Annotated in this window: 222 protein-coding genes, 3 tRNA genes and 2 other RNA genes (2 of these 227 only partly in view); 80 read left to right on the top strand and 147 right to left on the bottom strand. The window is 51.0% G+C overall.

Annotated elements, in window-relative coordinates:
- The 12 genes from rbfA to rlmE all read right to left on the bottom strand — a co-directional run.
- Positions 1–175, bottom strand: partial view of a 30S ribosome-binding factor RbfA gene (gene rbfA, locus ABGI61_RS10180; protein WP_347600680.1) — the 5' portion only. 275 nt of this gene lie to the left of the window's left edge; 175 of the gene's 450 nt are visible here — the first part of the coding sequence; the start codon lies at positions 173–175; its stop codon lies off the left edge, out of view.
- 71 nt (positions 176–246) lie between these two features.
- Positions 247–2,931, bottom strand: a complete 2,685-nt coding sequence (infB, locus tag ABGI61_RS10175; protein ID WP_347600678.1) for a translation initiation factor IF-2 — start codon at positions 2,929–2,931, stop codon at positions 247–249.
- Positions 2,932–2,952: 21 nt separating this feature from the next.
- Positions 2,953–4,452, bottom strand: coding sequence for a transcription termination factor NusA (nusA, locus tag ABGI61_RS10170; RefSeq protein WP_347600676.1), 1,500 nt, complete (start codon positions 4,450–4,452; stop codon positions 2,953–2,955).
- Between the two features lie 29 nt (positions 4,453–4,481).
- Entirely contained in the window at positions 4,482–4,937 is a 456-nt protein-coding gene (gene rimP / locus ABGI61_RS10165) for a ribosome maturation factor RimP (RefSeq protein ID WP_008223867.1), read from the bottom strand.
- A gap of 177 nt (positions 4,938–5,114) precedes the next feature.
- Positions 5,115–5,191, bottom strand: a tRNA-Met gene (locus ABGI61_RS10160).
- Between the two features lie 74 nt (positions 5,192–5,265).
- Positions 5,266–5,350 (bottom strand) — tRNA-Leu (locus tag ABGI61_RS10155).
- Positions 5,351–5,365: 15 nt separating this feature from the next.
- Entirely contained in the window at positions 5,366–5,695 is a 330-nt protein-coding gene (gene secG, locus ABGI61_RS10150; RefSeq protein ID WP_008223864.1) for a preprotein translocase subunit SecG, read from the bottom strand.
- 2 nt (positions 5,696–5,697) lie between these two features.
- Positions 5,698–6,450: a triose-phosphate isomerase gene (tpiA, locus tag ABGI61_RS10145; protein WP_347600674.1), complete on the bottom strand. Its 753-nt coding sequence runs from the start codon at positions 6,448–6,450 to the stop codon at positions 5,698–5,700.
- A gap of 82 nt (positions 6,451–6,532) precedes the next feature.
- Complete coding sequence (gene glmM, locus ABGI61_RS10140) at positions 6,533–7,867, bottom strand: phosphoglucosamine mutase (RefSeq protein ID WP_347600672.1); 1,335 nt, start codon at positions 7,865–7,867, stop codon at positions 6,533–6,535.
- A 2-nt stretch (positions 7,868–7,869) separates the two neighbouring features.
- The gene (gene folP, locus ABGI61_RS10135) at positions 7,870–8,703 is read right to left on the bottom strand and encodes a dihydropteroate synthase (protein WP_347600670.1); all 834 of its coding nucleotides are present in this window, start codon (positions 8,701–8,703) and stop codon (positions 7,870–7,872) included.
- Between the two features lie 80 nt (positions 8,704–8,783).
- Positions 8,784–10,700, bottom strand: coding sequence for an ATP-dependent zinc metalloprotease FtsH (gene ftsH, locus ABGI61_RS10130; RefSeq protein WP_347600668.1), 1,917 nt, complete (start codon positions 10,698–10,700; stop codon positions 8,784–8,786).
- 58 nt (positions 10,701–10,758) lie between these two features.
- Positions 10,759–11,388, bottom strand: coding sequence for a 23S rRNA (uridine(2552)-2'-O)-methyltransferase RlmE (rlmE, locus tag ABGI61_RS10125; RefSeq protein WP_347600666.1), 630 nt, complete (start codon positions 11,386–11,388; stop codon positions 10,759–10,761).
- An 83-nt stretch (positions 11,389–11,471) separates the two neighbouring features.
- On the opposite strand from rlmE, the gene yhbY reads away from it, so the two are divergent.
- The gene (gene yhbY, locus ABGI61_RS10120; RefSeq protein WP_347600664.1) at positions 11,472–11,768 is read left to right on the top strand and encodes a ribosome assembly RNA-binding protein YhbY; all 297 of its coding nucleotides are present in this window, start codon (positions 11,472–11,474) and stop codon (positions 11,766–11,768) included.
- Between the two features lie 68 nt (positions 11,769–11,836).
- Here the strand turns inward: yhbY and greA are convergent, their stop codons facing one another.
- The 5 genes from greA to ABGI61_RS10095 all read right to left on the bottom strand — a co-directional run bounded on the left by greA (position 11,837) and on the right by ABGI61_RS10095 (position 19,690).
- Positions 11,837–12,313, bottom strand: a complete 477-nt coding sequence (gene greA, locus ABGI61_RS10115; RefSeq protein WP_008223855.1) for a transcription elongation factor GreA — start codon at positions 12,311–12,313, stop codon at positions 11,837–11,839.
- Positions 12,310–15,531, bottom strand: a complete 3,222-nt coding sequence (gene carB, locus ABGI61_RS10110) for a carbamoyl-phosphate synthase large subunit (protein ID WP_347600662.1) — start codon at positions 15,529–15,531, stop codon at positions 12,310–12,312. The genes greA and carB overlap by 4 nt, the downstream gene beginning before the upstream one ends.
- Positions 15,532–15,559: 28 nt before the next feature.
- A complete protein-coding gene (gene carA, locus ABGI61_RS10105; protein ID WP_347600660.1) occupies positions 15,560–16,690 on the bottom strand; it encodes a glutamine-hydrolyzing carbamoyl-phosphate synthase small subunit in 1,131 nt (376 codons plus the stop codon).
- Positions 16,691–16,887: 197 nt separating this feature from the next.
- Complete coding sequence (gene dapB / locus ABGI61_RS10100; RefSeq protein ID WP_347600658.1) at positions 16,888–17,697, bottom strand: 4-hydroxy-tetrahydrodipicolinate reductase; 810 nt, start codon at positions 17,695–17,697, stop codon at positions 16,888–16,890.
- A gap of 121 nt (positions 17,698–17,818) precedes the next feature.
- Complete coding sequence (locus ABGI61_RS10095) at positions 17,819–19,690, bottom strand: MFS transporter (RefSeq protein WP_347600656.1); 1,872 nt, start codon at positions 19,688–19,690, stop codon at positions 17,819–17,821.
- 180 nt (positions 19,691–19,870) lie between these two features.
- Here ABGI61_RS10095 and ABGI61_RS10090 point away from each other — a divergent pair, with 180 nt between their 5' ends.
- Positions 19,871–21,208, top strand: a complete 1,338-nt coding sequence (locus tag ABGI61_RS10090; protein WP_347600654.1) for a Na+/H+ antiporter NhaC family protein — start codon at positions 19,871–19,873, stop codon at positions 21,206–21,208.
- Here ABGI61_RS10090 and ABGI61_RS10085 read toward each other — a convergent pair.
- The 7 genes from ABGI61_RS10085 to dnaK form a co-directional block, all read right to left on the bottom strand.
- Positions 21,195–22,262: a nucleotidyltransferase domain-containing protein gene (locus ABGI61_RS10085; protein ID WP_347600652.1), complete on the bottom strand. Its 1,068-nt coding sequence runs from the start codon at positions 22,260–22,262 to the stop codon at positions 21,195–21,197. The genes ABGI61_RS10090 and ABGI61_RS10085 overlap by 14 nt on opposite strands.
- On the bottom strand, positions 22,256–23,107 hold the full coding sequence (locus tag ABGI61_RS10080) for an HprK-related kinase A (RefSeq protein ID WP_347600650.1): 852 nt from the start codon (positions 23,105–23,107) through the stop codon (positions 22,256–22,258). The genes ABGI61_RS10085 and ABGI61_RS10080 overlap by 7 nt, the downstream gene beginning before the upstream one ends.
- Positions 23,104–23,298 (bottom strand): hypothetical protein, encoded by a 195-nt coding sequence (locus ABGI61_RS10075; RefSeq protein ID WP_347600648.1) that lies wholly within the window; start codon positions 23,296–23,298, stop codon positions 23,104–23,106. The genes ABGI61_RS10080 and ABGI61_RS10075 overlap by 4 nt, the downstream gene beginning before the upstream one ends.
- Positions 23,282–23,896: a hypothetical protein gene (locus tag ABGI61_RS10070; RefSeq protein WP_347600646.1), complete on the bottom strand. Its 615-nt coding sequence runs from the start codon at positions 23,894–23,896 to the stop codon at positions 23,282–23,284. Before ABGI61_RS10070 ends, ABGI61_RS10075 begins: the two co-directional genes overlap by 17 nt.
- A 156-nt stretch (positions 23,897–24,052) precedes the next feature.
- Positions 24,053–24,850, bottom strand: coding sequence for a M48 family metallopeptidase (locus ABGI61_RS10065; RefSeq protein ID WP_347600644.1), 798 nt, complete (start codon positions 24,848–24,850; stop codon positions 24,053–24,055).
- A gap of 97 nt (positions 24,851–24,947) precedes the next feature.
- The gene (gene dnaJ, locus ABGI61_RS10060; RefSeq protein WP_347600642.1) at positions 24,948–26,090 is read right to left on the bottom strand and encodes a molecular chaperone DnaJ; all 1,143 of its coding nucleotides are present in this window, start codon (positions 26,088–26,090) and stop codon (positions 24,948–24,950) included.
- Between the two features lie 69 nt (positions 26,091–26,159).
- The gene (dnaK, locus tag ABGI61_RS10055; protein ID WP_347600640.1) at positions 26,160–28,070 is read right to left on the bottom strand and encodes a molecular chaperone DnaK; all 1,911 of its coding nucleotides are present in this window, start codon (positions 28,068–28,070) and stop codon (positions 26,160–26,162) included.
- A 224-nt stretch (positions 28,071–28,294) separates the two neighbouring features.
- Here dnaK and luxS point away from each other — a divergent pair, with 224 nt between their 5' ends.
- On the top strand, positions 28,295–28,804 hold the full coding sequence (gene luxS, locus ABGI61_RS10050) for an S-ribosylhomocysteine lyase (RefSeq protein ID WP_347600638.1): 510 nt from the start codon (positions 28,295–28,297) through the stop codon (positions 28,802–28,804).
- A 35-nt stretch (positions 28,805–28,839) separates the two neighbouring features.
- Here luxS and ABGI61_RS10045 read toward each other — a convergent pair whose 3' ends face one another.
- From ABGI61_RS10045 to hrcA, 5 genes are all read right to left on the bottom strand, one after another.
- Positions 28,840–30,498 (bottom strand): diguanylate cyclase, encoded by a 1,659-nt coding sequence (locus ABGI61_RS10045; protein ID WP_347600636.1) that lies wholly within the window; start codon positions 30,496–30,498, stop codon positions 28,840–28,842.
- Positions 30,499–30,518: 20 nt separating this feature from the next.
- Positions 30,519–33,275: a PAS domain-containing protein gene (locus ABGI61_RS10040; protein ID WP_347600634.1), complete on the bottom strand. Its 2,757-nt coding sequence runs from the start codon at positions 33,273–33,275 to the stop codon at positions 30,519–30,521.
- 59 nt (positions 33,276–33,334) lie between these two features.
- On the bottom strand, positions 33,335–36,097 hold the full coding sequence (locus ABGI61_RS10035; protein ID WP_347600632.1) for an FAD-binding and (Fe-S)-binding domain-containing protein: 2,763 nt from the start codon (positions 36,095–36,097) through the stop codon (positions 33,335–33,337).
- A 180-nt stretch (positions 36,098–36,277) separates the two neighbouring features.
- Entirely contained in the window at positions 36,278–36,850 is a 573-nt protein-coding gene (gene grpE, locus ABGI61_RS10030; protein WP_347600630.1) for a nucleotide exchange factor GrpE, read from the bottom strand.
- Positions 36,851–36,880: 30 nt separating this feature from the next.
- Positions 36,881–37,912 carry a heat-inducible transcriptional repressor HrcA gene (gene hrcA / locus ABGI61_RS10025; protein ID WP_347600628.1) on the bottom strand — a complete coding sequence of 344 codons (1,032 nt, stop codon included), beginning with the start codon at positions 37,910–37,912 and terminating at the stop codon, positions 36,881–36,883.
- 128 nt (positions 37,913–38,040) lie between these two features.
- On the opposite strand from hrcA, the gene nadK reads away from it, so the two are divergent.
- The 3 genes from nadK (at position 38,041) to ABGI61_RS10010 (ending at position 41,109) form a co-directional block, all read left to right on the top strand.
- Positions 38,041–38,922 (top strand): NAD(+) kinase, encoded by an 882-nt coding sequence (nadK, locus tag ABGI61_RS10020; protein ID WP_347600626.1) that lies wholly within the window; start codon positions 38,041–38,043, stop codon positions 38,920–38,922.
- 95 nt (positions 38,923–39,017) lie between these two features.
- Entirely contained in the window at positions 39,018–40,691 is a 1,674-nt protein-coding gene (gene recN / locus ABGI61_RS10015) for a DNA repair protein RecN (RefSeq protein WP_347600625.1), read from the top strand.
- Positions 40,692–40,758: 67 nt separating this feature from the next.
- Complete coding sequence (locus tag ABGI61_RS10010; protein ID WP_347600623.1) at positions 40,759–41,109, top strand: outer membrane protein assembly factor BamE; 351 nt, start codon at positions 40,759–40,761, stop codon at positions 41,107–41,109.
- Between the two features lie 84 nt (positions 41,110–41,193).
- On the opposite strand, the gene ABGI61_RS10005 is transcribed toward ABGI61_RS10010, so the two are convergent.
- Positions 41,194–41,544, bottom strand: coding sequence for an RnfH family protein (locus tag ABGI61_RS10005; protein ID WP_347600621.1), 351 nt, complete (start codon positions 41,542–41,544; stop codon positions 41,194–41,196).
- Entirely contained in the window at positions 41,537–41,980 is a 444-nt protein-coding gene (locus tag ABGI61_RS10000; RefSeq protein WP_347600619.1) for a type II toxin-antitoxin system RatA family toxin, read from the bottom strand. The genes ABGI61_RS10005 and ABGI61_RS10000 overlap by 8 nt, the downstream gene beginning before the upstream one ends.
- Positions 41,981–42,086: 106 nt before the next feature.
- On the opposite strand from ABGI61_RS10000, the gene smpB reads away from it, so the two are divergent.
- The 10 genes from smpB to ABGI61_RS09950 all read left to right on the top strand — a co-directional run bounded on the left by smpB (position 42,087) and on the right by ABGI61_RS09950 (position 49,498).
- On the top strand, positions 42,087–42,569 hold the full coding sequence (gene smpB / locus ABGI61_RS09995; RefSeq protein WP_008223810.1) for an SsrA-binding protein SmpB: 483 nt from the start codon (positions 42,087–42,089) through the stop codon (positions 42,567–42,569).
- Positions 42,570–42,712: 143 nt separating this feature from the next.
- Positions 42,713–43,073, top strand: a transfer-messenger RNA (tmRNA) gene (ssrA, locus tag ABGI61_RS09990).
- Between the two features lie 293 nt (positions 43,074–43,366).
- Positions 43,367–44,788: a replication endonuclease gene (locus ABGI61_RS09985; protein WP_347600617.1), complete on the top strand. Its 1,422-nt coding sequence runs from the start codon at positions 43,367–43,369 to the stop codon at positions 44,786–44,788.
- An 18-nt stretch (positions 44,789–44,806) separates the two neighbouring features.
- On the top strand, positions 44,807–45,046 hold the full coding sequence (locus ABGI61_RS09980) for a hypothetical protein (protein ID WP_347600615.1): 240 nt from the start codon (positions 44,807–44,809) through the stop codon (positions 45,044–45,046).
- 395 nt (positions 45,047–45,441) lie between these two features.
- On the top strand, positions 45,442–45,654 hold the full coding sequence (locus tag ABGI61_RS09975; protein ID WP_347600613.1) for a hypothetical protein: 213 nt from the start codon (positions 45,442–45,444) through the stop codon (positions 45,652–45,654).
- 2 nt (positions 45,655–45,656) lie between these two features.
- The gene (locus ABGI61_RS09970; protein ID WP_347600611.1) at positions 45,657–46,748 is read left to right on the top strand and encodes an Arm DNA-binding domain-containing protein; all 1,092 of its coding nucleotides are present in this window, start codon (positions 45,657–45,659) and stop codon (positions 46,746–46,748) included.
- Positions 46,749–46,760: 12 nt separating this feature from the next.
- On the top strand, positions 46,761–47,060 hold the full coding sequence (locus ABGI61_RS09965; protein ID WP_347600609.1) for a hypothetical protein: 300 nt from the start codon (positions 46,761–46,763) through the stop codon (positions 47,058–47,060).
- Positions 47,061–47,273: 213 nt separating this feature from the next.
- The gene (locus ABGI61_RS09960) at positions 47,274–48,056 is read left to right on the top strand and encodes a TIGR04255 family protein (protein ID WP_347600607.1); all 783 of its coding nucleotides are present in this window, start codon (positions 47,274–47,276) and stop codon (positions 48,054–48,056) included.
- The gene (locus ABGI61_RS09955) at positions 48,053–48,706 is read left to right on the top strand and encodes a hypothetical protein (RefSeq protein WP_347600605.1); all 654 of its coding nucleotides are present in this window, start codon (positions 48,053–48,055) and stop codon (positions 48,704–48,706) included. The genes ABGI61_RS09960 and ABGI61_RS09955 overlap by 4 nt, the downstream gene beginning before the upstream one ends.
- A gap of 3 nt (positions 48,707–48,709) precedes the next feature.
- The gene (locus tag ABGI61_RS09950; protein WP_347600603.1) at positions 48,710–49,498 is read left to right on the top strand and encodes a hypothetical protein; all 789 of its coding nucleotides are present in this window, start codon (positions 48,710–48,712) and stop codon (positions 49,496–49,498) included.
- Positions 49,499–49,629: 131 nt separating this feature from the next.
- Here the strand turns inward: ABGI61_RS09950 and ABGI61_RS09945 are convergent, their stop codons facing one another.
- Positions 49,630–50,046, bottom strand: coding sequence for an organic hydroperoxide resistance protein (locus tag ABGI61_RS09945; protein WP_347600601.1), 417 nt, complete (start codon positions 50,044–50,046; stop codon positions 49,630–49,632).
- 148 nt (positions 50,047–50,194) lie between these two features.
- On the opposite strand from ABGI61_RS09945, the gene ABGI61_RS09940 reads away from it, so the two are divergent.
- The 3 genes from ABGI61_RS09940 to ABGI61_RS09930 all read left to right on the top strand — a co-directional run bounded on the left by ABGI61_RS09940 (position 50,195) and on the right by ABGI61_RS09930 (position 52,894).
- On the top strand, positions 50,195–50,680 hold the full coding sequence (locus tag ABGI61_RS09940) for a MarR family winged helix-turn-helix transcriptional regulator (RefSeq protein ID WP_347600599.1): 486 nt from the start codon (positions 50,195–50,197) through the stop codon (positions 50,678–50,680).
- A 306-nt stretch (positions 50,681–50,986) separates the two neighbouring features.
- Positions 50,987–51,859 carry a PEP-CTERM/exosortase system-associated acyltransferase gene (locus ABGI61_RS09935; RefSeq protein WP_347600597.1) on the top strand — a complete coding sequence of 291 codons (873 nt, stop codon included), beginning with the start codon at positions 50,987–50,989 and terminating at the stop codon, positions 51,857–51,859.
- Positions 51,860–51,874: 15 nt separating this feature from the next.
- Positions 51,875–52,894, top strand: a complete 1,020-nt coding sequence (locus ABGI61_RS09930) for a metal-dependent hydrolase (RefSeq protein ID WP_347600595.1) — start codon at positions 51,875–51,877, stop codon at positions 52,892–52,894.
- Here ABGI61_RS09930 and ABGI61_RS09925 read toward each other — a convergent pair.
- On the bottom strand, positions 52,884–53,387 hold the full coding sequence (locus ABGI61_RS09925; RefSeq protein ID WP_347600593.1) for a DUF1543 domain-containing protein: 504 nt from the start codon (positions 53,385–53,387) through the stop codon (positions 52,884–52,886). The genes ABGI61_RS09930 and ABGI61_RS09925 overlap by 11 nt on opposite strands.
- A gap of 259 nt (positions 53,388–53,646) precedes the next feature.
- On the opposite strand from ABGI61_RS09925, the gene ABGI61_RS09920 reads away from it, so the two are divergent.
- Positions 53,647–55,014, top strand: coding sequence for a sensor histidine kinase (locus ABGI61_RS09920; RefSeq protein WP_347600591.1), 1,368 nt, complete (start codon positions 53,647–53,649; stop codon positions 55,012–55,014).
- Between the two features lie 45 nt (positions 55,015–55,059).
- Here the strand turns inward: ABGI61_RS09920 and ABGI61_RS09915 are convergent, their stop codons facing one another.
- Positions 55,060–56,316 (bottom strand): ABC transporter permease, encoded by a 1,257-nt coding sequence (locus ABGI61_RS09915; RefSeq protein ID WP_347600589.1) that lies wholly within the window; start codon positions 56,314–56,316, stop codon positions 55,060–55,062.
- Positions 56,310–57,020, bottom strand: coding sequence for an ABC transporter ATP-binding protein (locus tag ABGI61_RS09910; RefSeq protein ID WP_347600587.1), 711 nt, complete (start codon positions 57,018–57,020; stop codon positions 56,310–56,312). Before ABGI61_RS09910 ends, ABGI61_RS09915 begins: the two co-directional genes overlap by 7 nt.
- A 51-nt stretch (positions 57,021–57,071) precedes the next feature.
- On the opposite strand from ABGI61_RS09910, the gene ABGI61_RS09905 reads away from it, so the two are divergent.
- Positions 57,072–57,611, top strand: coding sequence for a DUF3299 domain-containing protein (locus tag ABGI61_RS09905; protein WP_347600585.1), 540 nt, complete (start codon positions 57,072–57,074; stop codon positions 57,609–57,611).
- Between the two features lie 73 nt (positions 57,612–57,684).
- On the opposite strand, the gene ABGI61_RS09900 is transcribed toward ABGI61_RS09905, so the two are convergent.
- Complete coding sequence (locus tag ABGI61_RS09900; protein ID WP_347600583.1) at positions 57,685–58,287, bottom strand: ZrgA family zinc uptake protein; 603 nt, start codon at positions 58,285–58,287, stop codon at positions 57,685–57,687.
- A 126-nt stretch (positions 58,288–58,413) separates the two neighbouring features.
- On the opposite strand from ABGI61_RS09900, the gene ABGI61_RS09895 reads away from it, so the two are divergent.
- Genes ABGI61_RS09895 through ABGI61_RS09885 form a run of 3 tightly spaced genes read left to right on the top strand, consistent with a single transcriptional unit; the run spans position 58,414 to position 62,740 of the window.
- The gene (locus ABGI61_RS09895; RefSeq protein ID WP_347600580.1) at positions 58,414–59,943 is read left to right on the top strand and encodes a cryptochrome/photolyase family protein; all 1,530 of its coding nucleotides are present in this window, start codon (positions 58,414–58,416) and stop codon (positions 59,941–59,943) included.
- On the top strand, positions 59,940–61,229 hold the full coding sequence (locus ABGI61_RS09890; RefSeq protein ID WP_347600577.1) for a DASH family cryptochrome: 1,290 nt from the start codon (positions 59,940–59,942) through the stop codon (positions 61,227–61,229). Before ABGI61_RS09895 ends, ABGI61_RS09890 begins: the two co-directional genes overlap by 4 nt.
- Positions 61,226–62,740, top strand: coding sequence for an FAD-binding domain-containing protein (locus tag ABGI61_RS09885; RefSeq protein ID WP_347600574.1), 1,515 nt, complete (start codon positions 61,226–61,228; stop codon positions 62,738–62,740). The genes ABGI61_RS09890 and ABGI61_RS09885 overlap by 4 nt, the downstream gene beginning before the upstream one ends.
- 1 nt (position 62,741) lies before the next feature.
- Here ABGI61_RS09885 and ABGI61_RS09880 read toward each other — a convergent pair whose 3' ends face one another.
- The 3 genes from ABGI61_RS09880 to glnB form a co-directional block, all read right to left on the bottom strand.
- A complete protein-coding gene (locus ABGI61_RS09880) occupies positions 62,742–63,641 on the bottom strand; it encodes a M28 family peptidase (RefSeq protein WP_347600571.1) in 900 nt (299 codons plus the stop codon).
- 1 nt (position 63,642) lies between these two features.
- On the bottom strand, positions 63,643–64,692 hold the full coding sequence (locus ABGI61_RS09875; protein WP_347600568.1) for a tetratricopeptide repeat protein: 1,050 nt from the start codon (positions 64,690–64,692) through the stop codon (positions 63,643–63,645).
- A 149-nt stretch (positions 64,693–64,841) separates the two neighbouring features.
- Positions 64,842–65,180: a nitrogen regulatory protein P-II gene (gene glnB / locus ABGI61_RS09870; RefSeq protein WP_008219040.1), complete on the bottom strand. Its 339-nt coding sequence runs from the start codon at positions 65,178–65,180 to the stop codon at positions 64,842–64,844.
- A gap of 148 nt (positions 65,181–65,328) precedes the next feature.
- Between glnB and nadE the strand changes: the two genes are divergently transcribed.
- Both nadE and ABGI61_RS09860 read left to right on the top strand, forming a co-directional pair.
- A complete protein-coding gene (gene nadE, locus ABGI61_RS09865; RefSeq protein ID WP_347600563.1) occupies positions 65,329–66,156 on the top strand; it encodes an NAD(+) synthase in 828 nt (275 codons plus the stop codon).
- A gap of 70 nt (positions 66,157–66,226) precedes the next feature.
- Complete coding sequence (locus ABGI61_RS09860; RefSeq protein ID WP_347600560.1) at positions 66,227–66,733, top strand: GspH/FimT family pseudopilin; 507 nt, start codon at positions 66,227–66,229, stop codon at positions 66,731–66,733.
- Here ABGI61_RS09860 and ABGI61_RS09855 read toward each other — a convergent pair.
- From ABGI61_RS09855 to ABGI61_RS09835, 5 genes are read right to left on the bottom strand one after another with little or no spacing between them, the layout of a single operon-like run.
- The gene (locus ABGI61_RS09855) at positions 66,730–67,137 is read right to left on the bottom strand and encodes a type IV pilin protein (protein WP_347600557.1); all 408 of its coding nucleotides are present in this window, start codon (positions 67,135–67,137) and stop codon (positions 66,730–66,732) included. The two genes, ABGI61_RS09860 and ABGI61_RS09855, sit on opposite strands and share 4 nt — an antisense overlap.
- Positions 67,134–68,210, bottom strand: coding sequence for a pilus assembly protein (locus ABGI61_RS09850; RefSeq protein ID WP_347600554.1), 1,077 nt, complete (start codon positions 68,208–68,210; stop codon positions 67,134–67,136). The genes ABGI61_RS09855 and ABGI61_RS09850 overlap by 4 nt, the downstream gene beginning before the upstream one ends.
- Positions 68,197–68,580, bottom strand: coding sequence for a hypothetical protein (locus ABGI61_RS09845; protein ID WP_347600551.1), 384 nt, complete (start codon positions 68,578–68,580; stop codon positions 68,197–68,199). The genes ABGI61_RS09850 and ABGI61_RS09845 overlap by 14 nt, the downstream gene beginning before the upstream one ends.
- Positions 68,577–69,527, bottom strand: a complete 951-nt coding sequence (locus ABGI61_RS09840) for a PilW family protein (protein WP_347600548.1) — start codon at positions 69,525–69,527, stop codon at positions 68,577–68,579. The genes ABGI61_RS09845 and ABGI61_RS09840 overlap by 4 nt, the downstream gene beginning before the upstream one ends.
- 3 nt (positions 69,528–69,530) lie before the next feature.
- A complete protein-coding gene (locus ABGI61_RS09835) occupies positions 69,531–70,022 on the bottom strand; it encodes a type IV pilus modification PilV family protein (RefSeq protein ID WP_347600545.1) in 492 nt (163 codons plus the stop codon).
- A 191-nt stretch (positions 70,023–70,213) separates the two neighbouring features.
- Between ABGI61_RS09835 and ABGI61_RS09830 the strand changes: the two genes are divergently transcribed.
- Positions 70,214–70,714, top strand: a complete 501-nt coding sequence (locus tag ABGI61_RS09830; RefSeq protein WP_347600542.1) for a GspH/FimT family protein — start codon at positions 70,214–70,216, stop codon at positions 70,712–70,714.
- A gap of 57 nt (positions 70,715–70,771) precedes the next feature.
- Here ABGI61_RS09830 and ABGI61_RS09825 read toward each other — a convergent pair whose 3' ends face one another.
- From ABGI61_RS09825 to murJ, 14 genes are all read right to left on the bottom strand, one after another.
- The gene (locus ABGI61_RS09825) at positions 70,772–71,089 is read right to left on the bottom strand and encodes a TapY2 family type IVa secretion system protein (RefSeq protein ID WP_347600539.1); all 318 of its coding nucleotides are present in this window, start codon (positions 71,087–71,089) and stop codon (positions 70,772–70,774) included.
- A gap of 1 nt (position 71,090) precedes the next feature.
- Complete coding sequence (locus ABGI61_RS09820) at positions 71,091–71,483, bottom strand: type IV pilin protein (protein ID WP_347600536.1); 393 nt, start codon at positions 71,481–71,483, stop codon at positions 71,091–71,093.
- A gap of 12 nt (positions 71,484–71,495) precedes the next feature.
- Entirely contained in the window at positions 71,496–74,975 is a 3,480-nt protein-coding gene (locus ABGI61_RS09815) for a pilus assembly protein (protein WP_347600533.1), read from the bottom strand.
- Positions 74,976–74,986: 11 nt separating this feature from the next.
- On the bottom strand, positions 74,987–75,451 hold the full coding sequence (locus ABGI61_RS09810; RefSeq protein WP_347600530.1) for a pilus assembly PilX family protein: 465 nt from the start codon (positions 75,449–75,451) through the stop codon (positions 74,987–74,989).
- A 20-nt stretch (positions 75,452–75,471) separates the two neighbouring features.
- Positions 75,472–76,413 (bottom strand): PilW family protein, encoded by a 942-nt coding sequence (locus ABGI61_RS09805; protein ID WP_347600527.1) that lies wholly within the window; start codon positions 76,411–76,413, stop codon positions 75,472–75,474.
- 2 nt (positions 76,414–76,415) lie between these two features.
- Complete coding sequence (gene pilV, locus ABGI61_RS09800) at positions 76,416–76,973, bottom strand: type IV pilus modification protein PilV (protein WP_347600524.1); 558 nt, start codon at positions 76,971–76,973, stop codon at positions 76,416–76,418.
- A 137-nt stretch (positions 76,974–77,110) separates the two neighbouring features.
- Complete coding sequence (locus ABGI61_RS09795; RefSeq protein ID WP_347600521.1) at positions 77,111–77,827, bottom strand: LytR/AlgR family response regulator transcription factor; 717 nt, start codon at positions 77,825–77,827, stop codon at positions 77,111–77,113.
- A complete protein-coding gene (locus ABGI61_RS09790) occupies positions 77,824–78,861 on the bottom strand; it encodes a sensor histidine kinase (RefSeq protein WP_347600518.1) in 1,038 nt (345 codons plus the stop codon). Before ABGI61_RS09790 ends, ABGI61_RS09795 begins: the two co-directional genes overlap by 4 nt.
- A gap of 84 nt (positions 78,862–78,945) precedes the next feature.
- Positions 78,946–79,875: a 4-hydroxy-3-methylbut-2-enyl diphosphate reductase gene (gene ispH, locus ABGI61_RS09785; protein ID WP_347600515.1), complete on the bottom strand. Its 930-nt coding sequence runs from the start codon at positions 79,873–79,875 to the stop codon at positions 78,946–78,948.
- Between the two features lie 3 nt (positions 79,876–79,878).
- Positions 79,879–80,313 (bottom strand): FKBP-type peptidyl-prolyl cis-trans isomerase, encoded by a 435-nt coding sequence (gene fkpB, locus ABGI61_RS09780; protein ID WP_347600512.1) that lies wholly within the window; start codon positions 80,311–80,313, stop codon positions 79,879–79,881.
- Complete coding sequence (gene lspA, locus ABGI61_RS09775) at positions 80,310–80,798, bottom strand: signal peptidase II (RefSeq protein ID WP_347600509.1); 489 nt, start codon at positions 80,796–80,798, stop codon at positions 80,310–80,312. The genes fkpB and lspA overlap by 4 nt, the downstream gene beginning before the upstream one ends.
- A complete protein-coding gene (gene ileS / locus ABGI61_RS09770) occupies positions 80,798–83,626 on the bottom strand; it encodes an isoleucine--tRNA ligase (RefSeq protein WP_347600506.1) in 2,829 nt (942 codons plus the stop codon). The genes lspA and ileS overlap by 1 nt, the downstream gene beginning before the upstream one ends.
- On the bottom strand, positions 83,623–84,591 hold the full coding sequence (ribF, locus tag ABGI61_RS09765; protein ID WP_347600503.1) for a bifunctional riboflavin kinase/FAD synthetase: 969 nt from the start codon (positions 84,589–84,591) through the stop codon (positions 83,623–83,625). The genes ileS and ribF overlap by 4 nt, the downstream gene beginning before the upstream one ends.
- Before the next feature lie 50 nt (positions 84,592–84,641).
- Positions 84,642–86,216, bottom strand: a complete 1,575-nt coding sequence (murJ, locus tag ABGI61_RS09760) for a murein biosynthesis integral membrane protein MurJ (protein WP_347600500.1) — start codon at positions 86,214–86,216, stop codon at positions 84,642–84,644.
- A 175-nt stretch (positions 86,217–86,391) separates the two neighbouring features.
- Here murJ and rpsT point away from each other — a divergent pair, with 175 nt between their 5' ends.
- Positions 86,392–86,661, top strand: coding sequence for a 30S ribosomal protein S20 (gene rpsT / locus ABGI61_RS09755; RefSeq protein ID WP_040551604.1), 270 nt, complete (start codon positions 86,392–86,394; stop codon positions 86,659–86,661).
- A 61-nt stretch (positions 86,662–86,722) separates the two neighbouring features.
- On the opposite strand, the gene ABGI61_RS09750 is transcribed toward rpsT, so the two are convergent.
- Together ABGI61_RS09750 and ABGI61_RS09745 are read right to left on the bottom strand one after the other, a co-directional pair.
- Positions 86,723–87,016 (bottom strand): ArsR/SmtB family transcription factor, encoded by a 294-nt coding sequence (locus tag ABGI61_RS09750; protein ID WP_347600496.1) that lies wholly within the window; start codon positions 87,014–87,016, stop codon positions 86,723–86,725.
- 120 nt (positions 87,017–87,136) lie between these two features.
- Entirely contained in the window at positions 87,137–87,508 is a 372-nt protein-coding gene (locus ABGI61_RS09745) for a response regulator transcription factor (protein ID WP_347600493.1), read from the bottom strand.
- A gap of 130 nt (positions 87,509–87,638) precedes the next feature.
- Between ABGI61_RS09745 and ABGI61_RS09740 the strand changes: the two genes are divergently transcribed.
- Entirely contained in the window at positions 87,639–88,970 is a 1,332-nt protein-coding gene (locus ABGI61_RS09740; RefSeq protein ID WP_347600490.1) for a M20/M25/M40 family metallo-hydrolase, read from the top strand.
- Position 88,971: 1 nt separating this feature from the next.
- Here the strand turns inward: ABGI61_RS09740 and ABGI61_RS09735 are convergent, their stop codons facing one another.
- Complete coding sequence (locus ABGI61_RS09735) at positions 88,972–89,376, bottom strand: hypothetical protein (protein WP_347600487.1); 405 nt, start codon at positions 89,374–89,376, stop codon at positions 88,972–88,974.
- Positions 89,377–89,576: 200 nt separating this feature from the next.
- Here ABGI61_RS09735 and ABGI61_RS09730 point away from each other — a divergent pair, with 200 nt between their 5' ends.
- Together ABGI61_RS09730 and smrA are read left to right on the top strand one after the other, a co-directional pair.
- Positions 89,577–89,858, top strand: a complete 282-nt coding sequence (locus ABGI61_RS09730) for a hypothetical protein (RefSeq protein ID WP_347600484.1) — start codon at positions 89,577–89,579, stop codon at positions 89,856–89,858.
- 69 nt (positions 89,859–89,927) lie between these two features.
- Complete coding sequence (gene smrA / locus ABGI61_RS09725; protein WP_347600481.1) at positions 89,928–90,506, top strand: DNA endonuclease SmrA; 579 nt, start codon at positions 89,928–89,930, stop codon at positions 90,504–90,506.
- A gap of 310 nt (positions 90,507–90,816) precedes the next feature.
- On the opposite strand, the gene ABGI61_RS09720 is transcribed toward smrA, so the two are convergent.
- Complete coding sequence (locus ABGI61_RS09720; RefSeq protein WP_347600478.1) at positions 90,817–91,410, bottom strand: GNAT family N-acetyltransferase; 594 nt, start codon at positions 91,408–91,410, stop codon at positions 90,817–90,819.
- A gap of 1 nt (position 91,411) precedes the next feature.
- Positions 91,412–92,332, bottom strand: a complete 921-nt coding sequence (locus ABGI61_RS09715) for a 2-hydroxyacid dehydrogenase (protein WP_347600475.1) — start codon at positions 92,330–92,332, stop codon at positions 91,412–91,414.
- Between the two features lie 88 nt (positions 92,333–92,420).
- Between ABGI61_RS09715 and ABGI61_RS09710 the strand changes: the two genes are divergently transcribed.
- The 7 genes from ABGI61_RS09710 to ABGI61_RS09680 all read left to right on the top strand — a co-directional run bounded on the left by ABGI61_RS09710 (position 92,421) and on the right by ABGI61_RS09680 (position 101,484).
- Positions 92,421–93,218 (top strand): UDP-2,3-diacylglucosamine diphosphatase, encoded by a 798-nt coding sequence (locus ABGI61_RS09710; protein ID WP_347600472.1) that lies wholly within the window; start codon positions 92,421–92,423, stop codon positions 93,216–93,218.
- A gap of 92 nt (positions 93,219–93,310) precedes the next feature.
- Positions 93,311–95,023 (top strand): bifunctional ornithine lipid synthase OlsF, encoded by a 1,713-nt coding sequence (gene olsF, locus ABGI61_RS09705; RefSeq protein ID WP_347600469.1) that lies wholly within the window; start codon positions 93,311–93,313, stop codon positions 95,021–95,023.
- A gap of 178 nt (positions 95,024–95,201) precedes the next feature.
- Positions 95,202–96,641, top strand: a complete 1,440-nt coding sequence (locus ABGI61_RS09700; protein WP_347600466.1) for a DUF3300 domain-containing protein — start codon at positions 95,202–95,204, stop codon at positions 96,639–96,641.
- A gap of 134 nt (positions 96,642–96,775) precedes the next feature.
- On the top strand, positions 96,776–97,474 hold the full coding sequence (locus ABGI61_RS09695) for an OmpW/AlkL family protein (RefSeq protein WP_347600463.1): 699 nt from the start codon (positions 96,776–96,778) through the stop codon (positions 97,472–97,474).
- Between the two features lie 105 nt (positions 97,475–97,579).
- Entirely contained in the window at positions 97,580–99,424 is a 1,845-nt protein-coding gene (locus ABGI61_RS09690; protein ID WP_347600460.1) for a GNAT family N-acetyltransferase, read from the top strand.
- Positions 99,424–100,341, top strand: coding sequence for a histone deacetylase family protein (locus ABGI61_RS09685; RefSeq protein ID WP_347600457.1), 918 nt, complete (start codon positions 99,424–99,426; stop codon positions 100,339–100,341). The genes ABGI61_RS09690 and ABGI61_RS09685 overlap by 1 nt, the downstream gene beginning before the upstream one ends.
- Positions 100,342–100,392: 51 nt before the next feature.
- Positions 100,393–101,484: a GGDEF domain-containing protein gene (locus ABGI61_RS09680; protein WP_347600455.1), complete on the top strand. Its 1,092-nt coding sequence runs from the start codon at positions 100,393–100,395 to the stop codon at positions 101,482–101,484.
- Positions 101,485–101,514: 30 nt separating this feature from the next.
- Here ABGI61_RS09680 and ABGI61_RS09675 read toward each other — a convergent pair whose 3' ends face one another.
- The gene (locus ABGI61_RS09675; RefSeq protein WP_347600452.1) at positions 101,515–102,315 is read right to left on the bottom strand and encodes a M15 family metallopeptidase domain-containing protein; all 801 of its coding nucleotides are present in this window, start codon (positions 102,313–102,315) and stop codon (positions 101,515–101,517) included.
- A gap of 131 nt (positions 102,316–102,446) precedes the next feature.
- Positions 102,447–106,340 carry a phosphoribosylformylglycinamidine synthase gene (gene purL, locus ABGI61_RS09670; RefSeq protein WP_347600449.1) on the bottom strand — a complete coding sequence of 1,298 codons (3,894 nt, stop codon included), beginning with the start codon at positions 106,338–106,340 and terminating at the stop codon, positions 102,447–102,449.
- A gap of 152 nt (positions 106,341–106,492) precedes the next feature.
- On the opposite strand from purL, the gene mltF reads away from it, so the two are divergent.
- Both mltF and ABGI61_RS09660 read left to right on the top strand, forming a co-directional pair.
- Entirely contained in the window at positions 106,493–107,944 is a 1,452-nt protein-coding gene (mltF, locus tag ABGI61_RS09665; protein ID WP_347600446.1) for a membrane-bound lytic murein transglycosylase MltF, read from the top strand.
- Between the two features lie 54 nt (positions 107,945–107,998).
- The gene (locus tag ABGI61_RS09660) at positions 107,999–108,160 is read left to right on the top strand and encodes a hypothetical protein (RefSeq protein ID WP_347600443.1); all 162 of its coding nucleotides are present in this window, start codon (positions 107,999–108,001) and stop codon (positions 108,158–108,160) included.
- Here the strand turns inward: ABGI61_RS09660 and tadA are convergent.
- Positions 108,135–108,620, bottom strand: coding sequence for a tRNA adenosine(34) deaminase TadA (gene tadA / locus ABGI61_RS09655; RefSeq protein ID WP_347600440.1), 486 nt, complete (start codon positions 108,618–108,620; stop codon positions 108,135–108,137). The two genes, ABGI61_RS09660 and tadA, sit on opposite strands and share 26 nt — an antisense overlap.
- A gap of 195 nt (positions 108,621–108,815) precedes the next feature.
- Here tadA and ABGI61_RS09650 point away from each other — a divergent pair, with 195 nt between their 5' ends.
- The 3 genes from ABGI61_RS09650 (at position 108,816) to ABGI61_RS09640 (ending at position 110,117) form a co-directional block, all read left to right on the top strand.
- Positions 108,816–109,028: a hypothetical protein gene (locus ABGI61_RS09650; RefSeq protein ID WP_347600437.1), complete on the top strand. Its 213-nt coding sequence runs from the start codon at positions 108,816–108,818 to the stop codon at positions 109,026–109,028.
- Between the two features lie 84 nt (positions 109,029–109,112).
- Positions 109,113–109,550, top strand: a complete 438-nt coding sequence (locus ABGI61_RS09645) for a transcriptional repressor (RefSeq protein WP_347600434.1) — start codon at positions 109,113–109,115, stop codon at positions 109,548–109,550.
- A 102-nt stretch (positions 109,551–109,652) separates the two neighbouring features.
- Positions 109,653–110,117, top strand: a complete 465-nt coding sequence (locus ABGI61_RS09640; RefSeq protein WP_347600431.1) for a chemotaxis protein CheX — start codon at positions 109,653–109,655, stop codon at positions 110,115–110,117.
- Between the two features lie 39 nt (positions 110,118–110,156).
- Here the strand turns inward: ABGI61_RS09640 and alr are convergent, their stop codons facing one another.
- The 20 genes from alr to tsaE all read right to left on the bottom strand — a co-directional run bounded on the left by alr (position 110,157) and on the right by tsaE (position 130,509).
- On the bottom strand, positions 110,157–111,245 hold the full coding sequence (alr, locus tag ABGI61_RS09635) for an alanine racemase (protein WP_347600428.1): 1,089 nt from the start codon (positions 111,243–111,245) through the stop codon (positions 110,157–110,159).
- Positions 111,245–112,627, bottom strand: a complete 1,383-nt coding sequence (dnaB, locus tag ABGI61_RS09630; RefSeq protein WP_347600425.1) for a replicative DNA helicase — start codon at positions 112,625–112,627, stop codon at positions 111,245–111,247. The genes alr and dnaB overlap by 1 nt, the downstream gene beginning before the upstream one ends.
- 153 nt (positions 112,628–112,780) lie before the next feature.
- On the bottom strand, positions 112,781–113,233 hold the full coding sequence (gene rplI, locus ABGI61_RS09625) for a 50S ribosomal protein L9 (RefSeq protein WP_331924746.1): 453 nt from the start codon (positions 113,231–113,233) through the stop codon (positions 112,781–112,783).
- Between the two features lie 19 nt (positions 113,234–113,252).
- A complete protein-coding gene (rpsR, locus tag ABGI61_RS09620; protein WP_008218940.1) occupies positions 113,253–113,480 on the bottom strand; it encodes a 30S ribosomal protein S18 in 228 nt (75 codons plus the stop codon).
- 11 nt (positions 113,481–113,491) lie between these two features.
- A complete protein-coding gene (priB, locus tag ABGI61_RS09615) occupies positions 113,492–113,785 on the bottom strand; it encodes a primosomal replication protein N (protein ID WP_347600418.1) in 294 nt (97 codons plus the stop codon).
- 22 nt (positions 113,786–113,807) lie between these two features.
- Entirely contained in the window at positions 113,808–114,185 is a 378-nt protein-coding gene (gene rpsF, locus ABGI61_RS09610) for a 30S ribosomal protein S6 (protein WP_008218928.1), read from the bottom strand.
- A gap of 131 nt (positions 114,186–114,316) precedes the next feature.
- Entirely contained in the window at positions 114,317–115,048 is a 732-nt protein-coding gene (gene rlmB / locus ABGI61_RS09605; protein ID WP_347600413.1) for a 23S rRNA (guanosine(2251)-2'-O)-methyltransferase RlmB, read from the bottom strand.
- Between the two features lie 50 nt (positions 115,049–115,098).
- Positions 115,099–117,441, bottom strand: coding sequence for a ribonuclease R (rnr, locus tag ABGI61_RS09600; RefSeq protein WP_347600410.1), 2,343 nt, complete (start codon positions 117,439–117,441; stop codon positions 115,099–115,101).
- A 66-nt stretch (positions 117,442–117,507) separates the two neighbouring features.
- A complete protein-coding gene (locus ABGI61_RS09595) occupies positions 117,508–118,182 on the bottom strand; it encodes a tetratricopeptide repeat protein (RefSeq protein WP_347600407.1) in 675 nt (224 codons plus the stop codon).
- 46 nt (positions 118,183–118,228) lie between these two features.
- A complete protein-coding gene (locus ABGI61_RS09590) occupies positions 118,229–119,548 on the bottom strand; it encodes a S41 family peptidase (protein WP_347600404.1) in 1,320 nt (439 codons plus the stop codon).
- Between the two features lie 95 nt (positions 119,549–119,643).
- A complete protein-coding gene (locus tag ABGI61_RS09585) occupies positions 119,644–120,942 on the bottom strand; it encodes an adenylosuccinate synthase (protein WP_347600401.1) in 1,299 nt (432 codons plus the stop codon).
- Positions 120,943–121,075: 133 nt separating this feature from the next.
- Entirely contained in the window at positions 121,076–122,236 is a 1,161-nt protein-coding gene (locus ABGI61_RS09580) for an aminotransferase class V-fold PLP-dependent enzyme (RefSeq protein ID WP_347600398.1), read from the bottom strand.
- An 85-nt stretch (positions 122,237–122,321) separates the two neighbouring features.
- Positions 122,322–123,203: a protease modulator HflC gene (gene hflC, locus ABGI61_RS09575; RefSeq protein WP_347600395.1), complete on the bottom strand. Its 882-nt coding sequence runs from the start codon at positions 123,201–123,203 to the stop codon at positions 122,322–122,324.
- Positions 123,204–123,206: 3 nt separating this feature from the next.
- Entirely contained in the window at positions 123,207–124,355 is a 1,149-nt protein-coding gene (gene hflK, locus ABGI61_RS09570) for an FtsH protease activity modulator HflK (RefSeq protein ID WP_347600392.1), read from the bottom strand.
- 40 nt (positions 124,356–124,395) lie between these two features.
- Positions 124,396–125,691 carry a ribosome rescue GTPase HflX gene (gene hflX, locus ABGI61_RS09565; protein ID WP_347600388.1) on the bottom strand — a complete coding sequence of 432 codons (1,296 nt, stop codon included), beginning with the start codon at positions 125,689–125,691 and terminating at the stop codon, positions 124,396–124,398.
- 17 nt (positions 125,692–125,708) lie between these two features.
- Positions 125,709–125,966 (bottom strand): RNA chaperone Hfq, encoded by a 258-nt coding sequence (gene hfq, locus ABGI61_RS09560; protein WP_347600385.1) that lies wholly within the window; start codon positions 125,964–125,966, stop codon positions 125,709–125,711.
- 90 nt (positions 125,967–126,056) lie between these two features.
- A complete protein-coding gene (gene miaA, locus ABGI61_RS09555; RefSeq protein ID WP_347600724.1) occupies positions 126,057–126,953 on the bottom strand; it encodes a tRNA (adenosine(37)-N6)-dimethylallyltransferase MiaA in 897 nt (298 codons plus the stop codon).
- A 16-nt stretch (positions 126,954–126,969) separates the two neighbouring features.
- Positions 126,970–128,745, bottom strand: a complete 1,776-nt coding sequence (mutL, locus tag ABGI61_RS09550; protein WP_347600381.1) for a DNA mismatch repair endonuclease MutL — start codon at positions 128,743–128,745, stop codon at positions 126,970–126,972.
- A 2-nt stretch (positions 128,746–128,747) separates the two neighbouring features.
- A complete protein-coding gene (locus tag ABGI61_RS09545; RefSeq protein ID WP_347600378.1) occupies positions 128,748–130,052 on the bottom strand; it encodes an N-acetylmuramoyl-L-alanine amidase in 1,305 nt (434 codons plus the stop codon).
- A complete protein-coding gene (gene tsaE, locus ABGI61_RS09540) occupies positions 130,039–130,509 on the bottom strand; it encodes a tRNA (adenosine(37)-N6)-threonylcarbamoyltransferase complex ATPase subunit type 1 TsaE (RefSeq protein ID WP_347600375.1) in 471 nt (156 codons plus the stop codon). Before tsaE ends, ABGI61_RS09545 begins: the two co-directional genes overlap by 14 nt.
- Before the next feature lie 188 nt (positions 130,510–130,697).
- Here tsaE and queG point away from each other — a divergent pair, with 188 nt between their 5' ends.
- On the top strand, positions 130,698–131,825 hold the full coding sequence (queG, locus tag ABGI61_RS09535; protein WP_347600372.1) for a tRNA epoxyqueuosine(34) reductase QueG: 1,128 nt from the start codon (positions 130,698–130,700) through the stop codon (positions 131,823–131,825).
- On the opposite strand, the gene ABGI61_RS09530 is transcribed toward queG, so the two are convergent.
- The 3 genes from ABGI61_RS09530 to orn all read right to left on the bottom strand — a co-directional run bounded on the left by ABGI61_RS09530 (position 131,794) and on the right by orn (position 132,791).
- Positions 131,794–132,000, bottom strand: a complete 207-nt coding sequence (locus ABGI61_RS09530; RefSeq protein WP_347600369.1) for a DUF1289 domain-containing protein — start codon at positions 131,998–132,000, stop codon at positions 131,794–131,796. The two genes, queG and ABGI61_RS09530, sit on opposite strands and share 32 nt — an antisense overlap.
- 89 nt (positions 132,001–132,089) lie before the next feature.
- Positions 132,090–132,165 (bottom strand) — tRNA-Gly (locus ABGI61_RS09525).
- A gap of 77 nt (positions 132,166–132,242) precedes the next feature.
- Positions 132,243–132,791, bottom strand: a complete 549-nt coding sequence (gene orn, locus ABGI61_RS09520) for an oligoribonuclease (RefSeq protein ID WP_347600366.1) — start codon at positions 132,789–132,791, stop codon at positions 132,243–132,245.
- 110 nt (positions 132,792–132,901) lie between these two features.
- Between orn and rsgA the strand changes: the two genes are divergently transcribed.
- The 3 genes from rsgA to ABGI61_RS09505 all read left to right on the top strand — a co-directional run bounded on the left by rsgA (position 132,902) and on the right by ABGI61_RS09505 (position 135,708).
- Complete coding sequence (rsgA, locus tag ABGI61_RS09515; RefSeq protein WP_347600363.1) at positions 132,902–133,936, top strand: small ribosomal subunit biogenesis GTPase RsgA; 1,035 nt, start codon at positions 132,902–132,904, stop codon at positions 133,934–133,936.
- Between the two features lie 7 nt (positions 133,937–133,943).
- Positions 133,944–134,831, top strand: coding sequence for an archaetidylserine decarboxylase (gene asd / locus ABGI61_RS09510; RefSeq protein WP_440590655.1), 888 nt, complete (start codon positions 133,944–133,946; stop codon positions 134,829–134,831).
- 178 nt (positions 134,832–135,009) lie between these two features.
- Positions 135,010–135,708, top strand: a complete 699-nt coding sequence (locus tag ABGI61_RS09505) for a glycerophosphodiester phosphodiesterase (RefSeq protein WP_347600357.1) — start codon at positions 135,010–135,012, stop codon at positions 135,706–135,708.
- A 61-nt stretch (positions 135,709–135,769) separates the two neighbouring features.
- On the opposite strand, the gene ABGI61_RS09500 is transcribed toward ABGI61_RS09505, so the two are convergent.
- The gene (locus ABGI61_RS09500) at positions 135,770–136,141 is read right to left on the bottom strand and encodes a MerC domain-containing protein (RefSeq protein WP_347600353.1); all 372 of its coding nucleotides are present in this window, start codon (positions 136,139–136,141) and stop codon (positions 135,770–135,772) included.
- 201 nt (positions 136,142–136,342) lie between these two features.
- Between ABGI61_RS09500 and priC the strand changes: the two genes are divergently transcribed.
- Both priC and ABGI61_RS09490 read left to right on the top strand, forming a co-directional pair.
- Positions 136,343–136,651, top strand: coding sequence for a primosomal replication protein PriC (gene priC / locus ABGI61_RS09495; RefSeq protein WP_347600350.1), 309 nt, complete (start codon positions 136,343–136,345; stop codon positions 136,649–136,651).
- Positions 136,652–136,730: 79 nt separating this feature from the next.
- Positions 136,731–136,988: a hypothetical protein gene (locus ABGI61_RS09490; RefSeq protein WP_347600347.1), complete on the top strand. Its 258-nt coding sequence runs from the start codon at positions 136,731–136,733 to the stop codon at positions 136,986–136,988.
- A 45-nt stretch (positions 136,989–137,033) separates the two neighbouring features.
- Here ABGI61_RS09490 and ABGI61_RS09485 read toward each other — a convergent pair whose 3' ends face one another.
- The 3 genes from ABGI61_RS09485 to ABGI61_RS09475 all read right to left on the bottom strand — a co-directional run bounded on the left by ABGI61_RS09485 (position 137,034) and on the right by ABGI61_RS09475 (position 139,761).
- Complete coding sequence (locus ABGI61_RS09485) at positions 137,034–137,564, bottom strand: DUF3016 domain-containing protein (protein ID WP_347600344.1); 531 nt, start codon at positions 137,562–137,564, stop codon at positions 137,034–137,036.
- 219 nt (positions 137,565–137,783) lie between these two features.
- Positions 137,784–139,421, bottom strand: a complete 1,638-nt coding sequence (groL, locus tag ABGI61_RS09480) for a chaperonin GroEL (RefSeq protein ID WP_347600341.1) — start codon at positions 139,419–139,421, stop codon at positions 137,784–137,786.
- 49 nt (positions 139,422–139,470) lie between these two features.
- Positions 139,471–139,761, bottom strand: a complete 291-nt coding sequence (locus tag ABGI61_RS09475) for a co-chaperone GroES (RefSeq protein WP_008218862.1) — start codon at positions 139,759–139,761, stop codon at positions 139,471–139,473.
- Positions 139,762–140,060: 299 nt separating this feature from the next.
- On the opposite strand from ABGI61_RS09475, the gene ABGI61_RS09470 reads away from it, so the two are divergent.
- The 8 genes from ABGI61_RS09470 (at position 140,061) to prmA (ending at position 148,891) form a co-directional block, all read left to right on the top strand.
- Positions 140,061–141,830, top strand: coding sequence for a protein-disulfide reductase DsbD (locus tag ABGI61_RS09470; RefSeq protein WP_347600336.1), 1,770 nt, complete (start codon positions 140,061–140,063; stop codon positions 141,828–141,830).
- Between the two features lie 221 nt (positions 141,831–142,051).
- On the top strand, positions 142,052–142,504 hold the full coding sequence (gene aroQ / locus ABGI61_RS09465) for a type II 3-dehydroquinate dehydratase (protein ID WP_347600333.1): 453 nt from the start codon (positions 142,052–142,054) through the stop codon (positions 142,502–142,504).
- Positions 142,505–142,530: 26 nt separating this feature from the next.
- Positions 142,531–142,992, top strand: coding sequence for an acetyl-CoA carboxylase biotin carboxyl carrier protein (gene accB, locus ABGI61_RS09460; protein WP_347600330.1), 462 nt, complete (start codon positions 142,531–142,533; stop codon positions 142,990–142,992).
- Positions 142,993–143,008: 16 nt separating this feature from the next.
- Entirely contained in the window at positions 143,009–144,352 is a 1,344-nt protein-coding gene (gene accC, locus ABGI61_RS09455) for an acetyl-CoA carboxylase biotin carboxylase subunit (protein ID WP_347600327.1), read from the top strand.
- Between the two features lie 172 nt (positions 144,353–144,524).
- On the top strand, positions 144,525–146,096 hold the full coding sequence (locus ABGI61_RS09450) for a hypothetical protein (RefSeq protein ID WP_347600324.1): 1,572 nt from the start codon (positions 144,525–144,527) through the stop codon (positions 146,094–146,096).
- On the top strand, positions 146,096–147,361 hold the full coding sequence (locus tag ABGI61_RS09445) for an OmpA family protein (protein ID WP_347600321.1): 1,266 nt from the start codon (positions 146,096–146,098) through the stop codon (positions 147,359–147,361). Before ABGI61_RS09450 ends, ABGI61_RS09445 begins: the two co-directional genes overlap by 1 nt.
- A gap of 12 nt (positions 147,362–147,373) precedes the next feature.
- Positions 147,374–147,931, top strand: a complete 558-nt coding sequence (locus ABGI61_RS09440; protein ID WP_347600318.1) for a hypothetical protein — start codon at positions 147,374–147,376, stop codon at positions 147,929–147,931.
- A 75-nt stretch (positions 147,932–148,006) separates the two neighbouring features.
- The gene (prmA, locus tag ABGI61_RS09435) at positions 148,007–148,891 is read left to right on the top strand and encodes a 50S ribosomal protein L11 methyltransferase (RefSeq protein WP_347600315.1); all 885 of its coding nucleotides are present in this window, start codon (positions 148,007–148,009) and stop codon (positions 148,889–148,891) included.
- Position 148,892: 1 nt separating this feature from the next.
- Here prmA and ABGI61_RS09430 read toward each other — a convergent pair whose 3' ends face one another.
- The 4 genes from ABGI61_RS09430 to guaB all read right to left on the bottom strand — a co-directional run bounded on the left by ABGI61_RS09430 (position 148,893) and on the right by guaB (position 154,250).
- Complete coding sequence (locus ABGI61_RS09430) at positions 148,893–149,894, bottom strand: sensor domain-containing diguanylate cyclase (RefSeq protein WP_347600312.1); 1,002 nt, start codon at positions 149,892–149,894, stop codon at positions 148,893–148,895.
- 92 nt (positions 149,895–149,986) lie between these two features.
- Positions 149,987–151,024: a linear amide C-N hydrolase gene (locus ABGI61_RS09425; RefSeq protein ID WP_347600309.1), complete on the bottom strand. Its 1,038-nt coding sequence runs from the start codon at positions 151,022–151,024 to the stop codon at positions 149,987–149,989.
- Between the two features lie 121 nt (positions 151,025–151,145).
- Complete coding sequence (guaA, locus tag ABGI61_RS09420; RefSeq protein WP_347600306.1) at positions 151,146–152,723, bottom strand: glutamine-hydrolyzing GMP synthase; 1,578 nt, start codon at positions 152,721–152,723, stop codon at positions 151,146–151,148.
- 57 nt (positions 152,724–152,780) lie between these two features.
- Positions 152,781–154,250, bottom strand: coding sequence for an IMP dehydrogenase (gene guaB, locus ABGI61_RS09415; protein WP_347600303.1), 1,470 nt, complete (start codon positions 154,248–154,250; stop codon positions 152,781–152,783).
- Between the two features lie 136 nt (positions 154,251–154,386).
- Between guaB and xseA the strand changes: the two genes are divergently transcribed.
- Positions 154,387–155,724: an exodeoxyribonuclease VII large subunit gene (xseA, locus tag ABGI61_RS09410; RefSeq protein WP_347600300.1), complete on the top strand. Its 1,338-nt coding sequence runs from the start codon at positions 154,387–154,389 to the stop codon at positions 155,722–155,724.
- Positions 155,725–155,746: 22 nt separating this feature from the next.
- Here xseA and ABGI61_RS09405 read toward each other — a convergent pair whose 3' ends face one another.
- Complete coding sequence (locus ABGI61_RS09405) at positions 155,747–157,849, bottom strand: cation:proton antiporter (RefSeq protein ID WP_347600722.1); 2,103 nt, start codon at positions 157,847–157,849, stop codon at positions 155,747–155,749.
- A 553-nt stretch (positions 157,850–158,402) separates the two neighbouring features.
- Between ABGI61_RS09405 and ABGI61_RS09400 the strand changes: the two genes are divergently transcribed.
- The 3 genes from ABGI61_RS09400 (at position 158,403) to ABGI61_RS09390 (ending at position 160,316) form a co-directional block, all read left to right on the top strand.
- Positions 158,403–158,729 (top strand): hypothetical protein, encoded by a 327-nt coding sequence (locus ABGI61_RS09400; RefSeq protein ID WP_347600297.1) that lies wholly within the window; start codon positions 158,403–158,405, stop codon positions 158,727–158,729.
- 117 nt (positions 158,730–158,846) lie between these two features.
- Entirely contained in the window at positions 158,847–159,641 is a 795-nt protein-coding gene (locus ABGI61_RS09395; protein WP_347600294.1) for a substrate-binding periplasmic protein, read from the top strand.
- A 93-nt stretch (positions 159,642–159,734) separates the two neighbouring features.
- Positions 159,735–160,316, top strand: coding sequence for a gamma-glutamylcyclotransferase (locus ABGI61_RS09390; RefSeq protein ID WP_347600291.1), 582 nt, complete (start codon positions 159,735–159,737; stop codon positions 160,314–160,316).
- A gap of 139 nt (positions 160,317–160,455) precedes the next feature.
- Here ABGI61_RS09390 and ABGI61_RS09385 read toward each other — a convergent pair whose 3' ends face one another.
- From ABGI61_RS09385 to trmJ, 21 genes are all read right to left on the bottom strand, one after another.
- Positions 160,456–162,711 carry an Orn/Lys/Arg family decarboxylase gene (locus ABGI61_RS09385; RefSeq protein WP_347600288.1) on the bottom strand — a complete coding sequence of 752 codons (2,256 nt, stop codon included), beginning with the start codon at positions 162,709–162,711 and terminating at the stop codon, positions 160,456–160,458.
- Positions 162,712–162,721: 10 nt separating this feature from the next.
- Positions 162,722–164,200, bottom strand: a complete 1,479-nt coding sequence (der, locus tag ABGI61_RS09380) for a ribosome biogenesis GTPase Der (RefSeq protein WP_347600285.1) — start codon at positions 164,198–164,200, stop codon at positions 162,722–162,724.
- Between the two features lie 72 nt (positions 164,201–164,272).
- Entirely contained in the window at positions 164,273–165,454 is a 1,182-nt protein-coding gene (gene bamB, locus ABGI61_RS09375) for an outer membrane protein assembly factor BamB (RefSeq protein WP_347600282.1), read from the bottom strand.
- A 10-nt stretch (positions 165,455–165,464) separates the two neighbouring features.
- Complete coding sequence (locus tag ABGI61_RS09370; RefSeq protein WP_347600279.1) at positions 165,465–166,097, bottom strand: YfgM family protein; 633 nt, start codon at positions 166,095–166,097, stop codon at positions 165,465–165,467.
- A gap of 37 nt (positions 166,098–166,134) precedes the next feature.
- The gene (gene hisS / locus ABGI61_RS09365) at positions 166,135–167,400 is read right to left on the bottom strand and encodes a histidine--tRNA ligase (RefSeq protein WP_347600276.1); all 1,266 of its coding nucleotides are present in this window, start codon (positions 167,398–167,400) and stop codon (positions 166,135–166,137) included.
- An 81-nt stretch (positions 167,401–167,481) separates the two neighbouring features.
- Positions 167,482–168,585, bottom strand: a complete 1,104-nt coding sequence (gene ispG, locus ABGI61_RS09360) for a flavodoxin-dependent (E)-4-hydroxy-3-methylbut-2-enyl-diphosphate synthase (RefSeq protein ID WP_347600273.1) — start codon at positions 168,583–168,585, stop codon at positions 167,482–167,484.
- 8 nt (positions 168,586–168,593) lie between these two features.
- Positions 168,594–169,526 (bottom strand): RodZ domain-containing protein, encoded by a 933-nt coding sequence (locus tag ABGI61_RS09355; RefSeq protein ID WP_347600270.1) that lies wholly within the window; start codon positions 169,524–169,526, stop codon positions 168,594–168,596.
- Positions 169,523–171,433, bottom strand: a complete 1,911-nt coding sequence (gene pilW / locus ABGI61_RS09350; RefSeq protein WP_347600267.1) for a type IV pilus biogenesis/stability protein PilW — start codon at positions 171,431–171,433, stop codon at positions 169,523–169,525. Before pilW ends, ABGI61_RS09355 begins: the two co-directional genes overlap by 4 nt.
- Positions 171,434–171,449: 16 nt before the next feature.
- Entirely contained in the window at positions 171,450–172,577 is a 1,128-nt protein-coding gene (rlmN, locus tag ABGI61_RS09345) for a dual-specificity RNA methyltransferase RlmN (protein ID WP_347600264.1), read from the bottom strand.
- A 106-nt stretch (positions 172,578–172,683) separates the two neighbouring features.
- The gene (ndk, locus tag ABGI61_RS09340) at positions 172,684–173,115 is read right to left on the bottom strand and encodes a nucleoside-diphosphate kinase (protein WP_008218806.1); all 432 of its coding nucleotides are present in this window, start codon (positions 173,113–173,115) and stop codon (positions 172,684–172,686) included.
- 144 nt (positions 173,116–173,259) lie between these two features.
- Complete coding sequence (locus ABGI61_RS09335; protein WP_347600261.1) at positions 173,260–173,673, bottom strand: phosphate ABC transporter substrate-binding protein; 414 nt, start codon at positions 173,671–173,673, stop codon at positions 173,260–173,262.
- Between the two features lie 11 nt (positions 173,674–173,684).
- The gene (locus ABGI61_RS09330) at positions 173,685–174,815 is read right to left on the bottom strand and encodes a porin (protein ID WP_347600258.1); all 1,131 of its coding nucleotides are present in this window, start codon (positions 174,813–174,815) and stop codon (positions 173,685–173,687) included.
- Positions 174,816–174,959: 144 nt separating this feature from the next.
- Complete coding sequence (gene fdx, locus ABGI61_RS09325; protein ID WP_008218799.1) at positions 174,960–175,298, bottom strand: ISC system 2Fe-2S type ferredoxin; 339 nt, start codon at positions 175,296–175,298, stop codon at positions 174,960–174,962.
- Positions 175,299–175,301: 3 nt separating this feature from the next.
- Complete coding sequence (hscA, locus tag ABGI61_RS09320) at positions 175,302–177,158, bottom strand: Fe-S protein assembly chaperone HscA (RefSeq protein WP_347600253.1); 1,857 nt, start codon at positions 177,156–177,158, stop codon at positions 175,302–175,304.
- A gap of 8 nt (positions 177,159–177,166) precedes the next feature.
- Positions 177,167–177,691, bottom strand: coding sequence for a co-chaperone HscB (gene hscB / locus ABGI61_RS09315; protein WP_347600250.1), 525 nt, complete (start codon positions 177,689–177,691; stop codon positions 177,167–177,169).
- 37 nt (positions 177,692–177,728) lie between these two features.
- Positions 177,729–178,052 carry an iron-sulfur cluster assembly protein IscA gene (iscA, locus tag ABGI61_RS09310; protein ID WP_008218792.1) on the bottom strand — a complete coding sequence of 108 codons (324 nt, stop codon included), beginning with the start codon at positions 178,050–178,052 and terminating at the stop codon, positions 177,729–177,731.
- A gap of 5 nt (positions 178,053–178,057) precedes the next feature.
- Positions 178,058–178,441: a Fe-S cluster assembly scaffold IscU gene (gene iscU, locus ABGI61_RS09305; protein ID WP_347600246.1), complete on the bottom strand. Its 384-nt coding sequence runs from the start codon at positions 178,439–178,441 to the stop codon at positions 178,058–178,060.
- Between the two features lie 30 nt (positions 178,442–178,471).
- Positions 178,472–179,686 (bottom strand): IscS subfamily cysteine desulfurase, encoded by a 1,215-nt coding sequence (locus tag ABGI61_RS09300; RefSeq protein ID WP_347600243.1) that lies wholly within the window; start codon positions 179,684–179,686, stop codon positions 178,472–178,474.
- Between the two features lie 17 nt (positions 179,687–179,703).
- A complete protein-coding gene (gene iscR / locus ABGI61_RS09295; protein ID WP_347600240.1) occupies positions 179,704–180,186 on the bottom strand; it encodes a Fe-S cluster assembly transcriptional regulator IscR in 483 nt (160 codons plus the stop codon).
- 111 nt (positions 180,187–180,297) lie between these two features.
- Positions 180,298–181,107, bottom strand: a complete 810-nt coding sequence (gene cysE / locus ABGI61_RS09290) for a serine O-acetyltransferase (RefSeq protein ID WP_347600237.1) — start codon at positions 181,105–181,107, stop codon at positions 180,298–180,300.
- A 3-nt stretch (positions 181,108–181,110) separates the two neighbouring features.
- On the bottom strand, positions 181,111–181,851 hold the full coding sequence (trmJ, locus tag ABGI61_RS09285) for a tRNA (cytosine(32)/uridine(32)-2'-O)-methyltransferase TrmJ (RefSeq protein ID WP_347600234.1): 741 nt from the start codon (positions 181,849–181,851) through the stop codon (positions 181,111–181,113).
- A 170-nt stretch (positions 181,852–182,021) separates the two neighbouring features.
- Here trmJ and ABGI61_RS09280 point away from each other — a divergent pair, with 170 nt between their 5' ends.
- From ABGI61_RS09280 to purH, 7 genes are all read left to right on the top strand, one after another.
- A complete protein-coding gene (locus ABGI61_RS09280; protein WP_347600232.1) occupies positions 182,022–182,861 on the top strand; it encodes a class I SAM-dependent methyltransferase in 840 nt (279 codons plus the stop codon).
- Between the two features lie 27 nt (positions 182,862–182,888).
- Entirely contained in the window at positions 182,889–184,172 is a 1,284-nt protein-coding gene (gene purD / locus ABGI61_RS09275) for a phosphoribosylamine--glycine ligase (protein WP_347600229.1), read from the top strand.
- A 6-nt stretch (positions 184,173–184,178) separates the two neighbouring features.
- Complete coding sequence (locus tag ABGI61_RS09270; RefSeq protein WP_347600226.1) at positions 184,179–185,972, top strand: ExeM/NucH family extracellular endonuclease; 1,794 nt, start codon at positions 184,179–184,181, stop codon at positions 185,970–185,972.
- Positions 185,973–186,110: 138 nt separating this feature from the next.
- Positions 186,111–187,007 (top strand): phosphoribulokinase, encoded by an 897-nt coding sequence (locus ABGI61_RS09265; RefSeq protein ID WP_347600223.1) that lies wholly within the window; start codon positions 186,111–186,113, stop codon positions 187,005–187,007.
- A gap of 243 nt (positions 187,008–187,250) precedes the next feature.
- Positions 187,251–188,225 carry a tRNA dihydrouridine synthase DusB gene (gene dusB / locus ABGI61_RS09260; RefSeq protein WP_439645777.1) on the top strand — a complete coding sequence of 325 codons (975 nt, stop codon included), beginning with the start codon at positions 187,251–187,253 and terminating at the stop codon, positions 188,223–188,225.
- A gap of 17 nt (positions 188,226–188,242) precedes the next feature.
- Positions 188,243–188,533, top strand: coding sequence for a DNA-binding transcriptional regulator Fis (fis, locus tag ABGI61_RS09255; protein WP_008218772.1), 291 nt, complete (start codon positions 188,243–188,245; stop codon positions 188,531–188,533).
- Between the two features lie 306 nt (positions 188,534–188,839).
- On the top strand, positions 188,840–190,426 hold the full coding sequence (gene purH / locus ABGI61_RS09250; protein ID WP_347600219.1) for a bifunctional phosphoribosylaminoimidazolecarboxamide formyltransferase/IMP cyclohydrolase: 1,587 nt from the start codon (positions 188,840–188,842) through the stop codon (positions 190,424–190,426).
- Between the two features lie 48 nt (positions 190,427–190,474).
- Here purH and ABGI61_RS09245 read toward each other — a convergent pair whose 3' ends face one another.
- Positions 190,475–190,876 carry a gamma-glutamylcyclotransferase family protein gene (locus ABGI61_RS09245; protein ID WP_347600216.1) on the bottom strand — a complete coding sequence of 134 codons (402 nt, stop codon included), beginning with the start codon at positions 190,874–190,876 and terminating at the stop codon, positions 190,475–190,477.
- Between the two features lie 78 nt (positions 190,877–190,954).
- Positions 190,955–191,437, bottom strand: coding sequence for a SixA phosphatase family protein (locus tag ABGI61_RS09240; RefSeq protein WP_347600213.1), 483 nt, complete (start codon positions 191,435–191,437; stop codon positions 190,955–190,957).
- A gap of 152 nt (positions 191,438–191,589) precedes the next feature.
- Between ABGI61_RS09240 and ABGI61_RS09235 the strand changes: the two genes are divergently transcribed.
- The 4 genes from ABGI61_RS09235 to ABGI61_RS09220 all read left to right on the top strand — a co-directional run bounded on the left by ABGI61_RS09235 (position 191,590) and on the right by ABGI61_RS09220 (position 193,343).
- Positions 191,590–192,012 carry an Hsp20/alpha crystallin family protein gene (locus tag ABGI61_RS09235; RefSeq protein ID WP_347600210.1) on the top strand — a complete coding sequence of 141 codons (423 nt, stop codon included), beginning with the start codon at positions 191,590–191,592 and terminating at the stop codon, positions 192,010–192,012.
- 142 nt (positions 192,013–192,154) lie between these two features.
- A complete protein-coding gene (gene yacG, locus ABGI61_RS09230; RefSeq protein WP_347600207.1) occupies positions 192,155–192,385 on the top strand; it encodes a DNA gyrase inhibitor YacG in 231 nt (76 codons plus the stop codon).
- A gap of 57 nt (positions 192,386–192,442) precedes the next feature.
- Complete coding sequence (locus ABGI61_RS09225) at positions 192,443–192,850, top strand: hypothetical protein (RefSeq protein WP_347600204.1); 408 nt, start codon at positions 192,443–192,445, stop codon at positions 192,848–192,850.
- Entirely contained in the window at positions 192,843–193,343 is a 501-nt protein-coding gene (locus tag ABGI61_RS09220; protein ID WP_347600201.1) for a hypothetical protein, read from the top strand. The genes ABGI61_RS09225 and ABGI61_RS09220 overlap by 8 nt, the downstream gene beginning before the upstream one ends.
- On the opposite strand, the gene ABGI61_RS09215 is transcribed toward ABGI61_RS09220, so the two are convergent.
- The 3 genes from ABGI61_RS09215 to secA are packed head-to-tail and all read right to left on the bottom strand — an operon-like array spanning position 193,332 to position 196,937.
- The gene (locus ABGI61_RS09215) at positions 193,332–193,739 is read right to left on the bottom strand and encodes a hypothetical protein (RefSeq protein ID WP_347600198.1); all 408 of its coding nucleotides are present in this window, start codon (positions 193,737–193,739) and stop codon (positions 193,332–193,334) included. The two genes, ABGI61_RS09220 and ABGI61_RS09215, sit on opposite strands and share 12 nt — an antisense overlap.
- A 5-nt stretch (positions 193,740–193,744) precedes the next feature.
- Complete coding sequence (mutT, locus tag ABGI61_RS09210) at positions 193,745–194,161, bottom strand: 8-oxo-dGTP diphosphatase MutT (protein WP_347600195.1); 417 nt, start codon at positions 194,159–194,161, stop codon at positions 193,745–193,747.
- Between the two features lie 58 nt (positions 194,162–194,219).
- A complete protein-coding gene (secA, locus tag ABGI61_RS09205) occupies positions 194,220–196,937 on the bottom strand; it encodes a preprotein translocase subunit SecA (RefSeq protein WP_347600192.1) in 2,718 nt (905 codons plus the stop codon).
- A 197-nt stretch (positions 196,938–197,134) separates the two neighbouring features.
- Here secA and ABGI61_RS09200 point away from each other — a divergent pair, with 197 nt between their 5' ends.
- The gene (locus ABGI61_RS09200) at positions 197,135–197,608 is read left to right on the top strand and encodes a DciA family protein (protein WP_347600189.1); all 474 of its coding nucleotides are present in this window, start codon (positions 197,135–197,137) and stop codon (positions 197,606–197,608) included.
- Between the two features lie 35 nt (positions 197,609–197,643).
- Here the strand turns inward: ABGI61_RS09200 and lpxC are convergent, their stop codons facing one another.
- From lpxC to mraZ, 16 genes are all read right to left on the bottom strand, one after another.
- Positions 197,644–198,555 (bottom strand): UDP-3-O-acyl-N-acetylglucosamine deacetylase, encoded by a 912-nt coding sequence (lpxC, locus tag ABGI61_RS09195; protein WP_347600186.1) that lies wholly within the window; start codon positions 198,553–198,555, stop codon positions 197,644–197,646.
- A gap of 133 nt (positions 198,556–198,688) precedes the next feature.
- A complete protein-coding gene (gene ftsZ / locus ABGI61_RS09190; RefSeq protein WP_347600183.1) occupies positions 198,689–199,858 on the bottom strand; it encodes a cell division protein FtsZ in 1,170 nt (389 codons plus the stop codon).
- A gap of 26 nt (positions 199,859–199,884) precedes the next feature.
- Positions 199,885–201,120, bottom strand: a complete 1,236-nt coding sequence (gene ftsA / locus ABGI61_RS09185; RefSeq protein ID WP_008218745.1) for a cell division protein FtsA — start codon at positions 201,118–201,120, stop codon at positions 199,885–199,887.
- Positions 201,117–201,869: a cell division protein FtsQ/DivIB gene (locus ABGI61_RS09180; protein ID WP_347600179.1), complete on the bottom strand. Its 753-nt coding sequence runs from the start codon at positions 201,867–201,869 to the stop codon at positions 201,117–201,119. Before ABGI61_RS09180 ends, ftsA begins: the two co-directional genes overlap by 4 nt.
- Positions 201,869–202,798 carry a D-alanine--D-alanine ligase gene (locus ABGI61_RS09175; RefSeq protein WP_347600176.1) on the bottom strand — a complete coding sequence of 310 codons (930 nt, stop codon included), beginning with the start codon at positions 202,796–202,798 and terminating at the stop codon, positions 201,869–201,871. Before ABGI61_RS09175 ends, ABGI61_RS09180 begins: the two co-directional genes overlap by 1 nt.
- Complete coding sequence (gene murC / locus ABGI61_RS09170) at positions 202,795–204,249, bottom strand: UDP-N-acetylmuramate--L-alanine ligase (RefSeq protein WP_347600173.1); 1,455 nt, start codon at positions 204,247–204,249, stop codon at positions 202,795–202,797. The genes ABGI61_RS09175 and murC overlap by 4 nt, the downstream gene beginning before the upstream one ends.
- Positions 204,246–205,346 carry an undecaprenyldiphospho-muramoylpentapeptide beta-N-acetylglucosaminyltransferase gene (murG, locus tag ABGI61_RS09165; RefSeq protein ID WP_347600170.1) on the bottom strand — a complete coding sequence of 367 codons (1,101 nt, stop codon included), beginning with the start codon at positions 205,344–205,346 and terminating at the stop codon, positions 204,246–204,248. Before murG ends, murC begins: the two co-directional genes overlap by 4 nt.
- Positions 205,339–206,550, bottom strand: a complete 1,212-nt coding sequence (gene ftsW, locus ABGI61_RS09160) for a putative lipid II flippase FtsW (protein WP_347600167.1) — start codon at positions 206,548–206,550, stop codon at positions 205,339–205,341. Before ftsW ends, murG begins: the two co-directional genes overlap by 8 nt.
- Positions 206,547–207,887, bottom strand: coding sequence for a UDP-N-acetylmuramoyl-L-alanine--D-glutamate ligase (murD, locus tag ABGI61_RS09155; RefSeq protein ID WP_347600164.1), 1,341 nt, complete (start codon positions 207,885–207,887; stop codon positions 206,547–206,549). Before murD ends, ftsW begins: the two co-directional genes overlap by 4 nt.
- A 2-nt stretch (positions 207,888–207,889) precedes the next feature.
- The gene (gene mraY, locus ABGI61_RS09150; protein ID WP_347600161.1) at positions 207,890–208,972 is read right to left on the bottom strand and encodes a phospho-N-acetylmuramoyl-pentapeptide-transferase; all 1,083 of its coding nucleotides are present in this window, start codon (positions 208,970–208,972) and stop codon (positions 207,890–207,892) included.
- Complete coding sequence (locus ABGI61_RS09145) at positions 208,966–210,342, bottom strand: UDP-N-acetylmuramoyl-tripeptide--D-alanyl-D-alanine ligase (RefSeq protein WP_347600158.1); 1,377 nt, start codon at positions 210,340–210,342, stop codon at positions 208,966–208,968. Before ABGI61_RS09145 ends, mraY begins: the two co-directional genes overlap by 7 nt.
- Positions 210,339–211,796, bottom strand: coding sequence for a UDP-N-acetylmuramoyl-L-alanyl-D-glutamate--2,6-diaminopimelate ligase (locus ABGI61_RS09140; RefSeq protein WP_347600155.1), 1,458 nt, complete (start codon positions 211,794–211,796; stop codon positions 210,339–210,341). The genes ABGI61_RS09145 and ABGI61_RS09140 overlap by 4 nt, the downstream gene beginning before the upstream one ends.
- The gene (locus ABGI61_RS09135; protein ID WP_347600151.1) at positions 211,786–213,537 is read right to left on the bottom strand and encodes a penicillin-binding transpeptidase domain-containing protein; all 1,752 of its coding nucleotides are present in this window, start codon (positions 213,535–213,537) and stop codon (positions 211,786–211,788) included. The genes ABGI61_RS09140 and ABGI61_RS09135 overlap by 11 nt, the downstream gene beginning before the upstream one ends.
- On the bottom strand, positions 213,534–213,842 hold the full coding sequence (ftsL, locus tag ABGI61_RS09130; protein ID WP_347600148.1) for a cell division protein FtsL: 309 nt from the start codon (positions 213,840–213,842) through the stop codon (positions 213,534–213,536). The genes ABGI61_RS09135 and ftsL overlap by 4 nt, the downstream gene beginning before the upstream one ends.
- On the bottom strand, positions 213,835–214,779 hold the full coding sequence (gene rsmH / locus ABGI61_RS09125) for a 16S rRNA (cytosine(1402)-N(4))-methyltransferase RsmH (protein WP_347600145.1): 945 nt from the start codon (positions 214,777–214,779) through the stop codon (positions 213,835–213,837). The genes ftsL and rsmH overlap by 8 nt, the downstream gene beginning before the upstream one ends.
- On the bottom strand, positions 214,780–215,244 hold the full coding sequence (mraZ, locus tag ABGI61_RS09120) for a division/cell wall cluster transcriptional repressor MraZ (RefSeq protein WP_008218721.1): 465 nt from the start codon (positions 215,242–215,244) through the stop codon (positions 214,780–214,782).
- 372 nt (positions 215,245–215,616) lie between these two features.
- Here mraZ and ABGI61_RS09115 point away from each other — a divergent pair, with 372 nt between their 5' ends.
- The gene (locus tag ABGI61_RS09115; RefSeq protein ID WP_347600141.1) at positions 215,617–216,459 is read left to right on the top strand and encodes a MurR/RpiR family transcriptional regulator; all 843 of its coding nucleotides are present in this window, start codon (positions 215,617–215,619) and stop codon (positions 216,457–216,459) included.
- 4 nt (positions 216,460–216,463) lie between these two features.
- Here the strand turns inward: ABGI61_RS09115 and ABGI61_RS09110 are convergent, their stop codons facing one another.
- Together ABGI61_RS09110 and ABGI61_RS09105 are read right to left on the bottom strand one after the other, a co-directional pair.
- Entirely contained in the window at positions 216,464–217,558 is a 1,095-nt protein-coding gene (locus ABGI61_RS09110) for a dipeptide epimerase (RefSeq protein ID WP_347600138.1), read from the bottom strand.
- 11 nt (positions 217,559–217,569) lie between these two features.
- On the bottom strand, positions 217,570–218,988 hold the full coding sequence (locus ABGI61_RS09105) for an SH3 domain-containing protein (protein ID WP_347600136.1): 1,419 nt from the start codon (positions 218,986–218,988) through the stop codon (positions 217,570–217,572).
- A gap of 234 nt (positions 218,989–219,222) precedes the next feature.
- Between ABGI61_RS09105 and ABGI61_RS09100 the strand changes: the two genes are divergently transcribed.
- Positions 219,223–222,066: a TonB-dependent receptor gene (locus ABGI61_RS09100; RefSeq protein WP_347600133.1), complete on the top strand. Its 2,844-nt coding sequence runs from the start codon at positions 219,223–219,225 to the stop codon at positions 222,064–222,066.
- A gap of 137 nt (positions 222,067–222,203) precedes the next feature.
- On the opposite strand, the gene rnpB is transcribed toward ABGI61_RS09100, so the two are convergent.
- Together rnpB and rsmI are read right to left on the bottom strand one after the other, a co-directional pair.
- Positions 222,204–222,572, bottom strand: an RNA gene (gene rnpB, locus ABGI61_RS09095) — RNase P RNA component class A.
- Between the two features lie 20 nt (positions 222,573–222,592).
- Positions 222,593–223,444: a 16S rRNA (cytidine(1402)-2'-O)-methyltransferase gene (rsmI, locus tag ABGI61_RS09090; RefSeq protein ID WP_347600130.1), complete on the bottom strand. Its 852-nt coding sequence runs from the start codon at positions 223,442–223,444 to the stop codon at positions 222,593–222,595.
- Positions 223,445–223,532: 88 nt separating this feature from the next.
- On the opposite strand from rsmI, the gene ABGI61_RS09085 reads away from it, so the two are divergent.
- The 4 genes from ABGI61_RS09085 to dolP are packed head-to-tail and all read left to right on the top strand — an operon-like array spanning position 223,533 to position 226,920.
- Positions 223,533–225,368: a penicillin-binding protein activator gene (locus tag ABGI61_RS09085; RefSeq protein WP_347600127.1), complete on the top strand. Its 1,836-nt coding sequence runs from the start codon at positions 223,533–223,535 to the stop codon at positions 225,366–225,368.
- Positions 225,369–225,388: 20 nt separating this feature from the next.
- Positions 225,389–225,736, top strand: coding sequence for a YraN family protein (locus ABGI61_RS09080; RefSeq protein WP_347600124.1), 348 nt, complete (start codon positions 225,389–225,391; stop codon positions 225,734–225,736).
- Between the two features lie 36 nt (positions 225,737–225,772).
- The gene (locus ABGI61_RS09075; RefSeq protein WP_008218702.1) at positions 225,773–226,354 is read left to right on the top strand and encodes an SIS domain-containing protein; all 582 of its coding nucleotides are present in this window, start codon (positions 225,773–225,775) and stop codon (positions 226,352–226,354) included.
- Entirely contained in the window at positions 226,351–226,920 is a 570-nt protein-coding gene (dolP, locus tag ABGI61_RS09070; protein ID WP_347600120.1) for a division/outer membrane stress-associated lipid-binding lipoprotein, read from the top strand. The genes ABGI61_RS09075 and dolP overlap by 4 nt, the downstream gene beginning before the upstream one ends.
- Before the next feature lie 76 nt (positions 226,921–226,996).
- On the opposite strand, the gene ABGI61_RS09065 is transcribed toward dolP, so the two are convergent.
- The 3 genes from ABGI61_RS09065 to rarD all read right to left on the bottom strand — a co-directional run bounded on the left by ABGI61_RS09065 (position 226,997) and on the right by rarD (position 229,646).
- Entirely contained in the window at positions 226,997–227,884 is an 888-nt protein-coding gene (locus ABGI61_RS09065; protein WP_347600117.1) for a hypothetical protein, read from the bottom strand.
- A 137-nt stretch (positions 227,885–228,021) separates the two neighbouring features.
- Positions 228,022–228,699, bottom strand: coding sequence for a DUF599 domain-containing protein (locus tag ABGI61_RS09060; RefSeq protein WP_347600114.1), 678 nt, complete (start codon positions 228,697–228,699; stop codon positions 228,022–228,024).
- A 32-nt stretch (positions 228,700–228,731) separates the two neighbouring features.
- Positions 228,732–229,646, bottom strand: coding sequence for an EamA family transporter RarD (gene rarD, locus ABGI61_RS09055; RefSeq protein WP_347600112.1), 915 nt, complete (start codon positions 229,644–229,646; stop codon positions 228,732–228,734).
- A gap of 179 nt (positions 229,647–229,825) precedes the next feature.
- Between rarD and recQ the strand changes: the two genes are divergently transcribed.
- Positions 229,826–229,963, top strand: partial view of a DNA helicase RecQ gene (gene recQ / locus ABGI61_RS09050; protein WP_347600110.1) — the 5' portion only. Its footprint extends 1,677 nt past the window's final position; only the first 138 of its 1,815 coding nucleotides appear in the window; its start codon is at positions 229,826–229,828; its stop codon lies off the right edge, out of view.

Genomic DNA, 229,963 nt, shown 5'->3' with positions numbered 1-229,963 from the left:
CCAGACCTAAAAAGGTGACAAACACCTTGGCATGGGATAAATCACGCGATACTTCCACGTCTGATACGGTAATCATGCTGTGCAGGCGCGGATCTTTAATTTCGCGCTGTAAGATCACCGCCATTTCTTTTTTCATTTGTTGCGACAGTCTGTCGACCCGCGAGAATTCTTTCATAACTGTATTTCCACTGTCTGTTTAAGACAAAACAGGGGCCTTTGGCCCCTGTTATATTGTTACACGATGATTTACAGGGTGCGTTCTACCTGAACCACTTCAAATACTTCGATCTGGTCGCCTTCGCGCACATCGTTGTAGTTCTTCACACCGATACCACATTCGAAGCCATTACGTACTTCGCTAACGTCATCTTTAAAGCGACGCAGTGATTCCAGCTCGCCTTCGAAGATCACCACGTTGTCACGCAGTACGCGGATAGGCGCATTACGCTTGATCACACCCTCAGTGACCATACAGCCGGCCACCGCACCGAACTTCGGTGAGCGGAACACGTCACGAACCTGGGCCAGACCGATGATCTGTTGCTTGAATTCAGGGGCTAACATACCGGTCATTGCCGCACGCACTTCGTCTAACAGCTCATAAATGATGCCGTAGTAACGTAAGTCTAGGCCTTCGTCTTCTACCATCTTACGGGCTGAACCATCAGCACGTACGTTAAAGCCGATTATGATAGCTGAAGATGCTGCAGCTAAGGTCACGTCGGTCTCGGTAATACCACCTACGCCTGAACCGACGATCTTCACTTTTACTTCATCGGTTGACAGTTTCATCAGTGATTCAGTAATGGCTTCAACCGAGCCTTGTACGTCGGCTTTCAGTACGATGTTCAGTTCAGACACATCGCCTTCAGTCATGTTAGCAAACATGTTTTCCAGCTTAGACTTCTGCTGACGCGCCAGTTTCACATCACGGAATTTACCCTGACGGTACAGTGCCACTTCACGCGCTTTACGCTCGTCTTTCACCACAGTAACTTCGTCACCGGCTTGCGGTACACCAGATAAACCCAAGATCTCCACCGGAATAGACGGGCCTGCGGTTTTAATTTCTTTACCGTTTTCATCGCGCATTGCACGCACACGGCCATATTCAAAGCCACATAGCACGATTTCACCCTGTTTCAGCGTACCTTCCTGTACCAGGATAGACGCTACCGGGCCACGGCCTTTGTCTAAGCGAGATTCAATCACCACACCACGTGCCAGACCGTCTTTCACTGCTTTTAATTCCAGCAGTTCAGCCTGGTTCAGAATGGCTTCGAGTAAATCATCAATACCCATACCCGATTTCGCCGATACCGGTACAAACTGAGTATCGCCGCCCCACTCTTCCGAGATAACGTTGTACTGAGATAGCTCGTTACGCACGCGCTCTGGATCCGCTTCTGGCTTATCCATCTTGTTCACGGCAACCACCAGCGGCACACCAGCCGCTTTCGCATGCTGAATCGCTTCTTTGGTTTGTGGCATCACACCATCGTCAGCGGCTACTACCAGGATAACGATGTCAGTGGCTTTGGCACCACGGGCACGCATCGAGGTAAACGCAGCGTGGCCTGGTGTATCAAGGAAAGTCACCATACCGCGCTCGGTTTCTACATGGTAAGCACCAATATGCTGAGTAATACCACCGGCTTCGCCCGCGGCCACTTTGGCTTTACGGATATAATCCAGCAGTGAGGTTTTACCGTGGTCTACGTGACCCATAACGGTGACAACCGGTGCACGAGGCTCCAGCTCGCCCTGGCCTTCGCGGTCTGACATTACCGCTTCTTCCAGCTCGTTTTCTTTGGTCAGGGTAAACTTGTGGCCCATTTCTTCACAGACAATCGCGGCCGTTTCCTGATCAATCACCTGGTTGATGGTCGCCATAGCGCCCATCTTCATCATCACTTTGATCACTTCTGAGGCTTTAACGGCCATTTTGGCAGCAAGCTCGGCGACAGTGATGGTTTCACCAATTTTGACTTCGCGCTCAACCGGTTGCGCTGGCTTATTAAAGCCATGCTGCATGCTGCTTGGCGTCTTCTTTTTCTTTACATGACGGTTAGCACGGTTAAACGCTTCTTTGTCATTAGCATCGTCTTTCTTCTTGCCTTTGACTACAGGTGTTTTCTTACCCGCGCCACGACGACCGGCACGCTCTTCTTTGGCGTCCACTTCATCTTCTGCCTGCTTGGCAAACTCGTTGCTGGTCAGGTGATAATCGTCGTTATCCGTTGGCTTGGCTTTTTCTTCCTGCGCCCAGCGCTCGCTGTTTTCTTCTGCCAGCTTACGCGCGGCAGCAGCTTGTTTAGCGGCTTCCTCTTCCAGCTTACGCAGCGCTTCTGCTTCCTGCTGCTGACGAATACGCTCAGCTTCTTTGCGGGCTTCTTCTTTGGCAGCACGACGGGCGGCTTCTTCCGGGTCGTCTTTTAACAGCTGGGCTTGCTTCGCCTCTTCACGACGCTTGGCTTCAGCCGCTTTGCGCTCGGCTTCTTCTTTCGCTTTCGCCGCCGCGATTTCTTTCGCTTTACGCTCCGCTTCAGCGCGGGCGGCATCTGCTTCAGCACGGGCTTTTTCTTCAGCCAGACGGGCTTCTTCCTGCGCTTTTAACGCGGCTTCATCCAGCATCGGCTTTTTCACGTAGGTTTTTTGCTTACGCACTTCAACCTGAATTTCGCGGTTACGGCCGGCACCACCTGACACACTCAGAGTGGTTTTTTCTTTACGCTTTAAGGTTAAGCGTGAAGGCTCGGCACTTTTACCACCATGCTGCGCACTTAAGTGATCCAGCAGGGCTTTTTTCTCATCTTCGCTGACTACCTGACCGGCGGCTTTACTGATACCGGCATCAGCGAATTGCTGCACTAACCGTTCAACAGTAGTACCGACATCACTGGCTAGCTTTTCTATAGTGACTTCTGCCATTTGTGTTGTTACCTCCGTTGACTACTTATTTTCTTCGCTAAACCAAACGATGTTACGGGCAGCCATGATCAGGTCGGCGGCTTGTTGTTCCGACATGGTGGCAATATCCAGTAAATCATCGACACCCAGCTCAGCCAGGTCGTCTAACGTGGTTACCCCTTTACTGGCCAGAACATAGGCCGTATGGGTATCTAATCCTTCCAGCGCTAACAGCGCTTCGCTTGGCTGCGCATCTTCCAGCGATTCTTCACTGGCCAGGGCGCGGGTGGTTAACACCGCTTTGGCACGGCCACGCAGCTCTTCAACAATCTCTTCGTCCAGACCATCGATGCTTAACAGCTCGCTGATCGGTACATAGGCGATTTCTTCCAGCGTAGAGAAGCCTTCGTCTACCAGCACGTCGGCGAACTCTTCGTCAATCTCAAGCGCGTCAACAAACACCTGGCGTACTTTGGCGGTTTCTTCCTGGTGTTTTTGTTTCATGGCAGATACTGACATCACGTTCAGCTCCCAGCCGGTCAACTGGCTGGCTAAGCGCACGTTCTGACCGTTACGGCCAATCGCCATCGCCAGGTTGGAGTCTTCTACCGCGATGTCCATTGAATGGGCGTCTTCATCCACGATGATAGAAGCCACTTCAGCCGGCGCCATCGCATTAATAACAAACTGGGCATCGTTATCGTCGTATAACACGATATCGACACGCTCACCGGCTAACTCGTTTGACACAGCCTGCACGCGTGAACCACGCATACCCACACAAGCACCAACCGGATCGATACGACGGTCGTTACTCTTCACCGCAATCTTGGCACGGGCACCCGGGTCACGCGCGGCGCCACGCAGTTCAATCATCTCTTCGCCAATTTCCGGCACTTCAATGCGGAACAGTTCCAACAGCATTTCTGGCCGTGAACGACTTAAAAACAGCTGGGCACCACGGGCTTCTGGTTTTACTTCAAACAGCAACGCGCGTATACGGTCACCCGGGCGATAGGTTTCGCGCGGTAACATTTCATCTTTACCCAGCATGGCTTCAGCATTGTTACCCAAATCGACAATGATGCTGTCGCGGTTTACTTTTTTCACCACGCCGGTGACTAACTCACCAACTTGATCGATATAAGCTTCTACCACTTGTGAGCGCTCAGCCTCACGTACTTTTTGTACGATAACCTGTTTGGCCATCTGGGTAGTAATACGATCAAATTCGATCGAGTCAATTTGCTCTTCGTAGTAATCGCCTACCTGTACTGAAGGATCATCATATTGCGCTGCCGACAGTGTCATTTCGCGGTACGGATGCTCTTGTACCTGGTCGTCCGGGATCACCAACCAGCGACGGAAGGTTTCATAGGCGCCGGTTTTGCGGTCGATGCTTACGCGAACTTCGATATCGCCTTCGTTTTTCTTTTTAGTGGCTGCAGCCAATGCAAACTCAAGCGCCTGGAAAATTTTCTCCCGCGGTACTGATTTTTCGTTTGAAACTGCATCAACAACTAATAATATTTCTTTTGCCATTGTGTGTTGCCTCGCTTTGCCCCGATACCTTAAAACACCGGTACCACGTTTGCTTTATCTACGTTATCCATCAGCAAACGATAGGGTTTGCCATCTACTTCCACTATCAACATATCGTCTTCAATAGCTGTTAGTACGCCTTTAAACTTACGCCGGCCATCCTGTGGAATAGCCAGTTTTACTTCAATCTTCTGCCCGACCACAGCAGCAAAATGCGCTGGGGTAAACAACGGTCGGTCCAAGCCAGGTGAAGACACTTCCAGCAAATATTCATTCGCTATAGGATCTTCCACATCTAAAATGGCACTGACTTCACGGCTGACCACAGCGCAGTCATCTACCGTTACGCCGTCAGCATGGTCAATGTACAACCGCAACGTTGAATGCCGGCCTGCCTGCACCAGCTCCAGCCCCAGTAATTCGAAGCCACTTGCTTCGACAGTGGGCTGCAACAGCTCAGTCAGTTTCTGTTCTTGTTTCGTCAACGTGACCTCCGGAACACTGTTGTTTACCCCACTTAGAGCAACAACAGCCAATAAAAAAAGGGCCTGTAGCCCATTACTGCGTAAAACTAGGTCTGCAGATACGAAAACGCCCCGAACTAGCGGGGCGAATGGGCATCTGATCAACTAACATATCGCCAATGTTAATTGAAACTAAGTTGGTTGCGGGAGCCGGATTTGAACCGACGACCTTCGGGTTATGAGCCCGACGAGCTACCAGGCTGCTCCATCCCGCGTCCGTAATTGGCGCTTATTATATAGCGCTGACTGGCTTATCGCAAGCTTTGCCGTGGCAAAGTATTGATTAATTTGGTGCCGAGAGCGGGACTTGAACCCGCACGTCCGAAGACACTACCCCCTCAAGATAGCGTGTCTACCAATTTCACCATCTCGGCTAAAAATATTGTGACTTAATTACCTACGGGGATGTCGCTGGTGTCGTCTTTCTTCTGCTCAACTTGTTCAGTTACTGGCACTGATAAGTCCTGCCATTCGTCAACTTTTTTGCTCTGGCCGGCACTGTAGTTACCCAACACTATGCTCAGCACGAAGAAAATGGTCGCTAACACAGTGGTGGTTTTAGTTAAAAAGTTACCGGTACCGGAAGAACCAAACACCGTGGCTGATGCCCCTGCACCAAATGCTGCGCCCATATCAGCCCCTTTGCCGTGCTGAATTAACACCAGGCCGATTAACGCCATTGCGACTAACAAATACACTACCATTAAAATTTCGTACATGTTTAATCCTTTGCGCCTTGCGTGGCTGCAAGACAAATTTGGGCAAACTCTACCGGTTTCAGGCTGGCGCCACCAACCAAGGCACCGTCAATATCTGCCTGGTCAAACAATGCAGCGCAATTCTCTGCGTTAACACTGCCACCGTACAATATTCTTACCGCTTTTGCGGCTGCTGCATCGTACTGCGCCAGATGAGCTCGAATAAAAGCATGCGTCTGTTGCGCTTGCTCTGGCGAAGCAGATTCGCCGGTACCGATAGCCCAAATGGGTTCATACGCAATTACTGATTTCGCCAGTAATTCGGGCTGCGAAGCATACACCGCATCAAGTTGACGCGCAATAACCTGCTGCGTTTTTTCTTGCTGGCGCTCAGCTAAACTCTCGCCGACACATAATACCGGCGTAAGGCCTGCAGCCACTGCGGTAGCAAGTTTTGCCGCTACCAGACTATCAGTTTCAAAATTCAGGCTGCGCCGCTCAGAGTGGCCAACAATAACAAAGCTGGCACCCGCTTCTAACAGCAGTTGCGCGCTCAGCTCGCCGGTGAAAGCACCACTGGTTTCATGACTGAGGGTTTGCGCACCCAGCGCAAACTGGCCAGATGCGGCAAAGCGGGTTAGCAGCGTCGCCGGTGGACAAAGCAACACGTCTACATCGCTAAGCGTCAGCGATTGCAGCGTCGTTGTCATCTCCTTGACCAGAGCGGCAGAACCGTTCATTTTCCAGTTCGCGGCGATCAGGGCTTTGCGTGACATGAAGTAATATCCTGTTGTAAGTCCGGCGCGATAGTAACCAACCACGCCGGAGCAAACAAGTAAAAATGGCGCATTTGAACAATCAACTGGCGATTTTTACCGCAGCGGCAATACGCTCGGCATATTGGCGAACCAGTTCTTCCTGCTCTCCTTCAACCATTACGCGAATTAACGGTTCAGTGCCACTTTTACGGATCAATACCCGGCCACTGCCGTTAAGCTCAGCTTCCACTTCAGCAATCACTTGCTTGACATGTTGCTTTTCCAGCGGTGCCGTGCCTTTTTCAAATTTCACGTTAACCAGCACCTGCGGCAGCTTATGCATACCCTGGCTAAACTCTGCCAGCGTCATTTTGGCTTCTATCATTGCGGTTAATACCTGTAAGGAAGCAATAATGCCATCGCCGGTACAGGTGTGGTCTAAATTCAGTACATGACCGGAGTTCTCACCGCCGATTCGCCAGTTTTTCTCCCGCAGCAGCTCCATCACGTAGCGATCGCCGACCTTACTGCGCTCAAACGGAATGTCAAGCTGCTTTAGCGCCAGCTCTAACCCCAGGTTGCTCATTAATGTACCGACGACACCGCCTTGCAATTTGTTTTGTGCTTTGGCGGCGCGGGCGATGATATAGACTATCTCGTCACCGTCGATAATACGGCCGGTATGATCGGCCATCATCACGCGATCGCCATCGCCATCATAGGCAATACCTAAATGAGCTTTATGCTCTACCACGGTTTTTTGCAGCAGCTCAGTATGGGTTGCACCGCAGTGATCATTAATATTTAAGCCATTGGGGCTGGCACCAATCACCACCACTTCCGCACCCAGCTCTTTAAATACCGCAGGCGCGATATGATAGGTGGCACCATGTGCGCAATCGATCACCACTTTCATGCCATTCAGTGATAAGTGATTTGGCAGATGGCTTTTACAAAATTCAATGTAACGGCCGGCGGCATCATCAATGCGCTGAGCTTTACCCAGTTTTTCCGAGCTCTCGCACACCATAGGCTGCTCCAGCTCGTGCTCTATCGCCAGCTCAACGTCGTCCGGCAACTTGGTGCCATCAGCGGAGAAAAACTTAATGCCGTTGTCATAGTAAGGATTATGCGAGGCACTGATCACTATGCCAGCCTCGGCACGGAAGGTCCGGGTTAAATAGGCCACGGCCGGCGTTGGCATAGGGCCTAATAGCCGCACATCAATACCGGCGGCGATTAAACCGGCTTCCAGCGCGGTTTCCAGCAAATAACCCGAAATCCGTGTGTCTTTGCCGATTAATACTTTGCGGGTACCACGTTGTGACAATACACGACCTGCAGCCCAGCCCAACTTCATAGCAAATTCTGGCGTAATCGGAAAATCACCCACCCGGCCACGCACGCCATCGGTGCCAAAATACTTTCTACTCATCCTTACACTCCATATTGCATAGCAGTAACAATCCTGACTGCCTGCACGGTTTCTTTAACATCATGCACACGAATAATCTGGGCACCTTTAAGTGCCGCTATAGTAGCGCAGGCCAGACTGCCTGCCAAACGCTGCGCAACGGGTTCGTTTAATAACTGGCCAATCATCGACTTACGCGACATACCGGCAAGCACAGCATAGCCCTGGCTGCAAAACCGTTCTAACTGTTGTAACAAGGCATAATTGTGGCTGAGGTTTTTACCAAAGCCAAAGCCTGGGTCAAGAATAATTTGTGCTTTATCAATACCGGCTTGCTCACACTGCTGCGCGCGGCTAAGCAGATACTGCAGCACCTCGTTCACCACGTCCTGATAGTCTGGTGCCTGCTGCATGCTGCGCGGCGCCCCCTGCATATGCATCAGACAGACCGGCACAGCCGCCTGTACCGCTACCGCCAGGGCTCCCGGTTCCTGCAATGCCCTGACATCATTGATAATATCCGCACCTGCCTGAACAGCCGCTGACATCACGGCGGCTTTGCTGGTGTCAATTGAAATCACACAATCAAAACGCTGGCGTATCGCGCTTATCACTGGCACTACGCGCTCAAGCTCCTGCGCTTCGGTTACATCCTGTGCGCCCGGGCGGGTTGACTCGCCGCCAATATCCAAAATAGCCGCGCCATCAGTTAGCATTTGCTCCGCCTGATATAAGGCTGCATCCAGCTGGTTGTAACGGCCGCCGTCGGAGAATGAATCGGGTGTTACATTTAAAATGCCCATCACTACCGGACGGCTAAGATCCAGTTGGCGCTGGCGGGGTAAGGTTAAGTGCATAACAACTCCTGCTATAGAAGGCTAGCAGTAAAAACAAGCCCCGGAAAACCGGGGCTGGGATACTCATTTCTCAGGTAAGCCTAGTGCAAGTTACCTTCAGAGGGTTTAGCAGCTACCACAGTGTCATCTTTGGTTGCTTTGCTATCAGGCTTGTCGTCAGAGCCTTTGTCACGCGGCTCCCAATTTTCAGGCTGGCGCACTTCACGCCGTGCCATTAAATCGTCGATTTGCTTGGCATCTATGGTTTCATACTTCATCAGCGCATCTTTCATCGCATGCAGTATGTCCATATTCTCTTCGATAATTTTCTTCGCTCTGTCGTAGTTGCGGTCAATAAAGTCACGGATCTCAGCATCAATGGCTTTAACCGTATCTTCCGACATATGCTTATTTTTACTGACAGAGCGGCCTAAAAACACTTCGCCTTCTTCGTCGGCATACAGTAGTGGCCCCAGTTTTTCTGAGAAGCCCCACTGCGTGACCATTTTACGCGCCAGATCGGTAGCACGTTCAATGTCGTTCGATGCGCCTGTAGTGACCTGTTCAAAACCGTAAATCACTTCTTCGGCGATACGGCCACCAAACAGCGAGCTAATCATGCTTTCTAAATGGCGTTTACTGTGCGATACGCGGTCACGCTCGGGTAAATACATAGTGACACCCAGCGCACGACCGCGCGGGATAATACTCACTTTATATACCGGATCGTGCTCAGGCACTAAGCGGCCAACAATGGCATGGCCAGCTTCGTGATAAGCCGTCATTTCCTTTTCTTTCTCGGTCATCACCATAGAGCGGCGCTCTGCGCCCATCATGATTTTGTCTTTGGCTTTTTCAAACTCATCCATCGACACGACGCGACGGTTACCACGGGCAGCAAACAGTGCCGCTTCGTTGACCAGATTCGCTAAATCCGCACCAGAGAAGCCTGGCGTACCACGGGCAATCACTGAAGGCTCAACACCTTCGGCCAGCGGCACTTTACGCATATGCACTTTTAAAATTTGTTCGCGGCCTTTCACGTCCGGTAAACCCACTACCACCTGACGGTCGAAACGGCCCGGGCGCAATAATGCCGGATCCAGTACATCTGGCCGGTTAGTGGCAGCAATCACAATAATGCCTTCGTTACCGTCAAAGCCGTCCATCTCTACCAGCATCTGGTTTAAGGTTTGCTCTCGCTCGTCATGACCACCGCCTAAACCGGCGCCGCGCTGGCGGCCCACGGCGTCAATTTCGTCAATAAAGATGATACAAGGCGCCGCTTTTTTCGCCTGATCGAACATGTCCCGCACACGGGAGGCACCGACACCGACAAACATTTCAACGAAATCAGAACCTGAAATGGTGAAAAACGGCACTTTGGCTTCGCCAGCGATGGCTTTTGCCAGCAAGGTTTTACCTGTTCCTGGTGGGCCTACCATCAAAATGCCTTTAGGAATTTTACCGCCCAGCTTCTGGAAGCGTGACGGGTCGCGCAGGTAATCCACCAGTTCAGACACTTCTTCTTTGGCTTCGTCACAGCCGGCCACGTCAGCGAACGTGGTTTTAATCTGATCTTCACCCATTAAGCGGGCTTTGCTCTTGCCAAAAGACATCGCGCCTTTGCCACCGCCGCCTTGCATCTGACGCATAAAGAAAATCCACACGCCGATAAGCAATAGCATTGGGAACCAGGAGATGAAAATGGTCGCCAGCCAGCTGCTCTCTTCCGGCTTGCTGCCAAAAGAGTTCACGTTGTTTTTGATCAGATCATCCAGCAGTTTCTCGTCATAACCTGTTGGGATCACGGTTTCGAAGCGCTCACCGCTGCGTTTCACGCCGGTAATGACACCGGTGCGGTCAACCTTTACTTCGCGGATCTGCCCCTGATTTACTTCATTGATAAACTGAGTGTAACTGGTTTGCCGATCGACATTGTCGCCGGGGCCAAAGCTATTGAACACCGACATTAATACGACGGCGATCACTAACCAGACAATCAGATTCTTTGCCATGTCACTCAAGGTTATAACCTCTTTATACCGATAATAAGATAACTACCCATCTACTTTACTAGACTTTAAAGCCCGTCGCCACGATATATGTCTCACTGGAACGGGCACGGGACGACTCGGGCTTGCGAATTTTTACCACGGTAAAGGCCTCGCGTACCGCCTTTACATAGTGTTCAAAGCCTTCGCCCTGGAACACTTTGACCACAAAACTGCCATTTTGCTTCAACACTTTGTGACACATATCTAAGGCCAGTTCGACCAGATACATAGAGCGGGCCTGATCGGTGGTGTCATTACCGCTCATATTGGGCGCCATATCTGACAGTACCACATCTACGTTCTGACCGCCGATCCGGCTCAGTAGTGCCTCTAACACCGCCTCTTCACGAAAATCGCCCTGTAAAAAACTGACACCGTTAATCGGGTCCATCGGCAAAATATCGCAGGCAATTACAGTGCCGCCACTACCTACCTGACCCACGCAAAACTGTGACCAGCTGCCGGGCGCAGAACCTAAATCCACCACTGTCATGCCGCTTCTGATCAGTTTGTCTTTCTGGTTAATTTCTTCCAGTTTAAAGGCGGCACGCGAACGTAAACCGAGCTTCTGTGCTTTTTGCACAAAGTGATCGTCAAAATGCTCTTTCAGCCAGCGGGTTGAACTGGCCGAGCGCTTTTTCTTGGTCATGCTGACACTCTTAATTAGTGTTATCGGTTAGATGGCGCTACAATAACGCAAATTCAAGCGTTCGCAGCGGAAATAAGCATTTTATGAGTTTAACCAACAAACAGAAACAATTTTTAAAAGCCAAAGCCCATGATTTAAAGCCGGTGATACTGCTCGGTAGCAATGGCCTGACCGAAGGCGTAGTGGCCGAAATTGACAATGCCCTTAACTTTCATGAATTAATTAAAGTAAAGGTGCCAACGGAAGACAGAGAGCAAAAAGTGCTTATCATGGACGCCATAGTACGCGAGACACAGGCCGAGCAAGTACAGGTGATTGGTAAAGTGCTGGTGCTGTTCCGCCCCAGTAAAGACAAAAAAATCAGTCTGCCGCGCGGCTAAGCCGGCTTAACGTTAAAAAAGCGCCCGTGGGCGCTTTTTTCGTTTTATTGGTAGCTTGTCAACGCCAATTACAAATACTGAACCTTGGTAATTTCAAACTCCACTACACCTTTGGGTGTGGTGATGTTTGCTACATCATCAGCAGACTTACCAATTAAACCGCGGGCAATGGGCGAATTGACTGATATCAGATTGTTTTTGATATCCGCCTCATCATCGCCCACTATGCGGTAGGTCACTTCTTCGTCAGTATCCAGATTCAGGATAGTCACAGTACAGCCAAAGATCACTTTGCCGCTGTTAGGCAGCTTAGTCACATCAATGATCTGTGCATTGGACAGCTTAGCTTCAATGTCCTGAATACGGCCTTCAATAAAGCCTTGCTGCTCACGCGCAGCGTGATACTCGGCGTTTTCTTTTAAATCACCATGCTCACGCGCTTCAGCTATCGCCTGGATTACCGCGGGGCGTTTTACTGATTTTAATTCATTCAGCTCAGCGCGCAGTTGTTCTGCGCCCTGCACTGTCATCGGAATTTGGCTCATCCGTTTACTCTCTTATGTAATTCCTGCACCGAGGCCACATCGTCAAACGCACTGGCGGCATTAGACATTACCGTGGCAAAGGCGGCATTTAATGTCGTGGTGTAGTTGGCTTTGTACTGCAGCGCGCCACGGCGGATAACTTTAGAGTCTTCAATTGCCTGACGACCGTCCGTAGTGTTAACAATATAGCTGTACTCGCCATTCTTAATGCGGTCCAGTATATGCGGCCGGCCTTCTGATACTTTATTTACCCGACGGCACTCAATACCCGCTGCTTGTAACGCCATCGCAGTACCTCCGGTGGCGTCCAGGTCAAAGCCTTTGGCCACCATACGCTTAGCCAGTTCAATGACGCGCACTTTATCGCTGTCGCGCACCGAAAGCAAGGCACGGCCCCCGGTTGGGATCAGCGTACTGGCACCTAACTGGCCTTTGGCAAAAGCTTGTTCAAAGGTATCACCCACGCCCATCACTTCACCGGTAGAGCGCATCTCAGGACCAAGAATAGGGTCAACGCCTGGAAACTTGTTAAACGGGATCACCACTTCTTTTACCGAGAAAAACGGCGGGATAATTTCTTTGGTAACACCCTGATCTGCCAATGAGCGACCAGCCATACAGCGTGCACCCACTTTAGCGACTGCCACGCCGGTGGCTTTAGATACGAACGGTACAGTACGGGCAGCACGTGGGTTCACTTCAATTAAGTACACTTCGCCGTCTTTAACCGCAAACTGGGTGTTCATCAGGCCAACTACGCCCAGCTCCAACGCCAGCTTGCGTACCTGCTCACGCATCACATCCTGAATCTCTTTGCTCAGGCTGTGTGGTGGTAAAGTACAGGCCGAGTCACCTGAGTGCACACCGGCTTGCTCAATGTGCTCCATAATGCCGCCAATCACCACCTCTTTGCCGTCACAAATGGCGTCGATATCTACTTCAATCGCATCATCCAGGAAGTTATCCAGTAGCACGGGTGAGTCATTCGATACGCTAACCGCTTCATTCATATAACGGCGTAGGTCTTGCTCGTCATAAACAATTTCCATTGCCCGGCCGCCCAGCACGTAAGATGGACGCACTACCATCGGAAAACCGATATCGGCTGACTTGGTAATGGCTTCTTCCAGGCTGGTGACGGTAGCATTCTTCGGCTGCTTTAAGCCTAAACGCTCTACCGCCTGCTGGAAACGCTCGCGATCTTCAGCGCGGTCAATCGCGTCCGGAGAAGTGCCGATAATTGGCACCCCGTTCGCTTCCAGTGCACGGGCCAGTTTCAATGGTGTCTGGCCGCCGTATTGCACAATTACGCCTTTGGGCTGCTCTTTGCGTACAATTTCCAGCACGTCTTCCAGCGTAATTGGCTCGAAGTACAAGCGATCTGAGGTGTCATAATCGGTAGAAACGGTTTCCGGGTTACAATTCACCATGATGGTCTCATAACCGTCTTCCCTCAGCGCCAGCGCCGCGTGTACACAGCAGTAGTCAAACTCGATACCCTGACCGATACGGTTTGGCCCGCCGCCGATAATCATAATTTTATCGCGGTTAGTCGGTGCCGCTTCACACTCTTCGTCATAACTTGAGTACATATAAGCCGTGTTAGAGGCAAACTCGGCAGCACAGGTATCCACCCGCTTGTACACCGGGTGAATATTAAAGCTGTAACGCTTTTTGCGTACTTCGTTTTCACTGACGCCCAGTACATCGGCAATACGCTTATCAGCAAAGCCTTTACGTTTTAACCGCGCAATGCGCGCTGCATCAAGCGCTGCAAAACCGTCTTTGCTAAGCGCCTGCTCTTCTTTAACTAAGTCTTCAATTTGTACCAGGAACCAACGGTCGATATTGGTCAGGCTGAAGATCTCATCCATGCTCATGCCCAGACGCATTGCATCAGCGATGTACCAAATACGGTGTGAGCCCGGCTCTTTTAATTCACGGATAATTTTATCTTTGGCTTCCGGCAGCGTGATATCGATGATAGGGTCTAAGCCACAGACACCAATCTCCAGGCCACGCAACGCTTTTTGCAGCGATTCCTGCTGGTTACGACCAATGGCCATCACTTCACCCACCGATTTCATCTGGGTAGTTAAACGGTCGTTAGCGCCGGCAAACTTTTCAAAGTTAAAGCGTGGTACTTTAGTCACCACATAATCGATGCTCGGCTCAAACGAGGCTGGCGTTTTACCACCGGTAATGTCGTTGGCCAGCTCATCTAAGGTGTAACCAATGGCCAGCTTGGCGGCTACCTTGGCAATAGGGAAACCGGTGGCTTTAGAAGCCAGTGCCGATGAGCGCGATACCCGTGGGTTCATCTCAATGATCACCATACGACCATCTACCGGGTTAATACCAAACTGTACGTTTGAACCGCCGGTTTCGACACCAATTTCACGCAGTACCGCCAGCGAGGCGTTACGCATAATCTGATATTCTTTATCGGTTAGCGTTTGCGCAGGCGCGACGGTAATGGAGTCGCCGGTATGAACGCCCATAGGGTCGAAGTTTTCGATGGCACAGACAATAATGCAGTTATCGTTTTTATCGCGTACCACTTCCATTTCGTACTCTTTCCAGCCAATTAGCGACTCGTCAATCAGCAGCTCTTTAGTCGGCGATAAATCCAGCCCGCGGGTACAAATTTCTTCAAACTCTTCGCGGTTATACGCAATACCACCGCCAGAGCCACCCATGGTAAACGACGGGCGGATAATACACGGGAAACCAATGTCTTCCAGCACCTGATAGGCTTCTTCCATCGAGTGCGCCAAACCGGCGCGTGGACACGCCAAGCCAATAGAGCGCATGGCTTTATCAAAGCGGCTTCTATCTTCGGCTTTATCGATAGCATCAGCAGTGGCGCCAATCATTTCGACATTGTATTTTGCCAGTACACCATGGCGCTCTAAATCCAGTGCACAGTTCAGTGCAGTCTGGCCACCCATGGTAGGCAACACGGCACAGGGGCGCTCTTTGGCAATAATTTTTTCAACCACTTGCCAGTGAATAGGCTCGATGTAAGTGGCATCAGCCATTTCCGGGTCTGTCATAATGGTGGCCGGGTTAGAGTTCACCAGAATAACGCGGTAGCCCTCTTCTTTTAATGCTTTACAGGCCTGGGCGCCTGAGTAGTCGAATTCGCAGGCCTGACCAATTACGATAGGGCCAGCACCTAAAATCAGAATACTTTTAAGGTCGGTACGTTTTGGCATTGCAGTAAATCTCCGTAATTCTGTTGGCTTAGGCTTTGGCTTGTTGCATCAGCGCGATAAAGTGGTCAAACAGCTCTGACGCTTCATGCGGGCCTGGGCTGGCTTCCGGGTGGCCCTGGAAACTGAAAGCCGGTTTATCAGTACGGTGGATCCCCTGCAGGGTGCCGTCGAACAACGATTTGTGCGTCGCACGCAAATTGGCCGGTAAGCTGGCTTCATCTACCGCGAAACCATGGTTTTGCGCAGTAATTAATACGCGCTTGGTATCCAGATTTTGCACCGGGTGGTTACCGCCGTGGTGGCCTACGGTCATTTTTACCGTTTGCGCACCGCTGGCCAGCGCCAGCAACTGGTGACCTAAACAAATACCGAAGATAGGAATATCAGTATCTAAAAAGGTTTTGATGGCGTCAATGGCATAAGTACAAGGTGCCGGGTCGCCTGGGCCATTTGATAAGAAGATACCATCCGGGTTCATTGCCAGCACGTCACTGGCAGGTGTTTGAGCCGGCACGACGGTTAATTTACAGCCACGGTCAACCAACATGCGCAGAATATTGCGTTTTACGCCGTAATCGTAGGCGACCACATGAAACTTAGCGTTATCTGGTGTACGGTGACCTTCACCCAGCTGCCAGCTACCCTCGGTCCACTGGTATGGTGCTTTAACGGTAACCTCTTTGGCTAAATCCATGCCTGATAACCCCGGAAAGCCTTTGGCCAGTTCAAGTGCTTTGGCTTCATCCAGGTTGTCGCCGGCCATTAAGCAGCCGTTTTGCGCACCTTTTTCACGTAAAATCCGGGTTAATTTGCGGGTATCGATGTCGGCGATGCCGAGAATATTGTGTTGCGTTAAGTACTGACTAAGTGAGAGTTGGTTACGGAAATTGCTGGCTAACAACGGCAGGTCACGGATAATCAGGCCGCGGGCCCAAATTTGTCCGGACTCCTCGTCTTCGAGGTTAGTACCGGTATTACCGATATGTGGATAAGTAAGCGTAACGATTTGTTCTGCATAAGAGGGATCAGTCAATATTTCCTGATACCCGGTCATTGAAGTGTTAAACACCACTTCACCTACAGAAACTCCTTCAGCGCCAATGGCTGTACCGCGAAATACGGTGCCGTCTTCCAGTACGAGCAGGGCGGACTTAGTCAAGATAACCTCCAAACAGCAAAAAACGGGCGAAAACCAAAGCTGTTTTACTACCCGTTTTGACCCAAAATGTGATACCCGGATTTGCCCTAGGCAAACCTGACTATTTTAGGCGATATGAGGTTATTTAGCTATGCCTTTTTTGAATTTTATTATAAATGCTGTGTTTGCATGTTTTTTTGCTTAAATGATGCAAAAAGTTAGCTTAACTCGGTCAAACCTAACACTTGTTGCATAGAATAAAGTCCGGGCTGTTTATTTTGCAGCCACAAAGCAGCACGCAACGCACCTTGAGCAAAGGTATTACGGCTGGACGCTTTATGCGTAATTTCCAGCCTTTCGCCTAAATCAGCAAATAAGGCAGTATGATCGCCAATAATGTCTCCGCCACGCACAGTGGCAAAACCTATGGTTTGCTGCGCCCTTTCACCGGTGATGCCCTCGCGGCCATATACGGCAACGTCAGCCAAATTGCGATCAAGCGCTTTGGCTATGCTGGCACCAATTGCCATCGCAGTTCCTGAAGGCGCATCTTTTTTAAACCTGTGATGCGCTTCAATAATTTCAATATCGGCGCTTTGCCCCATCACTTTTGCGGCGGTTTGCACTAAATGCAGCAGCAGGTTTACCCCGACACTCATATTCGGCGCCCAGACAATAGGAATATGCAAAGCGGCCTGTTGCACCTTAGCGTACTGCGCATCGGTCAGGCCGGTCACGCCGATCACCATGGCTTTATTGGCAGAGACGGCCAGCTCAAGGTGCGCCAGCATTGCCTCTGGCATGGTAAAGTCAACCCAGACCTCAGCCTGTGTAATGCTATCAGGCCCCGTTGCGGTTAGCGGTAACGCTAATTTACCCACACCCGCCAGTTCGCCGGCATCAACGCCGATAAGTTCAGAATTTGCCCGCACTGTTACACCAGTCAGATTAAGTTGTTGTTCTTTGGCGACAGTAATTAGCGCTCTGCCCATACGGCCATTAGCACCAAAAATTCCGATAGATGGCATATAAAAGCTCTGAGTAAAAATAACAATGGCGGCTATTAGAGCAAAAGCCGCCAGCAGGGGGAAGTAAAATAGCCATCTTTATTGCTATAACATATACACAGCGAGTGCCGCACCGTGGGCGTCAGGGGCAGTCGCCACGTAACAGGCGCACACGCTGCTCAAGCACTATTGCACTGGCTTGCTCTGCAGGTACAGCTTCTTCGGCCACTAAGGTCACTTTAGACCAAAAACGTCCTTTAAATTTAAACGCGCCTTTACCATGGTGGCTAAAAAATGATCCCCATAAACCACGCAGCGCCATGGGCACCACAGGTACCGGCTTTTCAGCTAGGATGCGCTCAATGCCGGGTCTGAAGCTATCCATGTCACCGGTTTTGGTTAAACGCCCCTCGGGGAAAATACACACCAGATTGCCCTGCTCCAACTCACGCTTAATGCTGGCAAACGCCGCCTCGAACACGGCTTCGTCTTTTTGTTTGCTGCAAATGGGAATAGTACGCGCTGCTTTAAACAACCAGTTGGCTACCGGCAAATCATAAATGGCTTTCTCCATCACAAAACGCACCGGCCGCCGCACGGCGCCACCAATAAGCAAGGCATCAACATAACTAACGTGGTTCGCCACCAAAACAGCCGCACCTTCTGCCGGAATATGCTCAAGGCCACGGCTTTGTACCCGATACATCGTATGACTAAGGATATAGATAACAAAGCGCAGTAGAAATTCAGGTAATTGGCTGTAGACATACAGCGCCACCACGGCATTCATAATCGCCAGAATAAGAAAGTATTCTGGTATCGCTAAATCGAGCAGCGTTAAAAACGCTATACCGGCAATGGCGCTAACTACCATAAACAGTGCATTAAAAATATTATTGGCCGCAATAACCCGGGCACGCTGTGCCGGCTCTGCCCGTTGCTGCAGCAACGCATATAGCGGCACAATAAAAAGCCCGCCAAACACTCCGATTAACGTCAGATCGGTTAAGATCCACCAGCCAAAGGCACTGGCTAAAAACTGCGGTAAGTTAAGCAAGGTCTCTGGCTGCTGTACCGGGCTACTAAAATACAAGCTGATGCCAAACACAGTTAAACCAATAGAGCCAATCGGCACTATACCAAGCTCAACCCTATCGCCGGATAGGCGCTCGCACAGCATAGAGCCGATACCCACCCCCACCGAAAACGCTACCAACAGCGCCGTAACCACGGTATTATCGCCACCGAGTACCGTTTTGGTGAAATTAGGAAACTGGGTTAAATAGCTGGCACCCAAAAACCAGAACCAGCTGATCGCCATAATCGACAAATACAGTGTTCTGTTGGCATAGCTGATACTGATGGTGGCTTTAGTTTGTTGCCAGGGCGCAAAACGAAAGCGGCCAGCGCCGGCTACTTCGCCAACCTCCGGGATCTGACGACTGACCCCATACCCCAATAGCGCAAACAACACCACTACGCCACCGATCCACACGGGTGCATCAGCCACGCCCACCAGTAAACCACCGACGATGGTACCCAGTAAAATGGCAACAAAGGTGCCCATCTCTACCCAGGCATTACCCGCCAGCAGCTCTTTGTCACTGAGCAGTTGCGGCAAAATGGCGTACTTCACCGGGCCAAAAAAGGCTGACTGGCTGCCCATTAAAAACAACAGCCCCAGTAATAGCAGATACTGCTGAAAATAAAACGCCAGCGCGGCTACCACCATTAATACAATTTCCAGCAATTTCAGCGCACGAATCAGCCGGGTTTTACACACCGAATCCGCCAACGTGCCGGCAGTGGCCGAGAATAATAAAAAGGGCAGGATAAATAAGCCTGCTGCCAGGTTCATGGTTAAGTCGGTATCCCACGGCAAGGCGTTAGCCGCGGTAAATGCCAGTAACAGCATTAAGGCATTTTTAAACACATTGTCATTAAAGGCACCACTGGCCTGAGTTAAAAAAAACGGTAAAAAGCGACGCGATACAATGAGTTTGAATGATGACATCGGCACTCCGTGCACTAAAGGGTCAGCAAAAAAGTGATTGCCAGCATAATAAACTCAGGTAGCTTATACCAGTACGAAAATTGCGCTACTGCAAATTGACAGGACGTCCAGCCATCTATATAGTGCGCGTCCATTTGCCAATGTTGGCGTTAGCACGCCCGCGGCCTGACAGGAATAGCCATGACACCACAGACTGAATTCGCCCCCGGCGCTAAACGCTCGCTGTTACCTTTAGTGTTTTTTGTCTTGCTGTTTTTAGGCACAGGCCTTTACTTACACCAGCAGGACGTTGCCTACGCCTTCTATCAGTTACCAGGCCATGTCGCCATTATTCCGGCGCTTATTCTGGCGATCTGGTTGCATAAAGCGCCGCTGCAGCAATCTATTGAGATGATGGTTAAAGGCGCCGGTAACAGCAATATTATTACCATGTGTATCATTTACCTGCTGGCCGGCGCATTTGCCAGCGTTGCTACCGCCACTGGCGGCGTTGATGCGGCGGTAAATGCCGGTTTAAGCCTGGTGCCGGCGCCCTGGTTGTTGCCGGGTTTATTTGTTATTGCGGCGCTGGTTTCCACGGCTATGGGCACCTCTATGGGTACCATAGGTGCATTAGCACCCATCGCCGTAGGTTTAGCGCAGCAAGCAGGACTGGAACCGGCACTGGTTGCCGGTGTACTGTTAAGTGGCGCTATGTTTGGTGACAACTTATCCATCATCTCTGACACGACAATCGCCGCAACCCGTACCCAGGGCGCGCAAATGGCAGATAAATTTCGCGAAAACATTAAAATTGCCTTGCCCGCTGCGCTGTTAACCCTGGTGTTATATGTGACTCTGGCCAGTGAGGGCGCACCGGTGCAAGTCGATAATGTTAACTGGACCGGCGTGGTGCCCTACGCCGCAATTTTGTTACTTGCGGTGCTGGGACTTAACGTATTTGTTGTATTGCTGTTGGGTATAGTACTGGCCGCGCTGCAGGGCGCGGTGTTTGCTGACTATGCTATCGCTAATTTAGGTAAAGATATCGCCAGTGGCTTTGCCAGTGTGCAGGAAATTTTTCTGCTGGCGATGTTAGTTAGTGCATTAAGTGAATTTATCAAACAACAAGGCGGCCTGAGCTGGATAGCCGCTCACATTCAGCGCATCGCTAACAGCCTTAAGCTGGCCGGTAATAAAGCCCAACAACTGGCGATCGGTGCTCTGGCCTTTATCAGTAACCTGTGTATTGCCAATAATACGGTGGCGATAGTACTCACCGGCGAGGTGAGTAAAACGCTGGCGCAGCAGCATCATATTACGCCTAGACGAAGCGCCAGTTTGCTGGACATTTTTGCCTGTATCAGTCAGGGGCTGGTGCCTTATGGTGCACAGGCGTTGTTACTGGGTGCCAGTTTTGGTATCTCGCCCTGGCAGGTGGTCACGCAAAGCTATTATTGTCTGATTTTACTGCTGGTGGTGCTGGCGGTTATCCTGCTGCGCCCGGCGCAACCTATGCCGGCGGTTAACGCGGCTTAAGCTTGCTACGCCATAACTGGCGCAGGCCATTAGCAGGCTTAGCAACGGCATGGTACAGCAGGATGTGCCAGCGCATTTTTAAACTATGGCCACGTAAAAACCATAACTGACGCGCCGCCCAGGCGGTCATACCGGTGCTGGTTAACATGGCCAGCACTAAACGGGCGCCCAAACGTTGCCGTCGCACCACACTGTGTTGCGTTAACAACTGGCGGGCCGCCTGATTATCAAACAGCGTCAGCAATACCTGACAGGCATCGATAAGTGCTGATTGCACCTGCATCTGTTGTGCCTGCTGCCAGATAAATTCCAGTTGCTGCTGTTGCTGTACTTCGTTGAGTAAGTCCTGTAAATCGATAATGTCTTTTAGCAGCCGGTGCGTTTCTTCCTGATAAAACAAGTGCACAGCAGCGTGCAGAAACAAATGCGCCAGCGTCGGCACTAAAAATGCCGAACCTGGCAGCGGTGTGGCATGCTCAAGCAGTACCTGAATATCAATGTGTTTCGCCGATGCCGGCGGGTAAATATGGTGATGCAGATCAATCACAGTGCCACGCTGGTAATGTTGCAGTGGTGGATTCTGATGCGACCAGGTCAGATAATACGCCCGGTCATAGTCACTAAGTGGCACCTCTGCAAAACCGGCAAAAAATAATTTATCCCGGGCGCTGCGTAGCTGCGCTTTGGGCACCAATAGATCAATGTCGGCAAATAAGCGGCCATAACTCATCGGCAGCGCCAGCGCTCGGTAAGCGGCACCTTTTAATAGCACACAAGGAAAATCGGCCCGGCCAACCACCGCCTCCAGCTGCTGTAATTCATAAAATAGCGAATACCGCTGCTTTTTACTGTAACGGGCAGCCGATAAGCCGTGCTGCCTTATCTGCTCTGGCACCTGTGACATTAAACCTTGAGATTGCAGCATATAGTAGCAGCGGGCGGTTAAGCCATGCTGGCGTGCCAGCTGCAAAAACGCTGTCCAGCGCGCACCGTCGGCCTGCTCGACAAAACGGCCGGGGTTTGCCAGAAAGTCCAGTAACGTCCCGGCTAACATAGGGCGCTCAGCTCACGGATAACCTGATTAATATCAGCATACTCCAGCCGGTAGGTCGCACATTGCTGCACCAGAGCGCTCAGAGCAGAAAAGCCCTCATCGGCCAATACATTGTAATTAAAAGAGTTATAAGCAAGGTGCATAAAGGCATCAGCTTTTGGCAGCGGCGTTAACATCAGCTCAGTTTGCTCTGGCTGATATTGCGGAAATACTACCCAGGCAGGGTGTGCCGGCTGTTGGTACGCCTGCCAACTCAGATCCGACGGCAGCAAATAACCGACAGTCCCTTTGGTGGTGCCGCGGGTGATCTGTCGCACTCTGGCATCGGGGTACCATTGCTGAATCAGCGCAATAGACTGATTTTTCAGACTTACCGGCCGCACATAAGGCCAGATAAGGCCACTAACGAGATCAATCAGGCACATTTCATCGCTAAGTAGTCGCCAGCCTTCCTGCATCAGCACCGCACACAGCGTGCTTTTACCTGAGCCAGGCGGCGCCGGTAAGATCAGCGCCTTACCATCTCGCTCCAGCACAGCAGCATGTATAGCTAAATACTGGTGCTGATAAGACGCCACACACCAGTTAAGTCCCCACTCAAAAACCGGCACTAATTGCGCTTTATCGGTCATACGAAAGTGTTGCTGGCCGGACGAGACGTGAAAAGGCCGGCCCCAACCGGCCCAGCGCCTTCGCACATCGAGGGTAAAATCATAGATAGTGCCGTCATCAACCTCTGATAACAGCGATGGCGGATACAGCTCTGTCAGCGCCGCACGTAACGCCGGGCTACGACTGCTGACCAAAACAGAGAAGGGCGCGGTATTTAAGGCAAAATCAGTCAAGTCGGCTTAGCTTCTGTCTGTACCGATTCCACTTCAGCAGACCCGGCAATGCTGGTTTCATGGGTTAATAACGAAAATACCACAACACTGCCATCATTAAAGCAGGTTTGCAGTAGTGCGGTGTCAGTTTGCTGTTGCAGCCATTGCGGGTAGCTTTGGCTAACGCTTAGCACGTCAGACAGCGTAACCATCAATATAATAAGACAGTAACGCCGCAAGTTGGGCTTTTTGCGCTGGTGTCACTGCACCGATATAGGCATTCACAATTTCATCCGGCGAAGGCATATTGGTGCTTATTTGCTCTCGTTGGTAATACAATGCATGTAAAAAAGCAGAGGCAATATTGCGTGTTAACGCATGATCACCACCCTGGTTCACTGCCTGCTTTAAAGTGCCGTTGTAGCCACTGCCAAACACGGCGTTAAACGGCGTGTCCTGGTAAATATCAATACCATGCCACTCTTTTAGCCACTTATTTAGCGAGACGTACTTTTTCTTGTAAAAGTAAGCGCCTTTGCCATCGGCAGCACCTAGCTTATTCGCTTCAAAATAGAGCTTGGCGCTGCCATGCGAGTCAAAACTGAATTTACACTGCTCAAACTTGTCTGGCTGCACAGATTGCATCTGCGAAGCCGTCTCACTTAATGAGCAATTCAGTGTACTGGTGCCCCAAGCTGCTTTGCTTTTTAGCGTCAGCAATACAGGCAGAGAACCCAAACCGGCACGCAGTAAAAACTTGCGCCGCCCGTTTGACGTTGTCGAGGTTTCCTTGTCATTAACTGCTGTCATAACCCTATTCCATTAAGCTCACTGCATGAAAGTGTACTGGCACTGCTATGCAAGATCAAATCCAACAAGCTAAGCGCTTGTTATAACTTAGCTTTTAAATACTGCCGTGAATCAAGTTGCCGGCTACTGTAAAGTAAACTGACACTGCGTCTATTACTAGCTACACCTTGGCAAAGGTGCACTGGCTTTGCGCTCGTTAAAAAGCTTCATCGCCTCTGGCATTTTCTCGCGCAAATCTTTAATGCGGGTTTCCGGTAGCGGGTGGGTCGACATGAACTCCGGTGTACCACCACCGCCTGCTGCGGCCATATTCTGCCACAGGTTAACCGCCTGGCGTGGTTCAAAGCCAGCTTTAGCCATCAGATCCAGACCGATAATATCAGACTCACTCTCATGCGCGCGGCTAAACGGCAGCGCCACGCCTAACTGTGCGCCTAAACCAAAGGCGGTCATTAACTCTTGCTGATAACGCACACCATAGGCTTTCATACCGGCATCACCCAATGCCAGTATAGTCTGAATGCCCTGATTGGTGGATAGCCGTTCATTACTGTGGCCGGCAATAACGTGCGCGATTTCATGGCCCACTACTGCTGCCAGCTGATCCTGATTTTGCGCCACTTTTAATAGGCCAGTGTAAACACCAATTTTGCCGCCGGGTAAGGCAAAGGCATTCACCTGATCTGAGTCAAATACGACGATTTCCCAGCTTTGCGCCCGGGTGCTTTCGGGTGTTACTGCCAGCAGGCTGTTAGCCACACACTTTACATAATTATTGGTTTTCGCATCCTTGGCTATTGGGGTTTCAGCCTTCATCGACTCAAAGGTTTGCGCGCCCATTTTGCCAAGCTCGGCATCGTTAAACAGCATGATTTGCCGCCGGCCGGTCGGCGATTGGGCACAGGCCGCTATCAGCAGGGCACAGGTGGTGGTAACCAATAATTTCTTCAACATCGTTATATCCTTATCCGCAGTAACTGGCGTAAAACAGCCTCTTTATTGTATCTGCTGGCTAACAAAAAACCACCCGCAGGTGGTTTTTCATTGGCTTTTAGCTGGTTAAATCATCGAAAAACTTTTTCACGCCATCGAAAAAGCCTTTAGATTTTGGCCGGTGTTTGGCTTCGCCATCACCTGCCATACTATCGTCTAACTGACGCAGCAACTCTTTTTGCTTCTCGCTTAGGTTAACCGGTGTTTCAATGACCACTTTACAGACCAGATCGCCCACCCCGCCGCCACGCACTGACTTCACGCCCTTGCCACGCAGGCGGAACATTTTGTCAGTCTGAGTCTCGGCAGGTATCTTCAGTTTTACCCGGCCATCCAGCGTTGGTACATCAATTTCACCACCCAATGCTGCTGTGGTGAAACTTAACGGCACATCGCAATACAGGTTATTGCCATCACGGACAAAAATCGGGTGCTCTTTCACATGCACTTGTACATACAAATCACCCGCCGGTGCACCGTGCATACCCGCTTCACCCTCACCGGTTAAGCGGATGCGGTCGCCCGTATCGACACCAGCCGGAATTTTCACCGACAAGGTTTTGGTCTTTTCTACGCGGCCTTCACCATGACACTTAGTGCAGGGCTCGGGAATAATTTTGCCACGGCCATTACAGGTCGGGCAGGTTTGCTGCACGGCAAAAAAGCCCTGCCGCATGGTTACCTGGCCGGCTCCATGGCAGGTTGGACAGCTCTTGGCTGACGTGCCTTTTTTCGCACCTGAACCATCACAGCTATCGCAGCTCACCATAGTCGGCACTTTAATGTCGACCGACTTACCACGCACGGCTTCTTCCAGGCTTAGCTCAAGGTTGTAGCGTAAGTCAGAGCCACGCTGCGCCCGTGACTGGCCACGACGCCCACCGCCACCGAAAATATCGCCGAACACATCGCCAAAAATGTCGCCGAAATCAGCACCACCGGCACCACCGCCGAAGCCACCTGCACCACGGTTAGGATCTACCCCGGCATGGCCATAACGGTCGTAGGCAGCCCGCTTTTGCTCATCCGACAACACCTCATAGGCTTCCTGCACTTCTTTAAACTTCTCTTCCATCGCTTTATCGCCCTGCGTACGGTCAGGGTGAAATTTCATGGCGAGGCGTTTGTAAGCCTTTTTGATGTCTTTGTCGTCGGCGCCTTTAGCGACACCTAATACTTCATAATAGTCACGCTTGGACATAGTTCCCGCTCAGTAAAAGTCTTAATGCCAAAGGGCTGGCACCTGGCCAGCCCTTATACCTCAGCCAGATTACTTCTTGTCGTCTTTCACTTCTTCAAACTCGGCATCAACCACATCGTCGTTACCACCCGCTTGCTGGCCAGCATCACTGCCACCCTGCTGGGCTTTCGCCTGAGCGGCTTCCATCAGTTTTTGTGACGCCTGCATCAGCGCTTGCGACTTTTCATCAATCGCCGCCTTGTCACTGCCTTTTAACACAGCTTCAAGATCTTTGATGGCGGTTTCAATGGCTTCTTTGTCATTGGCCGCTAAGGCATCACCCACTTCGTCCAGCTGCTTACGGGTAGCATGTACCATCGCATCAGCCTGGTTACGGGTTTGTACCAACTCTTCAAACTTCTTGTCTTCTTCGGCGTGTGCTTCAGCGTCACGTACCATGGCCTGAATTTCTTCATCAGACAGACCAGAGTTTGCCTTGATAGTGATCTTCTGCTCTTTACCGGTATCTTTATCTTTGGCAGATACATGCAGAATACCATCGGCATCCAAATCGAAGGTAACTTCAATTTGTGGCTCGCCACGGCGGCCCGGACGGATACCTTCTAAATTAAACTGACCCAGTGATTTATTGTCAGAAGCACGCTTACGCTCACCCTGCAGCACGTGGATCGTTACTGCTGACTGGTTATCTTCTGCTGTTGAGAACACCTGCGACTTCTTGGTCGGAATCGTCGTGTTTTTCTCAATCAGTGCAGTCATCACACTACCCATGGTTTCGATACCCAATGACAGTGGCGTTACGTCCAGCAGCAATACATCTTTTACATCACCTGACAGTACCGCGCCCTGGATAGCCGCTCCTACAGCAACCGCTTCATCCGGGTTAACATCTTTACGCGCTTCTTTGCCGAAGAAGGCCGCAACCGCCTCTTGAACTTTCGGCATACGGGTTTGACCACCCACCAGAATGATGTCGTCAATTTCGCCCACGCTTAAGTCGGCATCTTTCAGTGCTTGTTTCAGCGGCTCGATAGTACGCTGAATTAAATCTTCAACTAACGATTCCAATTTAGCACGCGTTACCTTGATGTTCAGGTGTTTCGGGCCTGACGCATCTGCCGTGATATACGGCAGGTTAACTTCAGTCTGCGACGCTGAAGATAATTCAATTTTGGCTTTTTCTGCAGACTCTTTTAAACGCTGCATGGCCAGCGGGTCGTTGCGCAGGTCAATGCCTTGCTCTTTTTTAAACTCTTCAACCAGATAGTTGATTAAACGGTTGTCGAAGTCTTCACCACCTAAGTGCGTATCACCATTGGTAGCCAGAACTTCGAACGTCTGCTCGCCATCTACGTCATCAATTTCGATGATAGAGATATCGAAAGTACCACCACCTAAGTCGTAAACCGCAACTTTAGTGTCGCCTTTCTTTTTATCCATACCATAAGCCAGCGCCGCAGCTGTTGGCTCGTTGATAATACGTTTAACGTCTAAACCTGCAATGCGGCCGGCATCTTTGGTTGCCTGGCGCTGCGCGTCGTTAAAATAAGCTGGTACCGTAATAACGGCTGCGGTTACCGCTTCGCCTAAATAGTCTTCCGCGGTTTTCTTCATCTTTTTCAGCACTTCAGCTGAAATTTGTGGTGCAGCTAACTTTTTACCTTTAACTTCAACCCAGGCATCACCATTATCTGCTTTCACGATTTGGTACGGCATGATTTTGATATCACGTTGCACTTCTTCGTCTTCGAAACGACGACCAATTAAACGCTTGATGGCGAATAAGGTGTTTTTCGGGTTGGTAACTGCCTGACGTTTGGCTGGCTGACCCACTAATACTTCGCCGTCTTCGGCGTAAGCAATAATTGAAGGGGTAGTACGGGCGCCTTCAGCGTTTTCTAATACGCGAGGTTTGTCGCCGTCTAATACCGCCACACATGAGTTGGTTGTACCTAAGTCAATACCAATAATTCTGCCCATAACTGCTCTCCACTTAAAATTTGAACAATTAAAAATTGTGTTGAGCGGTTAATGGGGATTAGCCCTGATCCATTCAAGGTTATTGTCGTAAAAATTTTTGTCTTAACTGATAAAATTGCGGCGTTAACCGCGGTTAAGCGCTTTTCGCGGCAAAAGCGGTTAACTTATCTGCACTGACCTGACTATAATAGTGAACACTGATTTTCTATAAATAAGGCCTGACTATGCCATTACTGGACAGCTTTACCGTCGACCATACCATTATGAAAGCACCTGCGGTGCGGGTAGCAAAAAAGATGAACACACCTAAAGGTGACGCCATCACCGTATTTGATCTACGTTTTTGTGTGCCAAATGAAGAGATCCTATCTGAAAAAGGCATTCACACATTGGAGCACTTATTTGCCGGTTTTATGCGCGACCATTTAAACGGTGATGATGTTGAAATTATCGACATTTCGCCAATGGGTTGTCGTACCGGCTTTTATATGAGTTTAATCGGCACGCCAGACGAGGCGCGGGTTGCCAAAGCCTGGCAGGCGGCGATGAATGACGTACTGCACGTCGCCAGCCAAAGCGACATTCCTGAGCTGAATATTTACCAATGCGGTACTGCACAGATGCACTCGCTGGATGAAGCCAAGCAAATTGCGCAAAATGTGCTATCCCGTGGGGTTGGCGTGAATAAAAATGATGAACTGGCGTTACCCGACGAGATCTTAAACAAACTGTAATATTTAAAAATATGACGGCGCAGATGCGCCGTTTTTTATTGTTTTGCGCCGTTGTACAGTTCGGAATATCCACAAACACGGTCCCGACCATCGTGCTTTGCTTTGTACAAGGCTTCATCAGCCGCTATGATCATTTGACGGACCGTATCAAAAGTGTTTCCTTCTGTTGATACTACACCGGCAGAGAAGGTACAGCTAAATTGCTTATCACGTGCTGTAAACTGAAGCAGTCGGAATGCTTTAAGAATATTTTCAACGAGGATTTTTGCTTGCTGCTCATTACACTCTGGTAACACCAACAAAAACTCCTCCCCGCCAAAACGTCCCGCCCGATCAGTTTTTCTCAATCTTTTTCTCAGTAAGGTGGCCAAAGCAGTAATAACTAAGTCCCCTACGGCATGGCCATAAGTGTCGTTTACTGACTTAAACCGGTCGATATCAACCATCACAATACTCAGAGCGCTACCTGAGCGCGCTGTTCTGTCAAATTCCTGTACGGCAAACTCTTTGATCGCACTATGCTTTATCAGTGAAGTTAAGCTGTCTTTTTCAATCAGGTTTTTCAATTGTATGCTGCGGGCAAGCCGCACTTTAATGGCCTGAACCAGTAGGGAGTCATCTATGGGTTTAGTAATAAAATCATCAGCGCCATGTGCCATTGCGCGTAACTGAAGCTGTTTGTTTCCTTCAGAGGAGAGAAAAACAATCGGCAAACGGCGAAGCGCAGGGTATTGGCGGATCAAGCCAGCCAACTCCATGCCAGAATATTCCGGCATGTAGATATCCATCAGCAACAAATCGGGTTGATAGCGCAAAACCTCTTCAATAATGTTGCTAACATCTTTCACAATGCAAGTGTCGATGCCCTGTGCCCCCAGGATCAACGCATAATGCTGCGCCAGCAAAGTGTCATCATCAACAATAAAAACCTTACCTTTATTACCATGCATTGCCTCAAGTAATTCGGTTGTTGTAGCGATAATATTTGGGATGTCTATCGGTGAAGCAAAAAATGCATCCACGTTATATTGCGCCGCCGTGATGCGTAAACTGAACTGATCAACTGGCGAGTATACCATCACCCGGCTTTGGTGCTTCGACAACTGGTTTAACATGTAATTCTGTTTAAACAGGCTACTGCCATCTTTTAGTGAAATATCACTCAATAGCACCGCCGGCGCAGTTTGTTGTAACCGCCGGACGCACGCATCAAAACTATCAACCCTTTCAACATGATAGCCATAAGCCATAAATTGCTGAGTCAGCTCAGACGCCACGTTATCATCATCAATAATCAGCCAGATAGCATTACGGTCTTGTAAACTGGCTTGGGCCACGTCAAGGTGGGGGCTCGCGCTCTGATGTGAATGCGCGACCGCCCTATCAAGTTCTAACACCGCGTGCTTAAGTGACAGTAAGCTTTGCCCCTGCTCTGCAGCTGACTTCGAACTTATCACCAAGGCCAACTTTTCAATTTCCCGGGCCTGATTACCCAGCACAGCATAGCCAAAAGTACCACAAGCCCCGGCGAGCTTATGTGCCTGAGCCGCAATCTCACTGAGTGCCTTGTCTCGGTCTGTAAACTCCGTCAGCACTACCATTTGGGCCGTTCGCTCCGCCAGGCCCGCAGCAAACCTGCTCCTCAGCTGTTCAAACGCTGCACTAAAGTCAGCTTTAGCATCTGATTTTGTCACTGCATTTACCCTTTATCATCTTAAGACTCGCTGGTTTTGCCTGACCACAAGGGTAAGGTAAAAAAGAACGACGTCCCCTCGCCCAATTTTGATACAAAGCCAATTTCGCCATGCATTTGGCTTATCAGTTCTTTACAAATGGCTAAGCCAAGTCCGGTACCCGTTGCCTTACGCAAATTAGATCCATCGGCTTGAGCAAAACGCTCAAACACCCGCGGCTGAAACTCAGGCGCGATACCTTGGCCGGTGTCTGTCACCGTAACTTTAACCTGATCGCCGGATACTTTTGCCTCTAGCGTCACTTTAGCCTCTGCATGCGAAAATTTAATAGCATTAGAGAGTAAGTTAGTCAGCACCTGCTGTAAGCGTAGTGAATCGGCCATCACTAACACCTTGTCTTGCATAACAATTTGCATGTCGACCTGATGCTGCGACGCATAAGGTTTAATGCTTTCTATCGCGTGTTCTAACTCGTTATTTATTGATAGCTTTTCGATATGAAATGGCATTTTACCCGCTACCAATTTTTCCATATCCAGCAAATCGTTAATTAACTGCGTCAAACGCTCAGTATTGCTTTGCGCCAAAAACAATAACTTAGCCACCGCGTCTGGCACAACACCGAGCTTGCCCGAGTTCACCAACCCCAGAGCCCCTTTGATAGCCGTAAGTGGTGTGCGCAGCTCATGGCTAACGGTTGAAATAAACTGGTCCTTTAATTGCTGTAACTGGATCCGCTCCGTTACGTCCTGCACTGAGCCAACCAGAACATGGTCAGATCCCTGCTCTGACGGCAACATTCTCGCTAACTCATGCACCCAGCGAATACTACCATCAGCCCGGATGATACGGTGCACTACATCATGCAGCCCAGTCTGCTCAGCTCGCTGTTCACTTTGCGCCACCAAATCCCGGTCCTCCGGGTGCACCATGCTCTTAAATATCGCGACACTGGGTACGGAACGCTCATCAAGACCAAAAATCTGGTAAACAACCGGCGACCACCATAAGTTACCAGACGTGATATTCGCTTGCCAAAAACCCATCTGCGCCGTTTCACTGGCTTCATCAAGGCGCTCCTGACTCAGCTTAAGCTCTTTGTTTACCCGCTCCAGCTCCAGATAGTACTGCTTAACGTTGGTGATATCCTCCAGGTAGCCATGCCAGAGGGTACTACCATCAGGCATGCGCTCTGGCATAGCCTGCCCTGACAGCCAACGAATTTGTCCCTGCTCATTTAACACCCGATACTGGTACTGCCATACACTCAGATTAGCCGCCGATGCGTCAATGCTTTGTGCCAGCCCCGGTAAGTCTTCCGGCACTATGCGATTAAATACCACAGAAGCATCCTGCCTGACCTGTTCGGGACGCACGCCATAAATCTTAATAATGTTGTCACTGGCATAGGGAAAAGCCACGCGGCCATCCGGCCATTGCTGATATTGATACACGACACCGGGCAGCTGTGAGGTGAGTTTAAGTAACTGCTGTTTTAAACTTTTCTCTTCAGTAATATCCAGAATAAAGCCATCAAGGCAAACAACATCACCGTTTTTGTCATATTCAGCCTGACCACGCTCCTCAACCCAGTGAATAGCCCCACTTTTATGAATAACACGGTATTGCAACAACCAATTACGCCGGGATGTCACGGCTTTATCAACTTCAACCTCAAGCCTGGCCTGGTCATCGGGATGAATAACGCTGGCATAACTGCGCACTTTGTTATTGATAAAGTCACTGGCAGGATAACCCGACAGTGGATCTATACTGCCGCTCATGTACAACATGGTCCAGTTTTTATCGGCTTTACAGCGATAGGTAATACCCGGAATGTTATCCACCAGTACCTGAAACTGGTCCCGGCTACTTTTTAGCTCCAACTCTGCTTGTTTTTGCTCAGTAATGTCAGCATGAGTGCCATACATCATCAAAGGCTTTCCCTCAGCAGTCCAGCTGATGACGCGGCCACGGTCGTGTATCCATACCCAATGGCCGTCTTTGTGTTGCATTCTGCATTTACAGTCATAAAACGCTGACTGACCGGCAAAATGCTGTTCCAGTAAATGGCCAGACTCTGCCAGATCACCCGGATGCGCCAGCTTAAGCCAAGTATTAATATCTATCGGCCCAAGCTCGTCTAAGGTGTAACCAACTATCTCGGCCCAACGTTCATTAAATATCGTCTCACCCGTTTGCACATTCCATTGCCAGGTGCCAATACGCGTGCCCTCCAATACAGAGCGATACATCAACTCGCTGGCAGCTAACTGCTCATGAGCTTGCTCTTGCAACCTGTCTGCAATTTCCTGCTCAATGGCATCGGCAAATTTACGTAAAACGAGCTTCTCGTTAGCCGATAAATTTCTTGGTTCAGGTTCGATAATACACAAAGTGCCAATACGCTGATCTCTGAATTTCAGTGGAGCTCCGGCATAAAAGCGAATAAAGGGCGCCCCTGTAACGAGCGGGTTGTCGGCAAAGCGGCTATCTAGCAATGCGTCTGGCACTTCTAAAATATCGTCGCTTAAAATTGCATGACCACAAAATGAGATATCACGCCCGGTTTCACAGGCATCAAGGCCCTGGCGGGACTTAAACCATTGGCGCTCGGCGTCAACCAGAGAAACCAGCACGATATCGGTATGCAGGCATTGCTTAACCAGCGCCGTTAGCCGCTCAAATCTTGGCTCTGCCGGTGTATCCAGCAGTGTGGTATCAGCGAGAGCTTTTAATCGCAAAGTCTCGTGTTGGGGTGTATCAGGCGCCTGCATGCTACCCTCAATGAATTTGTTTAATCAGACTAAGCTTACGCTATTATTGCAATCTAAAGTTAACCAACCTCAGTACATTGGTCTAATAAATACACTAAGTGTTGATATTCAATACCACTGTGGCGCGATAAACCAACTTCACAGCTGCGACTGGTCGACACGCCTTGTGAGCAAGCACTTACCTGCGGTTTTAAAGCCGATAGCGCTGAAGCGTTTAGTTCAGGCAACATAAAGCCTTTATCACCGGCAAAACCGCAGCAGCTAATGCCCTCTGGCACCACAACCGCGTTAGTGCAAGCGCTTATTAGTCGCTGTAATTTATCGGCCTGGCCCAACTGGCTGGCACTGCAGGTGATATGCAGTGCTACCCGCTCGTTCATTGGCGTTAAGGTTAACTTTGGCAGCACCTTATCATGCAAAAAATCGACGCTGTCATAGATTTTCAGCCTGGGGTCTAATTTGCCGCTTAAGGTTAAACTGCAGGGGCTGGTATCACTAAAAATTGCTATCTCGCCGTTGTTACTCACCTTAAGCAGCCACTGCTCCAGCTCGCGCTGTTTATAATCAGCGGCGGCAAACTGGCCTTTAGATTGAAACGGCATACCACAGCATTGCTGCGCAATGCCTTCTGGCATAATTAACTGATAACCAGCTTTGGCCAGTAAGTGGGCACTTACCTCTGCCAGACTGCGTTTATCTTTGCTGTTGGTCGCAGGCCCCATAACCCGACCTGAGCAAGAGGCCAGGTAGATAAGCGGTGTCAGGCCTTTACCATCCAGGCTGGTTATTTTAACCCTGTTTGCCGTTGGCATCGCCTTATGCCAGCGCGGCAGCACTGCGCCAAAGAAATTGCCAACACCCAAACCTAAACGGCTGATAGCGGCTGCAACACTAAAGTGCCGCGCGATAAAGGCAGCAACACCTTGCCAGCGCTGGTTATTTTCTGCCCGCAATTGCCGGGTTAAATCGCCGGTATTAATACCCACCGGGCAGGCACTGCTGCACATACCACAGGCCACGCAGGTATCAGTACCGGCATACTGGTAAGCTAATGTCAGTTGCTTTAAGCGCTTAGTCTCTTCACTTGAGGTATTTTGTTTAGCCCTTGACGCCAGGCGCGACATTTCCCGCTGCGCCACAATGCGCTGGCGTGGCGTTAAGGTTAACTTACGCGAAGGGCATACCGGCTCACAAAAACCGCACTCTATGCATTTATCTACCAGCGGGTTAGTCGCCGGTAACGGCTTTAAGTTTTCCAGATGTAATTGCGGGTTACGGCTTAGCACCACCTCAGGGTTAAGAATATGCTTTGGATCCAGCAATTTTTTAATTTTCCACATTAACGCATAGGCTTCACTGCCCCATTCCAGCTCGACAAAGGGCGCCATATTGCGGCCGGTGCCATGTTCCGCTTTAAGTGAGCCGCCAAACTCTACCGCGACAAGCTGCGCCACATCCTGCATAAAGGCGTCATAGCGCTTAACTTGTGCTGGTTCATCAAAGCCCTGGGTAAAGACAAAATGCAGGTTACCCTCTAAAGCGTGGCCAAAAATAATGGCTTCATTATAGTGATATTTATCAAACAGTTGCTGCAGGCGCGATACCCCCTCCGCCAGTTGCTCGACAGGGAAAGTCACATCCTCAATAATCACGGTAGTGCCGGTTTGGCGCACCGCGCCCACTGCCGGAAAAGTGCCCTTGCGAATAGCCCACAGCTGGTTATACACCGCAGGATCGCTGCTAAAAGCAACCTGCTGCTCCAGTTCAAAGGCCGTCAGGCTGCTTGAGATCTGCGCCAGTTGCTGCTGCAACAGGTTGTTGCTTTGTGCACTGCTTTCTATCAGTAAGGCACAGGCATTCGCTGATAACGTTTTTACCCAGGGTGGCATACCGGCTTTATGCTCTACCGAGCGCAAGCTGCGCCGGTCCAGCAGTTCAACCGCCGATACCGGTTGCTGTTTTAATAGCGTAACAGCATGACAACAACTCTCAACCGATGGGAACACCAACAAGCCCGTGGCACGATGCGGATATTCCGCTACGGTGTTATAGGTAACCGCACTGATAAAACCCAGGCAGCCTTCCGAGCCCACCATTAAATGGGTAAGAATATCAATGGGATCGGTAAATTCGGTCAGCGCATTTAACGAAAAGCCGGTGGTGTTTTTTAAGCGGTATTTATGGCGGATTTTAGCGCTAAGTGCGCTATTAGCGCGGGTGTGTGCGCCCAGCAATTCGAGCTCTGCCAGCAGCGGCGCATGGGAGTTGCGAAACGCCGCTACGCTCTGGCTGTCTTCGGTGTCCAGCACAGTACCGTCAAATAACACCAAACGCATACCGGCCAGCGTATTAAAGCTGTTATGTGCGGTACCACAGCACATGCCGCTAGCGTTATTGGCAACAATGCCGCCAATTTTACAGCTATTTATCGACGCTGGATCCGGGCCTATTTTACGCTGAAATTTACTCAGTGCACTGTTGGCGGCGGCGCCTATTACGCCCGGCTGTAAGCGAATTTGCTCTCCCAAGCCACGTACTTCACGCTGTTGCCAGTTTTCACCCAGCACTAACAGTACCGAGTCTGTAACCGCCTGGCCCGATAAGCTGGTGCCCGCGGCACGAAACGTCAGTGCCACCTGGTGTTGGTTGGCTAACTTGAGCAGCGCGATAACTTCGGCTTCGCTTTCAACGCGCAGCACTAACTTGGGTAACAGACGGTAAAAGCTAGCATCAGTGCCAAAGGTTAGGGTTTCCAACGGATCATCAAAATACCGCTGTGGCGGAATAAGCTGTTTAACGGCCTGAATAAACTGCGGGTGCATGCCAACCTCTGACAGCAAAGCGTAATAAGCTGATTAACCGATAATAAAGGATAGCACTGCACTTTGCATAAAGTTTTATTACCAACGCCCACCGCATGTATAAATTATTCATGACAAGGTAACCTTAACTGCAATAAAAAAGCCGGCATCACGCCGGCTCTAGCAGTAAAATGTTGGCTGTTATTCCGGCGCTTTCGACACACCGACCATGGCCGGGCGCAATAAGCGGCCATTAAGCTCATAGCCTTTTTGCATCACAAAGGTGACCGTATTTGGCGCCACATCGGCTGAAGGCTGAATACTCATGGCCTGGTGCAATTCCGGGTTAAACGGCTGGCCTTGGGGGTCAATCTGATTTACACCAAATTTAGCTACGGTGTCTAAAAAGCTTTTCAGCGTCAGCTCTACGCCTTCTACTACACCTTTTAGCGCCTCATCTTCGCGGTTAATAAAGCCTAGCGCACGCTCCAGATTGTCAACCACGGGTAATAAATCGCCGGCAAATTTTTCCAGCGCAAACTTATGCGCCTTCTCCACGTCCATACTGGCGCGGCGGCGGATGTTCTCGGCTTCGGCTTTAATGCGCAGCATTAAATCCTGCTGCTCTGCCAGCTGGGCCTTGGTGCTGGCCAGCTCGTCTTCCAGCTTGGCAATAATAGCCTGCTCACCGGATAACTCGACGGTGTCGGCATGTTCATTAGCGGCCTGTGGCTGCTCAGTGCTGTGATCCGTTGGCTGTTGTTGCTCAGTCATGCGTTACTACTCCCAAATTAAGTAGGTGTATTATGGGGATACCTGGCGCCGATTCAAGTGCAAATTTAACTGGCGGGCACAGGCTTCAACTAAAGGAATTAAGCGGGCATAGTTCATCCGCCGCGGGCCCAACAGGGCAATAAAGCGTTTTGGCTGTTGCTGATAACGCTGCACAATAACACTGACATTGGCCAGTTCAATAAAACCCGACTCTTTACCCAACAGTAACTTGGGCTGCTCATCCTGCGTCAGGCTATCGAGCAGGCGCAGCAAGCCTTCGGGCTGCTCCAGCATCTGCATCACCTGCTGTAGTGCTTGGTTTTGCTGGTACTCCGGGGTTAACAGCAGCTGATGCTGACCAAAAATCAGCGGTTGGTGCTGTTGCAGCTCATCTAAACTCAATAAGCCCAATACCTTTTGCAGCAACTGCTGGCACATACCACTTTCGCCACGCACCAGGGTGCCTAAGCGCTCTATGCCATCCTGCCACTGACCACCGCCGCCCAAAGCTGCGTTAAGCAAGCACAGTACTTTGCTTAGCACAGTGTTATCTATTGCCTGCTCGCAGTGCAGTAAACGGTGCAAAATATCGCCGTCTTCATCTATTACTACCAACAACAGCCGGTCACTGGCCAGGCGAACTAAGTCAATTTGCCGCACGATACGGCCATCGGCCTTAGGTGCACTGACTATAGCCACAAAGCCGGTGAGGTTAGTTAACAGTTGGCCGGCCTGCTGGCATAACAAGGACACTGGCAACTGTTGGGTCAGCTTACGTTGCAGTTCAGTTTGCCAAAAACTACTCAGTGGCTGTAGCTGCAACATTTTATCGATAAACAAGCGGATGCCGGCGGTGGTGGGAATGCGCCCGGCCGAGGTGTGTGGTGAACGAATTAAGCCCTGCTGCTCCAGCGCCATCATGGTGTTGCGCACGGTGGCCGAACTCACCGCCAGCTGGGCGTTGTCGGCCAGCAGCTTAGACGATACCGGCTGGCCATCCAGCAAATACTGCTCGACAATCAGCTTTAAAATCAGCTCGGGCCTGCTCAGGGTTAACGTCATACCGCGCACTCTATACCTTATTGCTTGTGGATATGGGGGCAAGGCCGGCTAATTCAAGCGCACAGACAGCGCTAGTGCGACGGCCCCGGTGTCGTTATACTCTGCACAAGGGTTAAAAGGAACTGGCTATGTCACACGCATTCACCACCGTTGGGCTCATTGGTAAGCCACATCATCAGGGCGCAAACAATACGCTGCTCAGTTTGTATCAGTTTTTGCGCCAGCAAGGGCTGACGGTTTATGTCGAGCAACGGGTAGCGCAATCACTGGAGTTGCCCGATGTCGCGGTGCTTGATCTGGTTGAGCTGGGTAAAAAATGTGATCTGGCGATCGTGGTCGGTGGTGATGGCAATATGCTGGGCGCCGCGCGGGTGTTGTCACGTTTTAACGTGGCGGTACTGGGCGTTAACCGCGGTAACCTGGGCTTTTTAACGGATCTCGCGCCAGAAAACTTCCAGCAGCCGCTAACCGAAGTACTGGCGGGTAATTTTGTTACCGAAAAACGCAATCTGCTGGAAATCAGCGTACAGCGCGGTGGCGTGATTAAAAGCAGTAACAGTGCGGTGAATGAAGCCGTGCTGCATGCCGACAAAGTCGCGCACATGATTGAGTTTGAAGCCTATATTAATGACGAGTTTGTCTATAGTCAGCGCTCGGACGGTCTGATTATCAGCACCCCAACTGGTTCCACAGCATACTCGTTATCTGGTGGCGGCCCTATACTAACACCGGATCTGGATGCGGTGACCTTAGTACCGATGTTCCCGCATACGCTGAGTAGCCGGCCGCTGGTGGTGTCGGGCAGCAGCGAAATCCGCTTAAAAGTGGCCAGCACCAACGATGCCCATCTGCAAATCAGCTGTGATAGCCATGTCATTCTGGCCGTAATGCCGGGTGATGATATTTATATCCGTAAGCACCCGACGCCGCTTCGGCTGGTGCACCCGCCGGGGTACAGCTATTTTCACGTGCTGCGCAACAAGTTAGGCTGGGGCAGCAAACTTTATTAAAACCTGGCTTGCCAAGGTGATATTTCCTGTATAAAGTTACTGTATAAATAACCACTGTTATTTTTCACAGTTAACTTAGCTGACAGGAGAATGTCATGCTGTGCCATCTGCATATTAGTAATTTTGCTATTGTCCGTGCGCTGGAAATTGACTGGAACAGCGGGATGTCTACCATTACCGGTGAAACCGGTGCCGGTAAATCTATCGCTATCGACGCCCTGTCACTGTGTTTAGGCGAGCGCGCCGATGCCAGCGTAGTGCGCCCCGGCGCCGATAAAGCCGATATCGTTGCCAGCTTTGACATAAGTAAATTAAGCGCCGCCCAGCAGTGGTTGGCCGAGCAAGATCTGGCCATGGGCCACGAGTGCATCGTGCGGCGGGTGGTCAGTAACGAAGGCCGCTCACGTGGCTACATTAATGGTGTACAGGTACCGGCGCAGCAGTTAAAAGCGCTGGGTCAACATTTGCTGAGCATTCATGGCCAGCATGCCCACCAACAATTACTGAAAAACGATTATCAGCGCCAGTTGCTAGATGCTTTCGCAGCTAACAGCAGCCTGCTAGAGGCTACCCGCAGCAGTTGGCGGCACTGGCAGCAATTGCAGCGTGAATATGCCCAGCTGCAACAATCGCAGCAGCAGCGTGATGCACAGCGTCAGTTGTTGGAATATCAGGTGGCCGAGTTAGATCAGTTTGCCCCGTTACAAGACGAGTATCCGCAGCTGGAAGCCGAGCACAGCCGTTTAAGCCACGGCAATACCTTGTTAAGCCAAAGCCAGCAGTGTTTGCAGCTGCTGTACGATGACGAACAGCAAAATGTTTATCAGGCGCTGTCTGTGGCCGCCGGCCAACTTGAGCAGCTGTGCAGCCTGGACCCGGCGCTGAATAATATCAGCCAGATGTTGCAAGACGCGCTGGTGCAAACCGAAGAGGCCAGCCGTGAGCTGCGCCGCTATGCTGATAAAGTAGAGCTGGATCCGGAGCGGTTAGCACAAATTGATGAGCGCTTAAGCCAGTGGCTTAACCTATCGCGCAAGCATCAGGTCAATTATGAAGACTTACCCGCACTGCACCAGCAGCTTTCCGAGCAGTTGGGGGCGCTGACCGGTGATGATAAACGCCTGCTGCAACTAGAGGCCGACATAAGCGCTGCACAGCAGCATTATTTACAGCAGGCTGAAGCACTAAGCCAGCAGCGCCAGCAAGCTGCTGCACTGTTAAGTGATAAAATCAGCCGTAGCATGCAAGAGCTCAGCATGGCCAATGCCCGTTTTGCCATCGTAGTTAACCCGCTTGATGTCAGCCAGGGCAGTGCTCAGGGTATCGATCAGATCGATTTTCAGGTATCCACCAACCCGGGCCAGCCACTGCAGGCTTTAAGTAAAGTGGCCTCAGGAGGTGAGCTGTCGCGTATCAGCCTGGCCATACAGGTGATCCTGGCCGATAAAATTACCACCCCGACACTGATTTTCGACGAAGTGGATGTGGGCATCAGCGGCCCTGTTGCCGCCGGTGTTGGTCGTTTGCTGCGCCAGCTGGGCGAGACCACACAAATTATCTGTGTGACCCATCTGCCGCAGGTAGCCAGCCAGGGCCATCAGCAGTTGTTTGTTGAAAAATACACCGATGGCCTGGCCACGGAAACCCGTATGCGCGAGCTGGATGCTGACGAGCGCATCAGCGAAATTGCCCGTTTACTGGCGGGCGAAAACATCAGCGCCAGTGCACTGGCCAACGCACGTGAACTTTTATGCGCGCCTTTAGTCTGAAAGAAGGTTTTTCAGCCGGCTTGTCATAGGGTATGATGAGCCCACTTAGGTAAAGCAGAAGCAACAGATGAAAGCAGTAGTAAAAATGATGGTGCTGGCCGCAGGCCTTCTCAGCCTTAGCGCATGTAGCAGCTGGGTGTATCGCATTGATATACCACAAGGCAATTTTTTAGAGCAAAAAGATATCGATAAACTGCGTGTCGCTATGACCAAAGAGCAGGTGAAGTTTGTGCTGGGTACACCGGTAGCCAGTAACGCCTTTGATAATGACACCTGGCATTATTTTTACGCCTTAAAAGGCGGCCGTGGCGATAACTTTGAAAAACAGTTAATTGTCGAGTTTAAAGACAACAAGCTGCAGGACATTAAAGGCGACTTTAAAAAGTCAGACGAATTTAATACGCCACTGGATATCTAAACCGCGCACAACGCTAACAACAAAAAACCAGCATCTAGCTGGTTTTTTCTTCTAAACGTCCTGTTAAAGCGTTAAACCCATAAACTAATGGCCTGAGTCGGGTCTTACTTCGTGCGGCCGGCCACCGGTAACTTTATCAGCGCGGCCTTCTTCTTTGGCTTTCTCGGCGCGGCGACGGCGTAAATCTTTCGGATCGGCAATCAGCGGGCGGTAAATTTCTATTCTGTCGCCGGCTTTTACCGTATCGGTGAGTTTCACCGGCCGGCTCCAGATGCCGACTTTTTGCTGGTTTAGATCAATATCCGCAAACTGCTGTAAAATACCCGACTGCTCGATAATTTGCTGTACAGTGGCGCTTTTGTTTACCGACACGGTAAGTAAACTTTGCCGCTCGGGTAAGGCATAGGCCACTTCAACGGTCATATTTTCAGCCATTTTGCTCTCCGTATACCTGTTTGGCGCGGGTGGTAAACGCCTGCACCATAGAGGCGGTTAACTCGGCAAAGATTTTACCAAAGGCAAACTGAATTAACTTACTGGAAAACTCAAACTCGAGTTTTAATATCACTTTGCAGGCACCGTCATTTAACGGCTGAAACTGCCAGCCACCGCGTAATTGCTTAAAAGGACCATCGACCAGTTGCATGGCAATTTGCTGATTTGGCGTTAACGTATTGCGCGTGGTGAAACTATGACTAATGCCCGCCTTGGAAACTGTTAGCGATGCCACCATCTCTTGTTCTGACTGGCTAACAATGCGCGCAGCGCTGCAGCCGGGTAGAAATTGTGGATAATCCGGTACAGCGTTTACCAGATCATACATCTGCTGCGCGCTGTAAAAAACCAACGCACTGCGTTCAATTTGTGGCATACTCACTCCCCTTTAAACTCGCCGCCGATTGTAACAGAATAACGCGCTGCAACAAGGCATGAGCCATCGCTGACATCCAACACTGAGCTGCGACAAACAACGAATTATGAGCAAAAAACAAGCAAGCAAAAACAAAAACGGTACCATAGCACAAAACCGCAAAGCGCGGCACGAGTACTTTTTAGAAGACCGCTACGAAGCCGGCCTGGCCCTGCAGGGCTGGGAGTTAAAAAGCATCCGCGAGGGTAAGGTAAACCTGTCCGACTCTTATGTCATTTTGCATAACGGTGAAGCCTTTTTACTCGGCGCACAAATTCAGCCGCTCAACAGCGCCTCTAGCCATGTGGTATGCGACCCCGAGCGCAGCCGCAAATTACTACTGCACAAGCGCGAGCTAAGTAAACTGATTGGCTTAAAAGAGCGCGAAGGTTATACCCTGGTCGCCACCGCCATGTACTGGAAAGCTTGCTGGGTAAAGCTTGAATTTCATTTAGCCAAGGGTAAGAAAAGCTATGACAAGCGTGACGATATCAAAGACCGCGACTGGTCACGCGAAAAAGAGCGCATGATGAAGCACAGTAAACACTAAAACACCCTTGAAACTTTTACCGCCTGGCCCCATCTAATTAGGGCGACAGGAGAATGGCTAAAACACAAAGCCCGCTTGTGTAAAGCAAACAGGCTGCGTACAATAGCCAAACACTGAAAGTGAGTGTTACTTCCACAGAATTCGGGGCTGATTCTGGATTCGACGGGATTCACGAACTCTTAGGTGCATGCCGAGGTGAGGTAGGCCTCGTAAAAAAGCCTCAATTAAATAGTCGCAAACGACGAAACTTACGCAATCGCTGCCTAATAAGCAGTAGATAGCTCTTCCCCTCACGCATGCCTGTAAGCTGAGACTCTGGAAGATCACCCCTAACAGGATCGCGTCGCGTCTTCGCCTGGAGACAAAACGTTAAAACCAATCAGGCTCGCCCGACGATAGCCTGCCATTCGGCGCTCATAGGGTTAACTAAATGAATGTGCTAAGCATGTAGTACCGACGATGTAGGTTTTTCGGACGCGGGTTCAACTCCCGCCAGCTCCACCAAAAATGAGAGCGGCGCAAATAGCGCCGCTCTTCATTTCTGTCTTAAAAACAAAAGCTTATCTATACGCTCCCTCGCGAACGAACTGGCCGACAGTACGCTAAACAGGTCTGGAAATTGTCATCCTGTTGCCAACTTTTGTCATTCTGCTGCCAACTTTTTCGCAAAGTACCAAGAAAACCTCTGTGACGAGCCAACCGGAATCAGCTTCGATATCCTCGGAAAATACCTAAGCGACAAAAGCCAGTTTGAGTATTTAAGCGCGATTAAGCTGCTCGATGCGGTGCAAGATGCCATGTGCATAGCCGACTTAGATTTAACAGTCGATGCGCCGATGCTGAAAGCGTTTGCCAAACACAAAGCCACCACCTGCAAATTAATGCTCGCAGAAAGCGCGGATAACCTACACGCTGCTATCAGCGAATTTAAAAAATATGATTTGGGCGATTTGCCCTATGACGATACCGAAATCAGCCATCGCTTGAGTGATGCGGCTTTCTGGCTTCGCCGTATGCGCCGTAAAACCGTGCAAATAGTTGCTCAGATAGAACGAGCCGTTAATCAGGTATCAAAGCGTAAAGCGATTTATTGCGGTGATGCCAGCTTCGCCCACTTCAAAAACAGCCAGTATTTGAGTGAGCAATTTATGCGAAGCACTTATCTGGAAAACGAAGATGGCCTGAGCATCCCGTTAAGTGAAGTTGCGGCACATACTGTAAGTAATCCCGCAATACGCCGCTCTGAACTGATGGTGCGTATTCGCGGCTTCGAAGAAGTAGCCAAACACTGCGGCCATGCTGCTGTATTTACTACCCTGACAACGCCATCACGGATGCACGCTACACACAGTAACGGTTCGGCCAATCCGAAATATGACGGCAGCAGCGTAACCGATGCGCAAGATTACCTAAATCATGTTTGGCAGCTGATACGCGCCAAGCTAGACCGCTCAGAGATAAAACCCTACGGCTTTCGTGTAGTAGAGCCACACCATGACGGTACACCACACTGGCACCTGTTGCTGTTTATGCCTACCGAAGCGGTAAATAGCTTTAAGCAAATTACCTCAGATTATGCGCTGCTGGATTCACCGGATGAAAAAGGCGCAAAAGACTATCGGGTTAACTTTGTAGATATTGATGCCAGCAAAGGTAGTGCCGCCGGTTATATAGCCAAGTATGTAGCAAAGAACATAGATGGTTTCGCACTGAATACAGACAGGCACGGCGTGCAGGCGATAGATGCAGCGCAGCGCACCAGCGCCTGGGCGCGTGCCAATAACATCAGACAATTTCAGCAAATTGGTGGCCCAAGTGTCACCGTATGGCGTGAACTTCGCAGGCTCAAAGGCTGTGAAACTCCGTTTAACGAGCTGAATGATTCCTTTCAGGCCGCCGACTCTGCGAATTGGGCGGCGTTCTGCTTTGCTATGAACGCGGTAAACACCAAACGCAGCGAGCACCGAATAGCGCCCTACTACGCCATTAAAGAAACCGAAGCCATCGACTATCTGAGTGGCGAGATCACATCAAGCAAGCTGAACAAATACGGTGAACAGCGTAAAGCATCTGTCACAGGCCTGTCGTTCAGAGACTTTTCGTTTAGCACCAGACTTCAAAAGTGGCGCGTGCAAAGGAAGCCGCCGAGCCGAGATGGTTCGCCCCCTTTAGGGGGCGTGCCATCGAGTGAGGTGGCAATCTTGGACTTGTGTAAATAACTGTACGGACAAAATCAAATGAACCCAAAAACGACAAACCAGAACCATAGCTTTACCGTTGACGAAGTTGTCAGCCTGATAAACCGGCCAGTTATCCGCCATGACCGAGGGGACAAATTCGTCCCTGCCAACATCGGTTTAATCGTTGGCGTAGTCACACTTAATCAGGAAGTCGAAGTGGTGGTGAAGTTTATCGACCGAGTAACCCAATTCACCAAAGCAGAGTTCACCCGCAACTATCGGGTTATTCAGGAATAACTTTCCAACTTGTTAATGTGAGGTAAATTATGATCACCCTATTGCTGGCGGGAAAATTTTGTTGTAAGTTCTTTCGTGCGGCCTACTCAGACAATTCGCAAACACATACTGAACTTAAGATACTTACGCATGGCACACATTACCGGCCACGTACTGAAAATCGAACAACTACTGAAAATTACGCGACTGAGCTATTAACTAAACTACTAATATTCTGTGCTTGTATAAATGCGTGGCAAGCACCCACTAATACTACTAATTACTATCGAATAGCACGCCGCCGCAAATCAAAACCCAAACTTTTAACCTCGGTGTTATGGCTTTGCCATGCCCGAAAGGAACTCATTTCGTTTCGGAGTGCGTCTGCTTTTCTGCGCGCTTCGTGGGAGACTTTGATGAACAGTAGTGATAACAGCCCAAACGAGCATTATGCCGTGCGTTGGGTAACATTAGAACGGTGCGCCCAATTGGTGGGCTATACCAAAGACGCGTTAAACGCTTTACGTACTAAAGGTAAGTTGCGCATGGATATTCATTGGCGCAAACGCGAGGGGCGTATCTTTATTGATATGCATGCTTTTCAAAACTGGATAGAGACAGGGAGATAAGCATGAAGCCAACAGAATACAAAGGCATCTATGCCAGCTCAAATGCCATTCGTATCGAGTTTATGTATCAGACCGTGCGCTGTCGTGAAACGATACGCGGTACACCAACTAAAACCCGCCTACAGGAAGTAGCCCGAAAGCGCGAACAGATCCTATATGAGATTGATATGGGTAAGTTCGACTACGCCGAGCATTTCCCATCCAGCAAAATGGCTCTCAAATTCAGCAATAACAAAGCGGCCTTCATTCGTATGAGTGAAGCGGTAGATATGTGGTTTCACCGTAACAGCAAACGCTGGGCGCGCAGTACCTACCGTGGCTATGTGAGCAAGGTAAACACTCATATCCTGCCCAACTTTGGCAAGCTAATGGTGGCTGACTTTAAGCCCTATGTGTTTAAAGATTGGGCGGCTAGTACAAAAATATCGGCGAAATCGGTTAACGAAGTTCGCTCAATCCTACATGGCATTTTAAAAGAACTGGTATTTGATGAAATACTCGAATCTAACCCGATAGATAAATGCCCCACTTCACCAAAGCAGCCGACAGAGCCTGAGCCTTTCAGCGCTGCCGAGCGTGACGCCATCATCGTTAATCTGCCAGAAGGCTATGGCCGCGATTTTTATATCTTCGCGTTCTGGACTGGCCTGCGTACTGGTGAACAACTCGGCTTGCAATGGCAAGATATCGACTTTAATAAACAACGCATCTATATCCGCCGCTCAATTGTGCATGGCAAGCTTGCAGGCACCAAAACCCGCAGTTCATTCCGTACGCATGAACTAAGCGAACAAGCATTAGAGGTGCTGCAGCGAATAAAAGCCACTCACCCAAACCTTGCTCCCGAAGCACGTATATTCCTTGATCCTCGCACCCTAACTCCGTGGAAGTATGACGGCATTATGCGAGAACGCTTTTGGTCACCGGCCTTAAAGCAAGCGCAAGTGAAATACCGCCGCCCGTACAACTGCCGCCATACATACGCATCAACCATGCTGACAGCTGGAAAAGATCCAACATGGCTGGCTAAACAGATGGGGCATAAAGATTGGGGCATGATTCGTATGGTCTACGCACGTTGGATAGATAATTAATAGGTGATTCAAATGGACTACAAAATTGAAAAATTTCAAATATCGGAAATCTTAGAAGAACTAAATTTACCGCCTGATTCTGAGTATTTGGGCTATGGCATACATCGGCCTGATACGGACGAATATGTCATGCTGGCGTCTGATTCAAAAGACTGTTCACTCTGGTTGTGGAGTTCCACACCAATCGGAGCCTTTAAGTTTCAAGATTATGCTTATGTAACTGAATTGGCATCAAAGTACGACAAGGCACCTGTAGAGGTCGGCATTATATTCGACATTGGTCCCGGAGTTATATTTGCGACTAATAAATGATGCAATGACCTAGCTTGCAGCCTGTGGGGAGGAACCGGCAACGGAGGGGAGCCACAGGCTGTCAAAAAATTAGCATTAATGTGCAGTTTCCAAAAAGTGAAATAACACTTACTGAATTCATATAAACGAACTTTTTACTGTAATTCCTGTCAAAACTGTAAAGCAAAGTGTAAAATGACGAAAATAATCTAAAAAATCAACTTAGGCTGCATTATGTCAAAGACTATTCTGAAAAATTCGCCTATTAGCTATGTAGTTGCGCAATTAACGTTTCCATCTATGCCTGCAAATCCGAATATGGAAAATCAGATAGTTCAACTTCACGAAAGAATTAGGAAGGAAGGTTTTCCCAATCGTGTAGATAAAAAAGGTAAGCAAGTGCGATTGACAGACTCTGGGGTAGAGTTTTCAGATGTTCATGCATACAGCTTTTTATCTTTAGACAAAACAACCTCAGTTCACCTTAGTTCCGACACTTTTGTTTTAGAAACGTCAAAATATGACGGTTACGATAAGTTTATCTCTACGTTTAATAAGTCTTTAAATTTAGTTAATGAGATATTTTCCATAGTAGGTATGGATAGAGTTGGCATACGCTTTATAAATCTTATTGATCCATCGGCTGATGCCCTATCTGATTTAATAAAGCCTGACCTAATTGCGTTAGAAGAAGTTGGGGACGCCGAATCTATAAAAATCAATTACATGGAGTCCAGAAGATCCACCGGAGAAGGGCAAGAACTAATTATAAAAGTTACTAAGTCTAAAGGTGGTGCAGCACTACCAGATGAATTTGCGAATCCGCATATAAAAATGACCAAGACAAGGACAGCAGAGTACGTCACCGCCCTTTTGGACTTTGATCATATTAAGATTTATGATGGTGCAGAATTAGACACAAGCAGATTGTTAAGTGATATGGACATGTTACATAAAAAAATCTATGAAGCATTCTATAGATCCGTGACAAATAAAGCGATTAAGGACTGGTCATGAGCTATTCAACTTACAGCGCTCCAAGACGATATACAAAGTCTACAGATGATACAGCCAAATTTAACAGCATGGTACATGCCACATTTGGATGCTTCGCTCTGTGCATGGCTGTTACGTCCGCAACAAATGTTGTTAATGCTTCTGAGAGTGTGATTTCGCCAAAGCGTAGTACCCAATTCGTAATCTTCTCTGAGAAAGATGATAAAACCAAACCAAGTAGAGTTGATTCAGGTGAAGATGTTAGCATCGATAAAATGGCTAATGAAATTAAAAATCGCTTTGGTGTAAACACGAGCGACTTGGCCAAAATACTTCAGGTCAGTAGACCTACAGTTTATAAATATATGCAAGGTGAAGGCCCAACCGACTCTAATTTAGTATCCCGAATGCAACAAATCTACTCACTGGCAACGGAATGGAGCAGTATCACTAGCAAACCTATATCTAAAGAATTAAAACGGGTTTATCCGCGTTCAAGAAGTTTGTTAGATTTAATGACTCAAAATGAAATTGATATGAACCTCCTTACTTCGCGAGTTCGTGAGCTGGCTTTCTTATCGGAAAAAAGAAGCAACAGAGCTGATTCCGGTTTGATTGGCAGTGATATTTATACTAACAATATTCAAAGCTTGGTCAATTCTGTGGGTTAATTAATGCAGTCAGACATTCCGAATCAAATAATTGAAAATGGCTGGCTGCAAGGTTCAATAGCAGAAATTCCAGAGCAATTAGTAGCGCAACTGAAATTAAGTACAAATATATTTTTAGTTGCAACACACTCATGTGATATTACAAATTGGAACCTGAAGGCTATTCCTTATGTCGCATTATTGCCTTTACATAATGCAGAAAAAGATAATGGTTTTTTAAATGCTAAACATGCTCGCAAGTTGCAGTTCGAGTCCGTGCCGGCAATAATGTGCCAAATAGAACCATTTGTTTATGTTCCAAGAGAAATATTTGCTGAATTCAAAGCTCAAAATCCTTTAAGCTCAAAAGACAGAGACATTTTGGCTAAGTGGTTGGGAAACTCATACAGCCGTTCAGCGTTTCCTACTAAGTTCAATGACCGATTCGCAAGCTCTAGAATTCGCACAGTACAAAAGCAATTTGAGAGGTTCGAAAAGTTTCTAGCAAAACATAATCATGCAATACTCAACATATTTATACAATTAGACCAATGGGGCGAGCTTAATGAAGGCCAAAACTATTTAGTTGATATAGTTTTGGTCATATCCTTAGATTTCGAGGAGCAAGTAAACAAACTGAATGACGACTTCGACGAGCTGATGCTGGATATATTCTCGAATTGCGAAGGAATTGAATTAGATAGTGCATCAGTGCTAACCGCAGACCAATTTACACTCCAAGATTTAATGCAGTACAAGCTTTGGCAAATGGATAATATAAGTTTCAAGTACGACTCTGAAACTGTGATGTAGAAAGGCTGATAAATGACAACAATACTTCAAAGCATTAAAAATAAAGTAAATTTATACAGTTCAACTCCCGCCAGCTCCACCAAATAGCACAAGGCCAGCGTAAGCTGGCCTTTTGTTTTGTAGCGCTTTGCTTATACGCTTACATGCAAACGCACGTCGATATTGCCGCGGGTGGCGTTTGAGTATGGGCACACCTTATGTGCTTTGGCTACTAACTCGTCGGCGGCGGCTTTATCCATACCTGGCAGGTTAACGAATAAATCGACATCCAGGCCGAAACCGCCTTCAATTTTGCCTATACCCACTTCAGCGCGCAGGCTGACATCGGCTGGCAGGGTTACTTTAGCTGCGCCGGCGACAAATTTTAACGCGCCGATAAAACAGGCTGAGTAGCCGGCTGCGAACAGCTGCTCCGGGTTAGTGGCACCACCGGCGCCGCCCAGCTCTTTTGGCGGGGCCAGTTTAACCTCTAATAAACCGTCGTTTGATTTGGCAGCGCCGTCACGGCCGCCGGTCGATGTTACTACTGCTTTGTATAAAATATCCATACTGATCCCCTTTGAGGTTTTGCCTTAACACAGGCGTTTTGCTTAACACGGTAAATACTAGCCTTAATTTAACTTGCATGCAAGATACTTGCATATTATTTAAATTGCAGTCTTATAACCAGGACGGCTGGTTGCCGGAGCTTTAAATTTGCTACACTGCAAAAAAACCAACGAAACGGCGATGATGAGTAAAACCCTGCCACTGGAAGAGCAAATATGCTTTGCGCTGTATAGCGCGTCGAATGCTATGGTACGGCTGTACCGGCCTTTGCTGCAGCCGTTTGACCTAACCTACCCGCAATATGTGGTGCTATTGGCGCTGTGGCAGCAAGACAACATTAGCTTAGGCGAGCTGGGCAACAAAACCCTGTTTGACTCTGGCACCCTGACACCACTGGTAAAGAAGCTGGAACAAAAGGGCTGGCTGCGCCGGCTGCCCAGTCCAGACGATGAGCGGGTAAAAAAGGTGGTACTTACCGATGAGGGCAAAGCGCTGGAGCAGCAAGTTGCTGGCGTTACCGCTGCACTGCGCTGCCAGATTTCGCTGAACGATGAGCGGATGATCCAGCTGCGCAGCCTGGCAAGGCAGGTTCAGCTGGATATTCAACGGCTTGAGCAATGTAGCCCGGGTTAAAACCTCGCCGCCGCTATTTTGCGACATGATGCAACTTAACCCGCCCTGAATTACATTTAATAACATTAGTTAAATTGTAAATTTTTTTACCTATTTCAAATCATAGCCTTAGCTGCAGCATACTGTTTTTGTGCATAATTTAACCAAACTGACATTTGACGTTGTGCGTATTGATCTGCATAGTAAATTGGCTGCAAGGCTCTGCAATGGAATTGTCAGTCTCAGTACCGCACGGATCGCTGCCAGTTAGCGCATGTTACCAATAAAAATTTAACTCAGCGCATATACACACTTTTGGGGCGTTTTATGACTTCTCTGGCTGCAGTGCAGGGTGATGCACGGCAAAATTCAGCAACAACGGTTACACCTTTATTCGGCACTGAGCTGGCATCGAGCAGCCCTTTACGTCATTTTGCTCACTTTTTCCACGCCAGCCTGGCGCAAACTGACATTCAAAAGCATCAAACCTACCGGCTACGCCACCGGGTATATTGCGAAGAACTGCAATTTGAACCGCAGCGTGAAAGCGGCTTAGAGCATGATCAGTATGACAACCGCGCGATTCATTGCGCGATATCGCGGCTGAGCACTGCGCAGCTGGCGGGCACCGTGCGGCTGATTACTTCCGCTGATGCCGGGCAGTTGCTGCCGCTTGAGCAATACTGCGCCGCCACGCTGAACCATCCGACACTGAGCCCGGCGGCTTTTGCGCGTGAGCAAATTTGCGAAATATCGCGCCTGGCGGTGCCAGGCGAAATACGCCAGCGTAAACAAAGCCAGTCGCCACTTGGGCATAATTTGAATAAACTGCTGCTGCAGCTGGAGCAGCGCTGCTGCGAGGCAGTGGCCATTGCGCTTTATCTGGTTGCCATGCTGATGTGCCTGCACTACGGCAAACACCATGTGTTTGTTATGATTGAGCCGGCACTGGCGCGAATTTTAAAACGTATCGGCATGCATTTTGTGCAAATTGGTGAAGTGGTAGACGTTAACGGCAAGCGTGCACCTTATTATGTCGATGCCCGCGCCACCTTTCATACGCTGGGTACTGAGTACAAAACCCTGAGTAATATTTTAGCTGCCCAGTTGTTTGCCCATGACACTGAAACTAGCACACCACAGTGCGATATCGTGCCAGAGCAGTGCAAAGCAGCAGCGGAGCAGATAGGTTTAAACTAAGCAGTAGAATAGCTGATGGATTCTTTAACCCAATTGACGCTGGGTAGCGCCGTAGCTGCCGCCGTGTTAGCGAAAACACCCGGCAGCCGGGCCAAAGTGGTATTAACCGGTGCCGTGCTGGGCACCCTACCCGACTTAGACGTTATCATCGACTACGGCGATGCCGTCAGTAATATGGTGCTGCACCGCACCGAGAGCCACGCCTTTTTTTACCAAACATTGGTTACTCCGCTACTCGCCTGGCTGGCCGCGCTGTGTTGTAACCAAAGAGCACACTATTGGCGTTGGCTGCTGGCCACCTGGCTGATTTTAATCACCCACACGCTGATTGATGCGATGACGATTTATGGCACGCAATTTGGGTTGCCTTTTACCAATACGCCTTATGCCGTAGGCAGTATGTTTATTATCGACCCGCTGTATACGCTGCCGTTAATTGCCGGCGTGCTGTACTACCTGTTTGGCACAAAGCGCGGATATCGACTGAACATGCTAATGCTAAGTCTATCCAGTATGTATATGCTGTGGTCAGTCGTGGCGCAGTGGCATGTACGCCAGGTCGTTAGCGCCAGCCTGCAACAACAGCAACTGCAGTATCAGCAGCTATTGGTGACACCGGCACCGCTAAATACTGTGCTGTGGCGCATAGTGGTAATGACCGAGCAGGGCTATGGCGAGGGGTTTTACTCATTGTTGGATAACAGCAGCGAAGTACAGCTGCACTGGGTAGAGCAGGATCCGGCATTAAAGCAGCAATATGCTGCGCTTAAGCCAGTACAGCAACTGGCCTGGTTTAGCCAAGGCTTTTTTGCCCTAGAGCAACAGGGCGACAGCTTGCTGTTAACCGATTTACGCATGGGGCAGGAAGGCAGTTATGCCTTTGTGTTTAAACTCGACCCAACTGACATCAGCGCGCCACAGCAATTGCCAATGCGCCGCGATGCGGCTAAAGCCCTCCCCTGGCTGTGGCAGCGCATAAAAGGCATACCGCTGCCCTCGCCTTATATTGCTACACAAAGCATGACTAGCCAATAACCTCATAGCCAGACCAGTCTGGATGCATTGGCTGGCTTTGGCCTGATGGCGTCAGGTGCACATACAGACCCTGCAGTTGCTCTAAAGCAAAGCAGTCATCCAGCTCGAGTAAATCGTCTTTATGCTGGCTTTGGGCATCGGTCAACAACAAGGTTTTAGCCCGCGCTTTTGCAGCAGCAGCACTTGGCGCTACACACAGCATAAACTCATGCTGCTCAGCAATTTTGTTCGGGTAATAGCCGCCAAAATTGACAAAAAACAGTTTAAGCTCGCTTTGCTGCGGCGAAGGCTGCAGCGACACCGCGTAGCCGTCGATGTGCTTTATCTGCATGTAAGCATCAAGGTGTAACCCTTTTACGGTGCCAAACCACTGCTGACGCAGCTGTTCGTGCGTTTGCTCAATACTGTCTGCAGCGACAAAGCGCACATCATGCAGCTCTATATTGGCGCCGGGCGCCGAACCACCTATATAAACTAAAAACAGCTGCACCATGATTTCCTTATTTATCCAGTTGTTATAGTGGCCAGCAGTATACCTCAGCCGACAACACTTCGCGTAAAAATACGCTACTGCGATAGCAGAAAACGGCAGTTTCAGCCATTTGGGCTGTTTTATAACCTGTTGTTTCGCAGAGTTAAAGCGGCACACCAATGCAGAATATTTGTGCGCAACGCGGTGAAACATGCTATACCTTAGCGGTGACGTGTCACACCGCCCTGTCGGGTACTAAACCGGAGTAAACTGCGTAGTAATGCGAACCGAGTTGCAGGACATCCTCACCAGAATTAGCAAAAGCGCCGACGTTGATAAAGGTGACCTGTTATCGACCAACAGCCTGATCCTCAATGGTATAACCGAGGGCTTAGCCGTTGATAGAGCCAGCGTATGGTTTTTGTCTGACGATCATCAGGTGATGCAATGCAGCCACTTGCTGGACAACGGAGAGTTAGCCACTTCTCAGCTACAGCTGACGCGCCAGCAGTTTCCGCGTTATTTTCAGGCGCTGGACGAAGAGCGCAACATTATTGCCGATGATGCACATAAGCACCCACAAACCAGCGAATTTTCAGAAAGTTACTTAACACCCCTTGGCATAACATCCATGCTGGATACGCCTATTCGGCATCACGGCAACATGGTTGGCATTATTTGCATTGAGCACCGTAAACCCAAACAGTGGCAGCTGGATGAAGTCGTATTTGCTGGGTTTCTGGCTGACATTTATGGCCGGGCGCTCAGTGCATCCGAGCGCCAGCGCTACCAGACAGAGCTGGAACAGGTAAACAGCTCGCTGGAGCAAATTATCAGTCAGCGCACACAAGAGTTAACGCAATCGCTTGAGCAGTTACAGCAAACCCAGCACCGGCTGATTGAAGTAGAGAAAATGGCCAGCCTGGGCCGGTTAGTGGCCGGCATAGCACATGAAATTAATACGCCACTGGGCGTGGCTGTCACGGCTAACAGTCATGCCGAGGCGACGTTACACCAATTAGAGCAGTTGTTTCAAGCTGGGCAGCTTACCCGCCAGCAATTTAGCCAAAGCGGCGCCGCGATTAAAAACAGCATTGCTATGGTAAACACCAATTTGCAGCGCACAGTAGACTTAGTGAACAGTTTTAAACAAACCGCTACCGCGAGCAGCGATCAACGCCCGGAAGCCATTACGCTGTCGCAGTTTATCCCCAAAGTACTGGCCAGTATGGCGTCAATGCTTGAGCAATATCAGGTAGAGGTTGAACTGCAGATACCCGAGCAGCTGCAGATAGACAGTTTTGCCAGTGCGCTGGCCACCATTTTAAACCGCTTACTGGAAAATGCCTGCCTGCATGCTTTTGACAGTGCCAAGCCACGACAAGTGGTGATAATCGCCAGTAGCACAGGTTATAGCTGGCAGCTTAGCGTGACCGATAATGGCCGCGGCATGAATGAAGATGAGCTTAACCGCGCTTTTGAGCCATTTTTCACCACCCGTCGCAGCCAGGGCGCCAAAGGCTTGGGGCTGACCCTGGTGTTTAATCTGGTGACGCACCTGTTGCAAGGTGAAGTACTGCTGCAAAACAACGATACCGGCTGCACTGTTACCTTACGTGGCCCCTTGTCGCTGAGCAATTCAGCCTAAGCACTTAAGTCTAAGCGCTAAAGTTAAAGCCCTCACGTCTAAGCACTAGAGCCTGACCGTCAAGCCATCAGCCAGCGCTTTGCGATATGCCGACACCGCTGGTATTACCGCCAGCAGCATTGCCAACAGTATGATGCCTGCCGCCCAATACACGGTTGTTAGCTTGATAACATTCAGCCCGATAAAAAGACCATAATTGGCCGCCAGGCTGTCCTGCAACAAAAATAAGCTGCCACTTAACAACAGCACTGCCGTAAGCATTGCCAGCACAGTAATTAACAACACTTCTAACTGGGTCAGTACAAATAAGTACCAGGGATGGGCACCGGTAGCGCGTAAAATCGCCATTTCACGCTGCCGCTCTTTCATTGACGCCAGTAAAGTGGTCATCATGCCGACCAGCGCCGCCAGCAGCACCATGACACTGATCAGCAACAATAAGTTTTCTACCATCGACAGCATTTGCCACAGCTCTGCCAGGGCAACACCGGGCAAAATGGCCGTTAATGGCTCGGCTTTAAACTCGTTTATTTGGCGCTGCACAGTAAAGGTAGCCATGCGCGACTTTAACCCAACCATGGCGGCGGTAATCGACTTGGGGGTTAAATCTTGTGCCAGCACCTGCTCCACACTCAGTTGCCGGCCGGGCATAGGCGCCCCCTGCTGCCAATCCAGATGTATCGCTTCTATGGCTTCCAGGCTGACATGAACAGTTTGGTCTACCGGGGTACCGGTTGGCGCCAGTATACCTACTACTGTAAAGGGCTTATCTTTATGCTGACTAAAACTGACCGCACCGACGCCATGCGACAGTACGATTTGCTCACCTAACTGATACCCCAGTTTGGCGGCAACTTCTGCGCCTAATACGGTTTCGAACACGCCATTAAACTGCTCTCCCTGTGCCAGCGCAAGCGACTGGGCGTTAGCATAACGGTAATGCTCAAAATAGGCCGAACTGGTGCCCATGACGCGGTAGCCACGGTGCGAGTCGCCCAGCGACACCGGAATGCTCCAGCTGACCTGTGGGTGTCTGGTTAAGCGCTGATAGCTGTCCCAACTGATGTTAGCGGTGGCATTGCCGATACGAAACACCGAATACAGCAACAGGTTTAGCTGACCGGAGCGGGCGCCGACGATAAGATCGGTGCCCGATACCGTGCTGGTAAAGCTGTTTTTTGCTTCAGTGCGCAAATGATCAATACCCAGCAGCAACGCAATGCTGATGGTCAGTGACAGCCAGGTCATCAGCACAGTGCCGCGCCGGTTCCATAAACTTAAACGGGCCAGTTTCATCAGCATGGCTGTACTCCCTGCGCTAACTTCTGCATATCCAATTGATGGTGAAAATACTGCAGCAAACTCTGATCGTGGCTAACAAAGATCACCGTACAGCCGTCGGCATCGGCTTCTGCCAGCATAACGCGCATAAAGGCATCGCGGTTATCGCTGTCCAGTGCTGAGGTAGGTTCATCGGCAATCAGTAAGGTGGGTTTGGGTAACAAGGCCCGGGCAATAGCTACCCGTTGCTGCTGGCCAACACTTAAGACACTGGCACGGCTTTGCTGCAGTGTTTCAGGCAACCCCAGCCGGCTTAGCAGCTCTCGGGCCCTGGCAAGGCTGTCAGATTTTGGCTTACCGGCAAAATGGGCACTTAACAAGGTGTTATCCAGCACAGACAAATAAGGGATCAGGTTAAGCTGCTGAAACACCACGCCAATCTGCTGCGCCCGCAGTGTATCGCGCTTACTATTACTGAGCTGATGCAGCGGCTGGCCATTGATATAAAGCTCGCCACTGACGGGCCGGGCAATGCCACTGAATAAATTAAGTAAGGTGGTTTTACCGCTGCCTGAAGCACCACGCACAAACAGATGCTCACCTGTCTCTAAACGCAGCTCAGGTAAATACAGCTGCCAACTGTCTGGCTGGTAGAAAAACCGCAGTTGTTTGAGTTCAATCGCAGGAATTTTCGGCTTGTCGGTCACAGGCTGTTCCACTGTCATGTTATGATGTTAGCGTTTAGCCATTATGCCAACTTAGGGGAGCAAGCTCCAATGCTACGGACGTTATCTGTTGCGTTATATCTGACACTGGTCGCTAGCTTTAGTCTTGCCGCCAATGACGTGAAAACCATTGAATGGACTGACTTAATGCCGGAAGAAGATCTGAAGCTGTTGCAACAGATGCCGGAAGTGCAGCATGACTATAGTCAGCCGTCACCGTTTGACGACAACTATCAGGGCGACGACCCTGTGGCAGCGCAATGGCAGCAAATTTTAACCTCGGCCAAGGTAGTGGAAAAATACAACAACACTAAAGTACGGGTGCCGGGCTTTGTGGTACCACTGGAGTTTGACGCCGAGCAAAATGTCACCAGCTTTTTCCTGGTGCCTTACTTTGGCGCCTGTATTCACGTGCCGCCACCGCCACCAAACCAGATGATTTTTGTTACCGGCGCAAAAAACTTAAAGGCCGATATGATTTACTCACCGTTTTGGATAAGCGGCACCTTAACCACAGAAGTGATGACCCACGATTTAGGCCAGGCCGCCTACAGCCTGAAAGTGGACAATATTGAGGAATACACCTATTAAGGTGGTGTTATATCAGAAAAACGGCAGCTTAAGCTGCCGTTTTTTTATGGCTGAACACCAGTGCAATAAAGTATTAAAACTGCACAGTACTATTTTGCAGCGAGGTTTTCGTCGCGCCCTGGCGGCCGTTGATAATCCATTGCACCTCTACCTGCTCTAACGCCGGCAGCAAGTTAAAAATGCTCAGCTGCAGCTGGTTTAACCGCGCCGGGCGCTGACACAGCAGCTGATAATTAGCGTAAAAATCGCCATGGCCAGCACTGCTGTTAGCCTGGGTTAAGTCGGTACTGGCCTCCGCCATCGCCAGCTCGCAGTTGGCATCGGCATTCACACTAAACCAGTCGCCCTGATTAAAAATAGCAATAGCAGCGTCAATCTCCTGTTGCTGCTCTGCTGTGCTCGGCTTGTGTTCAAAACCCACCACGCTGTAGGCTGCAGCCTGAAACGCCAGTTGCATCTCATTGCCCTCTAACACCAGGGTTAACAGGCCATGGCCATGTACATGGGCACCCAGCCCGGCGCCCATTTCGTCGTTGGCGTCGGAGCTATGATCATGGTCATGTTGCTGCTTCTCATCATGGCCGTGGCTATGTTGCTGATGCGCCTGACTGAAAAATGGCGCCGCCATTAACACTGTCAGGCCCAGCAGTGCGGCTTTAAGCATGGCTTGTTTCATCTTGGGTGTTCCAATGCAGGTTTAGGTTGTAACAATATAACACTGAAGTTTTTGCCCGCGCCAGCCATTGATCGAAGCACACTCCCACAGCGTAGTTTCAGCCAATCTGAGCTAAACCTTACTATCATGGCCAAACTTATTGTTGTTCTGGGCGATCAACTGAGCCCAGCCCTGTCGAGTTTGCAACAAGCAAGCAAAGACGACCTGATCTTACTGGCAGAGGTCGGCAGCGAAGCCAGCTACGTGAAACACCACAAACATAAAATTATTTTGCTATTTAGCGCCATGCGCCACTTTGCCGAGGTGCTGAAAACGCAGGGCTATCGTGTGTGCTATATAAGTTACGGCGCGGAAATCGGCATAACCACTATGACGGATGCAGTGAGCTTTGCGTTAGCCCAACAGCCTGCGCTTGACAGCATTACGATTACCCAGTCTGGCGAATACCGGCTGCAACAGGAAATACTCAGTTGGCAGCGGCAATTTCAGCTGCCGCTAACGGTACTGGATGATGATCGTTTTATCTGCGATTTAGCCCGCTTTGCCCGCTGGGCCAAGGGCAAAAAGCAGCTGCGGATGGAATATTTCTACCGCGATATGCGCCGTTATACCGGCTTATTAATGCAGGGTGACAGCCCCGAAGGCGGCAACTGGAATTACGATAGCGAGAACCGCAAAGCCTGGCCAAAAGACTTAGCCCCCACGCCACCACTCAGCTTTACCCCTGATGCCATCACGACAGAGGTGATGGCGCTGGTTGAGCAGCATTTTTCGGCCAATATGGGTAACGCAGCGAATTTTAGCTATGCGGTAACCGGTAAAGCTGCGCGTCAGGCATTTTTGCACTTTGTGGACAACCAATTAGCTCAGTTTGGCGATTATCAGGACGCTATGGTACTAAACCAGCCATTTTTGCAGCACAGTATCTGCTCGGTGTACGTAAACTGCGGTCTGCTGGATGTGCGCTGGATGTGTAATAAGGTTGAGCAGGCCTACCAGCAAGGCAAGGTGCCGCTAAACGCCGCTGAAGGGTTTATTCGCCAACTGATTGGCTGGCGTGAGTATGTGCGCGGCCTGTACTGGTTTCTGATGCCGGATTACAAAAGCCGCAACCAGCTTGACGCCCATCGCGCACTGCCCGGCTATTACTGGCATGGCAACACCAAGATGCGCTGTATGCAACAGGCGGTAAAAAGCACCATAGATCATGCCTACTCGCATCATATTCAGCGGCTGATGATCACCGGCAATTTCGCCCTGCTGGCAGGGTTGTCGGTAGATGAAGTCACCGACTGGTATTTAGCGGTGTATGCCGATGCCTATGAGTGGGTTGAACTGCCCAACACCCTGGGTATGGCATTGTATGCCGATGGCGGTGTGCTGGCCTCTAAGCCCTATGCCGCCAGCGGTGCCTACATTAACCGCATGAGTGACTACTGCAAACACTGCGCCTACAAAGTAAAACTGACAATAGAAGATGATGCCTGCCCGTTTAATGCGCTTTACTGGGATTTTTTGCAACGTAACCAGGAGAAACTTGGGCAAAACCCGCGCTTAAACCTGGCCTATGCCAACTGGCACAAACGCAGTGAGCATGATAAAGCCGCTATTTTAGCCAAAGCGGCAGACACCCTGATTAAGCTGGAGCAGTTATGAGCCTAAGGCTGGTTTTACTGAACGACACCTTGCGGATCCATGATAACCCCTTGCTACAGCTACCGGGAGAGACTAAAGCGGCACTGGCAGTGCTGGATTACCAGGCCTTTTTCGGCACACAGTATGGTATCGCCCGCGCCAACTTAAGCCGCTTGCAACAGCAACTGGCGGTAATAACCGAGCTTAAACAGCAGCTGGCCGATAGAAATATTGGCCTTATCACCTTAGTGGGCAACAAAGTAAAGCTTATCAGCGAACTGGCCCGAACGCTTAACGCCACAAGGCTCTACTGCGCCGAGCCGGTCGCACCGGATGAGCGCAACGCGCTGACTGCACTATCTTCAGTGTTGGCGGTAACCCAACTTGACTGCAATTCACTGTTGGGCGAACCGTTTCGCCCCACACTGTCACGCCTGCCAGATAGCTTTACCCCCTTTCGTAAGCAGCTAGAGCCTTTGTTACAGGTAAGCCCGCCCATTTCCTCTGATCGGCCAAGCCAGGGCTGGCTAACAAGCGACCAATGTGAACCTTACAACAGTGCTTTTGCGCAGTTAGTTACGCAGTATCAGCCGGCATTGCTGCAACCTGTTGCATCAGAGCAAAAGGCACTGGCGCGGGTAGCGCAGTTTATCTGGCAAGGCCGGCATATTTTAACCTACAAAGAAACGCGTAATCAGCTGTTTGGGCTGCACTATGCCAGCTTCTGCTCGGCGCCACTGGCCCTTGGCAGTTTATCCGTCAGGCAGTTATGGCAGGACATTGTGCAGTTTGAGCAACAGATTGACGCCAATGAGTCGACGTATTGGCTGAAGTTTGAGCTATTGTGGCGCGAATACTTTCGCTGGCAATTTCGTAAATACGGCAAGCTTTGGTTTAGTAAACATGGCATTAAACAGGCAATACACCAGCAACCAGACTTTAACCCGCCGCAATTAACAGAGCGGCAACAGCATAAGTTTCAGCGTTGGTGCGCAGGCCAAACCGGCATCGACTTTGTGGATGCCAATATGCAACTCCTTAACAAAACCGGCTTAATGAGTAACCGTGGCCGGCAAAATGTCGCCAGTTATTTGATGTATGATCTGGGCGTCGACTGGCGCCTGGGGGCAGCCTATTTTGAGCAGCGGCTGCTGGATTACGATTGTGCCAGCAACTGGGGTAACTGGGCATATATTGCCGGAACCGGCAACAGCAGTGCGCGACACTTTAACATTGCCAAACAAGCACAGTTGTACGACGCCGATGGCAGCTTTGTCCGTGCCATATTAACAGCCCCATCTGCATGACGGCGCTGGTTTGGTTTAAGCGCGATCTGCGCCTTCACGATCACCAACCGCTGTTCGCAGCAGCCAAACAGGGCGCGGTGGTGCCGCTGTACATTATTGAACCCGATTACTGGCAGCAACCAGATGTATCGCTGCGTCACTGGCATTATTTGGCTGGAGCGCTTGAGCAATTAAACCGGCAATTAACCGCATTAGGCCAGCCGCTGCTGGTGGTAAAAGGCCCTGCCACGCTGGTACTTAAACAGCTTTGCCAAGAGTTTTGTATCACCGATGTATACAGCCATGAAGAAACCGGCAACCTGTGGACCTACCAGCGTGATCTGGCCGTGCAGCGACTGTTGAAGTCGTTACAGATAAACTGGCATCAGTTTAGACAATTCGCCGTGTTCCGCGCGCTGCCCGACCGGGACAACTGGTTTGAGCTGGCTGACAGCTGGTTAAAAAGCCCGCCAGTACCGTCGGTAGCGCAGCTGCCTTTTGTTACCGCAACCAACTGGGACTTAACGCTACTTGCGCCAACCCGGTTAAAAGATCTGCCGCCATGCCAGAGCCTGCCCAATGCCTACATGGCCGATGAGACCTTTGACAGCTTTTTACACCAGCGCTGCCGACACTATCGCCAGCATATTTCGCTGCCGGCCAAAGCCAGCCAAAGCTGTTCCAGACTAAGCACTTACATTAGCTACGGCCAGCTTAGCTTGCGCCAGCTGCAACAACACAGTTTTTTTGCAATGAAACAAAATACTGATACCCGCCGCGCACAAGGCTTGCAGGCGTTTTTCAGCCGGCTGCGCTGGCACTGTCATTTTATGCAAAAGCTGGAAGATGAGCCGGCTATCGAATTTTACAACATGCACCCGGGCTTTGATGGCTTACGTGAACCTTACTTTAACCCAACCTTGTTCGCTGCCTGGCGCACGGGCCATACCGGCTATCCGCTGATTGACGCCGCCATGCGCAGTTTACTGGCAACTGGCTGGTTACATTTTCGTGGCCGTGCCATGTTGGTGGCTTTTGCCAGCTATCACCTGTGGTTACACTGGCGGCCACTGGCACTGCATTTAGCCCAGTGTTTTGTTGATTACGAGCCAGGCATTCATTACCCGCAAATACAAATGCAGGCGGGTACCACCGGCATAAACCCCAACCGTATGTATAACCCGGTTAAGCAAAGCCAGCAAAAAGATGCCGAGGGCCAGTTTATCCGTCAGTGGCTGCCAGAGCTGCGCCAGGTACCCGACAGCTGGTTGCACACCCCCTGGTTGATGCCGCTATCACTACAACAGCAATATGGTTGTGTGCTGGGGCGCGATTATCCGGCGCCAGTGGTTGATCTACAGCAGGCACAACAGCAGGCCAGAGCCAGATTAAGCCAGTGGCTTAAACAACACGACCGCCAACACTGGCAGCAACAGAAACAAGCGGTATTTCAGCGCCACGCCAGCCGAAAACGACCAGTGAGCAGCAAAAAACCTACTCTAAACCGTAATCAGCTGAGTTTCGACTGGTAACTTACTGCTCTGGCTGGCGGAGCAACGTTTGCGGCGGCTGCTGCTCCAGCCAGTTGACGGACACCCACACTACATCAATTGCCATGCTCAAAAATTCGCTATTGATACGCTGCCAGGTATCCAGCTCAGTGTGATAATGTGCATGGTCCTGACCACCAAAAAACAGGTAGCTTATGCCAGCGCGATGAAAAGGCCCATGGTCACTCGCGTTAGGCCAGTCATAGCGGCTGTGCGCACGGGGTAATCGCCCCGGGCCACGGTGGTGGAGAAACTGCAGCTTATTAAAACGTGGCGCTAGTGTTGCTATTAAGTCGGGAAAACGCTTAGCACCGGTTAAATACAAACGGCCTCGTCTGTCTGGCCGGCCCAGCATATCCAGATTCAGGTTAAGCACTATGTTATTCAGCGCCACTGGCGGCGCCCCAACAAAGGCTTTGCTGCCATATAAGCCACCTTCTTCAGCATCGGTAGCGATAAAAATATAAGAATAAGCCGGACAGCGCTGGCTTAAACGACTCGCCAGCTCAAGCATGACCGCCACGCCGGAGGCATTATCATCGGCACCGTGAAATATTTTATGGCCTTGTTTACCTAAATGGTCGTAATGCGCAGTAACTGCAATGTAATGCTGTGGAAAGGTGCAGCCGGGCAGATAGCCCACCATATTAATGCCCGTTTTACTGCGGCCATAAGAAAAGGGCTGGCTAAAGCTGCCATTAAAATAGTGCAGGCCCAGCTGCTGATAACGCTGTGTCAGATAATCGCGTGTATGCTGCGCGCCAGCCGTACCGGTTTTTCGCCCTTCAAGCTTTGCATCACTAAGCCAGCGAATATCTTGTTCAACATCGGCTGCATTTGCAGCCAAAGTACTCAGTAGTACAACATATAACAGCAGGCGCATTTTATTGTCTTAATGCAATGGCTTGCAGTTTGGCCTGATATCGCTGTTGCTGGTTGCCCACAGGTGAGAGCTCAGCTGCCATACTCAGCGACTGGAGGGCCTTCGCAGGTTGATTTATGTAGAAATAGGCCAGTGCCAGTTCAAAATGCAACTGATGCAGGTAAGGGGCTTGCGTTATGGCTTTGCGGTAAAACACGATAGCATCATCATATTGTTGCTTGAGTGCCGCTTCTTTACCAAGGATATACCAACGATACGGGTCATGTTCATCATGCGATTTCAACGACTGTAATAATGCTTGAGCTTGCTCATCCTCCCCCATGCTGCGCTTCAACACCGCGTAATTACTGATCAACGTGGTTTTAGCATCAGCGACCTGTAAGCCATATTGATAAAACTGCTCGGCCAGCGCTTGCTCTTCCACCCGACGATGGACAACGGCAATCAGGTTAATAACGGCAGCATAAGTCGGCGCATAGTCCAGCGCTGTACGCAGTAACGCGAGCGCCTGCATATAGTTGCCTTGTAAAACGGCATCTGCAGCCAAATTGCGATAAAACATAGCGATAAAAGTCTGGCTCGACACGCGCGGGCCAGTTATATCGGTCCCTGCGGGCAAATAATCAATTACTATTGCCGGCCTGGAAAAATAGACCCTATCCTCTTCTTCCACGAAATCTGGATCGTACAAAAATGTTCGCACATGATCTGATGACAGCATAAAGTCACTTTCAATGCTGTAAACCGGCGCGCTGACGATGGTTTGAAACTCAATCTGTACGCCAACCAAATCTGCCAAAGCCTTCGTCAGCACTGCCAGTGAGATACAATTACCACTTTTATATTGGTATGATTGCGCAGCGGTATAGTTCTCGCCCAGATAGGTAAACCCCGCCAAGTGTTCAGCTAAAAAATGATAGATCCGACGATGTTTCGCTATTGTTTGACGTGAAGGCGCATTGAAGTAGGCGAGAAATTCACGTTGCTGCTCGCCAGTTAACGTAAAAATATCTGTAACGGTTGGTATAGGCGACTCTGCTGTTTGTAACAATACCGACTGAGGCGGTGGAGTAACCACAGCTGTCGGACTTGATGTCAGCTTGGCACTGCAGCCAGCAAGCAGCAAGGTTGTTATTAAGCAGGCTAATCTGGCTTGTCGAAACCGCATCATCGGGACCGGGTTAACAGAAGGTAAAAATGTTATATCGCATCTTCATCTTCTTCGCCAGTACGAATACGGATAACTCTTTCGACGTCGAAGACAAAAATCTTACCATCGCCAATGCGACCGGTTTGCGCGGTTTTCATGATGGCTTCAACGCAGCGCTCCACCTGCTCGTCAGGCACCACAATTTCCAGTTTTACCTTAGGTAAAAAATCCACCATGTACTCAGCGCCACGGTACAGCTCAGTATGGCCTTTTTGCCGGCCAAAGCCTTTAACTTCGGTGACTGTCATGCCAGTGATATTAATATCGGCCAGGGCTTCGCGTACATCATCCAGTTTAAAAGGTTTAATAATGGCTTCAATTTTTTTCATCGTGTTGTCCGTTAGTTACGCTGCGATAGTGCAAGCAGTATAATACAAGCCATTTCAGGGTTCAGCAGATAATGCCGAAGATTAGCTTGATCCACAGACAGTAAAGCAGGGTAAGATAGTCAATTATTTACAGCAGAGGCGACAAGTGATGAATGCAGAACAGATTATTGCGCAAATGCGGGTACAACCACAAATAGACGCACAATTTGAGATCCGCCGGCGGATCGACTTTATTAAACACCGCCTGCAAACATCAGGGTTAAACACATTGGTGCTGGGCATTAGCGGCGGTGTTGACTCCACCACATGTGGCCGGCTGGCTCAACTGGCAGTGGATGAGTTAAATACACAAAAAGCCGGCTATCAATTTATTGCCGTGCGCCTGCCCTATGGCACACAAAAGGATGAAGCAGAAGCACAACTGGCGCTGGAATTTATTCGCCCCACTAAGGCGTTATCAGTAAACATCCAGCAGGGTGCAGATGCGCTGCACCAGGCGACCTGGTCCGCTATGGCTGCTCAAGGGCTGGCCAGTGCCACTGAAGCACAGGCCGATTTTGCCAAGGGCAATGTAAAAGCGCGCAGCCGGATGGTGGTGCAATACCATATCGCGGCATTGACCGGTGGCCTGGTGCTGGGCACCGATCATTCAGCCGAAAACATTACCGGGTTTTACACCAAGTGGGGTGATGGCGCTTGTGATTTAGCCCCTTTGTTTGGCTTGAGTAAACGCCAGGTCAGGTTACTGGCCCAAACCCTTGGCGCACCTGAATTGTTGGTTGGAAAAACCCCTACTGCCGATTTAGAGTGTCTGGCACCACAAAAAGCCGACGAAGCAGCGCTGGGTCTAACGTATGAGCAAATTGATGATTTTCTCGAAGGCAAAACGGTACCGACAGAGGTTAGCGAAAAGCTGATCGCTATTTACCTGCGCACCCAGCACAAGCGCGAACCCATTCCAACAATACACGATTAAAAAACATTTAATTCACATTTAAGCAATTCATACTAAGCTTAGTGCAGGCATTTACTGTAAGGAGCTTAGTATGACTTTTCCCGCCCGTACCGGCTTTAGCCTACCAGAGCTATTAATTAGCCTGGCAATTCTGATTATGTTCACGACTATGGCTGTGCCAGCCTTGGCCAGCTTTATTGACCGCCAGCGGGCTGCGGCCTATATCCGCCAGTTTAGTCAGCATTTAGCCTACGCCAGAGTGGCCGCCAGTAGCAGTAATTTGCCAGTACAGTTTTGCCCGATGCAGGATGGGGTATGTACCAAAGCCTGGCACAGTGCGCCCGTACAGCTTTTTGTTCAATATCCCTCTGATGGCAGTAGTAAGCTACTGAGAGAGCTACCTGCGGTACCGCAAGGACACCAATTAGTATACAACCGGGAGGCTATTAGTTTTCGCCGCGACGACAGCTTGAACGGCTTTGAAAATGGTACCTTTTATTACTGTGCTAAACCCACACAACAGTGGTATTACCGCCTTACGGTGAATCAGGCCGGGCGTGGCCGGCTGACCGAGGTTAGCCAAGCCTGTCCCTATTAATCCCAGCAGGACAGCGTCTGCGGTGACAACTGATTACGTTGCCCCAGATGGTTTAATGTAAACAAACTGCATGAGGTATCCGCTTGCTGTGGACCTTGCGTCAATGCACGTAACTCAAACGCCTGGTTTTGCTCCGTTAACAGCACCTCAAAGCTATAACGGCTAGAATAAGCCCCGCCTAACACAGCCAAATCTGCCGTGTAGCTACCATGATCTGCCAGATAATGCTCCTGATTATTCGCCAGCTGCAATAATGTGGTGGTTGCTTCAGTGCGGTAAGTTCGTAATACATATTGCTGATATGACGGATAGCATATCGCAGCCAAAATACCGATAATGGCGATTGTAATTAATAGCTCAATCAAACTAAACGCCTGTTGCGAGCCCGCTGTACACTGTTTCACTCATGCGCCCCCTCTTCATACTGAAAAGTGGCCAGCCGCTTAACTTTGGGGAAGCTATGTGCTGGCAGCGGCTTAACACAGCTGGCACAAGCAGCATCAACGGCTAACAACTCTGTCAGTACCAGTTGCTGCTGATGCTCATTGTGTAGCAGTACTTCAAGTTCGCCCTGCCCATTTTGCTGCAGTGCGAGTTCTGCAGCATCTGGCTGAATAACCTGCCACTGCCGCTTGGCATAAACCGCGCCGGCGTGATGTAAATGTAATGCATGTAATTGCGGCTGGGCGTCAGCACCTAAGCTGCAATCGGCATTAAGCTGTGACACTTCAGCCGAGGTAAAATACACCACTCCAGCGTAAACCACTGGCTTGGCACTGATACGGCGCTGCGTTTTCACATACCAGCCACCACTTTGTTGCAGTTGCAACCAGTTGGCATCGCTAATACCGGTTTGTAATTCTGCTGCGCTAAGCTCGCTGCGATCAACCAGCTTGCTGATATCCACAGGAGTTTCCTCCCCCTGACGGTGTTTTAGCATGATGAGTATATCTCCTGCATCTGCAGTACTGGCGATCAGTAACAACATGGTCTGGCGCTGCCCGGCAAAACCAGCATCGGCGGCTACACTCTGTACCAGTTGCACTGGCTGGTGAAACTGCGCCTGCAACTGAGTAAAGTCAGCCAGCAGCTGTGGCATGTTAAAACCCGTATTATTTAGCGGCAGATACCATACCAGGCCGTGCTCATCCACCGCATACAGGGCATCAGCGATGCCATCATAATCCTGATCCAGCACCGCAGGTTGTGCCCGAATACTGCCCACCTGACCGCTGTCTGTCGGCCAACTGCTTAGCTCAGCAATAAGCTGTTGGTTATCACTTTGTGTCAGACGGACCACACCGGGCGCCGCTGGTACATCAAGCTGCACATTATTGCTAATCAGAATTTCGCGCACTGGCATATTAGCCAGGGGTGACCACATCGTTGCAGGCAGAGGCTGCGACGGGTTTAAATCGCAAGCTGCAGCCAAAGGGCTCAGCAGCAAAAGCGCTAAGATGCTTTTATTGCTCATCATCAGATGCCCCATCAGCTAAGTTGGCTGTCAGCACGATACTGCGATAAGACGCATAAAATAGCCGGCTGTCGGAATAGGTTTCAGTATCAATTCGCGCTATCTGGCAGTTCAGTGCCGACGCCGACCAGGCAGCAAACTGTGCCGGACATTGTGCTAATGGGGTCATTGAGGGCTGATCGCCTGCATCGGCTATGGCGACTGCTTGCATGTGCTCTGCCAATGCAGTCTGCTCTGTTTGCAGCTGTTGTTGTCCGGCGTAAGCAGCTTTGTGGCTTAATTGGCTTACCAATAACATGGCGGATAACAATAAACTCATCACCAGCAGAAAAATCAGTACCATAATAAGCACCATGCCTGTTGTCCGTTTCATATGCCTCCCTGCAATAGCTGATTATGAAAAAATACGCTGCTGCTAAGCAACAATCGTCTGTAGCTATCGTTCGGCGCCTCAAACTGCTGTTGCCCCATTTGATAGACCTGGTTATTTATGTAGGCAGGATCTGGCCGGCGCGAGCGCAGCAAAATATGGTAGCGCATACTTATGATGCGGCTGTGTTGCTGCTGCCACAGATCTGCTGTTAGCTGTGCTGTTGGCAAAATATAGTCGAGCTCACCATCAGCATTGGTGTCTATACCGAATTCAAAATGCAGCCGCTCTACCCCATCTAAAATGGCATCTGTGCTGATTACTGCCTCGCCTGCCGCATTTCGGCTTAACCGCTTGCGCATCAGCACCGGCACAGACTCATCATTTACCAGTTGTTGCTGCAGATAGAACACCAGATGCTGGTAGGGCAGATAATCCAATGCTGCTTTCAGATCAGCACTGGCCGTATCGACAAAGCGGCTTTGCTGCCAGTTGGCTTCAAAATAAAAACGGTTTGGCCTGAACTGTGCCGGCGTCGTCGGCTGACCAATTAACCGCTTAAGCTGCAATATTTCGCTACCGGCTAGCGGCGAGGCAATACAATTTAAGGCGTAGCCAGCATAGAGGGTGACAAAAGGCTTGCCTGCAGCAGGAAAACTGCCACTGTCAAACACAGGGTCAATACAATCGCTGGAGGGTATTGCAGGCAATGTGGTACCGATCGCGGTTTCAGGTGAAGCACCACCGCCCCAAAAGCCTATATTGGCCAGCTCGCGCTGAAAAAGACTATTAATAAGCTGCGCATTTTGTTGCAGCTCGGCTAACTGTTGGGTTTGCCTCGCTGAGCGGTTTAAGCTACTAAACGCCGTCAGCGCCATACTTATTATGGTTAACGATAACGCCATCGCAATAAGCAATTCAGATAGGGTAAACCCCGGTACCGAGCGCATGGCTTAGCCCTCGCTGGCGGTTAATACAAGTTGTGCCCGCTGCGCTTCAGCGCCACAGCCAGATGCGTTACCTGCGTGCTGCGGTGCTCTTCGCTGCCAGGTCATGGTAAGCTGTACAGCCTGCTGCTGAGGTGTTACGCAAAGCGCTGCCTGATAAAGCTTGCCTGAAGTCGTCTGTTGTAAGCGGCTAAGTAGCTGATGCAGCTGTATTGATGTTATCTGTGTTTGAGTGCATGGCGTTGGTGGCACACAAGGCGGGAATTCAGGCAGCTCGATGTAGGGCGTCAGTTCATTGACAGCCGGTAATAAGGCGCTATTACCCGCCAGTTCATTTAATACCGATGTGCTAAAGGCAACGGCCTGGGTGCGCTGCAACGCGTCTTGCACCTGCTGCAGCGCCAGCGTTTGCCCTGCCAGCACACCCAATAAGCCCACTTTTAAAATAAGCAGGCTTATTAATACTTCAATTAAACTGAAACCAGATTGTAACCGCATATCCGTATGCCAAAAGTTAATAAAATTAACTTTAAAGTTACAACATTATTTCAATTGGTCAAATTAAAAGCGGAATTTTTCTAAGGAAATATGTATACCATTGTTTATATGAATTATTTTAAGTGTGAATCTGCTTCCTGCCTCTGCTACACTGCTGTTTGTGTTGTGGTAAATCAGAAAGAGAGTTGTAGATGCAGCGGATGTCAGGCTTTACCCTGTTAGAGTTGATGGTAGTAGTGGCTGTAGTGGCAATTTTGGCGGGCGTTGGCATACCAGCTATGAATAATTTTCTGGAAGACTCGCGCGCAGAGGCGAAACTTACGGAGGTATCACGGATGTTTGCCTTCGCTCGCTCTCACGCTGCTTCAACCCGGTCACCGGTAACTATTTGCCCATTAACCAATAACGCTTGTGGCAATAACTGGCAAGGTCAGATTAGTGTGTTTAATGACCCCAATAACAACCGTCAGCTGGATGCTAACGAAACCGTATTACGGGTTACCGAAGCTTCTGCAGCTAATGACACTGTCAATTTTGCCGTTGCAGGTGTGACTTTTTCCGCTAACGGCACTGCTAGCGAGAATGGCATGATGTCATATTGTCCGGCGGGTAAAGCCGATAAAGCAGCACAACTTACGCTACTGCAGTCTGGCCGCTCCAGAGTCAGCAAACAAGGCGTGAATTGCCCCTAAAAGTAAAATACCTATAAAAAATGCCGGCAAGCCGGCATTTTTTATTTTGTCGCGAAGTTACCGCAGGGTATTACGGTCGAGTTCGCGCGCTACAGCTTTACTAAATTCGCCATCGCGCTCAACACACTCAAAAACCTGAGTAATAGCAAGGCGGGTGCCTCGCTCAACAGCGACCTGCTCGTTACGCAGCATACGTTCAAGATTGGCATTCTGATTTTTCGGTTGTTGGCGATAGTCCCGAATTACCTGGCGTTTATCAGCTAATTCCAAATGACACTTATAAGCGTGCACCGAACCCGTTTTCTCTTTCACTTGCTGAGCACTTACTGGCAGGCACAATAGGCCGACACTTAACGCAATAATAACGTGTTTCATATTATCTCCAGCAGTTCTGGGCTGAGGCAGTTTTAGCGCCAGCCTGATCAATACTCATGGTGACGCAGGCGTCAGTAGCCTGCACCCCCTGCCCGGTTGCCGTCAACGTAAAGGTTCGCGCCGCAGCCGCTGACACCTGAATCTGATATAACGCATTTTCTGTCAGAGTGGTTACCGCCGGAAAGCCCAACTCGGTTAGGTCCGCTGCATAACGGCGGTTGTCGGCAAAAAACTGCTCCTGTAAATTGGCAATACGCACCAGCTCATTCATCGCTTCACTGCGATTACTACGCTGCACGTACTGGGTATAGCTTGGGTAAGCAATAGCCGCCAGAATGCCGATGATCGCCACCACGACCATCAGCTCAATTAAGGTAATACCGCGTTGGTTCATGCAACCACTCCGTTACAGATTTTCATCTATGACCTGATAGATACGTGTTGTACCACGGTCATCGTCGTCTACTTTAATAATTTTATCTTTTACAATGATATTGGTTGTCGGCGGTGCGGTACCACAATTATCACCTTGACATTCATCATCATTCTCATCTTCATCTTTTACGGGATCTGTCGTTGTAACAGTGGTAGGAGTATCTGGAATAATCTCTTCGAACTCTTCAATGTTGCGCACAAAATAACCCATATTCATATCAAAAGAATACAATCGACCCAAGCCACCGCTTAAGGAGCAGGTGTTTTCATCAACTTCAACCGTCGGAATATAACTGGTAAAAAATGCTACACCCGACAGCACTATTGCAGGCGATAATGACTTTTCTGCTGAAGCCAATTGATAATACCAGCCTTTGGTAGAGGACATATCTTTCGCCCGTTCTAGCATATTCTCGGGGGTTGCTGGCTTGGTGGTGTCTGTTATCTGTAACAAATCTGATATCACTATAGGCTCAGGCATATTATCAACTGTAAACAACTGGCTTACCGTATTCATATCTCGCAGCATAAACAGCATATCATTACTGCTTTCACTCAATGGATGTGGACGGCTACCACTACCAATGACTACCGCATCGAACGGCACATCAGCCTGAGTCGTCACTGTTGTAGTCTGACCATTAATAATGGTTGTATTTTCAATTACCTGACGCATATACACTGGCGCTACAGCGGGATCATTGAAGAAGCGCCTATCTCCAAGTTGAGTACCATCCGACAGCTCAGCAAACTTATGTAAAGTCCATTTACTAGTATCGGTACCAACTAAATCGGCGCGCCAGACATTACCACCTGTATCGGCAAAATACAGTCGGTCAGCGAATGCATCAAAATCTGAATCCAATGGTGCGACAGCTGCTGCGACACTGTGTTTAACACCTTCGTTGGGTCCGAACGCCTTTATCAAGGTACCGCTAGCAGCATCAACCAAAAACACGCCGCGGCCTTCATTATCCTCGCTTACCACGCCCAAGCTGTCTTTATTGGTACTAAAACCCGCACCAAAGGCAAGTACTGGCTTATCACCATTAACCTCTAAAAAGGTAATAACAGGTTTAGACCAGCTTTGCGCTAATTCGGAGAAACCCGATGTGCCGCTATCGATATGCCACATCAGTTTAGGGTCATCTGGATTAGTAATATCTAACGCGTAGTAAGACGAGCCGCCGCGGCGCAAACCAAAAAACAACCAGACTTTGTCGTCCGAGCCGATAATACCGTCATTATCCAGGTCACGGAAATACGCCACAGGCGTACCATCTACACCATAGACCTTAGGGTCACCATTTTGGTTACGCCGCAGTGCCGGGATGTTTTTCATCAGCTCCTGCGGCATAAAAGCCCAGCTTTCCGCCACAGTAGTGCCGCTATCTTTAAACATATGCATAAAGCCGTGGTTAGTACCGACTAGAATACGGATATCATTTTCACCATAGCTTAATACCAAAGGTTTAGAGTGCAGCGGGTCGCCCATCAGATCGCGACGTAAGTCTGTTTTACTGCCATCTCGATCGTCGTCATCAACGTCAATACCTCTGGCCCAGGCAATATCTTCTGCCAGTGCAGCATTATCTATGCCTAGTAAGTTCGCTAAAATTCCATTGGCGAAATTATCACTTTTAAGTTCTTTAATACTGCTGTCAATATTAACTAAAAAGCGACGACTGGCTTGCTTTTGCAGCTGCGCTAGTGCGCCGCCCTCTACAACTCTGTTGCCATCTGGTATACCACTGTTGTTCCAGAATGTTGTGACTGACTCTCCGATTGAGCCACTAGGTTCAATCGCTACTGCGCCTTTTTGGTCAACAACAGACTCGCCCTGAATTTTTAATTTTTTTAAATTGCCCGACCAACGAGTACCTGCTTCAGGTAAAAACATCGCATAATATACACTGTCTAAACTGCGGGTTCGGTCAAAGTTATTACTGGCAACAGAGGGTGAAGTGAAACTGCTATTCACCTTTAAGATTTCTAATAAACTGGCTTGCAAAGCAGTCGCTAATGCAGAAGCGCTTCTGGCGGCGAAATATTTACCGCCACCGTTATCAGCTGCCGCCTGCAGTAACTGACCGGCATTATCGACAGCCTGCTCACCAAAACCTATGGTATATAGCTTAGCGATTTGCTTACCTGGCAAGTCTGGATTTATATCATTATTTAGCATCCAATGTGACAGCACCGGCAAATAGTTTTTGCGGTTATTGCCCATATCAAACGGCTGCACATCAGGGTTTAATGCAGCAATCGCAGTGTCGGCATGGTTATCTACCGTCGGCTCGCCATCGGTAATCAAAATGGTATAAATAACATCAGAACACTTATCATAAGGGGAAATATATTTGGTACCGGATTCAATGGTCTTATCCCGGTCAGGCGTGTTGCCAATATAACCATAGGCCTTTGCATCACTATCTTTTTTACCATAAACCACGCTTTCACCAGCAAAATAGCGTTTAGTCTCCATCAAGCTTTCGCACAGCGGTGTGTTGGTTTCAGCGTCAATTTCCTGCAAGGTGCTCAGCAGTGCGGCCCGGTTGGCATCTGTCATTTTTTTGATACCACTGACAATACGACCACCGTCACGATCGCCTTCACTTGGTGCGTTAAGGTTAAATAACATCATGCCAAAATCGACACCTGGCGTTGCCGTTAGCAACTCATTAATGGTTTCTTTGGCGACTTCAAGACGGGTTTTAGATTCAGTTCCAACATCGCTCTCAGTAGCATGGTAATAATTGATGTAATTTGCGGTATACAAAGTAACGGGCTGGCCGCCCTGCAAGGCTGAGCTTTTGCTATTCGCCAGCTCCCAATCTGTAGTGTAGGCAACGTTTTCTAGATCATTTTTGGCATTGCCAGTGCCGTTTATTGGATAGCGGTCGTTGGGGATTTGTAAATATTTACTGCTATAAGTACCGTTACGGGGGTTTTTATTAACAATATCATCAAAGCAATCAACCGGATTGTTGGTATTCAGGCCCATTTCAGCTGGCAGAGGCTCCCATGAACCCGAGCTACCCTTAATTTGATACTCACGCAGGTATCCAGTGTAATAGCCTACGGTGCGCAGTTTCTCCCAGGCGGTTTCACAGCCTAAAATATCTTTATTAAAACGACGCGAATTGCTGTGCGAGGTTGGTACCAGTCCAGCTCCATCATCAACATTATCACCGCGGTTAAAATAAATAGCGGCATCACTAAACTCTTCATAGCCTTTAGTGTCATATGTGACGTTTGGGTTATAAGGCTTTTTTACCTCTTCAAGGGTTCGCATAGAACCTGAGTTATCGAAAATTATCATTACCTTGGCATTAGTGCCCTGACGATAACTCTGGCTACCCACATAAATTTCGATATCTTCACTACTTACTGGAGGACAGACACCCAGCGTTAGGGCTGCTGCAAACAGACTAAGGCTAAACTTTTTCATTGCACTCTCCATTAATCTATCACGCGCTGCGATGCTACTGATCGGACAGTAATTACTTGTCCAACTTCGCCATAGTTAGTATTGGTTACCACCCGGTTATAAGTACATTTTAGCCCGGTGTTACCACTATTATTCGTAAAAGACCGCAGGCAGGTTGTTGCTTCCGGAATTTCCGTGTAGGTCGAAATAACGCCGGCAGAGTTTGGCTGTGTGGTTTTCACAGGCAACGTCTGACCGATCGGCAAGCGCAAACTAAACTGGTTACGGCCGCCGATTTGAAACTCTTCACTACGGTAAGCCTCATCATGCGCACCTTTCGCTTCATTTATCGCCAGCTCAGCCTCCTGCGCCGATGACATCATTTTATTGTCTACGCCAGAGCTAACCAAAAGTGCAACGGCGACGCCGGTTATTGCAATTAACATGATCATGGCGACAATCAACACAAACCCTTGTTGTCGGTTACATCTATGCATTTCATTCACCTCGTAGAACGCTAATTTGCTATGTTAACTGTGGTTGAAAACAGCATTCGGCGAAAATTATCATTCGGCACAAAAGCTACGCCATCGCCGAGGTCATAACTGCTGTTGTTCACAAAATCATTATCTGGCCGGGTGGCACGGGCCAGCACAAAAATCCTTACCGCCATCACCTTGGTGTCGGCTTGCCATAAAGTTGCAGGCATAGCGTTTGCTGCCAGATAACTGTCAATCACTTGGTCATCATTCAAATCAACACCATAGTAAAACCGGATCCGCTCTATACCGTCCAACATCATAGTTTGCGTCATGGTTGGACCGCCATTGTTGCGCAGCTCCATTCTCGACAACACTGGCACAGCCTGTCCATCAAACTGCTCAGTGGTAACAAAATAGACATGGTGTAAGTAGGGCCAAATCTCGCCTTGGTTTAGCCCCGGCGCTGCCGCTGTACCAGGAAAAATGACGCCCTGGCTCATACTACTTTCCAGATAAAAGCGGTCTGCTTGTATACCTGCTGGCGCGATTGCTGGGCCAGCACCGCGTTTTATCTGAATAACATCGCTGTTTGCTATGGCGGCGACAACACAGCCCATTGCATTACCACCGGCGGCAAAGGTGCGGCCCCAAATGGCCGGGAAATTACCCAAACCGGCTTGTGGAAAGCTGCCGCCATTTAGGCCCCAGGTACAATCGCCTGCGAAAGGCGCCGGGGCAACCGTGTTAGCGTGAAACGTTGGCAACATGCCACGAAACCCGGCCTGCTGAATATCTGCGGTTAACAATGAAATAGCCATACGGCCATTTTGCTGCACTTCAGATAGCGCAACGGTTTCGGCAGTGGTGGTGCGCATAGCAATATAGGCAGCGGTAATACCGCCTAGCAGGAACACACCAATAGCCAGTGAAATCATAAGCTCTACCAGGGTTAAACCAGCTTGTCTTATATATCGCATTGTCATAATTCCTGTCGCCAGATAAAGGTGTTAATTACCACTTGTCGCCGCTCTGCGCTCTCATCACCGCAATCTAGCTCGCCAGTGCTGGCCGCAGCATCTTGTATGGCTTCGCGCCCCAGCCAGGACACGACTACAGTAAGGTCGCCCGTTGCGTTAAAACGCACACAACCGGTAGCACCAACAATGCCACCGGAATTGGCACCTGCGCGGGTCACATCAGTCCCCAACAAACGTTGATCCCATTCAAACCTATCATTTAGCGCGATTTGAGCTGCAGTGCAGTTAGCGCCAGCTAAATTACAACGTGGATTAGGCGCACCGATATTACCGGCACCGTAATCATTAGCATTGTAACTCTCGGCAACTGAGCTGTTAGCGCGAATGCGGTCAATAATATCGTTGGCCATCGCCAGTGCCTGCGCACGCTGGGTGGCATCAAAACTATTACGCTTGGCTACGGCTTGCATGGCAACAGTGCCAATCAGGCCAGTTGCCAAAATAAAGAAGGCAACTAACACTTCGATAAACGAGAAACCGGACTGATGTCGTCTCAACATAGTAAATCTTCCTGCTACAACAGCTGTGGGTTAACTTTTTTCATCGCTTTAACATAAATGACTGACAGCAGAAAGCAATCGACAACCTGACAAACGGCGATTGTTGCCGATAAGCGGTTAGCGCGGCGGGTAAACCGCTAATCAAGCTGCAGCGTGGCTTTCAATTTGGGGTAAGCGCGGCGACTAATTTCCAGTGGGGTATTGATGCCATCTAGTTCTATCACGTGACGCCCGTCAGACAGGGTTTTCAGTGCGCTAAAATGTTGTTTATTAATTAAGATGCCACGGTGAATACGCAGCAAATACTGCGGGTATTTTTGCTCCAGTTGCACCAGGCTGTCTTCCAGCAGCGCTTCACCCTGCAAAAATACCATCCGTACATACTTACTGTCGGCAGCAAAATAACGCACAGCACTGAGGGCAATTTGCCGAATTGTGGTACCAAGCTGATAGCTAATCAACGGTTCGGTGGCCTGCCCCCTTTCCAAATGCGCTTTAGTGGCCAGGCCAAGCCGAGCCAGTGCCTGACCCAGCCGCTCAGCTGACACTGGTTTGAGTAAGTAATCGGTCGGGCTAACCTGATAGGCATCCAGTGCATGTTGCGGATGCGCGGTAACAAAGATGATTGCCGGTGGCAGTGGCCGCTGCATCAACTGCTGCGCCAGCTGCAAGCCGTTGCCGCCCGCCATCTCGATATCCAGCAGCAGCACGTCGGGCTCGTCTTTTTCATAGCAGGCCAATGCTTCTGCCACCGTTTGCGCCTCAGCCACACACCGATATTGCGGAAACTGGGCCAATAAACGCTTTAACCGCGAGCGGGCCAGAGGCTCATCGTCAACAATTAATACTTTCATTCCCTAGTCTCGCTCTGCTGTTTTGGCAGCACCAATTTAACCCTGAATTGCCTTGCTTTTTCGTTGCAGCTTAGGCTGGCATCGGTACCAAAAAAAAGCCGCAGCCGCTGCGCAATGTTTGCCAGTGCAACACCGTTATGGTTACTACGGTCACGCCTGTCACCCACGGGATTAGTAATTAGCAATGTGACGGTCGTTTTGCTTTGCACCAGCTCAATGCTTACGATGCCGCCTTGCACACAACCTTCGATACCATGGCGTATGGCATTTTCTAACAGTGGCTGGATAGTCAGGGCTGGCATGTTAAGTTCTGGCAGCGGCTCAGGCAACTGCCATTGCACGTTGAGCCGCGCGCCCAAACGCCACTGTTCTAAAGACAGATACTGGCGGGCAAGCGTCAATTCCTGACTAAGCGAAATGGTATCTCCCGCATGCATCGCCGCGCGAAACACAGCAGCCAAATCGAGAATAGCTTGCTCGGCGGCGTTGGCATCCTGCTGAGTCAACTCAGCAACGGTATTTAAACTATTAAATAAAAAATGCGGCTGGATGCGGGCTTGCAGCGCTAATAACTCAGCACGCGACTGGGCGATAATGCCTTGCTGCCGCTGAATATGCAGCATAAAAAACTGTATCGCCATCAAGCCAATAATGCTGGCGAGCAGAATATTTTGCAGTAAGAAGTGTTCAAGTGCTAACGGACTTAACCACAAACTGCGCGCCAACAAGGCATACGACACCAGACTGACACAGGCTGTAATAATTAATAAAATCGCCATGATAGCTACCCCTAACCGCAGTGCCGGCAAGCGGTTTAAAGACGGGCGTAGTACGCAAAGCACTGCACTGGTCATCAGGGTGACCCATTGCACAAACAAGGAAATAAAACCGAGCCGCAACCAGGGATCGCTAAGCGCGCCTGGTGCAAACGCCAGTATGATGGCAACTGCCTGCGCCAATACTATAGCGCGAAGAATAACCGGCCCGCGACAAAAGGCCGGTAGTAATAAAGTGCTGTCTATCGATTGCGCCATAGCACGGTCTGACGAGATAAGGTAAGTAGACTATACCTTATTGTATCGCTGCGGTGCTATTACCTTAGCATTACAGTAACTTTGTTAACGCAGCTCAGCGGGTATAGCAAACACCACGTTTTCTTCGCGGCCCGGGTTTTCAGTCACGGTTTTACCGCCCCACTGTTGCAGCTGCTTCACAACTTGCTGCACCAGCACTTCAGGCGCAGAGGCACCGGCTGTTACGCCCACTTTTGCTACGCCATTTAACCAGCTTTGCTGAATATCGTTGGCAGTATCAATTAAATAGGCGGTGCAACCCATTTTGTCGGCCAGTTCACGTAAGCGGTTAGAGTTACTGCTGTTTTTCGCCCCTACCACCAGCAACAAGTCGGCCTTGGCGGCTAAATCCCGTACCGCATCCTGCCGGTTTTGTGTGGCATAACAAATGTCATCCTTGCGGGGCCCTTCAATATCCGGGAAACGGGCGCGTAGCGCATCTATCACCTCGGCGGTATCATCAACCGATAAGGTAGTCTGGCTGCTAAAACAAAGCTGCTGCGGGTTTTTTACATGCAGGGTAGCTACATCTTCAGCCGATTCCACCAAATAAATACCACCTTCCGGGTTATCGTACTGGCCCATAGTGCCTTCCACTTCAGGGTGGCCAGCGTGGCCAATCAGAATACACTCAATGCCTTTACGGCTGGCGCGGGTGACTTCCATATGGACTTTGGTCACCAGCGGGCAAGTGGCATCAAACACTTTTAAGCCGCGCTGACGGGCATTTTCCCGTACCGCCTGTGATACACCATGGGCGCTAAAAATCACGATATTGCCATCGGGTACTTCGTTTAGCTCATCGACAAACACCGCTCCACGCCGGCGCAGGCCGTCAACGACAAACTTGTTATGCACCACTTCGTGTCGCACATAAATCGGCGGCTCATACAACTCCAGTGCACGCTCAACAATGCTGATGGCGCGGTCTACGCCAGCACAAAAGCCGCGCGGGTTGGCGAGTAAAATATCCATAGCTTAGTTTACCTGTACTATTTCGACACTGAAGGTCAGAGTTTGGCCAGCCAGCGGATGGTTAAAATCAATGGTTACCGACTCTCCCACTACTTCACGCACCAACCCCGGCATTTCAGAGCCATCCGGCATAGTAAAGCCGATAATCATGCCCGCTTTTGCCGGTGCATCAGCCGAAAATTTACTGCGATCAACATAATAAATGTTATCCGGATTAGGCATACCGTAGGCATCTTCCGGTGCCAGGGTGAAGGTTTTCTTATCACCGGCTGTCAACCCCAACAGCTGCGCTTCAAACGCCGCAGAAATACTGCCATCACCCATTTGCAGCTTAGCGGGTTTGTTATGCACACGGGTACTTTCGGCGGCACTGCCATCTGATAACTTAATATCGAAGTGAAAAATAACGCTGCTGTTACTGCCTATCGCTGTACTCACTTTTTCGCCTCTTCGCTGCTAAAACTGTCCCAGATTAATAAGGCTGCACCAATACAAATGGCTGAGTCGGCAATATTAAATGCCGGGTAATGCCAGTTCTGATAATACAGGTGCAGAAAATCAATGACGTAACCATAGACACTGCGGTCAATCAGATTGCCAATGGCGCCGGCCAATACCAGGCTTAACGCTAGGTTTAACTTGCGCTGGTTTTTATCATTGCGTGACAGCCACACCGCCAGCACTGCACTTATTACCACAGCGATGATTGTAAAAAACCAGCGCTGCCAACCGCCGGCATCGCTTAAGAACGAAAATGCCGCACCATAGTTACGCACATAGGTCAGGTTAAAAAATGGCAGCAAGTCGATAGAGTCGAACAGCTGCATATTGGCAATGACTACCTGTTTGCTGATTTGATCAACCAGCAACACCAGCACAACTAACCACCACAGGTGCCAGCCTGTTTGTTTAAATAACTGCATTATGCAAACGCCCGTTGTTCGCCGTCACCTTCGACGTTAGATACGCAGCGCAAACACAGATCAGCATGTTCTGCATTGGCGCCGACGTCATGACGGTGATGCCAGCAGCGGCCACATTTGGCTGCGGTTGATGCTTGCACCTGTACGCTTAGACCAGCCAGTTCGGTCACTACGGCATCGGCTGGTGCCTTGTCAGTACTTACCTGCGCTGTAGAAGTAATCAACACAAAGCGCAGCTCATCGCCCAGCTTGGCTAAATCGGCCGCCAAAGCCGCTGAGGCATATAAGGTTACTTCTGCCTGCAACGAGGCGCCGATTTTCTCTTCGCGCCGTGCCGCTTCCAGCACCTTGTTTACTTCATCACGCACCTGCAACAGTTGCTGCCAGTAAGCATCATCAAACTTGCCAGCTGTTAAGCCGGCAAAACCGCTATACCAGACATCGGTAAAGACAAACTCTTGCGTTTGCCCCGGCAACTCCTGCCAGATTTCCTGCGCGGTAAAGCTCATAACAGGTGCCATCCAGCGCACCATGGCTTGGGCAATATGATACAGCGCCGTCTGACAAGAGCGACGCGCCACACTGTTAGTATGGGCGGTGTACTGGCGGTCTTTAATCACGTCCAGATAGAAGCTGCCCAGCTCAACCGTACAGAAGTTCATCAGCTTCTGGCTTACCAGGTGGAACTGATAGTTATCGTATGCTTCGATAATCTCCTGTTGTAATTTTGCCGCCCGGTTAACAACCCATAAATCCAACTCAACCATTTGTTCAAACGGCACCAGATCAGTGGCCGGTGTAAAACCGTTTAAGTTGGCTAACAGGAAACGCGCGGTGTTGCGAATACGACGGTATTTATCAGCTGCGCGGTTTAGAATTTCATCCGATACCGTCATCTCTGAGGTGTAGTCAGTTGTGGCCACCCACAGGCGCAGAATATCCGCGCCCAGTTTGTTCATCACATCCTGCGGCGACACCACATTGCCCAAAGATTTAGACATCTTGCGTCCATCAGCATCGACGGTAAAGCCGTGCGTTAATACCTGCTTGTAAGGTGCTTTGTGCTTGATGCTAACGCCGGTCATTAAAGACGACATAAACCAGCCGCGGTGCTGATCTGAGCCTTCCAGGTACAAATCGGCCTGATCGGCGCCGCCAAACTCTGGCCGCACATCCACCACACAGGCGTGGGTTACACCGGAGTCAAACCATACATCCAGCGTATCGGTTACTTTCACGTATTGCGCTGCATCATCACCCAGCAGGCTTTGTGCATCTAAATCAAACCAGGCCTGAATACCGTTTTGCTCCACCAGTTTGGCAACCTGCTCTATCAACTTTGCCGTGTGAGGATGCAAGGCGCCGGTATCTTTATCAACAAACAATGCTATCGGCACACCCCAGGTGCGCTGACGCGAGATACACCAGTCCGGCCGGCCTTCAACCATTTTTTCAATGCGTTGCTGACCCCAATCCGGGATCCAGCGAGTTTGCTCAATTTGCGCAAGTGAAGTAACGCGCAGGCCCTGCTGCTCCATACTGATAAACCACTGCGGCGTAGCGCGGAAGATAATTGGTGTTTTATGCCGCCAGCAATGCGGGTAGCTGTGTTTATAGGCTTTATGCACCAGCAGCGCGCCAGCCTCTTTTAATGCTTCTACCACGCTGTCGTTAGCTTTAAACACATGCTGGCCGGCAAACAGCGGCGTATCCGGCAGATAGACACCGTTGGCGCCCACCGGGTTAGCCACTTCCAGATTGTAGTGTTTACCTACCACAAAGTCTTCCTGACCGTGGCCCGGTGCAGTATGTACACAACCGGTACCGGAATCGGTGGTAACGTGCTCACCCAAAATCACCGGCACGGTAAAATCGTACAATGGGTGTTGCAGCTGAGCCAACTCAAGCGAGGCACCTTTGGCAAAGCCCAATGCATGGTAATGCTCAATACCGGCGCGAGCCATCACGTCTTTAACTAAGTCAGTGGCAATAATTAAGCGTTCTGCGCCCAGTGGTCCCTGCTCAACCTGTACCAGGCTGTAATCTAATTTGGCATTAACCGCTACCGCGCGGTTGGCAGGTATAGTCCAGGGCGTAGTGGTCCAGATCACGACCGATACTTTACCGCTGCCGCGCTTACCTTCAGGGTGATCAAAACGGTCAACCACCGCTTCATCGACCACTGCAAAACGCACGTCAATGGCCGGTGATACTTTATCCTGATATTCCACTTCGGCTTCTGCCAGCGCCGAGCCGCAGTCGGTACACCAGTGCACCGGTTTAAAACCCTGCTGCAAATGGCCATTGTCGATAATACGGCCCAGTGAACGGATAATATTGGCTTCAAAGCTGTAGTCCATGGTGCGGTAGGGGTTTTGCCAGTCACCCAGTACACCTAAACGGATAAAATCGGTCCGCTGCGCATCAATCTGCGTTTGCGCGTATTCACGGCATTTCTGCCGGAATTCTGCCGCCGTTAACTTAGTACCTGGTTTACCGTATTTTTTCTCGACCACCAACTCAATCGGCAGGCCATGGCAGTCCCAGCCCGGCACATAGGGCGCATCAAAATCATCCAGCGTTTTCGCTTTAACAATAATGTCTTTGAGGATTTTATTAACTGCATGCCCGATATGAATATTGCCGTTAGCATAAGGGGGGCCATCATGCAGGATAAAGGTCTTTTTACCTTTCTTCGCTGCACGAATTTTGCCGTACAAATCTGCCTCGGTCCACTTTGCCAGCATTTGCGGCTCACGCTGCGCCAGGTTGGCGCGCATCGCAAAAGCCGTTTCCGGCAAATTCAGGGTATGCTTATAGTCGCTCATCCGTTCTGTTCCGTCTTATCAGTAATGGCAGACGCCGTAGCATGCTGCCCAAAAAAGGCTTTTGCCGCCTGCACATCTGCGGCAATTTGCTGTTGTAATTTTTGCAGTGAATCAAAGCGTTGCTCACTGCGTAACTTGTGCTGCAGCACCACTTCAATCTGGCTACCGTACAAGTCAGCTCTAAAATCAAATAAATGCGCTTCCAGTTGCTGACGCTGCCCTTGCACCGTCGGCCGGTTGCCGATATTAGCAACCCCCTGATATTGGCCAAATACCGTATTGGCGGTGATGGCATAAACGCCACCGACCGGCAACTTGCGCCGGTACAAAAATACATTGGCGGTAGGGAAGCCTAAATCTCGCCCGAGCTTGCGACCGTGCCGTACACGACCTGTTAAAGCAAAAGGCCGACCCAGCATATCTGCAGCCAGCTTCAAATTATCTTCAGCTAACGCCCGGCGTATCAGCGTGCTGCTGATACGCTGCTCGCCGAGCACCAAACTGGAGGTGCTGTACAAACCAAACTGATAACGCTCGGCTGCTAACGCTAATAACTCAAAGCTGCCACTGCGATTTCTGCCAAAGCGAAAATCGTCGCCGACAATCAGTTGCTCTACCCCAAGCTGCTTTAACAACAGTTGTTCAATAAACTGCTCCGGCGCTTGCGCAGCAAAGTCTGGCGTAAAATGCACACAAATCAGCCTGTCTATACCCACGCTGGCTAAAGCGCGATACTTTTCCCGAAACCGGGTTAAGCGCGCGGGCGCTGCATCGCCAGCAAACAGCTCCAGTGGCTGCGGTTCAAACACCATTACACAGGCCGGCAGTTGCCGTTGCCGGGCAATGGCAACCACCTTGGCTAACACTGCCTGATGCCCCAGATGCACCCCGTCAAAATTGCCAATGGTAAGCACACAACCGCGGTGGCGTGGCAAAATATTGTGTAAGCCGCGAATTAACTCCATGCCTGCCGTATCTGACCTGTGATTAGAAACCGCGCATTATAACCAGTTAATCATTTGCTTTCAGCAACAGAATTGGCTTTAAAATGGGCCAAACGTACCCCAAACAGCCACAGCAGTGCAAAATAACCTAACACGGCTAACAGACACAGCAGGCTCAGGCGCCACACTTGCTCACTAAAAGCCAACTGCACCCAAGCCTCGAGGCCGGGTGTTTGCCAGTACAGCAGCGCCGCCATTAGCACACTGGCCAGCAGCAGCTTGGTTAAAAATATCAGGCTGCTTTTACTCAGCTGATACACCCCGGCCAGCTTTAACCCCCGGTACAATAAATAAGCATTTAAACTGGCAGACAGTGCTGTGGCCAGTGCCAGGCCGACATAGCTCAAAAACGGTGCCAGCATCAGGTTAAACACCATATTGGCCACCATGGCAATAATGCCAATACGCACTGGCGTTTTAATATCCTGTCGTGCGTAAAAACCCGGTGCCAGCACTTTTATCAGCATGTAGCTTAGCAACCCTGTGCTATACGCTACCAGGCTATAAGACACCATCAGCACGTCCTGCTGGGTAAACTCGCCGCGCATAAACAGCAGGGCAATAATAGGTTTGGCCAGCACTATCAAGCCTGCCATTGCAGGTATACCAAATAGCGCGACAAAGCGTAGCGACCAGTCCAGTGTCTGGCTAAAACGCAGGCTATTTTCATTGGCATGGTGGCGTGACAAATTGGGCAGAATCACCGTGGCAATCGCAATGCCAAACAAGCCGAGTGGAAATTCAATTAAGCGGTCAGAGTAATACAGCCAACTGACTGCGCCAGTGAGCAAAAAAGAGGCAATCACGGTATCGAGCAATAAGTTAATCTGGCTGACCGACACGCCAAACAACGCTGGCAGCATCAGTTTGCGGATCTTGGTAACGTTTTCATCGCGCCAACCCCATTTAGGCCATACCAGTAAGCCGGCCTTGGCTAAAAACGGCAACTGAAACAGCAATTGCACCGCACCGCCGATAAACACGCCCCACGCCAGGGCCAATGCCGGCTCCTGCAATGTTGGCGCCATCCATACGGCGCAGGCAATAATAGCAATATTTAAAAATACTGGCGTAAAGGCCGCCACGGCAAAACGGTTATAGGTATTAAGCACCGCACCCGATAGCGCCACCAGGCTGATAAACCATAAATAAGGAAAGGTAATTTTCAGCATCAGGCTGGCCAGCTCAAATTTTTGCGCCTCCGGGCCATCGTTTAACCACTCAACAAACCAGCCCATACCAAACAACATGGCCACCAGTGGTGAGGCGATTACACCAAACAACGTAACCAAGGTTACCACCACACCCAGACTGCCGGTGACTTTGGCCAGCAACACACGCACAGCATCATCACCATGTTTGGCTTTTACTTCCGCCAGCACCGGCACAAAAGCTTGCGAAAACGCGCCCTCAGCAAACAGGCGGCGCAAAAAATTAGGAATGCGGTTAGCAAAAAAGAACACATCGGCGGCGGCACCTGCGCCAACAAAATTAGCCACTACCACATCACGCACTAACCCAAGCACGCGCGAAATCAACGTCATAAAGCTGACAATCAGGCCTGATTTTAATAACTTTGCTGACACTTAAGGGTCCTTCTATTGTGAGGTAACTATTTTGCCCCTTTAATGGCGCAGATTACCAGTAGGCAGCCAGATTAAAATCTGTGACTTTACCGTTAAAGCATTTGACAACGGGCCATTAAATAGGCATATTATGCGGCCTTTGATGGGTCCGGTTTAGTTTTTTAGGAGTGTTACCTTGGCTAACATTAAGTCTGCTAAGAAGCGCGCAATTCAATCAGAAAAACGTCGTCAGCAAAATGCTTCACAACGTTCTATGATGCGTACTTTCATTAAGAAAACCTACGCAGCGGTATTAACTGCTGACGTAACTGCTTCAACTGAAGCATTCAAGAAAATGGTGCCTGTTCTGGATCGTATGGCCGCTAAAGGCTTAATCCACAAGAACAAAGCAGCACGTCATAAAGCTCGTTTAAATGCCCACGTTAAGGCATTAAGTGCTGCTTAAGACACAGTTCCAACAAAAAAGCCGGCTTATGCCGGCTTTTTTGTTGCGTTTGTTCTGTGCTTTAACTGCAATACAGTTTGTGTAATAACGCAATTAAGGCTTCAGCTTCTTTGCTATTCAAACTGTAATATACCGTTTGTGCTGCTTTACGTGTCTTCACCAACTTATGCCTACGCAGCAAGGCCAGATGCTGTGACAACGCCGACTGGCTTAACTCCAGCTTTTGGTTCATTTCGCCGACAGAAAGCTCGCCTTCGAGCAAATGACACAAAATCAACAATCTGCGCTCATTTGACACCGCTTTTAACAGCTTCACCGCTTTGGCGGAGTTTTTCAGCATATCTGATAAATTCATTTCATCTAACTCTGAATGTCTGGATGGCTCAATATTACCGATTTCAGTTGAAAGCGACAATATAATCATTCTTATTTAACAATTAATCACAGCCAGCAGCATAGCTGCCTTTAAAAACGTTTAATGCAGTAACGGTTTTACCAAATTATTAATCCGCTGTGCGCTGAAGGGTTTTACCACAAAAGCACCGGCGCCGTTAGCCACGGCTTGCTGCAGGTTTTCCACGCTGGAAAAGGCCGACACCATAAAAATATTGGTCTGCTGTTGCTGTTGTTTGAACTGTTTTAACAGTTGCTGGCCATTAATATCGGGTAACTGGATATCCAGAAATACCAGCTGCGGTTGGTACTGACGAAACAGCTCTGCCGCACTGCTGCCATCTGCCGCTTCCAAGACCTGAGCAACACCCAGTTGGCGCAAAATTTGCGCAATAAAACTGCGCACCGCAGCAACATCATCAACGATCAGCGCACTGAGCTGGGATAGTGGCATTATACGTTCCTTTTTTGCCTGCTTCATTCCATCGGGAGAAATACTGTTTTTGCCGGACACACCCTGTGGCACTGGCAAAAAAGGTGATAGAGTCGGAGGTACTCTATCAATAGCGGGACAAAATGAAAAGATGAAATTGTGGCTAACAACAATCACCGCGGCATTAAGCCTGCAGCTCCACGCCAATGAGCTTAAACTGGATAACAATTTGGCCTATCAGTTAACCGAGTCGCTGACAGTCGAGGTGGGACAACGTCTGGCAGGCAGCGAAGCAGACCGCCGCGCCGTCGCTTGGGCCGAGCAGAAATTTCAACAACTTGGTTATGATAAAGTCTGGCGCGAGCCTTTTACTATGCAATATTGGCAGCGCGGCCAAGCCAGTTTAAGCGTAAGCGCCCCCTTTCATCAGCAGTTAGTCGTTACCGCTTTAGGCGGATCTATTGCCACCCCGTTTGACGGCATTAACAGCCAGGTTGTAATGTTTGACAGTCTGGAGCAGTTAAAACAGGCTGATGCTGCGCAGGTAAAAGATAAAATCGTTTTTATTAATAAAAGTATGGCAAAAGACAAACTGGGCACCTTTTATGGCTCTGTGGTCGGCGCCCGAGCACAGGGTGCGGTGGAGGCCGCTAAACTCGGTGCTAAGGCCATTATTATCCGCTCGGTTGGCACTAGCATTAACCGCTTCGCCCATACCGGCATTATGCGCTACAGCGAAGAGGTGCCGCGTATTCCCGCAGCCGCCATTTCAGTGCCTGATGCGATACAACTGGAAAAAATGCTGAGCCGCCAGCCCGAACTCACCCTACACCTGCAAATGGATAATAAACTGCCTGGCGAAGTTGAAAGCCATAATGTGATTGCCGAGATCACCGGCAGCAAATACCCGGATGAAATTGTGCTGATAAGCGCCCATATTGACTCCTGGGATGAGGGCACTGGCGCGCTGGACGACGGTGCCGGCGTTGGCATAGTAATGGCGACCGGTGCTTTGCTAAAACAGCAAGGCCGGCCAGAACGTACCGTGCGGGTGGTCTTGTTTGGTAACGAAGAGGGGGGCTTAGTGGGCGCCCGCGCCTATGCCGCCAAACACGCCGCTAAGCTAAAGCAGCACGTGTTTGCCTCTGAGTCTGACTTTGGTGCAGGCCGTATCTGGCGGCTGGACACCGGCTTTGGCCCTAATTCACTGCCCTTTGGCAAGACGTTGCAGCAGCAGCTGGCACACCTTGATATTAGCCTGGGAGACAACAGTGCTACCGGCGGGCCAGATGTGTCCATCTTAAAGGCGCAGGGCGTGCCTGTGGTAACCTTACAACAAGATGGCACTGACTATTTCGACTATCACCACACGCCAAACGATACGCTGGACAAAGTAGACCCGGCAGCAATGCAGCAAAACCTGGCAGCCTGGCTGATTACCACTAAAGCCATAGCCAACAGCCGCATCGACTTACGTCAGTAGCTTAATGCCTGTGGCGCAGCGGCCGGTTTGATGTCACGACCGGCCGTTGATGCTTACGGTAACTACGTCTTAGCATCCATACCTGTACACCAAGCATCAGTAGCACCATGGCAAAAGGGTATAAATACAGGTTATCGCTGTGGATAAACAACAACAGTGCCAGCATTGAATAGCTAAACGGCAATAACTCGTAGCACCAGTAAGGCAGTACCCCGCCGTATTTTTGCCGGGCATTTTTGATATCTGAGCGCCGGTTCTCTGAGCGTAGCACCCATACCACCGCCCCGGCCAACGCGAGTAAGCTGCCGGCAGCCGTCGCTAACAGCAGGGGAGATGACAACATAATAACAATACCGCTCACCACATAGACATAAGGTAAGGCTTCATAAAGTTTGCTGGGTAACATAGGCCGCTCCTTCCTTGTTCAGCTGGCATAAGATGCAGACATCATTCAGTGTAGACGATTGTTAACAAATTACCGCACTACCGCCCCCATAACATCAATTTAACTAATGCTAAAAGTACAAAATTACTCAGTTGAGTAGCAGTGCTTTGCGCAGCATAATGCGCGCCTTATTTCTTCGCCGCAAAATCACGGACAGCGCCATGGAAACTATCGTGTACGACATTATTAGCTGGATTGGCCTAACCATATGTATTGGCGCGTTTTTTATCAAAGATATCTTTTGGTTGCGGCTAGCCACCCTGATTGGCTGCAGCTTGTTGTTTGTCTATTACAGCCATATTGCCATCCCACAAGGGGTGATCTCTAACTTATTAGTATTATTAATTAATGCTTATTACCTGTTACGCTGTTTTGGTCGGCGCGCCAGCACGGTCTCTTCTACCCCGCCAGCGGTTAATAACCAGGTGGCAGCGGCCGAGTAGCGTCCGCAGCGCTTTTGCCCTGGTCCTGCTTTCGTTATAATGGCCAGCCTTCAGGCAGGAGTACCCGCTATGCAAAATGACGAACTGGATTTGTTTCTGCAGGAGATGTCTGGCGTAAAACCGCTGTCTCAGGACGAAGTCTTGCCAGAGCATGGTGAATTCAGCCCTACCCTGGCACAACTGGCCCGGCGCAAAGCGGCCGAGCAGGAAATGGAATACGACGCCAATTACCTCAGCATGGAATATGTTGATCTGGTAAAGCCGGACGAGCCTTTTACCTACAAGAAAGACGGCGTACAGGATGGTGTGTATCGTAATTTGCGCCTGGGTAAATATCAGCTCGATGCCACGTTGAATTTATTGGGCAAAAGCCTGACTGATGCCAGGCGTGAGCTGTTTTTCTTTATCGAAGATTGTCACAAGCGCGGCATTCGTACTTTGCTTATTCACCACGGCATGGGCCGCAACAGCAAACCTCACCCGGCGATACTACGCAGCTATGTGTTTAAATGGCTGCCGCAAATGCCGATCGTGCTGGCCTGTAACACCGCACAAAAACAACATGGCGGATACTCTGCCACTTATGTGCTACTGCAGAAAAACGCCGAACAAAAGCGGGAAAACCGCGAATTACATGCCAAACGCTGAGCAAAAAAGCTTAGTAAAAAAATAACCCCCGGCTAAGCGGGGGCTATTTTTTGTCAATCCTTTTGACGCTGTTCGTCCTTTAGCTAGCCGCACAACAAGCAGACAGCTTCGGCTTTGGTCAAGAATGCCGATAACGCCATTACACAAACTACAACGGCGATTGCGGTAAAGCCAAAACCACGACTGGACGCTTTACTCATAATTAACCTCAGTAACACATTTTATTATTCTATTTAGCAACTTGGCTTAGGTTTCCCTAAACCGCTACTGAGTGTAGTTAAGTTGTAACAAAGTTACAATAACTGTGTATTTAACCAGCATTTTCAGTGTGATAAGCCAGCGCCGAATAAACAAATTGTTGCGCCAGTAAGCGCGGATCATTCAGGCTGGGTAAAGCTTCACTACTGTGCTGAATGTCGGTAATCACAAAGCCTGCGCGCTGGTAATTTACCAGTGCCGACGGGTGATCTGCACTACAGGTATGTAACCAGACCCGGCTGGCCTGCCACTGCTGCGCTTGCTGTATCGCTGCCTGTGCCAGCGGTAGCCCTAAACCCTGGCCGATAAATTGTGGTAATAAACCGAAAAATTTAATTTCAACACTCTGATCAGGCTGTTTTAGCAGCTCAATGTAACCTGCCGGCGTGCCTTTTACCCATAACAGCCAGGTACGCACCTGCTGTAACGTTAAGTAGTCCAGCCACTGCTGATAGCTCCAACTTAAGCGGCTAAACCATTGCCAGCGCCCGCCAACGGCACGAAACATAAACTGGCTTAGCTCCGGGCTGGCAATTTCGGCCTCCACCAGCTGTACACCTTCAGGCCAGCTAATAGCATTTATAGCAGGTCCCTCGTATTGCAAATACCAGGTAGTAACCTCTACTGGTTGTGCGGCTGTTGTCATCTTAATAACCCCTTGTCACGTCTACCAGATTAAGCAATGGCAAACCCTGCTGACTGCGCCGGTAATTCTCGGCAATTTGCTCAACCACAGTAGCCACATTAGTGACTGCAGACACATGCGGTGTAATCAAAATAGCCGGATGTTGCCAAAACGCATGCTCTGGCGGCAGCGGCTCCTGGCTGAACACATCTAAACAGGCCGCTTCCAGCTGGCCGCTTTGCAGCGCATCTAGCAAAGCGCTGTCATCGACAATAGCGCCGCGTGCCACATTAATAAAAATAGCGCCGGGCTTGGTACGGCTAAAAAAAGTTTGCCCTAACAGCCCCTGCGTAGCCTGGGTTAACGGCAATAAGCAAATAATTATGTCGGCTTGTGCCACTGCTGCAGCTAACTGGCCGGCGCCATGATAAACCTGTACCTGCTCAAGCTGTTTTGCCGTTCTGGCCCAGCCACTTACCTGATAACCCAAACTGACAAAATGCGCCGCTACCGCACTGCCAAGCTCGCCCAGCCCCAGCACGCTGATGTTCTGTAAGCGGCGCGGGCTTTTCGGCCGCCACAGCGCCTGGCGCTGCTGCTGGCTGAACTGATCCAGCCGCAGTCGATAATGGCTCACCACGCCATCGACATAGCGCACCATAGTGCGGGTTAGACTGGGGTCGACAATACGGGCAATCGGCAGTGGGGGCAAAGTGGCGTCGGCCAAAATGGCATCTACGCCGGCACCATAACACTGAATGGCTTTAAGGTTGGGCAGCGCCGCCAGACATCCCGCTGGCTGTTTCCATACCACAGCAAATTCAACGGCGTCGGACTGACGGATATCGGGCCAGACTTCGATACGGGTATCGGGCAGCACCTGAGCTAAACGCTGCTGTAAATCATCCAGTTTACGGTCGGGAATAATCAGAGCAAGGCTCATAGGTCACCAAAACTTCAAAAAAACGTCATGTCGTTGCCACAGCCAGCTACCAAGCTGGCATGGCCTAAAGATAACACGGTAACCACCGATGCTAAACTGCCGCACCTTGTTTTTATCTGACGTGCATCTGGGCTGCAAAGATTGTCAGGCTGACTATCTGCTGGCGTTTTTACAACAGTGCCGGGTTGATACCATCTACTTACTGGGCGATATTGTCGATCTGTGGGCCATGCAAAAACAGGTACACTGGCATCAGCAGCAGAATAAATTACTGCGCTGCCTGCTGGACAAAGCTGAGCAAGGCTGTCGCCTGGTCTATATACCGGGCAACCATGATGAAGCATTCAGGCTTTATGCCGGCAAGCAGTTTGGCAATATCAGTGTGCAGCTGCGGGCCAGCCACACTACAGTGCAGGGCAAAAGGCTGTTACTGCTGCATGGTGATGAATTTGACAAAGAGGTTAACTTTGGCCGCTGGCATGCCTGGCTGGGCGATAACCTGTACGACTTGCTGCTATTTTTAAACCGTTGGTATAACCGGCTGCGTCGCTTAAGTGGCGGTGGCTATTTTAGCCTGTCCGCTTACATTAAAAGCCGGGTACCCGGCGCGCAAAAGGCCATTGCCCGTTATCGTGCGGCCGCGGTGGCCAAAGCCCGCCGTGCAGGCTTTGACGGTATAGTGTGCGGCCACATTCACCACCCGGAGATCCGCTTAGAGCAAGGTATTATTTATTGCAATGACGGTGACTGGATTGACAGTTGTACCGCCCTGGCCGAGCACCATGATGGCAGCCTGGCGCTCTATCACTGTAGCGGGCAAGCCGAGCAAATTGCGCTGTTAGACCAATCAACAGCCAGCAGTAAGGCTGGCCTAAAGGTAGCGTAAAAATTCCGCAAATTGCCATAAAACCGCAACCGCATTGTCATACTGCCACTTTAGCCTAAGCGCAACCTGGTGTTGCATTAGCGGAGCGAACAATGATCAGTGTTGAGCAGGTGTTATCACAAAATATGCCAGGCTTAGCCAATAAAGCCTGGCTGTATAAACCGGTGAAAGGCGCCCTGCGCCGCCTGCTGCATGAGCAGGACTTTATCAACTTTGCTAAACGCTACCCACACTTGCAGGGGCTGGAATTTGTCGAGCAGGTGCTGGAGCATTTTAATTTTCGCTTTTCAGTACGTGATAACGAAATAGAGCGCATCCCCGCCACCGGCCGGGTAGTAATTATTGCCAATCACCCTATCGGCTCGTTAGACGGCCTGGCACTGCTAAAACTGGTGAGCGACATTAGGCCTGATGTAAAAGTCGTGGCGAACCAGCTGCTGATGGCATTACAACCGCTACATAACCTGCTGCTGCCAGTCAATAACATGCACGGCGGCACTGAGCGGCGCGCGCTGGATAATATTCAGCAACATTTAGCCCAGGAAGGCGCATTAATTTTATTCCCCAGTGGCGAAGTGTCACGCCTGCGGCCCGAGGGCATTCGTGACGGCAAATGGCACAGCGGTTTTTTACGCTTTGCCACTAACGCCAAGGCGCCTATTTTGCCGGTGTATATTGATGGCAGAAATTCGGCACTGTTTTACGGTGCCTCTATGCTGTACAAGCCGCTGGCTACCATGCTGCTGGTGCAGGAGATGTTTAAGCAGCAGCGCAAAAAGCTCGATATGCGTATTGGCGAGCTGATCCCTTACGATGCCTTTGCCAACCTGGCACTGGAAACACCGGCCAGGGTTAAGCTATTTAAAAAACATTTATACCGCCTGGCCAAAGACAAACCGGGGCTCTTTATTACCCAGAGCGCTATCGCCCACCCGGAAGATCGCATTGCGCTGAAAAAAGCCATCGCCCAGTGCGAGCTATTGGGCCATACCAGTGATGGCAAACACATTTATTTGTATCAGCACCAGCAAAGCTCACCGATTATGCGCGAAATTGGCCGGCTGCGTGAAATAGCCTTTCGCGCCGTAGGCGAAGGCAGCGGCCAGCGCCGCGACCTGGACCGTTATGACAGCCATTACGAGCAGCTGATTTTATGGGATGAGGACGACTTAGAGATTGTTGGTGCCTACCGCTTTGCCAATAGCCGTAAGGTGTTAGCAGAGCACGGACCTGAAGGCTTGTATACGGCCAGCCTGTTTCAGTTTGACCACAGCATGCAACCTTATCTGGCGGCCGGGCTGGAGCTGGGGCGCAGCTTTGTGCAACCGCGCTATTGGGGCAAACGCAGTCTCGATTACCTCTGGTATGGCATAGGCGCTTATTTGCGCCGTAACCCCGACATCCGCTATTTATTCGGCGGCGTCAGTTTGTCGGCCAGTTACCCGCAGGCAGCACGCGATTTAATGGTGTACTTCTACAGCCTGTATTTTGCTGATAGCAGCTTAAGTGCGGTGTCGCATCAACCCTATCAGTTGCCTCAGGCCATACTCAGTGAACTGCAGCAACATTTTAGCGGCCATGATTATCTGGCCGACTTTACCCAGTTAAAGCACCTGCTAGCCAATATGGGGCTTAGCATTCCCACACTGTACAAACAGTACAGCGAGCTGTGTGAACCCGGCGGCGTCAAGTTTCTCGCCTTTGGTACCGACCCCGATTTTGCCAACTGTGTCGATGGCCTGGTACTGGTTGATTTACAACAACTTAAAGCAGCAAAAAGAGCCCGTTATCTGACAACTAATTAACCCGGCTTTACGCTGGCATTTTGCGGCAACATGGCTTGCCAAAATGCCAGTGTAAAGGTTGCGTAAAGTTCAGTTTCAATTCAGCCTCAGCGCCCTATAAGCTATACAGTGTGTAAAAAGCCGGCAATACTTACCTGTATCAAGGTAAGGCTGACACGGCCTAACTGAGGATGGCACCATGAAAAAGCTGATACTGCAACTTAGCCAGGCACTGGCGGTGTGCGTGCTGCTACTAAGCCACAGCCTGAACGCCAGAGCAAATGAGACGCTCTGGTCACAAGCCGAGCTGGACCAAATGCTGGCGCCAGTGGCGCTGTACCCGGATACCGTACTAACCCATGTACTGATTGCTGCTACCTATCCGCTGGAAGTGGTACAGGCCTCCCGTTGGGTAAAAGACAACCCCCGCCTGAGCGGTGAAGAGGCCGTGCGGGCTGTCGAAGATAAAAGCTGGGACCCAAGCGTGAAAGCCCTAGTCGCTTTTCCGCAGCTGCTAGAGCGATTAAGTGACGACTTAGACTGGACCCAGCAATTAGGCGAAGCTTTTTTAGCCGATGAAACAGCGGTATTGGCCAGCATTCAGACGCTACGGCAAAAAGCCTACAGCAAAGGCACGCTGCGCGACAACAAGCATATTGTGGTAGAGCGCGAGCGTGAAGTGATTGTGATTGAGCCGGCACGGCGTGAAGTGGTCTATGTGCCGGTGTACGACACCCGCGTTGTGTACGGCGACTGGTGGTGGCCACATCACCCACCGGTATACTGGCATACCGCCGGTGTGTACTACCGTAACAGCCCGTTTTACTGGGGAGTCAGTGTTAACGTGCGGCCCTGGTTCTATTTTGGCATTTTCGACTGGCGCCACCGCCATGTGGTTGTGCACCATCATTATTATCACACGCCGCCACGTTATTACCCCAAACGGCATAAACACTATGTGGATGCACACCGCTGGCAGCACAGCCCTGAGCATCGCCGTGGTGTGCATTACCGTCACGAGCCACTAAACCGCACCTATAACAGTGGCTACGGTTATCAGCAGCCCACGCGCGAAACCCAGGGTAAACCCATACGCCATACCCGGGTGACAGAGCATCGGCCTACCAGTACCGCGCAGCTGCGGGAAAACAAGGCGCAGTATCAGCGCAAAAGCGCCGAACAGGTTCAGTTAGCCAACCGCCAGTGGCAGGATAACGAGCGTAACCCACGCCAACACAATGAAGCGCTGCGCCAACAGCGCCAGCAAAGTCTTGAGCCCCGTGTGCGCACTACTCAAGTACACTCAGAGCAGCGCCAACAGCAGATTAAACAACAGCTGGCCGAGCCGCGCCAAAACGACCGTGCACAGCGTGAACGTGTAATCAGTACAGAGCAGCTGCGTCAGCGCCAGCCAGAACGCCAGACACCAGTGCGTGACACAAGGGTTGAACGTGAGCAACGTCTGCCACAGCGCGAAACTCCTGTCGTGCGTGAAATGCGCAATCAGCAACGCGAAGTCGCACCCGTACGTGAAATGCGCCAGCCACAGCGAGAAGCCGCACCCGTACGTGAAATGCGCCAGCCTGCGCGGGAAAACCCAGCGCAGCGGCACACTGGCCAAACGCGTCGCATCGAATGACGACCACTTTATTGATATAAAACAAAGCCGCGGGCACTAATACCAAGTGCCCGCTGTTTTATTGATCCAGGCCAAAATCTCTCCCAGCCAAGGCGCGACAATCGGCATAACTTAAACACTATGCGGAGCGCATTATGAAAACAACTCTAGCGGCACTTTCCTTAGCCAGCCTGTTAGCAGCAACCCCTGCCCTGGCCGAATTTGGTATTAATGTCGGCGCCATCAGCGTTATGCCAGATGATTCCAGCTCTAACCTGAATGTTATCGAGCAGGTAGCAGGTTTAGCCTCTGGCTCAACAGCAGTAGGCGTTAATACCAATACCCAATTGGGACTCACCTTTGATTATAAGTTTATGCCTAATTGGTCAGTACAATTGATTGCCGCTACCCCGTTCAGCCACGATATTAAGGTAAAAGGCTCAGCGATTGACGGCTTAAAAGTAGGTAAAACCAAACATTTACCGCCAACCTTGCTGGCGCAGTATCACTTTATGCCAGAGCACAACACCTTTGACCCCTTTGTTGGTGTTGGGCTTAACTACACGGTGTTTTTTGACGAACAGGTAGATAGTCAGCTTGAAGGCGCGCTGGATGCGTTAGCGGTTACCGGTGCAGACGACAATGTCGGCCTGAAGCTGAAAAGCTCGTTTGGCCTGGCATTGCAGGCCGGCGTTAATGTAAAACTGAGCGACAATCTGGGGCTGCATGTAATGCTGAGCAAAATGGATATCGACACCACCGGACGGGTGCAGGTAAATGGCAGCACTATTCAAAGTGTTAAAGTGAATGTCGATCCCTATGTAGCTATGCTTGGTCTGCGCTGGACCTTATAAACAACGCACATTAAGCTAAGACTAAAGGCGACTTAAACAAGGTCGCCTTTTTGTTTTACACTTCCTCTTAACAGCTGGACATCAACAGCAGGAGCCCTTACCGGCATGGATAAACTGAACTGGCAACAACTGCTCAAATCCGGTGACCGTATTTTTATCGGCTCACATGCGGCTACGCCAACCGCACTGCTGGATGATTTAATTGCCAACGCCAAACAGCTGCATGACATTGAAATTGTGCAGGTCTATTCGTTGTCGGATAACAAATGGGCGGCGCCGGAGCACCAGCAACTGTTTAAGGTTAATGCGTTGTTTATCGGCGGTGATGAAGTGCGCCGCGCCGTGGCCGAGGGCCGCGCCGATTACACGCCCTGCTTTATGTCTGATATTGCCTCTTTGTTTAGCGACGGCATACTGCCGCTGGATGCCGCGCTGATTATGGTCAGCCCGGCCGATGAGCATGGCTACCATTCACTGGGCGTGTCGGTCGATATCGTCTCAGCTGCGGCGAAAACGGCAAAAAAAGTCATCGCCCAGGTAAACCCGTCTATGCCCATTACCTATGGCCAGTCGTTTATTCATAAAGATCAGATCCATGCCTACTTTTACGCCGAGCAGCCGATAGCACAAATGCCACAAGTAAAACTAGACACAGTAACAGAGCGGATTGGCCAATATGTGTCGTTACTTGTAGAAGACGGTGCCACTATTCAGATTGGCGTTGGCAAAATGTGCGATGCCGTGCTGCGTTATCTGGGTAACCACAAAGATTTAGGCATCCACAGCGAAATGATTACCGACTCGATGATGGAGCTGATTAAAAAAGGCGTAGTAACCAACCGCAAAAAAACCTTTCATCCGGGTAAAACTGTGGCCAGTTTTTGTGTCGGTAGCAAGGCCTTATATGACTTTGTGCATTGCAACCCACATATGGGCTTTTACCCCAGCGAATATGTTAACTCACCGGCCAATATTGCCCGTAACGATAATATGGTGTCGATTAACAGCGCCATTGAAGTCGATTTAACCGGCCAGATCGTGTCCGATTCTATCGGCCATCAGTTTTACAGCGGTATTGGCGGCCAGGTCGACTTTAGCCGTGGCGCATCGATGAGTAGTGGCGGCAAGCCGATTATTGCCCTGCCCAGCACGGCAAAGAATGGCACCGTTTCCCGTATTGTTGCCCACCTGAAACAAGGTGCAGGCGTTGTTACCTCGCGCGGTCATGTACACTATGTGGTCACCGAATTTGGTGTGGCATCGTTACGTGGTAAGAGTATCCGCGAGCGCGCGCTGGAGCTTATCCGCGTGGCACACCCAAAGTTTCGCCAACAGCTATTAGAGCAAATCCGCGAGCATTTCTGGGTGCCGCATTATCAGCTTCACACCCCAACTGAAGTGCCGGAGCTTGGCAGTGTCGGCTTTAAAGAGCTGCATATTGACGGCGAAGAATTCGACCTGCGCCCGCTGAACCCCTCTGACGAGCGCCGGCTACAGGAGTTTTTTTACTCGCACACCAAAGAAACTCTGCAGCTGCGTTACAGCGCAGTGCCCACGCAAATGAGCAGGGAAAAATCCTGCACCCTGGTTGGCGTTGACCAGAGTAAAGATCTCGCACTGTGTATCGTGAAGCAAAAAGGCTCAGTAGTACAAATTCAGGCGGTGGGCCGTTACTACCTGCTACACGATGGCCAAGGTTGCGAAGTGGCCTTTGTTACCCGCGAGAAATATCAGGGCAAAGGTATGGCCAAACGCTTGCTGCAGGAGATGATCAGCATTGCCGAGCAGCGCGGCCTGCAAAGCATGGTGGCCTTTGTCCGCGCCGAGAATAAAGCCATGCTGGCGGTGTTCCAAAAAGCCGGCTTTGGTCGCCTGCCAGGCGACGACCCAAGCGAAGTTTACTTACAGCTGCGCCTGCCGCGCGGCAGTGCCAGCACAGAGAGCAGCTAATGGCCATTACCTTATTCAGTCACGCTAACTGTTACCGCCACCTGGCCGGTGATGACCACCCGGAGCAGCCGGCACGCTTAAGTGCCATTAACGATCAGCTTATCCGCTCGGGTCTGGAATTTGTGCTACAACAGCGCGACGCCAAACCTGCCATCAAGCAACAACTCTACCGCGCCCATAGCCAGTTATACGTTGATGAAATTTATGCCAAAGCTCCAACCGAGGGCTATATATGGCTGGATCCAGACACCCAGATGATGCGCCACAGCTTAGACGCTGCACTGCACGCTGCCGGCGCCGGCATCGATGCAGTGGATTTAGTGCTAAAGCAGTCCGATCAGCAGGCGTTTTGCAGTGTGCGCCCGCCGGGCCATCATGCCACCCGAAACCAGGCGATGGGTTTTTGCATCTTCAACAACGTCGCTATCGCCGCGCTGCATGCGCTGACCCAGCATGGCCTTGAACGGGTAGCCATTGTTGATTTTGACGTCCACCATGGCAACGGCACTGAAGATATTGTCGGTGGCGATGAGCGCATTCTGTTTTGCTCGTCGTTTCAGTCGGCGCTTTATCCGTACCGCGATCAGCAAAGCGGCGCCACTAATATTGAAAATCTGCCGCTACCGGCACTGTGCAAACCAGCGCAGTGGCGCGAGCAGATCCAACACCACTGGCTGCCGAGATTGAATGCCTTTAAACCGCAGCTTATTTTGGTCTCCGCCGGTTTTGATGGCCATCGCGAGGATGATATGGCGCAGTTTCTGTTGGTAGAGGATGATTACCAGTGGATTGCCCAGCAGCTAAAACAGCTGGCCGACCAGCACTGTCAGGGCCGCATTGTTGCTATGCTGGAGGGCGGCTATGCGCTAAGCGCATTGGGCCGCAGTGTGGTAGCGTTTTTAAAAGGCTTGATGTAACAGCCAGTTAAGCTGCTATGCTTAAGTTTCGTTAGGTTTAGCAAGCGGCTTATGCAACTGATAACACGTCTATTCCCGGCATTATCTTATCTTGACCCCGCCAGTGAGGCGGCGTTTCGCTGCCATCTGGTAAACAGTGCCCGTCAGGGTACGGCGCGCCTGGCCTTGGTGTGCGTCATCCTGATACTAGTATTTAGCTTAACCGATATCCTGCTGGGCGATGACTGGCTTAGTCTCAGTAACAGCACCCGTTATCTGGCCGCACTGAGTGTCGCTTTATACCTTGGCTTCTCACGCTATCTTAGCGGTGAAAACTGGCTGCAAGGCTGGCTGGCCGTTAGTGCTCTGGCTATCCTGCTACTTGCTGTCACCTTTTATGCCTCCGCCCGCTATTTTGGCCGGCTGGGGGAAGGCGGTCCGCTGGTGGTAGCTTTTGCCATCGCGGCTATCCCTATTTTTCATCTGCAACAAAAACTATTGCTATGGGCACTGCTGCTAAGCACCGTGGCCTATATTAAATACTGCACTGCTACCGATACCGGCTGGAGCCTGTTTTACTTGTTTATTACCATCGCATTGTGCTTAAGCTGGCAGCGCCAGTACGACAAGCTGCTGCGAAGCCAATACAAAGCGGTACGGCTGGAGCAGCAAAAAGCCGAAACCGATCAGTTGACCGGCCTGTTAAACCGGCGCAGTTTTGAGCAGCGACTAGCTGAGAAACTGGCCAGCCTTAAACCCGATGAACAGCTGTCACTGGGCTTATTGGATATCGATTATTTCAAACGCTATAACGACCATTATGGTCATCTGGACGGTGATTTGGTGCTGGTGAATGTCGCCCGGCTGTTATCCGCCAACCCTGACTGGCTGGTAGTACGCTTTGGCGGCGAAGAATTTATTTTAATTGAGCAACACGCTCCGCATCAGCCCAGCAGTTTACTGCAGCTGCCGGCACAATTAGCCAAACTGGCGCTGCCACACCACAGCTCTCCTTTTGGCGTAGTTACCGCTTCTATTGGCGTGGTAACACTGGACGGCCAGGCACCGCGACTGACCTCTAGTGAGCTGATGCAGCAAGCCGATAAGCTGCTGTATCGGGCCAAGCAACAAGGCCGCAACCGGGCCAGCAGCCAACAGCTGTAACAACAGCCGCCCGATAGCCGCTTGGCTACACTACAACCTGGCGGCCTGCACATGCATCCAGTCATAGTTACGGCTGCGGCCCAGGCTTACCCAGCCTTCTTCTTCCCAGCATTGCCACCAGTAGGCGTATTCAGGCCGGGCCAGGCTGGCCTTGCTGCTGTCCCACTTTAGCTGGTTATGCGCCGGATCAAAATCAAAAGCAATGCCCCAGCTGTGGGTAGACAAACTGCTACCGCCGCGTTTGGCACGCAGGTTAAAACCACCGCCATAGAGGTCCAGCCTGAGCTGCTGCACAGCATCAAAACCATAATACAGCAGTACCTGCTCCAGTACCTTTTGCATGCTGGCGACGACCTTTTGATGACATTGGGTGCTAAGTACTGTGGTGCTGGTGTCCCAGGCCAGGCGTAGCGGATAGGGCAAGGTCATTTTCACCAGTTGTGTGCCCGGCTCACCATAGAAAGCGCGCAGCTCTGCTTCACGGTCCAGCGGCCAGCCGTGCGGATTAGAAGGTGTACTGAAGTTATCGCGCCATGGCTCTGGCAGTTTGCCTTGCTGCTGCAGCGCCGCCAATTGCTCGCTGGCGTAGTCGGTTTGCGGCCCCCACCAGCCATCCAGCTTACCTGGCGACAAACCGGCTTGCTGGCAACACAACTGCAAACACAACACTGCCTGCCGCTGTGCTGGCCAGCTTTGCCAGTCAGAGGCTGCACCTAACGCGCCTTGATGTTGCTGAAGGTAACTAACAATGTGTTTAGAAAACTGATGCTCTGCAACAGTAGGGGCAAGTTGCAATGCCTGTTTTAACGTGACTACAGCAAGTGGATCCATGATATTGCTGCCAATTGGGAGAAACAGCCTAAGTTTAGCTGGCGGCGGGCCGGGCTGCCGGATTTATAACCAGTTAAAAAACAACACCCTGCAATTGCAGGGTGTTGTGGTAGTGCACAGCAGGCGGCGGCTTAACCTAGCCAGACGCGGGCGTTGCGGAACATGCGCATCCAGGGGCTGTCTTCCTGCCAGCCATCGGGCTGCCACGAGTTGGCCACCGCGCGGAATACCCGCTCCGGGTGCGGCATCATAATCGTCACACGGCCATCAGTGGTGGTCAGCGAGGTAATACCGGCTGGTGAACCGTTCGGGTTCTGCGGGTACTGCTCGGTTACCTTACCGTAGTGGTCAACAAAGCGCATGGCTACCGTACCACTGTGGTTGGCTTTGGCAAAGGCTTCACTCGAGGCAAACTCGGCATGGCCTTCACCGTGCGATACCGCGATTGGCATACGAGAGCCCGCCATACCGGCGAAGAACAGCGACGGACTTTGCTGAATTTCAACCAGGCTAAAGCGGGCTTCAAAGCGCTCGGATTTGTTCCGCACAAAATGTGGCCACAGCTCTGCACCCGGGATCAGGCTCTTTAAGTTCGACATCATCTGACAGCCGTTACACACCCCCAGCGAGAAGGTGCTGTTACGCGCAAAGAAATCAGCAAACTGCTGACGTGCCACATCGTTAAACAATACCGACTTAGCCCAGCCTTCACCTGCGCCCAAAACGTCACCGTACGAGAAACCACCACAGGCAACTAAGCCGTTAAAGTCACTCAGCTTGGCACGGCCGGCCAGAATGTCGCTCATATGGACGTCAATCGCGGTAAAACCTGCACGGTTAAAGGCGGCCGCCATTTCCACGTGCGAGTTAACACCCTGTTCGCGCAGAATAGCGACTTTCGGCGCAGCACCTTTTAAGATAAACGGCGCAGCCACATCTTCGTTGATATCAAAGCTTAATTTAACGTTTAAACCCGGATCAGCCGCATCGGCTTTGGCATCAAATTCCTGCTTGGCGCCAGCTGGGTTGTCGCGCATTGCCTGCATCTGATAGGTGGTTTCCGCCCAAATACAACGCAGGCGGGTACGGCTGTCCGCCAGTACTGGCGTATCACCACGGCGGATCACCAACTCATCTGCAGTGGTCACCTTACCAATCACATGACAAAGCTCAGCCAGATGATGCTTTGCCAGCACCTGCTGCACATAAGCCAATTCGCTGTCACTTACCTGAATAACGGCGCCCAGCTCTTCAGAGAACAGTACCGCCATATCATCGCTACCCAGTGCGCTGATATCGGCTTGAATACCTGCTTTACCGGCAAACGCCATCTCGGCCAGGGTGGTGAATAAACCACCGTCAGAGCGGTCATGATAAGCCAGCAGTTTTTGTTCAGTGGTTAACTGCTGCACAGCGCCAAAGAAGTTAAGCAGTAAATCCGGGCTGTCTAAATCCGGCGTCTGCTCGCCTAACTGCTTGTATACCTGCGCTAAACAAGAAGCCCCTAAGCGGTTTTGTTTATTACCTAAATCAATCAGCAACAGGCTGGTCGCGCCTTTGTCGGTGCGCAGCTGCGGCGTAACCGTTTTACGGATATCTTCAACCCGGGCAAAGGCAGTGATAATCAATGACATAGGTGCAGTAACGGCATGCTCTTTACCGTCTTTTTGCCACTTGGTCTTCATCGACATCGAGTCTTTACCCACCGGAATAGTGACTTCCAGCGCCGGACATAACTCTTCACCGATGGCCTTAACCGCAGCATATAAACCAGCATCTTCACCCGGGTGACCGGCGGCAGACATCCAGTTAGCTGATAGTTTAACCCGCTTTAACGAGCCAATATCAGTGGCCGCGATATTGGTAATGGCTTCAGCTACCGCCAGACGCGCTGATGCAGCAAAGTCTAACAGTGCCACTGGCGTGCGCTCACCCATCGCCATGGCTTCACCGTGGTAGGTATCGTAGCTGGCTGCGGTTACACCACAGTTAGCCACCGGCACCTGCCATGGGCCAACCATTTGATCGCGCGCCACCAAACCGGTAACGCTGCGATCGCCAATGGTTACCAGAAAGGTTTTTTCGGCAATCGTCGGTAAGCGCAGTAAACGCTCAGCGGCGTCTTTAATGCTGACACCGGCTAAATCTAGGGCTTTACCCGCACCGCTAGCGCTTTTCACATCGCGGTGCATTTTTGGTGGCTTGCCCAGCAGCACGCTTAGTGGTAAATCGATAGGCGTGGTACCAAAATGGGTATCGGTCAGGGTTAAATGCTGCTCGCTGGTGGCTTCACCTACTACAGCGAAAGGCGCGCGCTCACGCTTACAGATCTGCTCGAACACCGGCATTTTGTCCGCCGGAATGGCCATCACGTAACGTTCTTGCGACTCGTTACACCAGATTTGCAGCGGAGACATGCCTGGCTCATCATTTGGTACCTTGCGCAGTTCAAACTTACCGCCCACGCCACCATCATTGACCAGCTCCGGGAAAGCATTAGACAAACCACCGGCACCAACGTCGTGGATAAAGACGATAGGGTTATCTTTGCCCAGCTGCCAGCAGCGATCAATCACTTCCTGACAACGGCGCTCAATTTCCGGGTTCTCGCGCTGCACTGAGGCAAAGTCCAGATCTTCAGCTGATTGACCTGACGTCATCGAGGATGCTGCACCACCGCCCAGGCCGATATTCATCGCCGGGCCGCCCAGTACCACTAATTTGGCACCGACCGGCAAGCCACCTTTTTGTACATGCTCAGCGCGGATATTACCCAAACCACCGGCAATCATAATCGGCTTGTGGTAACCGCGTACTTCTTCGCCATTGTGGCTCGGTACACTTTCTTCGTAAGTACGGAAGTAACCGTTAATCGCCGGGCGACCAAACTCGTTATTAAACGCCGCGCCGCCCAATGGGCCTTCCAGCATAATATCCAGCGCCGTAACAATACGATCCGGTTTACCAAAATCGGTTTCCCATGGCTGCTCGAAGCCCGGAATACGTAAATTCGATACCGAAAAACCGACTAAGCCCGCTTTCGGTTTAGAGCCCACACCGGTGGCACCTTCATCACGAATTTCACCACCAGAGCCTGTTGCAGCGCCAGGGTAAGGCGAAATCGCGGTTGGATGGTTATGGGTTTCTACTTTCATCAGTACATGAATATCTTCATGGTGGTACTGATAAGTATTGTTACCCGGCTGCGCGAAGAAACGACCCGCGGTTGAGCCTTCCATTACCGCAGCGTTATCTTTGTAGGCCGATAACACATAATCAGGTGTTTGCTCATAGGTGTTTTTAATCATTTTAAACAGCGATTTGGGCTGTTGTACGCCGTCGATGGTCCAGTCAGCGTTGAAAATTTTGTGCCGGCAGTGCTCGGAGTTAGCCTGGGCAAACATATAAAGTTCAATGTCATTCGGGTTACGGCCTAATGCAGTGAAATTGCTAAACAGGTAGTCAATTTCATCATCAGCCAGTGCCAGGCCCATCTCGTTGTTGGCTTTAGCCAGGGCGTCACGCCCACCCGAGAGGATATCAACTGACGCCAAGGGTGCTGGCTCGGCTTTAGCAAACAGCGCTTCTGCCTGTTCCAGTTCGGTAAATACCGCTTCCATCATGCGGTCGTGCACTAAGGCCGCTACCTGGCTTAACTGCTCTGCACTTAACGGCTGCGCCGCTTCCACGTAATAGGCAATACCGCGCTCAAGCCGTTTGACTTGTGCCAGGCCGCAGTTATGTGCAATGTCTGTCGCTTTAGATGACCAAGGCGAAATGGTGCCTGGACGCGGGGTTACCAGCAATAACTGGCCACGTGGCTCATGACTGGCAATCGCCGGGCCGTAGGTGAGTAGTTTATCCAGCGTTTGCTGTTGGGCGTCAGTCAATGCGCTGCTGACATCAGCAAAGTGCATAAACTCAGCATAAAGGCTGCTTACAGTTAAGCCACTTTGGGCGCATTGGTCGAGTAACTTCTGAATTCTGAAATCGGACAGTGCTGGCGCACCACGCAGGATCAACATAGGCTTTTTTTCCCGTGGGTTGAACGACGATGGAACCTAAAACAGGCGCGACATTATAAAGAAATTTCTGCCCAAGTGGTATGAGTAAACACTGACGGCGTTACAGAAGTTTGCTATAACAGCGCAGAAGATGACGATTCAGGTTAGCAAAGATGTACAAATGCGGCGCCTGGTTGCTGTTAGTACTGTGGTTGTCCGGCTGTAGCCCTGCGCCCTCAGAAAGCCAGCTTTACCAGATATATCAGCGTGATAGCTTAAAGGTAGGCATTTTGCACGGCCCTACCAGCTATTATGTGGGCGTCGATGGCCCGGTTGGCTTCGAGCTGGAGTTAAGCCAGGCATTAGCAGACAAACTGGGGGTAACCTTAGAGCTCTATCCCAGCTATCATTTGGACGAGTTGTTGCAGAAGCTCGACTCTGGTCAGGTAGACTATATTGCTGGCGGCCTGACGTTAACCGAACGACGTAAAGGTAAATACCGCGCCGCCCCCGCCTATCGCTGGATAAACGAAGTGCTGGTATTCAAACAAGGCAACACCTGGCCCAGAACCCTGCAAGATTTAACCGATACGGTAGTAGTAGTTAAAGACAGCAGCCACGCTGAAACACTGCAGCAACTGAGCCTGGATTATCCCGAGCTGGACTGGCAGGTGCACCCAAGCCTGGATAACGATGAAATTCTGCAACAGGTGGTTGATGGTAATATTGCCTACACCCTGACAGATTCAAACCAACTGGCGCTGAACCGGCGCTTTTATCCCAACCTCAGTATTGCCTTTACCGTGCGCGACAACCTGCCGGTAAGCTGGCTGATAGCCGATAACAACGATGATTCACTCTACGCCGTGCTGATAGAATTTTTCGGCACCATGTATCAGGGCGGCGAACTGATTGCACTGGAAGATCGCTACTTTGGCCATGTGCAACAGTTCGATTATGTCGACACGCTGGTGTATATCGAGGCGATAGAACAAACCCTGCCGCGCTTCAAAGCCTGGTTTGAACAATACGCCGGTGAGCTGGACTGGCGCTTGTTGGCGGCGCTGAGTTATCAGGAGTCGCATTGGGACCCGAAAGCAAAAAGTCCAACCGGTGTGCGCGGCCTGATGATGCTCACCCTACCCACAGCGCAGCAAATGGGGGTACGCAGCCGGCTGGACCCTGAGCAGAGTATTCGTGGCGGCAGTCGTTATCTGCACCGGTTAGTCAGCCGCATTCCCGAGCGTATTGCTATGCCCGACCGGCTCTGGTTTGCACTGGCCTCATATAATGTCGGTTGGGGCCATGTGGAAGATGCGCGCATTTTAACCCAGCGCCAGGGTGCCGATCCGGATAAATGGCTGGAAGTGAAACAACGCCTGCCACTACTGCGGCAGAAAAGCGTGTATAAAACCACCAAGTATGGCTACGCACGTGGCGATGAAGCGGTGACCTATGTCGAAAATATTCGCCGCTACTACGACACCTTATTGTGGGTAGATGAACGCCAGCAGGCCGAGCTGCGCCTGCAACAACAAAAGCAGCGGCTAACCGAGCAACCAGACATGGTAGAGAGTACAGAAATCTTGCCACCGGCAGCGGACACACCGCCGCCGCCCTATTGAAAGCTGCTTGGTAAGCACCCATCATAGCCAACAGAACGACTGAACAGGTGTGCTATGTTAAAACGGAAAAAACCTCAGGTAAGGGCCAAACGCCGCCGGTTGGTAGATGTTGCCTCCAGCCGCAGGCGTATTAAACGCAATATCGCTGTGGCCAAGCTACACCAGCGCCGCCGTCATTACACCGGCTTTTTCAACCAGCCTGCCGAGCTTGCTTAAGCGCTTTGTGCTCGGCGCGCCGGCGCTGAAAAAAGCCAGACAACTGTGCCGCGCATTCTTGCGCTAACACACCCGACACCACCTGCAGCTGATGATTAAATTGCGCATGCTGCACCAGGTTTAACACCGAGCCAGCCGCACCGGTTTTCGCATCAGTCGTACCAAACACCAACCTGTCGATACGGCTATGTACCATAGCGCCAGCGCACATAGTGCAGGGCTCCAGCGTTACGTATAAGGTGCAGCCTGGCAGCCGGTAATTACCGAGAAGCACAGCAGCAGCGCGTATCGCCTGCATTTCAGCATGGGCAGAGGGGTCATTTAAACTAATCATCTGGTTCCAGCCCTCTGCCAACAGGGCATTGTCTTTTACCACTACCGCACCTACCGGCACCTCGCCTTGTTGCTCGGCTTTGGCGGCAAGCATAATGGCATGACGCATCCAGTGTTCATCAGTCATAATGGCTTACAATTAATTGCGGGATCGATGGCAAAGTTTATCACTATATTCTGGTGAAATTAGCTAAACTTTTTAGCATTCGGCTCACGCCGCCCAACAGCATAAAATTAAAGCACTGATAAATAATAACTTTAAATATGGCATTCGCTTTGCTTAGTGCTGACCAATAGTTTAACGAATAGGAGAAAATACAAGATGGGACCTTTTGAAATTGCCGCTATTGCTATTATTGGTGGTTTAGCTTACTCGGCTTATGATTCACACAATAAAACTAAAGGCAAAGCCAACAGCCAGGAAGTCAGCGAGTTAAAAGCAGAACTGGAAAAGATGAAACAGCGCATCGCCACGCTGGAAAGCATTGTTACCGATAAATCTTATCAGCTGAAGGATCAGATTAACCGCTTGTAATAGTTGGCATAGTCATCAACCGGATGCTGTAGCAGTTCGCCGCTGTTATGATACACTGCCGGCAACTGCAGACAGGAGCTGACAATGTCGACAGAAATTCTGGTTACCCGCGCCCGCGCCATCTGTGAGAAAAATGGCGCCCGTTTTACGGCGATACGAGAAAAAGTATTTCGCTTACTGGCTGAGCTTGATGGCGGCATTGGTGCTTATGAGTTGTTAGAACAGCTGAAACAATCCGAGCCGGGCGCCAAGCCTGCAACCATTTACCGGGCGCTGGAGTTTCTGACCGAACAAGGCTTTATCCATAAAATAGAGTCCAGCAACGCCTTTTTGCTCTGTCACCATTTCGGCCAACACCACCCGGCGCAATTGTTGATCTGTGACCAGTGCGGTAACGTAACGGAACTGCACTCTCATCTGTTGCAAGAAGAGTTTAACCGTCAGGCCGTAGCACTGGGCTTTGACATAAAGCAGCAAACGATAGAAGCACATGGTAGTTGTAAGCGTTGTCGTAGCAGCTAATAAATTTCTCCTGAATCAATGCGCTAGCTTGTACATTTAGTAAAAGGTTTCTAATCTTAAACAAGTTGTAGCCCAATTCTCCGACATTACACAGGCGTTGACATGAATGTTGAATTTATAAATCCGTTTTTATCGTCTTTAGTCAATGTGCTTAGCACTATGGCCAACACTACTATAGTTCCCGGTCAGCCGAGAATTAAAAAAGACGAAGTCGCCCGTGGCGATGTGTCAGGCCTTATTGGCATGGTTAGCCCGCAAACCAAAGGCTCGTTCTCCATTACCTTTGAAGAGTCGTTAGCGGTTGAAATTATGTTTCGCATGCTGGGCGAACGTCCCAAAGGCATTACGCCCGATGTTACCGATATGGTGGGTGAAATAACCAATATGGTCACCGGCGGTGCCAAGCGGATATTGGGAGAAAAGGGTTACGACTTTACTATGGCGACACCGGTGGTTGTGTCAGGCAAAGGCCATACCATTTCGCATAAATCGGAAGGGGCGAAAATCTTAATGCCGTTTGATTCAGACTTTGGCAAAGTGCATATTGAAGTCAGCTTTGATAAATAAATCCGTGTTAGCCATTAAGCCGGTGCTGAGCCGGCTTTTTTATTCAGCTACATTGTAATACGTGAACTGCACCCTGCTGGTGATATTACACAGCAGCTCGTAGGGAATGGTATCAATACAGTGCGCCAGGCGCTCTACCGGCAAATCAGCCCCCCAGAGCATCACCTTATCGCCGACCAGGACGGGCTCGGTGCCGATATCCACGGTAATCATATCCATCGATACCCGACCAACAACGGGGAAGCGCTTGCCGTTAATTAAGACATCGGCGTTGTTGCCCGCTGCGCGCGGATAGCCGTCACCATAACCGATGGCGACTACGGCTAAACGGGTGTTGTGCGCGGCTATCCAGCTGCCACCATAGCCTACGGCATCACAGGCTTTTACCTCACGCACGGCAATCACACTGCTGCTAAGTGTCATCACCGGCTGCAAACCCAGATCTGTGCCGGCACTGTCGGCCATTGGCGATACGCCATACAGCATTAACCCCGGCCGTACCCAGTCACCATGGCTTTGCGGCCAGTTAAGTACCGCCGCAGAATTAGCCAGTGAGTGCTCGCCAGCCAATCCTTGGGTAAGCTCGTGAAACAGGGCAAGCTGATTGGCGGTACTGGGCTTATCCAACTCATCTGAACTGGCAAAGTGGCTCATTAGTCTAAGCGGCCCCTGCACATTGGCACTTTCGCTTAACTGCTGATACAGCGCTGCAACTTCGTGCGGATAAATGCCCAGCCGATGCATACCGGTATCAATTTTAAGCCAAACCCGCACCGGTGAGTCTAACTGCGCCGCTAACAACGCCTCTGCCTGCTCACGGTGATGGATAACCAGCTGTAAATTAGAGGCAACAATTTGCGGTAGTTCATCCGGGTGAAAAAAGCCTTCCAGCAATACGATGGGCCGGGCAATGCCGCCGGCGCGCAGTGTTAAGGCTTCATCAAGCCGGGCTACGCCCAGCGCATCGGCCTGCTTTAACGCCTGGGCCACCGCCAACATACCATGGCCATAGGCATTGGCTTTTAATACCGCCAACACTTTGCTATTCGGTGCCAGCTGCTTTACCCGGCTGTAGTTATGCGCCAGCGCCGCTAAATCGATACTGGCCTGAGGCCTGCGGCTTTGCATTAATCATCCTCGAAACGGGCACTGCCGGCATAATTATCAAAGCGTGAATAACGGCCGTGGAAGGTCAGGCGAATACGGCCAATCGGGCCGTTACGCTGCTTACCTATAATAACTTCCGCGGTGCCTTTATCCGGACTGTCGTCGTTATACACTTCGTCGCGGTAGATAAACATAATTAAGTCGGCATCCTGCTCGATAGAGCCCGATTCACGTAAGTCGGAGTTCACCGGGCGTTTATCGGCGCGCTGCTCCAATGAACGGTTTAGCTGTGACAGAGCGACCACCGGCACTTTCAGCTCTTTCGCCAGTGCTTTTAATGAGCGGGAGATTTCGGCAATTTCCAGCGTGCGGTTTTCACTTAAGCCGGGCACTGTCATTAACTGCAGGTAGTCGACCATGATCATGCTTAAACCACCGTGCTCACGCGCGACACGGCGCGCACGTGAACGCACTTCGGTAGGTGTTAAGCCCGAGCCATCATCAATATACATTTTGCCCTTGGTGTTCAAAAGCTCAATAGCCGACGATAAGCGCGCCCAGTCTTCATCTTCTAACTGACCGGTGCGTACTTTGGTTTGATCAATGCGGCCAAGTGATGCCAGCATACGCATCATAATTTGCTCGGATGGCATCTCTAAGCTGAAGATTAATACCGGCTTATCGCTGGTGATGGCAGCATGCTCACACAGGTTCATCGCGAAGGTCGTTTTACCCATCGACGGACGGGCAGCGACGATAATCAAATCTGACGGCTGCAAGCCGTTGGTCATTTTGTCTAAATCAATATAGCCGGTGGAGACACCGGTAACGCCGTCATGGGGCGAGCGAAACAGCTCGTCAATTTTCTCGATGGTTTTCGCCAAAATGCTGTTAATCGGCTCTGGGCCTTCATTGGCATTGGCGCGCTGCTCAGCAATTTTAAATACTTTGGTTTCAGCAAAATCGAGCAGCTCAGCCGACGTGCGGCCCTGCGGGTCATAACCGGCATCGGCAATATCGTGTGCGACTGAAATCATGTCGCGCACTACAGCGCGCTCCCGCACGATATCGGCATAAGCCAGAATGTTCGCCGCACTAGGGGTATTCTTGGCAATTTCGCCCAAATAGGCAAAGCCGCCGACATCATCCAGTTGCTGGTTGGCTTCTAAATCTTCCGATACGGTAATAATGTCGATAGGCTGGCTGGCTTCGGCCAAACGAGACATGGCAGCAAAAATAAACCGGTGTGCCCGCAGGTAAAAGTCCTGCTCTACCACTTTTTCGGCCACGCGGTCCCAGGCTTCATTGTCCAGCATCAGGCCGCCTAGCACCGATTGTTCGGCCTCAATAGAATGCGGCGGCATTTTAACAGCGGCAACCTGCTTATCTTTGTTACTACTCATAGCACCTGTATCTGTTGGCAAAAACAGCCTAATGCTAACCTGCCGCAGGCAGATCACAAAGCAAAGTCAGAGAATTTTTTATCAGAAGAGGTGTCGCGTGGGATGAAGCGGAGAAGGTAAAGCGCACTGCAGTTGCAGTGCGCTTTAAAGCAATTAAGCTTCTGCGATTACCACAACTTTAACCGTTGCGATAACTTCAGCGTGTAACTGTAGATCGATGTCGAACTCGCCAGTTTCACGTAAAGTACCGTTTGGTAACTTCACTTCTGCTTTAGATACTTTAACGCCCGCTTCAGTGATGGCGTCCGCGATATCACGGGTACCCACTGAACCGAACAGTTTGCCTTCATCACCGGCTTTAGAAGCGATAGTCACTTCACCCAGCGCAGCAATTTTAGCAGCACGGTCGTTAGCAGCGGCTAAGTCAGCAGCTAATTTAGCTTCTAATTCAGCACGACGCGCTTCGAACTTCTCGATGTTAGCCTTGGTAGCCGGAACTGCTTTACCCTGTGGGAATAAGAAGTTACGAGCATAGCCAGACTTAACAGTTACATTGTCACCTAAACCACCCAGGTTAGCGACTTTGTCTAACAGAATAATTTGCATTACTTATACCCCTTCTGTATTAGCTGTGTGAGTCGCTGTACGGTAACAGAGCCAGGTAGCGTGCGCGCTTGATAGCACGGGCTAATTGACGCTGATACTTAGCGCTGGTACCAGTAATACGGCTAGGTACGATCTTGCCGCTTTCTGTAACGTAGTTTTTCAGAACAGCGGTATCTTTGTAATCAATCTCTACAGTGCCTTCTGCAGAAAAACGGCAGAATTTACGGCGACGGAAAAAACGTGACATTTGCCTGTCTCCTAACTTATTTGTTCAATGTGTTGTGCGTGCAGTACCAGCTTGGCTTGTCCACTGCGGCTTTGGTGCCGGTTTAAAAAACCGCTTACCCTAACCATGTTGCCCAACGTTAACGCTTTAGTATGTTGTGTCAGTTCAGTTCCGGTGAGTACCACCTGTATCCTGACATAAGCCTGGCGGTTTAAGCCGGCTTCCATCTGGCTACTGCGATGTTCCAGTGCCAGAACCGTGTGCGGTATACCCGCCGGACTTTCGCTATGCTCTGGTGTACGGCAAATTGTGCCTACCAGTACCATGCAATTGTCCATTAACGACAACTTACTCTTCGTTTGATACTTGCTCTTCAGTTTCGCGAGGAGCACGCTCACGACGTTCTTCACGTACCTTAGCCATTGGTGATGGCTCAACGATGGCACCGTCAGTGCGCATAATCAGGTTACGTAATACCGCGTCGTTGTAGCGGAAGTTAGTTTCCAGCTCATCAATCACAGTTTGTGGTGCTTCTACGTTCATCAGAACATAGTGTGCTTTGTGCAGCTTCTGGATTGGGTAAGCCAGTTGACGGCGGCCCCAGTCTTCCAGACGGTGAATAGCACCACCCGCTTCTTTGATCGCGCCAGTGTAACGCTCGATCATGCCTGGTACCTGCTCACTCTGATCAGGGTGAACCATAAAAACGATTTCGTAATGACGCATTGTAGCTCCTTACGGTTAGTAAGCCTCGGGGGAACTCGGCCGGGGTTCTCATGGAGGCAAGGAACGTTAGTGTATGGCCGAAGGTCGCGTATTTTACGGAGTTAGCGGGTAAATAACAAGCAGAGTTTTACTTAACTACGCTGGCGCACCGCTTCAAATAAGCAGATACCCGCCGCTACTGATACGTTTAGGCTGGAGACAGTGCCAAACATTGGAATTTTTACCAGGGCGTCGCAGGTTTCACGCGTTAAACGGCGCAGGCCTTCACCCTCTGCGCCCAATACCAGCGCTAGTGGGCCTTTTAAATCAGCGTCATACACCAAGGTTTCGGTTTCACCAGCAGTGCCCACTATCCAGACGCCAGCCTCCTGCAATTCACGCATGGTGCGGGCCAAGTTGGTAATGGTAATAAAAGGCACACTCTCGGCGGCGCCACAGGCGACTTTACGTACCACTGAGGTGAGTTTTACCGAGCGGTCTTTTGGCGCCACTACCGCGTGTACACCCGCAGCATCGGCACTGCGTAAAATCGCGCCCAGGTTATGTGGGTCGGTAACCCCATCAAGAATGAGAATAAACGGCTTGTCGTTCGCCGCCACTATAGCGGCTAAATCCACTTCGTTACCTGTGCTTTGTAAACGGGCTTTAGCAACGACGCCCTGATGCTGGCCGCCGACCATATCATCCAGCGTTTTACGGTTACAAAACTGCACCGACACGCCGTTTTGCCGGGCTAATTGAATGATCGGTTGCATGCGCTTATCGTCACGATCTTTCATCACAAACAATTCCAGCACATCTTGCGGCGCACGCTGCAAAAACGCCTCTACCGCGTGAATACCAAATACCAGATCTGCGTTCATTATTAGCCCTTGTTTCGCCAGCCAGAAAAATTGGCCGGCAGTTTACCTTATTACTTCGCTTTACGCCGTGGCTTTTTGCGCGCGGTAATATTACGCGCGCCTTTCGGTTTAGCTTCTGCTTTAGCAGGCGCTTTGCCCCCCTTGGCCGAGCCGCGCTTGGCACCCTTCTCTGCCGCCGCTTGCTTAGACGCTTTAATATCGGCTTTATTGACAAAGCGCTTGGGTTCGCCCACCAGCACTAAATCAATTTTGCGCGCTTCAAGGTTAACTGCTGCCACTTTAACTTTAAGTAAATCCCCCATGCGGTAACTGACTTTACTGTGCTCGCCGGTTAATACATGACGATCACTATCAAAGTGGTAGTAATCATTTTGCAACGAAGTAACATGCACCAGGCCTTCGATATACAGCTCGGTTAAACGCACAAATAAGCCAAAGCTGGTCACGGTAGACACTACCCCTTCAAACTCTGCGCCTAAATGATCCTGCATATATTCGCATTTTAGCCAGTCGGCCACTTCACGGGTGGCGTCATCGGCGCGCCGCTCAGTCATAGAGCACTGCTCACCCAGCGGGGCAATCTCAGCCTCAGTGTAGGCGCGGGCACCGGTCACTTTTTGCCCTTGCTTAGCCAGTATGGCTTTAATGCCGCGGTGCAGCACTAAATCCGGGTAGCGGCGAATCGGCGAGGTAAAGTGAGCGTAGGCCTCTAAAGCCAGACCAAAGTGGCCCTGATTATCCCCCTGATACACCGCCTGTTTCATTGAGCGCAGCATCGTCGTTTCAATCAGCTCACGATCGGGCCTTTCACCGATGCGGTTTAACAATTCCGTCAGCTCCAGTGGCGTTGGCTCTGAAGGGAGATCTGCCTCTATGCCAAGTTCAGCTAAAAAGCGGCGGAAGTTATCAAAGCGGTCACCGTCCGGCCGTTCGTGTACGCGAAACAGCGTATGTGCTTCGTGCTTTTCAATAAAACGCGCTGCGGCCACGTTGGCCATAATCATGCATTCTTCGATGATCTTATGCGACTCAACCCGATGTACCGGTACAATTTGTTCGATTTTACGGTGACTGTTAAAGATAAAGCGTGTTTCAACCGTTTCAAATTCAACAGCACCGCGCTGACTGCGCACCTTGGCCAGCTTTTTATACAACGCATACAGGGTTTCGATATTGGTCAGGTTGGCCTGATATTGCTGGCGCAGCTCCGGGTCACCCTGCAATATTTTATGCACCTTGTTATAGGTTAAGCGGGCACTGGAGTGCATGACCGCCTCATAAAACTGATAGCTTTCCAGCTTGCCGCTAGCACTGATGTGCATATCGGCAACTAAACACAGTCGGTCGACATGCGGATTGAGTGAGCACAAGCCGTTAGATAGTGCCTCTGGTAACATTGGCACAACATGATCAGGGAAATACACCGAGTTACCGCGCTCGAGCGCACTTTTATCCAGCGGTGTATCGGGCTGTACATAGGCACTGACATCGGCAATAGCTACCCACAGCCGCCAGCCGCCATTGTCTTTCGCTTCAGCGTATACTGCATCATCAAAATCACGCGCGTCTTCGCCATCAATGGTAATTAAACCCAGCTGGGTTAAATCGACCCGGTTCTGTTTAGCGGCTGCGGGCACGTCTTCGCCGTATTTGGCGACCTGTTGTAATACAGCGTCAGAAAACACATGCGGAATACCATGATTACGAATAGCAATTTCAATTTCCATGCCCGGCGCCATATGCTCGCCCAGCACTTCTGTCACTTTACCGACCGCATTCACCCGTTTTGACGGCCGCTGGGTCACCTCTACCAGCACCACCTGGCCATGGCGGGCTGCGCCCTGCTCACCGTCGGGGATCACAATGTCCTGCGTAATACGCGGGTCATCCGGCACCACTACGCCTAAGGCAAAATCTTTATAGTAGCGGCCCACTATCGGCTCGCTACGTGGCTCCAGCACACGCACTATGCGGGCTTCGGTTTTATCTTTGCTATTAATGCTTTGCGCCGTGGCCAGCACCACATCGCCGTGCAGTAAGCGTTGCATTTCAAAATTGGGAATAAACCAGTCTGACCCACCGTGCTCCAGCTTTAAAAAGCCAAAACCTTCGCGATGGCCCAGCACAGTGCCCTTTACCAGATCCATATTATCGACCAAACCATAACGGCGGTTTTTGGTATAAATAAGCTGGCCGTCACGCTCCATAGCGCGCAAACGCTTTTTCAGCGCGAAGATGGCATCATCATCAGTTAAACCCAGCTCTTGTACTAATTCATCAAAATAAGCGGGGCTTTGGCGTTTTTCGATATGCTCGAGAATAAATTCACGGCTGGGGATGGGGTTTTCGTATTTCTCTTGCTCACGGGCAAGGTGCGGATCATTTACCGTCATTAAGTTTTCTTGTGTGTCCTAAATTGTATTAAGTGTAACAGCTAAACCGGTAAAAGCGTATGAACTTCACTTTACCGGTCGTTTCGCATTCGCTACCACCTTAGCCGGCATTTTCTGCGCCAGCTGGGCCAGTAGCTGTTGTATTTGTTTATGCGTGGCAGTATCTGCCGTAATAGCATGATGCAGCCAGCGGTAACTCTGCTCAAAGTCGACCGGACTGCCATGGCCATCGACCAATATTTGCGCCAGCCTGAGCTGGGCTTTTAAATTACCCAGCGCCGAGGCTTCACGTAAATAGACAATGGCTTTGTCGATATCAGACTGCACAAAGCGGCCAATATGGTAATAGCGCCCTACCTGCTCAAGCCCCTCCGGCAAGCCCTGAGCAGCCGCTTGTAGCATTAAATCCCAGCCGCGCTCGACGTTACGTGGCACGCAGACAGCGTAAGCCAGCATGTCACCGTACAAAAACTGATAGGCAGGCAGCTGCATAATGTCAGCACGGGCCTCAATATCACGCACCAACTGACAATCGTCAGCGCGCACCCGCTTCAAGTGGCTGTTGGTACGGATAAGCGCCAAAAGCTCATCCTGGCTATACAGTTGCACCGCTTCCAGCTCTTGTGCTGATGTCGTTGTGGCGGCTGGCAGGTAAAGCGCTGCCAGCAAGTACCATAGCGTTTTTTTCATTAATACCGCCACTAAATTGTCATTACAGCCGTTATCGGCCGGATTTGACATTAGTTGAGTCATTATCTGAACAAAAAGCTAAGCAAAAAACGCGCCTTTATTGCTCGTTGTTAATCACCCATGGCGCTGCCAGCCTGATTTTTTGCGCCGCCGGTTTAATACTGGCACTACCTACCGCCACATCGCTACAGCTGCCACTGCTCATATAGCTGATGGCTTCGGCATACAAGGGATCTGTCTCAACACCCCAATCACCGGTGATGGCGTCATTAACCTGACAATTTGGCTGCAGACCATCAAAATAGTCGCCCTGGTCCAGCGCGTTCACGGTCTGGAAATTAATTGCAAACAACACAAAGCTACCAATAATATCCGGCTGTTGCCCAACGGGCTTACCACAGGTGGTGTCCCCAATTTGTACCACGTCAACAAAAGGTGCTAATGAGTTAATCACCAGCTCACTGGACGAACAACTGGATTGGGTTGTCAGTACAAAAACCCGTGGCAAGTTAAGCACACTGCGACCCGCACCCAAGGCAAAACGGGTGGTCGTGTTCTTCGCGGTGTTCTTGTCATTATATTGGTATTTCACAAACACCTGGTTTTGCACGGCGTTTTGCGCAATTTGCGTGGCTAACTGGTTAGCAACCCGGATAAGACCGCCGCCGTTGTAACGTAAGTCCAACACAAGCTCATCCACACCCTGGGCAGCAAAATCAGCAAAAGCCGTTTCCAGCTCAGACTCTGACAATTCAATAAAGGTATTAAACACCAGATAGCCTACCAGCTTGCCGTCTACATTTCTGACCGAGCGGTGCAGTACCGTATTGGTGGTCACTTCACTTTTGACAAAATCAGCCGACAGTTCAGTGCCATCGGGTTTGCGCCAGACAAAGTTGCGCATCACGCCGTCTTCATTGGGTCCATAAACATCATCATTGGTCGCAGTCCCAGCATCGAGGCGACTTAACCACTCTGCAACGCTTACACCTTCAATTTCAATAATTTTGTCGCCGCGGCGCAGGCCATTTTGCGCTGCTGAGCCATCGTCATAAACATAGGCAATTTGCAAGCTGGTATTGTTGTCTGCCCGGCTGCTGGAAAAACCATAACCAAAGAAGGTCGCATTGATAAAACGATCTTCATACTCCTGCCGGGTTAGAATAAAGCTATAGCGGTCTTGCGGTGCTGCAACCGCCTCTAATAGCGCTGAGGGCGAGTTAAAACTGTCCGGATTAATGCTGGCTGGCAAGTCGCGGTACCACAAATAATCTTGCTGCAGGGCGCAAAACACTTGAGAGTTGATATCGCTACGCTGACACAGGTTAGTGCCGGCGCTGTCGTCATTGCTACTGCTGCCACCACCGCCACAAGCAGTGAGCGCCATCAACAGGACAGAGGTAAGTAAAACACGCATAGTACTGGCTCCTTAATAAGCTATTTGACCAGCATAAAACAAAAATGCTGCCGTTTGGCAGCATTTTTTATACGCAACAAACAAAGTTTCAGATGTTAGCTGGCAAAAGGGTGACGCAGCACTATGGTTTGTACCCGATCTGGCCCGGTAGAAACGATATCAATCGGTACACCTGTAAGCTGTTCTAAGCGACTGATATAGTTACGCGCCGCCTGCGGCAGCTGCTCCAGCGACTGCACACCAAAGGTGCTGTCCTGCCAGCCTGGCATTTCTTCATAGATGGGTGTTACCAGCTCATAGCCTTCAGCAGCCAAAGGTGGCACATCGGTAATATTGCCGGCGGCATCTTGATAGCCGGTACAAATCTTTACGGTTTCCAGGCCATCTAATACGTCAAGCTTGGTTAAGCAGAAACCGGAGATGCTGTTTAACTGTACTGCACGTTTTACCGCGACCGCATCAAACCAACCACAGCGGCGTTTACGACCAGTGGTGGCACCAAACTCGTGGCCTTTCACGCCTAAATGCTCACCGACAGCACAACCTAACTCAGTCGGGAACGGGCCCGAACCGACCCGGGTGGTATAAGCTTTGACGATGCCCAGAACATAATCCAGGTAACGCGGACCGAAACCGGCACCCGTTGCTACACCACCGGCGGTCGTGTTAGACGAGGTGACGTAAGGATAAGTACCGTGATCGATATCCAGCAGCGTACCCTGGGCACCTTCGAACATAATTTCCTGGCCGGCTTTACGGGCGCGATCCAATAGATCGGTCACATCGACCACCAGCGGTTTTAAAATTTCCGCGATCGCCAAAGCGTTATCCAGCGTGGTTTGGTAATCCACCGCCGGTACTTTGTAGTACTGGGTCAGGGTAAAGTTATGCAGCTCCATCACTGTTTTCAGTTTTTCCGCAAACAGTTCAGGGTTAAACAGATCGCCAACGCGTAAACCACGACGGGCAACTTTATCTTCATAAGCTGGGCCTATACCACGACCAGTGGTACCGATAGGCTTGTCACCGCGCGCCAGTTCACGGGCTTTATCCAGCTCTACGTGGAACGGCAGGATCAGCGGGCAGGCTTCTGACAGCAACAAACGCTCTTTTACCGGCACACCACGCTGCTCCAGCATGGTCATTTCCTTTAAAAAGGCTTCCGGAGATAACACTACACCGTTGCCGATAACGCATTTTACGTTAGCACGTAAAATACCCGACGGAATTAAATGCAATACGGTTTTTTCGCCATCTATCACCAGGGTATGACCCGCGTTATGGCCGCCTTGATAGCGCACCACATAACTGGCTTTATCTGTTAATAAATCGACAATTTTACCTTTACCTTCGTCACCCCATTGGGTGCCGAGCACTACGACGTTTTTGGCCATGGTTCCCACATCATGGAAAAAATTAGGCGTGGATTCTACCAAATAGCCAACTAAGTTTCAGCCGTCTGGATGAAAAAAAGCCGCTTTTTTCACAGCGGCTTAATCTATCTTTAACTATCAATAACTTAGCTTACTATCCGGCCAGACAGGTTAAATCATAGTCGGCACTATTATGGTACAGCCCGAAGCCAAAGCGCAGCCGGTCACCACGATAATCGGTTTCAATACCAGCGCGCTTTAGCTGAGCGGCCAGCTCAGCCACCTCAGCAGGGGAACCTAAGCGGAAGGTGAGAAAATGGCCATGCTGGGTTAAATCCTGAGCTAACAGATTGTCCCGATTTAGCTTAGGATGGTTTACCGCACTCAGCTTTTGTAAAAACACCTGCTGCAATTGCTGTACATACTGGTGAATACGGCCAACACTGATGCCTTGCTGCTTAAACAACCGCAGCACAGCATTTAACCGGTATAGCGCGCTAAAGTCCATGGTCGCGCCGGCAAACCGATAGCCATCTTCGCTATAAAGCACCGTTGCAGACTTTTCGGCCGCCAGAGTGCCGAATTCGGCAAACCAACCGGTATATAACGGCCGCTGCGCGCTACCCAGTGGTACTGCCATAAAGCAGCAGCCTTCGCCACCACCGGCATATTTATAGCTACCCGACAGATAAAAAATGCGCTCGGCAATGGCTGATAAGTCAGTTGGCAGCGCCATAAAACCATGGTAGCCATCAATCGCTATCATGGCCGTGCTGACATCCGACAGTTGCTGCACAAAGTGGCTAAGATCGGCTATAGCAAAGCCGGAATTAAAAAACACCTGACTGCAAAAAATCAGCTGGTATGACTGCTGGGCAGCGGCGGCGATAAAGCGCTGCTCAAAACTGGCAAACGGCTCTGTGGCAATGTAGTCCACCTGCACATTGTCATATTCAGCCAGCCGTTTCACCTGTCGGCTGAAGCTGTGAAACTCACTGTCAGTGGTTAAAATCCGTAGCGGCTGACGTAAGTCAAAGCAACTTAATAAACGCATCACCAGCTCGTGGGTATTGGGGGCAAATACAATTTGCTCAGGTTGCGGCAAGTGCAAAATATCCGTAATAAGCTGCTGGGTTTGCGGCACTTTTTCGCCAAAGATATAGCGCCACTTGTCATCGACCAGCCTGGCGCTGTCATCCCAGTATTCCAACATGGCATCGCGACTAACATCAGGCCAGTAATGATGCGAGTGGCAGGCAAAATGCTGCTTGTCAGGGTTAGCGGCTAAAAAGCGCTGAAAAAACTGCTGATACATAACACTCTCCGTAAGGTGCCGCAGAGCTGTGCTTACAGGCACCGATAAAAAAGGCCCAAACGGGCCTTTTTCATCAGGTTAAGCTTTAGTTTTGTACTTTATCCGATTTCATATACTTAAAGAAATCGTTATCTGGCTGCAGTACTAACACATCATCTTTGCTCTTAAAGCTATTTTTATAGGCTTCAAGGCTACGAACAAAAGAGTAGAACTCGGCATTTTTGTTGTACGCCTCAGCATAGATATTGGCCGCGGTTGCATCACCTTCACCGCGCACGGTACGTGAGTTACGCTCGGCATCTGCCAACATTACAGTGACACGAGCGTCAACATCGGCGCGGATAATTTCAGCCTCTTCCATACCTTTAGAGCGGTGCTCACGCGCTACCGCATGACGCTCTGCTTCCATCCGGGCGAAAATAGAGCTACTGACTTCCTGCGGCAGGTTAATTTGCTTCACCCGCACGTCCACCACTTCGATGCCAAGCTCACGAGACGCCTGTCCCGCCTGCTGCAGTGCACTTTGCATCAATTGAGTACGCTCGCCAGAAACAATTTCCTGTATGGTGCGGGCACCAAACTCGGTACGTAACCCGTTGTTAATATACTGCTTTAACAGCACTTCGGCTTGGGCAGTGTTACCGCCGGTCGCCAGAAAGTAGGCGCCAAAATCACTAATACGCCATTTTACATAGCTGTCGACCAGTAAGTCTTTTTTCTCAGCGGTTACAAAACGGTCTTGCGCATCGTCCAGTGTTTGTACACGGGCATCTAACTTACGCACGGTTTCAATAAAGGGCAGCTTAAAGTGTAAGCCCGGCTCGTACACCACCACGTTTTGCTCAGCGTCGCGCTGAATTTTACCAAACTGAATCACGATGCCGCGTTGGCCTTCCGGCACTACAAACAGTGCAGAGAGAAAGATAAAGGCGACAACGGCGATAATAATAAGTGTAAAGTTTTTCATCGCTTACCCCCTGCCACTGCGTGTTGTGGTATTACGTGAGCTGTCCGTACGGTTACTACCACCGGCATCTGTATTAGTACGCTGCGGTGTAAAAGGCACTGTGCTTGACGGTGTCGTCGTACCATTGCCAGGATTTAGCATTTTATCCAGCGGTAAATACATAATATTGTTGCCGTTTTTCACATCCACCATCACTTTAGACGTGTTGCTGTATACCTGTTCCATCGTTTCCAGATACATACGATCGCGGGTAACTCTGGGTGCGGCCAGATATTCAGGCAACAGCTTTTCAAAGCGGGCAACTTCACCCTGGGCTTTTAATACCGTTTGCTGCTTATAGGCTTCGGCTTCCTGCATTACGCGGTTCACCTGACCACGGGCACGTGGCTCAATTTCACGCGCATAGGCCTGGGCTTCCTGAATAAAACGCTCCTGATCTTCCTGCGCTTTTATTGCATCATCAAAGGCATCGCGTACTTCTTCCGGCGGACGAGCATCACGGAAGTTCACGTCAACCAGTGCAATACCCATGTTATAGGGCTCTATGATACTTTCCAGCTCCTGACGAGTGTTCTGCCGCACCACTTCACGACCACGTGTTAGTACGTCATCCATGATAGAGTGACCAATCACGTAACGTAATGCTGCGTCGGTGGCCTGGTGTAAGCTGCTGTCTGCATCAACCACAGAAAACTTATATAAACGCGCGTTGAACACACGGTACTGAATTTCAAAGGTCACCCGAACCAGGTTTTGATCCTGAGTTAACATAAAACCATCACTACGCAAAGTGCGGACGCTGGTCACGTCAACCGGCAAAACGGTATCAATGAAAGTTGGCTTCCAATGTATACCCGGCCCCACTTCGCTGTTGTACTGGCCAAAGCGCAGTACCACACCACGTTCCGATTCCTTAATTGTGTAGAAACCGCTGAAGGCCCATACCAATGCGGCCACAATCAGTACCAACACGGCGGCGGCTGAAGCACCACTGCCATTACTGCCTGACGATTTTCCACCACCAAAGATACCACCGAATTTTTTACCGAAATTACGAAACACTTCGTCTAAATCCGGCGGCCCCTGATCACGACCGCCCTGCTTCCAGGGGTCGTTATTTTTGCCGTTGTTGCCGGGCTCATTCCAAGCCATGCTCTACTCCGTTCTAAGTTGCAAAATAAGCGTTAATGTATCAAATAACCGGGGCGCTGACGATATAGTTTTCCAACACGCCTTGTGACTGCTTCACCATGCGCTGCCACTGTGCTGCACTTAACCTCAGCTGCAACTGGCAGGTACCATCCTCAGTGTATTGTTCTTGCACCACACAATCCTGTTGGTGGCAGCGCGAGCGCCAGCTCGCCTGTGTCGGCGGCAACGCCAGCGTAATGTCGATATAGCGCTCTGACAACAGTTGCGCCACCGCCTGTGCCAATAAGTCCAGTCCTTCACCCGTCATCGCCGACAAATACACCGCTACCGGCTGCGCAGCATCGTTATATTCTATACGTGCAGGCTGGCCCAGCAGGTCAATTTTATTAAATACCAGCAGCTGCGGCAGCTGGTCGGCGTCTATGTCGGCTAGGACCTTAGCCACTTGCTTCATATTGTCATCTTTACGGACGTCGGCCACATCAACAACATGCAGCTGTAAATCTGCATCGCGGGTTTCCTGCAAAGTAGATTTAAACGCGGCCACTAAATCATGTGGCAAATGCCGGATAAAGCCGACTGTGTCGGCCAGAATAATGTCACCCACCCCTTTGAGCGGTAATTTTCGCAGTGTCGGATCCAACGTAGCAAATAGCTGGTCCGCCGCGTAAACATCAGCTTTAGTCAGGCGGTTAAACAAGGTCGATTTACCCGCGTTGGTGTATCCCACTATTGACACAACCGGTACCTCAGCGCGCTGACGGGCGCGACGGCCTTGCTGGCGTTGCGTCTGCAATTTAGCCAGTCTGGCCTGCAAGGCTTTGACGCGCTCGCGTAGTAAACGGCGATCAGTTTCCAACTGGGTTTCACCCGGCCCGCGCAGGCCGATACCGCCCTTTTGCCGGTCCAAACTGTCCCAACCGCGCACTAAACGTGATGACAAATGCTTTAGCTGTGCCAGTTCAACCTGCAATTTACCTTCAAAGGTGCGGGCACGCTGGGCAAAGATATCTAAAATCAGTGTAGTGCGGTCGATAACCCGTGCTAAACATAAACGCTCGAGGTTGCGGGTTTGTGCCGGACTTAATGCATGATTAAAAATGACCAGCGTAGCGCCGGTATCGGCAATCAGATTGGCAATATCCTGCGCTTTACCGGAGCCAACAAAAAATTTAGCATCGGGCGCGCTGCGGCTGGTGGTAACCACTTCAATAGCCTGTACACCGGCAGAAAACACCAGTAACTTTAGCTCACCTAAGTCTTCACTGGTGTGCTGCTGGGAAAAGTTGACATGGACAAGGATCGCTTGTTCCGACACCGCGTTAAGTTCAGACAAGCGACTAACCCCTGCAGTTATTCCGTGTCGTCTTCGTCACTCTGGCCATTGCTTGTGCTCATCATGGTATTCACCGCGCGAGCCGGCACTACAGTTGAGATGGCATGTTTATATACCATCTGGCTCACTGTGTTTTTCAGCAGAATAACAAACTGATCGAAGGATTCGATTTGACCCTGAAGTTTAATACCATTCACCAAATAAATTGATACCGGAATACGTTCCCGTCTCAAGGTGTTTAAAAATGGGTCTTGTAAAGATTGGCCCTTTGCCATGTGCCGCTTTCCTTTTTTTATTAGTCCGACTTATATAGGTATTATTTTTTTTATTTCAAGTTGTTAAAACGTCTTTTTTGTCCATCGTGTTTAGCTTAGCGAAGATAAAACGGCTTGCAAGTTTTCCTCGAGCGGCGCCTCACTATTTAGCCAGCTTAAATCAGGCCAACCCCGCAGCCAGGTGAGTTGCCTTTTGGCCAACTGCCGGGTTGCCGCTATCCCGCGCTCGGTCATTTGCTGATAACTACACTCACCGTCTAAATACTGCCACATTTGCCGGTAGCCAACACAGCGCATTGATGGCAGGTCCGGATGCAAATCTGCCCGCTGCTTTAATCGCAGAACTTCTTGCTCAAAGCCAGCGGCCAGCATTTGCTCAAATCTAATAGCAATACGTTGATGCAGTACCGCCCGATCCGCCGGAGCAATCGCAAATTGGTGCACAGGAAATGCAAAAGGTTCCCCTTTTTGTGCGGTAAGTTCAGTTAAGCTCCGCCCTGTTAACCGGTAAACTTCAAGCGCACGGTTAATCCGCTGCGGATCATTAGGATGGATCCGTGCCGCTGATACCGGGTCCACCTTGGCTAACTCCTCATGCAGCGCGGCCCAACCTTTACTTGCGGCTTCTGTCTCCAGCTGCAAGCGCACAGCGGCATCCGCTTCAGGTAAAGGTGAAATGCCGTCAAGCAGGGCTTTAAAGTACAACATGGTACCACCAACCAGCAGCGGAATGTTACCACGTTGTTGAATTTCGGCAATTAATCTTAGCGCATCACTACGAAAGTCTGCCGCAGAATAGCTTTGCGCCGGGTCACGAATATCAATCAAGTGATGCGGCGTTATCGCCAGCTCCTCTGCGGTGGGCTTGGCCGTGCCGATATCCATCTGTTTGTACACCAGCGCACTGTCGACACTGATAAGTTCTACCGGTAAGCGCTGGTAAAGCGCTGTCGCCAATGCTGTTTTGCCTGACGCTGTCGGGCCCATCAAAAAAACGACCGCCTTAGTGTGCATCATGGGCCTCATGTAACCGGGCTAAGGTGCTGTCTAGTTGCAGCGGTGCACTGTGCCAGCAAGACGGCGTGTCAAACAACTCTGGATACAAGTTTAGCAACTGCTGCGCGCTTACCCCATTAGCATTAAGTAGCATAGACAACAACAGCTGCAGTGGGTCCTGCTGTTCGCTAACGCGGCTAACCCATAGCGGCAGCCATTGGCTTAGCAGGCTTTGCCTCAGCCAGGCCGGCACCGCCCGTACTATTGCTGTCTGGTCGGTTAACAGCACATCAAAGCCAGCATCAGACAACTGTGTCGCCACACGCGTAAGCAGCTTTAACTGCGCTTTGCTAAGCGTAATACGTTGCGGCAATAAAATCGGCTGCGCCGGCTGGGGTTGTAGCGCAAAATAGGCTGCCAGCGTCACCACCAAATCAATGAGCAGCAGGCGATCATCATGCTGGGTTAACAAATAACGGTTTTGCACAATAAGATAGCGGCCCTCGCCGCTCTGGCCATTGGCGGGCGTCTGTGGTGCAGCTGCAGCGGGGCTTAGTTCCCGCGCGGGTGCCTGCCGTGCTGTAGCGTCAGCATAACTATGCTGCCAATAACTCAGTTCGCGCTTTACCGCTGCTGCACCGGCTGCAGCCGTGACATAACCTGTTCCACCCTGGTAACGGGCCGTGCCGGCTTGGTTCACCTGATACGCCGGTGGGCTGGGTTGATCAGGAGTTGCAGGCGCAAGTGACACTGGCTCAATAGCGTAACTGCTATCGGCGTTTTCGCGTAATTGCGCCAGTGCATCACTCAAGGCTGACACGACGAAGTCATGAATTAATCTGGCCTGATGAAACCGCACTTCATGCTTGGCCGGGTGCACATTAACATCGACCTGGCGCGGGTCCAGTTCAAGATACAGCACGAAAGCGGGCTGCTGCTCAGGACTTAAGCTGTCACCATAGGCCTGGCGTATTGCGTGGTTAAGCAGCTTATCGCGCATCATACGGCCATTAACATAACTGTACTGACAAGCAGGCTGAGTCGGGCAGGCTTGTGGCGCTAAAATATAGCCGCAAATTTTTACTTCGCCATACTGGTTTTCAATAAAAGCAGCCTGCTCGGCAAAAGCCCGGCCGCACAGCGTTGCAACACGCTTTTGCCGCTGCTCAGCCGTGTCTGCCGCTTTAAGCCGGCGTACGACCTGGCCGTTATGGCTTAGCTGCCAGCTGACATCAAACCGGCTCAGCGCCAGCCGTTTCACCAGCTCGTCGATATGACCAAACTCGGTTTTATCGGTGCGCAAAAACTTACGCCGCGCTGGTGTGTTAAAGAATAAATCTAATACTTCAATACTGGTGCCCACCGGATGGGCAGCGGGTTTTACACTCACCTGCATATCGCGGCCCTCAGCACTGGCTTGCCAGGCGGCCTCTTGCGCTGCAGTACGTGAAGTTAACGTTAGCCGTGATACCGAGCTAATACTGGCTAAGGCCTCACCACGAAAGCCCAAGCTGCAAATGGCTTCTAAATCACTTAAATCGGTTATTTTGCTGGTGGCATGGCGGCTTAACGCCAGCACCAGTTCATGCTCGGCAATGCCACTGCCGTTATCACGCACCCGGATAAGCTTACTGCCGCCTTTTTCAATTTCAATTTCAATATGGCTGGCACCGGCGTCAAGGCTGTTTTCTACCAACTCTTTAACCACTGAAGCCGGGCGTTCAACCACTTCACCGGCCGCAATCTGGTTTGCCAGCTGCGGTGGCAGAATTTGTATTGGCATAATCAGGGGATCCGCAGCGTTTGACCAACGCGGATACTGTCAGAGGTAAGCTGATTTATACTGCGCAGGTCGTCCACCGACACATTGTAACGCTGCGCCAGCAAAGACAAAGACTCACCCGCACTGACACGATGCTCGCGGGCGCGCTGCTGGGCAAACAGGGAGTCGGCCGGAGGCGACTTTTCAAAGTGGCGTTTTAAAGCAGTAAATAATGACTGCGCCAGCTTGGTTTGATGCGTTGCCGTGCGCATCAGCTTTTCATCCTGCGGGTTAGAAATAAAGCCAACTTCGACCAATATTGATGGAATATCCGGTGATTTCAGCACACCAAAACTGGCCGCCTGCGGCTCTTTTTTATGCAGATGCGCCACTTTACCCAGCTCAGACAGCACTTCGTTCGCTACCTGATAAGCCGTCACCATAGAATGATTCATCGACAAATCCAACACCGTTTGCGCCAGGTAGCGCTCGTTGGCTGAGTCTTTGATAACCTCGGCGACGCCGCCAAGCAATTCTGAATGACGCTCGGTTTGCTCCAGCATACGGCCCACCTCAGTGGTAGCACGGCGCAGTGACAACACCCACACCGAGGCGCCGCGCGGCTGCGGCGAGGTAAACGCATCAGCATGGATAGATACCAGCAAATCGGCTTGCTGGCCACGGGCAATTTCAGTGCGGCGGTTTACATGAATGTAGTAATCATTAGTGCGCACCATCATGGCTTTCATGCCGGGCTGACGGTCAATCAGCTGCGCCAGTTGACGTGCGATTGGCAAGGTAATGTGTTTTTCGTAAATGCCGCTGGGACCTATAGAGCCGGGGTCTTCGCCACCATGGCCCGCATCAATGGCAACGATAATATCGCGTGCCGCCCGGATAGCCGGTGGCGGCAGATTACGCTGCGGCTGATCGTCAGGTAAGTCGACCACTAGCCGGTGGCCATAAGGCGGTGTCGGTGGCAGTGCGAACACATTGGCCTTACTGGCTTTGGTTAAATCGAGCACAATGCGCATACTGTTACCACTGCCGCTACTGCGAATCGCTTTAATTAACGCCGATTCACCATTCACTGCCGGTAAGCTGGTGCCACCTTTGACGTTAGTTAAATCAATGACCAGGCGGTCTGGCTTGTCCAGGCTAAAGCTTTTATGCTGTGGTTCAGCGGCCATATCAAACACCACACGGGTATTGTCTGGCGAAGGCCACACCCGTACGCCCTGCACCTGATTGGCCAGAGAAGTAAAACTGCACAGCGCGAGCAAACAGAGCAATGCCGCTTGAACGTTATAATAATTATTCTTCATCATCCGTCAGCGCTTTTATTATCGCGGTACCGGCTGGCGTCTGGCTTTGCAGCAACACACGCCGGTGTCCGTCTACAAATGTTAAGTGTATGTCGAGATCTGGCACAGGTAAATAACCCCTGCCTTGCTCTGGCCATTCAATCAGGCACAGCGTATCAGCACGGAAATAATCCCGTATGCCCATAAACTCTAACTCTTCAGCATCTCTCAGCCGGTAAAGGTCAAAGTGAAACACGTTAAAGGGCTTTAGCTGATAAGGCTCGACCAGTGTGTAAGTAGGGCTTTTTACCGTGCCTGTATGGCCCAGCGCAGTGATCACACCTCGACTAAAGGTGGTTTTGCCCGCCCCTAAATCGCCATGCAAAAATACGGTCTGCCCACCACTAAGCAAGCCAGCAATGCGCGTTGCCAACGTCAGAGTTGCCGCTTCGTCCTGTAACACTGCCTGATATTGCGCCACCTGTCACCACTTTACGTCTTACTGCCATAAAAACCCTGTCATGTTAACAAATTAGTGGCTGACAGAGCCAGAAAAACCGCGACTTTGCCGCTCAGACCCTTGAGCTGATAGCCAAGTTCCCACAAGCGGCGCGAAAAAATACCCATTGTGATATGCTTGCGGCGTTATTTACCGGGTAGCAAAGCAACATGAATTACCACGAGCTGGCACAACGAATAAAGCAATGGGCAAAGCAGCTGGGCTTTGCCGATGCCGGTATCAGCGGCGTCAGCTTAGCCGATGCGGAGCGACAACTGCAGAAATGGCTCGATGCCGGCTACCACGGCGAGATGGATTATATGGCCAGCCACGGCATGCTACGCGCCCGCCCCGACGAGCTGGTGCCCGGTACTTTGCGGGTAATCAGCGTGCGGATGGACTATTTGCCCAAAGCTGCCGGCTTTGCCACTAACCTGGCCGACCCGACTCAAGCCTATATTAGCCGCTACGCGCTGGGCCGTGACTACCACAAACTTATTCGTAACCGGCTGAAACAGTTGGGCGAGCGCATTAACCAACAGGTACAGGATCTGGGTTACCGCCCTTTTACCGACTCGGCGCCAATATTAGAGCGTCCGTTGGCCCAGCAAGCCGGGCTTGGCTGGGTGGGCAAACACAGCTTGTTACTTAATCATGAAGCCGGTTCCTGGTTTTTCCTCGGTGAATTGCTGGTTAATCTGCCTCTGCCGGTAGACCAACCACATGATGGCGATTGCGGTAGTTGCGTAGCTTGTATTACCAGCTGCCCTACCGGCGCTATTGTTGCGCCTTATGTGGTCGATGCTCGCCGCTGTATTTCTTATCTGACCATTGAGCTTAAAGGTGCAATTCCTGAGGAGTTTCGTCCACTACTTGGCAACCGTATTTATGGTTGTGATGACTGCCAGCTGGTGTGCCCGGAAAACCGTAACGCTCCTTTGAGTATTGAAAGCGACTTTCAACGGCGTGAGCAGTGGCAAAACCAAAGTTTACTCAGCCTATTTGCCTGGCAGGAAGACGAATTTTTACGTTATACCGAGGGCAGCGCCATTCGCCGTATCGGTTATGAACGCTGGCAGCGTAATATTGCAGTAGCCTTGGGTAATGCGCCTTACAACATTGAGATTGAACAGGCACTAAGTGCCAAACTTAGCAGTGCCAGCGCATTAGTGGCAGAGCATATCGAATGGGCCCTAGCGCAGCAGAAACGCAAAAGCTGGCAGGCAGAATCACTGTTGCCGCGCAGTACCGAGCGGCTGATACGGATTATTCAGAAGGGTTTACCGCGCGATGCATAGGGCTTGCGGCACTGCTACGCGGCGCTAACCTGGCCTGCGCTAAGTGTAAAATCTGCGTTCGCCTGTTCACATCAGCACTATGCCATTCGATGATCTCATCAATATAACGGCCACAGCCAAGACAAATGTCCTGCTGATCCAGACAACAGTTGCGTACACAAGGTGAGTCTGCCATCGGTTAAACCATGCTGTTTAGCTTGTATTGACTATATCGCAGGAAACAAAAAACCGCACGGGTTTCCCAAGTGCGGTTTCTGTCGAATTTGGAGCGAGTAACGAGGTTCGAACTCGTGACCTCGACCTTGGCAAGGTCGCGCTCTACCAGCTGAGCTATACTCGCATCGGTCAACGCTGTGTCACTATCGCGTCGTGATGGCGCGCATTTTACAAAATGCGTTGGCCGTTGCAAGTGTTTTTTTAGGGTAACTTAAAAAAATGCGTGCGATAGGTTACTAATTCAGCAATCGACTCGCGAATATCATCCAAGGCTAAATGACTGCCGGCCTTTTGTACTTTAGTCAGCACCTCTGGGTGCCAGCGCCGCGCCAGCTCCTTTACCGTGCTGACATCTAAATTGCGGTAATGAAAAAAGGCTTCAAGCTCTGGTGCATACTCGGCGAGAAAACGGCGGTCCTGACCAATGCTGTTACCACACATCGGTGATTTACCCTTTGGCACATACTGGCTTAAAAAAGCGATGGTTTGCTGCTCGGCATCAGCCAGGCTGGTGGTACTGGCACGGCAACGCGCCGTTAAGCCGCTTTTACCATGCTGCTCAACACACCAGGCACTCATATTGTCCAGCACCTCGTCTGGCTGCTTAATGGCAAACACCGGCCCCTCGGCAATAATATTCAGCTGGCTGTCGGTAACAATAGTGGCCATCTCCAGAATCACATCGGTTTTTGGCTCCAGGCCAGTCATTTCTAAATCAAGCCAGATTAAGTTGCTGTCATTTACACTCATTACAAACCCTTAGCGTCGCGCTGCTTTGTTCATTTACAGAATACAGGTATCATACACGCCCTAAGCTTAGCAGTAATAGCATCCTTTACATTAGAGCGATAACAGTAGCCGTGACCAAGAAAAAACACCTTACCCAGCGCCAACAACAACGTATTGCCGATAATGCTGGCAAACGGCTACGCGTGGCGAAAAACAAAGGTGTAGATAATGTAGATGACAACAGCTTTGCCGCGCCGGAAACCGGCTTGGTGTTAAGTCGCTTTGGCCAGCATGCCGATGTCGAAGACAGCGATGGAGTAGTAACCCGCTGTAATATGCGCCGTTCGGTTGCCTCTTTGGTCACCGGCGACAAAGTTGTCTGGCGCCGCGCACTGCAAGCCACCGGTGGTATTGATGGCGTGATAGATGCTGTGGAAGAACGCCACTCTGTTCTGCTACGGCCAGATTTTTATGACGGTTTAAAGCCGGTGGCGGCTAATATTGATTTGATGATTATTGTCTCGGCTATTCTGCCGGCACTGTCACTGAATATTATTGACCGTTATCTGGTGGCGGCCGAGATGACCGGTATTAAACCGCTTTTGGTGATTAATAAAGTCGACTTACTCAATGATGATGAGCAAAGCGCAGTTGAACAACAACTGGGTTTGTATCGCACACTTGGCTATGACTTTTTACTGGTCAGCGCCAAAACCGGTATGGGCATGGCACAACTACTGGACTATCTGCACAGCGGCACCAGCATCTTTGTTGGTCAGTCTGGTGTGGGCAAATCGTCATTAATGAACAGTTTAATGCCAGGTTTAGAAGCGCAAACTCAGGAGGTGTCGGCCACCTCGGGTTTGGGCCAGCACACCACCACCGTATCGCGGTTGTACCATTTGCCTGAAGGCGGCGATTTAATTGACTCCCCCGGCATCCGCGAATTTGCCCTGTGGCATTTAACGGCGGAAGAAGTCACCCGCGGCTTTAGCGAATTTACGCCCTGGCTGGGCCGCTGTAAGTTCCGTGATTGTAAACATGTCAGCGATCCGGGCTGTGCCATTATGCACGCCGTTGAGACGGGCGAAGTGAGCCAGTTACGCTACGACAGTTATCTGAAAATCCTCGCAAGTATGGCGCAGGATAAACCGACACATTTTTAATCGTTTTATTTTTAACTACATTACTGAGAGCACCATGGATAATTTAAAAATTACCCTGCAGTACCTGATGCCAAAGCATTTTATTTCGCGCCTGGTTGGCAAGCTGGCTGCCGCCAAACTGGGCTGGTTTACGCATTTTTTAATTAACCGCTTTATTAAAGCTTATGGCATTAACATGAGCGAAGCGCAGTTTGAGAGAGCCTCTGACTACGCCAGCTTTAATGAGTTTTTCACCCGGCCGTTAAAGGATGGTATCCGGCCATTAGCCACCGACGCTAACATAGTGGCGCATCCGGTAGACGGCTGTATCAGCCAGTTAGGCCCGATAGTACAAGGCCAGTTGGTACAGGCTAAGAACCACAGCTACTCGCTGCAAGCTTTATTAGGTGGCGATATTGCTACGGCTGAGCCTTTTATCGGCGGCGACTTTGCCACCATTTATCTGGCACCGAAAGATTATCACCGCATCCATATGCCTGTAACCGGCACCCTGCGCCAGATGATTTATGTACCGGGCGATTTATTCTCAGTAAACCCGTTAACCGCAGAGAATGTGCCGGATTTATTTGCCCGCAATGAGCGCGTGGTGACTATATTTGACACTGAGCTGGGGCCAATGGCGTTGGTGTTAGTGGGTGCCACTATCGTCGCCAGTATTGAAACCGTCTGGGCCGGCACCGTTACACCACCAGTGGGTAAAAACGTGTTCCGCTGGAGCTACCCGGCGCATGGCAAAAACGCCATTACACTGGCAAAAGGCGCTGAAATGGGCCGCTTTAAGCTGGGCTCTACCGTGGTGCTGGCCTTCCCGGCCAATAAACTGCAGTTCCTGGCTGAGCAGCAAGCTGGCACAGTAACCCGTATGGGCGCCCCTTTTGCTGAAATTAATAACTAACGCTATCTTTCACGTACGGCGCTTCGACAACGTGAATGCGCCGTATGTTTTTTCTGCGACACGCCGTAAACCCATCCCTGGGGGCTCGATTCGGCCATCCTGGCCTGCAACGGTCGCCGAAAAAAATACTCTGCATTCACTTCACCGGCTTAACTTCCAGTACTAATACGGAGTCAACATGCAAATTATCGCCCATCGTGGTGCCAGTGGCGACTATCCGGAAAACACCCTGCTGGCAATAGAACAGGCTGTTCTGCAGGGTGCAGACGCTATTGAAATAGATGTGTTCGCCGTCGCTGGCGAGCTGATTGTTATTCACGACCATCACCTGGCGCGCACCACCAATGGCCGCGGCAGTATTTATCAGCACAGCCTGGCGCAATTACAGCAGCTCGATGCAGGCCGTGGTCAGCGTATTCCCACCCTGTGGCAAGTATTAGAGCTACTGGCACCGACACCACTTTGGCTGAATATCGAACTGAAAGGCGACAATACCGTCGCACCGCTACTGTCGTTACTTGAACGGGCAGAGCGCGAGCTGCAGTTTGACGCAAACCGCTTGCTGATCTCCTCGTTTAATCATCATCTGCTGGCCGCACTAAAACAACAGCAGCCAGCGCTAAAACTGGGCGCTTTAACCGCCAGCTTGCCCATCGACTATGCCGCCTTTGCCCAGCAGCTTAACGCCTATTCGGTAAACTGTGATGTCAGCTTTATTAACCAGGCCTTTGTGGATGATGCCAAAGCACGCGCTTTAAAGGTATATGTGTATACGGTAGATCACGCTGATGATATTGCCCGGTTGGCTGGGTATGGCGTTGATGGCATTTTCAGTAACTACCCAGCACGCAGCAGGCAGCTGCTAGCCATTAAGTGAGAAAGCCATAAAGCAAAAATCCCGCTGCAGCGGGATTTTCTAATTCAGATAAGGCACCAGCCTAATGGTCGTCGTCACAGCTTTTACAGTTGTTACACAGGCGCATATTCATCACATGCGCTAGCACCACGAGTGAGGCGCCAACGATCAACACCGCATGCTCGTATTCATGACCCCAAACATCGCGCTGCCAGTAAATAAAAACGCCTAAAAATAAAGAGTAGAACGGGTAGAGTTTGCGATGATAACGGTGAAAACCGATAAACAAGGCAACGAAGCCCAACACTACCGTTACCAGCAGCATAATGCGTTCAAAGGCGTGGTTATGGGCCACACTTAAGCCCATCAATGGCAGCACAGGTAAGATAGCCGGTAACAGAATACAGTGGATAGCACACAGCGAGGTGACAGTTATGCCCACTTTATCAAACATATTACGCACTGTTGCTAACACGTTACTTACTCAGCCTTTGCAATAAAAACGGACGATATAATATAACAAAACACCAGTAAAAGAAATGCATCGAATCAAAAATAGCGGCCCGGCAGTAGTGGCATAAACAGCTTGAGCAAACTACTGAAGTCGATGGATCGCTGTGGCATAATAGCGCCCTTTTCCCAGGTGTAGTGGCTTATGGATACTTTACTGAATCAACTGGATGACAACTTAAAAGAGTTGTACCGCAAAGCGCTGGACGCAGATGCAGTGTTAGACAGCCTGCAGCAGCAAGGTCATGCGAAATATCAGCGCATTTTTGCAGACAACAAACTGTTTCAGGCCAAAAGCAACCGCTTTATGCCCTATTTAGCCGAAACCGCAGAGCAGGTAGCGGCTATGCGGCAAAGCCAGCAATTTAATACGGCTACTTTGCAGCGCGTAGTGCAGCAGCTAAAACAGCTGCATACCACCCTAGCCGAGTTTAAAGCCGTTATAACAAAATAACATAACCAAATTTTATTAGTGAAAATATAATCTAACGCTAAACGGCCGCTCCACTAGTCTAAGGGAGACGGAGGTGGTGATGTCAGCGATTAGCAGTCAAACCAGCAGCAATACTATAGTGGCGCAGGTTAGCCAACCACTGCGCCAGGCTTTGCCTGCACGCCAGGATATCGGCCTGCTGCAGCAAGCCACACCTGCCGATAACCGCACCCAAAACGAAGAAACCGCCAACGAGTTTGTTCGCGTCAGTAGCAGTATTGGCCGGGCAGCCAGTGCAGGCCAGTTAAGTCGCGAAGAGGCAGTAGCCATCTATCGCCAAATTGCCAGCCTGCTTTAGGTGGGGCGTATCAAACACTCTCGTGCTTCAGCACACAAAAATAGCCTACTGGCTTACTTTTGGCAGCGCCTTAGCAAATTGCTCTACTTTAGGTTGCAAGGTTTTATTAAACCAGTCGTCCAGCATCTGCTTTTCATAACGAAACTCTTCGTTATTATTCGGTGTACGTAAAGACTGCATAAAACCCATATCACGTAGCTTTTCGTCACTGCTAAACACTTCTTCACCGTGTTTATCGCGCAGCACCTGGCTAAATTTAATTGCTGGCGAGTAAATGTCTTTAATCACTCTGATGGCATTACCGGCACCGCCGATAAAGTAATCGACATCACCGGCTAAATCGATATCGGTTACCGTTACCTGCCACTGATAGCCCTCGGGCAGCTTGGCGGCCATGTCCTGAAAAAAGCCATCAAATTTTTTCAGCACCCGCTCACGGTAGGCTTTGCGACTGTCATTGGCAGGGCGAATATCGGTAAACTTTTCCGGCTCTTGCCACTCTACTTTTACCTCAGCCGCCTGAGCCACGCCGCCGGCTAACAGCGCTAAGCCACATACAAAGATCAGGTTACGCATTGTCAATCTCCTGCGTTAAATAACTACCAGCTTAGAACCAGCCAAACCTAAATAGTTTAGCCTGTGCACCTAACTATAGCGCTACTGGCTGAGCAATAACTAAACTGGTTTGTATAAAAATGTAGCCAGCTGTAAAAACACCCGCTGTAAAAACGGGGCGCAGAAAAACAAAACCCCGGCACCGGGCCGGGGTTTTCGAAGCATAAGCTCAGACGGTTATCACATCATACCGCCCATGCCACCCATGCCGCCCATATCAGGCATTGCCGGGGCATCTTTCTTCGGCAGTTCAGTTACCATGGCTTCGGTGGTGATCATCAGTGAACCTACAGAAGCAGCGAATTGCAGTGCTGAACGGGTAACCTTGGTTGGGTCCAGAATACCCATTTCCAGCATGTCGCCGTACTCACCGCTAGCCGCGTTGTAACCGTAGTTACCGCTGCCAGATTTCACCTGGTTCACCACCACTGATGGCTCTTCACCGGCGTTATCAACGATTTGACGCAGTGGCGCCTCCATCGCGCGCAGCGCAATTTTAATACCGTGGTTTTGATCTTCGTTAGCACCACGCAGGTCAGCCAGTTTGGCAGCCACGCGTACCAGGGCGACACCACCGCCAGGCACCACGCCTTCTTCAACGGCAGCACGGGTTGCGTGCAGCGCGTCTTCTACGCGGTGTTTTTTCTCTTTCATTTCGATTTCAGTAGCAGCTCCAACTTTGATTACTGCAACACCGCCAGCCAGTTTAGCCAGACGCTCTTGCAGTTTTTCTTTATCGTAGTCAGATGTCGCTTCTTCAATTTGCTGACGGATTTGCTTCACACGACCATCAATGGCCGCCTGCTCGCCGGCGCCATCGATAATAGTGGTGTTATCTTTAGTGATCACCACGCGCTTGGCAGTACCTAACTCTTCCAGACCCGCTTTTTCCAGCTCCATACCGATTTCTTCAGAAATCACAGTACCGCCAGTCAGGGTAGCGATATCCTGCAGCATGGCTTTGCGACGGTCGCCGAAACCTGGCGCTTTAACCGCAGAGATCTTCACGATACCGCGCATATTGTTCACTACCAGCGTCGCTAAGGCTTCGCCTTCAACATCTTCAGCAATGATCAGCAGTGGCTTGCCAGACTTAGCCACACCTTCTAATACCGGCAGCAATTCACGGATATTAGAAATTTTCTTATCCACAGTCAGGATATACGGGTTGTCCAGTTCTACCTGGCCCGCTTCCTGATTGTTGATGAAGTACGGTGATAAGTAACCACGGTCGAACTGCATACCTTCAACCACGTCCAGCTCGTTGGCTAAACCCTGGCCTTCTTCAACTGTGATAACACCCTCTTTGCCTACTTTGTCCATCGCGTTGGCGATGATCTGGCCGATTTCGTCATCTGAGTTAGCAGAGATGGTACCTACCTGAGCAATCGCTTTGCTGTCGGCACAAGGCTGAGACAGGGCTTTTAACTCTTCAACCGCAGCAACAACAGCTTTGTCGATACCACGTTTTAAATCCATTGGGTTCATACCCGCAGCAACGGCTTTCACACCTTCATTGATGATGTTTTGCGCCAGCACTGTTGCTGTAGTGGTACCGTCACCGGCTTCATCGTTGGCTTTAGAGGCAACCTCTTTCACCATCTGTGCGCCCATGTTTTCGAATTTGTCTTCCAGCTCGATTTCTTTTGCAACTGATACACCGTCTTTGGTGATCAGTGGCGCGCCGAAAGATTTATCCAGGATAACATTACGACCTTTCGGGCCTAAGGTGACGCGCACAGCGTTCGCCAGCACGTTCACGCCTTTTAACATTTTATTACGGGCTTCATCGCCAAAACGTACGTCTTTTGCAGCCATTTTTCTAATCCTTAAAATTCAGTTAATGCGTTAAAAAGTTTGCGCAAGCTTAGTCCAGAATCACACCTAAGATATTGTCTTCTTTGGTGATGACGTATTCCTGACCATCAATTTTCTCGGTGCGCTCGACATAGGCACCAAACAGTACCTTGTCACCAACTTTTACGTCTAACGGCTTAACGTCACCGTTGTCTAACACACGGCCATTGCCAACTGCGACCACTTCACCACGGGTAGATTTTTCCGCCGAAGCGCCCGTTAAGACGATGCCACCAGCTGATTTGCTCTCAGCTTCTAAGCGTTTGATGATGACACGATCATGTAATGGACGAATATTCATGCTCTATCTCCTAAAGCGTTTTTGTGTTTTAACATGGGTGTTAAATTGTGTGCTCCCTATATGGGGCGGCCTGAAAAAAAATCCAAGGGGCTTTTTTAAATTTTCTTGTACGTGCGGTGCAATCAACGCAAAAACTACACCGTCTGACGCACACACTGAAAGCGACACTGCACTGCGCGGGTCTGTAGCCTGACAGATAGTGGTGTCTATTAAAATTAAGCGCGGCTATCGGCGTATAGTGCTGTCGTGCTAGTGTATTGCCACGTTGCAAGCTGGCTAAAATAAGGAAAACCGCCCCAATGTTAAAGTTGTTGTTATATCCGCTGCTGTGCCTTAGCCTGCTGCTAAGCACTGTGCAGGCGCAGCAAAGTTCTGTGCTCGATAGCCTGTTAAAACCTAACGACCAGTTTCTGCCGGTTGAGCAAGCTTTTGTGTTTGACTTTGTGCAGCAGCAAGACCAGCTGGTGGTCAGCTGGTCCATCGCCGATGGCTACTACTTATATAAAGACAAAATAAAACTCGGTGGCATAGCAGTAAGCTTCTCTCACCCCAGCTACCCGGCCAGCATGACCATAGAAGATGAGTTCTTTGGTGTGACTGAGGTGTATTTTCATCAGCTGACACTGCGCATACCGCTTACGGATATCAGTGAAGATGCGGTATTTAAAATTCAGTATATGGGCTGCGCCGAAGCGGGCCTGTGCTACCCACCGGTAACCAAAGAGGTGCCGCTGCAGCAGCTCACGGCCACTCAGGTTAATGACAGCAATAACCAAACTACAGCGACCGCAAGCTCACCCGTATCGAGCCAAACCTCACTGGCAGAAAAGCTCAGTGATGGTGCCAGTATCGCCACTCTCGCCGGCTTCTTTTTATTGGGCTTAGGTTTGGCTTTTACGCCCTGCGTCTTTCCGATGTATCCCATTTTAACCAGCATTATCGTTGGCCAGGGCCAGCAGTTGTCGAATAAACGCGCCTTTACGCTGTCATTTTCTTATGTGCAGGGTATGGCCATTACCTATTCCCTATTGGGGCTGGTGGTTGCCAGTTTAGGCGTGAAATTTCAGGGCTATATTCAGCACCCGGCGGTACTGATTGTTGCCAGTGTGATTTTTGTGCTGCTGGCACTGGCGATGTTTGGTGTATTTAACTTCAGCCTGCCATCAAGCTGGCAGGAGAAAATCAGTAATGTGAGTAATAAGCAGCAAGGCGGCTCGCATAAAGGTGCTTTTACCATGGGCGCGCTGTCGGGCCTGATTGCATCGCCCTGCACCACGGCACCGTTATCGGCAGCACTATTGTATGTGGCGCAAAGCGGCGACTTACTGCTGGGTGCGGTTACGCTGTATATCCTGAGTTTAGGTATGGGCTTGCCGCTGCTGTTACTGGGTAGCTCTGGCGGTAAATTGCTGCCCAAAGCCGGCAACTGGATGAATGCCGTGAAAACCAGTTTTGGCTTTTTACTGCTGGCCGTGCCGCTGATTTTACTTGAGCGTATGCTGCCATTTAGTTATGTGCTGCTGGCAGGCACTGCGCTGCTGCTGTGTTTTGTCATTTACCTGTACCGCACCCTGTTTGCTTTACAAAGCACCACAGCCAAAGCTGTTTTGCTCACGCTGGGGCAAATGTTACTACTTGGCGCTGCACTGCTCAACCTGCGCTACTTCTGGCCGGCGCAGCCCGCCGCGTCGGTTGCAGCCACCGAGCAACAACAGGGTTTTGTGTTGGTAGATACCCTTGAACAGCTACAGCAAAAAATTGCTGAAAGCGGCGGGCGCTATACCCTGGTCGACTTGTACGCCGAGTGGTGTATTGCCTGTAAAGAGTTTGAGCACCTGACGTTCCCTAAACCAGAAGTACAGGCTCAAATGCAAAAGATGCAGCTGATAAAAGTGGACGTAACGAAAATGACACGCAAAGATCAGGCACTGCTGGAGCATTATCAGGTGCTGGGTTTGCCTACCTTGTTGTTTTTTAGCCCGGATGGCAGTGAATTAACCCCCTCACGTGTTACCGGTTTTATGAATGCACCCGACTTTGCCGCCCACCTGGAGCAACTGCAGCAATAATCGTTATAGCGGCGCTAACAGTCGGCGCCGCTTACTCTCCTCTACACTCTGGCTGATAAGACCAGTATTTTGCTGCCATTTGTCACGATTTCACTATAATAAGGCGCTATTGTTAAGCCAAAGGCTCTAATGACGCGTTAAATTCGTCAAACAGATGCAATTGCAACTTAGCTTTGGCAAGATAGTGCCGGATCAAAACAATTAGCGGGAATTACGCACAAATGGCGGCAACTTATCGAATTTTAGTCTTAAATGGCCCTAACCTGAATATGTTAGGCGTGCGTGAACCCGCAGTGTATGGGTCCGCCACCCTGCAAGACATTATTACCGACCTGACGGAACAGGCAGCGGCGAAAGGTGTCGAACTGACACATTTACAATCTAACGCCGAGCACGAATTGGTTATCGCCATTCAACAAAGTCTGGGCCAGCAGGATTATATTCTGATTAACCCCGGTGCTTTTACACATACCAGCGTGGCAATTCGCGATGCGCTGCTAGCAGTGGCTATTCCATTTATAGAAGTGCACTTATCCAATGTGCATGCGCGGGAAAGTTTCCGCCGACACTCGTATTTATCTGATATCGCCAAAGGGGTGATCTGTGGTTTAGGTGCCAGAGGTTATCACTACGCACTTGATGCAGCGGTATCAGCCTTACAAACAACCAAATAGTAATAACTAAATCAGGCTCAAACGACATGGATATTAGAAAGATTAAAAAACTGATCGAACTGCTGGAAGAATCAGGCATTTCAGAATTAGAAATCACTGAAGGTGAAGAGTCAGTTCGCATCAGCCGTAATGGCCCGGCCCAGCACTTTGCACCACAGATGCAGCACTATGCGCCAGCGCCACAGCCCGCTGCGCCGGCTCCTGCTGCTGCACCTGCCGCTGCGCCAGTTGCTGACGCCCCTAAAGCGATCTCTGGTCATGTAGTGAAATCACCGATGGTAGGCTCTTTCTACCGCGCGGCATCACCAACAGCGAAAGCCTTCGTTGAAGTTGGCCAGAGCGTTAAAGTTGGCGATACGCTGTGTATTGTAGAAGCGATGAAGATGATGAACCAGATCCAGTCTGACAAGGCCGGTGTGGTAAAAGAAATTCTGGTAGAAAACGGCGACGCAGTTGAATTCGACCAGCCACTGTTTGTGATTGAATAACGCAAAAGGCAGACTGATGCTAGAAAAAGTACTGATTGCCAACCGCGGCGAAATTGCACTGCGTATCTTACGCGCGTGTAAGGAGCTGGGTATTAAAACGGTTGCGGTGCACTCCACCGTAGACCGTAATCTGAAGCACGTGCTGCTGGCCGACGAAACCATTTGTATTGGCCCTGCGCCGTCACCACAAAGCTACTTAAACATTCCGGCGCTGATTGCCGCCGCTGAAGTGACCAATGCTCAGGCAATTCACCCAGGCTATGGTTTCTTAGCAGAGCGCGCTGACTTTGCCCAGCAGGTAGAGGAAAGCGGCCTGATTTTTATCGGCCCGCATCCGGAGTCTATCCGCCTGATGGGTGATAAAGTTTCCGCCATTGAGGCGATGAAAAAAGCCGGTGTGCCTTGTGTACCGGGCTCTGATGGTGCAGTCGGTGATGATCCCACTACTAATAAAGCTATCGCTAAACGCATCGGTTACCCGATTATCGTGAAAGCCGCTGGCGGTGGTGGTGGCCGTGGTATGCGCGTAGTGCGCAGCGAAGAAGAGCTGGTTAGCTCTATCGAGATGACCAAAGCTGAAGCGAAAGCCGCTTTTGGTAATGATATGGTTTACATGGAAAAATTCCTGGAAAACCCACGTCATATCGAAATCCAGGTATTAGCTGACGGCCAGGGTAACGCTATTCATTTAGGTGAACGCGATTGCTCAATGCAGCGTCGTCACCAGAAAGTGGTAGAAGAAGCACCCGCACCGGGTATTACACCAGAGCTGCGCGCCTTTATCGGTGGCCGCTGTGTTGATGCCTGTAAAGTGATGAACTATCGCGGCGCCGGTACCTTCGAATTCCTGTTTGAAAACGGCGAGTTCTTCTTTATTGAAATGAATACCCGAATTCAGGTAGAGCATCCGGTTACCGAGATGATTAGCGGCGTTGACCTGATTAAAGAGCAGTTACGCGTTGCCTCTGGTATGCCTCTGACGATTAAGCAAGAAGATATCGTTATTCGCGGCCACGCTGTTGAATGTCGTATCAATGCTGAAGATCCGAAAACCTTTATGCCATCACCGGGTAAAATTACCCGCTTCCACCCGCCAGGTGGTAATGGCATTCGCTGGGATTCGCATATCTACGCCGATTACAGCGTACCGCCAAACTACGATTCAATGGTAGGTAAGCTGATTACTTACGGCGAAACGCGCGATATCGCCATTGCCCGTATGCGCAACGCGCTGGATGAATTGTTGGTCGAAGGCATTAAAACCAATATCCCGCTACATAAAGACATTATGCGCGATGAGGGTTTCTGCAAAGGCGGTACTAATATCCACTATCTGGAAAAGAAACTGGGCATCAAGTAATACGCTAAGCATTTGTTTCAATTATTTAAAAACCGCCTTTACGGCGGTTTTTTTCTGCATGTTTTTTGTATTAATTATCAGCCACTTCACCTTTTAGCCAACGATAAGCTGTGACAAAAAGGTTAACTTGCACTAGTGTTAAGCTGCTTCTGCCTGTTGTCACGGAGGAACTATGCACCTTTCAGGCACCTACGTTATCCACTTTATAGTTATGCTGTTACTGCTATACACCACGCCGCTGCCCGCCGAACCCATGGCCGCCCCCGGCGATAAATTAAAAGCCCAACAGCTAAAACTGGCCGAGTTGCCTGGTAAACCCGGCCGCTGGCATAGCACAGAATTTAGGCTACAGCCGGGTAAAGAGCAGCGTTTTTTTGTCCGTGGTTTAAACCCGGCAGCCCCCCTGTCCATTCAATTGATTAGCGCAAAACCAGAGCAAAGCGCCAACATTTCACTGCACCGTTTAAGCTGGATCACAGCCGACTATCAGGCCACGCTGCAACAGGGGCTGTTTCGGTTTGACGGCCGTGCTTATGGCGATGTTGGCATACGCATCATGCCTATTGGCGATGCCAATAGCACCGCCACCCTGCTGCTATGGCAAGGTGAGCCGGTAGCCAAAGCACTGATCGGCATTTATCAACCACCACAAAGCAGCGCTAACGATAGTAACAGCTCTGATAGGTCGGAAGATCAGGGCAGCGCGCTATCATGGTGGCAACTGACCGTGGTGTTGTTATTAGTGCTGATAGTGGCGCTGCTGGTGGCCCTGTTAAAACGCAAACACACAGCCACACTGGTGGCGGCGATGATACTAGCCGGCGCTGGCCTGCTGCCGACACCACCACTACAGGCACAGCAACAGGATGACAAATCACCACCAAAGCAACAGCACGAAAACCCCTTTGATATTCCCAAAGACGCCAAAGATGCCGCTGTTGTCGAGGATAAAGATAAAGCAGCCAGTAGTGGCGCAGCGGACAAAGATAAGCCAATTAGTGATAAGGACAAAGCCAGCGCGGACAAAGACAAAGCCCAGGACAGCATTGATGGTAAAAGCGCTACAGCCAAAGATAACAAAGATGCAGATAAAGATAGCGAGCTAGCAGATAACAGTGCCAACCAAAATACTGACGGCCAAAGCTACGCTGAGCGCCTGGCTGCCGCCGAGCAGCATGTGCTGCAGCTGGCTGAGCAGATAGGCGCTAATCGCGCCGAGTTGGAGCGGTTAAAACTGTTACTGGAGCAGGACAGAGACAATGAGCCCAGCACAGATAATCTGCCACCCTTGCCGCTTAGCTGTAAACCACCGCAGGTTGACGGCGATGGCATAGTACGTGACGGCGATGCACAGTGGGAAAATTTCGAGCGCTGCCAGCAATGCTATGCCCAGCCACTGGCCGATTTAGAAAACCAGCTATTGCTGTATGAGCGGCTCAGAGTGATTTACCGCAGCACCAAAGATTATGTCAATAACGCCATTACACTGGGCGATAAAGTACCCAAGCCGCATACGCTGCTGGAAAACGCCTGGGCGGCGCAGAAGTTTTCCATTAACCAATCGTTTGAGAAAACTAAACAAGCCTATGATGCCAAGTTGCCTGAGCTGAACGACAAACTCAGTGAAATTCTGGATCGCGTTGGTCAGTGCGAAACCGACTTTAACAATAACCCTATGTGGCGCCAGACCAGCGGCTTTTTCTTCTACAACACTATGGCCACTAGCTATAAAAGGAGCGACTAATGTTAAAAGGGACGGCACTATTGCTGTTGCTACTGGCCCCTGCTCTGACGGGAGCGCAAAGTAGTATTGATAAGGTAAAAGCCAGCTCGAAACGACTGGTGGAGGTTACCCCAGGCGCCAAGCAGGCATTGGAACTTGCCGCTGAGGAAGATATCACACCGCTTACCACCGCTGAGCTGGAGCAGCTTATTACCGAAGCGGGCGGCAGCCTGACCAAACATGGCCGTAACTTTGCCGATGAGCTGGCTGAAGCCGGCAGCACGGCACAATTTAGTGCAGAGGAAGTGGCGCAAATGGTGGCGCAAACCAACAAGGGCAAGGTCAATGCCAGTCATATCCGTAAATTGCTGGAGCAGCGCGAGGCTGCAAAACTACCCAGTCTGGCGGGTGGCCGACAGAGTGATGATTGCCCCGGCCTGGTCTATGGTAGCGGCAAGCGGGAAATTTGTCTGCCGCTGGCTGAATTGTCATTTGCTGATCAGGTGGTCGCGTTTACTCCCGGCGAGAAGCCCTCCAGAGTACCCTTTAATAATCCGCTAAAAGCCCTGGGCGAGCCGGATTACCGTGCCACCCAGTCACCCGATTTTATTTCGATTGGCTGTGACGGCGAGCTTATCGTGCAATTCACCGACAATGTATTGGTGGATGTTGCCGGACCAGACTTATACATTTTTGAAGTGGGCCCCTTTGTGGAAAAAACTGAGCTGGCCATTTCGCAGGACGGCACAAACTGGCTGGACGTTGGCGTAATAGAGGGTGCCCGCTCAGATGTCGATATTAACGGCTTGGTTGCGGCGGGTGAGCACTACAATTATGTTCGGCTACGTAACGCCGGCAAAAGCTGCGGCGGTATGCACAGCGGCGCCGATATCGATGCCATTGCCGCGGTTGGCGCAGAGATCCGCTTATCGCTCGATAGCGCCCTATTATTCGATATCGCTAAGTACAGCCTGAAGCCTGAAGCAAAAACCGCTTTAGACGAGTTACTGGCCAAAGTGGCCGCCTACGGCAACGATATTCGCGTTACGGTTGAAGGGCACACTGACAGCACGGGCTCAGATAGTACGAACAAAACCTTGTCCCAGCAGCGGGCACAGGCGGTATGGGATTATCTCGCGCCGGGGTTAAGCCTCAAGCCAGAGCAGGTAAGCATAAAAGGTTATGGTGCCAGCCGTCCGGTTGCCAGCAATGATGACGAAGCAGGCCGGGCGCTAAACCGGCGGGTTGATCTGCTGATCCGCCCAGGCCAAAAACCAAAACGCTAATGGAATTGCCTTATGTTAAAGCAAGCTTTACCACTATTTGCACTATGCCTGGGTTTACACACTACCTTAGCGCAGGCGGAAGAGCCGGTGTCGTCAGGTTTTACCTGGGATAAATGGGCACAGGCATTAAATGACTCTCCCTGTAACTGGTTCGATAAACCAAGATGGCAGCAACTGTTAACCACTGAGTATAACGCCAGCAAGACGACCAGCCGTGAAGCGACCAGCTGTAAGTTCGTTTCAAGCGATCAGACATTACTGATGACCGCCAGTATCCGCAGTTTAGCTGATGCTACTGCGGTTAATGCCGAACGTGACGGCATGCTGTCGCAAATCAGCCAGTATGGTAGTGGCCGCTTTGAGCAAATCCCCAGCGGTAATAACGCTGTAACGGCCATTTTGCGTAAAGATAAGCTGCAATTATTTGTCTTTGCCAATGACAATAACGAGGCGGCATTTATTTTACTCAGCGGCCATCCGGTACGTAACGAAACGCCAGAGCAAAAAGCCCTGCGTAAAGCACGACTCATTAAGGTAGCACAGGCGATGTTTGATCAGTTTCAGTTTTAAATCTGCTGTTAGCAAGCTGCGAAACGCCGGCTTTTCAGCTAGAATGCCGGCTGTTTTTAGCTAAAGAGAAATGCCATGCCCTGGATCCAATTGCGCGTTACCACCACCGAAGAGAAAGCCGAGCAAGTCAGCGATATGCTGATGGGCTGGGGTGCGCAGGCGGTCAGTTTTCTCGATGCGCATGACACGCCCATTTATGAGCCAATGCCAGGTGAAGTGATCTACTGGACTAACACTGTCGTGGTCGGCCTGTTTGATGCCGAACATCCAATGGATAAGGTGGTTAATCAGCTTAAGCAGGTGTCATTTTTCAAAGGCGAGCCAAATTTCAAATTAGAGCAGTTAGAAGATAAAGACTGGGAACGCGAGTGGATGGATAACTTCCATCCGATTAAATTTGGTCAGCGGCTATGGGTATGCCCAAGCTGGCGCGATATTCCCGACCCGACTGCTGTCAATGTGATGTTAGACCCCGGTCTGGCCTTTGGTACCGGCACCCACCCTACTACCGCACTGTGTATGCAATGGCTAGACGCAACTATTAAACCCGAGCAAACGGTAGTGGATTTTGGCTGCGGCTCAGGCATTTTGGGCATAGCGGCCCTTAAACTGGGCGCTAAACGCGTGGTTGGTGTCGATATTGACCCGCAGGCAATTGAAGCCAGCACCGCCAATGCCAAACGTAATAATGTCGAAGGCCAGATTGAGCTGTACCTGCCACAAGATCAGCCAAAAGATTTTCAGGCCGATGTGGTGGTAGCCAATATTCTGGCAGGCCCGTTAGCTGAGCTAAAAGACATTATCAGTGCTTATGTCAAACCTGGTGGCTTGCTCGCGCTGTCTGGCATTCTGGAAAGTCAGGCACAATCAGTAATGGATGCATATAGCGACGAGTTTAGCTTTGACCCCATAGCGGTGCAGGATGAATGGGTGCGCTTGAGCGCGCGTAAACAACGTTAAACTAGCGCCGCCGGGCTGAACGTTGCTTTTTCTGTTGGTACATCTCAGTGTCTGCACGTTTAAGCACTTGCTGTACCTGCTCACCCGGCTCCGCAACGACTAAACCGACACTGGCACCTTGATAATGCAGTACTGTATCGGCGATATCAAAATGCCCTGTGGTACTGTCGTAGATCTGCTGGCGCAGCGCTTTGGCAGCATGGCCAATATCATTGCCGGTTACCAAACCAAAAATAACAAACTCATCACCGCCAATACGGCTGATAAAATCACCCTCTCGCCGACCTTGTTGCAAATTAGCACTTATCGCCAGTAAAAAGCGGTCACCGGCGTCATGACCATATTCATCGTTGATACGTTTAAAATCATCCAGATCAATATAGGCAACGAATACAGCACTACCATTACGCTTACCATTAGCCAGCATGCGTTGTAATTCTTTCTCCAACGCCCGCCGGTTACCCAGCCCAGTCAGCGGATCAGTTAAAGCAACATTACGAAACTGACGGTTTTCCAGTGCCAACTGTTGCAGCATATGTTCACGTTCAACCTGCATCGCAATAATGCGGCTAATCAGTTGCAGTAACGTGGCATTGTCGGAAGATACCATGGTTTTTTCTGTACTGGCAGCGCACACCGTGCCGTAAAGCTGGCCATCTGACAGACAGACCGGCGCACTGACATAAGTGCTAATACCAAGCTCTGCTGCTGCCGCAGAGTCACCCCAACACTGAGCCACATCGCTGGTAACAAACTGCTTTTGCTCCAGGGCTCTTTTGCATAAGGTATCATTCCAGTCTACTGTCAGCCCTTCGCTTAGCTGCAGTTTCCCCGTGTTTAATGAATACACAATGTGCTGCACACCTTTGCTCAGATCGATGCGGGTAAAATATGCCGACTCAAGGCCAGTAGACTGTTGTAATAACTGAATAAGCGCCCTGACTTGCTGCTCAAGACCATCAGTTGCAATTGAGTGGTTTAGCTCTTCAATCAGCGAATCCATACTAAAAACCTGTTTATATTCAGCACTAATGAAACCATAACACCCGAATCTGATAATAACAAACCACAGGTTATCTATCCGATCGTTATGCGTTACAAACCGGCAAACTGAAATGGTTTGGCAATGTTAAACTGCTTAATGGTATTACCCGCATAGGTTTGGCCTTTATCCAGTGCCAGCTTTCGCGTTGGCTGACCGGGGCGAAAATCAGCCTGGCTTAACTCCACCCACAAGGTATTAGGCGTCAGCGCTGTCTCAAAATAATAACGTAGTGATTTATGGTCGGCTACCGACCTCCAGCGAGTGGAGGAAATATTAGGCTCAGTGGGTGACGAGATGCCAAAAGGCACTGAGGCATTGCGGATCACGCTAAACACACTGGCAGCCGCCAAAACGGCATCGTTCGTTTTTGGAATAGCCTCTAAATAAAATGACGCCCGCACAAAGCGATCGGCCGCCCGATTGGTGCCCGGTAGCATAGTGGTGCCGCCCAGCGCCTGCCAGTATTCATTGATCGCCAGTTGTTTTTCAAACACCGGTGAGTTGGTCATAACCGTATATGACGGGTCGTGATGGATAACCAGTTTGCCGTCGATATACTCAAAGACGGCACTATCGCCCTGCGCATCAGATAACGACAAATGTACCGTAGTAAAACGGTCGGTACCGGGAATGGTCGACGATACCACGACAAAAGGCTCATCACGCAGCGCCGTTACTGCTTCAGCCACCGTCGCATAGTTATCCAGCATATATTGCACCCAGGCCGCCACAGTTAAGCCTGGCTTACTGCCGTCATACTCAGGGTAACGAGATTCGACCAGCCACAGCAGATTAGCGACTAAACCTTTTTCGTTCATGCCATCGGCACTGGCAATATCAAAGGCACTGGCCACCACGCTGCCATATTTTGACGTCCAGCGCACTGAGTTAGCACCCACTTCGCCCTGGCGCTGCATACCACGCGGAAACAACCATAAATTAGCCGGAATATCATCACGCCAGTCCATCGAGCGTGCGGTAAGCACAAGATTGTCCAAACCCTTATACACCGCCCGGGTGCAGGCGTCAGCCACAGGGGCCAGGCTTAAGGTTAACAGGCTACTTAGAACTAAGGTTTTAATTTTCATTTGCGGCTCACTGTTTTAGGTTATCAGCACAGTAAAGCAGCGAAATGACAAAAAGAAAACCGCTACAGCTTGGCACAAGCAAAAAGGCCAGCATTACGCTGGCCTTTTTTCTGTCAGGGGGTTATTCCCACTCAATGGTCGCTGGTGGTTTACCGCTGATGTCGTACACCACACGGGAAATGCCGTTGATTTCATTGATAATGCGGTTAGATACTTTACCCAGCAAATCATACGGCAGGTGTGCCCAGTGTGCTGTCATAAAGTCGATGGTTTCTACTGCCCGCAGTGACACTACCCAGTCGTACTTACGCGCATCACCCATTACGCCAACCGATTTTACCGGTAGGAATACAGCAAAGGCCTGGCTGACTTTGTGATACAGCTCGGCTTTATGCAGCTCTTCGATAAAGATGGCATCGGCGCGGCGCAGAATATCGCAGTATTCTTTTTTAATTTCGCCCAGCACGCGCACACCCAAACCTGGTCCCGGGAACGGGTGACGGTACAACATGTCGTAGGGCAGGCCAAGTTCTAAACCGACTTTGCGCACTTCGTCTTTAAACAGCTCGCGCAGCGGCTCTACCAGGCCCAGTTTCATGTGCTCTGGCAAACCACCAACGTTGTGGTGCGATTTAATCACATGCGCTTTACCGGTAGCAGAGCCGGCAGACTCAATCACGTCCGGATAAATAGTGCCCTGCGCCAACCACTTGGCGTTGCTTAGCTTCTGTGCCTGCTCATCGAATACCTCAACAAAAACACGGCCGATGATTTTACGCTTGGCTTCCGGTTCATTCTCACCGGCAAGTGCTGATAAGAAACGCTCTTCAGCATCCACTTTGATAATATTCAGGCCAAAGTGGTCGCCAAACATATCCATCACCTGCTTGCCTTCGTTCAGGCGAAGCAAGCCGTTATCAACAAATACACAGGTCAGGTTTTTGCCGATAGCGCGGTGCAATAGCATCGCCACGACTGAGCTGTCCACACCGCCTGATAAACCTAAAATAACCTGATCATCGCCAATTTGCTGTTTTAAGCGGATAACCGCGTCTTCAATAATTGACGCCGGTGTCCACAGCTTGTCACAACCACAGATATCCACCACGAAATGCTCCAGCATCCGCAGGCCCTGACGGGTGTGGGTTACTTCCGGGTGGAACTGCACGCCATAGAACTGACGGGCTTCGTCTACCATACCGGCATGCGGGCAGGTTGGTGTGCTGGCACAGGTTACAAAACCTTCAGGAATTTGTACCACTTTATCGCCATGGCTCATCCACACGTCTAACAGTGCATTACCATTACCACCAACATGGTCTTCAATTTTGGCGAACAGGTCGTTTTCGGCCACCACTTCTACCTGGGCATAACCGAATTCGCGCATATCCGAACCCTGCACCTTACCGCCCAGCTGCTCGGCCATAGTTTGCATGCCGTAGCAAATGCCCAGCACCGGTACACCGGCTTCAAATACATACTGTGGTGCGCGTGGTGAGTTAGCCTCGTGCACGCTTTCCGGGCCACCGGATAAAATGATACCGGTGGGGTTAAATTCGCGGATCTGCTGCTCTGTTACGTCCCAGGCCCACAGCTCACAATAGACGCCAATTTCGCGTACGCGACGGGCAATCAGCTGAGTGTATTGCGAACCAAAGTCGAGGATCAGGATGCGGTGGTGATGAATGTTTTTGTTCATAGCGACCTTTAAAAATAAAGCGGCTGGAGTAAACCAGCCGATGAAACCGAAATCAGTTTAGCCTAAACGGTAGTTCGGGGCTTCTTTGGTGATCTGCACATCATGTACGTGCGACTCGCCCATACCCGCCGAGGTGACCCGGACAAACTCAGGCTTGGTGCGTAAGTCGTCAATGGTTGGGCAACCGGTTAAGCCCATGGCGCTGCGCAGGCCGCCCATTTGCTGGTGAATAATGTTTTCCATCGGGCCTTTGTATGCCACCCGGCCTTCAATGCCTTCAGGTACCAGTTTCTCAGCATTGTTGCTGCCCTGGAAATAACGGTCAGACGAGCCATTACGCTGCGCCATCGCACCTAATGAGCCCATACCACGGTAAGACTTGTAGTAACGGCCCTGATACAGCTCTACTTCGCCCGGCGCTTCTTCAGTACCAGCAAACATAGAACCCACCATCACGCAGTTGGCGCCAGCCACCAAGGCTTTGGCAATATCGCCCGAGAAGCGGATGCCGCCATCAGCAATAATGGTGACATCAGTGCCGGCCACGCCCATGGCAGCTTCAGAAATGGCGGTAATTTGTGGCACACCACAACCGGTGACAATACGGGTAGTACAGATAGAGCCGGGGCCGATACCCACTTTCACCGCATTGGCGCCAGCTTCTGCCAGTGCTTTCGCGCCAGCAGCGGTAGCCACGTTACCGGCGACAATTTGTAAATCAGGGTACTGGGCACGGGTTTGCTTTACACGGTCGATAACGCCTTGCGAGTGGCCATGCGAGGTATCAATCAGCAGAATATCGACACCAGCTTCCACCAGCGCGGCAATGCGCTCGTCAGTGCCCGGGCCCACGCCCACAGCTGCACCTACCCGCAGGCGGCCTAATTCATCTTTACAGGCGTTTGGCTTGCTGGCGGCTTTGTAGTAGTCACGAACTGTGATAAGGCCTTTTAATTTAAAGTCGTTATCCACTACCAGCACCTTTTCGATGCGGTGCTGGTGCATCTTTTTAAAGGCTTCTTCGCGTGGCGCAGTTTCCAGCACTGTCACCAAACGCTCACGTGGCGTCATTAAGCTGGCCACTTTTTCGCTGTTGTTGGCTTCAAAGCTCATATCGCGGCTGGTCAGCATACCTACCAGATTGTTGCTGGCATCAACCACCGGAAAACCCGAGAAACCGTGTTGCTGCGCCATGGCCTGCACTTCACGGATGCTCATGTCTGGCGTAACCGTAACCGGATCAGACACCACACCGCTTTCGAATTTCTTTACCCGGCGTACATTAGCTGCCTGCTCTTCAATGGTCATGTTTTTATGAATAAAACCTAAGCCACCTTCCTGCGCCAGCGCTATGGCTAAGCGGGCTTCGGTTACTGTGTCCATAGACGCAGATACCATAGGAATATTCAGCGTGATGCTTTTGGTCAGTCGGGTACGTAAATCGGCCGTATGAGGTAGAACAGTAGAGTGCGCCGGTACCAGTAACACATCGTCAAAGGTAAGGGCTTCTTGTTTGATCCTGAGCATTGCAACAATCTCGCTGTGGCTGAAAAGATAGGGAATGTTGCGGCGCAATTTTAACGGTTTTACGCGCGTATCACAAACGGTTTTTTGTTTTATGTTACCCTAAGCGTCATTCAGTACAGCCAACACAACATGTGCCATGACCAACCCGGATATTTATACCGTATCGCGTTTAAACAGCGAAGTGCGTTTAACGCTGGAGCTACAGTTTCAAACACTGTGGCTACAGGGCGAAGTGTCTAACTTTGTCGCTGCGGCCAGCGGCCACTGGTACTTTTCATTAAAAGACAATGCCGCCCAGGTAAAGTGCGCCATGTTTAAAATGGCTAACCGTAACAGCAGCTTTAGGCCACAAAACGGTCAGCAGGTACTTATTCGTGCCCGCATTAGCGTGTACGAGCCGCGCGGTGAGTACCAGCTACTGGCTGAGTTTATCGAAAGCGCCGGCGCCGGTTTGCTAAAGCAGCAGTTTGAGCAGTTAAAAGCGCAATTGCAGGCCGAGGGCTTATTTGCAGCAGAGCGCAAAAAACCACTGCCAGCACAGGTGCAACGTGTAGGGGTAATTACCTCGCCGACCGGTGCAGCGGTGCGCGATATCGTTACCGTACTTAAACGCCGGGCGCCCGGTATTGAAGTCATTATTTACCCCAGCCAGGTGCAAGGCGAGACGGCAGCTGCCCAGCTTCGCACTATGTTAAGCCGGGCGATACAGCGCAATGAGGTGGATGTATTAATTATTGGCCGCGGCGGTGGCTCGCTGGAAGACTTATGGTGTTTTAACGATGAATTGCTGTGCCGTGCGCTAGCCGCCAGCCCTATTCCAATCGTTAGTGCGGTAGGTCATGAAATTGATTTTGCCCTGACCGACTTTGTTGCTGATGTGCGCGCCCCAACACCTTCTGCCGCGGCAGAACTGGTATCGCCGGATCAGTCGCATCTAATAGACCGCATACTGCAGTTGAAAAACCGCTTAGTGCAGGCGCAGCGCAGCCGCTTGCAACACGCCGCACCAACACTGCTCAATTTAAGCCAGCGCCTTATTGCACTGCACCCCAAACGCCGCCTGCAGCAGCAACAACAGCGGCTGGATGAGCTGCAACTGCGTCTAACAGCCACCATTAAGCGCATCTTTAACGCTGCGCAGCAACGCCAGCAGTATGGTGATAAAAGCCTGCGCCAGTTATCACCGGTTAAAAGCCTGCGACAGCACAGCCTTAAACTTGACGAGTTACAGCGCCGGCTGATTAACGCCCAGCACGCTTTGCTTAAACAGCGTAAACAACAGCTGGCGGCGCTTGGCAGCCAGTTAAATACGGTAAGCCCGCTGGCTACACTGGCACGCGGCTACAGCATTACCTTTGACGCCAAACAGCAGGTGGTGAGTAACCACCAGCAGTTACAGCCGGGAGATAAAGTGCAGGTAAAGCTGGCAGAGGGTGGCTTTGAAGCCGAGGTAATAAAGCTTACCGGCGGCTAGTGCCGCCGGTAGTTTAGATTGATTAAACCGTTTTAGCGCTGGTATCAAAACGATGGCGTATTTCCTCTTCTGCCGCTTCTGTTACCAGGCCATTCTCATGCAGGTAATTGAGTGCCCGCTGGCCAGATTGCGCCAGCGACTGGTTAGCCAACTGCTCCATATGCGCCGGTAATGTCTGCGGATGCTGGGCACAAAGAGTCGCTAATTTTTCCGCATTACGTGCCTGGTAGTGTCGGTACAAGCCGGTGACTTCGGTATAAATATCTTGCTGGAATACCGGTTCGTCAAAGTTATCCTGCATTAGTCCAATAATAATTAATGCCTTTCTGGCAACTATCATCTGGCTGCGGTAGTACTCCAGCTTTTCTTCCAGTAATTTGGCTTCGCTGACTTTACGGCTAAACAGCGTATGCATCATGGTGGCCAGCGCTTCAAAAATGTCTTTGCGCTCACGAAACGCATCAGGGTCAATATTGTTATGCTGAGCGTACTCAATTTTTTCTTTTTGCAAGAACAGCTTGCTGTAAATCTTGCGATAAGGCCTTAAGCTGACTTCATTGTTGATATACAGCCGCTTCAGGATGGTGAACTCAATATTCACCATGGCCAAATGCAGTGATTGCACAAACACCGTCCGGCCGTAACGCTGCATCAGGCTCTGCCGCTCGGCCTTGGCCTCACTGAGCTTTTGCTCGACCTGCGCCAGCAGAAACTGGAATTTCTCTTCACTGAAAAACCCCTTCGCCCGGTGCTCTTGTAAGCGTGAGCGCTCCATCAGCAGGTAGTAAATACCCAAATCAGCACGGTGCGCTGTTTCCAGTGGCTCGGCCGCATTAATCTTATAGCGGCGCATCATGGGGCCAATCATCGGCGCTTTAATAAACAACGTAGCCAGGATACAACCGATAGTCAGGGCTAACAAGAAATCACGCGGCGAGTACGGCAGGCTCCAGCCTTCTAATGTAAAGTCTGCCGGGATAATCAGCACGATAATAATCGACAAGGCGCCGCGCAAACTGGCCCAGGCCAGTAATTTGCGCCAGGATGACGGGATCTGCTCTTCCACTTTGCTCATGTTTAACGGCAGCATCACCGCATACACGGCCACAATACGGGTCAGCGCCACCACCATCACCGCCACTAAAATAGGCAACCACAACTCGGCAAAATTCACGCCTAAGCTGGCAAACAGCAGGCCCGCCATCAAAAACACCAGCGAGTTAACAATAAAGGCCATGTGTTCAATCAGTTTACTTAAATACTCATCCACCTTGGGCGCCAGAATATTGCGCGAGTAATTGCCCAAAAACAGCGAGGCGACGGTTGTGGCAATAATGGACGACACGTGGAAATAACCCAGGCTGTTGATGAGCTCAGTCAGAATAAACACCAGATGCGCTGAAATCACCAACAAGGTCACAGTTACAAATTCGTTGCGCTTGGTATAGTGCAGCGCCTTGGAAAACAAGCCGGCCATCAGTAAGCCGATGACAATACCCGAGGACAACATGATTAAAAATTCGCTTACTCCGTGCAGCACTGTGGTACTGCCAAAGAAGCCCTCGGTAGCAATGGCAAAAAACACAAAAAACAGCGCCACCGCCGTACCATCGTTAAATAAACTTTCACCCTCAAAAATCATGCCCAGCCGGCGTGGCACACCAAACTCTTTAAACATTGACAGCACCGCCACCGGATCGGTTGCCGAAATAATGGCGCCAAACATTAAGGTGAGGATAAGTGGTACTTCTATGCCAATTAACGGTAACAGGTAATACAGCACAACACCGATAATAACCGCCGAGATACACAGGCCAACGATAGCTAACAGCGAAATGGCCCAGGCATTGTCGACCATTTTGCGAAAATTCATATTAAAACCAGACTCAAAAATCAGTACCGGCAGGAAGATAAAAAACAGCAGCTCCGGCGTTAAAGCCATTTCACTAATAAAGCCAAACACCGTACTGAGATAAGGCAAACTGACTATCGGCACAAGCAGCAGGCCCACCAACACCAAAAGCACTGTGTAGGGCATTTTCAGACGTTTAGATGCAAAATAAACTACGGTGGACAGCGCTATTAACACAAATAGTGCCAGCGTGGATGTCAGGGTGAGTACCATTGCCAAAGCTCTCCGCTATATATTGAACGGGTTTAATTTAAAACTGGGTAATAAAGCAGTGTTGCCGATGCAATACGAACGTGGATTGAAACAGCACTGTTTAGAAAGGGGTTTACTCTGAGAGGGGTATTGCCGAAGAGGTGCAATGACGGTAATGGGTAACGTTTTAGTGCAGGCCGCAGGCAAAACCTGACAACACAGCGCGGCCAGCAGCAGGCGGATAAATGTAACAACGTTACCGGTATAACGGGCAGCGCGAACCGCGATGATTAACATCGGATGCATTGCAATTACCTTATTTTTATCACCAGAGCGCGGTAAAAATTGGCTCAGTGCTCAGAATAGCGCGCGTATTCTAACCCCTACAGGCAGGAAGTAAAGCTAAAAGCGCTGTTCATCGTTATTTCCCGGCATTCTCCCGCAGCTTGAGGCTCCAACCAACAGCCTTAGCCAGGTAAATTTGCATTAAACCTCTGTATACAGATTGTAAAATTTCAGCTACAGCGCTACAGTTGCCGCCACGACGTTATTTACACAGCATCAGGACTGCATTATGCCTTTCCCTGCGACATTCTCAGTACGCCAGTTAGCACTGGTTTTGGGCTGTGCCACCCTACCCTTTATCAGCGGCTGTACCGTGCTGGGCATGGTGGCAGACCATGCGCTATTTGAAGAAGACCGCCGCAACACGCCGTTAATGGAGCAAAACACGACTCACCAGCCGGAAATGGCATTCAGCCAGCTGGGGTTAGAAGCCGATATCGCTATCGCGAAAAAAGTCATTGCAACAGTAAAAGGTGAACCTGAACAACCCAAAACGCGCTGCAAGGTGGAAAACGGTATCCGCTTTTGTTATCAGGAAGGCGCCGAAGGCTACTAGCCGCTATGTGCCTAAGGCAGGCTTTTCCTTTTAAACTGGTAAATCCATAGAAAAAATGCTGGTGACTTGTTAACAGCGGACTATAGTTTAGCTATGTGTAGTTCAAAGGCTACTGCTATGGATAGCGCGATAGCATGCCCACAACCAATACGGCGCTGGTTATTCTGGCATCGCTGCTTTTTACTCGCTGGTTTGTTGTTGATGCTGTTTCAGTTGCATGCGCAGGCGCTACGCGTGGCGGTATCGGCAGATGACTACCCACCGTTTTATTATCAGCAAGGCGAAACCTTGCAAGGCTTCTCCGTTGATATATTACAGGCGGTCGCTACCGATCTGGGTTTAAGCGTGCAATGGCAGCGCTTGCCCTGGAGCCGGGTAGTACAGCACGTAGCCAGCGGTAAAGCCGATGTTATTACCGTATTTTATAAAACCGATGCCAGAGCAGAGCAGTTTTACTTCAGTACCGAGAGTTATTTGCGTGACCCTATAGTGCTGCTATGTGCTACGCCGTGCCAGACACAATTTGATGGTGACCTGGCCAAACTCAGCCAGCAACCGGTAGCCGTAGTGCGTGATTTTTCTTATGGCCCACTGATAGACCGGCTGGAATTTAGCCGCGCCGCGGTAGTAGATTCCGACCCTATGCTGTTTAAGCAACTGATTAAACGCCGGCTGCAGCTAGGCATAGCCTCACTCATAACCGTGCGCCACGCCCCCGAGCTAAAACAAACCGATGCTCAGGTGCAGGTGCTTTACCCAGTGCTGGATTATGTCGATATCTACTTCGCCTTTAGCCGGCAAAGCAGCGTAACGCCAGAGCTGGTCCGCCGCTTTGACCAGGCTTTACATCGCTACAAAAAAAGTGATGCCTACGCAGCCTTACTCAGCCGCTATCAGCTAGTGGATTTGTAAAGCCGGTAACGACCCCATTTTCCACTGTCTAATAAAGACTTTCACTGGTCGCTGCATAAAAATACAATGCTGTTTTTGGCTAAGCAGAACTTTATGTCTCACAACACCATTACCTTAAACCAACAGCGCCAGCCGCTGGCTCATCTGGAATCAGTCTGGCTGTTTGGCTATGGCTCACTGATTTATAAAACCGACTTTGCATATCTGGATGCTAAACCGGCCTGCATTTATGGCTGGGAAAGGCGGTTTTGGCAGGGCTCGCATGATCACCGTGGTACGCCACAGGCGCCGGGGCGGGTGTTAACCTTGGTTGAAGCGCCCGGTGCGCGCTGCGCGGGTATGGCGTATCAGGTAACGCCCGATACCTTTGAGCATTTAGACCATCGCGAGAAAAACGGCTATTTGCGTGTATTTACCCCGCTGCATTGGCTGGCTGATTCTGACAACAGCAGGCAAGGTGAAACAGAAGGCATAGTGTATTTAGCCACGCCTGATAACGCAGCCTATTTAGGCCCGGCCAGTGACAGCGACATTGCCGCCCATATTGCCAGCAGCGCCGGCCCAAGCGGGCCGAACAGGGATTATGTGCTGCAACTGGCACAAGCCCTGCGCGCTATGAACGAGCACGATGAGCATGTATTTGCCATTGAACGCGAGCTGCTAAAACTTTTATAAGCCAAGCTGTTAACGCCAAGCCTGCCGACAATAAAAAAACCGGGCGGTGCTACACACCAACCCGGTTTTGTTTAGCCCTTAGCGATAAGCCTTTAGCACTGAGCTTTTAAACTCATCACTAAGCACTTACCACTCAGCACTACTCTTTCACCACATCAATAAAGTACTTCACTTCGCCATCTACCGCTTCGCGCACTAAGCCGTGCACGTCGGTTTCAAAGCCTGGGAAGGCGCTGTTAAAGGCGCGGGTAAATTGCAGGTAGTTGATAATAGTTTTGTTAAAGCGCTCGCCCGGCACCATCAGCGGAATGCCTGGTGGATAGGGCGTAACCAGCATAGCCGTTACACGGCCTTCAATTTCGTCAATCGACACCCGCTCAATTTCGCGGTGTGCCATTTTGGCCCAGGCATCAGCCGGGGTCATCGCCGTTTCAATGGTCGATAAGTACATTTCGGTGGTCACTTTGGCCACGTCATACTTACGGTACATATTGTGAATTTGCTGGCATAAATCGCGCAGTCCGACTTTTTCATAACGCGGCTGTTTTTTGGCAAACTCTGGCATAACGCGCCACATCGGCAGGTTTTGGTCGTAGTCGTCTTTAAACTGCTGCAGCTCAGTTACCATAGAGTTCCAGCGGCCTTTGGTAATGCCAATGGTAAACATAATAAAGAATGAGTACAGACCGGTTTTTTCAATAATAATACCGTGCTCGGCCAGATACTTACTGACAATAGCTGCCGGTATGCCCTGCTCGTCAAACTGACCGTGCAGGTTTAAGCCCGGCGTGATAATGGTGGCTTTAATTGGGTCGAGAATATTAAAGCCAGATTCTATCGCGCCAAAACCGTGCCAGCTGTCTTTGGCATGCAGCGTCCAGTTATCGCGTGTACCTAAGCCCTCTTCTGGCAGCTCGTCCGGGCCCCATACTTTAAACCACCAGTCATCGTCGCCAAAATCAGCATCCACCTTGCGCATGGCACGACGAAAATCTATCGCTTCTGACAGGCTTTCTTCAACCAGCGCCGTGCCGCCTGGCGGCTCCATCATGGCTGCAGCCACGTCACAGCTGGCAATAATGGCGTATTGCGGGCTGGTAGAGCTGTGCATCAGGTAAGACTCGTTAAAGCGGTGCGTATCCAGGCTGCGGTTTTGCGCATTTTGCACCAGAATTTGCGATGCCTGCGACAAACCCGCCAACAGTTTGTGGGTCGACTGGGTAGCAAACACTACTGTGTCTTCTGAGCGCGGCCGATCTTTACCGATGGCATGCATATTGTGATAGAAGTCGTGGAAGCTGGCATGCGGCAGCCAGGCTTCGTCAAAATGCAGGGTGTCGATGGTCGAGCCCAGCTCTTGCTTAATTTCTTCTACGTTATACAAGATACCGTCGTAGGTACTTTGTGTAATAGTCAGAATGCGCGGCTTTTTATTCTTCGCATTACGGGCAAAGGGGTTGGCCTCAATCTTTTTCGCAATCGCCGCAGGTGAAAACTCACTTTTCGGGATCGGGCCGATAATGCCGTAGTGGTTACGGGTTGGCATTAAAAACACCGGTATGGCGCCGGTCATAATAATCGAGTGCAAAATCGATTTATGACAGTTACGGTCGACCACCACAATATCGCCCGGTGCCACCACAGAGTGCCACACCATCTTGTTAGACGTTGAGGTGCCGTTGGTAACAAAGAACAAATGGTCGCAGTTAAAAATGCGCGCCGCATTGGCTTCACTTTCAGCCACCGGGCCGGTGTGGTCCAGCAGCTGGCCCAGCTCGTCTACCGCGTTACAGACATCGGCGCGCAGCATGTTTTCACCAAAGAACTGGTGAAACATCTGCCCGACCGGGCTTTTTAAAAAGGCGACGCCACCGGAGTGGCCCGGGCAGTGCCAGGAGTAAGAGCCGTCAGAGGCGTAATCCATTAAGGCGTTAAAAAACGGTGGCGCTAACGCATCGAGGTATTTTTTCGCCTCACGGATAATATGCTTGGCGACAAACTCGGGCGTGTCTTCAAACATATGAATAAAGCCATGCAGCTCGCGCAGTATGTCATTCGGCACATGGCGGGTGGTGCGGGTTTCGCCGTATAAAAAAATCGGAATATCGGCATTACGCTTACGTACTTCTTTGACGAAGTTACGCAGCTCGGCAAGCGCCTTATCTATCTCAGCGGCGCTGCCGCTGCCAAACTCTTCATCGTCAATCGATAAAATAAAGCACGAGGCGCGGCTGGCCTGCTGAGCAAAGGCGCTTAAATCAACATAGCTGGTGTAGCCCACTACCTCGAAGCCGTGGCTGCTAATGGCCTGAGCTAAATCGCGAATACCTGAGCCGGAGATATTCTCCGAGCGGAAGTCTTCGTCGATCACAATAACCGGGAAGCGAAAATTCATAACGGTATCCTTATTGCTCCAGTTTTTTGCGCGCTTTCATCAGGCGCTCACGCTTGTATTTCTGCAGCGGCGTTTCAGTGTTCTTTTTCGTCGGCGCAAAGGGGTTGTCACCTTCGCGGAACTCAATACGAATTGGCGTACCCATCATTTGCAACGATTTACGGAAGTAGTTCATCAGGTAGCGCTTGTACGAGTCTGGCAAATCGTTGACTTGATTACCATGTATTACCAGCAGCGGCGGGTTGTAGCCACCCGCATGGGCATATTTCAGCTTTACCCGCCGGCCATTGACCAGTGGCGGCTGGTGATCTTCCTGCGCCATTTTCATAATGCGGGTTAACAGCGCCGTGCTGTGGCGTTTAGTAGCACTGTCAAAGGCTTCTTCGACTGATTCAAACAGGTTACCCACACCAGAGCCATGCAAGGCCGAGATAAAGTGCAAACGGGCAAAGTCGATAAAGCCCAAGCGGCGGTCCAGCTCGCGCTTAACCTCGTCTTTAATGCTGTCGTTTAAGCCATCCCATTTATTCACCGCAATAACCAATGAGCGGCCGGCATTTAACACAAAACCTAAAATGCTTAAATCCTGATCAGAAATACCCAACCGGGCGTCCAGCACTAAAATCACCACGTTGGCATCTTCAATCGCCTGCAGTGTTTTTACTACCGAGAACTTCTCTACCATGTCATCAATTTTGCCGCGTCGGCGCACACCCGCCGTGTCAATGAGGGTGTAATCACGGCCGCCGCGCTGCATCGGAATATAAATGGCATCGCGGGTGGTGCCGGGCATATCAAATACCACTACCCGCTCTTCACCTAAAATACGGTTGGTCAGCGTAGACTTGCCCACGTTAGGCCTGCCGACAATGGCCAGCTTAATATGTTCGTTACGCAGCCGCGCGGCTTCAGCTGCCGCTTCTTCGTCGGTCAGGGTTTCCAGCGCAGGGCCGTCTTCATCAGCAACATCGCTGCTTAACGCCTGCTGCTGTTCATCACTTAATAAAGGCACCAGCGCGCGGTTTAACAGCGCCGACACGCCGCGGCCATGGGCTGCAGCTATCGGGTACACTTCGCCCAGGCCCAGGCTATAAAAGTCGGCAATGGCGGTGTCGGCGTCCAAACCGTCGGTTTTATTCGCCACCAAAAACACTTGTTTTTCCACTTTGCGGATATGCGCAGCGATGGCCTCATCACCCACCGTCACACCGACACGGGCGTCAAGCATAAACAGTACCACATCGGCCTCGTCTATTGCTTTAAGTGACTGCTCGGCCATTTCCACTTCAATGCCTTGCTCATTGCCGTCGATACCACCGGTATCCACCACAATAAACTCCAGGCCTTCATATTTTACCGTGCCGTATTTGCGATCGCGGGTCAGGCCCGGAAAATCAGCTACCAGCGCATCACGGCTGCGCGTTAAGCGGTTAAACAGTGTCGACTTACCGACATTGGCTCGCCCTACCAGGGCAACGACAGGCAACATTAGGTGCACCTCAAAAATAACAAAACAGGCCCACTACAGGCCTGTTCAAAAAACTTGCACCGCCGGGGCGGATTAAGGCGTTTGTAATAAGACTAGCTCACCGTTGCGGCTTTGCACCAGTAACACATCACTGTTACTGACCGCCTCGGTGTAAAAACCCGAACTGTCCATACTCTGGCGGGCAACAAAATCGCCCGTCTCGCGGTTTAACCAGTGCAGGTTGCCTTGGTTATCCCCTACCACCAGGTAATTTTTGTATACCGTGGGCCCGGTCAGGTAATGTTTGTTTAAACCAAACTGCGACCAGCGCTCGGTACCGGCGCGGCTGTCCATGGCGTAAATGCGACCTTGGGAGTCAACCAGATACAAGGTGTCACCCTGCATGGCCATATTGCGGAAGCTGGCATAATCCCGCTTCCAGATTTGCCGGCCACTGCGTAGCTCCTGCGCCACTAAAGCGCCATTATAGCCAATACTGTACACGGTGCCGCCTTGTACAATCGGCTTAGCGTCAACATCAGCTAACCGCGACAAATCAGTAGTCCCCATTGGCACAGCGACTTGCTCTTCCCAAGCCTGATAACCGCGGTCGGCAATCAGCACACCAATATGGCCACTACCTGAGCCATAAATCACACCACCGGATTCAATCACCGGCTCACTGACGCCTCGTAAGGTCAAAGCAGGTTGTTCGTTTTCAAACTTCCAGCGCTGCTCGCCGGTGTCCGGGTGTAAGGCGATTAAGGTACCCGCACCCGTTGCAACAACCACCAATCCATCGCCGGTAGCCGGGCTGGCTAATACTTCGCCCGGCACCTCTACCCGCCAAACCAGCTCGCCGTCGGTGCTTAACGCCACCACATCGCCGTTTTCGGTGCCAAAATACAGTTTGTCATAACCAAAAGCCAAACCGCCGGAAATGCGGGCATTGTCACCCGACCAAACATCACCAATGCTTTGCCATAGCGAACTGCCGGCTGGCTTGCGTAAGTCGAATAGCCATTTACGTTTACCTGAGGCCAGATCAAAGGCGGCGACCAGGCCTTCACGACTGGCAGCGTACACGGTGTCTTTAACAATAATCGGTGTCAGGCTGGACTCATAATGCTCAACCCCAGAGCCGATGCTGCGGCTCCACACTTCATCGGGTTCGATGATATTGGTCACCGGTGGTAACACCAGCTCTTCTTTACTGGAGCAGCCCGCCAGTACCAGGGCTGCCAGTAATAATGCCTGTTTAAGCTGTAATTTCACGCTTACCTCGTTATGCTGCAGTGACGTGCGCCAGCTCATCCAATTTTATTTGTAACAACTGCGTATTCTGACCGGCGCTGCTTAGCGCTTGTTGATAAGCCGTTTTGGCTTCGGCTAAACGCTCAGCCTGTACCAGCACATCACCTTTCAGCTCGGCTTGTATGGCGGCAAAACTCTCTGGCACTGGCTTAGCTAAGGTCGCTAAAGCCGCGTCCAGCTGGCCCTGTTCACGCTGCAGTCGCGCTAAGCGCAGCTGCGTAACCGCCAACAGTTCTGGCTGCTTGGTATTGGCCAGCACCCAAGTTAACTGCGTGGCCGCTTTATCAAACTGTTGTAATGCTACGGCATCTTTTGCTGCCAACAGTGCCGCCAGCACAGCGTAGTTATCCGCTTTACTGCCATCAATAAAACCCTGCGCCTGGGCTAACCAATCTTCACTGGCGCTGGCATCACGCTGCTCAACCAACTGGCTGAACTTGGTTGAGGCTGCCTCAGCCGCTTCGCGCTGATCAGCCTGATAAAAACGAAAACCGTATAATGCGGCTAACCCCAGCACCACACCACCCACTATAGCTTTGCCATAGTCCTGCCAAAACCGCTTTATCGCTTCAACCTGTTGTTCTTCGCTACTATAAATTTCCACTGCGTTACTCCGTTTCAAGCTCAGTGCGCTGTCAGCATTATGCCAGCACTGCCGCTACATCTGTGATTAGTAAAGTTTGCTGCGGCTTGTCATCACGCAACCATTTTAAGGTAATTTCACCCCGTGCCAGCTCATCTTCGCCCAGGATCAGACCAATGCTGGCACCAGACTTATCTGCCCTTTTTAATTGTTTCTTTAAATTGCCGCCGCCGCAGTGCGTCATAATACGCTTACCCGGCAAAGCGCTGCGCAGCTGTTCGGCAACAGTTAACGCGGCAAGTTCCGCCTCATCGCCAAGTGCCATCAGATAAATGTCGGCGGTTGCAGGCAGCTGTGGCAGTAAATTCAGGCTTTGCAGCAACAATACCAGCCGCTCCAGCCCCAAGGCAAACCCTACCGCTGGCGTCGCTTTACCGCCCAGCTGCTCAACCAAACCGTCATAACGACCGCCTGCACACACAGTGCCTTGGGCACCCAATTCAGTGGTCACCCACTCAAATACGGTTTTGTTGTAATAATCCAGCCCACGCACCAAACGCGGGTTAAGGCTAAATTCAATACCGGCACGACTTAACAGCTGCTGCAAACGGGCAAAATGAGTTTTTGATTCCTCATCCAGATAATCTGCCAGCTGTGGCGCACCCGCCAGCACCCCGGCCAAAGCCGGGTTTTTGCTGTCCAGCACCCGCAACGGGTTAGTATGCATGCGGCGCAAGCTGTCTTCGTCCAGTAAGGCTTTGTGTTGTTCCAGATAGCTAACCAGCGCTTCACGATAAGCGGCGCGCGACTCGCTGGAACCCAGCGAATTCAGCTCCAGTTTCACATAAGGCGTAAGGCCCAATTGTTGCCACAGGCGGGCTGACAAGATAATCACTTCAGCATCGATATCGGCTGAAGCCATACCAAAGGCCTCTAAGCCAAACTGATGAAACTGCCGGTAGCGGCCTTTTTGCGGCCGTTCATGACGAAACATCGGCCCGGTATACCACAGCCGCTGCTCCTGGTTATACAGTAAGCCATGCTCATTACCTGCCCGTACGCAACAGGCGGTGCCCTCTGGGCGCAAAGTTAAGCTGTCACCATTACGGTCGTTAAAGGTGTACATCTCTTTTTCGACAATGTCGGTCACTTCACCAATAGAGCGCTTAAACAGCTCGGTCATTTCCACTATCGGAAAGCGGATTTCACTGTATCCATAGCTGGCAACGGTATGGCGCAGGATCTGCTCGACATACTGCCAGGCCGTTGTGTCCTGCGGCAGGCAGTCGTTCATGCCGCGAATGGCCTGAATTTGCTTCGACAAAATGAGTCTTCCATCGGGTTAAATTAAAAAACTGCCGCGATTATAGGCGCAACCACGGCAAACACCAAGCCTGTTACCGGCTTAATCGACCTTTCGGACTGCGATTTGCTGCGCCAGATAACTGCGTACCTGCTGCTCCAGTTGGGTGGCAATTTGCTCATTATCCAGCCGCAGCTTTTGCCGCTGGCCATTTATGTAAAAGCCGCTTTTTTTGTTAGCACCGGCCACACCTAAATCCGACACCAAAGCCTCACCCGGGCCATTCACCACACAACCAATCACCGACACCGTTAATGGCTCGGTGATGTCTTCCAGTTGCTGCTCCAACTGATTCATGGTTTTAATCACATCAAATTCCTGCCGCGAGCAGCTTGGGCAGGCAATAAAGTTAATGCCACGCGAGCGAATGCGCAGCGACTTTAAAATATCAAAGGCGACTTTAACTTCTTCTACCGGATCGGCCGCCAACGAAATACGCAGCGTATCACCGATACCTTCCGCCAGCAGCATGCCCAGGCCAATAGCGGATTTTACCGCACCAGCACGGGCCCCACCGGCCTCGGTAATACCCAAATGCAGCGGCTGCACTATCTGTTTGGCCAGCAAGCGATAGGCACCCACCGCCAAAAACACATCAGAGGCTTTGACACTGACTTTAAATTGATCAAAATTCAGCCTGTCCAATATATCCACATGGCGCATCGCTGATTCAACCAGCGCTTCGGGTGTCGGCTCGCGGTATTTTTCCTGAATATCGGCTTCAAGCGAGCCACCATTAACCCCGATACGGATGGGAATATTATGGTCGCGGGCGCAGTCTACCACGGCGCGAATGCGATCTTCCCTTCCGATATTACCCGGGTTAATCCGCAGACAATCCACGCCATATTCGGCTACTTTCAGTGCGATACGATAATCAAAATGAATATCCGCCACCAAGGGCACCGGCGATTGTTGCTTAATCAGCTTAAAGGCTTCGGCAGCGTCCATGGTGGGCACCGACACCCGCACGATATCAGCACCTGCCTTGGCGATAGCTTGAATTTGCGCTACGGTGGCGGCGACATCGGTGGTCAGGGTGTTAGTCATCGACTGCACCGCTATAGGCGCGTCACCGCCTACAGGTACAGACCCTACATGAATTTGTGTGCTTTTACGGCGTTTAATCGGACTGTCTGCAAACATGCTTATTCTTACTCAGGAAGGGTGAACTTTGCTACGCGACCGGCAGGAAAGCCTGCCATATCAACGACTTGCTGATTTAAACTAATACTAACCACACTGGGGTTACCCAAGGTGATAGTAAAGGGGGCAACCCCGCTTAACTGCATAATATAACCGGCTTGCTTGGTGCCAAAGGCGACCCGGCTGCCAGTGGCATCAACCACATCTATCCAGCAGTTCTCGCTAAAACGCATCTCCAGCTGCGCCATCTCGCCGGCCACAACCGGTGGCGCTTGCGTATCGCCAGAGGTATCCCCCACAACTGGCATAAGCTGATCAAGCTCAGCGCTAAGCTGCTCCGGGGCGGTCGGGGCAGATATTTCAGCGTCTGCTGCTTCGCTTAGATCCAACACACTACTGTCAGATGTCGAACTGTCAGCCGCTAGCTCTGCTAACGTAGCATCAGAGTGTGTCTGGCCTTCAGTAATACCTGGTGCTGCCACAGCAGCGGTGTCGTCAACCGGCTGAGCGGTCGACGCTTGTGTGGCGGTTTGGCTACTTGTCGTAATGTCGCTTTGCCACCACCAGATAAATAGCAATACCAGTAGCAAGGCAACAATGGCGTAAGTTAACCACATAAAACGGTTTTCAGTAGCCTGGCGTGCAGTGCGGTTAGAGAACGTCCGCATTGGCTTGGCATGGCTTTTCTCCAGACCGGTATGACGACCAAAAGCCGCCATAAGCTCGGCCTCAGGCAGTTTTAGTAACCGGCCATAAGCGCGCACATAACCACGGGCAAAGGTCTCTAAGGTTCCTTCCAGCTGATCCTGCTCCAGCTGATTTATAATATCCGGACGCAGGTTAAGCTGTAATGCCACTTGCTGCTGGCTCAGTTTGCGCTGCTCGCGGGCCGCACGCAGTAACTGGCCAGCGGTGAGTTGTTCAGTCTGTTGCTGGCTCATGGCTCTACACTGGCTGGGTCAACCACCAATACCTGCTGGCCGACTTTTAACGTGCTTTGTTCAGTTAAATTATTCCACTGCATAAAGCTGCTCAGGCGCACATTGTAGCGGTACGAAATACCAAACATGGTTTCTCCCGCTGCCACCGTATGGTACGGCTGCTGTGGTGTAGCTTGTTCACGCTCTGGCAACGCAGGTACAGTTACAGGCTGTTTTAACTGCTCATCTGACACTTCGGCTAACCAGATTTTTTGTCCGGTTTTAATCACAGAGTCCGGTGTGAGCTGGTTCCACTGCATTAAGCGCTGCAGACGGATATTATGTTTTACCGAAATGGCATACAGCGACTCTGACTGCTGCACGATATGAAAGGGTATATCAGCTGTGACAGCAGTATCTGCTATAGCCTCAGAGGCAACTGTCGCATCAGAGGTGACTTCCTCATCAGTAGCTGGATCTGCCGGCTCTGTTGTCTCTACAAGTGTTGTCTCTGCAATTGTTGTGTCAGCAACGATTGTCTCAGCAAGTGTTGCTTCAGCGACGACTGTGGCTGCAGCTCCTGCAGTGATGTCAGTTGGCTGTGTTGCTGGTATTTCTGCGGTAACTTCGGGCTCGGCCAACTCTGTCTGGGTCGTCGTTTGCGCCGTGGCACTAACTTCCTGCTCCGCTGGCGGTTGCACAGACGGTTGCGTACTCACTGGTGCTGGTTCAGCCTGCTGTGCCTGTGCCTCTTGCTGCGCCAGTTGCTGCAGGGCAAGCGCCTCCTGCTTTTCGGCTTCTTCCTGCTGCGCGGCCAGCGCTTTGGCCTCAGCTAACAGTTCTGTTTCAGTGGGTAAGGCCTGTACCGCAGCAGCCTGGCTAACCACCGCAGTCGGTGCTTTGACTGCGGGTAACGCTGAGGCAGTAGTCACTGATGCACTGCTACCAGTTTGGCTGCTGGCCGCGCTTGTGTTTGCGTTCGTGCTGCTGTCGTCCGCTGTTTTACGTTTAACAATTTTCAGCTTAGGGTTGGCAGTGGGCTGCGCCGGCAGCTCAGGTTTAGTTGCGGTCTCATCCGGCACCACAATATTGGCCATTAAACTGTCTTTGTAGCGCTCGCGAAGCTGCTCAAACTCGCTGTCTTGCAGCTTTTGCTGCAGCAGTAGCCTCGCTTCAGGTGTATCAGTATACAAAGTAAGCAATAATTGCTCAGCATTACGCAGCGTGTCCTGGTCGCCATTTTTATCAGCTATCAAATAACTTAACAACACGGTGCGGGCTGATACCCGACCCAGCCGCTGAATACGGTCCAGTAGTGCTTTGGCGCCACGGTTATCGCCCATGGCGTAAGATAACCCCGCTGACAGCGTTAACGAGGTAATACGGGTGCTGTTGTGGCTGGTAGAGTTGTCCAGGTAGGTTTTGGCTTTGGTAAAATTATTTTGCTGCAGCTGACACAACGCCAGGTTTTCATAGCTTTCAGCGACACGAATATAGCCCGGCCGGCTAATGGCTTTTAGCAGTAACTGCTCGGCCTCGTCATAACGCTCCAGCTGGCATAAAAAAGCGCCATAGTTATTGTACGCATCGGCATAGTTAGCGTCTTTACTGATGGCTTCGCGAAAATAGTTTTCTGCCTGTTTGTTTTCGCCGACCATCTGGTAGTAATACGCCAGGGCGCTATATACCTCGGCTGAATTTGGCGCAAAACTGCGCGCCCGTTCAAGATTATATTTGGCTTGCGAACTGTCACCACGGCGCAGATAGTTTAACCCTAAAGAAATACGGGTGCGGGCTGCTTCAATATTGTCAAAGGTGCGATTGGCCACCGGCCGATCGGTGCCAACATAGGTTTGTTCAGATACACAGCCGCCTAGCAACAGTACACTGCTGATTGACAGGCTAAGTAATACTTTCTGTTTTACCACACCGACATCCTTGATGTTATGGCAGCACTTTTACGGCAATTGCCTGCCCTTTTTGCTGCTTCTTAATTAACCTTTTGGTCCGGTCGATAACATCGCCTACCAACTGGCCACAGGCCGCGTCGATATCATCGCCCCGGGTTTTTCGTACAATAACAGTAAAGCCGTATTCTTGTAAGACTTTGTTAAACCTGTCAATGCGCGAATTACTTGAGCGTTTGTAGGGTGAGCCCGGATAAGGGTTAAATGGGATCAGGTTAATTTTCGACGGCGTATCTCTTAATGCCTGCGCCAGTTCATGTGCCTGCTCCATGCTGTCGTTTACCCCCTCCAGCATCACGTACTCTACTGTGACCTTATCATTAGCCTTAGAGTTCGCCACATAACGTCTTGAGGCAGCTAAAAATTCTTCCATCGGGTACTTACGGTTTACCGGCACCAGTTCGTTACGCAGTTCATTGTTCGGTGCGTGCAATGAGATAGCCAGTGCCACGTCGATTTTTTCCCGCAGTAAATCCAGCGCCGGCACTACGCCAGAGGTACTTAACGTTACGCGCCGCTTCGATAAACCAAAGCCAAAATCTTCCAGCATCAGCTCCATCGCCGGAACGACGTTATTCAGGTTCAGTAGCGGCTCACCCATACCCATCATCACCACATTGGTAACCGGCTTATCACCTGTGTCGCCGTAACTACCGATGATTTGCGCCACCCGCCATACCTGACCAATAATCTCGGCCACGGTTAAATTGCGGTTAAAGCCTTGCTGCGCGGTAGAGCAGAATGAGCAGTCCAATGCGCAACCAACTTGCGATGACACACAAAGCGTGCGACGGTCTTTTTCCGGGATCCACACCGTTTCCACTTCCTGTCCGCCACTTAAGCCCATAACAAATTTAATGGTGCCATCACTGCTATCCTGCCGAGTCACCACTTTGGGCGCATCAATGACACAGCGGGCTTTTAATTTTTCGCGCAATACTTTATTGATATTGCTCATCTTATCGAAATCATCGATACAGAAGTGGTAAATCCATTTCATTACCTGATCGGCACGGAAGGGTTTTTCGCCTAACTCGACAAAAAACGCCTGCATTTGTGCCCGGGTTAAATCAAGTAAATTAATTTTTTCTTGCTGCTCAGTCATTTGCAGAGCGCTCCTTACCACAATAAACAATAGCCATAAAACACTGGACCAACATGCACTAAGGGGGCTGTTGCCCCCTTAGTCCGTTACCGCAGGCGATTAACGCTTAACGGGTACGGGCACACAACTCAGCTTCAGTGAAGAAGTAAGCGATTTCGCGTGCAGCAGAGGCAGCAGCGTCAGAACCGTGTACCGCGTTCTCATCGATGCTGGCCGCGTAATCAGCACGTAAAGTACCGGCTAAGGCATCTTTCGGGTTAGTCGCGCCCATGATTTCACGGTTTTTACGTACCGCATCTTCACCTTCTAACACTTGTACCATTACCGGGCCAGAGGTCATGAATGACACCAGGGCGCCAAAGAATGGACGCTCTTTGTGCTCAGCATAGAAACCTTCAGCCTGCTCGCGGCTTAAGTGTAGCATTTTAGCGGCCACGATACGTAAACCGGCAGATTCAAAACGGTTGTAAATGGCACCAATTACGTTTTTAGCAACGGCATCGGGTTTGATAATAGAAAAAGTGCGCTCTAACGCCATAACAGGCTCCTGTTAATAAGATTATGTGAACTTAAGGTTTAAAATTTAAGGCGGCAAATTATACGCTAGTTGGTGAAAAAAACCTATTTTTTGCCAATAAAAAAGCCGCAACCTCGGGCTGCGGCTTTCGTTGATAAGAATAGCTTAGAAGGTGGCGACAACCTTCACGCTGCTATCGACACTGCTACTGTTGATATAACCAATAGCACTGCTATCAGCAGCTACGGCAGCTTTTACGGCAGCATCATCAGCCAGCTCTTTTGGTGGTGTACCTTTACCGGTAAACACCAGCTTTGACCAGTAAGCTTTTAGCTGCGCAGAAGAGCGGTTTAGTACTTTGCTGTCAAATTCAGCCCGCGCGGCCTGCCCTTCTGCTAAATTCAGTGGCGTGGCCTTGCTGCCGTCGGCAAAACTTGCACTACGACCTAAAAACAAGCGGTTAAGATCATCAGCAGACACCGCATTGGCATTGGCAGGACTAACCACTACAGCAATATCGGCCTGAGCTGAACCCGCCAGACACGCTGTTGCCAACAATACGATTTTGACTAATTTCATAAGGGACCTCCTTAAAACACCAGATCCACACCCAGCGTAACCAGGCTGGTGTCATCATCGGTAATGTCATTATTTACGCGGGTCAGCTGTGCTTTAAAAGCGGCTGAAGGGTGAAAGTCATACCGCAAGCCCAGGTTCCAGGCGTCACGTTTTACCTCAAACCGTTCAACGGCCTGCGTGACACCCAGCGCCAGTTGTGCCGGCACGCCTTGCGGCAACAGAGCAATAATATCGCGTTTGGCGTCGTTATCGCGTTTCTCGTAAGAAACATAAGGCGTCAGGCTGTCAAACCGACGGCCGATTGATACGTAGTAGCCATTTTGCTCGGCAATCAACGAATCATCCACTTCAGTGCGGGTGATCTCGGCAACCGCTACCCAGTCGTTTTTATCCAGTGTTAACGCCAGACCTAAAAAGGTGCTGCTCTCTTCATTCACATCAATCGCGCGGGCCACAGCACCTAAGCCGCTGGCGGTCAAAATGCCTGTCAGTGCATCAATATCCGGGTTAGACAAACTGGTGTCGCCCGTTAGATAAGCCAAACGTGCGCTGATACCATCACGACTCAGCTCCCAGGTAGCGCCCAGGACTTGGTCAATTTTAGCTTGTACTGTCAGGCCGGTAACTACTGCATCACCATCGAAACTACCCGCAATTAGCTGTAACGTTGAATCAAAGCTGCCAAGCGTCGCGGTGCGGTATAACGACACGCCTTCAATATTATCAAAGTCAAGGTTGTACACAGCTTCTGGCACGCGCGACCAATCGTAGGCGTAGCCAACATCTTTAAAATCAGAGTATTTATAAAATGGCGTGCGTAACCGACCGGCATTAATTTGCATATTGTCGGTAAGTTGATAGCTCAGGAAAGCCCATTCAAACTCGGCATTGAAATCTTCCCGACCGCGGCCCATCAGTTGAGCAGTGACAGACAACTTTTCACCTAAATCAGACATTACCTGTACAGCAAATAAACTCTCGTTTTTAAAATCAAGTTCATCAGTATAGCCATACAAGGTCGAGTCACTATCCAGCGTCATGCCGGCTTTAATAGAGGCAAAGCCATTAATGGTCAAATCAGCATACGCCGGCACCGCCAGTAAAGCCGTCAGCGTGAGCGTAAGCGCAGAACGTTTAAACATATGAACTCCGTCTTTTGTTGTTGTTAGTGCAAGATTAGCTGAGCTGCGGCTAATCTCCAGTATTTTCAGCAGTTTTGTTGATGTAAACCCGGTTCTGGCCGAAAAAAAACGGCCGTTACAGCCGCTTTTATCTTCACGATGGTCTTAATGACCTTCACTGACCAGATTAACCGTGTACTTGGGGATCTCGACCACCAGATCTTCATCGGCGATACGGGCCTGACAGCCTAAGCGTGACTCTGGCTCTAAGCCCCAGGCTTTATCCAGCATGTCATCTTCCAGCTCATCACTTTCGTTCAGTGAGTAAAAACCTTCGCGCACAATCACGTGACAGGTGGTGCAGGCGCAAGACTTCTCGCAGGCATGCTCAATGGCAATACCATTACGCAGCGCCACGTCCAGTACGGTTTCGCCGGTTTTAGCCTCTAACGCTGCGCCTTCCGGGCACAGCTGCGCATGGGGTAAAAATACAATTTGTGGCATCTGTTATACCTCGTCCACGTTATGGCCTTTAAGCGCGCGGCGAATAGATTGGTCCATTCGTCTTGCGGCAAAATCGTCTGTTAACTGGTTGGTGTGCTCGATAGCGGCTTTAATAGCGGCAGTATCGTCACCCTGCTTCACCTGCTGCAATGCAGTCAGCGCCTGCTGGATACTGTCCAGCTCGCTTTCACTTAATAACGCCGCGTCTGCTTTCAGTGCCTGGCTTACGGCTTCCAGTACGCGCTCGGCCTCAACCTGCTGCTCACGCAACAAGCGCTGCTGCATATCCTGACGGGCATACTGCATAGAGCCTTTTAGCATAGTAGCAACCTGATCATCGGTTAAACCATACGATGGCTTAACCTGAATATTGGCTTGTACGCCGGTTGATTTTTCCTGCGCCGTGACGCTAAGCAAGCCATCAGCATCAACCTGAAAGGTGACGCGGATATGGGCCCCGCCAGCTGGCATTGGCGGTATACCGCGCAGTTCAAAGCGCGCCAGAGAGCGGCAATCATCTACCAGCTCGCGCTCACCCTGCACCACATGCAGCGCCATTGCCGCTTGACCGTCTTTAAAGGTGGTAAATTCCTGCGCCCGAGCTACCGGAATCACGGTATTACGCGGGATAATTTTTTCGACCAAACCGCCCATGGTTTCAAGGCCCAAAGATAATGGGATCACATCCAGCAGCAGGGTGTCACCTTCAGCTTTATTGCCCACCAACACATTGGCCTGAATAGCGGCACCAATCGCCACCACTTTATCCGGATCTATCGAGGTTAGTGGCTCAGTGGCAAAAAACGCAGCGACCTGCTGGCGTACCAGTGGCACCCGGGTAGAGCCGCCAACCATCACTACCTTAACAATATCTTCAGCACTTAAACCGGCATCACGCAGTACCTGACGACAGGCGCGAATAGTTTGTTTGACCAGCGGGCTTATCAGTTGCTCCAGCTCAGCCCGGCGCAGGCTGCCGTTATATACGCCGTCATTCAGCGGCAGGGCAAAATCGACGCTATCCTGCTCAGTCAGCAGTTCTTTAAGCTGGCGTGCCGTAGTTAAATACTGGCGCATTTGCTGGTGGCTTAATTTGGCCTGGCCGGTTTGCTGCTGCAGGTGACTGACAATAGCGTGATCAAAATCGTCACCGCCCAGTGCCGAGTCGCCGCCAGTGGCCAGTACTTCAAACACACCACGGCGCAGCCGTAAGATAGAAATATCGAAGGTGCCGCCGCCTAAATCGTACACGGCAATTACCCCTTCCTGACCGGAGTCGAGGCCGTAGGCCAGCGCTGCGGCTGTCGGTTCATTCAGTAACCGCAGCACATTAAGGCCGGCTAATTTGGCGGCGTCTTTAGTCGCCTGACGCTGGGCATCATCAAAATACGCCGGCACAGTAATCACCACACCGTTTAACTCGCCACCTAAGGTTTCACTGGCCGTGTTAGCCAGGGTAGCAAGTATTTCTGCCGAGACTTCTACCGGGTTTTTCACGCCCTGTGCCGTGTCAATGGCAACCAGCCCCTGCTGATCAACCAGCTGATAAGGCACCTGCTGTTTTAACGCCGTGGTTTCGCTGTAGCCTTTACCCATCAGGCGTTTTACTGAAACTATGGTATTGTGCGCATCATCAACTGCGGCTGCCAGTGCCGCATCACCCACCACGACACCATCTGGCGTGTAACGCACTACAGAGGGCACCATGTCACGGCCCTGGCGGTTTACCAGGGTTTTAGCTTCACCGCTGCGCACTGTGGCGACCAATGAATTGGTAGTGCCAAGGTCAATACCGGCTGCCAGTTTATGCTGGTGCGGCGCCGCGCTCTGGCCCGGCTCTGCGATCTGTAATAACGCCATAGTGTTGTTTAGTCTTGTAGTTGCTGTTCAATAAGCTCCAGCTCTTGCTGCAGCTTAAAGAAGAATTTTAGTTTACGGATAAGATCTGCCGCTAGCTGGTCCTGCTCAGCAGTTTGCGCATCCAGTGCGCTGGCAAGTTGCTTAAGCAGCTGCTTTTTTTGCTGCTGCAGCTTACGCTCGATACTGTCTATCACAGCGTCCGGATCGTCGCTCTGCGCCACCTCGGACAGCTGCTCTCGCAGCTCCATCTGCTGCATTAAAAACATGGGATCAGTGAAGCTACGCTGCTCGTTACTGATTTTTAAGCCACGCAGCGCCAGCAAGTGCTCGGCACGCAGCAACGGCTGCTTTAAGCTGTGGTAGGCATCATTAATGTTGGCGGTTTGTTGCACCGCCAACAACTTGTCGCGCTCCGAGCCACTGCTGTGCTGATCCGGATGAAACTGTTTTTGCAGTTTCAGGTAGCGCGAACCGAGCTCGGTTAAATCGAGGTCGAACTGCGCCGGCAGATTAAACAGCTGAAAGTAATTCATCCGGCCCTTCGATGGTTAAGGTAACAGGTTAAACCGCTTAAACGGTGAAGCTTTCACCACAACCACATTCGCCGTTAACGTTGGGGTTGTTAAACTGAAAACCTTCGTTCAGGCCTTCTTTGACAAAATCCAGCTGGGTGCCGTCGATATACACCAGGCTTTTGCCATCAACGATCAGTTTTAAATCGTCATGTTCAAACACCTGATCGTCATCGTTTAGCGTATCGACAAACTCCAGCACATAAGCCAAGCCCGAGCAGCCGGTGGTTTTTACCCCGACCCTAAGGCCAATGCCCTTACCACGGTTTTGCAGAAAACTGCGCACCCGGTCGGCAGCGGCTTGCGTCATCGAAATGGCCATGCTGCTTAGCCTCCGTGTTTCTGCTTGTAGTCGGCAATGGCTGCTTTAATGGCGTCTTCGGCCAGAATAGAGCAGTGAATTTTTACCGGTGGCAGCGCCAGCTCTTGCGCGATGTCAGTATTTTTAATTTGCTCGGCTTCGGCCAGGCTTTTACCTTTTACCCACTCGGTTACCAGTGAGCTGGAGGCAATAGCGCTGCCACAGCCGTAGGTTTTAAACTTGGCATCTTCAATAATGCCTTGCTCGTTCACCTTGATTTGCAGCTTCATCACGTCGCCACAGGCCGGTGCGCCGACCATGCCGGTTGCTACACCAACATCGTCTTTGTCAAAAGCGCCGACGTTGCGTGGGTTTTCGTAGTGGTCGATTACTTTATTACTGTAAGCCATGATAGTTACCTCTGTTTGCAGCCGGCGCGCTTAGTGCGCAACCCAGGCCACAGTGTTTAAATCGATACCGTCTTTGTACATATCCCACAGCGGAGACATAGCACGCAGCTTTTCAATGGCCTGGTGCACTATCTTAATGGTGTGGTCTACCTGCGCTTCGGTGGTAAAACGGCCGATACTGAAACGGATAGAGCTGTGTGCCAGTTCGTCACTCATGCCCAGCGCACGCAGTACATAAGATGGCTCCAGGCTGGCGGAGGTACAGGCAGAGCCCGACGATACCGCAATGTCTTTCAGTGCCATAATCAGCGACTCGCCTTCAACATAGTTAAAGCTGATATTGGTGATATGCGGCACGCGCTTCGTTGCGTGGCCGTTTAAGAACACTTGTTCGATGTCTTTTACACCATTAACCAGCTTGTCGCGCAGCGCACTGATACGCTTAATTTCGTCATGCATTTCCAGCTTGGCAATACGGAATGCTTCACCCATGCCGACAATCTGGTGGGTAGGTAAGGTGCCTGAACGCATACCACGCTCATGCCCGCCACCATGCATTTGCGCCTCCAGGCGGATGCGTGGCTTACGGCGGACAAATAACGCCCCTATGCCTTTAGGGCCATAGGCTTTGTGTGCTGAGAATGACATTAAATCTACTTTTAATGCCTGCAGGTCGATATCAACCTTGCCAGCGGCCTGGGCAGCATCGACATGGAAAATAATACCTTTGCTACGGCACAGCTCACCAATGGCAGCAATATCCTGCACCACACCAATTTCGTTATTAACAAACATTACGCTGATGACAGTGGTATCAGGGCGGATCGCCGCTTCTAACATCTCTATGGTCACTAAGCCATCAGTTTGCGGCTCTAAATAGGTCACTTCGTAACCTTCACGCTCTAACTGGCGCATGGTATCCAGCGTGGCTTTATGCTCGGTTTTTACCGTGATTAGGTGCTTACCCTTTTTATGGTAAAAATCGGCTGCACCTTTGATGGCCAAGTTGTTTGACTCGGTAGCGCCTGAGGTAAACACAATTTCACGCGGGTCAGCATTTACCAGCTCAGCAATCTGGCTACGAGCAATTTCTACCGCTTCTTCGGCTTGCCAGCCAAAACGATGCGAACGTGACGCCGGGTTACCAAACTCGCCGTCCATCGTTAAATACTGCATCATTTTCTCTGCTACCCGTGGGTCGACCGGGGTAGTTGCAGCGTAATCCAGATAAATAGGTAGCTTCATTGTTTGCTCCGTGTTGCCTACAGCTGGCAGCTGACTTCGATATCAGTTGCCGGGTTTTTTACAATGCGGCTGTTTTGCCGCTTTGCCACGTTCTGTACATCGTGCTGGTTAACCAGCTCGCCCAGCGTAATGCCGGTAAGAAAATCTTCAATGCGGTGACTTAAGTCACTCCACAGGGTATGGGTTAAACAGCGGGTGCCACTGTGACAATCTGACTTGCCCTGGCAGCGGGTAGCATCAACCGACTCATCCACCGCACTAATGACATCCGACACCGAAATCTGTGCTGCTTCGCGCCCTAGCTGGTAACCACCACCTGGGCCACGCACACTGCTTACTAAACCTTGTTTACGCAGGCGGGCGAATAACTGTTCAAGATAAGATAACGAAATACCCTGGCGCTCAGATATGTCAGCCAATGGCACAGGCCCGTTGGCGGTATGTAGCGCCACATCCAGCATAGCTGTAACCGCATAACGGCCTTTTGACGTTAATCTCATATAGTCCCCTCAACAGCAGTAGCGCTATTTTACTTTCCTGACTATTTTAGTCAAGTATTAATACCCGACTAATTTAGTAAGGTATTTAGGTTGAGGGTTCAATGTTTTTATTTAGATGTTGGGATCAAAGGCTTCCACATCACGTTTGCGTTCCTGCGCAGCGCGCTGCTCCGCCAGACGGAAGTCTTCCTCATCGATCGCCACGGCCGGTACTTCCTCGCAGACATTACCACCCAGCTGATTAACGCTGTGGCACAACTCGCCCACTTTATTATCCAAAAACTGGATATGATCCAGCATACGGCCGATGGCATTGGCTACCGGATCCGGGTTATCGGCCGACACGGCGTAGGCATCAAAGCCGAACTTTTGCGCCAGCTGCTTGCGCTCAGCGCTCACCTCGGCATCAGCTTTAGCAACAATCCGACCTGGGATCCCCACCACAGTGGCGCCAGCCGGTACATCTTTTACCACCACCGCATTAGAGCCAATGCGGGCATTTTCGCCCACTTGCAACGGCCCCAATACCTTGGCGCCGGCACCAATAACCACACCATTACCCAGTGTTGGGTGGCGCTTACCGGGGTTCCAACTGGTGCCACCTAAAGTAACACCATGATACAAGGTCACATCATCGCCAATCTCGGCGGTCTCGCCGATTACTACACCCATGCCATGGTCGATAAAGAAACGGCGGCCGATTTTGGCACCGGGGTGAATTTCCACCCCGGTTAACCAGCGCGCTATGGTGCTTAAAAACCGCGCCAGCCATTTAAAATTAGCCCGCCACAGTTTATGGCTAAGCCGGTGCCACCAGATGGCATGCAGCCCCGGGTAATTGGTTAATACTTCAAAGCTGCTGCGTGCGGCCGGGTCACGCTCAAAAACACTTTTTATATCTTCTTTAATACCCGCAAACATGCCCTACTCCTTGTCGCCGGCCGCCTTTTGGCCATAGCGCTGAACTGAGGTTAAGATGCCACGTAAGATGTTGTATTCAGTTTCTTCCGGCCGCGCCCGGGTAAATAGCCGTTTAAGTTTGGTCATTACCACGCCAGGGTGCTGCTTAATAATAAAGCCGGTATCGTTTAAGGTGTCTTCCAGATGACGATAAAAACTTTCCATTTGCGCACTGCTGGGATACGCCACCTCTGACACTGGTTGCGGTTGCTGTGCTGTTGCCAGATACGCCATACGCACTTCGTAACTTAGCACCTGCACCGCCATTGCCAAATTCAGTGAGCTGTATTCCGGATTGCCCGGTATCGACACCTGACGGTTACATAGTTGCAGCTCTTCGTTGGTCAGGCAGCTCTTTTCGCGGCCAAACACCAGCGCCACAGGATGACTGGGCGCCTCCTGTACACACAGCTCACCGGCCTGACGCGGGTTAAGCATGGGCCAGCCCAAGGTACGCTCACGAGCACTGACCGCAATCACCAGCGGGCAATCGGCAATGGCTTGCTCCAGAGTATCGAATACTTTGGTATTGGCCAGCACATCACTGGCGCCGGCTGATAACGCGTAGGCCTGGCCGTCCGGCAGCGTTTTCGGTGCCACCAGATACAGCTGTGATAAGCCCATGGTTTTCATCGCCCGGGCTACCGAGCCAATATTGCCGGTATGGCTGGTGCCCACCAGGATAATACGGATTTGGTCTAACATAAGGCTTCCCGCGTAAAAGGGCCCGCATTCTATCACAGCCGAATGCAATTGTTGATGAGAAAATAGCAGTCTGGCCATCTGAATTAAACCAGACAATGTGCCTGACTCACCTGCTTTTTTAGCATTGTTTTGCTACACTAGCGCCACTTTTACTCCAGGGAACCACGAAGATGAAAACACTTACACTCGCTACCGTGCTGTCTGCTCTGCTGTTAAGTCCACTGGCCAGCGCCAGCACGCCAACCACGCAAGCCGCGGCTGAAGCCTTGCAACTGGCCGTTGACCACCCAAGCCGCAGCTCGGCTAATGTCGCCCGCGATAAATACCGCAACCCGGTTGCTACGCTGCAATTTTTTGACGTGACGCCAAGTAGCACCGTGGTAGAAATTGCCCCCGGTGGCGGCTGGTACACCGAAATTCTGGCGCCTTTACTGGCGGCACATGGCACTTATTATGCCGCACACTTTCCCGCTGACAGCAGCTCAGATTACTACAAGCGTAGCCGCGCGGCTTTTGTTGAAAAGCTTGCGGCCAACCCGGTATACAACCGGGTACAGCTGACTGAGTTTGCCCCCGGCAACAGCAGCGCCATTGCACCGTCCGGCAGTGCCGATGTCGTGCTGACCTTCCGTAACCTGCATAACTGGTATGGCAATGGCGGTGACGAGGGCATGGTGGCCATTTTCAAAGACTTCTATAACGCATTAAAACCAGGTGGGGTGTTAGGCGTGGTAGAGCACCGCTTGCCGGCTGATAAAGCCAGCGGCGATTGGCAAAAAACCGGTTACTTCCCGCAGGCGCTGGCGATAAAACTGGCTGAGCAAGCCGGCTTTGTGTTTGAAGCCGAAAGCAACATTAACGGCAACCCGAAAGACACGGCCGACCACCCGGGCGGTGTCTGGACCTTACCCCCTGTGCTGCGACTAAAAGAGCAGGACAAAGAGAAATATCTGGCCATTGGCGAAAGCGACCGTATGACGCTGAAGTTTCGCAAGCCGGTATCTGAGTGATTTTTTGATTAATTGACGGAAAGCTAAATGAAAGTATTGGTAATTGGCGGCGGTGGCCGCGAGCATGCACTGGCCTGGAAAGCCGCCCAGTCACCTCTGGCCACTGAGGTATTTGTCGCGCCGGGCAATGCTGGCACCGCACGTGAGAGCACCCTGACCAATGTCGCGATAGCCGCAGATGATGTGCCAGCGCTACTAGCGTTTGCTAAGGCAGAAGCTATCGACCTGACTATCGTCGGGCCCGAGGCGCCGCTGGCCAAAGGTGTGGTCGATGCGTTTCGCGCAGCAGATCTGGCCATTTTTGGCCCGACGCAAGCCGCGGCGCAGCTGGAAAGCTCCAAAGCCTTTGCCAAAGACTTTTTAGCCCGTCACAAGATACCCACCGCCGCCTATCAGACTTTCAGCGACATTGCTCCGGCCAAAGCCTTTGCGAAAACGCTTGGCTTACCGGTGGTCATTAAAGCCGACGGTCTGGCGGCGGGTAAAGGCGTTATTATTGCGCAAAACCAACAGGAAGCCGATGCCGCTATTGACGATATGCTGTCAGGCAATAAATTTGGCGATGCCGGCAGCCGGGTAGTAATTGAAGAGTTTTTAACCGGTGAAGAGGCCTCTTTTATCGTGATGGTTGATGGTAAAACGGCATTACCATTTGCCTCATCACAAGACCATAAAGCGCGTGATAATGCCGATAAAGGCCCGAATACCGGCGGTATGGGTGCATACTCACCTGCCCCCGTGGTAACACCAGCAGTACATGACTGGGTGATGCAGCATGTGATTTACCCTACCGTTAACGGCATGGCCAGCGAGGGAGTGGTATTTACCGGCTTTTTATACGCCGGTTTAATGATAGCGCCGGATGGCAGTGCCAAGGTACTGGAATTTAACTGCCGCTTTGGTGACCCGGAAACTCAGCCGATTATGCTGCGCTTGCAATCTGATTTGGTTGAGCTTTGTCTGGCGGCAACAAAAGGCGATCTGGCCGGTAAGCAGATCCAATTTACCGAACAGGCTGCAGTGGGGGTGGTATTAGCCGCTGGCGGTTACCCTGACAGCTATGCCAAAGGCAAGGTGATCAGCGGTCTGGATGGCATCGACAGCAATAGCGCCAAAGTGTTTCACGCCGGTACCGAGCAAAAAGATGGCCAGGTACTGACTAACGGTGGCCGGGTGCTGTGTGCTACAGCCTTAGGGGCTAATGTTACGCAAGCGCAGCAAGCCGCCTATCAGCTGGCCAGTCACATTAGCTGGGATGGCATGTTCTGCCGCACCGATATCGGTTATCGTGCTATTGCCCGCGAGCAGTAGTAACAGATGATGCGTCAGAGTTTAACGTCAAAGCAGCTGGCACTGCTCGCTGCTTTTGCTTGCAGTATCATAGCACCCGGCCAGGCACTGGCAGAGTGTTTGGCTGACACAACGGCAATCTCAGCAATTCAGGGTAATACGCAGAGCAGCCCGCTGCTGGGCCGCAAGTTAACCACGCAGGGCATCGTTACTGCAGTGGTTTACCCCGGCAGCAAAGCCGCCGGCCTGATGCTGCGCGCTGAACAAAATACAGACCCGTTAACAGCCAACAGCCTGTTTATTGCTGATAATGAAGCGGCTGCAATTTACCAGCCAGGACAAGTATTGCAGGTAACTGGCACTGTCGCTGAACTTAGCCAACAGACCAGCCTGCATCAGGTAAGTGAAATTAAACTGTGCGGTGAAGCCGTAACAGTTAGCCCGCTGCGCCTGACACTGCCTTTGACTGATAACCTGAATTGGGAGCGGCTAGAAGGCGCGCTACTGCACTTTAGCCAGCCCCTTATTGTGAACGACACTTACCATCTGGCGCGCTACGGTGAGATCACCGTGGCCGACCAACGGCTAATGGTACCCACCGAGCAGCAGTTACCCGGCGAGGCGGCAGCAGCACTGTTTGATACTCAGCAACAACGCCAGATGCTGGTGGTAGATGATGGCCGTTATCAGCAAAACCCCGAGCCATTAATGCTGGGCGCGGTCAAAATCAGCGCCAGCCAAACCCTCAGAGTCGGCGATACGCTGCATGATCTTACCGGCGTGCTATGGCAGGATGAACGGGGCTACCGTTTAGTACCAACCACAACGCCACAGTTCAGCCAGACCAACCCCAGACCCGCAGTCCCGGCCGCTAAACCGGCCAAAGCCTTACGCGTGGCCAGCTTCAATGTGCTGAATTACTTTAATGGCGCTGGGCAAAACCCGGCATTTCCAACCCGCCGCGGCGCCTCTACCCCGGCAGAGCTGGCACGGCAGCAGGCAAAAATGGTCGCAGCATTGGCTGCACTGGATGCCGATGTCATTGGTTTGTTAGAAGTTGAAAATAACGGCTATAACCAGCAAGGCGCATTGGCAGAGCTGACCACCGCGCTGAATAAAGTGGCCAGTAAACCCTACCGCTTTATTATCACCCGCGAGCAGCCTGGCACTGATGCGATTAAAGTGGCGCTGTTGTATCGCCCGGCCACTGTCAGTGTCGAGGGCAAAGCCGCCATGCTGTTAACCGCACCTTTTGACTGGGGCAGCCGGCCACCACTGGCACAAAGCTTCCGCCACCTTGCGACTAGCGAGTTGGTTACCGTCAGCATTAACCACTTTAAATCCAAAGGCAGCTGCCCAAAAGACGGCAAAGATGTTAATGCTGATCAGCAAGACGGCCAGGCCTGCTGGAATGCCCTGCGCACCCGTTCGGCTAAAGCCCTGAGTGATTGGCTGCAAAGCCAGCCGACCGGTGTCAGCACCGACAAACAGATTATTCTTGGTGATCTGAATGCGTACCGGCGGGAAGACCCCATCCGCACGCTGGAGCAGCAAAACTGGCAATATCTGCAAAGCGCACAGGGCAGCCAATACTCTTATGTGTTTCGTGGTCGCACCGGCTCGCTGGATCATGCGTTGGCAAGCCCCGCGCTCGCCAAACAGCTTAGCAGCATGCAGCACTGGGCTATTAACGCCGATGAACCTGTGCTGCTGGATTACAACACCGAGTTTAAAAGCACAGCACAGCAGAAGTTATGGTACAGCGCTGGTCCGTATCGTTCATCTGATCACGACCCACTGATTGCCACCTTTGAGTTCTAAACTCCCCGGGTTCAGCCAGTTAACAGACTGAACCCGCAGCGAGCCTCTCTGTTCCTCGTAATAAAGCGCAAGAAACAGTTGCCCAGTATCGAACACTTGTTTTAAGGTTAGGTTCAGTTAAGTTAGCGGGCGACAGTTATGTCTCATAAAAACCCTATTATTGCCATTACCGGTTCTTCCGGCGCCGGCACGACGACCACGACCATAGCGTTTCAGCATATCTTTCGCACGCTCGGCATCGACGCCGCCTTTGTTGAGGGTGACTGTTTCCACCGCTTTAGCCGGCCAGAAATGGAAGTGGCGATACGTAAAGCGAAAGAAGAAGGCCGTCACATCAGTTATTTTGGCCCGGAAGCGAATGACTTTGGTGCGCTGGAAAACTTTTTTGCCAGCTATGGCGAAACCGGCAGCGGCAAAATCCGCCATTACCTGCACACCTTTGACGAAGCCGTGCCCTACAACCAGCTGCCCGGCACCTTCACGCCCTGGCAGGATTTGCGCCCAAACACGGATTTACTGTTTTATGAAGGTTTACATGGTGGCGCCGTCACCGATGAGCATAATGTCGCGCAGCATGTCGACTTACTAATCGGCATGGTGCCGATTGTTAACTTAGAGTGGATCCAAAAAATTATCCGCGACACCTCAGAGCGGGGCCATAGCCGTGAAGCGGTGCAGGCCAGCATAGTGCGCAGCATGGACGATTATATTAACCATATTACGCCGCAGTTCTCGCGCACTCACATTAACTTTCAGCGTGTGCCGACAGTGGATACCTCTAACCCGTTCAGTGCCAAAGATATTCCGTCGCTGGATGAAAGCTTTGTTGTGATCCGCTTTCGCGGCATTAAACATGTCGATTTTCCTTACTACCTGCAGATGATCCAGGGCTCGTTTATGTCACGGGTGAATACGTTGGTAGTGCCAGGCGGCAAAATGGGCCTGGCGATGGAGCTGATTTTAACGCCACTGATTGAAGAGTTAATGATTAAACGGCGCCAGGCTCGCGGCCAGGTAGACTGGCTAGGTACCTAAGCCAGACCAAACCGGTTCTACCGGTTTGGTCTGGTTGCAAAACGAACAGCCCTACAATTATCTTTTTTGCCAGCGCCCATTCCACCGTGTTTCTGCCTTCACAAAACACCAATTTTCAGCCGTTTAGCGAATGTCAAGACAGCAAAGGTCAGTAAATTTACACTTTTGTTTAAATAATAGCCTTTGCTTTGGCGGCAAAAATCCGTAAACTTAGCGCCCCTTACGGGTAGAGCCTTGGATTACGTGGTGCGCATAGGTCCATATCAGTTAGCGAACAAAGTAATTTGTGCTCCGATGGCTGGGGTGACTGATCACACTTTTCGTGAGCTTTGCCGCCGTTTTGGTGCAGCCTTAGCTGTGTCGGAAATGCTGTCGAGCAACCCGTTGGTGTGGCAAAGCGAAAAATCGCAAAATCGTATGGGCCACAGACAAGAGTCTGGCATCCGCTCGGTACAAATTGCCGGTTCAGACCCGCAGCAAATGGCCGAAGCCGCGCAGTACAACGTGTCTATTGGTGCCGATATTATCGACATTAATATGGGTTGCCCGGCTAAAAAGGTGAATAAAAAACTGGCGGGCTCTGCCTTATTGCAGTACCCGGATTTAGTGCAACAAATTGTGCGCGCTGTGGTCGATGCAGTTAAGGTGCCGGTCACGTTAAAAATCCGCACCGGTTGGGATACCGACAACCGCAATGGTGTACAGATTGCGCAGATTGCACAGGATAACGGCATACAGGCACTGGCGGTGCATGGCCGCACTAAAGCTTGTATGTATAAAGGCGAAGCCGAGTACGACACTATCCGTGCAATTAAGCAAAGCGTGTCGATACCTGTGGTTGCCAATGGCGATATCACCACACCGGAGAAAGCGCGCTTTGTGCTGGATTACACCGGGGCTGACGCCATTATGATAGGCCGCGCCGCACAAGGCCGGCCGTGGATTTTCCGCGAGGTGGTGCATTATCTGGCCACCGGCGACAAACTGGCGCCACCGGCAATCGCCGAGGTGCGTCAGATCATGCTGGAACACGTGCAGGGTTTACACCAGCTTTATGGTGAGCATGCCGGTTCCCGTATTGCCCGCAAACATGTGGGCTGGTATTTAGCCGAGCACGATGCGCTCGGCGTGTTTCGTAGTGAATTCAATGGCATTGAGTGCGCTAAGCAGCAACTTGACGCCTTAAATGACTATTTTCATCAACTAGCAGCAACCTAACGTAAAAGAGAAAAGCAATGTTTAATTCGAACGTTACTTCGCCATTTATTACTAACGCTAACGTACAGTCTCAGGAAAAGCCGCAGGCATTAAGCACTGCCGCCCAGAAAGCCGTTGCTAACTACCTGCAACAGTTAAACGGTCAGGACGTTACCGATCTGTACGAGCTGGTATTATCTGAATTAGAGCGCCCGTTACTGGAAGAGGTAATGAAATATACCCGCGGTAACCAAACCCGCGCTGCTAACCTGATGGGCATCAACCGCGGCACGCTGCGCAAGAAATTAAAACAGTACGGCATGAGCTAATGCCAACGCGGGGTTCGCCCCGCTGCTAAGCACCTTCGGGTGCTTTTTTATTGGCTGGTCCTGAGGAATTTTACGCATTACCTTCCGCATTAGCTTCGGTACTCAGGCAGCGACGACAACGTTAACAAATTAAGTGGCAACTGCCACCTTGCTCACGCAAACACGCCGTAAACCCATCCCTGGGGGCTCGTCTCAGCCCGTCCAGGGCTTCAACGGTTCGCTTAGAGCAAGCTGACATCTGCCCATGCGCTAAACTGGCGTTACAATTTTAATACGATTTCTGCAAGCTAAAATGAGAGTCTAAGCATGACGACACTAAGACCTATCCGCCGCGCACTGTTAAGTGTGTCCGACAAAACCGGTATCGTAGAATTTGCCCGCGCGCTTGAAGCCGCTCAGGTAGATATCCTCTCTACCGGTGGCACGGCAAAATTACTGGCCGAGCAAGGCATTAAGGTAACGGAAGTCTCTGACTATACCGGCCACCCGGAAATTATGGACGGCCGGGTAAAAACCCTGCATCCGAAAATTCACGGTGGCATTTTAGCCCGCCGCGGTGTTGACGAGGCGGTAATGGCCGACAACAACATCGGCCCGATCGATTTAGTGGTCGTTAACCTGTATCCGTTTGCCAGCACAGTAGCTAAACCCGGCTGCACACTGGAGGATGCGGTGGAAAACATCGACATCGGTGGCCCGACTATGGTGCGCGCGGCAGCGAAAAACCACAAAGACGTGACTATTGTCGTTAACGCCAAAGACTACGATAAGGTACTGGCCGAAATGCAAGCCAACGGCGGCGCTACTACCCACGCCACCCGTTTTAGTCTTGCGATCAGCGCTTTTGAGCATACGGCCCAGTACGATGGCATGATTGCCAACTACTTTGGTGCTATGCTGCCGGCGTACGACACGCCAGCCGAGCCGGCTAGCAAGTTCCCACGCACTTTTAACGCGCAGTTTGTTAAGAAACAAGACTTACGCTATGGCGAAAACAGCCACCAGAGCGCAGCGTTTTACGTGCAGGATGGCGCCACTGAAGCGTCTGTTTCTACTGCCAAACAGCTGCAGGGTAAGGCGCTGTCGTACAACAATATCGCCGACACCGACGCGGCACTGGAGTGCGTAAAAGAATTCGCAGAACCTGCCTGTGTAATTGTTAAGCACGCCAACCCGTGTGGCGTCGCCATTGGTGACAGCATTCTGGAAGCGTATAACCGCGCCTATAAAACCGACCCAACCTCAGCCTTTGGCGGCATTATTGCCTTTAACCGCGAGCTGGATGAAACCACAGCGCAGGAAATTGTCAGCCGCCAGTTTGTTGAAGTAATTATTGCCCCGTCAGCAACTGATGCTGCCGTTGCGGTAGTGGGCACCAAGCCAAATGTGCGTTTACTGGTATGCGGTGAATTTAGCGCAGCTGCGCCAGCGCTGGACATTAAGCAGGTTAACGGCGGTATGTTACTGCAAGACCGTGATCAGGCCAAAGTTGCTGCATCAGACTTAAAAGTCGTCACCAAACGCCAGCCCACCGAGCAGGAGTTAAAAGACTTACTGTTCTGTTGGAAGGTTGCCAAGTTTGTTAAGTCAAACGCCATTGTCTACGTAAAAGACAGCATGACTATTGGTGTCGGTGCCGGCCAAATGAGCCGGGTATATAGCGCAAAAATCGCCGGTATTAAGGCTGCAGACGAGAAACTGGAAGTAAAAGGCTCAGTGATGGCGTCAGACGCCTTCTTCCCGTTTCGCGACGGTATCGACGCAGCAGCAGCAGCTGGCATTACTGCAGTGATCCAGCCAGGTGGCTCAATTCGCGATGCGGAAGTTATCGCCGCCGCCGACGAGCACGGTATGGCTATGGTATTTACCGGCGTACGCCACTTTAGACACTAATAAGCTAATTTGCTTCAAACAAAAGGCCGCACAGCGGCCTTTTTATTCTCACTTCTTCGGATCAAGAAAATCGCCGCTTTGGATCTGCTGTAAACCCGACGTATCGCGGTTGTAGATATATACCCAGGCGCTAAAGCTGGTGCCGTTTTCCAGCGTTACTTGCTGCTGTTCACGCCGGTATTCTTGTGGCTCGGCAAAGCCTTCACCACACTCTTCGTACTTATCTAGCATTGGCAGTAACAGCTCTGGCTGCACCAACTGATACAGCTCGCCCACCACCTGATCGGCAGTGTTGCTTGATGGTACAGCAGCGGGGTAATAACTCACCCGGTACATACGCGCCTGATATCGCGCCATGCTAACAAAGCGGGCATGTGCTACAAGCTGCTGGTGCATTGGATGGTGGGCGTTTTGGCGTAAGGTGCCGTACACAAAAAGATATTCTGACATAGCGATGTGTTTCAGCTGTTTTGCTCACTGTGCCAGTGCTAATGTGCAATGGCAAGCCACTTTGCTAACACACAAGCGCTACATAAAACGTGCGGGTACTGACCACTGCAGTTCAGCCTGCGCCAGATCTTCACTGATACTGATACAGCTCAGCGACGCTTTACGAATATTAATCACCGGCATGTCAGTGCCCAGCAAACGGCTAATCAGCAGTGAAAAATCCGGCTCATGACCAACCAGCAAGGTATGCTCCGGCAATGTTGGCCATAACAACTGCAGCTGCGCTATAGCTTGTGCAACCGGCGTTTCCAGCGCCAGCCAGGGCTGCTCAGTAGCAGCGGAAAAGCCGGCGTTTTTACACACTATGGCCGCTGTTTGCACCGCACGTGGGTAAGGACTGGTGAGCACCTGCTGCATACTCAGGTTTTGCCGCTGCATAAAGTCAGCGACCCTGCGGGCCTGCAGCCGGCCTTTTTCTATCAGGCAGCGGTCGATATCCAGCTGATTAGGCCGGATGACTTCAGCAGTAGCATGACGCAGAAAATAGAGGAATTTATTCATAGCGCGCAGTTATAGCAGCGTTGTAAGGCATATTTATGACATTGTAGGCAGACTTTTCAACATCACACCAATTCTTGATCCAGCTCAATTGCCCGGATTACAGCTGAACTAAGGTTATTTCGCTGTAGAAAAATCAACCAAAGGAGACCATCATGAGCCTGTTACCGCGTAACCGTTTTGACTTTGACAGCCTGTTCGATAACTTCTTTGCGCCCACTGCTTGGAAAAGCAACGATACCGAGTTTTTTGCGCCCAAAGTCGATATTAAAGACAATAAAGACCATTACCAAATCACGGCGGAATTACCCGGCGTGAAAAAAGACGATATTCATATCAGCCTGGAACGCGGCGTATTAACGCTTGAAGCTGAAGTAAAACAGGAAGATAAAGAAGAGAAAGATGGCAAGCTAATTCGACAGGAACGCCGCTACGGCAAAATAATGCGCAGCTTTACTGTGGGCGATGCCGTGCATGAAAACGATATTAGTGCCAGCTTTAAAGACGGCCTGCTCAGCATTAAAGCACCGAAAAAAGCCGCTACCGAAGCCCCCAGTCGTAAAATCAGTATCAGTTAGCCTTCTTTGCCGACAACCGCCCGTTTATAACGGGCGGCTGCGTTGTCACACGCCAAGTGCAGAATCCCCATCTTGCGCATCCAGGTATTGGTAACTCTGGGCCTGGGTTGCTAGAATGGCCGCACTAAGGAGACTGCCACCGATGAAAGTAAACTGCCCTACCTGTGACAACGCCGTTGAATGGAGTGCTGCTTCTCCATTTCGGCCATTTTGCTCTGAGCGCTGCAAACTGATTGACCTAGGCGACTGGGCTGCAGAAAACCACCGCATACCTGATAAAGCGCCAATTGACGCTGCGCTATCAGAAGAATATCTGGCCGAGCTGGAGCAGGAATTTATCACCCAGGATAATGACTTTTTCAAAAACAATTAATTTACAATCGATACACAAAACACTATCCTTACCACTTTAAACAAGGATAGGTTTGTTATGAATTGCCCTACAATTGTGAATCTGCAACTTAGCCAAAGCAGCTTGGAAGCAGTTAAAGAAATTGAACGTCTCGGCTCACTCGAAAAACTGGGTAGCAAATTTTTGTTGCTCGGTCAGTTATGGTCAATTTTTGGTGGCGCTAGTCGCACAGGTGCTTCAGGCTCCGGAGCACAGCAACTTGAGGGGACACTGGCTTTCAAACTGGCATCTTCTGATTCCGCTCAGTCTGGTTATGCTATTTATTCCACTAATTGGGACGTCTTCTTTGACTCTGTAAAAGGGCTTGGTGCTGTAAAACGTCGTCAAATTGAATCAGTCGCATTAAGACAAACACAGAAGTCGTCTTTATCAGTAAAAGAAAGACAATTTTGGAAAGCGGTTTATCAAGGATGTGGCTATGAATAAACTGCTCATTGCTATAACTTTACTGCCATATAGCTTAAATGCTTCAGATATCACCGAGGCATTTTCATACGCTCAAACCACTCAGGCTGCATATGAAACAGCAACAGAATACTGTCTGAAGCAGAGGAAAACGGAAGTATCGTTAACTTCGACTGAGCTCAATTTGTTAGCGAAGATTCCTTATTCCGAAGCTATTGTTCCATACTTAGAGCAAAGGGCATTTCTTAAGTGTGTCTCTGAGACTAAATTAAACTACATCGAAACGCTGGTTTTACTCGAGAAGTTGAATGCTTCCGTAAAAAACGAAGAAGTTTCACGTTTTATCAGGCAGCAAAAAGAAGATAACTTTCATCTCATCGAACTAGAAATCAAACTTGATTATATGAAGTTACCCTTAGATGTCAGAGAACGTCTTGAATCAATAAGCTCGCTACATGCACCTTTTGATGGTGTGAAACTACAAGAGTTAATCTGGCCAGCATTAGATAACTAGTAGGTGCCTTAGTAGTATAGATAGCAGCAATACCCAGCCTAAAATGGCTAAACCAAATGTTTCTATATCTCCAGCTTTAGGCTGCCGGAGTAAATACAGCAAAGTTTCTCTGGGAAAAACAATAAGCGGGGCAATTAACCCCGGCAGTACGAAACTCCACAATCCGCTGAATGATAGGGCGCGCCCTGCTTTATTCCCCTGATCCCCTAATTGTTGGATTGTTGACTCCACACCACTGAGCAAACAATAGGCAGTGTAGCCAATAAAGCAGCCCAATAAAAAAATCTGCCAATAGGACAGAGCCTTACGGCTAAATTGGAACTCCTCCTTGTACCACTGATAGCCAACTATCAGCAAAGGTAAAACAAGAACCAACGGCAATAACAAGCTGGTCATATTAACTAGCCATTTATAGTCTGAGTGGCAAAATACTGCTGTACGCGCTCGACTATGGGCTGGTTGGCGTCGGGAAATTCGATGCTATCAAGCGCACTGACGTCCACCCAGCGCAGTGGCTGGCCTTCGCGGCCGTGTGGCTCGCCGTTGAAGGCGCTCACCAGATAAATATCTAATAGCACGGTTTTCTCCGGATAAGCATACTCCAGCTGCATAAAGGCACAGCTTTGTGTTACCTCAATGGCGACTTCCTCTAACAGCTCGCGTGCCAGCGCCTGTGGCACCGTTTCACCGCTTTCAACTTTACCGCCGGGAAACTCCCATTTGCCACCCTGATGCTGTTTACTGCCGCGTAATGCCAGTAAGATCTGTTGGCCGCGTACTATCACGCCGACGGCAACATGCACGATTTTGTTACTCATACTTCCCCCAGAAACAACAAAGCCAGCCTGAGCTGACTTTGTCTTACCACCACTGGCGTTAAACCAGCTTACCGTGACATTGTTTGTACTTTTTACCCGAACCACAAGGGCAAGGATCATTTCGGCCTATCTTGTCGTGGTCGCGGAACACCGGCCCCGTTGGCATACCCGCAGGCACATCGCCACCGACATGCTCCGCTTCGGCATGCTGATAATCATGTGGCACAGCATCGGCCTTACGGCGCTGCTCTTCTACTGCTTCCACATCTTCAGCTGCCCGCACCTGTACCCGGCTTAATACGCCGATAACATCCACTTTCAGGTTTTCCAGCATGGTGGAGAACAGCTCAAAAGCTTCGCGCTTATATTCCTGTTTCGGGTTTTTCTGTGCATAACCACGCAGGTTAATGCCCTGACGCAGGTGGTCCATCGCCGCCAGGTGCTCTTTCCAGTGCGTGTCCAGGCTTTGCAGCATAATGGCCTTTTCAAACTGACGCAGTACCTGTGGGCCCACCATTTGCTCTTTATGCTGATAGGCTTTTTCAACCTCTTCAGCAATACGCTCACGCAGCTTTTCTTCAAACAGCTTTTTATCGTCTGCCAGCCATTTGGCAATCGGTAAATCCAGCGAGAAATCGGCTTTTAAGCGCTGCTCCAGCCCCGGAATATCCCACATCTCGTCCAGTGACTGTGGCGGAATATATTGGCTTATCACACCATCCACGACGTCTGCGCGAATAGCGTTAATGGTTTCACTGATGTCGGTGGCATCTAACAGCTCGTTACGCTGCTCGTACACCACTTTACGCTGATCGTTGGCAACATCATCAAACTCTAATAGCTGTTTACGGATATCAAAGTTACGCGCTTCTACTTTACGTTGCGCGTTTTCGATGGCGCGGCTGACCCAAGGATGCTCAATAGCTTCGCCTTTTTCCATACCCAGCCGGCGCATCATGCCAGCCATACGGTCTGAAGCGAAAATACGCATTAAGGCATCATCCAGCGACAGGTAGAACCGGCTTGAACCCGGGTCACCCTGACGGCCTGAACGGCCACGCAGCTGGTTGTCAATACGGCGCGATTCATGCCGCTCAGTACCAATAATATGTAAACCACCGGCGGCGATTACCGCGTCATGGCGCTGTTGCCAATCAGCTTTCACTTTGGCTTTTTGCGCTTCGGTCGCATCATCGCCAAGTGCTGCTAATTCAGCCTGTAAGCTGCCGCCCAGCACGATGTCAGTACCACGACCGGCCATGTTGGTGGCAATGGTTACCGTACCCGGCTGACCGGCCTGAGCAATAATTTGCGCTTCGTTAGCGTGGAATTTGGCGTTTAATACCTGATGTTTAATCTTGGCTTTGTTTAGCAGGCCCGATAAGTACTCTGAGCTTTCAATGGACGCTGTACCCACCAGGACCGGACGGCCGGCATCGCGGGTAGCGGTAATGTCAGCAATGATAGCCTGGTACTTGTCTTCGGCAGTTAAGTACACCAAATCGGCCATATCGTTACGCACCATAGGCCGGTTGGTTGGCACTACTATGGTCTCCAGGCCATAAATTTGCTGGAACTCAAAGGCTTCGGTATCGGCTGTACCTGTCATACCAGCAAGTTTGTCGTACAGGCGGAAGTAATTCTGGAAGGTAATAGAGGCCAATGTCTGGTTCTCGTTCTGAATTTTTACCCCTTCTTTGGCTTCTACCGCCTGGTGTAAACCTTCAGACCAGCGCCGGCCTTCCATAGTACGGCCGGTATGCTCATCAACAATGACAATTTCGCCGTCTTTAACCACGTAATCGACGTCACGCTTAAACAGCTGATGGGCACGTAGAGCAGCATACACATGGTGCAACAAGGTAATGTTGGCAGCGGAGAATAAGGTATCGTGCTCGCCAATCATGCCTTTTTCACGCAGCATCTCTTCTACTTTGATCTGGCCTTGTTCGGTTAAATACACCTGACGGGCTTTTTCATCTACCGTAAAGTGGCCATCGCCGTGTGCGCCTTCTTCGTCTTCTTTGTCCTGTTTAACCAGGTTAGGCACCAGCACGTTAATTTGCTTATACAGCTCTGAGCTGTCTTCAGCCGGGCCAGAGATGATCAGTGGCGTACGGGCTTCGTCAATTAAGATAGAGTCAACTTCATCGATAATGGCAAAGGCCTGATCGCGTTGCACCCGATCTTGCGGTGAAAACGCCATATTATCGCGCAGGTAGTCAAAACCAAATTCGTTGTTGGTACCGTAGGTAATGTCGGCCTGATAGGCTTTTTGCTTATCCGGGTGGGCCATGCCGGGCACGTTAACGCCAACTGTCATACCTAAAAAGCCAAACAGCGGTGCGTTGGTTTGCGCATCGCGACGGGCCAGGTAATCGTTCACGGTAATAACATGCACGCCTTTACCACTTAACGCATTTAAGTAAGCAGGTAAGGTGGCGGTAAGCGTTTTACCTTCACCGGTACGCATCTCAGAAATTTTGCCCTGATGCAGCACCATGCCGCCAATTAACTGCACATCGAAATGGCGCATGCCAAACACGCGTTTACTGGCCTCACGCACCGTAGCAAAAGCTTGTGGCAGTATATCGTCTAAGCTGCTGCCATTGGCCAGTAGCTGCTTAAATTCCGCCGTCTTTTGTTTTAATTGGTCATCGGATAAGGCTTCGAACTCAGCCTCGAGGCTATTAATGTGCTGAACCTGTTTTTCTAGTTTTTTTAAGAAGCGGTCGTTGCGGCTACCAAATAACTTGGCAAAAAGTTTTCCAAACATTATCCCAATACCATTTTAAGTTAAAACTGCAGGGCAGCCCCGGCGGCCTTTGGCCTTACCAGTATCAAATTGCTGTTGTGCAAGCATATTACGCCAGATATGGTGCCCTATGCTAATGCTTTCAAGGTGTAACATGTTCGCTTGGACGCTAAGCTGTTACACTGCGTTATCTGTTTCACTGCTGCCGGGAGTTAAGCATGACCCGTTACACGCAAAAACCTCAGGATATCAGTAAGCTGCTGTCACACAGCCCGCTGGCGTCGCAGCAGCAACAAGTACAACTGGTGCAACAGTTAAACCAGATATTGGCCGAGGTATTGCAACTGGAGCAATTGAGCTTTTGTCAGGTAAGCTGTATTCGTGATGGCAGAGCCATTATTTTATGCGCATCGCCCAGCTGGCTGACCCGTCTAAAAATGCAGCGCGACGCCATTCTAGACAATTTTCGCCGAAAAATCTTGCCCGATTTAGCCGGCATTGAGATTGAAGCCTCGCCTAATGGCCAGATAAACCGGCCCAAAGTGCAGCTGCCGACGGAAAACAGCAAGCAATTATCTGCACAGGCAGCCGACAGCCTGCGGCAGCTGGCGGCCGGCACCGACGGTGCACTGGCGAAAGCACTGTTAAAACTGGCAGAAAATGCCAGCGCCAAAAATGACAAAACCCGGTAATTACCGGGTTTGTGTTTGATAAGGCTGATAGATCATTACGCCAGCTGCGGCGCCAGATAAGAAATAGGCATGTCGGCTTTGTCTTCAAAGCTGACGAATTCCCAGTTTGCCTGGTCCGCCAACACGGCACATAACAGCTGGTTATTCAGCGCATGACCGGTTTTAAAGGCTTTGAACTCACCTAAGATGCTGTAACCGGCCATATACAGATCGCCAATCGCATCAAGAATTTTGTGTTTAATAAATTCATCTTCGTAGCGCAGGCCGTCCTGGTTTAATACCCGGTACTCGTCCAGCACTACGGCATTATCGAAGCTGCCGCCTAATGCCAGGTTATTGGCACGCAGGTACTCCACTTCATGTAAGAAGCCAAAAGTACGGGCGCGGCTGATGTCTTTAATAAAACCGGCGGCCGAGAAATCCATCAGCATATGCTGGGTGGTTTCTGCAATCACCGGGTGGTTAAATTCGATAGCAAAATCTATTTTAAAGCCGTGATGCGGCTTAAACTCGGCCCACTTGTCGCCGTCTTCTACCCGCACATGCTTTTTAATGCGGATAAACTTTTTCGCCAGGCGCTGCTCGGCAACACCGGCTTCCAGTAACAGGTAAACAAAGGGGTTGGCGCTGCCGTCCATAATCGGAATTTCTGCAGCGTCTACTTCAACCACCAGGTTGTCGATACCTAAACCGGCAATGGCCGCCATCAGGTGTTCAGTGGTAGATAACCGCACGCCATTGTCGTTGATTAAACAAGTACACATCACAGTATCACCCACTAACTCAGGTGCTACCTTAAAATCGACCACAGGATCAAGATCTACACGACGGAACACGATACCCGTGTTGTCCGGCGCAGGTCGGAGAGTAAGCGTAACCTTTTCGCCTTTGTGCAATCCCACTCCAATGGAGCTGACTGTTTTGCCGATGGTACGTTGTTTAATCATAATTTATTCCTGCTCAAATAATAAGCAATCACAAAATGGCGGCGAAGCATAGCATAACGTGGCAATTATGCCAAATTTCACTGAACAGCAGCTTAATCCTGCTGTCGGCCCTGCCGTGCGACTAAGCTAACGCTTAGTCGGCTTGTTTACGTAAAAATGCCGGAATATCAAAGATATCGATATTCGCTTTGCTCTCAGGCTGCGCTTTTACTGCCGCTGGCTGCTCCTGACGCACTTGCTGTGTTTCGTGCTGTGGTTGCAGCGCGGCACCGCCCTGAGTACCGTAAAACGGCTTCTGTACTTCTACCGTACGGTTGTTTGGTACCAGGCTGATATCCGGCCGGCGGTCGGCACCAATACCGGTAGCCACTACCGTTACACGCAGCTCGTCTTGCATGTTCGGGTCAATCACTGCACCTACAACTACAGTGGCGTTTTCAGACGCGAAAGCTTTAACCGCGTTACCTACGGTTTCAAACTCTTCAATGCTGATATCCAAACCGGCAGTGATATTCACCAGTATGCCTTTAGCGCCTGATAAATCGATATCTTCCAGCAGCGGGCTGGAAATGGCCTGCTCGGCGGCTTCTTCCGCACGGTCCGGGCCAGTCGCACGGCCGCTACCCATCATGGCAGTGCCCATCTCAGACATTACTGTACGTACGTCGGCAAAGTCGACGTTGATCAAACCCGGGCGGGTAATTAATTCAGCAATACCCTGTACTGCGCCAAGCAGTACGTTATTTGCTGCTTTAAACGCATCCAGCAAACTGGTGCCTTTACCCAGCACCTTTAACAGCTTGTCGTTAGGAATAGTGATCAGCGAGTCAACATGCTTGCTCAGCTCTAAGATACCTTCATCAGCGTAGGCAGTACGCTTTTTCCCCTCGAATGGGAATGGCTTGGTGACCACCGCCACGGTTAAAATACCCAGCTCGCGCGCCACTTCAGCCACGATAGGCGCCGCACCGGTACCGGTACCACCACCCATGCCGGCAGCGATAAAGATCATATCAGCGCCCTGCAGGGTTTTCTTAATGGTTTCGCGGTCTTCCTCGGCAGAACGACGACCGATATCCGGGTTAGCACCCGCACCTAAGCCCTTGGTAACATTAGAGCCCAATTGCAGGGTAATATTGGCCGATGAATTACGCAGTGCCTGCGCATCGGTATTGGCGGCAACAAACTCCACCCCTTCGATGTTGCTGGCAACCATGTACTCGACGGCATTACCGCCACCACCACCAACACCTATTACTTTAATAACAGCTTCTTCGCTGTGGTTTTCCATTAACTCAAACATAGCTCTCTCTCCGTTTCTACGCTTACTTAAAATTCGCCTTTGAACCAGCTGCTGATCCGTTTGACGAAGCCACTTACTGAATCCCGTACATCAGCCGCTTTCTTCTGCTGCGTACGCGCATCTTTACCGTACAGCAATAACCCCACCACACTGGCGTAGGCCGGATCCTGTACATATTCTTTTAACCCGGTTACGTGGGCCGGCTGGCCCACCCGTACCGGCATCTGAAAAATATCTTCAGCAAACTCCACCGCGCCTTCCATCTTGGCGGTGCCGCCGGTCAGTACCACGCCGGCTGCAATTTGCTCTTCTAAGCCGCTGCTTTTTATCTCTTCCAGCACCAGCTCGAATAATTCCTGGTAGCGCGGCTCGACCACCTCAGCCAGGGTATGACGCGACATAGAGCGCGCCGGCCGGCCACCCACGCTTGGCACTTCAATGCTTTCTTCTTTACCTACCATGCTGCGCAGCGCACAGGCGTACTGCACTTTAATCTCTTCGGCATGGCTTATTGGCGTGCGGAAAATCTTGGCGATATCGCTGGTCACCTGATTGCCCGCTACCGGGATCACCGCGGTGTGCCTCAGGGCACCATTGGTGTAAATAGCAATATCTATGGTGCCGCCGCCTAAATCGACTACGCAAACGCCCAGCTCTTTTTCATCGTCTGTCAGCACCGCATAGCTTGAAGCCAGTGCACTGAAAATTAACTGGTCGACCTGCAAACCACAGCGTTCAACGCACTTTTCAATATTCTTTGCCATGTCATTGGCGCAGGTAATGATGTGTGCCCGCGCTTCCATCCGCACACCTGACATGCCAACCGGGCTTTTAATGCCCTCTTGCATATCTACCGAGAACTCCTGCGGCAACACGTGCAGCATGCGCCGCTCAGCAGAAATCGGCACCGACTTAGCAGCATGGATCACATTGGCGACATCATCTGCGGTGACTTCAGTGTCGTTTATCGGCACCATGCCACTTTCGTTCTGGCAACGGATATGCTTACCAGTAATGCCTAAATACACTGATGACACCCGACAGTCAGCCATCAGCTCGGCTTCGTCTATCGCACGCTGTACCGCCTGTACCACCAGGTTTAAGTCGTTAACGCCGCCTTTATCCATGCCGCGTGACACATGAGTGCCGACGCCAACAATGCTTAAGCGATCGTCAGCGGTAATTTCGCCCACCACCGCTTTAATTTGTGCAGTGCCGATATCCAGGCCAACAATCAGATCTCTATCTAACGACTTTGTCATGCTTTTCTCTTCTGCTCACTGCTGTAACGCACGGCGATACCGGTGTCGTAGCGCAGGTCGACTTCGGTTATCGCTTCGGCTTTGTGTTTGCTTATTACCGGATACAACTCTATAAAGCGCTGCAACCGTTTTAACGTATCATCACGCCCTAGCTTCAGTGCTACGCCATTGCTCAGACTTAGCTGCCAGGAGAAGCGCTCGGTTACTCCCAGCGCCACGGCATTAAATTTATGCAGGGCCAGTAAGCCCTGCATATGGCGGAACATGGCCAGTGCGTCCTGCTGGCTGCCGTCGGGGCCGGTTAGCATCGGCAGTTCCGTTTTCAGCTGCTCTAGGGGCGCATGAAACACCTCGCCCTCTTTGTTGAGTAATTGCTGCTGATTCCAGATCGCTACCGGCTGTTGTTCTGTGACAACCACCACCAGGGCATCAGGCCATTGTTTGCGCACGGCCACCTGATATACCCAGGGTTGCTGTAACAGGAACTGCTGTACCTGGTCCACGTTCACGCTAAAAAAGTTACCTATATACTGCTGCGCCAACCGCTGATGCAGCGCCTGGGCATCGATGTGGGCAAAGTCGCCATACAGTTTTACCTGCTTAAGCGGCGCACTTTGCTGATCATGCAGCCAGGCATTTACCTGCACTGCGGCCCACATCAGACCTGCCACCGAGCAGAGAAAAAACAGCACGCCGGCGTAAAACGCCGGTTGCTGCTTAAACTCGAACTTGGGCAGGTGTTTAATCATTATCTCGTCTCTTGGCTTTGGCCTAATATTGCCACGACCAGTTGCTGGAAACTGTAACCGGCAGCCTTTGCCGCCATCGGCACCAACGACTTTTCAGTCATGCCGGGCACGGTATTCACTTCCAGTAAAAAGTGTTGGCCGTCCTGGTCTAGCATTATGTCAACGCGGCCCCAACCACTGGCGCCTACCGCATTAAAGGCTTTAAGCGCAGTGTGCTGCATGGCGGCAGTTTGCTCGGCGCTTAGCGGTGCCGGGCATAAATACTCGGTGCTGTTGGCCTGGTATTTCGCTTCATAGTCGTAGAACGCGCGCGGTGTGCGCATTTCCACAATTGGCAGAACCTGGCCATTTAAAATCGCCACCGTAAACTCGCGGCCGTTGATCCAGCGCTCAACCAAAATTTCGCTGTCATAGTTAAGTGCCTGCTGTACCGCCTGCTGCAGCTCTTCGGCAGTGCTGGCGGCGCTCATACCAATGCTGGAGCCTTCGTTGGCCGGCTTTACCATCACTTTACCGCCCAGGCTTGCCAATAAGGCGGCAAAGTCGGTGTCATCGCGGTGCACCACGGCAAAAGGCGCCGTGGGTAATTGCTGCGCCTGAAACAGGTATTTGCAGCGAATTTTATCCATCGCCAGTGCCGAGCCCAGCACACCGCTGCCGGTGTAAGGCAGGCCCAGTTGCTGCAGCGCCCCCTGCATGCTGCCATCTTCGCCGCCACGGCCGTGCAGCACGATAAATACCCGCTGTGCACCGCTTTGGGCCAGCTCAGCCAGGCTTTGCTGTTTTGGGTCAAAAGCAAAGGCATCAACGCCGGCCTCGGTCAGCGCTTTAAGCACGGCAGCACCGGAGCGTAGTGACACCTCGCGCTCGGCCGACAGCCCGCCAAACATCACGGCTACTTTGCCAAATGCCTGTACTGCTTCACTCATGCTTGTTCTCCTGCACTGGCCTTAAGCTTGTTAATATTCAGTTTCATTGCCGCCAATTTTTTCACCAGCGCGCCAATATTGCCGGCGCCCTGCGTTAATACCACGTCACCATCGGCCAGCACGTCAGCCAGACAGGGGGCGAGTTCATCCGGCCCGGCAACGTAAATGGGATCTAAGCTGCCACGGGCACGAATAGAACGGCACAAACTGCGGCTATCGGCCCCGGCGATCGGTGCTTCGCCGGCGCTGTACACTTCGAGCAGCAACAGCTTGTCGACACTGGACAGCACCTTGGCAAAATCTTCATACAAATCGCGAGTGCGGGTATAGCGGTGCGGCTGATACGCCATCACTAAACGCCGCGCTGGCCAGGCTGCGCGCACCGCAGCAATGGTGGCGGCCACTTCGGTGGGGTGATGACCGTAGTCGTCCAACAGCAGCACTTTGCCGTTGCCGGTATCAAACTCGCCGTACTGCTGAAAACGCCGGCCAATGCCTTCAAATTCGCTAAAGGCGGCTAGAATGGCCTGCTCGCTGATACCTTCATCCCGCGCCAGTGCAAAAGCGGCGGTGGCGTTTAGCGCATTATGTTTACCCGGCAAATTCAGCACCACTTCACGCTGATTGCCTTCTGTGTCGCTAATGACAAAACGGCTTTGGGTGCCGCTCTGGCTAAAATCACTGATGACAAAATCCGCATCCTGGCTAAAGCCGTAGGTCAGCACAGTGCGGCCAATTTGAGGGATCAGCGCCCGCAATACCGGATCGTCAATACACACCACGGCCACACCGTAAAATGGCAGGTTGTGGCAAAACTCCAGGTAAGTGGCTTTAAGCTTTTCAAAGTCGCCCTGATAGGTGTCCATGTGATCCGCTTCGATATTGGTGATCACGGTGGCCAGCGGCTGCAGATGCAGGAAGGAAGCATCACTTTCATCTGCTTCGGCAATCAGATAGCGGCCCGCCCCCAAGCGGGCATTAGAGCCGGCCGAGTTCAATAAGCCGCCAATAACAAAGGTGGGGTCAGTGCCGGCTTTGGCGAAAATCGATGCCAATAAGCTGGTGGTGGTGGTTTTACCATGGGTACCCGCCACGGCGATACCATGGCGAAAGCGCATCAGCTCACCGAGCATTTCAGCGCGGCGCACCACCGGAATGCGCAGCTCACGCGCGGCTGCCACTTCCGGATTGGCGCTGTTAATGGCGCTGGATACCACTACCACACTGGCGCCTGCGACATTGGCGGCGTCGTGGCCGAAGCTGACACAGGCGCCCAGGCCGATTAAGCGCTCGGTAACGGCGTTTGGTGCAATGTCAGAGCCGGATACGTTATAGCCTTCGTTTACCAGTACTTCGGCAATGCCGCCCATACCGGCACCGCCGATGCCAACAAAGTGAATGCGTTCTACACGGCGCATCGCCAGTTTTTTCTGTTGTGGTGTCGTAATCATACTACTTGTCCTGTTACGGTTTGACCTGCTACCTGCTGACACTGCGCTACTACCTGCGCCGTGGCATGATCCAGTGCGCAGGCACGCGCTTTGGCGGCCATTTGTTGTAACGGTGCTTTATTCTGTTGCCACTGCCTCAGCAGCGGTAACAACTGTTGTTCGGTTAAGTCTGGCTGAGCCAACATCAGGGCGGCACCTTCTGTCACCAGCCAGCGCGCATTGGCCGTTTGATGATCGTCTATCGCCTGTGGCAGCGGTACAAACAGCGCCGCCACACCGGCACAGGCCAGCTCACTCACGGTAGAGGCACCGGCGCGGCAAATTACCACATCAGCCCAGCTGTAAGCCTGCGCCATATCGTCGATAAAGGCGCTCACCTCTGCCGTTAAGCCACTTTGGGCCAGTTGCTGGTACAATGCATCAGTCTGCTGCTGCATCACCTTACCGCTTTGGTGGCGTACCTGCAGCGGTGCCTGCTGTGCCGCTTTGGCAAAAATCGGTGGCAGCTGCTCATTCAACGCTTTGGCCCCCAGGCTGCCCCCCACCACAAGCACTTTTAAGCTACCGCTAAAATCATGTTTTTTTCCGGCATCGACCAACGCTGCCCGTACCGGGTTACCCACTATCAGCTGCTTGGCATGACCAGCAAAAGCGGCAGGAAAAGCCACTAACACTTTTTGTGCTAACCGCGCCAGTAAACGGTTGGTGCTGCCGGCAACGGCGTTTTGCTCATGCACTAACAGCGGTATGCCTTTTAGCCACGCTGCCAGACCGCCGGGGCCACTGGCAAAACCGCCAAAGCCCAGCACCAAATCAGGCTGCACGGCCGTGATAACGTGCCGTGCCTGCAATAATGATTTCAGCAGCATCCAGGGCGCTTTTATCAGCGATGTCAGGTTTTTACCACGCAAACCGGCTACATCAATACTGTGAAACGGCCAGCCGAACTGCGGCACTAACTGGGCTTCCATTTTTTCACGGCTACCCAGCCAGTGTATTTGCCAGCCCTGAGCATTAAGTGCTGTGGCGACTGCCTGAGCCGGGAAGATATGGCCGCCGGTGCCACCTGCCATGATCAGAATACGAGGCTTAGTCATGCTTGCCTCCACTGATAGCGTGTTTACCTTTCAGCCGTACTTCAAAATCAATCCGCAGCAACAGTGCCGCTGCTGCCAACATAATGATTAAGCTACTGCCGCCCGAGCTGACATAAGGCAGGGTCAGGCCTTTGGTCGGCAGTGCGCCGGTGGCAACACCGATATTGACCGCAGATTGAAAGCCAATCCAAATTGCCAGCGCATAGGCCAGGAAGCCGTGGAAGCTTAAATTCTTTGCCAGCGCGCGCTGGCCTATCCACAGCGCCCGATACACCAGCAAAAATAACAGCAACACCAGCACAGCCACGCCAATAAAGCCGGTCTCTTCAGCGATGACGGCCAGAATAAAGTCGGTATGCGCCTCTGGCAGGTATTCCAGTTTCTGAATACTGTTGCCCAGGCCCTGACCAAACCAGCCACCGCGGCCAAACGCCATCAGCGACTGTGTTAACTGATAGCCACTGCCGAACGGGTCGGCCCAGGGATCTAAAAAGGCGGTCACGCGCTTCCAGCGGTATTCGCTATACACAATCAGTACACCAATCGCGGCGATACCTGTAAAGATCAAGCAGAAGAACTGCCACAGCTTAGCGCCGGCTAAAAACAGCAGCGCCACGGCGGTAGCAAACATCACGATCACGGTGCCCAGATCAGGCTGCATCAGCAGCAACACGGCAAAAGCAAACAGCACAAATAGCGGCTTTAAAAAGCCTTTTAAGTTTTCCCGCACTTCTTCGTGCCGGCGCACCAGATAGCTGGCCAGGTAAACAAAGAAAAACAGCTTGGCCGGCTCAGCAGCCTGTAAACCAATCGGGCCGAGCGACAACCAACGGGTACTGCCGTTAACATTTCGGCCGAATAACAACACTGCCACCAACAGCGCCAGCGCAGCAAACAGCAGCGCCATATTGCTGTTATGCCACCACTGTACCGGCATGTTCAGGATCAATAGCGCTGCGCTGCAGCCCAGCGCCAAATACACCAGATGACGAATAGTAAAGTGCAGCTCATTACCGAATAAGCGCGACGCCACCGGCACCGAAGCACTGGTGACCATGACCACGCCAATGGCCAGAATAAGCAGCAGCAAGGTCAAAAATAATTTATCGTAGGCGGCGCCATCCTCAGCGCGCCACCACTGGCTGATGGCCTGCAGCGGGTTGCTCCAGGGCTGCTTAAACATGCTCAGTGCCAGCTGTTTCATAGCACCTCCGCCCTAACCGCTTGCGCGAACAGCTCGCCACGTTCGGCATAGCTTTTAAACATATCCAAACTGGCACAGGCAGGTGACAGCAGCACCATATCGCCGGCTTTAGCCAGTTTTGCCGCGGCTTTTACCGCCTCCGTTAAACTTTTTACTTCTATGCTGCCCGCCACTAAGGCGGCGATGGCCGGGCCGTCCTGCCCCAGCGTAATCAGCTGCTGTACATCGCGTTGCAATACCGGTTGTAGCTCGCTGAGATCCGCACCTTTGGCATCACCGCCGGCAATTAAAATCAGTTTACCGGCAACGGTGACCCTAAGCCCGGCAATGGCCGCCAACGTCGCGCCGATATTGGTGGCTTTAGAGTCGTTGATCCAGCGCACGCCATTGTGCTCAGCCACTAAAATGCAGCGGTGCGGTAATGAGACAAACTGCTTAAGCGCTGTTTTCAGGCCGTCACGGCTGGCACCGGCCGCCAGCGCTAATGCACTGGCCACCAGCGCATTAAACTGGTTGTGCTCACCAAACAGCGTCATCTCAGACAGCGGCAATAAAGGTTCACCCGCCACTTGCAACCAGCGCTGGCTTCCTTTACTGACAATACCGTAAGCGCCATCAGATAGCGTAATACCTAAGCTATGCCCGGCGTGCTGCGGTATCGTAGCGGCATCATCCAGGTTAAATACCGCCAGTTGGCTGTGCTGATACACCCGCTGTTTTGACGCGGCATAAGCAGCCATATCGCCGTAACGGTCTAAATGATCGGCACTGACATTTAAAATGCAGCTGGCGATGCTATGCAAACTGGACGTGGTATCCAGTTGAAAGCTGGATAACTCCAGCACAAAGACATCAACATCGCGCTGGACTAAGGCATCCAGCACCGGCAAACCAATATTGCCCGCCGCCAGTGCGTTTACACCGCTGGCTTTAAGCATGGCTTCGACCAGCATAGTCACCGTCGATTTGCCGTTAGAGCCGGTAATAGCGACCACCGGCTTTTGGTTAACCCGGGCGAAAAGCTCGACATCGCCCATCAGCTGAGCGCCCTGCGCGACAGCAAAACGAATAGCTGGATGTGCCGGTGACAAGCCGGGGCTTAATACGATGATGTCCATTTTTGCCAGCCGGTTAGCGTCAAGCTCGCCTAAATAAATACCATCTACCTTTTCCGGCGCGATTTGCTCAATACCGGCGGGCTTGCTGCGGCTGTCCATCAGTACCGGCTTAATGCCTAAATTCAGCAAAAAACGCACCGTGGCCAGACCCGACAGGCCCAGCCCTACTACCGCTATGCGTTTTTTCGCTAAATATTGCATTAATGCCTGCTGTGTCATGGTTATCTCAGTTTCAGGGTGGCTAAGCCCACCAGCACAAACATAATGGATAAGATCCAGAACCTGACAATAACGCGCGGCTCTGGCCAGCCTTTTAATTCGTAGTGATGGTGTATTGGCGCCATACGGAAAATACGCTGACCACGCAGCTTGTAAGAGCCCACCTGCAGGATCACCGACAGGGTTTCCATCACAAAGACGCCGCCCATAATAAACAGCACAATTTCCTGGCGGACTAAAATGGCGATCACGCCAAGCACCGCACCCAGCGCCAGTGAGCCAACATCGCCCATAAACACCTGAGCCGGATAAGTGTTAAACCACAAAAAGCCCAGACCCGCGCCAATCAGCGCGGCGCACAACACCACCAGCTCGCTGGCATAAGGCAGATAAGGAATATTCAGATAAGCCGAGAAGTTCACGTTGCCACTGGCGTAAGCAATAATGGCAAAAGCACCTGCCACCATAATGGTCGGTACGATGGCCAGGCCGTCTAAGCCATCGGTCAGGTTAACGGCGTTGCTGGTGCCGACAATAACAAAGTAACTTAACGCCAAAAACAGCAGGCCCAGCTGCGGCATCACATCTTTTAAAAACGGCACTAACAGCGCAGTTTCGGCCGGACGTTCGGCAGTGAAATACAAAAACGCCGCAGTGGCAATCGCAAACAGCGACTGCCAGAAATATTTCCATCGCGCAATTAAACCTTTAGGGTCTTTACGGATCACCTTACGGTAGTCGTCGACAAAGCCAATCCAGCCGAAGCTGACCAGCACAAACAACACCACCCAGACGTACTTATTTTCCAGATTGGCCCACAGCAAAGTACTGACCAGCACCGAGCCTAAAATCAGCAAACCGCCCATGGTCGGTGTGCCTTTTTTCGAAAAGTGGCTTTCCGGGCCATCGCCGCGCACCACTTGGCCAATTTGCATTTTTTGTAAGCGCGCAATCAGCTTAGGCCCCAGATACAGGCTGAGTAGTAATGACGTTAAAATGCCTAAAATGGCGCGGAACGTCAGGTAACTGAATACATTAAAAAAGCTGAAGTATTGGGTTAAATACTCGGCTAACCAAACTAGCATGGGCTGCTCTCCTGCTGACAACGTTCTAGCAAGTCCTGCACAACTAATTCCATTTTCGCACTGCGCGAGCCTTTCACTAGCAGGGTGACCGCCTGTTGTTCTAAAACGATTGGCATCAACCGCTGTATTAGCGCCTGACGCGAACTGAAATGTGCCCCTTGACCGTTAAACAAGTCACTGGCGCTCTGTGATAACACGCCAAGGGTGAACAACAGATTAATTCCGGCATTTTTTGCGTATAAACCAATCTCTTCGTGGTACAAACGGGCATCAGCGCCCAGCTCAGCCATATCGCCCAGAATCAGCACGCGATAACCGCTGTAAGACGCTAACAGATCTATCGCCGCTTTCACCGACTCGACATTGGCATTATAGGTATCATCAATCAGCCGCAGCTTGTTACTCAGCTGTTTGATATTGGTGCGGCCTTTTACGGCCTGCATTTGCGCCAGGCCCTGCGCCACATCCTGCAAACTGGCGCCCACCGCCACACAGGCGGCTGCGGCTGCCAGGGCATTGGCCACATTATGTTTACCCGGGATGGTCAGTTTGACATTCACGTTGCCAGCGGGGCTTTGCAGCACAAAACTGGCACAGCCCTGAGCGTCCAGCACAATATCGCGGGCACTGTAATCGGCGCTCTGATTGGCTGAGAATTGCTGCACCGACATGTCGGTTAGACGGCGCAACCAGTAATCGCGGTATTCGCTGTCAGCCGGTACTATCGCCAAGCCGTTACCGACTAAGCCGTTAAAAATTTCGCCCTTGGCGCGTGCCACACCATACACATCACCAAAGCCTTCCAAATGCGAGGGCGCGACATTAGTAATAATAGCGACATCCGGCTTCGCCAAAGAGGTGGTATAGGCTATTTCGCCCTGATGGTTGGCACCTAACTCCAGCACGGCATAACGATGCTCAGCGGTTAAGCGCAGCAGGGTAAGTGGCACACCGATATCGTTATTAAAGTTGCCCTGGGTTGCCAGTACCGGCCCTAATCTGGCCAGAATGGCGGCAATCATCTCTTTAACTGTGGTTTTACCGGCGCTACCGGTAACAGCAATGGTTTTCGGCGCCAGTCTGGCTTTTAGCGCAGCACCTAATTGCCCCAGAGCTACTCGTGTGTCAGGCACAATCAACTGGGTAATCTCTTCGCTAACCGGTTGCTCCAACACCACAGCTACCGCACCCTTGGCTTTTACATCAGCGACAAAAGCCGCACCGTCGAAGTTAGGGCCTTTTAACGCAATAAACAGCTCACCGGCGCTAATACTGCGGCTGTCGGTACTGACTGAGCTGATGACTTGCTCGCCGCCCAGCATGCGGGCACCGAGCATCGTAGCAATTTCACTGCAGGCTAAGCGGATCATAGTGACATCTCCGTAACCAGTTGACGCAGGTAAGCCCGTTCATCGTACTGCCGATGCTCCGAGCCGATAATTTGTACGGTTTCATGGCCTTTGCCGGCAATCAGCACTAAGTCGCCCGGCTGCGCACTTGCCAGCGCCAGCTTGATAGCGCTCTGCCGGTCGGGTTCAATCTGATAGCTGGCATCCGGGCTCATGCCGGCAGCAATCTCATGGCAGATACTCAGCGCATCTTCGCTGCGCGGATTGTCTGAGGTAATGATGACATGATCGGCAAACAGCTCCGACAGCTGGCCCATGAGTGGCCGTTTGCCGCGATCTCGATCGCCACCGCAACCAAACACGCACCAGAGCCGGCCACGGCAATGCAGCCGTAATGACTGTAGCGCCTGCTGCAATGCATCTGGCGTGTGGGCGTAATCCACCACGGCGGTAAACTGTTTGGCAAACTGAAATTGTTCCATCCGCCCCGGCACCGCTTTAAGCACGCTGCATGCGGCCAAGATGGCATCAAAGTCATAGCCCAGTGCCAACAGGCTGGCGATGGCCGCTAACACGTTTTGAATATTAAACTCGCCCAATAGCGGCAGCTTAAGGTTAACTGTGCCACTGTGGCTGGTTAGCGTCAGGCTATACCCGGTGTCATTAGCAATCACCTCTGAATAACCCAGGTAGCGGTTAAAGCTCTGACAGTCTTCGGTTTTACCATATACCCACACCGGCAGCTGGCTTTGCGCTGCCAGCTTGCGGCCGAATTCGTCGGAGACGTTAATCACGGCCACCCTCGCCAGCTGCGGTGTAAACAGCATGGCTTTGGCGGCACCATACTCGGCCATAGAGCCGTGATAATCCAGATGATCGCGTGTCAGGTTGGAAAAAACCGCGACGTCAAACAAGATGCCTGCCACACGCTGCTGCACCAGGGCGTGGGAGGACACTTCCATCGCCACCAACTGGGTTTGCTCAGCAACAAACTGCGCCAGAATACGCTGCAAATCGACATAATGCGGCGTGGTATTGGGCAGCGGCGTAAGGCTTTGGCTGTGGCCATAGCCCAGGGTACCAATCACAGCCGAAGGCTGCTTAAGCTCAGCAGCAAGCTGGCTAACAAAGAAGCTGGTACTGGATTTACCGTTAGTCCCGGTAATACCGACCAATTGCAGTTTACGCGCTGGTTGCTGATAAAAATTCGCCACTAATGAGGGCAGAATTTGCATCAGCTCAGGCAGCACAACCACACGGGCATCGTCATAATGCCCTGCATCGGTCAGCACCATGGCTGCGCCCTGTACCAGCGCCTGAGCAATAAATTGCCGGCCATGTTGTTGTACACCCGGTATCGCCAGAAATACATCGCCAGCACTCACCTTACGGCTGTCCAGTTGCAGCTGCTCAAGCTCAGCGTCTATGACATTGCTGGCATAAAGTGCCAACCAGGCTTTGCTGTTAACCGGCATTGCGCCCTCCCGTTACTGCTGAGATTTTGCTCTGGCTTGCCGCGTCCGGTGTCAGGTTCAGCAATTGCATGGTAGCGCCCATAATATTGGCAAACACCGGCGCCGCAATTTCACCGCCATGGTAAAAATCACCCGCAGGCTCGTTAATCACTACCACACAGGCCAGACGCGGATTGGAAATTGGCCCAACGCCAGCAAAAGAGGCGACATAATCTTCGCCATACCCCCCGGCAATAGCTTTACGTGCGGTGCCGGTTTTACCACCCACCCGATAGCCTTTTACCTGCGCCCGGGTAGCGGTGCCGCCGGGCATAATGTTAGCTTCCATCATTTCCAGCATGGCGGCAGCATGTTCCGGATCCAGCACCTGTTCGCCGGGCATAATATTGTCTTGTTTCACGATGCTCAGCGGCCGGCTTACACCGCCGTTGGCCATAGTGGCATAAGCCCGCGCCAGCTGTGCTGCAGTCACAGATAAGCCATAACCGAAAGATAAGGTAGCGCGCTCAAAATCAGACCACCGGCGCCTATGGCTTAACATGCCACTGCTTTCACCGTTTAGACCAAGGCCGGTATCGCTACCCAGCCCCATATTGGCGTAAAGACTGATGACATGCTCTACCGGCATATCCAACACCAGTTTGGTGACGCCGATATTGCTCGACTTTTGAATAATGCCGGTTAGGCTCAGCGTATTGTAGTTAATGGCATCACGCACCCAGCTGCCGCCAACACGGATATAGCCGGGGTAGGTATCAATCTTACTGCCAAGGTTCGCGCTGCCAAACTCCAGTGCACTTAATACCGCTAACGGCTTCATGGTCGAGCCTGGTTCAAAGGTGTCGGTAATGGCGCGGTTGCGAAATAAATAAGCGGGTGTATTGCCGCGGTTATTCGGGTTAAACGATGGGCTGTTCACCATCGCCAGCACCTCTCCGCTTTGCACATCCACTACCATGGCAGAGCCTGAGGTGGCACCATGGGTTAATACCGCTTTTTTCAGCTCGCGATAGGTAATGGACTGGATACGCTGATCGATGCTCAACTGCAAACTGCCGGGTGCTTGCTGTTGCACCCGCTCCAACACTTCAATTTCACGGCCTTTGGCGTCTTTACGGAATACTTTACGCCCGGCGGTACCGGTTAACAGCTCATCAAAACGCTTTTCAATGCCTTCTACGCCAACATCATCGACATTGGTAAAACCAAGCAACTGAGCGGTGACTTCAGCGGCTGGATAATAGCGGCGTGATTCCTGGCGAAAATAAATGCCGGGCACTTTTAATTTTTTCACGTAATCGACCACGGCCGGGTTGACCTGACGCTGCAGATAAACAAAGCGCCGCTGCGGGTTGGTGCCAATGCGGTTTTGCAGCTGTGCCGGTGTCAGTTGTAAAATGTCGGCCAGCGCATGCCAGCGCCGCTCATCTGCGGCAGCATGACGTTCGATCACCACTTTAGGGTCAGCCCAAATCGCTTCTACCGGCACACTTACCGCCAGCTCTTCACCGTTACGGTCGAAAATCATACCGCGTAATACGGTATCAGCTTCTACACGCAGCGAACGCGCATCCCCCTGACTGACCAGCATGTCAGGCTCTACTACCTGTAACCAGGCGGCGCGCACCATTAAGGCACTAAACACTAAGGCTAAACTCAGCAATACAAAAGCAAAGCGCCACCCGAGCACCGAGGGCACCGTTCTGGCTTTGGCTTGAGGTGTATTGCGTTTGCTGCTCATGGCACTGTCACCGCAATGTCTTGCTCAGCCGCCGGGCGCACCATATTCAGCTGGCGGCGGGCAATGTCTTCTACCCGGCTGTGCTCGGACAGGGCACGCTGCTCTAAAATCAGGTTACGCCACTCGATATCCAGCTGGTCGCGCTGCTGATACAAAGCATCTTGCGCTATGGTCAGTTGACGGTTTAAATGGGCAAAGTGCACCACCACCAGCGCAGAAATAATGCAAGCCAGCAGTAGAAGCGCCAGCCATTTTTGCTCGCGCCAGTCGCGGAAAATTAATCGATGCAGGCTGATATTATTCATGGCGCTGCTTCTGTGCGATGCGCAGCACGGCACTTCTGGCGCGCGGGTTAAGCTCCAGCTCTTGATCTGAAGGCATAATGGCTTTACCTACCAGCTCCAGCTCAGTGCGCTGCTGCATTTGCGCCGCAGTAAGCGGAATACCGCGCGGTAGCGGCTCGCCTTTGGAATAACGGCGCATAAACTGTTTTACCAACCTGTCTTCCAGCGAGTGAAAGCTAATCACCACCAGCCGGCCACCGGGCTTAAGCACTTGCATAGCGGCATGCAGCGCCTGATTAACCTGCTCCAACTCGCTGTTAATGTAGATGCGAATGGCCTGAAAGCTGCGTGTTGCCGGGTGTTTTTTCTCTTTGTTACTTTTGGGCACGCTGTCGCTGATAAGCTTGGCTAACTGCGCTGTGCGCGTCAGTGGCTGCTCGCTGCGGGCCGCTACAATGGCTTGCGCAATACGCCAGGCGAATTTTTCTTCGCCGTATTCGCGCAGCACAAAGCTGATATCTTCGACGTCGGCACTGGCAAGCCAGTCTGCGGCGCTGATGCCACTGGTCGGGTCCATTCGCATATCCAGCGGGCCGTCGCGCATAAAGCTAAAACCACGGTCGGCGTCGTCCAGTTGCGGTGATGACACTCCTAAATCCAGCAAAATGCCGTCTATTTCTCCAATAATTTGCTGCTGCTCAGCAATAGTTGCCAGGGCGGCAAAGGGGCTGTGAGTGATATGAAAACGCGGATCGCCTGCCAGTGGGGCGGCAGCGGCAATCGCGGCGGGATCGCGGTCAATGGCAAACAACCGGCCTTGCGGGCCAAGCTTTGCTAAAATAGCCCGGCTATGGCCACCACGGCCAAAAGTGCCGTCCAGATAACAGCCGTCAGCTTTAATTGCCAGACCATCCAGTGCTTCCTGCAGCAGGACGGAAATATGAGCCACAGTATTCATTTACAGTGCAAAGTCCTGTAATCGTTCTGACAGTTCTACATCACCGGCCTGAGCCTGTTCCAGCGCAATATCTGCCGCTAAACGCTCATGCCAGGCGGTTTCATCCCAGATCTCGAATTTATTTAATTGACCGACCAGGCGAATACCTTTAGACAAACCGGCATGCTGGCGCAGCGGCGCTGGCAGTAAAATACGGCCGTTTTTATCCATATCGCAGTCGGTAGCATTACCCAGCAGCACGCGCTGTAAGCGGCGTTCCTGCGGGTTTAGGCTGGACAAGCGCTTGAGTTTTTCTTCTATTTCTTCCCACTCAGCCAGCGGATACAGCAATAAACAGGGGTCATGCAGGTCAATGGTGCAAATTAAGTGGCCCTGACAATCAGACAGCAGAAATTCACGGTAGCGTGCTGGTAACGCTAACCGTCCTTTCTCGTCCAGTGTCAGTGTAAATGAGCCACGAAACATAAGCTTCCTGTGCAATGACTTTAGTTATTTTGTTTGCAGGTAAGCCAAAATGATCCACTTTTACCCACAAATCCCCACGACGATACAGTTTAGGGTGCAGGTTTGACCATTGTCAAGGTAAAAACCAAGCTATCGATCGATTGCGATCACAGTAAAATCGGGCGCTACAGCGAAGGTGATGATTTTGGTGGGAAAAAGTGGAGACAATACAAAACACTCAGTAAATAGCCCTGTTTTTATATACAGCACCCTAAATTATGCTGCTTTTTTCTGCAGCCGCTTGCCAACATGGAATAAATTATTCAATACTGAAGTAGGTTGCCAATAACAAATTCCATAGAGCTTGGGCAACACAATAAGGATATTCCCTGTATGGTATGTTTACTCAAGATCCGCGGTATGCTGGATCAAATGTCGGTGATCGAGCGCAAGCTGGCAGATTTTATTCTGGATAATGCCCATTTGCTACGGGATTATTCGTCGCAGCAACTGGCCGATGCCGTTGGTACCAGCCAATCCAGCGTGGTAAAGTTTTGCCAGAAACTGGGCTATAAAGGCTACCCCGACTTAAAGCTGGCGGTAAGCGAAGCCATTATTACGGCGTCAACCCTGCAGCGTGACAACAACGAGCCTGGTAACGCCACCAATTTACAACAGCTGGTAGAACAGTTGCAGTTTAGCCTGCACAGCCATTTACGCGGTATTCTGGAAATTAATGAAGAAAAAGCACTGCATGACGCCGCAGCCTTACTACAACGTGCTGACCGGGTATTAGTGGCCGGTTTTGGCAAATCAGGCATAGTGGCGCATGACATGCAGTTTCGCTTATTACAGCTGGGTAAGTTAACGCTGGCGCACAGCGACCCGGCACTCTCCTTACAGTTGGCCAGTACTTTAGGGCCGCAAAGCGCCGTGCTGCTGATCTCTGAGTCTGGCCAAAATGCTGATTTACTAAAGCTGGCACGCTACGCCAAACAACAGCACATTCCACTACTTAGCCTGACCAGTTATAAAAGCAATGCACTAAGCCTAACTGCTGATGTACCGCTGTTTGCACTCAGTGGCGATGAAAACGTGCGGATAAACCCGATCTTGGTGCAAGTGGCGCAGCAGCATTTATGTCATATCCTGTATTTGTTGCTGTGCCAGCAGCACAACAATGACCATCAACTGGAAGAAAATGCCAAACTGCTGCACGTACTTAAACAGGCCTGACAACTTAAGCCAGCATTTCCAGGCCATCTATACTGGTAATACCCAGGCCGGGTGCATCTTCAATAGTAATGTCAGCATCATTAAATTTTACACTGCTTTTTACCGGATCATAGGCGCACAGTGACGGGCCGTCTAAATCGATTTTGGTGATGACATCAGATTTCGCTACCGCCACATGCACTGCTGCGGCAACACTGACACTGCCCTCTAACATGCAGCCAATCATGCACTGCATATCGTAAAACGAGCAGATATCGGCAATTTTTATAGCATTGGCAATGCCGCCGGTTTTCATCAGCTTAATGTTAATAATGTCGGCGGCGCGCATTTTAATCAGCTCTATCACTTCACGCGGGCCGAAACTGCTTTCATCAGCCATCACCGGCGTGTGTACGCGCTCGGTAATATATTTTAAGCCCTCCAGATCGTAGGCTTTAACCGGTTGCTCTACCAGCTCCAGCCGCACGCCGGCATCTTCTAACTTGCGCAGCGCATATACCGCCTCTTTCGCCGTCCAGCCTTGATTGGCATCCAGCCGGATCAGCGCCTTGCCTTCAACAGCCGCATAGATAGCCTTTACCCGCTCTATGTCAACGCCGATATCTTTGCCTACTTTCACTTTTAAGGTTTCAAACCCGCGCTCAACCGCACTTAGTGAGTCGGCGACCATTTTGTCGATGTAATCCACGCTGATGGTAATATCAGTGGTAATTTTAGGCACGCCGCCACCGAGAATTTTATACAGCGGCGCTTTGTACAGCTGGGCAAATAAGTCGTACACCGCCATCTCCACAGCGGCTTTGGCGCTGTAGTTTTTCATAATACAGCCCTGAATAAGGCGGATAATGTGGTTTAAATCGCTAACGTCCTGGCCAATCAGCTTGGGCTTTATTACCGTGCGGATAGCCTCAATAATAGAGCCGTGAATGTCACCGGTGATCACCGCAGTAGCCGGTGCCTCGCCGTAGCCCACATGACCGCTGTCGGTGTGGATCATGACGATAATATCTTCAATGCTATTCACGGTTCGTAACGCCGTTTTAAACGGCGTTTTCAGAGGCACCCGTAACATACCCAGTCTGATATCAGTTATTTTCATAGTCGCCTCTGTTATCGCAGTGATTTAATGGCATACAGTGCATCAAGGTAAGCATGCTCGGCATTGTTATGCAGCGGCATTAATGGGGTGACCACCACCCCGTTTAAGGTGCCCTGATACAAGCCGTTATCGGTAGGGTATATCAACGTATTTACCGAGTGGATCATAAAAGGTTGCTGCTGCACCCTACCGATAAATATTGACACATGGCCGGGGAAATAGAATAAATCTCCCACCTTCGCCTGTGCTAACGCCTTTAATTTGTCGGCCTGGCTTGCATCAGGTTTAAACCTTTGGTTAGTGCCATAACTGCCCATACCCTGCTGGCCGGAGTTACGTGGCATCAGCATACCAAAGCTGCGAAATACTTCGGAGATAAAACCGGTGCAGTCACGGCCGTTGTAATCATGGCCCCAGCCGTAACGCTCGCCCAAAAACTTAAAGGCCTGGCTTAGCAGATTGTGCTCGGTAAAAGGCAAGTAGCCGATACTGACATCGCTGCTAAGCGGCAGCAGCGCCGGCATAAAGTGCAACCGGCCATCACTCAGCCGCTGCGGCAATTGCACAATATGACTGGCCAGCGGGTTTTGCCCGTGTACATTAAAACCGGTGTCAGCAGCACTGATTAGGGGCAATCGAACGCCCATGTCCAATTGGAGTTCTGATAAGGCTGGCTGCACAGGCGTGTAAGCGGTATGCGTTTTGGCGGCGGTAATGACTAAAAACGGCGTTTGCTCAGCATAGGCCAGCACCTGCTCCCGGCTGCCGATGGCCACATCAGCCGCCTGCACCCAGCCGGTGTAATTAAAGCTTTGTACCAGAAGCCAGCTGTTATCGCGGCTTTGATGCAGCACCGCCACCGGCTCGGCAACAAAGAGTGCGGTTTCAGCAAAACGGTCCAGGTCAGCGTTGCCCTGCTCATTGACGACTCTGTCCAGTGTCGGAAACGCCCGCAGCGCCGTACGTTTTACAATAAGCGCAAAAGCGACGGGATTCATCTGTTTTACCCGCTCTTTGGCCAGCAGCGCCTGATAACGCTGCCAATCTGCTGCGTTAAGCGCGGTGCCGTTAGTATAAAAGCGTGGGCTGGACGGAATTTTACTGACGTTATCGATAATCGATATGAGCTCGGCGGCAGAATACTGCTCAGGCAGTGCACTTAACGGCTGCATTTCCTGCTGCTGCGTAAAGGTTTGCCGGTTACGTTTGGCAATTTGTGCTGGTGTGAGTAACAGCCTGTCGCCCTGGCTTAGCTTTTGCTGCCAAAACAGCAGCTGTAATTGCTCGGGTTGTACAAATGGCACGTCAGTTTTAAACCCAATAGTCAGGTTGTTGTCAGTGGACGCAATGGCAGGCAATAGCACGCCACTGCTTAATAGCAGCAGAGCTGCGCTAAACCAGCCCATGCTCTGATTAGCCCTTATCTTCACGCTATTTCTCACAGGTTTATCAGCCTTTATTTTTTCACTAAGATAGCGCCAAGGAATGAAATATTCCAACATTTTACAAAAATCAGCATAATTTATTTTCAAAAGGAAAGAAATATTGCTATGTTAATTTTGTGCAGAAATTAAACGTTTTGCATGGGCAGTAAAAACGGGCACTCAGACCCGGGTAACGGATAGCACTATAAAAACAGAACAACGCAACTCCAGGAGAAAGTGATGAAGTTGACCAAACTTATTCAGGCCCTTACCCTCGCCGGCCTGAGCAGCCATGCGCTGGCTCAAGAAACGACAGCAGCAAGCGAGACGGACCAGGCCGACAGCAAAGTTGAACGGATCCGGGTTACCGGCTCTAGTATCAAGCGCACGGCACTGGAAGGTGCACTGCCTATCACGGTGTTTAGCAGAGCCGATATTGATGCCGCCGGCATTACCTCAGCCGAGCAATTATTACTGCAAATGAACATTGCCGGTAACTCATCAGACAACCTCGCCAGTAACGGTGGTATTGTCTCTGAAGAGCAGCGCGGCAATAACGGCGTGTCTGGCGCTAACCTGCGTGGCCAGGGTGCTGATGCCACGCTAGTGCTGCTAAATGGCCGGCGCGTCGCGACCCATGGCTTAAAAGGCCGGGCGGTTGACCTGAACTCTATCCCTTTTGCCGCGCTGGAGCGGGTTGAAGTCTTACGTGATGGCGCTTCTGCCGTTTACGGTACTGATGCTATCGGCGGCGTAATTAACTTTATTACCAAACGCGACTACACCGGCGCAGAAGTTTCGGCTTTCGTCGACCATACCGAAGCCGGTGGCGGCAATATTTACCGCGGTAATATCCTTTTTGGTACTGGCGACATTAATAAAGATGGCTGGAATGCTTTTGCTACCCTATCGTTTAAGAAAAATGAGGTGCTTGAGGGCACAGATCGTGATTTCTCCAATACCTTCCAGCCAGAGCGTGGCTTGTCACCTGATACCCGCGGCACGCCATTTGCCACCGTATTTAACCGCGGCGCTACCGATGCCAACTTAATCGGCACAGGCCTTATAGATCCACTAGATGGCCAGTCTGTTACCGCTATTAATATTCTCGATTTACCGGGTGGAGCGGGCTGCGAAACCGGCGGTCCGAATATGGGCCCTTATGATCACCGACTGTGGAGCTCAGAGTCGTCCCGCTATGCCTGTGCCTGGGATTATCCGGCAGCAGCCCGCATTCAGCAGCCACAAGAAAGTATCGATTTTATTGGTCGCGCCAGCTTCAAACTGGCGGAGATGCATACCGCAACATTAGAGTTTGTGGCCTCTGAAGTCGATGTCAGTAAGGCTTTTGAGCCTTACCAAATTTCTCCCGGTTCAACCTTTGGCCCAGATACCTGGTACCCAAGCACCGGCGCGTCTTATGACAGAATATACAACGCGTTGGCCGGCTATTTTGGCGCAGACCAGCTCAATTATGGCGCCCCTATCGCTTATCGCTGGCGCTGTATGGACTGCGGTGGCCGCGAAATTGACACCACCACTACGGCGTATCGCTTTTTAGCGGCAGTTGAAGGTGTCATCGCAGACTGGGATTACAACGTGGGCCTCTCACGTGCATCAAGCGAGTCCGACTCTGTGCTCGGCGGTGGATATTACTACACTGACGCCTTACAGGCTGCTCTGGGCTCTGGCTTGGTTGACCCCTTTCTTTTACCTGGACAAAGTCAGAGTGCTGCCGGTATAGCGGCATTGCAGGCCGCATCAGCCCGTGGAGTGACGCTGTATGGTGGTGAGTCAATTATGACTCAGCTTGATGCGACTGTATCAGGTGAAGTGGGTTTTGCACTCCCCGGTGGCGAAGTGATGATGGCACTTGGCGCTGATTTGCGCCGCGAAGAGTTTAAGTTTGATGGTGACGAGCGCGCTGAAATGCGGCCAGTATTTTTAGCCCCCTTTGATAACGCTAACGTACTGGATAAAGTCAGCCGCGATATCAAAGCGGTGTTTGCTGAGTTTTATCTGCCAGTAACCGACCAGCTGGAAGTCACCCTGGCCGGCCGTTACGACAAATATGATGGCTTTGGCAGCACGACCAATCCCAAATTATCGTTTAGCTACAAGCCACTGGAGCAACTGCTGATACGCGGTGCCTTTAGTACAGGCTTTAAAGTGCCGTCGTTTAACCAGCTATTCAACGGCGTAACAGAGTTACCCTACACTGGCCTGGATTTGGCAGACCCACAAAGCTGCCCCGGTGGTGTGGCTGATGAAAATGTGGCGGGGTGTGAGCGCATCCAACCGGTTGAATTATTTGGTGGTAAACCCGACTTAGCGCCGGAAGAGTCAGAGCAAAAAAGCTTCGGTGTCGTTGTCGTCCCTACCGATTACTTTAACTTTAGCCTGGACTGGTGGGAAATTGAACGTACTGACACGATCCGCTCTGCACCGCGCGAGGTATTGATCGACAACTACGATTTATTTACGGCCAACTGGATCCGTAATGCCCAGGGTGAAGTGGTGGCGATTGACCGGCGTTATATCAACTCTGGCGGCTCATTAACTCAGGGTATCGAGCTGGATATGAACCTGACAGGTGAGTTGGCCGGCGGTGCCTGGAAAATCAACCTGAACGCCAGTTATATCGATACCTTCAAAACCAAAGGTTTAGACAGCTTACCTTACAGCGAAAACTTAGTTGGCGAGTATGTGCGTTACTACAACCTGCCGATTAAATGGAAGCACACCCTTAACTTCAGTTATGTGCATGGCGACTGGAGCCACAACCTGACTCAGCTGTACCGTGATGGCTACAAAGATGAATTACCGGTCAGTGTGCGTAACGAAACCTATATTCCGTCACAATGGAACCCGAATGTCGATGAGTACATTACCTATAACTACAGCGTAAGTTATGCCGGTATTGAGAATATGAAACTGACCTTTGGTATCAAAAATCTGTTTGATGAAGACCCACCGTTTACCGCACACCAAAATGACTTTGCTGCCGGTGCCGCCTGGGAACCTCGTGTGGCAGATCCGCGTGGCCGGGCTTATACCCTGTTACTGGAATATAAGTTTATGTAACGCTTTATCATATTTACTCGGCTGTACCTGGTAATTCTTTGCCCGCCTTGCGCGGGCTTTTTTCTGCGTCATCGTTCTGCGCTACAATAAAAAGCAAAAAACCGCAGCCTGTTACAGCTGCGGTTTTTCTGCTATTTGCTGTGAGCCAGCCATTAAGCCGGGTTCTGTGCTCTGTTGCCAGAGTGACAATCATTCCTCTAGGACTTAAGTCGCCTTAAGCCTCAAGCAATCTACCCGCCCCCAACGCGGGCCGCGCCAAAGGGGGCCTATTTGATCTTGCTCCGGGTGGAGTTTACCGTGCCACGAACTGTTACCAGCCGCGCGGTGCGCTCTTACCGCACCCTTTCACCCTTACCTGATCCCACTTGCGTGGGCCATCGGCGGTTTGCTCTCTGTTGCACTGGTCGTAGGCTCGCGCCCCCCAGGCGTTACCTGGCACCCTGCCCTGTGGAGCCCGGACTTTCCTCCCCCTGCTTGCACAGGCAGCGATTGTCTTGGCCAACTCACGCGGACAATTATACCGGTTTTACCCGGTTTCACCAGTTAATTGCAGTGCCACTTTATATAAGGCGTTTTTCTTGCCGCCATGAATTTGTGCAGTTAACGCCGCTGCTTTTTTTAATGGCAGCTCAGTCAGTAATAACTTCAGCGTGCTAAGCTCCGCCTCGCTAATATCGCTCTCTGCTTTTGGCGTTGGGGCTATCATCAGCACCATTTCGCCCTGGCAGCGCTGCGGGTCGGCCTCTAACCAGGCCGAGATATGCGCAGCAGTGCCATATTCCAGGTGCTCAAAGGTTTTGGTCAGCTCTTTAGCCAGCACTAACTCCCGCTCAGGGCCAAACACAGCAGCTACATCCTGCAGGCTGTCTTTAATACGCCGCGCTGTATCATAACAAATAAGGGTGCCAACGCCGGCCGGCACTTCCGCCAGCTGGTTTTGCCGCTGCTGGCTTTTCGGCAATAAAAAGCCAATAAAATGAAATTTATCAGTCGGTAGGCCAGCCGCGCACAACGCCGTAATCAGTGCGCATGGCCCCGGAACAGGAATTACCCGCACGCCAGCGTCGCGGCACTGGCGCACCAGGCTGTAGCCGGGGTCGCTGATCAGCGGCGTGCCAGCATCTGATACCAGCGCCACATGCTCGCCAGCCAGGCACTTTTGAATAATGCTGGCGGCGCGCTGCTTTTCGTTGTGATCATGCAGCGCTATGGTTTTGGCGCTAATACCCAAATGCGACAATAGCCGGCCTGTGTGACGGGTGTCTTCTGCCGCTATCCAGTCAACCTGCTGTAATGTAGTAATAGCCCGCTGACTCATATCATCTAAATTGCCAATCGGGGTAGCGACCACATATAAAAAACCGTTTTGTTTTGCCATTCTGTGATTTACACACGCTATTTATTTGAGCTTAGGTGGCAGTCTCAGTAAGATAAGACCCATATTTTCAGCTATGGTACTGCGCATTGTGACTTCCAGCAAATTAAAGCCCTTGTTATTTCTCGCCAGCGCTGCACTGCTTGCCAGCTGCGCCCAGCGCCCGTCACCTACCACCAGCTCAGCGGTGTTGTTACCCGATGAGCCGCTAAGTAAGGTTGAAGATAGCCAACAAACGGCGCGACAACTGTATCAGCTGGCGGGCAATTACCAGCAGGAAGCGAGGCATTATCACCTGTTAAAAGCTGCACGTCAGGCGCTGCAAGAGCAGGATTATTTGCTGGCGCTGGCCATCAGCGAAAACCTGAAAAGCAGTCGCTACCCAATGATAGTGCAGCAAAACACGCTGGTACTGTTAAAAGCTTATCTGGCCACCCAACAGCAACACAGTATCAGCACACTGCTGGATAACGTCAGCGTGCAAGCACTGCCGCAGGCCGACCAGGCCGAGTTTGTCTGGCTGGCTGGCGGCTATCAGTTAGCCCAGCAGCGTTATGTGCAAGCGAGCCGTTACCTGCTGCAACTGGATGCGCTGGATACCGGTGCCGTGCGTTATCCGCAATACCCGGATTTACTCTGGCAAAGCCTGTCGGCACTTAGCGACAGCCAGTTAGAAAGCCTGCGCACAGGTGCTAATCAGGCCACACTTGGCTGGTTAGAGCTGGCGCAGCTTAGCCGCCGTTATATCGGTAAACCCGAGGCCTTACAGCAGGCCTTTGCCGACTGGCAACTACGTCATGTGCAGCTAAGCAGCCGGTTGACACTGCCGGCGGCCCTTAGCCAGTTACTTAACCTGACGCCCTACCAGCCACAACGTATTGCCGTGCTGCTTCCCCTTAGCGGACAGTTTCGCCAGCATGCGCAGGCCATTCAGTATGGCATTTTAACCGCTGCCAGCGCCCAGCAAGCCGCCGGGCTGGTGTTTATCGACAGCCAACAGCCGAACGAAGTACTGGTCGAGCAAGTCCGTCTCTCTGGCGCCGACTTTGTCATCGGGCCTTTGCTAAAACCTCAGGTAGACCGGCTAAGCCAGGACGAAAACTGGCGCTGGCCTACGCTGTTTTTAAACAGTAAAGAGCCTGCCGCGCCGGCCAAAGCCGAGCAATTTTATTTTGCCCTCAGTATGGAAGATGAAGCCACGCAAATGGCCCAGCTGTTTGCGCAAAAAAATTATCAGCGCCCGGTAGTGATAAGCACTAACAGCAATATTGCGCTGCGTATGCAGCAACGTTTTGCCGCGCACTGGCAAGCTCTGGGACATAGCGCCCCCGAGCAGCATCAATTTGGCAATAAAGCCGAGCTTGAGCAATTAATCAGCCAGTTGCTGGAGACCGATAAAAGCCGCGAGCGGATAAAACAGCTAAATAACCTGATCCCGGAGAAACTGGAAGCCGACCCGCATAGCCGGCTGGATATAGACGCCATTTATCTGATAGCCGATCCGGTACAAACCCGTTTATTTAAGCCCTTTGTCGATGTCTCGGTTAGCCAGACGGCTCCACGTTTACCGCTGTATGCCAGCTCACGCAGCCACAGCACCAGCCTGGACAGCACTGATTTACGTGACTTAAATGGTTTAACCTTTACCGAAATGCCGTGGATGCTGGCCGAACAAAACAGCCGTGCGCTGCGCGAGCAATATCAGCAGCTGTTTGCCGAGCAGGATGAAACCCTGCAGCGTTTGTTCGCCATGGGCGTCGATGCATATAACCTGGTGGGCAGCCTGCGTCAGCAGCAACAACTGCCGGCTACCGTGTTTTATGGCCTGACCGGCCGGCTGCAACTGGACGCCAGCGGCAGCCTGGTGCGGCAGCTTAGCTGGGCGGCTTATCGTAATAACCGCTTAGTTCCGCTACAGGAACCCTAAGCCTAAATGAATAAGTCATTATGAATAACTTAGGCCAACACTATGAGCAGCTGGCTGCAGACTACCTGCAACAGCAGGGCCTGCGGTTAATTAGCAGCAACTTTCAGTGTAAAGCCGGTGAAATAGACCTTATTATGCGCGATGGCGACACCTTAGTGTTTGTCGAGGTAAAATACCGCGCCAGTGCCGCCTTTGGTGGGGCCATGGCGGCAGTAACCTACAGCAAGCAACAAAAGTTGCTGCGTGCCAGCCGCTGGTATCTGCAGCAGCACCGGTTGTCAGATCAGCCGTGCCGGCTGGATGTGCTGGCCATAGAGGGGCAGCCGCCGTTTCAGTATCACTGGGTTAAAAATGCCATTGGCCAGTAAACTGGCCATACTAACCCGCTTACGCAGGACAGCCTGATGCAAGAGCATATTCGTCAGCTTTTTAGTGAAAATATTCAAACCATGATAGCCGCGGGTGAAAGCCTGTCTGGCCCGTTGGAAAACGCTGCCTTTGTCATTGTGAACAATCTGGTCAGCGGCGGCAAAGTGATCTGTGTTGGCGAAGGGGCCACCAGTGCGCTGGCCAGCCATTTTTGTCAGCTACTGCTAGACCAGTTTGAAACCGAGCGGCCCTGTCTGCCGGCATTGGCGCTGTGCAACCAGAATAACAGCCTGCAACATAGCCATCAGCAAGATTACCTGGCCCGTCAAATTAAAGCGCTGGGCCAAAGCCAGGACGTGTTGCTGGTGGTATCGAGCAGTGGCAGTGAACCCAGCCTGATAAAAGCAGTCGAAGCAGCACTGACTAACGATATGAAAATTATTGCGCTAACCGTAGATGGCAGCGGTGAGCTGTCGGGCTTACTGAACCAGCAAGACGTTGAACTAAAAGTACCGGCGCACCGGCGCGCACGCATTTTTGAATGTTACACCTTTTTACTGCACACCTTGTGCGAGCTAATTGATATGACGTTGTTTCCACAACAAGGAGATTTATGAATACGTTAAAGCTTATTGCTGTTTGTGTCATGCTGGCGTTACTGCAAGGCTGCGCGGCGGCCGTAGTCGCCGGTGGCGCAACCGCCGTTACCTCTGCCAACGACAGGCGCACCCTGGGCTCTCAGATCGACGATAAAAACGTGGTGCTAAAAGCACAACGCGCGCTGGCCGACAACCCATTAACTGCCGAGGGCAGCAACATTAATATCACCAGCTATAACGGTGTGGTGCTGTTAACCGGCCAAACCCGCACCGAGCAAATCCGCCAGCAGGCGCAGCAGCTGGTGCGCGGCATAGATGGTGTGCGTGACGTGCAAAACCAAATCAGGCTGGGTAATAACACCGGCATGACCACCCGCACCCGGGATGGCTGGATCTCTACTAAAGTTAAAACGCAGCTGTTAGCCGACGAGCAGGTCAGCGGCCTGAACATTAAAGTAGTGACCGAGAACGCTGAAGTGTTTTTAATGGGTATTGTCAGTGTACAGGAAGCACAAAAAGCCGTTGATATCGCCCGCCATGTTGAAGGCGTCGCCCGCGTCGTGCAGGCGTTTGAAATTCGCTAGCCGAACCTTTGTCACCAAAAAAGCAAAAGGCCAAAGTAAGGCCTTTTGCTAAATTTAACAGGGCTGATCATCCTTCTTAGTATTTCTGACAGCGCATAGTAATGGTGCAATTGTCATCTGAGTCACAACTGGTACTTTGCTGGCAAATCATCCCACTATCTTGTTTGTAAGTGTGATCAAGAAAATCCCTTAAATTATCGTTAAAATCTTGGCCACGTTGATGGCTTAAATCAAAATACGCAGTACTGTCTGTAGCGCTTGCTGTCCCCTCAATATCGTGGCAAAAGCTGCCGGTGGAGACACAAACAGTTACAGCGTTAGTTGTCGACACGTTAATCTGAAATTGCATTGGTTTAGATACAACTTGTGAGAGATCAGCTTGAACCTGCTGCCCATTTGATGCAATACGCAGAGTATTATCAACAATATTGGTAATACCTTCTGTTCGGTCAATTGCTCTGTCGATTCTGTCGCCGTTTCGGCGAGTCTTTGCCGTTGTGGTATCATCGCTTTGTATCGGGTTCGTCGTTAAAGTTTTCTGTCGAGTTCCATCACCCAATATTTCGGTGCAACTAGTGTCATCGCAACATACTTCTTCAGCAGGGTTACAAACATAGATAACTTTCTCATAAAATGCATTATTAACATTTGCTGATCTGAAAGCCCAAAGCATATCATTGACAACGTCGTTGGCTGAGCCACAACCTTCATTACACTTTGCAACGAAACTATAGTTAGCATGAACCAAAACCCGGTTAGACTTCTGAACTACCCGATTAACGAGTACTTTGTGCTCAGTACCATAACTGTCTTTAAAATACATCGTTAGGTTACTGTACTCATATGCAGCGCATGCTGCACTTGCCTTGTAAGCATCATCAAAACATTGGTTGGCAGAAACAACTGAACTGACACTGCACATTACGATAAAAAAAATGACCCAAATCAATTTCCCAAAAAGCATAAACTCTCCCTCAATTCAGTTTGTCGTTCTGTGGCTTTAACCCACAGCAAAAGTCTACTCTGATCTTTTCAAAGCACGCCGACAAAAAAATTATAAAGAGTTAATAATTAAGTATTTCGTTACTGAAAGGCGGTGAATTAACACTCCTGCAGCGCCTTTAGCACCTTAGAGTGAAACTCGCGCTGCTTCATTACCAGCATCACCACCACCGACGCCACCATAAACAGTAGCGGGTCGATAAACCAGGTCAGTGCCGACAGCGAAAAGTAAATGGCGCGCAGGCCGTAGTTAAACGAGTGACCGGCCTGATCAATCACTTTAGAAGCGCGATTAGCGTACAGCAGCTGCTCGTCACTGGTCATGCCGCGGCCATCAGGTGCCGCGCCAATTAATACGCCGCAAAAGCCATACTGACGCAGCGACCAGGTAAACTGAAAAAAAGCAAACACGAAGATAAACACCAGCAGCAATAGTTTTAACTGTACTGCGCCCTCTGTGTAATTGGCCCAGGGCACTAGGTTAGATAACATCAGGCTGAGTTTTTCCGCCGACGCCATGGCGGTCAGCAAACCCGCCAGGATCAGTAAGGTGCTGGAAGCAAAGAAGGTAACATTGCGCTCTAAGGTTGAGATAAGCCCGACATCGGCCATTTTGTTGTCGCGCAGCAGCATCTTTTGCATCCAGTCATTGCGTTTGCGCCTAAGTTCAAATGACAAGCAACTAACTACTTTCGCCCGCCGTTTAGCAAACAACGTATAGCCAATCCACAAACCGAAAAACCAAAGTACCGCAATCAGGTCCAGGCTGCCTGCCATCTCTTTTCTCCTGCTGTTAGCTGCGTACCAGCTTACGCTATTTTGCCTGTATTTTGCAGCCTTTGCCGGCGGTTATGTCGCCAGGCATCGGCGGTATACAGCAATAGCGCCAGCCAAATAAGGCCAAAGGTAACCAGCCGCTCTGCGGCAAAAGGCTCATGGTATAACCAGACGCCAAACACAAACATACAGCTTGGGCCAATATATTGAAAAAAGCCCATGGTAGACAGCTGTAACCTGCGGGCACCGGCAATAAAACACAGCAGAGGCACCGTCGTTACCAAACCTGCGGCAATTAAATAGCTATTAAGGGTGGCGCTGTTATGCAACAGGTTTACCGCGCTACTGTCGGCATAGGCATACCAGTACCATAACGCCAGCGGCAACAGCAGTAAGGATTCAATAAACAAACCGCTAATAGCATCGACATTAAGCTTTTTACGCATCAGGCCATAGATGGCAAAAGAGCCCGCCAGCGTCAGTGCTATCCATGGCAGCGAACCAAATGTAACAAGCTGAATTAGCACGCCGCTAGTAGCCAGTATGACCGCAGTCCATTGCAGGCGGCGCAGCCGCTCGCCCAAAAACAGCATGCCCAGTAGTACATTAAGCAGCGGGTTGATGTAATAACCTAAACTGGCATCCAGCATATGCTGGTTATTTACCGCCCAGATAAACAGCCCCCAGTTGCCGCCTAACAGCACCGCCGATAGCAATAACCAACCCAGCATCTTCGGCTGGCGCAGCACCGCCACAACCTTAGCGACTTGCTTTAAGGCCAATAGTACCAGCAGCAGTAACACAAAGGACCAGACAATACGGTGAATAAGAATCTCACTGGCGGGAATAAAGTCAATTTGCTTAAAGTACAACGGGGCCAGCCCCCACAGGCTGTAGGCACTGGCGGCAAACAGCCCGCCCAATTTTTGTTCACGGCTTAATGGCATAAGGTACTCCGGCGAAAGAGCGGCCATTATACGTGGCAACACGCTCTTCGCGCAGCGGCTTTGTCGGCAAAAACCGGCCAACCGGCCCGGCGTTTGATAATAACAGGCCAATTAACGGTTCCGGCGACGCCATTAAGGCTTTAGAATGACGGCTGTTTGACAGCAACCCTTGGTTTAACGTGCACGCCGATTTATTGCCCCTACTAAAACAGCATTTTGGCTACAGCGACTTTCGTACTGGTCAGCAAGCAGTAATTGCAGCTGCTTTGGCCGGTCAGGACAGCTTTGTGCTGATGCCGACCGGCGGTGGTAAGTCT

Source organism: Rheinheimera fenheensis, from assembly GCF_039871805.1.
Taxonomy (GTDB): domain Bacteria; phylum Pseudomonadota; class Gammaproteobacteria; order Enterobacterales; family Alteromonadaceae; genus Alishewanella; species Alishewanella fenheensis.
Note: the sequence above shows the minus strand (reverse complement) of the source record. Positions and strands in the feature narration are given on the sequence as shown.

What these genes read in the sequence shown, in the direction of transcription:
- infB (WP_347600678.1), bottom strand. Translation starts at nt 2,931, where the DNA reads ATGGCAGAAGTCACTATAGAAAAGCTAGCCAGTGATGTCGGTACTACT.
- nusA (WP_347600676.1), bottom strand. Translation starts at nt 4,452, where the DNA reads ATGGCAAAAGAAATATTATTAGTTGTTGATGCAGTTTCAAACGAAAAA.
- secG (WP_008223864.1), bottom strand. Translation starts at nt 5,695, where the DNA reads ATGTACGAAATTTTAATGGTAGTGTATTTGTTAGTCGCAATGGCGTTA.
- tpiA (WP_347600674.1), bottom strand. Translation starts at nt 6,450, where the DNA reads ATGTCACGCAAAGCCCTGATCGCCGCGAACTGGAAAATGAACGGTTCT.
- glmM (WP_347600672.1), bottom strand. Translation starts at nt 7,867, where the DNA reads ATGAGTAGAAAGTATTTTGGCACCGATGGCGTGCGTGGCCGGGTGGGT.
- folP (WP_347600670.1), bottom strand. Translation starts at nt 8,703, where the DNA reads ATGCACTTAACCTTACCCCGCCAGCGCCAACTGGATCTTAGCCGTCCG.
- ftsH (WP_347600668.1), bottom strand. Translation starts at nt 10,700, where the DNA reads ATGGCAAAGAATCTGATTGTCTGGTTAGTGATCGCCGTCGTATTAATG.
- rlmE (WP_347600666.1), bottom strand. Translation starts at nt 11,388, where the DNA reads ATGACCAAGAAAAAGCGCTCGGCCAGTTCAACCCGCTGGCTGAAAGAG.
- yhbY (WP_347600664.1), top strand. Translation starts at nt 11,472, where the DNA reads ATGAGTTTAACCAACAAACAGAAACAATTTTTAAAAGCCAAAGCCCAT.
- greA (WP_008223855.1), bottom strand. Translation starts at nt 12,313, where the DNA reads ATGAGCCAAATTCCGATGACAGTGCAGGGCGCAGAACAACTGCGCGCT.
- carB (WP_347600662.1), bottom strand. Translation starts at nt 15,531, where the DNA reads ATGCCAAAACGTACCGACCTTAAAAGTATTCTGATTTTAGGTGCTGGC.
- dapB (WP_347600658.1), bottom strand. Translation starts at nt 17,697, where the DNA reads ATGCCATCTATCGGAATTTTTGGTGCTAATGGCCGTATGGGCAGAGCG.
- ABGI61_RS10095 (WP_347600656.1), bottom strand. Translation starts at nt 19,690, where the DNA reads ATGTCATCATTCAAACTCATTGTATCGCGTCGCTTTTTACCGTTTTTT.
- ABGI61_RS10090 (WP_347600654.1), top strand. Translation starts at nt 19,871, where the DNA reads ATGACACCACAGACTGAATTCGCCCCCGGCGCTAAACGCTCGCTGTTA.
- ABGI61_RS10085 (WP_347600652.1), bottom strand. Translation starts at nt 22,262, where the DNA reads ATGTTAGCCGGGACGTTACTGGACTTTCTGGCAAACCCCGGCCGTTTT.
- ABGI61_RS10075 (WP_347600648.1), bottom strand. Translation starts at nt 23,298, where the DNA reads ATGGTTACGCTGTCTGACGTGCTAAGCGTTAGCCAAAGCTACCCGCAA.
- ABGI61_RS10070 (WP_347600646.1), bottom strand. Translation starts at nt 23,896, where the DNA reads ATGACAGCAGTTAATGACAAGGAAACCTCGACAACGTCAAACGGGCGG.
- ABGI61_RS10065 (WP_347600644.1), bottom strand. Translation starts at nt 24,850, where the DNA reads ATGTTGAAGAAATTATTGGTTACCACCACCTGTGCCCTGCTGATAGCG.
- dnaJ (WP_347600642.1), bottom strand. Translation starts at nt 26,090, where the DNA reads ATGTCCAAGCGTGACTATTATGAAGTATTAGGTGTCGCTAAAGGCGCC.
- dnaK (WP_347600640.1), bottom strand. Translation starts at nt 28,070, where the DNA reads ATGGGCAGAATTATTGGTATTGACTTAGGTACAACCAACTCATGTGTG.
- luxS (WP_347600638.1), top strand. Translation starts at nt 28,295, where the DNA reads ATGCCATTACTGGACAGCTTTACCGTCGACCATACCATTATGAAAGCA.
- ABGI61_RS10040 (WP_347600634.1), bottom strand. Translation starts at nt 33,275, where the DNA reads ATGCAGGCGCCTGATACACCCCAACACGAGACTTTGCGATTAAAAGCT.
- ABGI61_RS10035 (WP_347600632.1), bottom strand. Translation starts at nt 36,097, where the DNA reads ATGCACCCGCAGTTTATTCAGGCCGTTAAACAGCTTATTCCGCCACAG.
- grpE (WP_347600630.1), bottom strand. Translation starts at nt 36,850, where the DNA reads ATGACTGAGCAACAACAGCCAACGGATCACAGCACTGAGCAGCCACAG.
- hrcA (WP_347600628.1), bottom strand. Translation starts at nt 37,912, where the DNA reads ATGACGTTAACCCTGAGCAGGCCCGAGCTGATTTTAAAGCTGATTGTC.
- nadK (WP_347600626.1), top strand. Translation starts at nt 38,041, where the DNA reads ATGTCACACGCATTCACCACCGTTGGGCTCATTGGTAAGCCACATCAT.
- recN (WP_347600625.1), top strand. Translation starts at nt 39,018, where the DNA reads ATGCTGTGCCATCTGCATATTAGTAATTTTGCTATTGTCCGTGCGCTG.
- ABGI61_RS10010 (WP_347600623.1), top strand. Translation starts at nt 40,759, where the DNA reads ATGAAAGCAGTAGTAAAAATGATGGTGCTGGCCGCAGGCCTTCTCAGC.
- ABGI61_RS10005 (WP_347600621.1), bottom strand. Translation starts at nt 41,544, where the DNA reads ATGGCTGAAAATATGACCGTTGAAGTGGCCTATGCCTTACCCGAGCGG.
- ABGI61_RS10000 (WP_347600619.1), bottom strand. Translation starts at nt 41,980, where the DNA reads ATGCCACAAATTGAACGCAGTGCGTTGGTTTTTTACAGCGCGCAGCAG.
- smpB (WP_008223810.1), top strand. Translation starts at nt 42,087, where the DNA reads ATGAGCAAAAAACAAGCAAGCAAAAACAAAAACGGTACCATAGCACAA.
- ABGI61_RS09985 (WP_347600617.1), top strand. Translation starts at nt 43,367, where the DNA reads ATGTGCATAGCCGACTTAGATTTAACAGTCGATGCGCCGATGCTGAAA.
- ABGI61_RS09980 (WP_347600615.1), top strand. Translation starts at nt 44,807, where the DNA reads ATGAACCCAAAAACGACAAACCAGAACCATAGCTTTACCGTTGACGAA.
- ABGI61_RS09975 (WP_347600613.1), top strand. Translation starts at nt 45,442, where the DNA reads ATGAACAGTAGTGATAACAGCCCAAACGAGCATTATGCCGTGCGTTGG.
- ABGI61_RS09970 (WP_347600611.1), top strand. Translation starts at nt 45,657, where the DNA reads ATGAAGCCAACAGAATACAAAGGCATCTATGCCAGCTCAAATGCCATT.
- ABGI61_RS09965 (WP_347600609.1), top strand. Translation starts at nt 46,761, where the DNA reads ATGGACTACAAAATTGAAAAATTTCAAATATCGGAAATCTTAGAAGAA.
- ABGI61_RS09960 (WP_347600607.1), top strand. Translation starts at nt 47,274, where the DNA reads ATGTCAAAGACTATTCTGAAAAATTCGCCTATTAGCTATGTAGTTGCG.
- ABGI61_RS09955 (WP_347600605.1), top strand. Translation starts at nt 48,053, where the DNA reads ATGAGCTATTCAACTTACAGCGCTCCAAGACGATATACAAAGTCTACA.
- ABGI61_RS09950 (WP_347600603.1), top strand. Translation starts at nt 48,710, where the DNA reads ATGCAGTCAGACATTCCGAATCAAATAATTGAAAATGGCTGGCTGCAA.
- ABGI61_RS09945 (WP_347600601.1), bottom strand. Translation starts at nt 50,046, where the DNA reads ATGGATATTTTATACAAAGCAGTAGTAACATCGACCGGCGGCCGTGAC.
- ABGI61_RS09935 (WP_347600597.1), top strand. Translation starts at nt 50,987, where the DNA reads ATGACTTCTCTGGCTGCAGTGCAGGGTGATGCACGGCAAAATTCAGCA.
- ABGI61_RS09930 (WP_347600595.1), top strand. Translation starts at nt 51,875, where the DNA reads ATGGATTCTTTAACCCAATTGACGCTGGGTAGCGCCGTAGCTGCCGCC.
- ABGI61_RS09925 (WP_347600593.1), bottom strand. Translation starts at nt 53,387, where the DNA reads ATGGTGCAGCTGTTTTTAGTTTATATAGGTGGTTCGGCGCCCGGCGCC.
- ABGI61_RS09920 (WP_347600591.1), top strand. Translation starts at nt 53,647, where the DNA reads ATGCGAACCGAGTTGCAGGACATCCTCACCAGAATTAGCAAAAGCGCC.
- ABGI61_RS09915 (WP_347600589.1), bottom strand. Translation starts at nt 56,316, where the DNA reads ATGCTGATGAAACTGGCCCGTTTAAGTTTATGGAACCGGCGCGGCACT.
- ABGI61_RS09910 (WP_347600587.1), bottom strand. Translation starts at nt 57,020, where the DNA reads ATGACAGTGGAACAGCCTGTGACCGACAAGCCGAAAATTCCTGCGATT.
- ABGI61_RS09905 (WP_347600585.1), top strand. Translation starts at nt 57,072, where the DNA reads ATGCTACGGACGTTATCTGTTGCGTTATATCTGACACTGGTCGCTAGC.
- ABGI61_RS09900 (WP_347600583.1), bottom strand. Translation starts at nt 58,287, where the DNA reads ATGAAACAAGCCATGCTTAAAGCCGCACTGCTGGGCCTGACAGTGTTA.
- ABGI61_RS09895 (WP_347600580.1), top strand. Translation starts at nt 58,414, where the DNA reads ATGGCCAAACTTATTGTTGTTCTGGGCGATCAACTGAGCCCAGCCCTG.
- ABGI61_RS09890 (WP_347600577.1), top strand. Translation starts at nt 59,940, where the DNA reads ATGAGCCTAAGGCTGGTTTTACTGAACGACACCTTGCGGATCCATGAT.
- ABGI61_RS09885 (WP_347600574.1), top strand. Translation starts at nt 61,226, where the DNA reads ATGACGGCGCTGGTTTGGTTTAAGCGCGATCTGCGCCTTCACGATCAC.
- ABGI61_RS09880 (WP_347600571.1), bottom strand. Translation starts at nt 63,641, where the DNA reads ATGCGCCTGCTGTTATATGTTGTACTACTGAGTACTTTGGCTGCAAAT.
- glnB (WP_008219040.1), bottom strand. Translation starts at nt 65,180, where the DNA reads ATGAAAAAAATTGAAGCCATTATTAAACCTTTTAAACTGGATGATGTA.
- nadE (WP_347600563.1), top strand. Translation starts at nt 65,329, where the DNA reads ATGAATGCAGAACAGATTATTGCGCAAATGCGGGTACAACCACAAATA.
- ABGI61_RS09860 (WP_347600560.1), top strand. Translation starts at nt 66,227, where the DNA reads ATGACTTTTCCCGCCCGTACCGGCTTTAGCCTACCAGAGCTATTAATT.
- ABGI61_RS09850 (WP_347600554.1), bottom strand. Translation starts at nt 68,210, where the DNA reads ATGATGAGCAATAAAAGCATCTTAGCGCTTTTGCTGCTGAGCCCTTTG.
- ABGI61_RS09845 (WP_347600551.1), bottom strand. Translation starts at nt 68,580, where the DNA reads ATGAAACGGACAACAGGCATGGTGCTTATTATGGTACTGATTTTTCTG.
- ABGI61_RS09840 (WP_347600548.1), bottom strand. Translation starts at nt 69,527, where the DNA reads ATGCGCTCGGTACCGGGGTTTACCCTATCTGAATTGCTTATTGCGATG.
- ABGI61_RS09835 (WP_347600545.1), bottom strand. Translation starts at nt 70,022, where the DNA reads ATGCGGTTACAATCTGGTTTCAGTTTAATTGAAGTATTAATAAGCCTG.
- ABGI61_RS09830 (WP_347600542.1), top strand. Translation starts at nt 70,214, where the DNA reads ATGCAGCGGATGTCAGGCTTTACCCTGTTAGAGTTGATGGTAGTAGTG.
- ABGI61_RS09825 (WP_347600539.1), bottom strand. Translation starts at nt 71,089, where the DNA reads ATGAAACACGTTATTATTGCGTTAAGTGTCGGCCTATTGTGCCTGCCA.
- ABGI61_RS09820 (WP_347600536.1), bottom strand. Translation starts at nt 71,483, where the DNA reads ATGAACCAACGCGGTATTACCTTAATTGAGCTGATGGTCGTGGTGGCG.
- ABGI61_RS09815 (WP_347600533.1), bottom strand. Translation starts at nt 74,975, where the DNA reads ATGAAAAAGTTTAGCCTTAGTCTGTTTGCAGCAGCCCTAACGCTGGGT.
- ABGI61_RS09810 (WP_347600530.1), bottom strand. Translation starts at nt 75,451, where the DNA reads ATGCATAGATGTAACCGACAACAAGGGTTTGTGTTGATTGTCGCCATG.
- ABGI61_RS09805 (WP_347600527.1), bottom strand. Translation starts at nt 76,413, where the DNA reads ATGCGATATATAAGACAAGCTGGTTTAACCCTGGTAGAGCTTATGATT.
- pilV (WP_347600524.1), bottom strand. Translation starts at nt 76,973, where the DNA reads ATGTTGAGACGACATCAGTCCGGTTTCTCGTTTATCGAAGTGTTAGTT.
- ABGI61_RS09795 (WP_347600521.1), bottom strand. Translation starts at nt 77,827, where the DNA reads ATGAAAGTATTAATTGTTGACGATGAGCCTCTGGCCCGCTCGCGGTTA.
- ABGI61_RS09790 (WP_347600518.1), bottom strand. Translation starts at nt 78,861, where the DNA reads ATGGCGCAATCGATAGACAGCACTTTATTACTACCGGCCTTTTGTCGC.
- ispH (WP_347600515.1), bottom strand. Translation starts at nt 79,875, where the DNA reads ATGGATATTTTACTCGCCAACCCGCGCGGCTTTTGTGCTGGCGTAGAC.
- lspA (WP_347600509.1), bottom strand. Translation starts at nt 80,798, where the DNA reads ATGCAGTTATTTAAACAAACAGGCTGGCACCTGTGGTGGTTAGTTGTG.
- ileS (WP_347600506.1), bottom strand. Translation starts at nt 83,626, where the DNA reads ATGAGCGACTATAAGCATACCCTGAATTTGCCGGAAACGGCTTTTGCG.
- ribF (WP_347600503.1), bottom strand. Translation starts at nt 84,591, where the DNA reads ATGGAGTTAATTCGCGGCTTACACAATATTTTGCCACGCCACCGCGGT.
- ABGI61_RS09750 (WP_347600496.1), bottom strand. Translation starts at nt 87,016, where the DNA reads ATGAATTTATCAGATATGCTGAAAAACTCCGCCAAAGCGGTGAAGCTG.
- ABGI61_RS09745 (WP_347600493.1), bottom strand. Translation starts at nt 87,508, where the DNA reads ATGCCACTATCCCAGCTCAGTGCGCTGATCGTTGATGATGTTGCTGCG.
- ABGI61_RS09740 (WP_347600490.1), top strand. Translation starts at nt 87,639, where the DNA reads ATGAAATTGTGGCTAACAACAATCACCGCGGCATTAAGCCTGCAGCTC.
- ABGI61_RS09735 (WP_347600487.1), bottom strand. Translation starts at nt 89,376, where the DNA reads ATGTTACCCAGCAAACTTTATGAAGCCTTACCTTATGTCTATGTGGTG.
- ABGI61_RS09730 (WP_347600484.1), top strand. Translation starts at nt 89,577, where the DNA reads ATGGAAACTATCGTGTACGACATTATTAGCTGGATTGGCCTAACCATA.
- smrA (WP_347600481.1), top strand. Translation starts at nt 89,928, where the DNA reads ATGCAAAATGACGAACTGGATTTGTTTCTGCAGGAGATGTCTGGCGTA.
- ABGI61_RS09720 (WP_347600478.1), bottom strand. Translation starts at nt 91,410, where the DNA reads ATGACAACAGCCGCACAACCAGTAGAGGTTACTACCTGGTATTTGCAA.
- ABGI61_RS09715 (WP_347600475.1), bottom strand. Translation starts at nt 92,332, where the DNA reads ATGAGCCTTGCTCTGATTATTCCCGACCGTAAACTGGATGATTTACAG.
- ABGI61_RS09710 (WP_347600472.1), top strand. Translation starts at nt 92,421, where the DNA reads ATGCTAAACTGCCGCACCTTGTTTTTATCTGACGTGCATCTGGGCTGC.
- olsF (WP_347600469.1), top strand. Translation starts at nt 93,311, where the DNA reads ATGATCAGTGTTGAGCAGGTGTTATCACAAAATATGCCAGGCTTAGCC.
- ABGI61_RS09700 (WP_347600466.1), top strand. Translation starts at nt 95,202, where the DNA reads ATGAAAAAGCTGATACTGCAACTTAGCCAGGCACTGGCGGTGTGCGTG.
- ABGI61_RS09695 (WP_347600463.1), top strand. Translation starts at nt 96,776, where the DNA reads ATGAAAACAACTCTAGCGGCACTTTCCTTAGCCAGCCTGTTAGCAGCA.
- ABGI61_RS09690 (WP_347600460.1), top strand. Translation starts at nt 97,580, where the DNA reads ATGGATAAACTGAACTGGCAACAACTGCTCAAATCCGGTGACCGTATT.
- ABGI61_RS09685 (WP_347600457.1), top strand. Translation starts at nt 99,424, where the DNA reads ATGGCCATTACCTTATTCAGTCACGCTAACTGTTACCGCCACCTGGCC.
- ABGI61_RS09680 (WP_347600455.1), top strand. Translation starts at nt 100,393, where the DNA reads ATGCAACTGATAACACGTCTATTCCCGGCATTATCTTATCTTGACCCC.
- ABGI61_RS09675 (WP_347600452.1), bottom strand. Translation starts at nt 102,315, where the DNA reads ATGGATCCACTTGCTGTAGTCACGTTAAAACAGGCATTGCAACTTGCC.
- purL (WP_347600449.1), bottom strand. Translation starts at nt 106,340, where the DNA reads ATGTTGATCCTGCGTGGTGCGCCAGCACTGTCCGATTTCAGAATTCAG.
- mltF (WP_347600446.1), top strand. Translation starts at nt 106,493, where the DNA reads ATGTACAAATGCGGCGCCTGGTTGCTGTTAGTACTGTGGTTGTCCGGC.
- ABGI61_RS09660 (WP_347600443.1), top strand. Translation starts at nt 107,999, where the DNA reads ATGTTAAAACGGAAAAAACCTCAGGTAAGGGCCAAACGCCGCCGGTTG.
- tadA (WP_347600440.1), bottom strand. Translation starts at nt 108,620, where the DNA reads ATGACTGATGAACACTGGATGCGTCATGCCATTATGCTTGCCGCCAAA.
- ABGI61_RS09650 (WP_347600437.1), top strand. Translation starts at nt 108,816, where the DNA reads ATGGGACCTTTTGAAATTGCCGCTATTGCTATTATTGGTGGTTTAGCT.
- ABGI61_RS09645 (WP_347600434.1), top strand. Translation starts at nt 109,113, where the DNA reads ATGTCGACAGAAATTCTGGTTACCCGCGCCCGCGCCATCTGTGAGAAA.
- ABGI61_RS09640 (WP_347600431.1), top strand. Translation starts at nt 109,653, where the DNA reads ATGAATGTTGAATTTATAAATCCGTTTTTATCGTCTTTAGTCAATGTG.
- alr (WP_347600428.1), bottom strand. Translation starts at nt 111,245, where the DNA reads ATGCAAAGCCGCAGGCCTCAGGCCAGTATCGATTTAGCGGCGCTGGCG.
- dnaB (WP_347600425.1), bottom strand. Translation starts at nt 112,627, where the DNA reads ATGAGTAGTAACAAAGATAAGCAGGTTGCCGCTGTTAAAATGCCGCCG.
- rplI (WP_331924746.1), bottom strand. Translation starts at nt 113,233, where the DNA reads ATGCAAATTATTCTGTTAGACAAAGTCGCTAACCTGGGTGGTTTAGGT.
- rpsR (WP_008218940.1), bottom strand. Translation starts at nt 113,480, where the DNA reads ATGTCACGTTTTTTCCGTCGCCGTAAATTCTGCCGTTTTTCTGCAGAA.
- priB (WP_347600418.1), bottom strand. Translation starts at nt 113,785, where the DNA reads ATGGTACTGGTAGGCACAATTTGCCGTACACCAGAGCATAGCGAAAGT.
- rpsF (WP_008218928.1), bottom strand. Translation starts at nt 114,185, where the DNA reads ATGCGTCATTACGAAATCGTTTTTATGGTTCACCCTGATCAGAGTGAG.
- rlmB (WP_347600413.1), bottom strand. Translation starts at nt 115,048, where the DNA reads ATGAACGCAGATCTGGTATTTGGTATTCACGCGGTAGAGGCGTTTTTG.
- rnr (WP_347600410.1), bottom strand. Translation starts at nt 117,441, where the DNA reads ATGACGGTAAATGATCCGCACCTTGCCCGTGAGCAAGAGAAATACGAA.
- ABGI61_RS09595 (WP_347600407.1), bottom strand. Translation starts at nt 118,182, where the DNA reads ATGTCAAATCCGGCCGATAACGGCTGTAATGACAATTTAGTGGCGGTA.
- ABGI61_RS09590 (WP_347600404.1), bottom strand. Translation starts at nt 119,548, where the DNA reads ATGCGTGTTTTACTTACCTCTGTCCTGTTGATGGCGCTCACTGCTTGT.
- ABGI61_RS09585 (WP_347600401.1), bottom strand. Translation starts at nt 120,942, where the DNA reads ATGGCCAAAAACGTCGTAGTGCTCGGCACCCAATGGGGTGACGAAGGT.
- ABGI61_RS09580 (WP_347600398.1), bottom strand. Translation starts at nt 122,236, where the DNA reads ATGTATCAGCAGTTTTTTCAGCGCTTTTTAGCCGCTAACCCTGACAAG.
- hflC (WP_347600395.1), bottom strand. Translation starts at nt 123,203, where the DNA reads ATGAAAAACTTTACACTTATTATTATCGCCGTTGTCGCCTTTATCTTT.
- hflK (WP_347600392.1), bottom strand. Translation starts at nt 124,355, where the DNA reads ATGGCTTGGAATGAGCCCGGCAACAACGGCAAAAATAACGACCCCTGG.
- hfq (WP_347600385.1), bottom strand. Translation starts at nt 125,966, where the DNA reads ATGGCAAAGGGCCAATCTTTACAAGACCCATTTTTAAACACCTTGAGA.
- miaA (WP_347600724.1), bottom strand. Translation starts at nt 126,953, where the DNA reads ATGGGCCCGACAGCGTCAGGCAAAACAGCATTGGCGACAGCGCTTTAC.
- mutL (WP_347600381.1), bottom strand. Translation starts at nt 128,745, where the DNA reads ATGCCAATACAAATTCTGCCACCGCAGCTGGCAAACCAGATTGCGGCC.
- ABGI61_RS09545 (WP_347600378.1), bottom strand. Translation starts at nt 130,052, where the DNA reads ATGATGAAGAATAATTATTATAACGTTCAAGCGGCATTGCTCTGTTTG.
- queG (WP_347600372.1), top strand. Translation starts at nt 130,698, where the DNA reads ATGAATTACCACGAGCTGGCACAACGAATAAAGCAATGGGCAAAGCAG.
- ABGI61_RS09530 (WP_347600369.1), bottom strand. Translation starts at nt 132,000, where the DNA reads ATGGCAGACTCACCTTGTGTACGCAACTGTTGTCTGGATCAGCAGGAC.
- orn (WP_347600366.1), bottom strand. Translation starts at nt 132,791, where the DNA reads ATGAGTGTAAATGACAGCAACTTAATCTGGCTTGATTTAGAAATGACT.
- ABGI61_RS09505 (WP_347600357.1), top strand. Translation starts at nt 135,010, where the DNA reads ATGCAAATTATCGCCCATCGTGGTGCCAGTGGCGACTATCCGGAAAAC.
- ABGI61_RS09500 (WP_347600353.1), bottom strand. Translation starts at nt 136,141, where the DNA reads ATGTTTGATAAAGTGGGCATAACTGTCACCTCGCTGTGTGCTATCCAC.
- priC (WP_347600350.1), top strand. Translation starts at nt 136,343, where the DNA reads ATGGATACTTTACTGAATCAACTGGATGACAACTTAAAAGAGTTGTAC.
- ABGI61_RS09490 (WP_347600347.1), top strand. Translation starts at nt 136,731, where the DNA reads ATGTCAGCGATTAGCAGTCAAACCAGCAGCAATACTATAGTGGCGCAG.
- ABGI61_RS09485 (WP_347600344.1), bottom strand. Translation starts at nt 137,564, where the DNA reads ATGCGTAACCTGATCTTTGTATGTGGCTTAGCGCTGTTAGCCGGCGGC.
- groL (WP_347600341.1), bottom strand. Translation starts at nt 139,421, where the DNA reads ATGGCTGCAAAAGACGTACGTTTTGGCGATGAAGCCCGTAATAAAATG.
- ABGI61_RS09475 (WP_008218862.1), bottom strand. Translation starts at nt 139,761, where the DNA reads ATGAATATTCGTCCATTACATGATCGTGTCATCATCAAACGCTTAGAA.
- ABGI61_RS09470 (WP_347600336.1), top strand. Translation starts at nt 140,061, where the DNA reads ATGTTAAAGTTGTTGTTATATCCGCTGCTGTGCCTTAGCCTGCTGCTA.
- aroQ (WP_347600333.1), top strand. Translation starts at nt 142,052, where the DNA reads ATGGCGGCAACTTATCGAATTTTAGTCTTAAATGGCCCTAACCTGAAT.
- accB (WP_347600330.1), top strand. Translation starts at nt 142,531, where the DNA reads ATGGATATTAGAAAGATTAAAAAACTGATCGAACTGCTGGAAGAATCA.
- accC (WP_347600327.1), top strand. Translation starts at nt 143,009, where the DNA reads ATGCTAGAAAAAGTACTGATTGCCAACCGCGGCGAAATTGCACTGCGT.
- ABGI61_RS09450 (WP_347600324.1), top strand. Translation starts at nt 144,525, where the DNA reads ATGCACCTTTCAGGCACCTACGTTATCCACTTTATAGTTATGCTGTTA.
- ABGI61_RS09445 (WP_347600321.1), top strand. Translation starts at nt 146,096, where the DNA reads ATGTTAAAAGGGACGGCACTATTGCTGTTGCTACTGGCCCCTGCTCTG.
- ABGI61_RS09440 (WP_347600318.1), top strand. Translation starts at nt 147,374, where the DNA reads ATGTTAAAGCAAGCTTTACCACTATTTGCACTATGCCTGGGTTTACAC.
- prmA (WP_347600315.1), top strand. Translation starts at nt 148,007, where the DNA reads ATGCCCTGGATCCAATTGCGCGTTACCACCACCGAAGAGAAAGCCGAG.
- ABGI61_RS09430 (WP_347600312.1), bottom strand. Translation starts at nt 149,894, where the DNA reads ATGGATTCGCTGATTGAAGAGCTAAACCACTCAATTGCAACTGATGGT.
- ABGI61_RS09425 (WP_347600309.1), bottom strand. Translation starts at nt 151,024, where the DNA reads ATGAAAATTAAAACCTTAGTTCTAAGTAGCCTGTTAACCTTAAGCCTG.
- guaA (WP_347600306.1), bottom strand. Translation starts at nt 152,723, where the DNA reads ATGAACAAAAACATTCATCACCACCGCATCCTGATCCTCGACTTTGGT.
- guaB (WP_347600303.1), bottom strand. Translation starts at nt 154,250, where the DNA reads ATGCTCAGGATCAAACAAGAAGCCCTTACCTTTGACGATGTGTTACTG.
- xseA (WP_347600300.1), top strand. Translation starts at nt 154,387, where the DNA reads ATGACCAACCCGGATATTTATACCGTATCGCGTTTAAACAGCGAAGTG.
- ABGI61_RS09405 (WP_347600722.1), bottom strand. Translation starts at nt 157,849, where the DNA reads ATGGTACTCACCCTGACATCCACGCTGGCACTATTTGTGTTAATAGCG.
- ABGI61_RS09400 (WP_347600297.1), top strand. Translation starts at nt 158,403, where the DNA reads ATGCCTTTCCCTGCGACATTCTCAGTACGCCAGTTAGCACTGGTTTTG.
- ABGI61_RS09395 (WP_347600294.1), top strand. Translation starts at nt 158,847, where the DNA reads ATGGATAGCGCGATAGCATGCCCACAACCAATACGGCGCTGGTTATTC.
- ABGI61_RS09390 (WP_347600291.1), top strand. Translation starts at nt 159,735, where the DNA reads ATGTCTCACAACACCATTACCTTAAACCAACAGCGCCAGCCGCTGGCT.
- ABGI61_RS09385 (WP_347600288.1), bottom strand. Translation starts at nt 162,711, where the DNA reads ATGAATTTTCGCTTCCCGGTTATTGTGATCGACGAAGACTTCCGCTCG.
- der (WP_347600285.1), bottom strand. Translation starts at nt 164,200, where the DNA reads ATGTTGCCTGTCGTTGCCCTGGTAGGGCGAGCCAATGTCGGTAAGTCG.
- ispG (WP_347600273.1), bottom strand. Translation starts at nt 168,585, where the DNA reads ATGTTTGCAGACAGTCCGATTAAACGCCGTAAAAGCACACAAATTCAT.
- ABGI61_RS09355 (WP_347600270.1), bottom strand. Translation starts at nt 169,526, where the DNA reads ATGAGCCAGCAACAGACTGAACAACTCACCGCTGGCCAGTTACTGCGT.
- rlmN (WP_347600264.1), bottom strand. Translation starts at nt 172,577, where the DNA reads ATGACTGAGCAGCAAGAAAAAATTAATTTACTTGATTTAACCCGGGCA.
- ndk (WP_008218806.1), bottom strand. Translation starts at nt 173,115, where the DNA reads ATGGCGTTAGAGCGCACTTTTTCTATTATCAAACCCGATGCCGTTGCT.
- ABGI61_RS09335 (WP_347600261.1), bottom strand. Translation starts at nt 173,673, where the DNA reads ATGAAATTAGTCAAAATCGTATTGTTGGCAACAGCGTGTCTGGCGGGT.
- ABGI61_RS09330 (WP_347600258.1), bottom strand. Translation starts at nt 174,815, where the DNA reads ATGTTTAAACGTTCTGCGCTTACGCTCACGCTGACGGCTTTACTGGCG.
- fdx (WP_008218799.1), bottom strand. Translation starts at nt 175,298, where the DNA reads ATGCCACAAATTGTATTTTTACCCCATGCGCAGCTGTGCCCGGAAGGC.
- hscA (WP_347600253.1), bottom strand. Translation starts at nt 177,158, where the DNA reads ATGGCGTTATTACAGATCGCAGAGCCGGGCCAGAGCGCGGCGCCGCAC.
- hscB (WP_347600250.1), bottom strand. Translation starts at nt 177,691, where the DNA reads ATGAATTACTTTCAGCTGTTTAATCTGCCGGCGCAGTTCGACCTCGAT.
- iscA (WP_008218792.1), bottom strand. Translation starts at nt 178,052, where the DNA reads ATGGCCATTTCGATGACGCAAGCCGCTGCCGACCGGGTGCGCAGTTTT.
- iscU (WP_347600246.1), bottom strand. Translation starts at nt 178,441, where the DNA reads ATGGCTTACAGTAATAAAGTAATCGACCACTACGAAAACCCACGCAAC.
- ABGI61_RS09300 (WP_347600243.1), bottom strand. Translation starts at nt 179,686, where the DNA reads ATGAAGCTACCTATTTATCTGGATTACGCTGCAACTACCCCGGTCGAC.
- iscR (WP_347600240.1), bottom strand. Translation starts at nt 180,186, where the DNA reads ATGAGATTAACGTCAAAAGGCCGTTATGCGGTTACAGCTATGCTGGAT.
- cysE (WP_347600237.1), bottom strand. Translation starts at nt 181,107, where the DNA reads ATGTTTGCGGGTATTAAAGAAGATATAAAAAGTGTTTTTGAGCGTGAC.
- trmJ (WP_347600234.1), bottom strand. Translation starts at nt 181,851, where the DNA reads ATGTTAGACCAAATCCGTATTATCCTGGTGGGCACCAGCCATACCGGC.
- ABGI61_RS09280 (WP_347600232.1), top strand. Translation starts at nt 182,022, where the DNA reads ATGAAAACACTTACACTCGCTACCGTGCTGTCTGCTCTGCTGTTAAGT.
- purD (WP_347600229.1), top strand. Translation starts at nt 182,889, where the DNA reads ATGAAAGTATTGGTAATTGGCGGCGGTGGCCGCGAGCATGCACTGGCC.
- ABGI61_RS09270 (WP_347600226.1), top strand. Translation starts at nt 184,179, where the DNA reads ATGATGCGTCAGAGTTTAACGTCAAAGCAGCTGGCACTGCTCGCTGCT.
- ABGI61_RS09265 (WP_347600223.1), top strand. Translation starts at nt 186,111, where the DNA reads ATGTCTCATAAAAACCCTATTATTGCCATTACCGGTTCTTCCGGCGCC.
- fis (WP_008218772.1), top strand. Translation starts at nt 188,243, where the DNA reads ATGTTTAATTCGAACGTTACTTCGCCATTTATTACTAACGCTAACGTA.
- purH (WP_347600219.1), top strand. Translation starts at nt 188,840, where the DNA reads ATGACGACACTAAGACCTATCCGCCGCGCACTGTTAAGTGTGTCCGAC.
- ABGI61_RS09245 (WP_347600216.1), bottom strand. Translation starts at nt 190,876, where the DNA reads ATGTCAGAATATCTTTTTGTGTACGGCACCTTACGCCAAAACGCCCAC.
- ABGI61_RS09240 (WP_347600213.1), bottom strand. Translation starts at nt 191,437, where the DNA reads ATGAATAAATTCCTCTATTTTCTGCGTCATGCTACTGCTGAAGTCATC.
- ABGI61_RS09235 (WP_347600210.1), top strand. Translation starts at nt 191,590, where the DNA reads ATGAGCCTGTTACCGCGTAACCGTTTTGACTTTGACAGCCTGTTCGAT.
- yacG (WP_347600207.1), top strand. Translation starts at nt 192,155, where the DNA reads ATGAAAGTAAACTGCCCTACCTGTGACAACGCCGTTGAATGGAGTGCT.
- ABGI61_RS09225 (WP_347600204.1), top strand. Translation starts at nt 192,443, where the DNA reads ATGAATTGCCCTACAATTGTGAATCTGCAACTTAGCCAAAGCAGCTTG.
- ABGI61_RS09220 (WP_347600201.1), top strand. Translation starts at nt 192,843, where the DNA reads ATGAATAAACTGCTCATTGCTATAACTTTACTGCCATATAGCTTAAAT.
- ABGI61_RS09215 (WP_347600198.1), bottom strand. Translation starts at nt 193,739, where the DNA reads ATGACCAGCTTGTTATTGCCGTTGGTTCTTGTTTTACCTTTGCTGATA.
- mutT (WP_347600195.1), bottom strand. Translation starts at nt 194,161, where the DNA reads ATGAGTAACAAAATCGTGCATGTTGCCGTCGGCGTGATAGTACGCGGC.
- secA (WP_347600192.1), bottom strand. Translation starts at nt 196,937, where the DNA reads ATGTTTGGAAAACTTTTTGCCAAGTTATTTGGTAGCCGCAACGACCGC.
- ABGI61_RS09200 (WP_347600189.1), top strand. Translation starts at nt 197,135, where the DNA reads ATGACCCGTTACACGCAAAAACCTCAGGATATCAGTAAGCTGCTGTCA.
- lpxC (WP_347600186.1), bottom strand. Translation starts at nt 198,555, where the DNA reads ATGATTAAACAACGTACCATCGGCAAAACAGTCAGCTCCATTGGAGTG.
- ftsZ (WP_347600183.1), bottom strand. Translation starts at nt 199,858, where the DNA reads ATGTTTGAGTTAATGGAAAACCACAGCGAAGAAGCTGTTATTAAAGTA.
- ftsA (WP_008218745.1), bottom strand. Translation starts at nt 201,120, where the DNA reads ATGACAAAGTCGTTAGATAGAGATCTGATTGTTGGCCTGGATATCGGC.
- ABGI61_RS09180 (WP_347600179.1), bottom strand. Translation starts at nt 201,869, where the DNA reads ATGATTAAACACCTGCCCAAGTTCGAGTTTAAGCAGCAACCGGCGTTT.
- ABGI61_RS09175 (WP_347600176.1), bottom strand. Translation starts at nt 202,798, where the DNA reads ATGAGTGAAGCAGTACAGGCATTTGGCAAAGTAGCCGTGATGTTTGGC.
- murC (WP_347600173.1), bottom strand. Translation starts at nt 204,249, where the DNA reads ATGATTACGACACCACAACAGAAAAAACTGGCGATGCGCCGTGTAGAA.
- murG (WP_347600170.1), bottom strand. Translation starts at nt 205,346, where the DNA reads ATGACTAAGCCTCGTATTCTGATCATGGCAGGTGGCACCGGCGGCCAT.
- ftsW (WP_347600167.1), bottom strand. Translation starts at nt 206,550, where the DNA reads ATGAAACAGCTGGCACTGAGCATGTTTAAGCAGCCCTGGAGCAACCCG.
- murD (WP_347600164.1), bottom strand. Translation starts at nt 207,887, where the DNA reads ATGACACAGCAGGCATTAATGCAATATTTAGCGAAAAAACGCATAGCG.
- mraY (WP_347600161.1), bottom strand. Translation starts at nt 208,972, where the DNA reads ATGCTAGTTTGGTTAGCCGAGTATTTAACCCAATACTTCAGCTTTTTT.
- ABGI61_RS09145 (WP_347600158.1), bottom strand. Translation starts at nt 210,342, where the DNA reads ATGATCCGCTTAGCCTGCAGTGAAATTGCTACGATGCTCGGTGCCCGC.
- ABGI61_RS09140 (WP_347600155.1), bottom strand. Translation starts at nt 211,796, where the DNA reads ATGCCGGTTAACAGCAAAGCCTGGTTGGCACTTTATGCCAGCAATGTC.
- ABGI61_RS09135 (WP_347600151.1), bottom strand. Translation starts at nt 213,537, where the DNA reads ATGAGCAGCAAACGCAATACACCTCAAGCCAAAGCCAGAACGGTGCCC.
- ftsL (WP_347600148.1), bottom strand. Translation starts at nt 213,842, where the DNA reads ATGAATAATATCAGCCTGCATCGATTAATTTTCCGCGACTGGCGCGAG.
- rsmH (WP_347600145.1), bottom strand. Translation starts at nt 214,779, where the DNA reads ATGAATACTGTGGCTCATATTTCCGTCCTGCTGCAGGAAGCACTGGAT.
- mraZ (WP_008218721.1), bottom strand. Translation starts at nt 215,244, where the DNA reads ATGTTTCGTGGCTCATTTACACTGACACTGGACGAGAAAGGACGGTTA.
- ABGI61_RS09115 (WP_347600141.1), top strand. Translation starts at nt 215,617, where the DNA reads ATGGTATGTTTACTCAAGATCCGCGGTATGCTGGATCAAATGTCGGTG.
- ABGI61_RS09110 (WP_347600138.1), bottom strand. Translation starts at nt 217,558, where the DNA reads ATGAAAATAACTGATATCAGACTGGGTATGTTACGGGTGCCTCTGAAA.
- ABGI61_RS09100 (WP_347600133.1), top strand. Translation starts at nt 219,223, where the DNA reads ATGAAGTTGACCAAACTTATTCAGGCCCTTACCCTCGCCGGCCTGAGC.
- rsmI (WP_347600130.1), bottom strand. Translation starts at nt 223,444, where the DNA reads ATGGCAAAACAAAACGGTTTTTTATATGTGGTCGCTACCCCGATTGGC.
- ABGI61_RS09080 (WP_347600124.1), top strand. Translation starts at nt 225,389, where the DNA reads ATGAATAACTTAGGCCAACACTATGAGCAGCTGGCTGCAGACTACCTG.
- ABGI61_RS09075 (WP_008218702.1), top strand. Translation starts at nt 225,773, where the DNA reads ATGCAAGAGCATATTCGTCAGCTTTTTAGTGAAAATATTCAAACCATG.
- dolP (WP_347600120.1), top strand. Translation starts at nt 226,351, where the DNA reads ATGAATACGTTAAAGCTTATTGCTGTTTGTGTCATGCTGGCGTTACTG.
- ABGI61_RS09065 (WP_347600117.1), bottom strand. Translation starts at nt 227,884, where the DNA reads ATGCTTTTTGGGAAATTGATTTGGGTCATTTTTTTTATCGTAATGTGC.
- ABGI61_RS09060 (WP_347600114.1), bottom strand. Translation starts at nt 228,699, where the DNA reads ATGGCAGGCAGCCTGGACCTGATTGCGGTACTTTGGTTTTTCGGTTTG.
- rarD (WP_347600112.1), bottom strand. Translation starts at nt 229,646, where the DNA reads ATGCCATTAAGCCGTGAACAAAAATTGGGCGGGCTGTTTGCCGCCAGT.